The 217,676-nt window shown below is 69.5% G+C and carries 233 protein-coding genes, 2 tRNA genes and 2 pseudogenes (2 of these 237 cut by a window edge); 102 read left to right on the forward strand and 135 right to left on the reverse strand.

The window, feature by feature from the left end:
- Positions 1-160: the 3' end of an LEA type 2 family protein gene (locus ABSL23_RS09280; RefSeq protein WP_353633518.1), read on the forward strand. 1,007 nt of this gene lie to the left of the window's left edge; 160 of the gene's 1,167 nt are visible here — the last part of the coding sequence; its start codon lies off the left edge, out of view; the stop codon is at positions 158-160.
- Between the two features lie 110 nt (positions 161-270).
- On the opposite strand, the gene ABSL23_RS09285 is transcribed toward ABSL23_RS09280, so the two are convergent.
- The gene (locus ABSL23_RS09285; protein WP_238324004.1) at positions 271-423 is read right to left on the reverse strand and encodes a hypothetical protein; all 153 of its coding nucleotides are present in this window, start codon (positions 421-423) and stop codon (positions 271-273) included.
- Here ABSL23_RS09285 and ABSL23_RS09290 point away from each other — a divergent pair.
- Positions 358-675, forward strand: a complete 318-nt coding sequence (locus ABSL23_RS09290; protein ID WP_353635370.1) for a hypothetical protein — start codon at positions 358-360, stop codon at positions 673-675. The two genes, ABSL23_RS09285 and ABSL23_RS09290, sit on opposite strands and share 66 nt — an antisense overlap.
- Here ABSL23_RS09290 and ABSL23_RS09295 read toward each other — a convergent pair.
- Positions 672-1,700: a phosphate uptake regulator PhoU gene (locus tag ABSL23_RS09295; RefSeq protein ID WP_059056334.1), complete on the reverse strand. Its 1,029-nt coding sequence runs from the start codon at positions 1,698-1,700 to the stop codon at positions 672-674. The genes ABSL23_RS09290 and ABSL23_RS09295 overlap by 4 nt on opposite strands.
- A gap of 133 nt (positions 1,701-1,833) precedes the next feature.
- Between ABSL23_RS09295 and ABSL23_RS09300 the strand changes: the two genes are divergently transcribed.
- Positions 1,834-2,004, forward strand: coding sequence for a DUF5786 family protein (locus ABSL23_RS09300; RefSeq protein WP_058982021.1), 171 nt, complete (start codon positions 1,834-1,836; stop codon positions 2,002-2,004).
- Positions 2,005-2,040: 36 nt separating this feature from the next.
- Here ABSL23_RS09300 and ABSL23_RS09305 read toward each other — a convergent pair whose 3' ends face one another.
- A complete protein-coding gene (locus tag ABSL23_RS09305; RefSeq protein WP_353633519.1) occupies positions 2,041-3,168 on the reverse strand; it encodes an ATP-NAD kinase family protein in 1,128 nt (375 codons plus the stop codon).
- An 85-nt stretch (positions 3,169-3,253) separates the two neighbouring features.
- Here ABSL23_RS09305 and ABSL23_RS09310 point away from each other — a divergent pair, with 85 nt between their 5' ends.
- Positions 3,254-3,622, forward strand: coding sequence for a hypothetical protein (locus tag ABSL23_RS09310; protein ID WP_353633520.1), 369 nt, complete (start codon positions 3,254-3,256; stop codon positions 3,620-3,622).
- Between the two features lie 153 nt (positions 3,623-3,775).
- Here the strand turns inward: ABSL23_RS09310 and ABSL23_RS09315 are convergent, their stop codons facing one another.
- From ABSL23_RS09315 to fer, 7 genes are all read right to left on the reverse strand, one after another.
- Positions 3,776-4,453, reverse strand: a complete 678-nt coding sequence (locus tag ABSL23_RS09315) for a molybdopterin-binding protein (RefSeq protein WP_353633521.1) — start codon at positions 4,451-4,453, stop codon at positions 3,776-3,778.
- A gap of 44 nt (positions 4,454-4,497) precedes the next feature.
- Positions 4,498-5,220, reverse strand: coding sequence for a DUF5803 family protein (locus tag ABSL23_RS09320; protein ID WP_353633522.1), 723 nt, complete (start codon positions 5,218-5,220; stop codon positions 4,498-4,500).
- Positions 5,217-5,882, reverse strand: a complete 666-nt coding sequence (locus ABSL23_RS09325; protein WP_353633523.1) for a DUF2110 family protein — start codon at positions 5,880-5,882, stop codon at positions 5,217-5,219. Before ABSL23_RS09325 ends, ABSL23_RS09320 begins: the two co-directional genes overlap by 4 nt.
- Complete coding sequence (gene tfe, locus ABSL23_RS09330) at positions 5,882-6,400, reverse strand: transcription factor E (RefSeq protein WP_059056340.1); 519 nt, start codon at positions 6,398-6,400, stop codon at positions 5,882-5,884. Before tfe ends, ABSL23_RS09325 begins: the two co-directional genes overlap by 1 nt.
- A 65-nt stretch (positions 6,401-6,465) precedes the next feature.
- Positions 6,466-7,446, reverse strand: a complete 981-nt coding sequence (locus ABSL23_RS09335) for a bile acid:sodium symporter family protein (protein WP_353633524.1) — start codon at positions 7,444-7,446, stop codon at positions 6,466-6,468.
- Between the two features lie 66 nt (positions 7,447-7,512).
- A complete protein-coding gene (locus ABSL23_RS09340; protein ID WP_353633525.1) occupies positions 7,513-8,115 on the reverse strand; it encodes a tRNA (cytidine(56)-2'-O)-methyltransferase in 603 nt (200 codons plus the stop codon).
- Between the two features lie 53 nt (positions 8,116-8,168).
- The gene (gene fer / locus ABSL23_RS09345; protein ID WP_353633526.1) at positions 8,169-8,855 is read right to left on the reverse strand and encodes a ferredoxin Fer; all 687 of its coding nucleotides are present in this window, start codon (positions 8,853-8,855) and stop codon (positions 8,169-8,171) included.
- A gap of 110 nt (positions 8,856-8,965) precedes the next feature.
- Here fer and ABSL23_RS09350 point away from each other — a divergent pair, with 110 nt between their 5' ends.
- Together ABSL23_RS09350 and ABSL23_RS09355 are read left to right on the forward strand one after the other, a co-directional pair.
- On the forward strand, positions 8,966-9,907 hold the full coding sequence (locus tag ABSL23_RS09350; RefSeq protein ID WP_353633527.1) for an NAD-dependent epimerase/dehydratase family protein: 942 nt from the start codon (positions 8,966-8,968) through the stop codon (positions 9,905-9,907).
- A gap of 70 nt (positions 9,908-9,977) precedes the next feature.
- Positions 9,978-10,616 carry a recombinase RecA gene (locus ABSL23_RS09355; RefSeq protein WP_353633528.1) on the forward strand — a complete coding sequence of 213 codons (639 nt, stop codon included), beginning with the start codon at positions 9,978-9,980 and terminating at the stop codon, positions 10,614-10,616.
- Here the strand turns inward: ABSL23_RS09355 and ABSL23_RS09360 are convergent.
- Positions 10,613-11,041, reverse strand: a complete 429-nt coding sequence (locus ABSL23_RS09360; RefSeq protein WP_059056345.1) for a hypothetical protein — start codon at positions 11,039-11,041, stop codon at positions 10,613-10,615. The genes ABSL23_RS09355 and ABSL23_RS09360 overlap by 4 nt on opposite strands.
- Positions 11,042-11,146: 105 nt before the next feature.
- Here ABSL23_RS09360 and ABSL23_RS09365 point away from each other — a divergent pair, with 105 nt between their 5' ends.
- Positions 11,147-11,548: a hypothetical protein gene (locus ABSL23_RS09365; protein WP_059056346.1), complete on the forward strand. Its 402-nt coding sequence runs from the start codon at positions 11,147-11,149 to the stop codon at positions 11,546-11,548.
- 33 nt (positions 11,549-11,581) lie between these two features.
- On the opposite strand, the gene ABSL23_RS09370 is transcribed toward ABSL23_RS09365, so the two are convergent.
- The 5 genes from ABSL23_RS09370 to ABSL23_RS09390 form a co-directional block, all read right to left on the reverse strand.
- Positions 11,582-11,764, reverse strand: a complete 183-nt coding sequence (locus tag ABSL23_RS09370; protein WP_059056347.1) for a hypothetical protein — start codon at positions 11,762-11,764, stop codon at positions 11,582-11,584.
- A gap of 69 nt (positions 11,765-11,833) precedes the next feature.
- Positions 11,834-12,844, reverse strand: coding sequence for a cytochrome b/b6 domain-containing protein (locus ABSL23_RS09375; protein WP_353633529.1), 1,011 nt, complete (start codon positions 12,842-12,844; stop codon positions 11,834-11,836).
- A complete protein-coding gene (locus tag ABSL23_RS09380; protein WP_059056349.1) occupies positions 12,841-13,233 on the reverse strand; it encodes a hypothetical protein in 393 nt (130 codons plus the stop codon). Before ABSL23_RS09380 ends, ABSL23_RS09375 begins: the two co-directional genes overlap by 4 nt.
- A complete protein-coding gene (locus ABSL23_RS09385) occupies positions 13,233-13,907 on the reverse strand; it encodes a 4Fe-4S dicluster domain-containing protein (RefSeq protein ID WP_059056350.1) in 675 nt (224 codons plus the stop codon). The genes ABSL23_RS09380 and ABSL23_RS09385 overlap by 1 nt, the downstream gene beginning before the upstream one ends.
- A gap of 3 nt (positions 13,908-13,910) precedes the next feature.
- Positions 13,911-17,093: a formate dehydrogenase subunit alpha gene (locus tag ABSL23_RS09390; RefSeq protein ID WP_353633530.1), complete on the reverse strand. Its 3,183-nt coding sequence runs from the start codon at positions 17,091-17,093 to the stop codon at positions 13,911-13,913.
- A gap of 171 nt (positions 17,094-17,264) precedes the next feature.
- Between ABSL23_RS09390 and ABSL23_RS09395 the strand changes: the two genes are divergently transcribed.
- Positions 17,265-19,361 (forward strand): hydrogenase iron-sulfur subunit, encoded by a 2,097-nt coding sequence (locus ABSL23_RS09395; protein WP_353633531.1) that lies wholly within the window; start codon positions 17,265-17,267, stop codon positions 19,359-19,361.
- 2 nt (positions 19,362-19,363) lie between these two features.
- Positions 19,364-19,987, forward strand: coding sequence for a molecular chaperone TorD family protein (locus ABSL23_RS09400; RefSeq protein ID WP_353633532.1), 624 nt, complete (start codon positions 19,364-19,366; stop codon positions 19,985-19,987).
- A gap of 4 nt (positions 19,988-19,991) precedes the next feature.
- Here ABSL23_RS09400 and ABSL23_RS09405 read toward each other — a convergent pair whose 3' ends face one another.
- From ABSL23_RS09405 to ABSL23_RS09430, 6 genes are read right to left on the reverse strand one after another with little or no spacing between them, the layout of a single operon-like run.
- Positions 19,992-20,123, reverse strand: coding sequence for a hypothetical protein (locus tag ABSL23_RS09405; RefSeq protein WP_256943874.1), 132 nt, complete (start codon positions 20,121-20,123; stop codon positions 19,992-19,994).
- Positions 20,124-20,165: 42 nt separating this feature from the next.
- A complete protein-coding gene (locus ABSL23_RS09410) occupies positions 20,166-20,507 on the reverse strand; it encodes a hypothetical protein (protein ID WP_059056354.1) in 342 nt (113 codons plus the stop codon).
- Positions 20,507-20,647 (reverse strand): hypothetical protein, encoded by a 141-nt coding sequence (locus ABSL23_RS09415; RefSeq protein ID WP_353633533.1) that lies wholly within the window; start codon positions 20,645-20,647, stop codon positions 20,507-20,509. Before ABSL23_RS09415 ends, ABSL23_RS09410 begins: the two co-directional genes overlap by 1 nt.
- Positions 20,644-20,907, reverse strand: a complete 264-nt coding sequence (locus ABSL23_RS09420; protein ID WP_353633534.1) for a hypothetical protein — start codon at positions 20,905-20,907, stop codon at positions 20,644-20,646. Before ABSL23_RS09420 ends, ABSL23_RS09415 begins: the two co-directional genes overlap by 4 nt.
- A gap of 60 nt (positions 20,908-20,967) precedes the next feature.
- Entirely contained in the window at positions 20,968-21,660 is a 693-nt protein-coding gene (locus ABSL23_RS09425; protein ID WP_353633535.1) for a hypothetical protein, read from the reverse strand.
- Complete coding sequence (locus ABSL23_RS09430) at positions 21,657-23,387, reverse strand: aldehyde ferredoxin oxidoreductase C-terminal domain-containing protein (protein ID WP_353633536.1); 1,731 nt, start codon at positions 23,385-23,387, stop codon at positions 21,657-21,659. The genes ABSL23_RS09425 and ABSL23_RS09430 overlap by 4 nt, the downstream gene beginning before the upstream one ends.
- A gap of 78 nt (positions 23,388-23,465) precedes the next feature.
- Between ABSL23_RS09430 and ABSL23_RS09435 the strand changes: the two genes are divergently transcribed.
- From ABSL23_RS09435 to ABSL23_RS09445, 3 genes are all read left to right on the forward strand, one after another.
- Complete coding sequence (locus tag ABSL23_RS09435) at positions 23,466-24,083, forward strand: molybdenum cofactor guanylyltransferase (RefSeq protein WP_353633537.1); 618 nt, start codon at positions 23,466-23,468, stop codon at positions 24,081-24,083.
- 105 nt (positions 24,084-24,188) lie between these two features.
- Positions 24,189-24,848, forward strand: a complete 660-nt coding sequence (locus tag ABSL23_RS09440) for a helix-turn-helix domain-containing protein (protein ID WP_353633538.1) — start codon at positions 24,189-24,191, stop codon at positions 24,846-24,848.
- A 268-nt stretch (positions 24,849-25,116) separates the two neighbouring features.
- Positions 25,117-25,293 carry a hypothetical protein gene (locus ABSL23_RS09445; protein WP_157533977.1) on the forward strand — a complete coding sequence of 59 codons (177 nt, stop codon included), beginning with the start codon at positions 25,117-25,119 and terminating at the stop codon, positions 25,291-25,293.
- Between the two features lie 47 nt (positions 25,294-25,340).
- Here ABSL23_RS09445 and yqeC read toward each other — a convergent pair whose 3' ends face one another.
- The 5 genes from yqeC to ABSL23_RS09470 all read right to left on the reverse strand — a co-directional run bounded on the left by yqeC (position 25,341) and on the right by ABSL23_RS09470 (position 27,965).
- The gene (yqeC, locus tag ABSL23_RS09450) at positions 25,341-26,060 is read right to left on the reverse strand and encodes a selenium cofactor biosynthesis protein YqeC (protein WP_353633539.1); all 720 of its coding nucleotides are present in this window, start codon (positions 26,058-26,060) and stop codon (positions 25,341-25,343) included.
- Positions 26,061-26,378: a helix-turn-helix transcriptional regulator gene (locus ABSL23_RS09455; RefSeq protein ID WP_059056361.1), complete on the reverse strand. Its 318-nt coding sequence runs from the start codon at positions 26,376-26,378 to the stop codon at positions 26,061-26,063.
- Positions 26,379-26,458: 80 nt separating this feature from the next.
- The gene (locus ABSL23_RS09460) at positions 26,459-27,175 is read right to left on the reverse strand and encodes a GAF domain-containing protein (protein WP_059056362.1); all 717 of its coding nucleotides are present in this window, start codon (positions 27,173-27,175) and stop codon (positions 26,459-26,461) included.
- Positions 27,176-27,210: 35 nt separating this feature from the next.
- Complete coding sequence (locus tag ABSL23_RS09465) at positions 27,211-27,465, reverse strand: hypothetical protein (protein WP_059056363.1); 255 nt, start codon at positions 27,463-27,465, stop codon at positions 27,211-27,213.
- Positions 27,466-27,518: 53 nt separating this feature from the next.
- The gene (locus tag ABSL23_RS09470) at positions 27,519-27,965 is read right to left on the reverse strand and encodes a universal stress protein (RefSeq protein WP_059056364.1); all 447 of its coding nucleotides are present in this window, start codon (positions 27,963-27,965) and stop codon (positions 27,519-27,521) included.
- 101 nt (positions 27,966-28,066) lie between these two features.
- Between ABSL23_RS09470 and ABSL23_RS09475 the strand changes: the two genes are divergently transcribed.
- Both ABSL23_RS09475 and ABSL23_RS09480 read left to right on the forward strand, forming a co-directional pair.
- The gene (locus ABSL23_RS09475; protein WP_353633540.1) at positions 28,067-28,771 is read left to right on the forward strand and encodes a DICT sensory domain-containing protein; all 705 of its coding nucleotides are present in this window, start codon (positions 28,067-28,069) and stop codon (positions 28,769-28,771) included.
- A 42-nt stretch (positions 28,772-28,813) separates the two neighbouring features.
- A complete protein-coding gene (locus ABSL23_RS09480) occupies positions 28,814-30,034 on the forward strand; it encodes an amidohydrolase family protein (RefSeq protein WP_353633541.1) in 1,221 nt (406 codons plus the stop codon).
- Here ABSL23_RS09480 and ABSL23_RS09485 read toward each other — a convergent pair whose 3' ends face one another.
- The gene (locus ABSL23_RS09485; RefSeq protein ID WP_059056367.1) at positions 30,035-30,337 is read right to left on the reverse strand and encodes a hypothetical protein; all 303 of its coding nucleotides are present in this window, start codon (positions 30,335-30,337) and stop codon (positions 30,035-30,037) included.
- A 92-nt stretch (positions 30,338-30,429) separates the two neighbouring features.
- Between ABSL23_RS09485 and ABSL23_RS09490 the strand changes: the two genes are divergently transcribed.
- Entirely contained in the window at positions 30,430-31,053 is a 624-nt protein-coding gene (locus ABSL23_RS09490; protein ID WP_353633542.1) for a cyclase family protein, read from the forward strand.
- On the opposite strand, the gene ABSL23_RS09495 is transcribed toward ABSL23_RS09490, so the two are convergent.
- Positions 31,050-31,289 (reverse strand): hypothetical protein, encoded by a 240-nt coding sequence (locus tag ABSL23_RS09495; RefSeq protein WP_059056369.1) that lies wholly within the window; start codon positions 31,287-31,289, stop codon positions 31,050-31,052. The genes ABSL23_RS09490 and ABSL23_RS09495 overlap by 4 nt on opposite strands.
- Before the next feature lie 276 nt (positions 31,290-31,565).
- On the opposite strand from ABSL23_RS09495, the gene ABSL23_RS09500 reads away from it, so the two are divergent.
- Positions 31,566-31,862 (forward strand): hypothetical protein, encoded by a 297-nt coding sequence (locus tag ABSL23_RS09500; RefSeq protein WP_353633543.1) that lies wholly within the window; start codon positions 31,566-31,568, stop codon positions 31,860-31,862.
- A gap of 38 nt (positions 31,863-31,900) precedes the next feature.
- Positions 31,901-32,332, forward strand: coding sequence for a hypothetical protein (locus ABSL23_RS09505; protein ID WP_353633544.1), 432 nt, complete (start codon positions 31,901-31,903; stop codon positions 32,330-32,332).
- On the opposite strand, the gene ABSL23_RS09510 is transcribed toward ABSL23_RS09505, so the two are convergent.
- The 3 genes from ABSL23_RS09510 to ABSL23_RS09520 are packed head-to-tail and all read right to left on the reverse strand — an operon-like array spanning position 32,333 to position 35,483.
- Positions 32,333-32,857 (reverse strand): response regulator, encoded by a 525-nt coding sequence (locus ABSL23_RS09510; RefSeq protein ID WP_353633545.1) that lies wholly within the window; start codon positions 32,855-32,857, stop codon positions 32,333-32,335.
- A gap of 45 nt (positions 32,858-32,902) precedes the next feature.
- A complete protein-coding gene (locus tag ABSL23_RS09515; RefSeq protein ID WP_353633546.1) occupies positions 32,903-34,894 on the reverse strand; it encodes a PAS domain S-box protein in 1,992 nt (663 codons plus the stop codon).
- A gap of 4 nt (positions 34,895-34,898) precedes the next feature.
- Positions 34,899-35,483 (reverse strand): HalX domain-containing protein, encoded by a 585-nt coding sequence (locus tag ABSL23_RS09520; protein WP_353633547.1) that lies wholly within the window; start codon positions 35,481-35,483, stop codon positions 34,899-34,901.
- 332 nt (positions 35,484-35,815) lie between these two features.
- Between ABSL23_RS09520 and ABSL23_RS09525 the strand changes: the two genes are divergently transcribed.
- Complete coding sequence (locus ABSL23_RS09525) at positions 35,816-36,796, forward strand: transcription initiation factor IIB (protein WP_353633548.1); 981 nt, start codon at positions 35,816-35,818, stop codon at positions 36,794-36,796.
- 73 nt (positions 36,797-36,869) lie between these two features.
- Here the strand turns inward: ABSL23_RS09525 and ABSL23_RS09530 are convergent, their stop codons facing one another.
- Positions 36,870-37,430 (reverse strand): DUF1684 domain-containing protein, encoded by a 561-nt coding sequence (locus ABSL23_RS09530; protein ID WP_353633549.1) that lies wholly within the window; start codon positions 37,428-37,430, stop codon positions 36,870-36,872.
- An 87-nt stretch (positions 37,431-37,517) separates the two neighbouring features.
- On the opposite strand from ABSL23_RS09530, the gene rtcA reads away from it, so the two are divergent.
- Positions 37,518-38,537 (forward strand): RNA 3'-terminal phosphate cyclase, encoded by a 1,020-nt coding sequence (gene rtcA / locus ABSL23_RS09535; RefSeq protein ID WP_353633550.1) that lies wholly within the window; start codon positions 37,518-37,520, stop codon positions 38,535-38,537.
- A gap of 13 nt (positions 38,538-38,550) precedes the next feature.
- Here the strand turns inward: rtcA and ABSL23_RS09540 are convergent, their stop codons facing one another.
- From ABSL23_RS09540 to ABSL23_RS09565, 6 genes are all read right to left on the reverse strand, one after another.
- Positions 38,551-39,021: a carotenoid biosynthesis protein gene (locus ABSL23_RS09540; RefSeq protein WP_353633551.1), complete on the reverse strand. Its 471-nt coding sequence runs from the start codon at positions 39,019-39,021 to the stop codon at positions 38,551-38,553.
- A 30-nt stretch (positions 39,022-39,051) separates the two neighbouring features.
- A complete protein-coding gene (locus ABSL23_RS09545) occupies positions 39,052-39,819 on the reverse strand; it encodes an ABC transporter permease (protein WP_059056379.1) in 768 nt (255 codons plus the stop codon).
- Positions 39,816-40,808: an ABC transporter ATP-binding protein gene (locus ABSL23_RS09550; RefSeq protein ID WP_353633552.1), complete on the reverse strand. Its 993-nt coding sequence runs from the start codon at positions 40,806-40,808 to the stop codon at positions 39,816-39,818. The genes ABSL23_RS09545 and ABSL23_RS09550 overlap by 4 nt, the downstream gene beginning before the upstream one ends.
- A 60-nt stretch (positions 40,809-40,868) precedes the next feature.
- Positions 40,869-43,550 (reverse strand): phosphoenolpyruvate carboxylase, encoded by a 2,682-nt coding sequence (gene ppc / locus ABSL23_RS09555; RefSeq protein ID WP_353633553.1) that lies wholly within the window; start codon positions 43,548-43,550, stop codon positions 40,869-40,871.
- Positions 43,551-43,626: 76 nt separating this feature from the next.
- A complete protein-coding gene (locus ABSL23_RS09560; protein WP_353633554.1) occupies positions 43,627-44,556 on the reverse strand; it encodes a hypothetical protein in 930 nt (309 codons plus the stop codon).
- A 41-nt stretch (positions 44,557-44,597) separates the two neighbouring features.
- A complete protein-coding gene (locus ABSL23_RS09565) occupies positions 44,598-45,476 on the reverse strand; it encodes a DMT family transporter (protein ID WP_353633555.1) in 879 nt (292 codons plus the stop codon).
- 78 nt (positions 45,477-45,554) lie between these two features.
- Between ABSL23_RS09565 and ABSL23_RS09570 the strand changes: the two genes are divergently transcribed.
- Entirely contained in the window at positions 45,555-46,466 is a 912-nt protein-coding gene (locus tag ABSL23_RS09570) for a ketopantoate reductase family protein (protein WP_353633556.1), read from the forward strand.
- A 12-nt stretch (positions 46,467-46,478) separates the two neighbouring features.
- Here ABSL23_RS09570 and ABSL23_RS09575 read toward each other — a convergent pair whose 3' ends face one another.
- From ABSL23_RS09575 to ABSL23_RS09600, 6 genes are all read right to left on the reverse strand, one after another.
- Positions 46,479-47,738: a hypothetical protein gene (locus ABSL23_RS09575; protein ID WP_353633557.1), complete on the reverse strand. Its 1,260-nt coding sequence runs from the start codon at positions 47,736-47,738 to the stop codon at positions 46,479-46,481.
- A gap of 165 nt (positions 47,739-47,903) precedes the next feature.
- Positions 47,904-48,512 carry a DUF6663 family protein gene (locus ABSL23_RS09580; protein WP_353633558.1) on the reverse strand — a complete coding sequence of 203 codons (609 nt, stop codon included), beginning with the start codon at positions 48,510-48,512 and terminating at the stop codon, positions 47,904-47,906.
- A 44-nt stretch (positions 48,513-48,556) separates the two neighbouring features.
- Positions 48,557-49,498 (reverse strand): helix-turn-helix domain-containing protein, encoded by a 942-nt coding sequence (locus tag ABSL23_RS09585; protein ID WP_353633559.1) that lies wholly within the window; start codon positions 49,496-49,498, stop codon positions 48,557-48,559.
- 48 nt (positions 49,499-49,546) lie between these two features.
- Positions 49,547-50,050, reverse strand: a complete 504-nt coding sequence (locus ABSL23_RS09590) for a metal-dependent hydrolase (protein ID WP_353633560.1) — start codon at positions 50,048-50,050, stop codon at positions 49,547-49,549.
- 40 nt (positions 50,051-50,090) lie between these two features.
- Entirely contained in the window at positions 50,091-50,342 is a 252-nt protein-coding gene (locus ABSL23_RS09595; protein ID WP_059056389.1) for a hypothetical protein, read from the reverse strand.
- Positions 50,343-50,494: 152 nt separating this feature from the next.
- Positions 50,495-50,701 (reverse strand): cold shock domain-containing protein, encoded by a 207-nt coding sequence (locus tag ABSL23_RS09600; RefSeq protein ID WP_058982123.1) that lies wholly within the window; start codon positions 50,699-50,701, stop codon positions 50,495-50,497.
- Positions 50,702-50,843: 142 nt separating this feature from the next.
- Between ABSL23_RS09600 and ABSL23_RS09605 the strand changes: the two genes are divergently transcribed.
- The 5 genes from ABSL23_RS09605 (at position 50,844) to ABSL23_RS09625 (ending at position 54,800) form a co-directional block, all read left to right on the forward strand.
- Positions 50,844-51,950 carry a Xaa-Pro peptidase family protein gene (locus tag ABSL23_RS09605; protein WP_353633561.1) on the forward strand — a complete coding sequence of 369 codons (1,107 nt, stop codon included), beginning with the start codon at positions 50,844-50,846 and terminating at the stop codon, positions 51,948-51,950.
- Positions 51,951-52,161: 211 nt separating this feature from the next.
- The gene (locus ABSL23_RS09610; protein ID WP_353635371.1) at positions 52,162-53,463 is read left to right on the forward strand and encodes an MATE family efflux transporter; all 1,302 of its coding nucleotides are present in this window, start codon (positions 52,162-52,164) and stop codon (positions 53,461-53,463) included.
- A gap of 88 nt (positions 53,464-53,551) precedes the next feature.
- Entirely contained in the window at positions 53,552-53,737 is a 186-nt protein-coding gene (locus ABSL23_RS09615; RefSeq protein ID WP_353633562.1) for a CbtB domain-containing protein, read from the forward strand.
- Between the two features lie 2 nt (positions 53,738-53,739).
- Positions 53,740-54,468: a CbtA family protein gene (locus ABSL23_RS09620; protein WP_353633563.1), complete on the forward strand. Its 729-nt coding sequence runs from the start codon at positions 53,740-53,742 to the stop codon at positions 54,466-54,468.
- Entirely contained in the window at positions 54,465-54,800 is a 336-nt protein-coding gene (locus ABSL23_RS09625) for a (2Fe-2S) ferredoxin domain-containing protein (RefSeq protein ID WP_353633564.1), read from the forward strand. The genes ABSL23_RS09620 and ABSL23_RS09625 overlap by 4 nt, the downstream gene beginning before the upstream one ends.
- 4 nt (positions 54,801-54,804) lie before the next feature.
- Here the strand turns inward: ABSL23_RS09625 and ABSL23_RS09630 are convergent.
- Positions 54,805-54,877, reverse strand: a tRNA-Thr gene (locus tag ABSL23_RS09630).
- Between the two features lie 130 nt (positions 54,878-55,007).
- Here ABSL23_RS09630 and ABSL23_RS09635 point away from each other — a divergent pair.
- The 3 genes from ABSL23_RS09635 to ABSL23_RS09645 are packed head-to-tail and all read left to right on the forward strand — an operon-like array spanning position 55,008 to position 57,260.
- Complete coding sequence (locus tag ABSL23_RS09635; RefSeq protein ID WP_353633565.1) at positions 55,008-55,679, forward strand: phosphoglycolate phosphatase; 672 nt, start codon at positions 55,008-55,010, stop codon at positions 55,677-55,679.
- A gap of 43 nt (positions 55,680-55,722) precedes the next feature.
- Positions 55,723-56,742: a carbohydrate kinase family protein gene (locus ABSL23_RS09640; RefSeq protein WP_353633566.1), complete on the forward strand. Its 1,020-nt coding sequence runs from the start codon at positions 55,723-55,725 to the stop codon at positions 56,740-56,742.
- A 26-nt stretch (positions 56,743-56,768) separates the two neighbouring features.
- The gene (locus tag ABSL23_RS09645; RefSeq protein WP_353633567.1) at positions 56,769-57,260 is read left to right on the forward strand and encodes a hypothetical protein; all 492 of its coding nucleotides are present in this window, start codon (positions 56,769-56,771) and stop codon (positions 57,258-57,260) included.
- Here ABSL23_RS09645 and thiC read toward each other — a convergent pair.
- The 3 genes from thiC to ABSL23_RS09660 form a co-directional block, all read right to left on the reverse strand.
- Positions 57,257-58,648 carry a phosphomethylpyrimidine synthase ThiC gene (gene thiC / locus ABSL23_RS09650; protein WP_353635372.1) on the reverse strand — a complete coding sequence of 464 codons (1,392 nt, stop codon included), beginning with the start codon at positions 58,646-58,648 and terminating at the stop codon, positions 57,257-57,259. The genes ABSL23_RS09645 and thiC overlap by 4 nt on opposite strands.
- 130 nt (positions 58,649-58,778) lie before the next feature.
- The gene (locus tag ABSL23_RS09655; protein ID WP_353633568.1) at positions 58,779-59,525 is read right to left on the reverse strand and encodes a ribonuclease H-like domain-containing protein; all 747 of its coding nucleotides are present in this window, start codon (positions 59,523-59,525) and stop codon (positions 58,779-58,781) included.
- Between the two features lie 55 nt (positions 59,526-59,580).
- Positions 59,581-60,222: a helix-turn-helix domain-containing protein gene (locus tag ABSL23_RS09660; RefSeq protein ID WP_089649754.1), complete on the reverse strand. Its 642-nt coding sequence runs from the start codon at positions 60,220-60,222 to the stop codon at positions 59,581-59,583.
- Positions 60,223-60,492: 270 nt separating this feature from the next.
- On the opposite strand from ABSL23_RS09660, the gene ABSL23_RS09665 reads away from it, so the two are divergent.
- Entirely contained in the window at positions 60,493-60,918 is a 426-nt protein-coding gene (locus ABSL23_RS09665; protein ID WP_353633569.1) for a hypothetical protein, read from the forward strand.
- On the opposite strand, the gene ABSL23_RS09670 is transcribed toward ABSL23_RS09665, so the two are convergent.
- Positions 60,919-61,293, reverse strand: coding sequence for a hypothetical protein (locus tag ABSL23_RS09670; protein ID WP_353633570.1), 375 nt, complete (start codon positions 61,291-61,293; stop codon positions 60,919-60,921).
- A gap of 103 nt (positions 61,294-61,396) precedes the next feature.
- Between ABSL23_RS09670 and ABSL23_RS09675 the strand changes: the two genes are divergently transcribed.
- Positions 61,397-62,692: a 5'-deoxyadenosine deaminase gene (locus tag ABSL23_RS09675; protein WP_353633571.1), complete on the forward strand. Its 1,296-nt coding sequence runs from the start codon at positions 61,397-61,399 to the stop codon at positions 62,690-62,692.
- Here the strand turns inward: ABSL23_RS09675 and ABSL23_RS09680 are convergent, their stop codons facing one another.
- The gene (locus ABSL23_RS09680; RefSeq protein WP_353633572.1) at positions 62,693-62,905 is read right to left on the reverse strand and encodes a hypothetical protein; all 213 of its coding nucleotides are present in this window, start codon (positions 62,903-62,905) and stop codon (positions 62,693-62,695) included.
- Between the two features lie 73 nt (positions 62,906-62,978).
- On the opposite strand from ABSL23_RS09680, the gene ABSL23_RS09685 reads away from it, so the two are divergent.
- From ABSL23_RS09685 to ABSL23_RS09700, 4 genes are all read left to right on the forward strand, one after another.
- Positions 62,979-63,392, forward strand: coding sequence for a hypothetical protein (locus ABSL23_RS09685; protein ID WP_353633573.1), 414 nt, complete (start codon positions 62,979-62,981; stop codon positions 63,390-63,392).
- A 46-nt stretch (positions 63,393-63,438) separates the two neighbouring features.
- On the forward strand, positions 63,439-63,567 hold the full coding sequence (locus tag ABSL23_RS09690) for a hypothetical protein (RefSeq protein ID WP_353633574.1): 129 nt from the start codon (positions 63,439-63,441) through the stop codon (positions 63,565-63,567).
- A gap of 139 nt (positions 63,568-63,706) precedes the next feature.
- On the forward strand, positions 63,707-64,858 hold the full coding sequence (locus ABSL23_RS09695) for a hypothetical protein (RefSeq protein WP_353633575.1): 1,152 nt from the start codon (positions 63,707-63,709) through the stop codon (positions 64,856-64,858).
- Positions 64,859-64,971: 113 nt separating this feature from the next.
- Entirely contained in the window at positions 64,972-66,225 is a 1,254-nt protein-coding gene (locus ABSL23_RS09700; protein ID WP_353633576.1) for a Glu/Leu/Phe/Val dehydrogenase, read from the forward strand.
- Positions 66,226-66,229: 4 nt separating this feature from the next.
- On the opposite strand, the gene ABSL23_RS09705 is transcribed toward ABSL23_RS09700, so the two are convergent.
- Positions 66,230-66,433 (reverse strand): hypothetical protein, encoded by a 204-nt coding sequence (locus ABSL23_RS09705; RefSeq protein ID WP_353633577.1) that lies wholly within the window; start codon positions 66,431-66,433, stop codon positions 66,230-66,232.
- A gap of 263 nt (positions 66,434-66,696) precedes the next feature.
- Between ABSL23_RS09705 and ABSL23_RS09710 the strand changes: the two genes are divergently transcribed.
- Together ABSL23_RS09710 and bcp are read left to right on the forward strand one after the other, a co-directional pair.
- Positions 66,697-68,070 (forward strand): NAD(P)/FAD-dependent oxidoreductase, encoded by a 1,374-nt coding sequence (locus ABSL23_RS09710; protein ID WP_353633578.1) that lies wholly within the window; start codon positions 66,697-66,699, stop codon positions 68,068-68,070.
- A gap of 47 nt (positions 68,071-68,117) precedes the next feature.
- Positions 68,118-68,573, forward strand: a complete 456-nt coding sequence (gene bcp, locus ABSL23_RS09715; RefSeq protein ID WP_353633579.1) for a thioredoxin-dependent thiol peroxidase — start codon at positions 68,118-68,120, stop codon at positions 68,571-68,573.
- Here the strand turns inward: bcp and ABSL23_RS09720 are convergent.
- Positions 68,570-68,932, reverse strand: coding sequence for a tautomerase (locus ABSL23_RS09720; protein ID WP_353633580.1), 363 nt, complete (start codon positions 68,930-68,932; stop codon positions 68,570-68,572). The two genes, bcp and ABSL23_RS09720, sit on opposite strands and share 4 nt — an antisense overlap.
- A gap of 99 nt (positions 68,933-69,031) precedes the next feature.
- Here ABSL23_RS09720 and ABSL23_RS09725 point away from each other — a divergent pair, with 99 nt between their 5' ends.
- Positions 69,032-69,748, forward strand: coding sequence for a hypothetical protein (locus ABSL23_RS09725; protein WP_353633581.1), 717 nt, complete (start codon positions 69,032-69,034; stop codon positions 69,746-69,748).
- A gap of 6 nt (positions 69,749-69,754) precedes the next feature.
- Here the strand turns inward: ABSL23_RS09725 and ABSL23_RS09730 are convergent, their stop codons facing one another.
- The 5 genes from ABSL23_RS09730 to ABSL23_RS09750 all read right to left on the reverse strand — a co-directional run bounded on the left by ABSL23_RS09730 (position 69,755) and on the right by ABSL23_RS09750 (position 73,652).
- Entirely contained in the window at positions 69,755-70,408 is a 654-nt protein-coding gene (locus tag ABSL23_RS09730) for an O-methyltransferase (protein ID WP_353633582.1), read from the reverse strand.
- A 40-nt stretch (positions 70,409-70,448) separates the two neighbouring features.
- Positions 70,449-71,360, reverse strand: a complete 912-nt coding sequence (locus tag ABSL23_RS09735; RefSeq protein ID WP_353635373.1) for a mechanosensitive ion channel family protein — start codon at positions 71,358-71,360, stop codon at positions 70,449-70,451.
- 76 nt (positions 71,361-71,436) lie between these two features.
- A complete protein-coding gene (locus ABSL23_RS09740; RefSeq protein ID WP_353633583.1) occupies positions 71,437-72,006 on the reverse strand; it encodes a thioredoxin family protein in 570 nt (189 codons plus the stop codon).
- A 49-nt stretch (positions 72,007-72,055) separates the two neighbouring features.
- The gene (locus ABSL23_RS09745) at positions 72,056-73,003 is read right to left on the reverse strand and encodes an MBL fold metallo-hydrolase (RefSeq protein WP_353633584.1); all 948 of its coding nucleotides are present in this window, start codon (positions 73,001-73,003) and stop codon (positions 72,056-72,058) included.
- 31 nt (positions 73,004-73,034) lie between these two features.
- The gene (locus ABSL23_RS09750; RefSeq protein WP_353633585.1) at positions 73,035-73,652 is read right to left on the reverse strand and encodes a uracil-DNA glycosylase family protein; all 618 of its coding nucleotides are present in this window, start codon (positions 73,650-73,652) and stop codon (positions 73,035-73,037) included.
- Positions 73,653-73,762: 110 nt separating this feature from the next.
- Here ABSL23_RS09750 and ABSL23_RS09755 point away from each other — a divergent pair, with 110 nt between their 5' ends.
- The 3 genes from ABSL23_RS09755 (at position 73,763) to ABSL23_RS09765 (ending at position 76,058) form a co-directional block, all read left to right on the forward strand.
- Positions 73,763-75,277, forward strand: coding sequence for a cryptochrome/photolyase family protein (locus ABSL23_RS09755; protein ID WP_353633586.1), 1,515 nt, complete (start codon positions 73,763-73,765; stop codon positions 75,275-75,277).
- A gap of 50 nt (positions 75,278-75,327) precedes the next feature.
- On the forward strand, positions 75,328-75,597 hold the full coding sequence (locus ABSL23_RS09760) for a hypothetical protein (protein WP_059056416.1): 270 nt from the start codon (positions 75,328-75,330) through the stop codon (positions 75,595-75,597).
- Between the two features lie 89 nt (positions 75,598-75,686).
- The gene (locus tag ABSL23_RS09765) at positions 75,687-76,058 is read left to right on the forward strand and encodes a helix-turn-helix domain-containing protein (protein WP_059056417.1); all 372 of its coding nucleotides are present in this window, start codon (positions 75,687-75,689) and stop codon (positions 76,056-76,058) included.
- A 62-nt stretch (positions 76,059-76,120) separates the two neighbouring features.
- On the opposite strand, the gene ABSL23_RS09770 is transcribed toward ABSL23_RS09765, so the two are convergent.
- The 6 genes from ABSL23_RS09770 to ABSL23_RS09795 all read right to left on the reverse strand — a co-directional run bounded on the left by ABSL23_RS09770 (position 76,121) and on the right by ABSL23_RS09795 (position 80,678).
- Entirely contained in the window at positions 76,121-76,408 is a 288-nt protein-coding gene (locus ABSL23_RS09770) for a helix-turn-helix domain-containing protein (protein ID WP_059056418.1), read from the reverse strand.
- 137 nt (positions 76,409-76,545) lie between these two features.
- The gene (locus ABSL23_RS09775) at positions 76,546-76,848 is read right to left on the reverse strand and encodes an archaellum operon transcriptional activator EarA family protein (protein ID WP_353633587.1); all 303 of its coding nucleotides are present in this window, start codon (positions 76,846-76,848) and stop codon (positions 76,546-76,548) included.
- Between the two features lie 55 nt (positions 76,849-76,903).
- On the reverse strand, positions 76,904-77,107 hold the full coding sequence (locus tag ABSL23_RS09780; RefSeq protein WP_353633588.1) for a heavy metal-associated domain-containing protein: 204 nt from the start codon (positions 77,105-77,107) through the stop codon (positions 76,904-76,906).
- An 80-nt stretch (positions 77,108-77,187) separates the two neighbouring features.
- A complete protein-coding gene (locus ABSL23_RS09785) occupies positions 77,188-79,764 on the reverse strand; it encodes a heavy metal translocating P-type ATPase (RefSeq protein WP_353633589.1) in 2,577 nt (858 codons plus the stop codon).
- 91 nt (positions 79,765-79,855) lie between these two features.
- Positions 79,856-80,194, reverse strand: a complete 339-nt coding sequence (locus tag ABSL23_RS09790; RefSeq protein ID WP_353633590.1) for a multidrug efflux SMR transporter — start codon at positions 80,192-80,194, stop codon at positions 79,856-79,858.
- A gap of 67 nt (positions 80,195-80,261) precedes the next feature.
- Positions 80,262-80,678, reverse strand: coding sequence for a DUF4149 domain-containing protein (locus ABSL23_RS09795; RefSeq protein WP_353633591.1), 417 nt, complete (start codon positions 80,676-80,678; stop codon positions 80,262-80,264).
- Between the two features lie 70 nt (positions 80,679-80,748).
- Here ABSL23_RS09795 and ABSL23_RS09800 point away from each other — a divergent pair, with 70 nt between their 5' ends.
- The 3 genes from ABSL23_RS09800 to ABSL23_RS09810 all read left to right on the forward strand — a co-directional run bounded on the left by ABSL23_RS09800 (position 80,749) and on the right by ABSL23_RS09810 (position 83,794).
- Positions 80,749-82,239 carry an NAD-binding protein gene (locus ABSL23_RS09800; RefSeq protein WP_353633592.1) on the forward strand — a complete coding sequence of 497 codons (1,491 nt, stop codon included), beginning with the start codon at positions 80,749-80,751 and terminating at the stop codon, positions 82,237-82,239.
- Positions 82,240-82,434: 195 nt separating this feature from the next.
- Entirely contained in the window at positions 82,435-83,091 is a 657-nt protein-coding gene (locus tag ABSL23_RS09805; protein WP_353633593.1) for a hypothetical protein, read from the forward strand.
- Between the two features lie 67 nt (positions 83,092-83,158).
- Positions 83,159-83,794 (forward strand): DUF3800 domain-containing protein, encoded by a 636-nt coding sequence (locus tag ABSL23_RS09810; protein WP_353633594.1) that lies wholly within the window; start codon positions 83,159-83,161, stop codon positions 83,792-83,794.
- A gap of 222 nt (positions 83,795-84,016) precedes the next feature.
- Here the strand turns inward: ABSL23_RS09810 and ABSL23_RS09815 are convergent, their stop codons facing one another.
- The 7 genes from ABSL23_RS09815 to ABSL23_RS09845 all read right to left on the reverse strand — a co-directional run bounded on the left by ABSL23_RS09815 (position 84,017) and on the right by ABSL23_RS09845 (position 89,658).
- A complete protein-coding gene (locus ABSL23_RS09815) occupies positions 84,017-84,448 on the reverse strand; it encodes a GIY-YIG nuclease family protein (RefSeq protein WP_353633595.1) in 432 nt (143 codons plus the stop codon).
- 1 nt (position 84,449) lies between these two features.
- Entirely contained in the window at positions 84,450-85,427 is a 978-nt protein-coding gene (locus tag ABSL23_RS09820; protein WP_353633596.1) for an aldo/keto reductase, read from the reverse strand.
- Between the two features lie 74 nt (positions 85,428-85,501).
- A complete protein-coding gene (locus tag ABSL23_RS09825; protein ID WP_353633597.1) occupies positions 85,502-86,269 on the reverse strand; it encodes a helix-turn-helix domain-containing protein in 768 nt (255 codons plus the stop codon).
- A 258-nt stretch (positions 86,270-86,527) separates the two neighbouring features.
- On the reverse strand, positions 86,528-87,217 hold the full coding sequence (locus ABSL23_RS09830; protein WP_353633598.1) for an SOS response-associated peptidase: 690 nt from the start codon (positions 87,215-87,217) through the stop codon (positions 86,528-86,530).
- A 29-nt stretch (positions 87,218-87,246) separates the two neighbouring features.
- Positions 87,247-88,092: a class 1 fructose-bisphosphatase gene (locus ABSL23_RS09835; protein ID WP_353633599.1), complete on the reverse strand. Its 846-nt coding sequence runs from the start codon at positions 88,090-88,092 to the stop codon at positions 87,247-87,249.
- Positions 88,092-88,883 carry a class I fructose-bisphosphate aldolase gene (locus ABSL23_RS09840; RefSeq protein WP_353633600.1) on the reverse strand — a complete coding sequence of 264 codons (792 nt, stop codon included), beginning with the start codon at positions 88,881-88,883 and terminating at the stop codon, positions 88,092-88,094. The genes ABSL23_RS09835 and ABSL23_RS09840 overlap by 1 nt, the downstream gene beginning before the upstream one ends.
- Positions 88,884-88,977: 94 nt before the next feature.
- Positions 88,978-89,658: a helix-hairpin-helix domain-containing protein gene (locus ABSL23_RS09845; RefSeq protein WP_353633601.1), complete on the reverse strand. Its 681-nt coding sequence runs from the start codon at positions 89,656-89,658 to the stop codon at positions 88,978-88,980.
- A gap of 84 nt (positions 89,659-89,742) precedes the next feature.
- Between ABSL23_RS09845 and ABSL23_RS09850 the strand changes: the two genes are divergently transcribed.
- Positions 89,743-90,612 carry a 3-hydroxybutyryl-CoA dehydrogenase gene (locus ABSL23_RS09850; RefSeq protein ID WP_353633602.1) on the forward strand — a complete coding sequence of 290 codons (870 nt, stop codon included), beginning with the start codon at positions 89,743-89,745 and terminating at the stop codon, positions 90,610-90,612.
- Positions 90,613-90,935: 323 nt separating this feature from the next.
- Here the strand turns inward: ABSL23_RS09850 and dnaJ are convergent, their stop codons facing one another.
- The 5 genes from dnaJ to ABSL23_RS09875 form a co-directional block, all read right to left on the reverse strand.
- A complete protein-coding gene (gene dnaJ / locus ABSL23_RS09855; protein WP_353633603.1) occupies positions 90,936-92,093 on the reverse strand; it encodes a molecular chaperone DnaJ in 1,158 nt (385 codons plus the stop codon).
- Positions 92,094-92,192: 99 nt separating this feature from the next.
- Positions 92,193-94,577, reverse strand: coding sequence for a DUF2298 domain-containing protein (locus ABSL23_RS09860; protein WP_353633604.1), 2,385 nt, complete (start codon positions 94,575-94,577; stop codon positions 92,193-92,195).
- Between the two features lie 220 nt (positions 94,578-94,797).
- The gene (gene dnaK / locus ABSL23_RS09865; protein ID WP_353633605.1) at positions 94,798-96,687 is read right to left on the reverse strand and encodes a molecular chaperone DnaK; all 1,890 of its coding nucleotides are present in this window, start codon (positions 96,685-96,687) and stop codon (positions 94,798-94,800) included.
- A gap of 184 nt (positions 96,688-96,871) precedes the next feature.
- Positions 96,872-97,474, reverse strand: a complete 603-nt coding sequence (locus ABSL23_RS09870; RefSeq protein WP_353633606.1) for a nucleotide exchange factor GrpE — start codon at positions 97,472-97,474, stop codon at positions 96,872-96,874.
- 136 nt (positions 97,475-97,610) lie between these two features.
- Entirely contained in the window at positions 97,611-97,967 is a 357-nt protein-coding gene (locus ABSL23_RS09875; protein ID WP_059056437.1) for a four-helix bundle copper-binding protein, read from the reverse strand.
- Positions 97,968-98,244: 277 nt separating this feature from the next.
- On the opposite strand from ABSL23_RS09875, the gene ABSL23_RS09880 reads away from it, so the two are divergent.
- Positions 98,245-99,603 (forward strand): DEAD/DEAH box helicase family protein, encoded by a 1,359-nt coding sequence (locus tag ABSL23_RS09880; RefSeq protein ID WP_353633607.1) that lies wholly within the window; start codon positions 98,245-98,247, stop codon positions 99,601-99,603.
- Here ABSL23_RS09880 and ABSL23_RS09885 read toward each other — a convergent pair.
- Positions 99,600-99,947 (reverse strand): hypothetical protein, encoded by a 348-nt coding sequence (locus ABSL23_RS09885; protein WP_059056439.1) that lies wholly within the window; start codon positions 99,945-99,947, stop codon positions 99,600-99,602. The genes ABSL23_RS09880 and ABSL23_RS09885 overlap by 4 nt on opposite strands.
- Positions 99,948-100,017: 70 nt before the next feature.
- Here ABSL23_RS09885 and ABSL23_RS09890 point away from each other — a divergent pair, with 70 nt between their 5' ends.
- On the forward strand, positions 100,018-101,529 hold the full coding sequence (locus ABSL23_RS09890) for a DUF790 family protein (RefSeq protein ID WP_353633608.1): 1,512 nt from the start codon (positions 100,018-100,020) through the stop codon (positions 101,527-101,529).
- On the opposite strand, the gene ABSL23_RS09895 is transcribed toward ABSL23_RS09890, so the two are convergent.
- Complete coding sequence (locus ABSL23_RS09895; protein ID WP_059058200.1) at positions 101,526-102,038, reverse strand: hypothetical protein; 513 nt, start codon at positions 102,036-102,038, stop codon at positions 101,526-101,528. The genes ABSL23_RS09890 and ABSL23_RS09895 overlap by 4 nt on opposite strands.
- 38 nt (positions 102,039-102,076) lie before the next feature.
- Positions 102,077-102,988, reverse strand: coding sequence for an RsmB/NOP family class I SAM-dependent RNA methyltransferase (locus ABSL23_RS09900; RefSeq protein ID WP_353633609.1), 912 nt, complete (start codon positions 102,986-102,988; stop codon positions 102,077-102,079).
- Positions 102,989-103,089: 101 nt separating this feature from the next.
- Between ABSL23_RS09900 and ABSL23_RS09905 the strand changes: the two genes are divergently transcribed.
- Together ABSL23_RS09905 and ABSL23_RS09910 are read left to right on the forward strand one after the other, a co-directional pair.
- Positions 103,090-103,836 carry a proteasome assembly chaperone family protein gene (locus ABSL23_RS09905; protein WP_353633610.1) on the forward strand — a complete coding sequence of 249 codons (747 nt, stop codon included), beginning with the start codon at positions 103,090-103,092 and terminating at the stop codon, positions 103,834-103,836.
- Between the two features lie 67 nt (positions 103,837-103,903).
- Positions 103,904-106,198, forward strand: coding sequence for a PAS domain S-box protein (locus tag ABSL23_RS09910; RefSeq protein WP_353633611.1), 2,295 nt, complete (start codon positions 103,904-103,906; stop codon positions 106,196-106,198).
- Between the two features lie 264 nt (positions 106,199-106,462).
- On the opposite strand, the gene ABSL23_RS09915 is transcribed toward ABSL23_RS09910, so the two are convergent.
- The 6 genes from ABSL23_RS09915 to ABSL23_RS09940 all read right to left on the reverse strand — a co-directional run bounded on the left by ABSL23_RS09915 (position 106,463) and on the right by ABSL23_RS09940 (position 112,338).
- Positions 106,463-106,534: transfer RNA gene (locus ABSL23_RS09915), tRNA-Gly, on the reverse strand.
- Positions 106,535-106,681: 147 nt separating this feature from the next.
- On the reverse strand, positions 106,682-107,308 hold the full coding sequence (locus ABSL23_RS09920; RefSeq protein ID WP_353633612.1) for a class I SAM-dependent methyltransferase: 627 nt from the start codon (positions 107,306-107,308) through the stop codon (positions 106,682-106,684).
- A gap of 5 nt (positions 107,309-107,313) precedes the next feature.
- The gene (locus ABSL23_RS09925) at positions 107,314-109,419 is read right to left on the reverse strand and encodes a type II secretion system F family protein (RefSeq protein WP_353633613.1); all 2,106 of its coding nucleotides are present in this window, start codon (positions 109,417-109,419) and stop codon (positions 107,314-107,316) included.
- 1 nt (position 109,420) lies between these two features.
- Positions 109,421-111,070, reverse strand: a complete 1,650-nt coding sequence (locus ABSL23_RS09930) for a type II/IV secretion system ATPase subunit (RefSeq protein ID WP_353633614.1) — start codon at positions 111,068-111,070, stop codon at positions 109,421-109,423.
- Between the two features lie 32 nt (positions 111,071-111,102).
- Positions 111,103-112,059: a D-2-hydroxyacid dehydrogenase gene (gene ddh / locus ABSL23_RS09935; RefSeq protein WP_353633615.1), complete on the reverse strand. Its 957-nt coding sequence runs from the start codon at positions 112,057-112,059 to the stop codon at positions 111,103-111,105.
- Between the two features lie 48 nt (positions 112,060-112,107).
- The gene (locus ABSL23_RS09940; RefSeq protein ID WP_353633616.1) at positions 112,108-112,338 is read right to left on the reverse strand and encodes a hypothetical protein; all 231 of its coding nucleotides are present in this window, start codon (positions 112,336-112,338) and stop codon (positions 112,108-112,110) included.
- An 81-nt stretch (positions 112,339-112,419) separates the two neighbouring features.
- Between ABSL23_RS09940 and ABSL23_RS09945 the strand changes: the two genes are divergently transcribed.
- Complete coding sequence (locus ABSL23_RS09945) at positions 112,420-112,653, forward strand: hypothetical protein (RefSeq protein WP_353635374.1); 234 nt, start codon at positions 112,420-112,422, stop codon at positions 112,651-112,653.
- Here the strand turns inward: ABSL23_RS09945 and ABSL23_RS09950 are convergent, their stop codons facing one another.
- Positions 112,654-113,877: a GTP-binding protein gene (locus tag ABSL23_RS09950; protein WP_353633617.1), complete on the reverse strand. Its 1,224-nt coding sequence runs from the start codon at positions 113,875-113,877 to the stop codon at positions 112,654-112,656.
- Between the two features lie 105 nt (positions 113,878-113,982).
- On the opposite strand from ABSL23_RS09950, the gene ABSL23_RS09955 reads away from it, so the two are divergent.
- The 3 genes from ABSL23_RS09955 to ABSL23_RS09965 all read left to right on the forward strand — a co-directional run bounded on the left by ABSL23_RS09955 (position 113,983) and on the right by ABSL23_RS09965 (position 117,291).
- Complete coding sequence (locus tag ABSL23_RS09955) at positions 113,983-114,279, forward strand: hypothetical protein (protein ID WP_353633618.1); 297 nt, start codon at positions 113,983-113,985, stop codon at positions 114,277-114,279.
- Between the two features lie 70 nt (positions 114,280-114,349).
- Positions 114,350-115,324: a TRC40/GET3/ArsA family transport-energizing ATPase gene (locus tag ABSL23_RS09960; protein ID WP_353633619.1), complete on the forward strand. Its 975-nt coding sequence runs from the start codon at positions 114,350-114,352 to the stop codon at positions 115,322-115,324.
- Positions 115,325-115,431: 107 nt separating this feature from the next.
- Entirely contained in the window at positions 115,432-117,291 is a 1,860-nt protein-coding gene (locus ABSL23_RS09965) for a carbon starvation protein A (protein WP_353633620.1), read from the forward strand.
- A gap of 67 nt (positions 117,292-117,358) precedes the next feature.
- Here the strand turns inward: ABSL23_RS09965 and ABSL23_RS09970 are convergent, their stop codons facing one another.
- From ABSL23_RS09970 to ABSL23_RS09990, 5 genes are all read right to left on the reverse strand, one after another.
- Positions 117,359-117,973, reverse strand: coding sequence for a hypothetical protein (locus tag ABSL23_RS09970; RefSeq protein WP_353633621.1), 615 nt, complete (start codon positions 117,971-117,973; stop codon positions 117,359-117,361).
- The gene (locus ABSL23_RS09975) at positions 117,966-118,349 is read right to left on the reverse strand and encodes a cupin domain-containing protein (protein WP_353633622.1); all 384 of its coding nucleotides are present in this window, start codon (positions 118,347-118,349) and stop codon (positions 117,966-117,968) included. Before ABSL23_RS09975 ends, ABSL23_RS09970 begins: the two co-directional genes overlap by 8 nt.
- A 47-nt stretch (positions 118,350-118,396) precedes the next feature.
- Entirely contained in the window at positions 118,397-118,876 is a 480-nt protein-coding gene (locus tag ABSL23_RS09980; protein WP_059056455.1) for a hypothetical protein, read from the reverse strand.
- Position 118,877: 1 nt separating this feature from the next.
- Complete coding sequence (locus ABSL23_RS09985) at positions 118,878-120,428, reverse strand: sodium/proline symporter (protein ID WP_353635375.1); 1,551 nt, start codon at positions 120,426-120,428, stop codon at positions 118,878-118,880.
- Positions 120,429-120,522: 94 nt separating this feature from the next.
- Entirely contained in the window at positions 120,523-120,666 is a 144-nt protein-coding gene (locus ABSL23_RS09990; RefSeq protein ID WP_169793388.1) for a hypothetical protein, read from the reverse strand.
- Between the two features lie 88 nt (positions 120,667-120,754).
- Here ABSL23_RS09990 and ABSL23_RS09995 point away from each other — a divergent pair, with 88 nt between their 5' ends.
- The 8 genes from ABSL23_RS09995 to cdd all read left to right on the forward strand — a co-directional run bounded on the left by ABSL23_RS09995 (position 120,755) and on the right by cdd (position 128,704).
- Positions 120,755-120,976 carry a hypothetical protein gene (locus tag ABSL23_RS09995; protein ID WP_353633623.1) on the forward strand — a complete coding sequence of 74 codons (222 nt, stop codon included), beginning with the start codon at positions 120,755-120,757 and terminating at the stop codon, positions 120,974-120,976.
- A gap of 59 nt (positions 120,977-121,035) precedes the next feature.
- Positions 121,036-121,506: a DUF5793 family protein gene (locus tag ABSL23_RS10000; RefSeq protein ID WP_059056458.1), complete on the forward strand. Its 471-nt coding sequence runs from the start codon at positions 121,036-121,038 to the stop codon at positions 121,504-121,506.
- Between the two features lie 57 nt (positions 121,507-121,563).
- Positions 121,564-122,922, forward strand: a complete 1,359-nt coding sequence (locus ABSL23_RS10005) for a phosphomannomutase (protein WP_353633624.1) — start codon at positions 121,564-121,566, stop codon at positions 122,920-122,922.
- A gap of 77 nt (positions 122,923-122,999) precedes the next feature.
- Positions 123,000-124,142, forward strand: coding sequence for a BMP family protein (locus ABSL23_RS10010; RefSeq protein ID WP_353633625.1), 1,143 nt, complete (start codon positions 123,000-123,002; stop codon positions 124,140-124,142).
- Between the two features lie 33 nt (positions 124,143-124,175).
- A complete protein-coding gene (locus tag ABSL23_RS10015; RefSeq protein ID WP_353633626.1) occupies positions 124,176-125,747 on the forward strand; it encodes an ABC transporter ATP-binding protein in 1,572 nt (523 codons plus the stop codon).
- Positions 125,744-127,030, forward strand: a complete 1,287-nt coding sequence (locus ABSL23_RS10020) for an ABC transporter permease (protein WP_353633627.1) — start codon at positions 125,744-125,746, stop codon at positions 127,028-127,030. Before ABSL23_RS10015 ends, ABSL23_RS10020 begins: the two co-directional genes overlap by 4 nt.
- Positions 127,023-128,264, forward strand: coding sequence for an ABC transporter permease (locus tag ABSL23_RS10025; protein WP_353633628.1), 1,242 nt, complete (start codon positions 127,023-127,025; stop codon positions 128,262-128,264). Before ABSL23_RS10020 ends, ABSL23_RS10025 begins: the two co-directional genes overlap by 8 nt.
- A 44-nt stretch (positions 128,265-128,308) precedes the next feature.
- A complete protein-coding gene (gene cdd / locus ABSL23_RS10030; protein ID WP_353633629.1) occupies positions 128,309-128,704 on the forward strand; it encodes a cytidine deaminase in 396 nt (131 codons plus the stop codon).
- On the opposite strand, the gene ABSL23_RS10035 is transcribed toward cdd, so the two are convergent.
- The gene (locus ABSL23_RS10035) at positions 128,679-129,587 is read right to left on the reverse strand and encodes an EamA family transporter (RefSeq protein ID WP_353633630.1); all 909 of its coding nucleotides are present in this window, start codon (positions 129,585-129,587) and stop codon (positions 128,679-128,681) included. The two genes, cdd and ABSL23_RS10035, sit on opposite strands and share 26 nt — an antisense overlap.
- Positions 129,588-129,671: 84 nt before the next feature.
- Between ABSL23_RS10035 and ABSL23_RS10040 the strand changes: the two genes are divergently transcribed.
- Positions 129,672-130,493 (forward strand): nucleoside phosphorylase, encoded by an 822-nt coding sequence (locus tag ABSL23_RS10040; protein WP_353633631.1) that lies wholly within the window; start codon positions 129,672-129,674, stop codon positions 130,491-130,493.
- 16 nt (positions 130,494-130,509) lie between these two features.
- On the opposite strand, the gene ABSL23_RS10045 is transcribed toward ABSL23_RS10040, so the two are convergent.
- From ABSL23_RS10045 to ABSL23_RS10060, 4 genes are all read right to left on the reverse strand, one after another.
- Complete coding sequence (locus ABSL23_RS10045; protein ID WP_353633632.1) at positions 130,510-131,037, reverse strand: GrpB family protein; 528 nt, start codon at positions 131,035-131,037, stop codon at positions 130,510-130,512.
- Between the two features lie 7 nt (positions 131,038-131,044).
- Positions 131,045-131,200, reverse strand: coding sequence for a hypothetical protein (locus ABSL23_RS10050; protein ID WP_157533978.1), 156 nt, complete (start codon positions 131,198-131,200; stop codon positions 131,045-131,047).
- Positions 131,201-131,298: 98 nt separating this feature from the next.
- Entirely contained in the window at positions 131,299-132,468 is a 1,170-nt protein-coding gene (locus tag ABSL23_RS10055; protein WP_353633633.1) for an FAD-dependent oxidoreductase, read from the reverse strand.
- A gap of 49 nt (positions 132,469-132,517) precedes the next feature.
- Positions 132,518-133,051, reverse strand: coding sequence for an Rrf2 family transcriptional regulator (locus ABSL23_RS10060; RefSeq protein WP_059056469.1), 534 nt, complete (start codon positions 133,049-133,051; stop codon positions 132,518-132,520).
- A 101-nt stretch (positions 133,052-133,152) separates the two neighbouring features.
- Here ABSL23_RS10060 and ABSL23_RS10065 point away from each other — a divergent pair, with 101 nt between their 5' ends.
- Positions 133,153-134,070 (forward strand): NAD-dependent epimerase/dehydratase family protein, encoded by a 918-nt coding sequence (locus ABSL23_RS10065; RefSeq protein WP_353633634.1) that lies wholly within the window; start codon positions 133,153-133,155, stop codon positions 134,068-134,070.
- A 1-nt stretch (position 134,071) separates the two neighbouring features.
- On the opposite strand, the gene ABSL23_RS10070 is transcribed toward ABSL23_RS10065, so the two are convergent.
- Positions 134,072-134,419, reverse strand: a complete 348-nt coding sequence (locus tag ABSL23_RS10070; RefSeq protein ID WP_353633635.1) for a hypothetical protein — start codon at positions 134,417-134,419, stop codon at positions 134,072-134,074.
- A gap of 57 nt (positions 134,420-134,476) precedes the next feature.
- Between ABSL23_RS10070 and rocF the strand changes: the two genes are divergently transcribed.
- Complete coding sequence (rocF, locus tag ABSL23_RS10075; protein ID WP_059056472.1) at positions 134,477-135,382, forward strand: arginase; 906 nt, start codon at positions 134,477-134,479, stop codon at positions 135,380-135,382.
- Between the two features lies 1 nt (position 135,383).
- On the opposite strand, the gene ABSL23_RS10080 is transcribed toward rocF, so the two are convergent.
- The 3 genes from ABSL23_RS10080 to gyrB all read right to left on the reverse strand — a co-directional run bounded on the left by ABSL23_RS10080 (position 135,384) and on the right by gyrB (position 140,074).
- A complete protein-coding gene (locus tag ABSL23_RS10080; protein WP_169793389.1) occupies positions 135,384-135,545 on the reverse strand; it encodes a hypothetical protein in 162 nt (53 codons plus the stop codon).
- Between the two features lie 115 nt (positions 135,546-135,660).
- A complete protein-coding gene (gene gyrA / locus ABSL23_RS10085) occupies positions 135,661-138,153 on the reverse strand; it encodes a DNA gyrase subunit A (protein ID WP_353633636.1) in 2,493 nt (830 codons plus the stop codon).
- A gap of 1 nt (position 138,154) precedes the next feature.
- Positions 138,155-140,074 carry a DNA topoisomerase (ATP-hydrolyzing) subunit B gene (gene gyrB, locus ABSL23_RS10090; RefSeq protein WP_353633637.1) on the reverse strand — a complete coding sequence of 640 codons (1,920 nt, stop codon included), beginning with the start codon at positions 140,072-140,074 and terminating at the stop codon, positions 138,155-138,157.
- A gap of 165 nt (positions 140,075-140,239) precedes the next feature.
- On the opposite strand from gyrB, the gene ABSL23_RS10095 reads away from it, so the two are divergent.
- Positions 140,240-142,642 (forward strand): DNA topoisomerase VI subunit B, encoded by a 2,403-nt coding sequence (locus tag ABSL23_RS10095; RefSeq protein ID WP_353633638.1) that lies wholly within the window; start codon positions 140,240-140,242, stop codon positions 142,640-142,642.
- Positions 142,639-143,748 (forward strand): DNA topoisomerase IV subunit A, encoded by a 1,110-nt coding sequence (locus ABSL23_RS10100; protein WP_353633639.1) that lies wholly within the window; start codon positions 142,639-142,641, stop codon positions 143,746-143,748. The genes ABSL23_RS10095 and ABSL23_RS10100 overlap by 4 nt, the downstream gene beginning before the upstream one ends.
- A 6-nt stretch (positions 143,749-143,754) precedes the next feature.
- Here ABSL23_RS10100 and ABSL23_RS10105 read toward each other — a convergent pair whose 3' ends face one another.
- A complete protein-coding gene (locus tag ABSL23_RS10105; RefSeq protein WP_353633640.1) occupies positions 143,755-144,540 on the reverse strand; it encodes an HAD-IIA family hydrolase in 786 nt (261 codons plus the stop codon).
- A gap of 39 nt (positions 144,541-144,579) precedes the next feature.
- Positions 144,580-146,247 (reverse strand): ATP-dependent DNA ligase LigA, encoded by a 1,668-nt coding sequence (gene ligA, locus ABSL23_RS10110; protein ID WP_353633641.1) that lies wholly within the window; start codon positions 146,245-146,247, stop codon positions 144,580-144,582.
- A gap of 94 nt (positions 146,248-146,341) precedes the next feature.
- Between ligA and ABSL23_RS10115 the strand changes: the two genes are divergently transcribed.
- Positions 146,342-147,871 (forward strand): hypothetical protein, encoded by a 1,530-nt coding sequence (locus tag ABSL23_RS10115; RefSeq protein ID WP_353633642.1) that lies wholly within the window; start codon positions 146,342-146,344, stop codon positions 147,869-147,871.
- Between the two features lie 62 nt (positions 147,872-147,933).
- Here the strand turns inward: ABSL23_RS10115 and psmB are convergent, their stop codons facing one another.
- Positions 147,934-148,665 (reverse strand): archaeal proteasome endopeptidase complex subunit beta, encoded by a 732-nt coding sequence (psmB, locus tag ABSL23_RS10120; RefSeq protein WP_059056480.1) that lies wholly within the window; start codon positions 148,663-148,665, stop codon positions 147,934-147,936.
- 96 nt (positions 148,666-148,761) lie between these two features.
- Positions 148,762-148,935, reverse strand: coding sequence for a hypothetical protein (locus ABSL23_RS10125; RefSeq protein WP_353633643.1), 174 nt, complete (start codon positions 148,933-148,935; stop codon positions 148,762-148,764).
- A gap of 252 nt (positions 148,936-149,187) precedes the next feature.
- Between ABSL23_RS10125 and ABSL23_RS10130 the strand changes: the two genes are divergently transcribed.
- Positions 149,188-149,565, forward strand: a complete 378-nt coding sequence (locus tag ABSL23_RS10130) for a DUF555 domain-containing protein (protein ID WP_059056481.1) — start codon at positions 149,188-149,190, stop codon at positions 149,563-149,565.
- 41 nt (positions 149,566-149,606) lie between these two features.
- Positions 149,607-150,146 carry a CBS domain-containing protein gene (locus ABSL23_RS10135; RefSeq protein WP_059056482.1) on the forward strand — a complete coding sequence of 180 codons (540 nt, stop codon included), beginning with the start codon at positions 149,607-149,609 and terminating at the stop codon, positions 150,144-150,146.
- Here ABSL23_RS10135 and purM read toward each other — a convergent pair.
- The 3 genes from purM to ABSL23_RS10150 are packed head-to-tail and all read right to left on the reverse strand — an operon-like array spanning position 150,143 to position 153,281.
- Positions 150,143-151,129 (reverse strand): phosphoribosylformylglycinamidine cyclo-ligase, encoded by a 987-nt coding sequence (gene purM / locus ABSL23_RS10140; RefSeq protein WP_353633644.1) that lies wholly within the window; start codon positions 151,127-151,129, stop codon positions 150,143-150,145. The two genes, ABSL23_RS10135 and purM, sit on opposite strands and share 4 nt — an antisense overlap.
- Before the next feature lie 53 nt (positions 151,130-151,182).
- A complete protein-coding gene (locus ABSL23_RS10145) occupies positions 151,183-151,776 on the reverse strand; it encodes a metalloprotease (RefSeq protein ID WP_353633645.1) in 594 nt (197 codons plus the stop codon).
- Positions 151,773-153,281, reverse strand: coding sequence for a TraB/GumN family protein (locus ABSL23_RS10150; protein WP_353633646.1), 1,509 nt, complete (start codon positions 153,279-153,281; stop codon positions 151,773-151,775). Before ABSL23_RS10150 ends, ABSL23_RS10145 begins: the two co-directional genes overlap by 4 nt.
- A 117-nt stretch (positions 153,282-153,398) precedes the next feature.
- Between ABSL23_RS10150 and ABSL23_RS10155 the strand changes: the two genes are divergently transcribed.
- A complete protein-coding gene (locus ABSL23_RS10155) occupies positions 153,399-153,854 on the forward strand; it encodes an acyl-CoA thioesterase (RefSeq protein WP_353633647.1) in 456 nt (151 codons plus the stop codon).
- On the opposite strand, the gene ABSL23_RS10160 is transcribed toward ABSL23_RS10155, so the two are convergent.
- Both ABSL23_RS10160 and ABSL23_RS10165 read right to left on the reverse strand, forming a co-directional pair.
- Positions 153,855-155,531: a histidine kinase N-terminal 7TM domain-containing protein gene (locus ABSL23_RS10160; RefSeq protein ID WP_353633648.1), complete on the reverse strand. Its 1,677-nt coding sequence runs from the start codon at positions 155,529-155,531 to the stop codon at positions 153,855-153,857.
- A gap of 76 nt (positions 155,532-155,607) precedes the next feature.
- Positions 155,608-156,543, reverse strand: coding sequence for a UbiA family prenyltransferase (locus tag ABSL23_RS10165; protein ID WP_353633649.1), 936 nt, complete (start codon positions 156,541-156,543; stop codon positions 155,608-155,610).
- Positions 156,544-156,733: 190 nt separating this feature from the next.
- Here ABSL23_RS10165 and ABSL23_RS10170 point away from each other — a divergent pair, with 190 nt between their 5' ends.
- Together ABSL23_RS10170 and ABSL23_RS10175 are read left to right on the forward strand one after the other, a co-directional pair.
- The gene (locus ABSL23_RS10170; RefSeq protein WP_059056488.1) at positions 156,734-157,039 is read left to right on the forward strand and encodes a hypothetical protein; all 306 of its coding nucleotides are present in this window, start codon (positions 156,734-156,736) and stop codon (positions 157,037-157,039) included.
- A gap of 48 nt (positions 157,040-157,087) precedes the next feature.
- Positions 157,088-157,537 carry a hypothetical protein gene (locus ABSL23_RS10175; protein ID WP_353633650.1) on the forward strand — a complete coding sequence of 150 codons (450 nt, stop codon included), beginning with the start codon at positions 157,088-157,090 and terminating at the stop codon, positions 157,535-157,537.
- A 180-nt stretch (positions 157,538-157,717) separates the two neighbouring features.
- Here the strand turns inward: ABSL23_RS10175 and gatA are convergent, their stop codons facing one another.
- On the reverse strand, positions 157,718-158,989 hold the full coding sequence (gatA, locus tag ABSL23_RS10180; RefSeq protein WP_353633651.1) for an Asp-tRNA(Asn)/Glu-tRNA(Gln) amidotransferase subunit GatA: 1,272 nt from the start codon (positions 158,987-158,989) through the stop codon (positions 157,718-157,720).
- A complete protein-coding gene (gene gatC, locus ABSL23_RS10185; RefSeq protein ID WP_353633652.1) occupies positions 158,989-159,264 on the reverse strand; it encodes an Asp-tRNA(Asn)/Glu-tRNA(Gln) amidotransferase subunit GatC in 276 nt (91 codons plus the stop codon). Before gatC ends, gatA begins: the two co-directional genes overlap by 1 nt.
- Positions 159,265-159,417: 153 nt before the next feature.
- Between gatC and ABSL23_RS10190 the strand changes: the two genes are divergently transcribed.
- A complete protein-coding gene (locus ABSL23_RS10190) occupies positions 159,418-160,401 on the forward strand; it encodes a transcription initiation factor IIB (RefSeq protein WP_353633653.1) in 984 nt (327 codons plus the stop codon).
- Between the two features lie 19 nt (positions 160,402-160,420).
- Here the strand turns inward: ABSL23_RS10190 and ABSL23_RS10195 are convergent, their stop codons facing one another.
- Positions 160,421-160,624: a heavy-metal-associated domain-containing protein gene (locus ABSL23_RS10195; RefSeq protein WP_059056493.1), complete on the reverse strand. Its 204-nt coding sequence runs from the start codon at positions 160,622-160,624 to the stop codon at positions 160,421-160,423.
- A 172-nt stretch (positions 160,625-160,796) separates the two neighbouring features.
- Here ABSL23_RS10195 and ABSL23_RS10200 point away from each other — a divergent pair, with 172 nt between their 5' ends.
- Positions 160,797-161,267, forward strand: coding sequence for an NUDIX domain-containing protein (locus ABSL23_RS10200; RefSeq protein ID WP_353633654.1), 471 nt, complete (start codon positions 160,797-160,799; stop codon positions 161,265-161,267).
- A 14-nt stretch (positions 161,268-161,281) separates the two neighbouring features.
- On the opposite strand, the gene ABSL23_RS10205 is transcribed toward ABSL23_RS10200, so the two are convergent.
- A complete protein-coding gene (locus ABSL23_RS10205; RefSeq protein ID WP_353633655.1) occupies positions 161,282-162,394 on the reverse strand; it encodes an asparagine synthetase B in 1,113 nt (370 codons plus the stop codon).
- A gap of 3 nt (positions 162,395-162,397) precedes the next feature.
- Positions 162,398-163,081 (reverse strand): PHP domain-containing protein, encoded by a 684-nt coding sequence (locus ABSL23_RS10210; protein ID WP_059056495.1) that lies wholly within the window; start codon positions 163,079-163,081, stop codon positions 162,398-162,400.
- A gap of 130 nt (positions 163,082-163,211) precedes the next feature.
- Between ABSL23_RS10210 and purL the strand changes: the two genes are divergently transcribed.
- Positions 163,212-165,314 (forward strand): phosphoribosylformylglycinamidine synthase subunit PurL, encoded by a 2,103-nt coding sequence (gene purL / locus ABSL23_RS10215; RefSeq protein WP_353633656.1) that lies wholly within the window; start codon positions 163,212-163,214, stop codon positions 165,312-165,314.
- Here the strand turns inward: purL and ABSL23_RS10220 are convergent.
- Positions 165,311-165,451, reverse strand: coding sequence for a hypothetical protein (locus ABSL23_RS10220; protein WP_169793391.1), 141 nt, complete (start codon positions 165,449-165,451; stop codon positions 165,311-165,313). The two genes, purL and ABSL23_RS10220, sit on opposite strands and share 4 nt — an antisense overlap.
- 45 nt (positions 165,452-165,496) lie before the next feature.
- Positions 165,497-165,931, reverse strand: coding sequence for a universal stress protein (locus tag ABSL23_RS10225; protein WP_353633657.1), 435 nt, complete (start codon positions 165,929-165,931; stop codon positions 165,497-165,499).
- Positions 165,932-166,005: 74 nt separating this feature from the next.
- Between ABSL23_RS10225 and hisF the strand changes: the two genes are divergently transcribed.
- A complete protein-coding gene (gene hisF, locus ABSL23_RS10230; RefSeq protein WP_059056498.1) occupies positions 166,006-166,815 on the forward strand; it encodes an imidazole glycerol phosphate synthase subunit HisF in 810 nt (269 codons plus the stop codon).
- Positions 166,816-166,914: 99 nt separating this feature from the next.
- Positions 166,915-167,319, forward strand: a complete 405-nt coding sequence (locus ABSL23_RS10235) for a hypothetical protein (RefSeq protein ID WP_353633658.1) — start codon at positions 166,915-166,917, stop codon at positions 167,317-167,319.
- On the opposite strand, the gene ABSL23_RS10240 is transcribed toward ABSL23_RS10235, so the two are convergent.
- A complete protein-coding gene (locus ABSL23_RS10240) occupies positions 167,316-167,600 on the reverse strand; it encodes a DNA-directed RNA polymerase subunit L (RefSeq protein WP_059056500.1) in 285 nt (94 codons plus the stop codon). The genes ABSL23_RS10235 and ABSL23_RS10240 overlap by 4 nt on opposite strands.
- A gap of 92 nt (positions 167,601-167,692) precedes the next feature.
- Between ABSL23_RS10240 and ABSL23_RS10245 the strand changes: the two genes are divergently transcribed.
- Entirely contained in the window at positions 167,693-169,462 is a 1,770-nt protein-coding gene (locus tag ABSL23_RS10245; RefSeq protein WP_353633659.1) for a rhomboid family intramembrane serine protease, read from the forward strand.
- Here ABSL23_RS10245 and ABSL23_RS10250 read toward each other — a convergent pair.
- On the reverse strand, positions 169,453-170,073 hold the full coding sequence (locus tag ABSL23_RS10250) for an METTL5 family protein (RefSeq protein ID WP_353633660.1): 621 nt from the start codon (positions 170,071-170,073) through the stop codon (positions 169,453-169,455). The genes ABSL23_RS10245 and ABSL23_RS10250 overlap by 10 nt on opposite strands.
- A 54-nt stretch (positions 170,074-170,127) precedes the next feature.
- Complete coding sequence (locus tag ABSL23_RS10255) at positions 170,128-170,514, reverse strand: hypothetical protein (protein ID WP_089649748.1); 387 nt, start codon at positions 170,512-170,514, stop codon at positions 170,128-170,130.
- 112 nt (positions 170,515-170,626) lie between these two features.
- Here ABSL23_RS10255 and ABSL23_RS10260 point away from each other — a divergent pair, with 112 nt between their 5' ends.
- Complete coding sequence (locus ABSL23_RS10260; RefSeq protein WP_353633661.1) at positions 170,627-172,849, forward strand: PAS domain S-box protein; 2,223 nt, start codon at positions 170,627-170,629, stop codon at positions 172,847-172,849.
- 1 nt (position 172,850) lies between these two features.
- Here the strand turns inward: ABSL23_RS10260 and dph2 are convergent, their stop codons facing one another.
- The gene (gene dph2 / locus ABSL23_RS10265; RefSeq protein WP_353633662.1) at positions 172,851-173,888 is read right to left on the reverse strand and encodes a diphthamide biosynthesis enzyme Dph2; all 1,038 of its coding nucleotides are present in this window, start codon (positions 173,886-173,888) and stop codon (positions 172,851-172,853) included.
- 161 nt (positions 173,889-174,049) lie between these two features.
- On the opposite strand from dph2, the gene ABSL23_RS10270 reads away from it, so the two are divergent.
- From ABSL23_RS10270 to ABSL23_RS10305, 8 genes are all read left to right on the forward strand, one after another.
- Complete coding sequence (locus tag ABSL23_RS10270; RefSeq protein WP_353633663.1) at positions 174,050-175,174, forward strand: extracellular solute-binding protein; 1,125 nt, start codon at positions 174,050-174,052, stop codon at positions 175,172-175,174.
- A gap of 4 nt (positions 175,175-175,178) precedes the next feature.
- Entirely contained in the window at positions 175,179-176,309 is a 1,131-nt protein-coding gene (locus ABSL23_RS10275; protein ID WP_353633664.1) for an ABC transporter ATP-binding protein, read from the forward strand.
- Positions 176,309-177,217, forward strand: coding sequence for an ABC transporter permease (locus ABSL23_RS10280; protein ID WP_353633665.1), 909 nt, complete (start codon positions 176,309-176,311; stop codon positions 177,215-177,217). Before ABSL23_RS10275 ends, ABSL23_RS10280 begins: the two co-directional genes overlap by 1 nt.
- A complete protein-coding gene (locus tag ABSL23_RS10285) occupies positions 177,210-178,022 on the forward strand; it encodes an ABC transporter permease (RefSeq protein WP_059056508.1) in 813 nt (270 codons plus the stop codon). Before ABSL23_RS10280 ends, ABSL23_RS10285 begins: the two co-directional genes overlap by 8 nt.
- Positions 178,023-178,072: 50 nt before the next feature.
- A complete protein-coding gene (locus tag ABSL23_RS10290; RefSeq protein WP_353633666.1) occupies positions 178,073-178,471 on the forward strand; it encodes a YlbF family regulator in 399 nt (132 codons plus the stop codon).
- Positions 178,472-178,527: 56 nt separating this feature from the next.
- The gene (locus ABSL23_RS10295; RefSeq protein ID WP_353633667.1) at positions 178,528-179,370 is read left to right on the forward strand and encodes an MBL fold metallo-hydrolase; all 843 of its coding nucleotides are present in this window, start codon (positions 178,528-178,530) and stop codon (positions 179,368-179,370) included.
- Between the two features lie 81 nt (positions 179,371-179,451).
- On the forward strand, positions 179,452-180,810 hold the full coding sequence (locus ABSL23_RS10300; RefSeq protein ID WP_353633668.1) for a hypothetical protein: 1,359 nt from the start codon (positions 179,452-179,454) through the stop codon (positions 180,808-180,810).
- 66 nt (positions 180,811-180,876) lie between these two features.
- A complete protein-coding gene (locus tag ABSL23_RS10305) occupies positions 180,877-181,785 on the forward strand; it encodes a hypothetical protein (protein WP_353633669.1) in 909 nt (302 codons plus the stop codon).
- Between the two features lie 10 nt (positions 181,786-181,795).
- On the opposite strand, the gene ABSL23_RS10310 is transcribed toward ABSL23_RS10305, so the two are convergent.
- Complete coding sequence (locus tag ABSL23_RS10310) at positions 181,796-182,620, reverse strand: GntR family transcriptional regulator (RefSeq protein WP_353633670.1); 825 nt, start codon at positions 182,618-182,620, stop codon at positions 181,796-181,798.
- Positions 182,621-182,994: 374 nt separating this feature from the next.
- Here ABSL23_RS10310 and ABSL23_RS10315 point away from each other — a divergent pair, with 374 nt between their 5' ends.
- The gene (locus ABSL23_RS10315) at positions 182,995-184,293 is read left to right on the forward strand and encodes an MFS transporter (RefSeq protein WP_353633671.1); all 1,299 of its coding nucleotides are present in this window, start codon (positions 182,995-182,997) and stop codon (positions 184,291-184,293) included.
- On the opposite strand, the gene ABSL23_RS10320 is transcribed toward ABSL23_RS10315, so the two are convergent.
- Entirely contained in the window at positions 184,290-185,369 is a 1,080-nt protein-coding gene (locus tag ABSL23_RS10320; RefSeq protein ID WP_353633672.1) for an iron transporter, read from the reverse strand. The genes ABSL23_RS10315 and ABSL23_RS10320 overlap by 4 nt on opposite strands.
- 79 nt (positions 185,370-185,448) lie before the next feature.
- On the opposite strand from ABSL23_RS10320, the gene ABSL23_RS10325 reads away from it, so the two are divergent.
- Together ABSL23_RS10325 and ABSL23_RS10330 are read left to right on the forward strand one after the other, a co-directional pair.
- Positions 185,449-186,408, forward strand: a complete 960-nt coding sequence (locus ABSL23_RS10325) for a hypothetical protein (RefSeq protein ID WP_353633673.1) — start codon at positions 185,449-185,451, stop codon at positions 186,406-186,408.
- A 48-nt stretch (positions 186,409-186,456) separates the two neighbouring features.
- Positions 186,457-186,762, forward strand: coding sequence for a putative quinol monooxygenase (locus ABSL23_RS10330; RefSeq protein ID WP_353633674.1), 306 nt, complete (start codon positions 186,457-186,459; stop codon positions 186,760-186,762).
- Here the strand turns inward: ABSL23_RS10330 and ABSL23_RS10335 are convergent, their stop codons facing one another.
- The 5 genes from ABSL23_RS10335 to ABSL23_RS10355 all read right to left on the reverse strand — a co-directional run bounded on the left by ABSL23_RS10335 (position 186,763) and on the right by ABSL23_RS10355 (position 191,586).
- On the reverse strand, positions 186,763-188,049 hold the full coding sequence (locus ABSL23_RS10335) for a Tat pathway signal protein (protein ID WP_353633675.1): 1,287 nt from the start codon (positions 188,047-188,049) through the stop codon (positions 186,763-186,765).
- Between the two features lie 33 nt (positions 188,050-188,082).
- Entirely contained in the window at positions 188,083-188,970 is an 888-nt protein-coding gene (locus tag ABSL23_RS10340; RefSeq protein WP_353633676.1) for an ABC transporter permease, read from the reverse strand.
- Positions 188,967-189,956 (reverse strand): ABC transporter ATP-binding protein, encoded by a 990-nt coding sequence (locus tag ABSL23_RS10345; RefSeq protein ID WP_353633677.1) that lies wholly within the window; start codon positions 189,954-189,956, stop codon positions 188,967-188,969. The genes ABSL23_RS10340 and ABSL23_RS10345 overlap by 4 nt, the downstream gene beginning before the upstream one ends.
- A gap of 209 nt (positions 189,957-190,165) precedes the next feature.
- Complete coding sequence (locus ABSL23_RS10350) at positions 190,166-191,212, reverse strand: tyrosine-type recombinase/integrase (RefSeq protein ID WP_353633678.1); 1,047 nt, start codon at positions 191,210-191,212, stop codon at positions 190,166-190,168.
- The gene (locus tag ABSL23_RS10355) at positions 191,209-191,586 is read right to left on the reverse strand and encodes a DUF5805 domain-containing protein (protein ID WP_353633679.1); all 378 of its coding nucleotides are present in this window, start codon (positions 191,584-191,586) and stop codon (positions 191,209-191,211) included. Before ABSL23_RS10355 ends, ABSL23_RS10350 begins: the two co-directional genes overlap by 4 nt.
- A 1,648-nt stretch (positions 191,587-193,234) precedes the next feature.
- On the opposite strand from ABSL23_RS10355, the gene ABSL23_RS10360 reads away from it, so the two are divergent.
- The 9 genes from ABSL23_RS10360 (at position 193,235) to ABSL23_RS10400 (ending at position 203,482) form a co-directional block, all read left to right on the forward strand.
- The gene (locus ABSL23_RS10360; protein WP_059056523.1) at positions 193,235-194,554 is read left to right on the forward strand and encodes an MFS transporter; all 1,320 of its coding nucleotides are present in this window, start codon (positions 193,235-193,237) and stop codon (positions 194,552-194,554) included.
- Positions 194,554-195,135: a molybdenum cofactor guanylyltransferase gene (locus tag ABSL23_RS10365; protein ID WP_353633680.1), complete on the forward strand. Its 582-nt coding sequence runs from the start codon at positions 194,554-194,556 to the stop codon at positions 195,133-195,135. Before ABSL23_RS10360 ends, ABSL23_RS10365 begins: the two co-directional genes overlap by 1 nt.
- 180 nt (positions 195,136-195,315) lie before the next feature.
- The gene (locus tag ABSL23_RS10370) at positions 195,316-197,088 is read left to right on the forward strand and encodes a ferredoxin--nitrite reductase (protein WP_353633681.1); all 1,773 of its coding nucleotides are present in this window, start codon (positions 195,316-195,318) and stop codon (positions 197,086-197,088) included.
- A gap of 114 nt (positions 197,089-197,202) precedes the next feature.
- Positions 197,203-199,269: an assimilatory nitrate reductase NasA gene (gene nasA / locus ABSL23_RS10375; protein WP_353635376.1), complete on the forward strand. Its 2,067-nt coding sequence runs from the start codon at positions 197,203-197,205 to the stop codon at positions 199,267-199,269.
- 60 nt (positions 199,270-199,329) lie between these two features.
- Positions 199,330-199,746 carry an SRPBCC family protein gene (locus ABSL23_RS10380; protein WP_353633682.1) on the forward strand — a complete coding sequence of 139 codons (417 nt, stop codon included), beginning with the start codon at positions 199,330-199,332 and terminating at the stop codon, positions 199,744-199,746.
- Positions 199,747-199,852: 106 nt separating this feature from the next.
- Positions 199,853-200,002, forward strand: a complete 150-nt coding sequence (locus tag ABSL23_RS10385; RefSeq protein ID WP_169793392.1) for a hypothetical protein — start codon at positions 199,853-199,855, stop codon at positions 200,000-200,002.
- A 4-nt stretch (positions 200,003-200,006) separates the two neighbouring features.
- The gene (locus ABSL23_RS10390) at positions 200,007-200,987 is read left to right on the forward strand and encodes a halocyanin domain-containing protein (RefSeq protein WP_353633683.1); all 981 of its coding nucleotides are present in this window, start codon (positions 200,007-200,009) and stop codon (positions 200,985-200,987) included.
- Between the two features lies 1 nt (position 200,988).
- Positions 200,989-202,698: a cbb3-type cytochrome c oxidase subunit I gene (locus ABSL23_RS10395; RefSeq protein ID WP_353633684.1), complete on the forward strand. Its 1,710-nt coding sequence runs from the start codon at positions 200,989-200,991 to the stop codon at positions 202,696-202,698.
- A 70-nt stretch (positions 202,699-202,768) separates the two neighbouring features.
- On the forward strand, positions 202,769-203,482 hold the full coding sequence (locus ABSL23_RS10400) for a hypothetical protein (protein WP_353633685.1): 714 nt from the start codon (positions 202,769-202,771) through the stop codon (positions 203,480-203,482).
- On the opposite strand, the gene ABSL23_RS10405 is transcribed toward ABSL23_RS10400, so the two are convergent.
- The 3 genes and pseudogenes from ABSL23_RS10405 to ABSL23_RS10415 all read right to left on the reverse strand — a co-directional run bounded on the left by ABSL23_RS10405 (position 203,479) and on the right by ABSL23_RS10415 (position 208,695).
- Positions 203,479-204,411 (reverse strand): DMT family transporter, encoded by a 933-nt coding sequence (locus ABSL23_RS10405; RefSeq protein WP_353633686.1) that lies wholly within the window; start codon positions 204,409-204,411, stop codon positions 203,479-203,481. The genes ABSL23_RS10400 and ABSL23_RS10405 overlap by 4 nt on opposite strands.
- Positions 204,412-204,465: 54 nt before the next feature.
- Positions 204,466-205,391, reverse strand: a pseudogene (locus tag ABSL23_RS10410) (alpha/beta hydrolase).
- Between the two features lie 61 nt (positions 205,392-205,452).
- Positions 205,453-208,695, reverse strand: a complete 3,243-nt coding sequence (locus ABSL23_RS10415; RefSeq protein ID WP_353633687.1) for a methyl-accepting chemotaxis protein — start codon at positions 208,693-208,695, stop codon at positions 205,453-205,455.
- 267 nt (positions 208,696-208,962) lie between these two features.
- Between ABSL23_RS10415 and kynU the strand changes: the two genes are divergently transcribed.
- Positions 208,963-210,234, forward strand: a complete 1,272-nt coding sequence (kynU, locus tag ABSL23_RS10420) for a kynureninase (protein WP_353633688.1) — start codon at positions 208,963-208,965, stop codon at positions 210,232-210,234.
- A gap of 24 nt (positions 210,235-210,258) precedes the next feature.
- On the opposite strand, the pseudogene ABSL23_RS10425 reads toward kynU, so the two are convergent.
- The 4 genes and pseudogenes from ABSL23_RS10425 to ABSL23_RS10440 form a co-directional block, all read right to left on the reverse strand.
- Positions 210,259-210,586 (reverse strand): annotated as a pseudogene (locus ABSL23_RS10425) (hypothetical protein).
- Positions 210,587-210,588: 2 nt separating this feature from the next.
- The gene (locus ABSL23_RS10430; protein WP_059056534.1) at positions 210,589-210,957 is read right to left on the reverse strand and encodes a hypothetical protein; all 369 of its coding nucleotides are present in this window, start codon (positions 210,955-210,957) and stop codon (positions 210,589-210,591) included.
- 94 nt (positions 210,958-211,051) lie between these two features.
- The gene (locus tag ABSL23_RS10435; protein WP_353633689.1) at positions 211,052-213,346 is read right to left on the reverse strand and encodes a GAF domain-containing protein; all 2,295 of its coding nucleotides are present in this window, start codon (positions 213,344-213,346) and stop codon (positions 211,052-211,054) included.
- Entirely contained in the window at positions 213,336-213,932 is a 597-nt protein-coding gene (locus tag ABSL23_RS10440) for a response regulator (protein WP_059056536.1), read from the reverse strand. Before ABSL23_RS10440 ends, ABSL23_RS10435 begins: the two co-directional genes overlap by 11 nt.
- 111 nt (positions 213,933-214,043) lie before the next feature.
- On the opposite strand from ABSL23_RS10440, the gene ABSL23_RS10445 reads away from it, so the two are divergent.
- The 3 genes from ABSL23_RS10445 (at position 214,044) to ABSL23_RS10455 (ending at position 215,887) form a co-directional block, all read left to right on the forward strand.
- Positions 214,044-214,751 carry a dolichyl-phosphate hexose transferase gene (locus tag ABSL23_RS10445; protein WP_353633690.1) on the forward strand — a complete coding sequence of 236 codons (708 nt, stop codon included), beginning with the start codon at positions 214,044-214,046 and terminating at the stop codon, positions 214,749-214,751.
- A 91-nt stretch (positions 214,752-214,842) separates the two neighbouring features.
- Positions 214,843-215,403, forward strand: coding sequence for a hypothetical protein (locus ABSL23_RS10450; protein ID WP_353633691.1), 561 nt, complete (start codon positions 214,843-214,845; stop codon positions 215,401-215,403).
- Between the two features lie 166 nt (positions 215,404-215,569).
- Complete coding sequence (locus ABSL23_RS10455) at positions 215,570-215,887, forward strand: hypothetical protein (protein WP_353633692.1); 318 nt, start codon at positions 215,570-215,572, stop codon at positions 215,885-215,887.
- A gap of 1 nt (position 215,888) precedes the next feature.
- On the opposite strand, the gene ABSL23_RS10460 is transcribed toward ABSL23_RS10455, so the two are convergent.
- On the reverse strand, positions 215,889-217,676 hold the 3' portion of the coding sequence (locus ABSL23_RS10460) for a glycosyltransferase family 39 protein (RefSeq protein ID WP_353635377.1). The gene runs 255 nt beyond the window's last position; the window shows 1,788 of its 2,043 coding nt (coding positions 256-2,043); its start codon lies off the right edge, out of view — the gene reads right to left on this strand; it ends in the stop codon at positions 215,889-215,891.

Below are 217,676 nucleotides of genomic sequence, written 5' to 3' on the forward strand. Positions count from 1 at the left end.
CACCGCGACCACGACCAGCGACGGTTCGACGACCACCACTGACAGCACGACCACCGACAGCACGACGACTGACGGGACGACTGCGGACGACGGCACCACGAGCGACGACGGGACGACCACCGACGACGGGTTGCTCGCGCGCGGCTCGCTGGCGGCCTGAAGCGCGGTCGCGGCCCAGCCCCGGGGATAGATTTTTACGCGCCGCGTCGCTTCCAGCGAACATGAACCGGAGTACCCAGGCTCCTGGTCGCGTTCTCCGAGGGTGAACAGTCAATCGCCGTCGAGCCCGACGGCACCGAGATTCGCGTCACCGTCGACGGCGACACCATCGAGCTCTCCCGCGAGCACGCCGCCGAACTGCGGGACGCCGTCGGCGACGCGCTGACGAGCCGCGAGGAGTTCTTCCGCACCGCCGCCGTGCACCGCGAGGACGGCAGCTACGTCGTCGAGCGGCGCGGCGCCGACTCCACGGGCAACTCCGCCGTCTTCGACAGCTTCGAGGAGGTCCGCCGGCTGTTCGAGCGGCTCCCCGAGACGTTCGGCGCACAGAACCTCGCGGCGGCCGGCTTCACGGGGTCCCGGCGGCACATGCTCGTGCGGCACTTCGCCGAGCACCCGGCGTTCCCGTGCACGCTGGCCTCGCGGAACCCCCTGCGGGGTGAGAAGACGGACTAGCTGATGGTGGTGTGACTGGACTGCTCGTTGAGCGCGAGGTTCGCCGCGATTTCGGCGTTCCGCATCGCGTACTCGGCGGTGTGCTGGAGGCTCACCAGCACCTCCCGGACTTCGAGGATGTCCTCGTTGTCCATCTCCGGGAGGTCGTCGAGGATGTCGCCCTCGCGGTCGCCCAGTTCCGCGAACAGATCGCGGACCTCGACGGTCGCGTCGTAGTCCCGCGTGACGACGGCTTCGACGGCGGCGGCCGTGATTTCGTCCACTTGGTCAGTGAACTCACGGATGCGCCGCATCGTGGACTGCTCGACGGCGAGGGTGTTGTCCTCGCTTTCGAGGACGATTTCAGCGATGTCCTCGGCGTTGTCCGCGGTGAGTTCGAGGTTCTTCGCGACCGACCGGTAGCCGATGAGCGGGAAGCCGTCGTCGAGGCCGACGGCGCGCGCGAGGTTCGGGTTCTGGTAGGCGGTGAAGATGAGCCGCAACAGGAGGACGAAGATCTTGTTCGCCTGCCGCTCGCGGTTGAGCGCGCGCTGGGCCATGTCGGGGCTGCCGTGCGCGAGCGCCTTCACGGCCTCCTCGCGCATCGTCGAGCCCGTGCTCTCCAGGCGCTCCAAGAGGTTGTCGAGGTCGAAGTCCTCGGGGTCGACCGAGCACCGGATGGTGATGCGTTCGGGCGTCTCCTCGACGACGCCGAGGCCCATCAGCTGGGTCTCGGCCTTGTAGACGGCGTTGATGTGCTCGGAGTCGAGGGCGTCCTCGCTCTCGACGTGGATGATGCGGCGCCCGAGGACGTACTGGCCGACGATGGCGCGCTCGACGGCGTCGGCGTCGAAGTTCTCGGCGTGAATCGTCGCCTCGGTCTCCTCGCCGTGCGCGGACTCCGGCGTCACGGTCAGCGACCCCTTCCCGCTCTCGCGGACCGTGACCTCGTCGCCCTTCTCGACGTCCTGCTTGCGCGCCCACTCCGCTGGGAGCGTCATCGCCAGCGTAGACGGGCCCAGCCGTTGGACTTTCCGGGTTTCCATACGTCCGGAACGCGCTGGAATGACCTTAATCTTGTCCCTCTAACCTTATACTTGCCTTAAGGTGCAAGCAGACGGGCAAAACGGCCCCCAGAATTCCGAGAGCCTTTTGCCCGTCCCGCCCCTGGGAGTAGTCATGGGTTTTGGTAGCTACGACGAGTCCGAGCAGGAGAACCAGAACACGGACATCGACGAGGACGGCGCGGTCAACGTCCACGAGAACGACCACGACGGCAGCGTCAACTTCGACACCGACGCCGACAGCGACGAACTCATCGACCAGCTCCAGTCGATGAAAGACGACTAACGGCTCTCTCTCTGTCTGTTCTGCTCTCCGGCGCCGCTACACCACTTTCATCATTCGCTCCTCGAAGCGACCAGTTCTGACCTTCGTCCAGCCGCGCAGCGACTCGTCGACGGCCTCGTCGCCGGTATCCACGCGCAGCACGCCGGTCTCGTCGAGCTTCCGCGGCGAGGCGACGACCCGCACCTCGCTGCGCTCGATGACCGCCGGCGAAATCTGGTGGTTGCCCCGGCCGAAGACGAACCCCTGCCCGCCGATGGGGGAGACGAAAATCACGTTCTCGTCGCCGAGCGCGCCCAGAATCTCGGCCTCGCTGCCGTCCCGCACGACGAGTTCGCCGTCCCGGTAGACGTCCACGCCCAGCGGCGACCCGTCCACCCCCAGCGCGTCCGCGACGTCGCCGAGCGTCCCGCCGGGGCCGAGCACGTACGTCACGCCCGACTGGACCTCCTCGGCGACCGCTTCGGCGAGCGCGTCCGTGCTCCCCGCGTGGACCTGCTTGGCGGACTGGAGGTCCTCCGCGACCGGCACCTCGACGACGCCCCGGAGGCGCGTGCGCACCTCGCCGCCGCGGTACGCCTCCTCGTCGATGTCGTTGACCTCGCGGGCTTCGGTGTCCTCGAACGTCGCGGCGACCCGGCCCGCCGCCTCCGGGCGCACCGCGAACACCGACGAGTACACTTTCACGCCCGCGGGCACGCCGAGGACGGGAGTCTCCGCGTCCTCAGAACGCGAAGCGTTCTGATGGGCTGCGGAAGACGACTTCGTCGTCTTCCGAACGTCCACCTCGTCGAGCGCGGTCGCGACGTCGGTCGCGGTGCCATCCCCGCCGACGAACAGAATCAGGTCGACGCCGCGGTCGGCGAACGCGCGCACCGCGTCCGTCGTGTCCGCGGCCGTCGTCTCCTCGCTCTCGGGCTCGCCGACGACCTCGGGGTCGAAGCCCGCCGCGCGCGCCTCCTCGGCGCCCATCTCGCCGCCGTACGCCAGAACCTCGGTGTCGGGCGCGCGCTCGCGGAGAGCGGCGAGGGCGTCGCGAGCGCGCTCCGGCGCGCGCGGCTCCGCGCCGCGCTCGCGGGCCGCCTCGACGTTCCCGTCCGTCCCCTTTAGACCGACGCGACCCCCCATCCCGGCGATGGGGTTCACGACGACGCCGACAGTTCGCATACTCCGACTAGGGTGGTCCCGCCGAAAAGCCGACCGGTCGGTCCCGCCAAAAGTCTCATTGTGGCCCGGCGTCGTGCGTACGACGATGCCGACTCCTGACACCGACATCGTCGCCCCCCTCCACGACGCTGTCGGAGACGCACTCCGCGTCGCCGGGTTCCACGACGGCACCGAGTGGCACGTCGAGTACATGCGCGAGGACGTCCGCGAGGCGTACGGCGACGCCTCCATCGACGACATCGCTGACGACCTCGTCCTCGACGTGCTCTCCTCGCCCCGCCAGGAGTCGCTGTACGACCTCGGCAGCCTCCAGGCGACCTCCCGGCTCTTCGAGGACGGCCTCGTCGTTCACGTCCCCACCGACGAGCGCTCGGGGTACCTCGTCTCTCTGGACACCGGCAGCGACGCCACCGGTCGGGACGTCGTCGACGTCGTGCGGGACGCGACCGAGTGAACCAACAATTAAGACCGGGCGGCCGGAACTACCGTCCATGAACTACCTGCTGGCTGCAACCGAGGGTTCCGCGCTCCCGATCAACGCCGTCGGCTGGACCGTCACGATAGTCGGCCTCCTGCTCGCGGTTGCGTGGACCGCGTACCTCTACCGCTAGACGCGTTCGCGCAGCCACGCCGCGGCGTCGCGGACCGTCTGCTCGTCCTCGTGTTGAATCTTCACGCGCACGCCGTCGCCCGGGTAGCTGCCGACGGTGACGCCGAACTCCGCCTGTAGCTCCGCCAGCGGCGCCACCAGCGCGCTCTCGGGGGCGTCCACGTAGACGAACTCGACGTGGTTGGTCGTCCCCGTGAACTCGCCGGCGACGGACTCGAACATCGCCTTCATCTCGTCGGGGACGCCCGGGAGCACGTACGCGTTCTCGACGACCGCGCCCGGCGCCACCCCGACCTCGTTCTCCAAGAGCCGCGCGCCCTCGGGGAGGTGGGCGGTGCCGTCCGTGAGCTCCGCGAACTGGTAGCGGTCGTGGTTCTGGAAGTACGAGACCGCCTCCGGGTGTTCGGCCATCTCGCGGTCGAACGCCGCCGCGACGCCGTCCATCGTCACGTCGTCGTGGGTCGGGCCGAGGCCGCCCGTGACGACGACCGCGTCGTAGCGGTCCGACAGCGACCCGACTTCGCCGGCGATGGCGTCCCTGTCGTCGGGCACGACGAGGACGCGCCGCACGGTCGCGCCCCGCTCGGTGAGCCGCGTGCCCAGCCACGACGCGTTCGTGTTCTCCGTGTCCCCGGCGAGGAGTTCGTCGCCGACTGTGACCACCGCAACCTGCATGCCCGCCCGTAGACGGCGGACGGTGAAAAGTAACGTCCCCGCGGCTATCGCTCGTAGTCGAGGCCGGCTTCCTCGCGCTCGCGCTCCAGTCGCCGGATGCGCAGCCGGTAGTAGACGACGCCGCCGACCGCCACGAGTGACAGCGCGCCGAGGAGGCCGCCGAAGATGTAGAGGTCCCGGACGAGGTAGTAGTCGACGCTGACGGTGGCGCTGGACAGCGACGACCACCGCAGGTGGACGCGGTTGTCCTCGACGGACTGCTCGTAGCCGCCCGGCGAGACGTCACCGAAGACGGGGAACGACACCCGCATTCCCGGCGGCAACACGACCTCGTGGCTCCCCTCGAAGTCGAGGGGCGCGTTCACCGACCGCGTGCCCGCCGACCCCGTGTACGCGAACGTCCCGTTGGCCGCCGGCAGGTCGATCACCGTGCGCTGGTCGCGCGTGGACACGTCTATCGCGTCCGCGCCGACGACGGTGCCGTTCTCGTAGCGGAACTGCACCGCCGAAATCGAGACCGGGTTCCGGGCGGCGAACCCGCTCGTGGACGCCAGCCGCACGCGCTCGCTGCCGTTCACGTCCGCGACGGTCTTGTACTCGCCGCCGGTGACGTTGAGCGTGACGTCGGCGTCGTGGCTCCAGTCGTAGGTCGCGTTTTCGGCGAGCTGCTCGTCGCTGGGCGCGGGCGTGCCGCCGAGACCGGTGCCGGTGCAGCCCGCGAGCGCGACGAGCGCGAGCACGCCCAGCGCCACCTTGAGCCTGCTCATGGAACGACTGCCAGCAGCTCCGAGGGGAGGTACTCCCCGACGGCCGCGAGCAGGCCGGGCGGGTCCGTGCCCTCGCGGCAGACGACGCTCTGTTCGAGCAGGCCGAGGCGTTCGACCGTGACGATGTCCTGGGCGTGGCCGGCGCGGTTGACCGTCGCGCGCACCTCGCCGCGGGTCGCGCTGTTGACGTTCAGCCGGCCGGTGCCGCGCGTCCAGTCGTAGAGGCGGTCCTGCTCGACGTCCGCGAGTTCGGGCGTCTCGCCGTACGTGAACCGCAGCGGCACGTGCTGGACGAGCCCGAAGCGCTCGCGAATCTGAGCGGGCGACCCCGGCCCGAGCCCGAGTTCGTCGGCGGGCACGAGCACGTCCTCGCCTGCGTCGAGCACGAAGCCGTCGTCGTCCCAGGATTCGAGCGTGCCGACGTACGTCTCCCCGTCCTCGAAGCCCTCCGTGATTTCGCCCCACGTCTCCGCGAGGACGTTCCGCGCGGCGACCTCGTCGGGGCCTTCGAGGGTCACCGTCGGGAAGTCGTCGTGGCGCACGCCGATGTCGTACTCCACGTCGAGGTCGCCGACGTCGTTGTCCACCTGCGACCGGAGGCTGTCCAGCGCCCGCTCGCGGGCGTCGCCCTCCACGTAGAGCTTGGTTGCGAGGACGACCATCAGGCCCTCACGCCGAGTTCACTGCGGAGGTTCTCGATGCGCTCGTCCATCGCCTCCACGAGGTCGGTGTTCTCCATCGCTTCCACGGGCGACCCGCACTCGGGGCACTCGAAGCCGAGGTCCATCGCCTCCCCGAACTCGAAGCGAATCGAACACACCTCGCAGAGGTAGAACTCGTTGTTCAGCTCGTACTCGCGGCGCTCGACGAGCGCCTCCAGCAGCCGGTCCATCTCCTCGCGGAGGTTCTCCGGGACGTTGTCGTACTCGAACGTCCAGAGGTAGGTGAGCCACCCCGAGTCCTCGTCGCGGACGCGGCGGTACGTCGCGAGGTCGTTCTCGTAGAGGATGAACAGCGCCCGGCGCACGTCGTTCAGTTCGAGCCCGAGCCGCTCGGCGAGCTCCTCGTCGGTCACCTCGCCGTCCGGCGGGGACACCGCCACCGGCATCCCCTTCGGCCCGACCAACTCGTGGAGGTACTTCTGAACCACGGGGTCGTCGAGTAGCTCCTCAAAAGCCATTACGTCAAAACGGGGTCCGCGCCGGCATTAAGTCTTGTCACTCCCCCGTCTGACGCCGCGACGCGTCAGTCCGCGCTCGCGGCCGCGGCGTCGGCTGTCTGGTCGTCGCGCCACGTGAAGTAGCTGGCGAGCGCGGGACCGCTGACGTTGTGCCAGACGCTGAACAGCGCTGGGATGAGCGCGGCCGCGGGCTCGAACAGCGACGTCGCGAGCGCGACCGCGAGCCCGCTGTTCTGGAGGCCGACCTCGAAGGCGGTCGTCCGCACGCGGTCCTCGGACATGCCGAACAGCCGGCCGACGCCGTAGCCCGCGCCCAGCCCGATGCCGTTGTGGATGACGACGGCTGCGAGCACGAGCGCGCCCGCGGTGAGGATGTTGTCGACGTTCGCGCCGACGACGCCCGCGACGATGGCGACGATGGCGGCGACGCTAATCACGGGGAAGACATCGACGCCGACTTCGGCGGCTTTCGGCGAGTAGCGGTCGAGGATGTACCGAATCCCGAAGCCGAGCACGACCGGGATGATGACGATTTGGACGATGCTCGTGAACATCTCCGCGAACGTCACGTCGATAGACTCCCCGAGGATGAACAGCGTCCACGCGGGCATCACGATTGGCGCCGCGAGCGTCGTCACCGTCGTGATGGCGACTGACAGCGCGACGTCGCCGCGGCCGAGGTACGACATCACGTTCGAGGCAGTGCCGCCGGGCGCCGCGCCGACGAGGATGAGGCCGACGCCGATGGCGTCCGGCAGGTCGAAGAGGAAGTAGAGCGCGTACGCCGCCAGCGGCATCACGAGCCACTGCGTCACCGCGCCGATGCCCACGTCCACGGGGCGCTCGACGAGGCGCTTGAAGTCCGCGGGCTGGAGGGTCAACCCCATCCCGAGCATGATGATGCCCAGCAGGGGGTTGACGTAGTCGAGGACGGGCACGAACGCGCTCGGATAGACGAGCGCGAGGCCCGCCGCCGCAATCACCCAGACGACGAAGTACTTGCTCGCGACCCGTGCCACCCGCGAAATCCCGTCACTGACACTCATACGCACACGGCGGCGGTCCGGGGAAAGAAAGCTTCGCCTACTGGCAGTATTGCGGTCCGCGCGCCGTCACTCCTCGTCGACGTCCTCAGAAGCGCTCTGCGCTTCTGACGGGCTACGGGGATCGCTTCGCGATTCTCGAACGTCCACGACGTGCTTCCCCAGTTCTTCGGGAATCACGCGACGCTCTGCGTCCTCGTACTCCTGTTCGAGCTCGCGGCCGTCGAACAGCCGGTCGAGGAAGACGGCGAGGCCCGCCACCTCGCTGTGTGGCTGGTTCGTCACCGCGAGGTTCCAGTCGGCGTGTTCGTACACGTCTCCCGGGACCTTCTCGCCGCCGACGACCACGAGCACCGGCTGGTCCACGTGAGCGTCGCGCACGTCCGCCTCGACGTCCTGCACGCGCTCGCCGTACATCGTGAGGTGGACGACGACGCCCTCCCAGCCCTCGATGGTCGCATTCAGCTCCTCCGTGAGTTCGACGTCGAACGGGCCGCCGAACCGGCCCGTGATGTCCCGGACCGTCTCGGCGGACTGCGTGGCGTTGTCCGGGAACAGCACCCGGTCGGCGCCGAGCGCGCGCGCCGTCAGGCCGACGTGCGTGGTCATGCGGTCGTCCCGGCCCGGCCGGTGGCCGTACCGGAGCACCGCGACCTCGGGGTATCCCTGCATACGTCCGCAGAGTCGGCCCGCCGGGGTACGCGTTTCGACTCGCGCGGTCCGCGTCAGTCGTCGGCGTGCGCCAGCTCGAAGGGGTACGGCGGCAGCCGGAGGTCCTCCAATTCCGGGAGGTGTTTGACGTTGTAGACGACCTGGAGGTCCTCGGTGGTGGGGACGCCGTTGCAGGACAGCCGGATGTCCCGGTCGACGAGCTCCGGGGAGAGGATGTGGTCGGTGGGCTGGGAGAGGTCGCCGTCCACGACCACGACCGCGCAGTTCGCGCACGCGCCGCCCCGGCAGGCGTACGGCCACGCGAACCCGCGGTCCTCGGCGGCCTCAAGCAGCGACTCGCCGGGCGCGACGTCGAACTCGCCGTGGTTCACGGGGTCGAGGCCGGCGGCGGCGGCGCGCTCGAAGAGGTCGTCGTCCCCCAGCGACCAGCCGTAGTCGTCCAGCACGGCGTAGTTCAGGTACTCGACGTGGGACTCCTCCCACGGCCGGAAGTCGCGTTCGGGGTCGACGCCGTAGTCTCTCGGTGACTCCTCCGTGAAGCCGGCTTCCGTGGCGATGTCCCCGCCGTCGTCGGCGTCCTCGCTGGTGACGTTCTCGTAGGCAGCGCGCACCAACTGGAACTCCGCCGCAGAGCCGCCCTGGTCGGGGTGGGCTTCCTTGACGCGCTCGCGGTACGCCCGCTCGATTTCTCCCTCGCTGGCGTCCTCGTCGACTCCCAGCACGTCGAAGGGAGAATCCATACGCGAGTGGACGGGCCACACGTTGAAAAGTCTCTCCGCGGGCGCGCTCGTTGCCGGAGTCCGTCGCGCGCATCGGAAAACCCTTGCCGGCCCGACGGGTGGCGTCCAGTATGGACCTCACAGGCAAGCGCGTCGTCGTCACGGGGGCGGCCGGGCTCGTCGGCTCCCACCTCGCCGCCGCGCTCGCGCCCGACAACGACGTGCTCGCGGTGGACAACCTCTCGAAGGGCACCCGGGACCGCGTCCCGGACGGCGTGGAGTTCGCGGAGCGCGACGTCCGCGACCCCGACGACGTGGCCGCCGTCATCACCGAAGACGTGGACGTCGTCTTCCACTTCGCGGCGTACACGGACACCAACTACGGCGAGCCCCGCCAGCTGTTCGAGGAGAACACGGAGATGACGTACAACGTCCTCGAACGGATGCGGGAGGTCGGCGTCGACAAGCTCGCGTTCACCTCGTCCTCGACGGTGTACGGCGAGGCGCCGATGCCCACGCCCGAGGACTACGCGCCCCTCGAACCCATCTCGGTGTACGGCGCGAGCAAGCTCGCCGACGAGGGACTGATTTCGACGTACGCGAACTCCTACGGCGTCCAGTCGTGGGTGTACCGGTTCGCGAACATCGTCGGGCCGCGCCAGCGCGGCAACGTCGTCCCGGACTTCATCGAGAAGCTACTGGACGACCCCGAGACCCTCGAAATCCTCGGCGACGGCCGCCAAGAGAAGTCCTACCTGCACGTCGAGGAGTGCGTGGACGCAATGACCCACGTCGTCGAGCACGCCGACGACGACTACAACGTCTACAACCTCGGCACGCGCACCACCACCTCGGTGAACCGCATCGCGGACATCGTCGCCGACGAGATGGGCCTCGACCCCGACTACGAGTACACCGGCGGCGACCGCGGCTGGACCGGCGACGTCCCGAAGATGCGCCTCTCCATCGAGAAGCTCTCGGCGCTCGGCTGGGAGCCCAGCCAGTCCAGCGACGAAGCCGTCCGCGAGGCCGCCCGCGGGCTCGTCGAGGAACTGCGCGCGGAACGCGCCTGACTCCGTTCCTGTCACCCGGACTACTTCTCGGGAACAAACCATATGGCGAAGCGGCAAAGAGTACGACGTAATGGGCTACGACGCCGCTGCGTTCCTCCCAATCGAGGAAATCCCCGAGGGTTCGAACCTCCTCGTCGGCGGACCGCCGCTGACGGGGAAACGCGAGCTCGCGCTCTCGCTGGTCGACGACGGCTGCGAGTGCGGCGAGGGCGGTATCGTCGTCGGCACGCACGACAGCACGAAGACCATCCGGAAGCGCGCGCCACACGTCTGGGAGCAGGTGAAGAGCGGCCGCGCCGGCATCGTCGACTGCGTGACGCGCCAGCGCGGCGAGTCGGTCCGCGACCAGGACCTCGTGAAGTACGTCTCCTCGCCCGGCGACATCACGGACATGGGCATCCGGCTCGGCGGCCTCTTCCAGCGGCTCGAACGCGACTGCGACCGCGTTCGCTTCGACATCTCCACCATCTCGACGATGCTGATGTACGCCGACGTGCGCCGCGTCTACCGGTTCCTCCACGTCTTCGCCGGCCACGTCGAGCGGCTGGACTGGCTCGGGCTCGGCGTCCTCGACACCAGCAACCGCGAGAGCTTCGACACGCTCGCGCCGCTGTACGACGGCATGATTCAGACGCGCAGCGAGGAAGACGGCCGCGAACTGCGCGTGGTCGGGCTCGACGGGTCGCCGACCGAGTGGGTGTCCTACTAGTCGAACTCGCTGGCGAAGTCGTCGGCCGCCTCGGCGACGTCGCCGTGGTCGGCGAAGTTCTCCTCGACGTACTCCAGGAGCGCGTCGACGAGTCGGCCCGTGTCCTCAATGGTGTCGCGGTCGAAGGAGACGATGACGCCGGACCACTCGTCGAGGGGCACCTGGACGACGACGACCTCGTGGAACCACCGGACGGTCGCGTCGAGGTGGCCGAAGCGCGCGAACTCCGGCTGTTCGAGCGGGTCGTCGAACCCCTTCAGTACGAAGTTCTTCGCGATCTCCTCGAACTCCGCTTCGGTGTACTCCTCCGAGAGGGCCTCGCGCTGGTAGACGGTGTCGAAGTCGTCGCCTTCGTAGTGGACGGCCGACCGGAGGTCACCGGCGTCGAGCTCGCGCAGATAGCTCGCGAGCGATTCGGCGGGCATACCCTACCGTTCGGCGCCACGGATGGTTAATCTTCCGTCGGTCGAGAGACGGAAAATCGCCCGCACAGCCGAAGGTTCAAACGGCCGTCGCACCTTCGCTGGAGTATGCGTATCGAACTGCGGGTGTGCAAACACTGCTACGAGGGCGAACACGGCAACCCCGAGAAGACTGCGGTCACGAAGGACATGGTGACCATCGCGCGCCGCGTCCGCGAGTACAAGGACCTCATCGGACTGGACGCGCTGTACGTCACGATGGTCGAGGAGGGCGACCCCGGCGGCGCCGAGGAACTGCCCGCCATCGTCGCGAACCTCGACCACGACCAGGTGAACCTCGCGGACACCCAGCTCGTGATGGAGGACGACGACGGCAACATGCTCGTCTACCCCGAGCCCGAGGACATCCTCGACGTGCTCACGCGGAACATCGACCAGATCAGCCAGCAGACGCGACAGGACGTCACCGTGGAGCTCTCCGAGGAGTCCGCGGAGCTACTGACGGCGTAGCGACCGCGAGAAGAAACTCGTTTTCCGCGCGATTCAGGCGACCAGCGGCCACGCCAGCGCCACGAGGAACACCGACACCCCGAGCGCGCGCATCAGGTCCGAGGTCGGGTCGATGCCGTCGTCGAGGTCGCGGCCGATCCACCAGACGGTGAACACGCCGCCGACGGCGACGAGCAGTGCGAGCGCGACGTACACGAGGTCGAGTACACCAGCCATGATATCGGCTAACACGACGAGCGACTTAAGCGAACCGGCTGACGCCGAAAAAACGGAGCCGCGGTGTGGTTACTCGTCGCGAGGCTGGCCGCCGTCCGCGGCCGCCTCGGGCTCGGAGTCGTGTTCGTCGCTGGCGACCTGCTGCTCGTAGCGAGCGCGCAGGACGTTGCCGTACGTCGAGAGCACGACGCCCAGCAGCAACACGAACATCCCGACGTTGATACCGATGGTGAGCAGGATGCTCGTCGGTCCGCCGCCGACCGTCAGGCCGGCGGGAACCGGATAGCCGGAGTCGAAGATGCTCCCGACGAGCACGCTCACGATGCCGATGACGACGGCGGCGCCCGCGACGTTCACGGCCCACTTCCACGTGGGGCGCAGCGAGAGCAACTCGATGCCGGTGCCCTCGTGGTCCTCGTGTTCCTCGTGGGGCATCATCGACTTCGGCACGAACGCCTTCATCTCCACGGGGTAGAACGCGGGGTGGAACCCGTGCTCGAAGATGTGGAACATGATGCCCATCACCATCACGACCCCGAGCAGGCCGTGGAAGGTGACGAACGCGGTCGCGGCGGCCTTCGTCTGGAAGAACTGCGCGAGCCCGACCTTGCTCCAGATGAGCAGCCCGGAAATCATCAGGAGGACGAGCTCGACGGTGAAGATCCAGACGACGCCCTTCCCGACGTACGACAGCAGCGGGACCTCGTCAGAGGAGTAGCCCGCGAACTGGCGCGCGTTCGGGTGGCGTTCGTCGGCGCGCCCGAGGACGAACTGCACGTCCTGGATGAACGCTTTCGCGTCCGTCGGCGTCGGCAGGACGGCCTTGAAGTTCTTGCGCCGTCCCGGCCCGATGAGCATCAGCGTCACCCAGAAGACGGTGAGCACGATGAGGCCGAAGCCGGCGATGCGGTGGAGCGCGAGCACGCCGGCGTTGCCGCCCATGAACTCCACCATCCACCAGAGTTCGTCGTTGAACATCACGGAGTAGCCCGTGAAGAACAACAGGAAGACGTCCAGCGCCAGCAGCGAGTGGAAGTACGTCGTGACGCGCGTGAACTTCCCGTGGTCCATGTTCGTCACGCGCTCTCACCTCCGCTGTCGGCGTCGCGGCCGCCGTCCGTGGCGACCTCCGCGGGCTCGTCGTGGTCGCGCATCCGCGCGCCGAGGCGCCGGAACGCGCCCCAGTGCACGAACACGAGCGCGAGGATGAACACGCCCATCAGGACGTCGACCGCGTGGATGACGACGATGAGCGCGTCAAGCAGCGGGTCGGTGTTGCCGGCGACGAAGTCCGCGCCGACGCCGCCGCCCTCGACGGTGGGGTTGACGCGGTACAGCGTCTCGAAGCTCGCGTCGAAGGAGCCGTTGACGTACCAGACGGAGGCGACTGCGACGACGATACCGACGACGGCGCTGACCGCGATGGCGAGCGCCTCCGACATGCCGCGTGCGTCGTCGCGGCGAGCCATCAGTTGAACACCTCCGCGTCCTCGCCGAAGATGACCTCCATCGCCTCGTCGTTGAAGAACGGGTCGCGGTCCCGCTTGTCGAGCTCGTCGGCGATCTGACCGGGCTGGCCGACGAGGATGGCGTCGGTCGCGCACTCCTCGGCGCACGCCGGGCCCTTCCCGACGTTCTGGCGCTCCTCGCACATCGTACACTTGTCCATGATGCCGCCGGTGCCGACGACCGCGTTCCCGCCGTCGTCCTCGTCGGGGAACTGCGGGGCGCCGAACGGACACGCCGACAGGCAGTACTGGCAGCCGACGCAGAGGTCCTCACTGACCTGCACGAAGTCGTCGTCGTTCTTCTGGAGCGCGTCGGTCGGACAGACCGACACGCAGGGCGCGTTCTCGCAGTGGTAACACTGCATCGGGATGGCGGTCTCGCCGGGGAACGCGCCGTCGTCGAGGGCCTTCGAGCTGTTGGCGTTGTAGCCTTCGTCGGCCTGCTCGCCCTCGAACATCGTGGAGATGCTGATTCGCTGTTCCTCCGGGCCGATGTCCCACGTGCGCTTGCACGCGACGACACAGCCACCGCAGTCGATACAGGCCTCGACGTCGGGGAAGATGCGGGCACCTTCGCCGGTGCTGATGACCCCCTGGCTCAAGACCTCACGTTGTGATTGTTGGTTCGATGACATTGGTTACTGAACGGGCTTGTTCTCCCGGACGTCGAAGTCTTTCTGCCGACCGATGTTGGCCTCGTCCTGGGGGAACGAGAACGTCGACAGGTCGACGTCCATGTTGAGTTCGTCGACCACGTCCTGGGTCGCTTTCCGGACGCGAACCATCGCGGCCTTCGTCTCCTGCATCTGCGTTTCGACGTCGTACCCCGGCGACGTGATGGAGTTCACGCTGTCACCGATGGCGAACGGCGCCATCCCGTCCGGGTACTCTTCGAGGAGGTTCTCCCCCTGGAAGATGCCGCCCCAGTGGTAGGGGAGGAACGTCTCCTCGGCGTTCGGTCGATTCGTCACGCGGGCTTTCACCAGCACCGAGCCGCGGTTCGTCGTCTCGACGACCACGAGGTCGCCGCCGTCCACGCCGAGTTCCTCGGCCATGTCCGGGTGAATCTCGGCGTACATGTGCGGCTGGAGGTCCGCGGTGAAGATGTTCGACCGCGTCTCCGAGCCGCCGCCCTGGTGTTCGACCTGCCGGCCGGACGTCAGGATGGTGTCGATGGCGCCGTCGGAGTCGGCGATGCGGCTCATCGCCCGCGACTGGACCTCCGAGTTGTTCTGGTCCAGCCGGTAGACGTTGTGCTGCTGGCCGTTCGCCGGCCACTCCTCGGTCAGCCCCGGTTCGGGGCTCTCGATGGGTTCGCGGTGGACCGGCGTCGGGTCGAGGAACTCCCACGCGACAGCGCGAGCGCGACCGCGCCCCGTCGGCGGGTCGGGCTGTGCGTTGTCGAACTGCTCCCAGAAGTCGAGGTCGAAGTCGAACTCCTCGCGCTCGTTGAGCGCCACCGCCGCGTCGTACGGCGAGTGGTCCTCGCTGAGCGCGTACTCGAACGGGAGCGACGGTGCCGAGGGGTTGTTGAGGTCCTCCGGGAGCGCCGTCGCGAAGCCCGGATACTCGGGGACGCCCTCGATTTCGCCGTCGTGCCAGTCCGGGGAGAACGACGCCCGGAGCATGTTCAGGGCTTCGTCGCCGCCCTGGTCGTAGGTCTCCTGGAGCGGGTACTCCTTGTCCGTGTCCATCGACGCCCAGTCCTCGGGCGACGGCGCCTCCGTCCCCCAGCGGGAACGGAAGTCCTGGCCGCCCTCGCGGGGGTCGACTTCGTCGGTCCACAGAATCGGCGTGCCGGGGTGGCCGTCACCCCAGCACGGCCACGGGAGACTCCAGTATTCGCCGCTTACCGGGAGGTTCGTGTCGTGCGCCTTCGTGTCCTCCTCGGAGAACGCGTAGTCGTACTCGCGGTGTTGCTGGAGCCGCTCGGGGCTCTGCTGGTAGCCGATGGTGCGCACGCCGAGGTTGATCTCGCGCAGCGCCTCCTCGTACGTGGACTTCCCGTTGAACATCTCGGGGCCCGAACCCCAGTCGAAGTGCTCGCCGAAGCCGAGGCGGTCGGCCAGCTCCTGCATGATCTGCATGTCCGGCTTCGCCTCGTGGCTCGGCGGCCGCACGGGCTCGCTCCACTGCACTGCGCGGTGGGAGTTCGTGACCGAGCGGTAGTGCTCGTACTGGCTGGCCGCCGGCAGCAGGATGACGCCGTCGTCGCGGTCCGGCAGCACGGACGCGAGCGACGGGAACAGGTCCACGACCACGAGCAGGTCGAGGGCCTCCATCGCCTGCCGCATCCGCGGCATCTCCGAGATGGAGTTCGAGGAGTGCCCCCAGAAGAACGCCGCTTTCACGGGGTTCTCCTGGTAGATGGGCGACTCCAGGAGGCGGTCCTCCTGCGGGAGCGCCGCTTCGAACCAGCGGGCGACGGTGAGCCCGTTCTGATACATCAGCGAGCGGTCCTCCGCGGAGGCGCCCGGGTCGCCGCCCTGCTGTTCGTACAGCTCGGGCGGCATCGTCTCGAACTTCTCGTAGAGGTCGTCGAAGCTGACGTCGCCGGAGGTGGTCGGCGTCTTGTTCCAGACGTCCGCCCAGTACTCCCACGAGCCGCGGCTGGAGACGCCGTAGTAGCCGGGGAGGATGTGGCTGGCGACGCCGAGGTCCGTCGCACCCTGCACGTTCGCGTGGCCGCGCATCACCTGCAGGCCGCCGCCCGAGTGGGCGGCGCTCCCGGAGGCGAGGCTGGTCAGCGCGTACGAGCGGATGTTCTGCGTGCCGTTGTTGTGCTGGGTGCCGCCCATCGCCCACTCGATCTGGACGTTGGGCTTGTTCTCGATGATGAGGTCGCCGAGCTCGCGGACGCGGTCCGCGCTGATCCACGTGATCTCCTCGACGGTCTCGGGGTCGTAGTCGTCGAGTTCGCCCTCGACGTCCGGCCACCCCTGCACGCGCTCCTCGAGCATCTCGTCGTCGAGTTCGCCCTGCTCGCGGAGGTACCGCATCAGCCCCATCATCAGCGCGACGTCCGTCCCGGGACGCAGCCGGTAGAAGTCGTCCGCGTGAGCGGACGTCTTCGTGTACCGGGGGTCCACGGAGACGACCGTGCCGCCGCGGGCCTGCCCCTCGAGGATGTGCTGCATCGCGATGGGGTGGGCTTCCGCGGGGTTCTGCCCGATGATGATGTTGAGGTCGAAGTTCCGGTAGTCGTTGACCGTGTTCGTCATCGCCCCGTACCCCCACGTGTTCGCGAGACCGGTGACGGTCGTGGAGTGGCAGATACGGGCCTGGTGGTCGATGTTGTTCGTGCCCATGAAGGAGGCGAGCTTGCGCGACGCGTACGCCTCCTCGTTGCAGTGGTGGGCGCTCCCGAGGAACATCAGGGAGTCGCGGCCGTACTCGTCCCAGATTCGCTCGAGCTCCTCGGTAATGTGGGAGTACGCTTCGTCCCACGTGATCTTCTTCCACTCGCCGTCTTCTTTCCGCATCGGGTGTTTCAGACGTCGCTCGGAGTGTTCGCTGCCGTAGATGGCAGCCCCCTTCGAGCAGAGCGACCCGTTGTTAATCGGGTTCTCCTCCCAGGGCTCCTGCCCGACGAAAGCATCCCCTTCTCGTTCTCCGCGGAACCCGCAGCCGACCGCGCAGAAGTTACAGATAGTCTTGGTGAGCGTCGAGTCGTCGCCGGAGACGTCGGCGCCACCGCTTTCGCCGTCCTGAGCGAGCGTCTGGCCGGTTATCCCGCCGCCGAGGGCGAGGCCGCCTGCGAGGGCACTCGCCTTCATGAATGACCGACGGTCTAGGTCCAGAGAGACCGGTTGTGTACTCATGGTTTAGAGCCTGTCACCGTGTAACACAATTAATGGTGGAGCAGCCACTTTAGTGTTCCTGCCTGAGTCCGGCATTCTGTCGTCCTGATTACCGGAAGGAAGCGGTCTCTGCTGGTTCTTTGCGGGGGGCAGCCGCAACCCCTTTCGGTGGTCGCGCGTAACGACGAGTGAATGAACGTCGGGGCGTTCGTCTGTGGCTGCGGTGGTTCCGTCGACCTCGACCTCGAAGGCGTCCGCGAGGGCGTCCGCGACGTCGACGTCGTCGCCAGCGGTGCGAACCTCTGTACGGAGGGCTTACCGAAGGTGCGACACGTCGTCGAGGAGTACGACCTCGACCACCTGATAGTCACAGCCGAGAGCGACAACTGCAAGCAACGATACCGAACCGTGCTCGACGACGCCGGGCTCCATCCCGAGGCAATCTCGTTCGTCAATCACCGCGAGCGCGGCGCGTGGGTCCACGACGAGACCGACGCAACCGACCTCGTCGCGCGGAAGATAAACGCCGCGCACGCGGGCCTCCGCGAGGAGGCGCCGCCGCGGTCCGTCTCCCGGGAGGCCGGCGACGACGTCGTGGTCGTCGGCGACCCCGAGGCCGCCGAAGCGCTGTCGGACTCCGCGGACGTCACGCTGCTCGCGGACGGCCGGGACTTCGCGGACGCCGACTACGACCTCCGCGACGTCACGCTCGCCCGCGGGCGCGTCACGGACGTCGACGGCGTCTACGGCGAGTTCGAGATTCAGGTGCAGGCCGGCGTCACCGAGGACTGCATCGACTGCATGGAGTGCGTCAAGCAGGGGCCCGACGAGTACGTCACGAGCAAGCCCGTGGACGTGCTGCCGGGCGCGCCGGACGGCGACTGGGTGGACTGCTGTCCGACCGACGCCATCCACCCCGAGGAGCGCACCATCGAGGCCGACCAAGTGGTGTACCCGGACGCGTCCCGGGCGACCCGCGGCGGCCGCATGGGATTCTACACGGGGCCGGTGGACGCCGCGACGGTCGCGGCCGTCCAAGACCTCATCGGCGGCATCGAGAAGCCGCAGTTCCTCGACGTGGAGATGGACGTCTGCGCGGCGGGCGGGTCCAGCCAGCAGGGCTGCACCGCGTGTTCGGACGCCTGCCCGCACGGCGCCGTCTCCCGCCCCAGCATCGACAGCGTGGAGTTCGACGAAGTGGCGTGTGAGGGTTGTGGCGCGTGCACGAGCGCGTGCCCGACCGGCGCGGTGCGCGCCCGCGAACCCTCGAACGAGCGCATCGCCCGCGAGGTCGAGTCGATGCTCGTGGAGACCGACGACTCCGGGCTGCTGTCCTCGTCCGAGGAGGGCATCGAGACCGGCGTCGTGGCGTTCGTCTGCGACGAGCGCGCCGCCCGCGCGCTCGACGACTTCGGCCGCCGCGCCCGCCAGCGGGACGGCATCGAGTATCCGCCGCTGCTCCCCGTCGAGGTGCCGTGCGCGGACACCGTCGGCGAGGCGCACGTCCTGCACGCGCTCGCCGCGGGCGCGGACGGCGTCGCCATCGTCGGCTGCGGCGGCGACTGCCTGCACTCCGGCCCGGACCCGAAGGCCGAACTCGTCACGCGCATGAATCAGGCGACCGAGGACCTCGGGCTCGGCAAGCGCACCGCGTTCTTCGCGCCCGAGCCCGGCGAGCCGGAGGCGTTCGTCGAGGACGTCAGCCGGTTCGTCGAACTCGGTCTCGACCCGTCGCCGGTGCCCGCCGGCCACGAGGCCGACGGCGTCGCGGACCCGACGACCGCCAACCCCGAGTTCAACACCCACGACTGGGCGCTGGAGAGCGTGCGCGCCATCGTCCCCCACACCGACCCGCGGGACGTCGTCCGCGGGCTGGAGTCGTTCGGCCGCGTCGAGGTCAACGAGGACTGCACGTTCACGCCGACGTGTTCGAACCTCTGCCCGACGGACGCGCTCCGCCGCGAGGAAGCCGGCCTAGAGTTCGACCACGAGCGCTGCGTGAACTGCGGGCTCTGCGAGGAGGGCTGCATGGAGGACGCCATCCGCGTGGACGGCGGCCTCGAACTCGGCCTGCTCCCCGAGAACAACGACGGCGACGCGTGGACGACCGTCGCGGACGGCGAGATGCGGGAGTGTCGCCGCTGCGGCAAGCCGTTCACGAGCGAGGCGTCCGCACAGAAGATCAGCGACGAAGTCGGGGACGTCGTCGCGGGCATCGCGCCCGACGCCGACGGCGACGTCTTCGAGTACTGCAGCGACTGCCGCGCGAAACTCGTCTACGACCGATAACCATGAGCTTGGACCAGCAGGCACTCTACGACGCGCGACTCGAACTCGTCGACTACCTCGTCGACGCACTCTACGACACGCCCGAGGAGGCGTTCGTCGAACAGCTCCTCGACGGCGGTCTCGACACGCCCGCCGACTCCATCAACGACGACCTCGATGCGGGCTTCGAGTACCTCCACGAGTTCGTCGAAGCCAACGAGGGCCGCGACCCCGCCGAGGTGACCGACGAGCTCGCCAAGGAATTCACGCGGCTGTTCGTCGGGCCGCGGCCGCCCGTCCAGCCCCACGAGACGTACTACCGCGAGGACACGGACTTCCTCTCGTCGGGACTCGCGGAAGTGGACGCCAGCTACGGCGCCGCGGGCTGGAAGGTCCCAGAGGACGTCAGCGAGGAGGCCGACTACGTCGGCGTCGAACTGCTGTTCGTCCGGAACCTCCTGCGCCGCCAGCAGGCCGGCGAGGAGGAAGCCGTCGGCTTCGAGCGCGTGTTCCTCGACGAGCACTTCTCGACGTGGCTGGACGCGTACCTAGACGACGTCGTCGAGAACACGGACGAGCCGTTCTACCTCGCCGCGGTCCACGTCCTGCGTGGATTCGTCGAGTTCGAACGCGACCTCGTCGCGTAAAAGATTACTCGTCGTCGCTGGGTTCTTTCTCGGCGTCGTTGATTTCGCCGGGGGCGACGGCGTGGTCCGTGACGTCCTCGCCCTTGTACTGCATCGCGCGACCCTTCGGTTTCCAGCCGGACTCCTTGTGTGCCATACAGTAGCGTAGCGGCGGGGGCGTAGAAAACGTTGCGGTCGCCTACTCCACGGGGGGCGCGTTCGGCGGGCGCTCCTCCTGGTCGTAGTTGTCGAGGAACACCGTCGCGAACAGGTCGGTGTGCATCGACAGCACGGCCGCGGGCTCGGTGCCCGCTCGTTCGGCCTGCTGGTCGAGGAACGCCGCGAGTTCCTCGGTCGGCTCGTACGTAATCGTCCGCTCGTCGACGTCGAACTCGACGTCCTGCTCGCCGGAGACGAGGTGTTCGACCTCCAGCAGCGCCTGCTCGACTTTCGTCTCGAGGGCGTCCTCGCGGTCGGTCATGCGTCGCTCGGCCCACTCGTCGGCGGCCGCGACGAGGCGGTCGCTGGCTTCGAACTGCATCAGAAGCTCAACCCCTCGCCCTCGAAGGCGACCCGCCACGTCGTCACTTCCTCGCAGACCGGGCACTCGCGGGTCGTCGCGTTCGTCTCGCAGCCCGGCATGCGGGTCATGTTCTCGCACTGCGCGCACTCGTACATCATTGCGGCGGGAACGACTCCGGCGTGGGCTCGTTCTCGCCGGCCTCGCCGTAGACGTAGACGACGGCCGCGCCGAACCCGAGCAGCACGAGCAGCCCGAGCGCGCCGCCGACGAACGTCTGCCCGACGTAGGGGCCGGTGACGCCCGAGTACGCCTGCGTGAGGTTCACGACGTTGAGCGCGGTGACGACGGTCCACAGCAGGGCCAGCAGCACCGCGACGGGGAGCCACCCGGTCTGGTCGATTGCGTCTCTGAGACTCATGTCCCGGTGGAAGTGCTCTCGCGTAAAAAATCATTCCCCCGCGGAACGTCGCGCTGCCGTTCAGTCGTCGAGCTCCCAGCCGGCGCTCTCGGCGGCGTCCGCGAGGTCCACGAACTCCCAGCCGGCGTCCTCGGCGATCCACTCCTCGCCCTCGGTGCCGACGACGACCATCCGCTCGGAGTAGAACATCGAGTGCTCGCCGATGGCCGCGAGCCGCTCGGCGGGGCCGTCCCCGGAGCCGTTGAAGAAGTCGATGTCGAGCTGGTGCTCGCGCAGGAAGGAGTTGATGGCGTGCGCCGGCACGTCGCCGACCAGCCCAATCCAGTCGGACCACTCGTTCGTCTCCGCGAGCGCGATGCGCGGGTCCGCGAGCTGCTGGACGGCCTCGTACGTGTACGCGGTCGCCATATCGTCCACGCCGCCGCCGTGCGGGCCGCTAGCCTCGGGCGCTTCCGCGCGGTCCTCTGCGGGACCGGCGCCGCCGCCCGCGCCACCGTGGTCTTTCGGGATGCCCGCGGGACTGTTCGAGGACTCGTAGGGGACGTGGGGGATGCGGTCGCCCTGCGAGTCGCCGGACGGCTCCTCGGACTCCGTGGCCGCCCCGCCGCTGCTGGCGCTCTCGCCGGCGGCCGTCTCGCCGACGTCGCCGTCGATGTCGGCAGAGGCGTCGTCGCGCCACAGCCAGTCGCCGTCGTTGCCCTCGTCTTCCTCGGTCTCCACCTCGACGTCGTCTAGGTCGATTCGTTCTGTCACTGTGTAGCCTCCGTCAACTCCAGTCGTTCGAGCGTCGATTCCGTCGGCACGCCCTCGCTGTCCCAGCCGCGGGCGTCGTAGTACGCCTCAAGCATCGCGTCGAACCGCTCCCGGTCGATGGCCGCGCCCTCCGCGGGGCCGTCCGGCAGCGGGACGGTCATCGCCTCGGGGAGCGCGTCGTCGTTGCGGTCGTGGCCCTCGCGGACGTTGAACAGCCGCGTGAGGTTCCACGCGCGCTCGCCGAGGTCCGCCAGCGACTCCGCGGTGGCCTCGACGCCGACTGCACGCAGCCAGCGCGCGCCCTGCTCGGGTGCGGCTTCGCCCGCGAAGTCGTCGGCGACCAGACACCAGCGCGCGCTGCGGGCGTTCTGCTCGCTGACGACCGCGCGCACGCGGTCCGCGTCGCTCCACGACTCCGCGGCGACGGCGGCCTCCTCGATGGGGCGGGCGCGCCGGTGGCACGCCCCGCGGTCGCTGGTCGCGTACGCCAGCGCCATCGCGGGCGCCGCCCGCGGGTCGTACGTCGGCAGCTCCATCGCCTTCACCGCGGGAATCAGCTGGTCGAAGCCGAGGCGGTCGGCGGCCGCGACGACGCCGTCCGCGAGCGCGTCCCCGAGGTCGGTCTCGCGGGTGGCGACCTCGCGGATGAGCCGCCGCGCGCCCTCGGGGTCGCCGAAGTCTATGTCCCGGTCGAGGGCGCCGCGCTCGCTCGCCCGCGCGGCGAACGCGACCGCGCTCCCGGCGCTGATGACGTCCACGCCGAGGCGGTCGCAGAGCCCGCCGAGTTCGGCGACCGCGTCGAAGTCGCTGATGCCGAGGCCGGCGCCCAGCGTGATGGACGCCGCGCCCCGCGGCACCGTCTCGCCGTCGCCGTCGGGCACGCGGAAGCCGCCCGGAACGGCCTCGCCCGGCCGCTCGCGTCCGACACTGGCTTCGCGGACGGCTTCGATGCCGACGCCGTCGGCGCCGTCGAACGTCCCGGACTGCCAGCCCCGCGTGGGGAGCGCGCCCACTTCGTCCGCGAAGTCCACGGATTCGAGCGTCTCGCTGGCGGCCTGCCAGCGCCCGACCTCCGCGTCCGCGAACTCCTCGTCGGCGGCTTCGAGTTCCGGCGGCGTCTCCGGCGCGTCGCCGCGCGCGACGACGGCCTTCAGGCCTTTCGCGCCCATCACGGTGCCCGCGCCGCCGCGGCCGGCGTGGTGGTCGCCGCCGTCCGTCGCGACCGTCGCGAACTGGACGCCGTGCTCGCCAGCGGGGCCGACGCACGCGACCGCCGCCTCGGGGTACTGGGCGTCGGTCTCGGCGGCGTCCATGCCCGCGAGTTCGGGGGCGTCCTCGATGCGCGCAGTGCCGTCCTCGACGACGAGGACGCCGGGTTCGTCGCGCTCGCCCTCGACGAGGACGAGCAGGCAGTCGTCGAGACTGCCCGCGAGCCGCGCGGCGAAGTCGCCGCCGGCGTACGAGTCCAGGAACGCGTCCGTGAGCGGGGACTTCGTCACGACCGCGAACCGTGGTTCGCCGGGCGCGCGCCCGGTCAGCGGGCCGACCGCGAACGCGAGTAGATTCTCGGGGCCGAGCGGGTCGACGCCCGCCTCGGTGTCCGCGAGCAGGTACCGGGCGGCGAGCGCCTTCCCGCCGACGTAGCGGCGTCGCCACTCGGGCGGAATCTCCTCGCGCGACACGGTCCCCTCGCCGAGCCGCACGCGCAACACGTGGTCCCCGACCATGCCCGTAGGGAACGGCTTCGCGGGGTTAAGCGTTGTCGCTCCGGAGCGTTCAAGCGGTTGGCGCGCCGACGTTCCCGCGTGCGCTCAGCAGTCGTGCTCGCGGGCGGCCGCTCGACTCGGTACGGCGACGGCGACAAGGCGCTCGCCGACCTCGCCGGCTCGCCGATGCTGCGCCGGGTCGCCGACCGCCTCGCCGATGTCACCGACGAGCTAGTCGTGAACTGCCGCGACGACCAGCGCGACGCCCACCGGGACGCCCTCGACGGCTACCCGAACCCCGTCCGGGTCGCCGAAGACCCCGAGCCCGACGAGGGGCCGATGGCGGGCATCGCCGCCGGCCTCCGAGAGGCCAGCGGCGAGTACGCGCTCGTCGTCGCCTGCGATATGCCGTTCGTGGACCCAGCGGTCGTCGACCTCCTCTTCGACCGCGCCGCCGGCCGCGACGCCGCCGTCCCCGAGATGGACGACGGCTGGTACCAGACGACGCAAGCGGTCTACCGCGCGGACGCGATGGCCGCGGCCTGCGCGGACGCCCTCGACCGCGGCGACCGCAAGATTCTCGCGCCGCTGGAGTCGCTGGACTGGGTCGCCGTCCCCGAGGCAGACGTGGCGGCGGCGGGCGACCTCGAATCCTTCGAGAACCTCAACACGCGCGAGGCCGTGGCGGAAGCGGCCGAGCGGTTCGCGCCGCAGTAGCGCTGCGAGAACTGTCCCGACTGCATCGGTGAGCGAGCGGAGCGTGGTCCCCCGACATGTTGCGCGATGAGTAGTTTTTACAGCTAGCGCGCCGTCGTCGGAGTGATGGCTACGGAGGCTACCGTCACCGTTCCGTCCGACCAGTTCCCCCTCGGCACTGTGTTCGCGCAATTCCCGGACGTGACGGTCGAACTGGAGCGATTGATTCCGTCACAGGACGTCGTCATCCCCTACTTCTGGGTTCGCGGCACGGAAATCGAGGACGTCGAGGCCGCGTTCTCCGAACACCCGGGGGTGAACCGCATCCAACTCGTCGACTCCGTCGAGGACGAGTACCTCCTGCGCGTGGAGTGGTCGCTCGAGTACGACGACTTGCTGAGCGTGCTGACGGAGACCGGCATCCCGCTCATCAACGCGACCGGCACGAACCGACAGTGGACGTTCGACATCCGGGGGGACACGCGAAGCGACATCGCCGCCTTCCACGCTCGCTGTCGAAAGCTGGGAATCCCGATTACGCTGACGGCCCTGCACGAACTGACGCCCGTGGAGGCGGACGCGGCGGCCGCGCTCACGGACAAACAGGAGGAAGCGCTGGCGCTCGCCTACGAACGCGGGTACTTCGAGTCCCCCCGGGAGGTGACGATGGGAGAAATCGGCGACGAACTCGGCATCTCCCAGCAGGCCGTCGCCTCCCGCCTCCGGCACGGAATCAAGCACACGCTCGAACAGACGCTCTCGGAGCCCGAGCGGCCGAACCAGTAGTTAGGTAAAAAGCACGTTGTATAGCCAAAATCAACGCTCACCGGACTGGCCGTAGAAGGATACGTACGGGGAGACGGGTGGTCGGGCACTCGTCGCTCTCGATAACCAACCATGGTCGAATGTCAAGAATGCGGCGGAGGTGGCGCGAGGGTCGTGCGAGTGACGTTCACGTCGGGTGAAACCGAGGAGCTGCGGCTTTGCTCGCGTTGTACGGATACATACACGACGGGGGACTTCGTCTCCAGCGTCTCGGCAACTACACCCACTAATGAGTAGCACCGAGCCGAGTCAAGGCGGCGAACCGCAAGCGGTGGCGGAGTGTACGGCCTGTAGTGCGATTTTCCCCGCGCAAGTGACCGGTGACGGCGGCCTCCGACCCATCGGCCTCGAAGACGGAACCTGTACCTGTGGGAACGTGGAGTTCCAGTCGATAATCGAAGCCTAGGCTACCCGTCCGTAGCAGTCGGTTCACCCGCTCGCCGAACGAAGACGTTAGACGACGGTCTTCACGGGGTCGTCGGCCTTCAGCGACGTGACGACGACGCGGGGGACGTCCGCGCGCTCGTGGACGCCCTCCGCGATTTCGGTGGCGGTCTGGACGAGCGCGGCGTCGTCGGCCATGTTCACGAGCGGAATCGGGGTCGCGCCCTCTGGTACGTCTCGCATTCCGCCCTCGGGGTGGGCGAGCACGCGTGCGACGTCCTCGGGACGAATCTCGTCGCCGACCGAGAGGTCCGTGATGGCGGCGACGCGCTCGGGCCGGTGGGCGACGGCCTCCGAGAGCGGTTCGCCGACCGCGCGCACGCTCGCAATCGGCACCACGACGTCCGCGCAGTCCGGAATCTGTGGCTCGTGTTCGCCCGGCGCCTTCAGCCGGCGGGTGCGCGCACCGTCGGCTTTCACGAGGACGGCGCTCGGGGCGGCGTCGGCGACGCCCGCGATTCGCTCGCGCTCGTAGCCGCGGTAGCGGTCCTCGCGCTCCTGCTCGGGCACCACGCCCATCGGCCACTCGGCGTTCTCGCGGACGGCCGCGGACGGGTCGTCCGTGACGACGACCCGGGCGACGTGCTCGTCGAAAATCGGGATGCGGACCGTCGCCGTCACGACGGCGCGCTCGATTCGGTCGGCGAGCGCGTACAAAAGCGACTTCTTCCCGCCCGCACCGACCGCGCAGACGACTCCCTCGGCGTCGACGGCGTCTTCGAGCTCCATTCAGTTGGCCAACAGGAGGTGGTCGTCGTCGAGTTCCGCCACCGCGTCACGGACGTAGCGGTTCTCCCACTTGCGGCGCGCGCGCAGCTCGCGGTCGCCGCGCGGCGTGACCCCGTACTCGTTGGTTCGCTCGTCTCGTTGCCCCTTCTCGATGAGGCCCTTCTCGACGAGCGTGTCGAGGTTCGGGTAGAGCCGCCCGTGGTTGATGTCCGACTCGTAGTACTGTTCGAGCTCCTCCTTGATGTCGAGCCCGTTGGGCTCCTCGAGGCCCGCCGTCACGACGAGGAGGTCGCGCTGGAAGCCGGTGAGGTCGTCCATAGGTCTGGTTGCAGGGAGGTCCGGTATCGTATTAAGTTCGGTGGCCACGCGGCCGTCAGAAACCGGCACGAGTCGCCGACTCAGGCCTCGACGCGCGGCGGCGTGAGGAGGTCCGAGTCCGCGAGCGCGGCGCACGCGCCGACGATGGTGAGCACGCGTTCCTCCGTGAAGAACTCCGGCTCGTGGGCTTCCGCGTCGATGATGCCCACCACGTCGTCGCCCGCGAGGATGGGACAGCAGAACTCGCTCTGGACGCTGTCGTCGCACTCGTAGTAGGGGCCGTCGTAGTCTGCGACGTCCTCGACGAGCACGGCGTCGCCCGTGAGCCCGACCGTGGAGTTGTTCGAGCGCTCGGCGAACGACTCGGTGAGCGGGAACTCCGCGCGGGAGTGCTCGCCGACGTACGCCTCCTTGACGAGAACCTCCTCGCCGTCGGGGTTGGTGGCGCGGCGGTAGACGCCGAGCCAGTCGGGGTTGGTCTCCTCGGCGAGCCGCCGCACCGTCTCGTCGAGCGCGACCAGCCGCGCGGTGTTGGGGTGGTCGCGGAGGCGCTCGGGCTCGTACTCCAGCCCGCAGATGGGCGCGAGGTTGTACGGCTCCTCCGCGAGGCCGACGCCACACGAACCGTCCGGCCCGAGTTCGGGCACGGGGTAGACGTAGCAGTCCTCGACGGTGTCGGCGTCGACGGTCGCGTGCGGCGGGCGGGCGACGAGCGCGGCGCCGCGCTCGGCGGCGTTCGTCGCGCGGTCGGCGTACTCCGGGAGGTCCACGGCCCGGAGGTAGGACTCGTGGTTCATACTGTGTCGTTCGTCGCGCGGACGTATATGAGCGTTCACTCTGGCAAGGCGCCGGCGTCGAGCGCGCGCTGGCCGCGCTCGGTGATGCGGTAGACGACCTCCCCGGTGACCGGCTCGACGAGGTCGCGCTCGGCGAGCACCTCGAAGCGGGCTTCGACGTGCGGGGCGTGCATCCCGATGCGGTTCGCGACGATGGCGGGGTACTCGGCGCTGTGGCCCGCGAGGAACGTCAGGATGGCGACGTCCGCTGGGCGGCTCCACGCTGGTCGGCCCGGCGCTGCCTCGTGCATACCTCAGTGTGGGTCGTGCTACCACATAACACTATCGTCGAACGGGACTCCGCTCACGTCGTGACGACGGTGACCGCGCCGTCGAACTCCAGGATGATGCGCTGGGTGACGTCCCCGAAGATGGCCTTCCCGGCGGGCGAGCGCTTGCGGCCCGCGAGGAAGATGTGGTCGGCGTCGCGCTCCTCGGCCAGCGCCAGCACCTCGTCGCCCTTCTCGCCGAGCCGGCCGACCGGCTCGTACGCCACGTCCACGTCCTCGAGGACGTCCCGCCCGACGTCGTTCGCGAACTTCTCGGCGCCGTCGAGCGCGTCGTCGACGGTGTAGTTCACGTCGAGGCTCGGGACGCTCATCATCGACTCCCGGCGCTCGGCGTACTCCGAGTCGGTGGTCACGTGCACCAACAGCAGCTCCGCGTCGACCCCGGCGGCGAGTTCGCCGGCTTCTTCGACGAGGGCTTTCGCGGAGTCGGAGGCTTCGACGACGGCGATTGCTCGGTCCATGTTCCACCGCCGTCGGCGACTCATCTTAAATGCCGGGGGCGGGCCCGCGGTTGGCACGTGGCAGCCGAACGCATTTGTACGAGGGGAGGGACCGTCGATGTATGAGCCTCCGCGAGGTGCTGGAGACGGTCCGGGGGCGCGAGAAGACGCTCACGGTGTACACGGAGCCGGGGACCCGTGTCGTCCCCGAACTCCGGGAGTACTTCGCGTCCCAGAACGTCGCCATCGAGGAAGCCGACGCCGGCAGCGACCCCGAGCACGCGGTGCTGTCCGACGACGGCGAGTTCCTCACCGCGGTCGGCATCGACGCGCTCCGCTCGCTGACCGACGGCAGCCTCCGGTCCGTCGGCGAGAGCGCGGCGTACGGCCGCCTGCTCTCGCATCTCGACCGCACCACGTTCACGTCGTACAACCACCGGCAGATGCTGCAGGCGTCCCGCGAAATCGAGGATCGCGCGTGGCGCACCGGCGAGGGGCGGCTGTACGCGGGCTTCCAGCGGCTGTCGAACTTCGCGGCGGAACGCCCGACCTACGAGCGCCTCGCCGGCACGGGCCTCGACGTGCACGTCTACGGACTGCCGGACGCCACCACCGGCGTCCCCGACGGCGTGACCTTCCACGGCAGCGCGATTCCGGACGTCGCGTCGCTGTGGTTCGTGGTCTTCGACGGCGGCGACGACCCGCGGCAGGCGTGCGCGCTGCTCGCCGAGGAGCGCGAGAACGGCTTCTACGGCTTCTGGACGTACGACACCGAACTCGTGGACGACGCGCTGGACGCGCTCGGCGCCGCCCAGCGGTCGGCCTGACCGGAGGGTAACGCTTTCCCAGTGGCGTGCGAACCCCCGCTCATGCGAGTGTTCGACGTCGCACGACTCGTCGACGGACGCAGCGACGACGCCGTCGAGGACGCCCGGCTCGTCGTCGACGACGACGGCACCGTCGCCGCGGTCGGTCCGCGCGAGTCCGTGGACGCACCGCCCGATACCGACCACGTCGAGTTCCCGGACCGCACCGTCGTCCCCGGGTTCGTGGACGCGCACGTCCACCTGCAGGGCGCGCGCTCGATGGACGTCGCCGACTGGACGACCACCCCGGACTCGCTGGCGGCCGCGCGCGCCACCGAGGACCTTCGCTCGCTGGCCCGCGCAGGGTTCACGAGCGTCCGCGACCTCGGCAGCACCGTCGGCGTCGGTCTCCGCGAGGCGGTCGCGGCCGACGAGATTTCGGGGCCGCGCGTGTTCACGAGCGGGCGCGCCATCTCACAGACCGGCGGCCACGGCGACATCCACGGCCTCCCCCACGAGTGGGTCGCGGACGGCACGCCGCTGTCCACGCTCGCGGACGGCGCCGACGAGTGCCGCCGGGAAGCCCGCAAGCGCGTCCGGGACGGCGTCGATTGCCTGAAAATCATGACAACGGGCGGCGTGTTGAGCGAGCGCGACGCGCCCGACCGCCGGCAGTTCACGGACGACGAAATCACCGCGATGACCCGCGAGGCCGACCGCGCCGGCGTCGCCGTCGCCGCCCACGCGCAGGGGAGTGCGGGCATCGAGGCCGCGCTCCGGAACGGCGCGACCACCATCGAACACGGCTTCTATCTGGACGACGACTGCGTCAGCCTCCTGAAGGAGTGCGGCGGGACGTTCGTCCCGACGCTCTCTATCATGCACCGCATCACCGAGCGCGGCGGCGACCACGGCGTCCCCGAGTGGGCGCTGGAGAAAGCCCGCGACGCCCACGACGCCCACGTCGAGGCCGTCGAGCGCGCGCACGAAGCCAACGCCGCCATCGCCGCCGGCACCGACTTCATGGGGCCGGAGCTGGTCCCCCACGGCGAGAACGCCCTCGAGATGGAGCTGCTCGTGGACGAAATCGGGTTCTCGGAGATGGAGGCCCTGCAGGCGGGGACGCGGGTCGCCGCGCGCACGCTCCCGCGGGACGACGTCGGGACGCTGACGGAGGGCGCTCGCGCGGACTTCGCGGTGCTGGAAGACGACCCGCTGGCGGACATCTCGGCGGTGCGGCGCGTCGAGGCGACGTACGTGGACGGCCGGCGGCTGGACGTGTAGCTACTCGTAGCGCCGCGACCGCACCGCGGTCACGAGCGCGACCAGCAAGACGACGAGCGCGTACGCGCCGACGACGGCCTCGGTGGCGTGGTCGAACGTCTCCGCGACGCCGAATGCGAGCGTGACGAGGCCGAACACGGCCAGCGCCAGCCCCAGCAGGCGCGCGAGCGCGGCGGGGTCGCTTGCGGTCTCGGGGTCGTACAGCGGCACGCCGTCCATCGACTCGCGGCGGCGCAGCGCCAGGCCCGCGGCGACGAGCGCGACCCCGAGCGCGCCGTACAGCACGCCGGCGACCAGTCCCATGCGTGGTAGTTCCGGAGTGCGGGCTTAATGCTTTACTGCTGTCGGGCGACCGCACCGCGAACGTTTACCCGGAGGCGGTGGTAGCCGTCCCCATGTGGGACCTCACGCACGAACTCGGCTCCGGACTGCCGTACCCCGGCGACCCGCAGGCCGCGGTGACGCCGCACGCGACGCTCGACGCGGACGGCTACCGGGTCGCCGAAATCGCGTGCTCGACGCACTCCGCGACGCACGTCGACGCGCCCGCCCACCTGCTCGCGGACGGCGCGACCCTCGGCTCGTACGACGTCGAGACGTTCGCGTTCGACGCGCGCGTCGTGGACTGCACGGGGTTCGGCGCGCGCGAGGCGATTCCCGCCGGCCGCGTCCCCGACACCGACGCCGACCTCGTCGTCTTCCACACCGGCTGGAGCGAGCACTGGGGCGAGCGGCGGTACTTCGACCACCCCTACCTGACGGCCGCGGCGGCGGCGCGCTGTGCGGACCGCGGCTGTCACGTCGCCCTCGACGCGCCGAGCGTCGACCCGTCGCCGTCCGAGAACGCCCGCGACGACGAGCCCACCGGGTATCCAGCGCACCACGCGCTGCTCGGGGACGAACGACTCATCGTGGAGAATCTACGGAACCTCGCGGCGCTCCCGCAGCGGTGTACGATTCGCGCCCTCCCGCTGCGCGTGGACGCGGACGGCGCGCCCGTGCGGGCGGTCGCCGACTAGGCCTGCTCGGCGGTGCCGCGGTCCTGCACGAACCCGGACTTGAACGCGATCCAGCCGAGCACGCTGATGAACAGGATGGGCGGGAGGATGACGAACCCCCACAGCGGGTTCAGCCCCCAGATGAGCAGCAGGACGACGTCCGCGATGCCGAGCAGGAGGAACGGGATGATGGCGAGGAGCGCGTACCGGCGGCTCCCGCCGGCGTCGTCGGCGTCGGTCGGTATCGGCGCGTCCATGCCCGAGGGTTCGCGAGCGGCCACCAAAAGCCCACGCTTTGCGCGGCCGCCGACCGCGAGCGCGGATGCTACGCGAACCGACCTATCACACTCCGTAGCCGCGCTCGCGGCCGGGTCGCTGTGAGCGCCGACAACGCCGGCCGTTCGCCCGGCGCAACGCGGCGGTTCGCTCGCCGGTCGCGCTCGCCGGCCGTTCGACTGTAGCTTGTAACGGGTCGCCCGCGCACAACTCGACCCAGTTTTCTTCCGAGCGACGCCCCAGACGCCCGACACGCGATGTCTCGGTACGACTCCGACAACCGCGGCGCCCACGGGACGACGGCCGGCACGGGGACAGAGGGTATCGGGCGGTTCGTCGAACAGAACGCCCTCCCGCTGAAAGTCGCGGCGTTCTACGCCGTCGCACTCGCCGCCGGCCTGCTCGCGCGGCGCGTCGTCAGCGGCCCGAACGTCGAGATACTGCTGTCCATCGCCATCTGGTTCACCGTCATCTTCGCCGCCTGTACCGCGCTGCTGGGCGCCGTCATCAGGCTGTTCAGCGCCGTCCAGCGGCGCCGCCACGACTACGAGTAACCGGCCGGCTTTTAGGCGCGAGCGCCGTGCGTCCGCGTATGCCCGACTACGTCTCCGAGGAGACCGTCGAGACGGTGACCGGGACGGTCGCCCGCGCCGGGGGGACGCGCCGCCACGAACTCCGCCTGCCCGCGGACGCGGCCGACGACTTCCCCGCCGGCGAGGTCGTCCGCGTCGTCATCGACGGCGACGAGTACCACGCGCAACTCCGCCGCCGCGACGACGGCGCGCCCGTGATTCGCGGCGCGTACGACACGCCCTCGCTCGCCCGCGACCCCGAGAGCGCCACCAACCACCTCGCGGCGTGGCTCGACGACGGCCCGCTGGAGGCCGGGCGCTCCGTCCACGTGGACGTCGTCGAACCCGGGTTCAAGTACGGCGTGCGCGTCCCCGGCGAGTCAGCCACGTACGCCGCGACCGAGCCGCCGGACTCCAGCCTCTCCGCGATTGCGGAGTCGCTGGACGAGTAGTCACCGCAGGTCACGGAACACGACCCGGTAGTCCCTCGGGTCGAAGCCGTCCGCGATGGCGTCGGCCCTGTCGCGGAGTTCGCGCACGCGCTCGGGGTCGTGTTCGCCCGCCGCGCGGCGCTCGCTGGCCTCGTGTAGCGCCGTCACCGCGTCCACGTACGCCGACAGCGAGCGCAAGCGCTCGACGACCTCGGTCAGGTCGTCCCCCGAGACCGGCTTCCTGAGGTACGCGTCGTACCCGATGCCGACGACGTCCTCGTCGGGCTCGTTCGCCGTCACCATCGCCACCCGGCAGTCGTACCCCTCCTCGCGAATCGCCGCCAGCACGTCGTCGCCCGACACGCCGGGCATCTCCCGGTCGAGCAACACGACGTCGACGGCCTCGTCGATGGCGGCGAGCGCCGCCTCGCCGCCGTGCGCAGTCCGCACCTCGTACTCGTCGCCGAGTCTGTGTTCGTAGACGTCGAGGTACTCCTGCAAGTCGTCGACGGCGAGCACAGTCGCGTCGTCACGCCCCCGGCTCATAGCTAGTCGTCCTGACACGCAACCCCAGACGCTGTAAGTGTTGTCCTACTCGCCACGACAGCCGGTAATCTCGAAGCGGGCGCCGCGGTCGGCGTCGCCGTCCCGCGGCACGGCGTCGATGGTCCAGCCGTGGGCGGCGGCGATGCTCTCGACGATGGCGAGCCCGAACCCCGTGCCGTCCTCGGCGGACGTGAACCCGCGCTCGAACACCTCGTCGTGGCTGCCGTCCGGGAGCCCCGGGCCGTCGTCGGTGACGGCGAACCCGTCCGCGCACGCGGTGACCGTCACCGCGACGCCGTCGTCGTCGGCGTGCTCCACCGCGTTGCGAAAGAGGTTCTCGAACAGCTCCTGGAGCCGCGACGGGTCCGCGTCCACGACGAGGTCCGTCTCCACTGCGAGCGTCGCGTCCGGTGCGTCCACGCAGTCCCACGCGTCGGTCGCCACCTCCGAGAGCGCGACGGCCTCGGTCTCGTCCACGAGCCGGCCCTGTCGCGCGAGCTCCAGCACGTCCTCGACGAGCGCCTCCATGCGGTCGAGCGCGTCGCTGGCGCGGGCGAGGTGCTCGTCGTCGGCGTCCGCGAGGTCGAGGCTCCCCTGCGCGACGTTGATGGGACTGCGGAGGTCGTGGCTGACGACGCTCGCGAACTCGTCGAGGCGCTCGTTCTGCCGTTCGAGGTCGCGCTCGCGGGCCTTCCGCTCGGTGATGTCCCGAATCGAGGCCAGCACCGCGACGTCGCCCTCGTAGTCGATGCTGGTCGCGCTGAACTCGCAGAAGCGCACGTCGCCGTCGGGCCGGCGGATGCGGCTCTCGAACGTCTGCCGGCGGCCGGATTCCGCCGTCAGCTCCCCGACGACGCGTTCGACTTTCACGCGGTCCTCGGGGTGGAACAGCTCGCGGGCGTCGGCGGCGAGCAGCGCCTCGCGGGAGCGCCCGAACAGCGCGGACGCGCGCTCGTTGACGAACGAGAAGCCGCCGTCGGCGTACGTGACGACGGCGTCGTGGCTCTGCTCGACGAGCGTCCGGTACTTCTGCTCGCTCTCCCGGAGCGCGTCCGCCGAGCGCAGCCGGCGCAGCGTCGCGGAGACGTGCGCCATCAACAGCTCGACGAGTTCGACGTCCGACTGGGAGAACGCGGCGTGCTCCCGGGAGCCGGCCTGAAACACGCCGATGTCGTCGATGGGCACGCTCAGGACGGACGTGTAGTCGGGGTTGGCGGGCTCGGCGTCCTCGTGGGCGGCGACGTCGTCGACGACGATAGAGGAGTTCTCCTGGTAGGTGCGGCCGGCGATGCCGCTGTCGGCGGGGAGCCGGTGGGAGTCCCCGGACTCCAGCCCGGTCGAGGTGGCCTTCGGGACGAGGTAGTCGTCCTCGACGACGTCGATGCCGCAGATGTCGAACTCGAGGATGTTCTCGGCGGCGTCGATGGCGAGGTGGTAGATGCTGGTGGCGTCCTCGCAGCCGACCATCGCGGCGGCGATGCTGTGGAGCTTCTCGAACTGGCGGCGCTCGGTGCGCAGCGAGTCCCGCAGGCGGTCGCGCTCGCGGACAGCGTGCAGCCGCGTGACGCCCTGTCCGACGACGCGGCCGATGGCGGCGAGGCGTTCTCGTTCGGCGTCGGCGTCCTCGCGCTCGTCCGGGCCGAACGCGAGCGTCCCGTAGTAGTCGTCGGCGTCCACGACGGGGACCGCGGCGGCGAACGTGTCGTCGTACGGGACCCACGTCACGGCGCGCTCTGCGACGCCCGGCGCGGGCGCGTCGTCGGCGAGCGGCTCGGGCGTGCCGTGCGCGTCGTCGGACCCGGACGGCGTCGGCCCGCTCGCCGCATTCCCGAGAGTCGGCGTGACCGTCTGCGGGTCGGGCGATTCGATGTCGGGCTTGCTCGCCGTCGCCGGCTCGCGCTCGGTGTCACAGAAGCAGGCGAAGTCGTAGCCCGCGTCCACGACGGCCTCGCAGACGCCGGTTCGGAGGTCGGGGACCGCGTCGGCTCGCTGGACGGCTCGCGTCACCGCGCCGACGAGGGGGCGGTCCGGCGCCATCTGGTCAGTCGCTGCCCGCGTTCTGGTCGGGGACGTCGCGGAACGCGACGCGGAAGTCGTCGAACCCGAAGCCGTCCACCGTGTCGTCGATGCGGCCCCGGAGCTCCTGGATGCGGGCGACGACCTCCTGGTAGGAGTCGTCGAGTTCGAGGTCGCCGTCTTCGGCCTCGGACTCCAGCAGCGCGCGCTTCGACGCGAGCGCGTACAGCTCCTGGAGGCGGTCGTCGTACGCGGAGCGGTCGAGCAAGGTCTCGACGACGTCGTGGAGGTCCTCGCGGTCGACGGGCTTGAGGAGGTACTCGTCGAAGCCGAGTTCGACGACGTCCGCGTCCGGGCGGACGCCCGTGACCATCGCGACGCGGCAGTCGTACTCCGCGCGGCGGATGCGGTCGAGGACGTCCTCGCCGGAGAGGCCGGGCATCCGTCGGTCGAGCAGGACCACGTCCACGTCGTCGTCGAGCCGGCCGAGGGCGCCTTCGCCGGTGGTCGCGGTCTCGACGGCGTACCGCTCGGAGAGCCACTCGGCGTACACGTCAGTGAGCGCTTCGTCGTCGTCGACCACGAGTACGCGTGCCCCTTGCTCTGTCATGCGTGGGTGTCGGTCTGTCCTGTATCGAGAGTGACCTGAGTTAAAGGTTTCTCAAGCTACGGGTCCCGCTGGAAACGCCCCGACGGCGCCGGTCGTGGTACCGACTACCACCGTAACAGTTTTGTGTCTTCTCCTTACCCTCCGGTTACCGCGCCCGAATCATTAGGGCAGCCCAAAAGTCGGCTATTCTCGCTTCTTCTGCGCTCTACCCGCTCTTACGGGTGTGTCAAAGGTGCGCAAAACCACGAAAGGTTTAAGTACTTATCGCTCCTACGAATGAGTACGACAAGTCGGGGGGCGACCGGCGCCCTCCACCCGGCGCTTCAACCATCATGAGTGACACCACAATCCGCACGTACTCCAGTGACCGACAGCAGAACGAGAACGAATCCGAGTCCGAGGTAGAGTCCGCCGACGAGACCGTCACCTGCCCCGAGTGTGGCGGCCGCGTCGTCAACGACGAGGAACACGGCGAGTCCGTCTGTGCCGACTGCGGCCTTGTCATCGAGGAGGACAGCATCGACCGCGGCCCCGAGTGGCGCGCGTTCAACTCCAACGAGAAAGACCAGAAGTCCCGCGTCGGCGCCCCCACCACGAACATGATGCACGACAAGGGGCTGTCGACCAACATCGGCTGGCAGGACAAGGACGCCTACGGTAACTCCCTGTCCAGCAATCAGCGACAGAAGATGCAGCGCCTCCGCAAGTGGAACGAGCGCTTCCGCACCCGCAACAGCAAGGAGCGCAACCTCAAGCAGGCGCTGGGCGAAATCGAGCGGATGGCCTCCGCGCTCGGCCTCCCGAAGGAGGTCCGCGAGACGGCGTCGGTCATCTACCGCCGCGCGCTCAGCGAGGATCTGCTGCCCGGCCGCTCCATCGAAGGCGTCGCCACCAGCGCGCTGTACGCGGCCGCACGGCAGATGCAGACGCCGCGCTCCATCGACGAGGTGGCGAACGTCAGCCGCATCGACGCGATGGAGTTCAAGCGGACGTACCGCTACATCGTCCGCGAGCTCGGCCTCGAAGTCGCGCCCGCCGACCCCGCCAGCTACGTCCCGCGGTTCGCCTCCGAGCTGGACCTCCCGGACGAGGTCGAGCGCCGCGCCCGCGAGCTGCTGGACAACGCCAAGGAGGACGGCGTCACCAGCGGGAAGTCGCCGGTCGGCCTCGCGGCCGCCGCGATTTACGCCTCCAGCCTGCTCACCAACCACAAGGTGACCCAGAGCGAGGTCAGCGACGTCACGGACGTCAGCGAGGTCACCATCCGGAACCGCTACCAGGAGCTGCTGGAAGCCACGGAAGTCGCCGCGTAACGCGGCCGACTGCGGTCACTGGTGGTGGTCCCGACGACGTTTTTCGCGCTTTTCACGCCGCGTAGCCGACGGCTCAGCCCTCGTACGCTCGCTCGCCGGCTCGAACTTCGGCGTCGAGGCGGTTGTCCGCGGGCGGGAGCGCACACGCGAACTGGTCGGCGTACGCGCAGAAGGGGTTGTACGCGAGGTTGAAGTCCACGACGACGTCGTCGCCCTGTTCGGCGTCCGCGGCGTCGACGTCGAGGTAGCGGCCGCGGTGGTACGTCTCCGCGCCGTTCGTCTCGTCGGCGAACGGCACGAACAGCGAGTCCTCGCCCTCGACGCGGTACGCTTCGAGGGTGCGGTGCTCGCCGTCGAGCGTGAACCCGAGCACGCCGACGCGCTGGTACTCCGCGGGCGGGCCCTGTGTCGTCTCCAGCGAGACCTGCTCGGTGCTCTGCGCGCGGCCGAAGCGCGCGACCACCCGGAAGTCGGGGTCGGGCTCGAAGTACGCCAGCCCGTCGAAGTCCTCGCGGTCGCCGACCGGAATCGGGGACTGGGGGTGCTCCGCGAAGAACTCGTCTTTCTCGGCGCGGTGCTCGCGGACGCGCTCGCGCCACGCCGCCTCGTCGAACGCCGGCTCGTCGGCCGTCATGTCCGGTCGTGGGGCCGGGAGCGTGGTAACTGTGGCGACTCCGCGAGGTGACGAATCCCTTTTCACCTCCGAACGCCTCGTACCGGTATGAACATTCTCGACGGGGGCGAGGGCGGCGGCCAGTTGGTCCGCACCGCCCTCGCGCTGTCCGCGGTCACAGGCGAACCGTTCCGGATGCGACACGTCCGGCGCGCTCGCGCGAACCCGGGCTTGCAGGCCCAGCACTGCGCGGCAATCGAAGCAGTCGCGGCCGTCTGCAACGCCGAGACGGGCGGCGTCGAAGTCGGCTCGGAGTCGTTCACGTTCGAGCCCAACGAGGACATCGACGAGGACGCCGACCCGGCGGACCAGGGGGTTCTCGGCGGCAGCGTCTCCGTGGAAGTCGGCACCGCGGGCAGCGTCCCGCTGGTGTTCGACGCCTTGCTCCCGGTCGCGGTCGCGCTCGACGAGTCGTTCACCGCGCGACTGGAGGGCGGCACGGACGCGAAGTGGGCGCCGCCGTTCGACTACTTCCGGCGCGTCAAGCTCCCCGTCCTGCAGGAACACGGCCTCGACGCCGACGTCACGCTGAACCGCCGCGGCTTCTACCCGCGCGGCGGCGGGAAGGCGACGCTGACCGTCGAGCCGTCCACGCTGGACGCCTTCGACGTCACCGAGCGCGGCGAGCGCGAGTCGCTGACCGCGTACTCCGTCGCGGAGGAATCGGAGGGCGAGGACGACGTGGCGGAGCGGCAGGCCGAGCCCGCGCCCGACGCGGCCGACGTCGAGACCGAGTACGTCGAGGCGGACTGCTCGGGGTCGGCGCTCGTGCTCGCCGCCGAGTACGAGCACTCGACGGCGGGCTTCGCGGAGCTCGGCGAGATGGGGGTCGAGCCCGAGACGGTCGGCGAGAACGCCGTCGAGCGCTTCGAGGCCTTCGAGGACGGCGACGCCGCCGTCGACGAGTACCTCGCCGACCAGCTGCTGCCGTTCGTCGCGCTCGCGGGCGGCGAAGTCCGCGCGTCCGAGGTCACCTCGCACGTCGAGACGTGCATTGATCTCCTCTCGGAGTTCGGCTACGACGTGACCGTCGAGGAGGACGGCGACACCGTTTTGCTGTCGGCCTAACCGCGGCTCCTTTCTACAGAACGAGCGTCGCGAGCCCGGCAGTCGCGGCGCTGATGGCGAGCCAGCCGGCGAAGTTCCACCACGGCACCCCGCGGACGCGCGGCCCCGGTACGTCGTCGGTGTACGTCCAGCGGCCGTCTGCGACGCCGCGGTGATCCACGAGCGCGTCGTAGCCGGTCGCGAGCGCGGCCACGAGCGCGACCGCCGGCCAGTCGTCTGTGACGAGCAGGGCGGCGCGGAACGCGACGTAGACCGCGCCCGTCCACCCGAACAGCACGTAGACCGGGACGCCGACGACGTTCGGGCCGACGTGGTGCTCCAGCCACCCCAGATTGACGACGACGGCTTCGGCGACGAACGCGATAGCGGCGCCGCCAGCGAAGAACACGAGGACGGCCGCGGGCGGCCACGTCAGCGCGGCGTGCCCGAGCGCGACGAGGCCGACGGCGGCGACGCTGGCGGCGAACGCGCGATTGCTCGGCATACCGGGAATCGGGGAGCGGCCGGGAAAAAGCTAGTCGGTGAGGCCGTAGCCGCGCCGGAACAGCCAGACGTCGACGGCGAGCACGGCGACGGTGAGCGCGGACAGCACGACGAGCGCGGTGTCGGGCTCGATGTCGGAGACGCCGATGATGCCGTAGCGCACGCCGTTGACCATGTAGACCATCGGGTTCAGGTAGCTGGCGGTGCGCGCGAGCCCGTCGAGGGCGTCGAGACTGTAGAAGACGCCGCCGAAGAACACCAGCGGCCGGAGGATGAACTGGTTCAGGACCGTGAGGTGGTCGAAGTCCTCCGCGACGAGCCCGCCGATGACGCCGAACGCCGCGAACAGCGTCGTGATGACACCGAGGAACGCCACCGCGTAGAACGGGTGGGCGAGCGTCCGCACGGGCGTGAACAGCGCGCCGATGACGGCGATGAGGATGCCGATGAGCACGCCCCGGAGCGCCGAGGACACGACGTACGCGACGACCATCTCCCAGTACGCCATCGGGCTGGTGAGCGCTTCGTGGATGTACTCGTTCCAGCGCCCGTGGAAGATGGAGAAGGAAGCGTTCTCGAAGGCGTTCGACACCGCGCCCAGCACGGCGAGCCCGGGGAGGATGAACTGGATGTAGGGGACGCCGCCGATGTCGCTGATGCGCGCGCCGAGGATGACGCCGAACACGCTGAAGTAGAGGACGTTCGTGATGAGTGGCGGCAGGAACGTGTTGTACGGCCGCCGGACGAACCGCAGAATCTCGCGGCGCGTCAGCGCCTTCAGGCCCGTCGAGAGGCTCACGGCGACACCTCCTGTGTCTCGCCATCCCGCTCGCCGTCGTCGTGGGTGCCACTACTGCCGTCGGTGGCGTCACCGCCGGTGCGCGTGATGTCCACGAAGACGTCTTCGAGGCTGGTGCGCGCGACGTCGACGTCGACGACGCGGTGGCCCGCGGCCTCCAGTTGTCGGACCGCGACCGGGACGACTTCGCTGCCGCTGCTCGCGCGCAGCGTGACGGTCCGGCCGTCCACGGCCACGCTGTCCACGCGGTCGTCGTCGATTGCGGGGGCCGCGTCGAGTGCGGCGTCGAGCGTGAGCGTCACCTCGTCGGTGCCGCGCTCGGTGAGCTGGTCGGGCGTCGCGACCGTCACCTTCCGCCCGGAGTCGATGATGGCGACCTCGTCGCAGAGGCGTTCGGCCTCCTCGATGTAGTGGGTGGTGAGGAGGATGGTGGTGCCGTCGTCGTTGAGCCCGCGGATGACCTCCCAGAGGTCGTGGCGCAACTCGACGTCCACCCCGGCGGTGGGTTCGTCGAGGATGAGGAGGTCGGGGTCGGTGACCATCGCTCGCGCGAGCATGAACCGGCGCTTCATCCCGCCGGAGAGCCAGTCGAAGCGCGTCTCGGCCTTCCCGTCGAGCCCGACGGTTTCGAGGGCTTCGGCGGCGCGCTCGGCGGCCTCCTCGTCGGAGACGCCGTGGTAGCCCGCCTTGTGCATCAGCACCTCGCGAATCGGGAAGAAGCGGTCGACGTTGTACTCCTGGGGCGCGAGCCCGATGGCGTCCCGGGCCTCCCGGTAGTCGTCCTCGACGTCGTACCCGAACACTTCGGCGGTGCCACTGGTCTTGCGGACGAGCCCGACGAGCGTGTTGATGAACGTCGTCTTCCCCGCGCCGTTCGGCCCGAGCAGCCCGAAGAAGGAGCCCTCCGGGACCGTGATGGAGAGCCCGTCGAGCGCGCGGACGTCCCCGTACTCCTTGACGAGGTCGTCGGTGCGTATCGCTGGCGGCATTTAAAATACGGGAGGGCGGTGACGCGGTTAAGGCCACGGAAGTCGGCGGCGGGTTCTGCGTCAGCCCGTGTTCTGCATCCCCGCGGCGACGCCCATCACGGACAGCCGGAGCGCGCGCTCCGCGCTGGGGCTGCGGTGTTTACGGTCCAAGAGTTCCACTTGCAGGAAGTTCAGGGGATCGACGTAGGGGTTGCGGCGGTCGAGGCTCTCGCGGAGCCACGCGCGGTCCACGAGGTCGTCGCGGCCGGTCACCGCCAACACCTCGTCGCGGGCCTGCTCGTACTCGGCGTCGATGCGCGGCTGGAAGCGCTCGCGGAGGTCGTCGGGCGCGAGCGCGGCGTACTCGTGGGTGATTTCGGGTTCGCTGCGCGCGAGCGCGAGCGCCGCGTTGTCCAGCGTCGTCCGGAAGAACGGCCACTCCTCGTACATCTCTTCGAGGAGGGCGTCGTCCTCGCAGGCCGCGAGGCCCGCGCCGAGGCCGTACCAGCCCGGAATCACGCACCGCGTCTGCGTCCACGAGAACACCCACGGAATCGCGCGCAGGTCCTCGACGGCGCGCTCGCCCGTCCGGGAGGCGGGCCGCGACCCGAGGTTGAGGTCCTCGACGACGTCGATGGGCGTCACCGCCTCGAAGTACTCCACGAACCCCTCCGAGTCGAGGAGGTCGCGATACGCCTCGCGGGCGGTCTCGGCCATCTCTTCCATCGCCGCGACCCACTCGTCGGGGACGTCCGGGTCGTCCTCGGCGATGGCGGCGTGGCGCGCCCGCACTTGGGCGTTCAGCATCTGTTCGAGCTCGCGCTCGGCGATGCGGGGGTTGCCGTACGTCTCCGCGATGGACTCGCCCTGCTGGGTGAACTTCACGTCGCCGGTGACCGTCTCCTTGGGGAGCGCGAGCAGCGCCTCGTTCATCGGGCCGCCGCCCCGCGAGATGGAGCCGCCGCGGCCGTGGAAGAAGCGCACGTCCACGCCGTGGTCCTCGCAGATGGCGGCGAGGTTGCGCTGCGCGCGGTCCAACTGCCAGTTCGCCGCGAGGAAGCCGTTCTCCTTGTTGGAGTCCGAGTACCCCAGCATAATCTCCTGGGTGCTGTCGCGGGCCTCGACGAGCGCGCCGTACGCCTCGTTCTCGAACAGCGTCCCCAGAATCTCGCGGGCGTTCGACAGCGCCGACCGCGTTTCGAGGAGCGGCACGACGTCGAGGCCGGCGTGGTCGGGCAGCGACAGCACGCCCGCCTGGTCCGCGAGGAAGACGACCTCCAGCACGTGACTCGGCTCCTCGGTCATGCTGATGCAGTACGCGTCGATGGCGTCCGGGCCGTACTCGCGGTGCCAGTCCGCGAGCGCGTCGAAGCGCCCGAGCACGCGCGCCGTCTCGTCGTCCACGCCCTCGGTGTCTTCGAGGTCCACCACGGGGTCGTCCTGCAGGACGGCTTCCGTGAGGAACTCCACGCGCTCGTCCTCGCTCATCCCCGCGTAGTCGATGCCCTCGCGGGCGAGCGCCTCGCCGACCGCGTGCGTGTGCTTCTCGCGGTGGTCGCGGAGGTCCAGCGCCGCGAGGTGGAAGCCGAACGTCTTCACGCGCCGCAGGAACGGCGCGACGTGCTCGTCGGCGACCTTCCCCAGCCCCGCCTCCCGCAGGCCGTCCTCCAGCGCGCGCACGTCGTCCAGCAGGCTCTCGGCGTCCGCGTAGCCGCCCGGCTGCACGTCGGTCACGCGGTCCACGCGCTCCCGGACGACGGCGACGACCTGCCGGAACAGCTCGTCGGGGTAGCGCTCGGCGACCTGTTCGACCACCCGGGGAACCTCGTCGCTGGCGTCGTCGAGGAGGTCCGCGGCCGCTCCGCTGTCCACGCGCGTCCCGTCCATCGAGAGCGCGCCGAGCAGGTCGTCGAGGTCGTCGAGGTAGCGCTCGGTGACGAGGCGGCGCTGGCGGTCCAGCACGCGCTCGGTCGTCTCGGTGGTGACGTAGGGGTTGCCGTCGCGGTCCGAGCCCGCCCACGACCGGAACGCCAGCACCTCCGGGACCTCGGGCGGGTCGTCGTAGCGCGCGGCGAGCGCGTCGTCGAGGTCCGCGTACACGTCCGGTACCACGTCGTAGACCGCGTTCGCGAGGTAGAACTGGACGTCCCGGGCCTCGTCGAACGGCGTCGGCTGGCGCTCGCGCACGCGCCGGGTCGTCCACAGCGACTCGACGTTCGCCTCGACGCGACGCCACGTCCGCTCGCGCTCGCGGGGCGTGAGCCGGTGTTCGTCGAGCTCTTCGAGGAGTTCGCGGATGCGCTTGAGGTGGGCCTTGACGGTCTTCCGCCGCGCTTCGGTCGGGTGCGCGGTGAACGTCGGGACGACGTGGACGTCGTCGAGAATCTCGCCGACCTCGTCGGCGCTGGCGCCCGCGTCCGCGAGCACGTCCACCGCGCCGCGCACGCTGTCCGCGAGCGTGCCTTCGGCCTCGCTGCGGCGGAGTTCGCGGACGCGCTCGCGCTCCTCCGCGAGGTTCACGAGCTCGAAGTAGCCCGCGAACGCTCGCGCGAGGTCCTCGTAGCCGTCCACGTCGGCGTCGGCGACGACCGCGCGGAGGGCGTCGCGGTCGTCGCTGTCGCCGCGTCGGTAGTCGATGGCGGCGGTGCGGGCGGCCTCCACCGCGTCGTAGGCCGCCGGCGACTCGTGGGCGCGCATCGCGTCGCCGAGCGTGGCGCCGAGTTCACGGACGTCCTCGCGGACGCTTCGGCTGTGCAAATCCATACCACGCAGGTGGTCGTCCGGGGTTTTCAAAACCCGGGTACCCACGCCATATTGCCACTCGATTGCGAGTAAAGAATTAGTCGGGGCTCGCCCACGGCGCGGGCGACGGGGACGACTCGGGCGCCACGGAGACGTTCGTCTGGTAGGTCACGCGGTCGTCCCGCACGGTGACGTCCACGGTCGCGCCGTAGAGCGCCGGCACCGCCGTCGGCGACCCGCTCCCGCGGCTCGCGTACGTCCCGCTCGGTACGTCGGCCTCCGCATCTTGGACGTCCACGACGAACCCGTACTGGCCGCTCGCGTTCCCGCCGTTCTCGACGCTGACGTCGTAGGGCGCGCTGACGTTCTCGGCGAACGTCCAGTTCGCGACCCGCGTCCCATTCACCGTCCCCTCGGTGACGTCGAGCGCGACGGTCTCGGCGGCCCGCGTGTGCGTCGCCACCAGCGAGCCGTTCCGGAACGCGGAGACGTTCGTCGCCGAGCTTTCGTCGATAACCGCGACGCGCCACGACGCGCTCCCGTCGGAGACCTCGAAAGCCAGCGGGTCGCCGCCGGCGGGCGTGACGACCGCCTCGAAGCGCCGCGTCTCGTTCACGTCCACGGCCGCCGTCCAATCGTCGGCGCCGCTGTCGTTCGAGAAGTTCCGCGCCGTCGGCTGGGCGATGCGCGTCCCGTTCTCGACGCTCTGGACCGAAGCCGCCGTGATGGTGCCGCTGCTGGCGGTCAACAGCGACGCGTTCGCGTCCCACCGCCCGACGCCGGCTTCCAGCGCCGCGCGCACGGTCGTCGCGTTCGCGTCGTCGTACGTGTTCGCCTCCACGAGCAACCCCCCGACTCCGGCCTCGACGGCGCGCTCGTGGCCGACCACGTCGTCGGTCTCGCCGTGGTTCCGGGTCGCGAGGTTCTCCGTGAACACGACCGCGTTCAACACCAGCGCCAGCACCACGAACGCCAGCGCCAGCCCGAGCCCCGCGACGAGCAACAGCTGGCCGCGGTCCCGGTTCATGTCTCGGGGAGAAGCGGCCGGCGCACAAAAGGATTGTCGCGCTACCCCGTGCGCGCGGTGCTGACGAGCGCGACGCCGACGCCCATCACGACGCCGCCGACGGCGAATTCGGGGCCGAGCGCCTCGCCGAGCAGGAGCGCGCCGAGGACGCCGCCGACCAGCGGCTGCGCGAAGAAGCACGCCGCCACCACGGTCGCCGTGGTGCGCTCGACGCCGCGGTACCAGAGGAACCACGCGGCCGCCGTGCTCGCGACCCCGAGGTACGCGACGGCGCCGAGGACGCCCGGCGTGAGGGGGACCGTCGCGCCGGTCACCGCGAGTTCGACGGCGGCGAGCGCGCCGAGCATCGGCACCGCTGCCAGCGAGCTGTACGTCGCCGCGACGAGCGCGCCGTGCGTCCGGACGAGGCGCGCGCCGTCCACGGTGTAGGCGGCCCACGCCGCGCTCGCGACGAACAGCACCGCGACGCCGACGGCGTTCCCGCCGCCGATGGAGAGCCCGTACTGGCCCGCGACCACGAGCGCGGTGCCGACGCCCGCCAGCGCCATCCCGGCCGTCGAGCGCCACGTCAGCCGCTCGTCGAGCATCGTGACGCCGAGCAGCAGCGTGAACACGGGCGTCAGCATCGTCAACAGCGACCCCTGACTGGCGGTGGTGCGGTCGGTGCCGACGAACTGCGTCGCCAGCGTCAGCGCCACCCACGCGCCCAGCCGGAGGAAGCCGCGGCGGTCCCGCGCGGAGAACGACGGCGACCGACCGAGCGCGCGCAAGGCGGCGTACAGCGCGACGGCGCCGACCACGATTCGGAGGAACGCCAGCGTCACCGGCGGCACGGCCGCGAACCCCCACTTGCTGACGACGTACATCCCGCCCCAGAGGCCGGCGGCGGTCAGCGGCGCGGCGGCGTCCCGGAGTCCCATACTCGCCCCGCAGACGCCCGCTCCCTAAGTCCCATCGAACCCCGGGAGGCTTTACCGACACCGGCCGTACCGCCGGCCATGCGAGTCGTCGTGCTGGGCGCGGGGTCGCTGGGGTCGCTACTCGCGGGCGCGCTCGTCGGCTCGGACGCGACGGACGTGACGCTGCTCGGGCGCGAGGGCGAGCACGTCCGTCGCGTCCGAGCCGACGGCCTCCGGTTCACGCACCCGGACGGCCGCGAACAACAGCTTCCGCTGGACGCGGCGACCGACCCGGCGGCCGCCGCGGACGCCGACCTGCTCGTCGTCTGCGTGAAGAGCTACGACACCGGCGACGCGCTCGCCGGCGTCGCCGACCACCTCGACGACGCCGACGTGCTCACCCTCCAGAACGGCCTCGGGAACGCCGAGACCATCGCCGAGTACGTCCCCCGGGAGCGCGTGCTCGCGGGGACGACGACCCACGGCGCGGTCCGCGAAGCCCCCGGCCACGTCCGGCACGCCGGCCGCGGCGACACCACTGTCGGCCGCTACTTCGCCGAGAACGACGCCCGCGTCGAGGCCGCCGCGGACTGCCTGGCTGCGGCGGGCATCGAGACGAGCGTGACCGACGACCCCGAGTCGGCGGTGTGGACGAAGGTGCTCGTGAACGTCGGCATCAACGCGGCGACGGCGCTCGCGCGCGTGCCGAACGGCGCGCTCGTCGAGTCCGAGAGCGGCGAGCGCGTGCTGCGGCGCGCCGTCGAGGAGGCCACCGCAGTCGCGCGCGCCGAGGGCGTCGCGGTCCCGAACGACGCCGTCGAGCGCACCCGGGCGGTCGCCGAGCGCACCGCGACGAACCCCTCGTCGATGCGCCAAGACGTCGAGCGCGGCCGGCGCACGGAAGTCGAGGCGCTGCACGGCGCGGTCGTCCGGCGCGGCGCCACGCACGGCGTCGAGACGCCGGTCAACGAGACGCTCGCGGACCTCGTGCGGCTCGCCGAAGAAAAGTGAACTGCGGGGCGGCTACTCCTCGTTGCGGACGACTTCGTAGGAGAACTGCATCGCGTTCTCCGGCATGACTTTCACCGACCAGTCGCCGGACTCGGGGTCGGGGAGCCGGTACTCGAAGGTTTGGCTCTCGCCGCCGTTGGCGTACGTGCCGTCGGTCGCCGCGCGCTGGCGGGAGCTACCGAGGTCGACGCTCCCGCGGTTGGAGACGCTGACGCGCTCGGCGGCGACCTCCGTGCCGTTCGGCGAGACGAACGTCACGTCGAAGCTCGCGGGCTCGCTGTCCGCGCTCCGGTACCGATTCGCGGACAGGTCCAGCGTCACGTTCTCCGCGTCGTCGCTCACCTCGAACGACGTCTGGAACGGCTCGTCGGGCTGGGTCCACACCTGGAATCGGACGCTGACGCGCTGCCAGTGCGTGGACTGGTCCGAGCGCGCCGGGTCCTTCAACCCGAGGTCGAGTTCGGCGCGGTAGTCGCCGCGGTCGGTGTCGCTGGGCGGCGTCACCGTGACCGAGATGGTCGCGGTCTCGCCGGGCGCAATCTCGTTGGGCGCGCTGATGTCAACCCACGAGCGTTCGAGCGTGTCCCGGTCGTTGTACGGCCGGTACTGGTCCTCGGTGACGAGTTCGGGGCTCACCGGGACCGCCTGGTCGCCGGTGTTCTCCACGACGATCTCGCGGGTGAACGAGTCGCCGGCCTGCACCTGCGAGTGGACGTACGTGTCCGAGACGACGCGGACGTTGGGCTCCTGCCAGACCTCGACGTTCAGGGAGACGCCGTTGACCGGCTGGGCGGGCCGCCCGGGGTAGGAAATCGTCTCGTTCGTGAGCGCGATTGTGCCGCCGTAGCGGTTGAGCTCGGCGCCCTCGGGGACCGAGACGGTGACCTCGAACTGGCGCTCCTCGCCGGCGCCGATTTCGAGGTCCGAGCTCCCGATGGAGACCCACGACTCCTTGACGGGGCGCTCCCCGCGCGGCGGCACGAACAGGTGCGGGGAGATGGTCACGGCCTCGTCCTCGCCGTTCTCGACGGTTATCGTGACCGTGTCGCTCTCGCCGGGCTTGAGCCGGAGGCTGCGGTACTGTTCGTCGACGTACAGCCGCGTATAGTTCGTTGCGCCGTCGGACTGCTGGGCCGCGTCCGCGTCGGTGTCTGCTGCGGGCGCGGTCGAGTCGGCGGCGGGGCTGTTCGGCTGGGCGAACGCCGTCGCGCCCGCTGCCGAGACGACGAGCACGGCAGCGACGGCGACGGCGGTGATAGTTCGCGCGTTCATGTGTAGCTGCCAGTCCCGGCAGCGCTGTCGCTGTGTCGCGGTACCAATCAGGGCTCGCGGGGACCAGCGTGCGTACTGTCGGGAGTTCGACTATTAGTAGTTCGGTTGGGTAAAACGCCCGTAGAACGTGCGACAGGCTCTTGTGCGTGCGACGGTCGTCCGACGTCAGGCCTCGCTCGGACGCGGGCAGTCGTAGGTGTCGCGGACGGTGTCCGCCAGCACCGAGTTCTTGTGGAGGACGAGGTAGACGATGACGAAGTCGTGTTCGAGCGGCCGGAAGACGAACACCTCGTGCTCGCAGTTGTCCTCCTCGTCGAGGCGGTCGATGAGGGGCTCCAGCGGGAGCGCGCCGGTCTGTATCTCCTCGAAGACGTCGCGCTCGCCGGGCTGTTCGGCGAACGCGTACACCGCGCCGTTCGGTTCGCCGTCCGCGCTGAACGTCGGGCGACCCTGCACGCCGGCGCCCTCTTGTCGGGCCTGCTCCATCGTGTCGAGGGCGGCCTCGAACAGCCCCGTGACGGCGTCGGCGTACGTGAACAGCGTGCGCTTGCGGACGTCGAGGGCGGCGAAGCGCGCGTCGCCGTCGTCCCACGCGAGCGTGGCGTCCACGAGGTAGCCCGGGCGGAGCGCGTCCACGTCCTCGGCGAGGTCGTCGTAGCCGGTGGCGGCGACGCGGACCGGCTCGTGGTCGGCCCGGTCGAGCAACAGGAGGTCGTCGGCGCGCTCGGGGGCGGCGCCGAGCACGCGGAACGTGCTCTCCGTCGTAGTCTCCATGCGCCGGGATTGCGCGCGAGAAGGGATAAGGGCGTCCGTCCGCGTCAGTCCGCGGAGACGCGGCCGGCGTCGTCGCCGTCGGCGGCGCGGCGGCGCTCGGTGTCGACGACGCGGAGGTCGCCGTCCAGCGTCACGTCCATCGCTTCGTCGTCCAGCGCGATGGTCACCGTCACACGGGTCGGGTCGGCGTCGTAGGTGGTCGAGGCGTCGGTCACGCACCACGGGAGCGTCCAGTGCTTGCGCGTGTCGAGTTCGACGCCGTGGTCGGCGTGGAACGCCACCACCGCGGAGTTATCAAGGAGGGAGAGGCCGACCGGCGAGGTGATGGTGTGCTGGCACTGCCGGCACGTGTGGTCGACGCGCACGTCCAGCCCCAGCGCGTCCTCGTCGTCGGGGACGACGTTCGTGTCCACGCGGCCACCGCACTCCGGGCAGACGCCGTCGGCGGCCAGACAGTGGAGGTGGCGCACGCGCTGGTCGAACGCCGCCTCGATTTCGGTGGTCGAGCGGTCGCGGAGCCCTCCCGGAGGGAACGCGTACCGCCCGTAGACGCTCTCGCAGCCCGCACACCGGACGGTCAGGCGCTCGTCGGCGTACGCGGCTTCCAGCGAGCCGCCGCAGTCGAAGCACTCGCCGGTCACCGGGAACTCCAGTTCGACGCGCTCCGTGAACGTCCCCGCGAGGATGGCGCGCACGACCTTCTCGCCGGCGTACTGGAACTCGTAGCCGCCCTCGACCTGCCGCACGAAGTGGTCGGTGAGCTTCGAGAGGTGGTAGTTGAACTGCGCGCTGTCCTTCATGCCGACGCGCTTGCGCAGGTCGGAGAACGCGACCGGCTGGTCGGGCGCCAGCCACAGCTCCTGGAGGATGGTGATTCGGGTCTCGTTCCCGAGCAGCGCGAACGCCTCGGCGGGCGGCAGGCTGTCGTCGAGACTGCCGTCCGGGTCGAGGGGCGCGCCGTCGAGGGGCGTGTCGGAGCCGCTCATGCCCACACGTACGCGGACTCCCGGCATAAACGCTGGCAAAGCCGCGACTCAGGCGACTTGGACGGCCAGCGCCGCCGCGGCCGCCGTCGCGAACACGCCGAGGGCGAACAGCCCGACGTTCCAGACGGTGCTGTCGGCGGTCGTCACCCCCAGCGAGTAGCGCTTGCTCGACGCCGGCCACAGCGCGGCGACGCCCATCGGCGTGAGCGCGTCCGCCAGCAGGTGCGCGAGAATCGCGAACGCCGCGGCCCCGCCGGCCCCGACCGCGAGCACGACTGCCTGCGCGGGTGCAACCGCGAGGCCGGCTGCGCTCGCGAGCAGCCACGTCGCGCCGCCGGCGGCGACGCCGACGACGCCCGCGAACAGCAGCGTGTGGGTGACGCCGCGGTGCGAAATCAGCGGGAGGTCGTGGTCCGCGTCCGGCAGCGGCGTCAGCGCGAGCACGACCGCCAGCCCCGCTCCGGCCGCGACGACGCGGTCCAGCGACCCCAGCACGAACAGGACGGGAGCGTACGCGAGCAACGCGACGCCGTAGTGACCACTCCGGTACACAGTGGGTCCTCGGGCCGGAGCAAGTAGAGCGTTCCGAGCGTCAGGGCTGGCGCACGAGCAACACCGCGCCGGCGACGAACGCCAGCACGTACGCGGGGTGGCCCTGCGCGTACGCCACCACTTCCGGGAGCGCCGTGCTCACGTCACCGGTCGCGACCGCCGCGTCCAGCGCGTGGTCGGGCGCCTGCGCCCACAGCCCGAAGTGTGCAATCGCGGCGAGGCCGAACACCACGCCGATGAGCTGGTACGCTCGTCCCGCGAGCGCGTTCCCGAGCGTCTCCGTGATTCCCATGCGTGAGTGGTGGCGCCGCCGGTAGAAAAACCGTGCGCAGTCGCGCGGCTCGCGGCTCGAAGTCTACCGGGTACGCATAGCGGGCGCTACGTCGCGTCGCGTCTCAAAGAAAGTAAACGTCGGCCGTCACTGAGAGCGACGGCGGATAGGACTTAGTTGCGGACGAGGTTCGTCGCGCGCGGGCCCTTCGGGGAGGACTCGATGTCGAACTCGACTTCCTGACCCTCTTCGAGGTCCGGACCGCCGACGTCCTCCATGTGGAAGAACACGTCCTCGTCGTCGTCCACGTCGTCGCTGTCAGTCGAAATGAAACCGTAGCCGCCAGTGTCGTTGAAGAAGTCAACCTTGCCTTCTGCCATTACAAACAACTGTAGGGCCGCTCGCGGGATAACCCTTCCGAGAGTTGAGTTACCACGACCCCCGGTGGACGTTCGTCGCCGGCGTCGCCGTGAGCGGCGCCACTCGACCACTGTTAAGGGCGTCCGACAGCGAGCTACCGGCATGTCAGCGTTCGAGGCGCGCACCCGCGAGTGCCAGCAGCGGCTCCGGGAGCGCGGCGCCGCCGGCGTCGTCCTGTTCCCGAGCCCGAACCTCTACTACCTCGGCGGCTTCCGCGAGGAGCCCGGCGAGCGCCACCTCTTCCTGTTCGTGCCCGCGGAGGGCGACCCGGCGTTCGTCGCGCCCGAGCTGTACGGCGACCAGCTCCGCGAGGCGACGTGGGTCGAGGACGTCCGGTTGTGGGGGGACGCCGAGGACCCCACCGAACTGGTCGCCGAAGCGGCGAACGACCTCGGGATGACCGACGGAGAACTGCTCGTGGACTCGACGATGTGGGCGCGGTTCACGCAGGACCTCCGCGCGACGCTCCCGGACGCGACGTGGGGGCTCGCCGACGAGGTGCTCGGGCCGCTGCGCGTGCGGAAGGACGACGCCGAACTGGACGCGCTCGGGAGCGCGGCGGACGCCGCTGACGCCGCGATGGCGGACGTCCGCGACCTCGGCGCGGACGCGATTGGAATGACCGAGCGCGAACTCGCGGGCTTCGTCGAGGACCGCCTCGCCGCGCACGGCGGTGACGGCACCGCCTTCGAGACCATCGTCGGGAGCGGGCCGAACGGCGCGAAACCCCACCACCACCGCTCCGAGCGCGAGGTCGAGCGCGGCGACCCCGTGGTGTTGGACTTCGGGACGCGCGTGGACGGCTACCCCAGCGACCAGACGCGCACGGTCGTCTTCGACGGCGACCCGCCCACAGAGTTCGAGCGCGTCCACGATGTCGTCCGCGAGGCCCAGCAGGCCGCGGTCGAAGCGGTCGAGCCGGGCGTGCCCGCGGAGGCCGTGGACGCCGCCGCGCGCGAGGTCATCGCGGACGCCGGCTACGGCGAGGCGTTCGTCCACCGCACGGGCCACGGCGTCGGCCTCGACGTCCACGAGGAGCCGTACATCGTCGAAGGCAACGACCGCGCGCTGGAACCGGGGATGGTGTTCTCGATAGAGCCCGGCGTCTACCTCGGCGGCGAGTTCGGCGTGCGAATCGAGGACCTCGTGGTCGTCACCGCGGACGGCTGTCAGCGGCTCAACGACACGTCTCGGGGCTGGCGCGCGTAGCGCCGGGGCCGCGAGCCCGTATTTCGTTCCGAAATAGTTGCGCTTTTGTCCGGGCCACGCCGACCACGAGGTAGTCGTGGTCCCGAACCCGTTCAGTCGGCTCCTCCGCGAAATCGGGCTGGCGCTGGCGCGGCTCGGCCTCATCTCCGAGGAGCGCGCGCGCCGGACGTCGGAGCTGGCGTGGCCCCGCATCGTCACCGGCGTCGCGCGCATGTCCAAGAGCGCCGCGGACGTCGCGATGGTCGGCGTCGTCCTCGGGGGGACGGCCATCGCGGGCGTCGGGTACGCCGGCCCGTTCTGGGGCGCCGCGTTCAGCCTCGGCGGCGGGCTCGCGGCCGGGACCATCGCGCTGGTCTCCCAGCGGTTCAGCGCCGAAGCCTACGACGAACTCGGGCAGGCGATTCGGTCGAGCACGCTGCTGGTGTTCGCGACGACGCTCCCGGTCGCCGCGCTGTTCTACCTCTTCCCCGTCGAGCTCATCGACCTGCTGACCGACGACCCCGCGGCGGTCGCGTACGGCGCCGACTACCTCCGCGTGCTCGCGTTCGGCGTGCCGTTCGCGGGGCTCAACCTCGTCGGCAGCCGCGCGCTCATCGGCGCCGACGACGCGTGGACCGCGATGGTGTTGCGCGCGGGCGGCGCGGTCGTCAACGTCGGCCTGAACGCCGTGTTCATCTTCGCGCTCGGCTGGGGCGTCGAGGGCGCGGCGCTGGGGACCGTCGTCAGCAACGTCGTCATCGTCGCGGCGTTCGTCGTCGGCATCACGCGCGGCCGCCTGCCGCTGGTCGGCGCGTTCCCCGTCACCGTCTCGCCGTTCGGCGGCTACTGGGACCGCGAGACGTGCCGCGATGTCGTCACCATCGGCCTCCCCGTGGTCGGCCGCAACTCCGTCTGGACGGGCGCGCGCTTCCCCCTGCTGGCGTTCGTCGGCCTGATTAGCTCCGAGGCGGTCGCGGCGTACGTCGTCACGCGCCGCATCTGGGGCATCATGAACGCGCCCGGCTGGGGGTTCGGCCTCGCGGCGTCCAGCCTCGTCGGGCAGGAACTCGGGAAGGGCGACGAGTCTACCGCGGAGGCGTACGGCCGCGAAATCGTCGTGTTCTCGGTCGCCACGTACGCGCTGTTCGCCGCGCTCGTCGCGGTCTTCGCGCGGGACATCGTCGTGTTGTTCGTCGAGGACCCTACCTCCGCGAGTGTCCCCATCGCGGTCGGGATGGTGTACGCGGCCGCGCTCGCCATCATCCCGCAGGGCGTCACGGCGGCCGTCGCGGGCGCGCTCGACGCCACGGGGGACACGCGCTGGCCGTTCTACAGCCGCGTCTTCGGGATGTTCGGGCTGGCGATTCCGCTCGTCTACCTCGGCGCCACCACGTCGCTGGGCATCTTCGGGGTCTACCTCGCGTTCTTCGCGGAGACGGTCGCGCCCGCGGTCATCAACTACTACCGCTTCGCGACCGGGAAGTGGAAGGCCATCAGCCGCGGCTACCGGCCCGAGGCGGCCGCCGACGACTGACCGGGCGGACTTCTGGGTGCGCTCGACCGGGCGGCCGGCGCCCAGCGAAAGAAATACAAACTAGATTGTTCTAACTCAACTTAGTCTGATGACAGCGACAGAGACCGTCCACGACCGCGTCGACTTCGCGACCGAGAGCCTCACGCCCGCCCAGATGGCCGCCGGGCTGGCGTTCGTCGCGCTCGCGGGCTTCACGCTCCTGTTCGCGCAGGACCCGATGGTCCACGACGCGATGCACAACTTCCGCCACGCGGCCGGCGTCACCTGCCACTAGCGATGCTGTACGACTACCTGAAGCGCGGGACGAAAGCCGGCGCCGTCGGCGGCCTCGCGTACGGGCTGTTCGTGGCGTTCGTCGGGAACGGCCTCGTCGGGTTCGCCGAGACCTTCGAGGGCGGCCACTCTCACGCGCCCGCCGTTCCCGCGGCCGCGACGCAAGCCGTCAGCGTCGCCGCCGGCGTCGCCTTCGGCGTCCTGCTCGGCGCGGTCGCGTTCGGGGTCGCGTACTACTTCCTCGAACCCGCCATCCCCGGCGCCGCCGACACGAAGCGCTACGTCCTCGCCGCCGCCGGCTTCCTCACCGTCTCGGGCGCGCCGTGGGTCCTGTTCCCGCCGCAGCCGCCGGGCGTCTCCCAGTCGCTGCCCACGGACGCGCGACTGCTGTGGTACGGCGCCATGATGGTCACCGGCGCCGTCGCGTCGGCCGCCGCCGTCTACGCGTACCGCCGCGCGAGCCGCGCGCTCCCGACGCCCGCCGCCGCAGTTCTCGCGCTCGCGCCGCTCGCGCTCGTCCCCGCCGTGGCGCTGCTCGCGCCCGCGAACACGGTCACGAGTCCGGTTCCCGACGCGTTCGCCGGCGCGTTCCGCGCCGTCACCGCCGTCGGCCAGCTCGGCCTCTGGGTCGTCACGGCGAGCGCGCACGTCTGGCTCGGGCGCCGCGCCGACGACGCCTCGCACGCCGACCGCGAGGAAGCGCCCGACGCACAGCCGCTCGGCGCGCGATGAACGAGCGCACCTCGGAGGTGCTCGCGGAGGGGTTCACCGACCTCGTGGTCGTCTGCACGAACGACCGCGACGCCGACTACGCCTGCTGTGGCGGCGTCGGCGGCGACGAGGTCGCGGCGGCCGTCCGCGAGTGGCTCCGCGAGCGGGACGCCTTCTGGACGCACGTCTACGTCGTCGAGACGTCCTGCCTCGGCCTCTGCAGCAGCGACGGCGCCGCGCTCGCGGTCCAGCCGCGCAACGAGTGGTACTCCGGCGTCGACGCCGACGAGGTGCCGGCGCTGCTGGAATCGGTGTTCGGCGCGGACGCCACCGACCTCGGCGCGCCCGCCTGAGAAGAGCCGTGGGGGGGAGTCGAACCCCCGACCGGTCGATTACAAATCGACTGCTCTGGCCACTGAGCTACCACGGCGCGCGTCGCCACTTCGACGTACAGGCAACGACGAAATAACCCCTTTGATACCCGCCGGGCTCGCCGGTCGGGACCGCCCGCGGGGGGCGCGAAGAGTACGGCATTTACGCCACCGCCACCTTCTCCGGGTATGGTCGCGCCGCTCGCCGTCGACATCGACGGCACGCTCAGTCGCCCGGACCGCTCCATCGACAGCCGCGTGCTGGACGTGCTCCGGGAGTGGGACGCGCCGGTCGTCGTCGCCACCGGGAAGGCGCTGCCGTACCCGGTCGCGCTCTGCCAGTTCGTCGGCGTCGAGGAGCGCGTCATCGCGGAGAACGGCGGCGTCGCGCACGTGAACGACGAGCTGTTCTACTTCGGCGACAGGGACGCCGCCGCAGCCGTCCGCGAGGGGTTCGCGGACGCGGGCTTCGACCTCGGCTGGGGCGAGTCGGATCTGGTGAACCGCTGGCGGGAGACCGAACTCGCGGTGAGCCGCGAGCGCCCGCTGGACGTGCTGACGGACCTCGCCGACGAGCACGGCCTGAGCGTCGTGGACACGGGGTTCGCGTACCACGTGAAGGCCACCGAGCCGAGCAAGGGCGCGGCGCTGGAGGTCGTCGCGGCGGAACTCGGCTACGAGCCCGCGGACTTCGCGGCGGTCGGGGACTCCGCGAACGACGTGGAGCTGTTCGGCGTTGCCGGCGAGTCGTACGCCGTGGCGAACGCCGACGACGCCGCCCGCGGCGCCGCCGACGTGGTGCTCGACGAGTCGTACGCCGACGGCTTCCTCGAAGCCGCGCGCCGCGTCCGCGGCGAGTAGCGAATCGGGGAACCGTTTAGTGGCGCCGGACGAACGCCCGGACATGGACTTGGCCGCGCGGCTCGCGGACGCCCCCTCGCCGACGATGACGATGCTGCCCGACGGGAGCGTCGACCGGCGGTTCGGCGTGCTGAACCGGGGCCACGCGCCGGAGAGCCGCGAGGCGTTCGTCCGGCAGCTGTCGGGCGGCCAGCGCTCGTTCGTCACCGAGCACCGCGGCGTCGAACCCGGCGGGCAGGCCGTCAACGCCGCGATACAGGGCCACGAACTCGGCGCGGACGTCGCCCTCTACGGCCACCTCGACCACGAGGTGTTCGGCGTGCTCGACGCGGACGCGCACTCGATGGGTGCGCCCGCGTCCGTGAACGTCTACGAGTTCGAGGACGCAGCGATGATGCTCACCACCGAATCCACGGACATCCGCACGTGGACGTACGACGACCTCGTCGCGGCGGACGGCGAGGCGGCGCTGGACGCCGACGCAGTGGTGTGGACGAACTGGTCGTCGCTGGCGAACTCCACGGACGCGCTCCGTCGCGCGGCCGACCGGCCGGGAGAGGGCGGCGTGCTCGTCCTCGACCCGGGCGGCGTCGCGGTGCGAACGCCCGCGGAGCGCGAGCGGTTCGTGGACGCGCTGGGCGCGCTCGCCGGCCGCTACAGCGTCGTCGTCAGCGCGAACGACGAGGAACTCGATTCGCTGGCGTCGGCGGTCGGCATCGAGGGCGGCGTCACCGAGCAGGCCGAGAGACTCCGCGAACTCGCGGGCGTCACGGGGGTCGTGATGCACGGCGACGAGCGCGCGGTCGCCGCCACGCGCGAGGACGTCGTCGCCGCGCCGAACTTCGAGACGGCGGACGTCTCCCGGTTCACGGGCGCCGGCGACCGCTTCTCGGCGGCGCTTGGGTTCGCGCGAGCCTGCGAGTGGGACTGGGGGCCGTCGCTCCGGTTGGCGAACGCGTGCGCGTCCTTCTACGTCGGCACCGGGCTGACCGGCGACCGCGCCGCCATCGCGGAGTACGCCACGGAGGCCGCGACGCTCTCTGGCGGGAGCCACAACGATTAACGGCGAGTGTCCCGATAGAATTGCTGATGAGCAGTGACGCGAGGCGCTCCGGCGGCGCGCCCGCCACGGGTGGCCGCCGCGAGGGGACGACGCTCGTTCTCGGCGACGCGAACCACGACGCCGCCTGTCGCCGGCTCGCCGGAGACAGCCCCGACTCCGCGTACCGCATCCGCGCGACCACCGACGCCGCCGGCGGGCGCTGCTGTGCGGACGTCGCGGACCTGTACGACACGGGCGTCTACGAGGGCCTCGCGCTCTCGGAGGCGGGCGTCGTGGTGTCGGACACGATTGCGAACCTCGACGCGGCGGCCGGCCGGCTCGTCGTCTGCGTGGACGGCCTGCCGCGCCCGACCGACGAGTCCGGCCGCCGACAGCTCCTCCAGTTCCTCCACGCCGTCACGCACCGCGTCGCGGACGCGGACGGCCGCTGTCACGTCCACCTCGCCGCCGACGCCGACGACGACCTCGCGGCGGTCGTCGAACCGCTGTTCGAGACGGTCGTGGACGCCAGCGACTAGTCGTCGGCCGCGAGGTCGTCGGCGCGGTCGTCCTCGAACTCCGCGCTCTCGGGGACGTCGCTGGTGTCGTGGACGCCGACCGGCGGGAGGTTCACGTCCGCGGCCGGCGACGCCGAGAGGTCCGTGTCGGCGTCGATGTCCTCCATCTCACCGTCGGCGTCGCGGGCGTCCTGGTCGATGCGCATCGAGCAGAACTCCGCGCCGCACATCGAGCAGAAGCGCGCGTCCTCGTAATTGTCCCCGGGCAGCGTCTGGTCGTGGTAGTCGCGGGCGCGCTCGGGGTCGAGCGCGAGGTCGAACTGCCGGTTCCAGTCGAAGTCGTAGCGCGCCTCCGAGAGCGCGTCGTCCCAGTCCCGGGCGCCCGGGAGGCCCGCCGCGACGTCGCCGGCGTGCGCGGCGATGCGGTAGGCGGCCATCCCGTCGCGCACGTCCTCGGCGTCCGGGAGGCCGAGGTGTTCTTTCGGTGTGACGTAACACAGCATCGCGGCGCCCGAACGAGCCGCCTCTGTGGCGCCGATGGCGCTGGTGATGTGGTCGTAGCCGGGCGCCACGTCGGTCACGAGCGGCCCGAGGACGTAGAACGGCGCGCCGTCGCAGACCTCCTGCTGGCGCTCGACGTTCTCCCGAATCTCGTCCATCGGGACGTGGCCCGGACCCTCGACCATCACCTGGACGCCGTGGTCCCACGCCGTCCTCGTGAGTTCCCCGAGGGTGTCCAGCTCCGCGAACTGGGCGTCGTCGCCGGCGTCCGCCAGCGACCCCGGCCGGAGGCCGTCGCCCAGCGAGAACGTCACGTCGTGCTCGCGGAATATCTCGCAAATTTCCTCGAAGTGCGTGAACAGGGGGTTCTGTGCGCCGTTCTCCTCCATCCACTGCGCGAGAATCGACCCGCCGCGGGAGACGATGCCGGTGGTGCGGCCGTCCGTCAGCGGGAGGTGCTCGGCGAGCACGCCCGCGTGGACGGTCATGTAGTCGACGCCCTGCTCGGCCTGCTTCTCGATGACGTCGAGCAGGAGGTCGGGCGTGATGTCGGCCACGTCGTCGACGCGCGTGACGGCCTCGTAGATGGGGACCGTCCCCACCGGGACCGGGGAGTGCTCGATCTGCATCTCCCGGATTTCGTCGAGGTTCGCGCCCGTCGAGAGGTCCATCACGGTGTCCGCGCCGTAGTGGACCGCCGTGTGGAGCTTCTGCAGTTCCTCCTCGCGGCTGCTGGTGGTCTCGCTGTTCCCGATGTTGGCGTTGACCTTCGTCGCGAACTCCCGGCCGATTATCATCGGGTCGAGGGCGTCGTGGGCGTGGTTGTTCGGGACGACGGCCTGCCCGTCGGCGACCTGCTGGCGGACGAACTCTGGGTCGCGGTTCTCGCGCTCGGCGACTCGTTCCATGGCGGGCGTGACCGTCCCGTCGCGGGCGTGTTCGAGCTGCGTCGGCATGAATAACTAGGTTGTAAAACTAGGTAATAAAACGTGGTGGTGGCCCGGGCCGAGACGCGCGAGCGCGGGAGAAAGCGGGTCCTCAGGCGTGCGGTTCGAACACTTCCTCGTGGAGCCGGTCGGCGACCGTATCGAGCAGCGTCTGGAGGTTCTGGGTGTCGTAGCGGTTGTACTCCACGAGCCGGTCGAGGGCGGCCTCGTCGCCGTCCTCGTAGCGGTGCCAGAGCCGCACGGCCTCGCGGCCGTCGACGTCCATCCCGCCGCGGTCGATGCCGAGGTCCTGCTCGACCTGCTTGAGCCCGCCCGTCAGGTCGAGGCGGCGACAGAGGTACATCAAGTCGAGGTGCGGGGCATCGAGTTCCACGTCGTAGTTGTGCTCGACGAACGGCTGGTCGAAGCGCTTCCCGTTGAACGACACCACGAGCGAGGCGTCAAGCAGTTCCGCGAGGTTCTCGCTGGTGAGGTCGTCGCCGCGCACGAGCGTCTCCGTGCTGTTGCCGCGGTGGACGCTCACCGTCGTCACGTCACTGGAGCGCTTGTCGAGACCGGTGGTCTCGATGTCGAAGTACGCCACGTCGTCGGCGACGTTCTCGTAGAGCCGCCAGAGCGCGTTGTTCGGGAACGCCTCCGCGAAAAAGTGGGTGTCGCCGGCGTCCAGCGCCGCGCGGGCGTCGTCGATAAACGCGTGGACGTTCTCGGCGGTCGCCTCGCCGACGCCGGGGGCGCTGGCGTCGAAGTCGTCCCAGTGCGTGACGCCGTGCTCCCAGAGCCGCCGCTCCGTCGTCTCACCGACGCCGGGCGCGGGGATGAACGAGTTCTCGACGCGCATACTACTCGGTGGACGCCTGCGGTACAAAGGCGTCGCGGTCCCGCGGTCGCGCCTATCAGTCGAGGGCTTCCCGCACGAACGTCTTGACGCCGCGTCGGAGGCGCTCGCTGGCCGCCTGCGGGGAGACGTCGAGGTCGTCGGCGACGTCGGACAGCGACGCCTGCCGGGGGACGTCGTAGTAGCCCAGTTCGGCCGCGGTCACGAGGGCTTCGCGCTGTTTCGCGGAGAGGCCGTACTCGTCGCCGAGCGCGCTCTCGGTGTCGCTGTAGACGCCGCGCAGCGTGGCGTCGACGCCGCGGGCCTCCACGCGCGGCCGGAACTCCGAGAGGCTCTCCCGGTCGGGGAAGCGGAGTCGCGCGTCCACGCCGTCCGCCGAGGAGGTGACGTCGAGGCGCGAGGCCTCCATGCGGTCGTCCACCGGGTACAGCGAGACGGGCGTCTGCTCGCTGACCGCGACGCGGTAGAGCCGGTGGTCGCCGGCGTCCTCGACGAGCGTGTACTCCGCGACCGTCTCGTCGCGACCGAGGGCGGCCTCGAACTCGTCGAGGTCGCCGTCCGATGCCCACACGAACAACACGGGCTCGTCGGGGTCGGCGGCGACGGCCTGTTCGACGTCGAGACGGACGTCGCTCTCCTCCAGCGACGACATCAGCGGCAGTCCCGGGTGACGGAACGTGAATTCGGCGATGACCCCCACGTCCTCACCGAGAACCCGCTCACGGATATATCAAACGGCTGTTATTATTCGAGATAATTAGCGCGGCAGAGTGGACGGACGTTGCAGAAACGGGCCACGGCCAGCCCGCGTGACTACGAACGTCGAATCGTGGGACTGCGACGGCCCTGAACCTCATCCCTTCCCAGTAATGGATTCAAGTACGGGTGGCGAGCACGACCTCTCTGGTCGCTGTCTCGTCGCCGCCCGTTCGGCGGAAGGCTTCAGTTCGTGCGCCCCCTAGGTCGCGGCGTGCGTCGCATCGCCCTCGCCGTCGCCGCCGGCGTCCTCGCGCAGGCCGCGCTCCTCGCTGTCGTCTCCGGGATGCCGCACCACCACCCGAGCACCGCGACCCTCGCGTTCCGCGTGGTCACGGTCGGCGGCGTCGGCGGCTTCGTCGCCGCGACCGTCGCCGGGCGCGCGCCGTTCCGCACGGCCACCGCGACCGGCAGCCTCGCCGGCGCCGGCGTCGGCGCGTCGTTCTGGTGGCTGTTGTTCTACGGCGACACCACCGGCGTCTTCCACCACCTGCACTACGCGCTCGCGACGACGACCGCGCTCGTCGACCCGCTCGTCGCCGCACCCCGGGTCCTCGCTGCGAGCGTCGCGCTCGCCGTCGCCGTCGCGTTCGCCGCCGGCGGGCTCGTCGGCGGCTACGCGGCGGACCGCCGCCCGTAGTCACGCCGTCGCCGCGCGCGACGCCATCAGTCCGCCCAGCCACGTGCCCACGAGCCCGACGACCGTCCCCGCCGGCTCGCCGGCGACCGCGCGCACGCCGGTCGAAACGAGCAGGTAGCACGCGCCGACCGCGCCGCAGGCCGCCAGCGCCCACGCGACGCCCGCGAGCCGGCTGTCGAGGCGCTCGGTCCACGAGTCCGCGTAGACGTTCGGGACCGCGACGCCGGTGAGAATCACGAGCGCGAACGCGTCCCGCTCGCCCGGCACGTGCGAGAACAAAAGCGAGACGGCGGCGAGCGCGACGGCGACCGACGCGGCCGTCACCGCGAACTCGACGCTGCCGAGCCACGACCGGAACCGCGCGAGCGCGTTCATACCGTCCAGTTTCGCGCCGGCGGCTTCAACGTAGCGGCGAGTCGCGCGGCGAGCGGTGAGACCGCAACGCGTTAGGGGCGGAGGCGTCGTACGTGGTGACGGTATGACGCTACTGTCCGCCGACGCGGTCGTCTGCGACGCCGAGCGGGTCATCGAGGACGGCGCGGTCGTCGTCGCCGGCGACCGCATCGAAGCCGTCGGCGACCGCGGGGACCTCGCGGACGCGTACCCGGACCACGAGCGCGTCGAGTGCGACGTGCTCGCGCCCGGGCTCGTCGGCGCGCACGTCCACTCCGTGCAGAGTCTCGGCCGCGGCATCGCCGACGACGAGGAGCTACTGGACTGGCTGTTCGACCACGTCCTCCCGATGGAGGCGTCGATGGGCGCCGACGAGATGCGCGCGGCCGCAGACCTCGCGTACCTCGAACTCGTCGAGTCGGGGACGACGACGGCCATCGACCACCTCTCGGTCGCGCACGCGGAGGAGGCGTTCGACGCCGCGGCGGACGCCGGCGTCCGCGCGCTGATGGGGAAGGTCCTGATGGACAAGGACTCCCCGGACGGCCTGCTCGAAGACACGGACGCCGCGCTCGCGGAGACAGAGGACCTCATCCGGCGCTACGACGGCACCGACGACGGCCGCATCCGGTACGCCGTCACGCCCAGATTCGCCGTCTCCTGCACCGAAGCGTGTCTGCGCGGCTGTCGCAGTCTCGCCGACGAGTACGGCGTGCGCATCCACACGCACGCCAGCGAGAACCGCGGCGAAATCGAGACCGTCGAGGACGAGACCGGGATGCGCAACGTCCACTGGCTCGACGAGGTCGGGCTGACGGGCGAGGACGTGGTGCTGGCCCACTGCGTGTGGACCGACGAGACCGAGCGCGAGGTGCTCGCCGAGACCGGGACGCACGTCACGCACTGCCCGTCCTCGAACATGAAACTCGCGTCCGGCGTCGCGCCCGTCCGGGACTACCTCGACCGCGGCATCAACGTCGCGCTCGGCAACGACGGCCCGCCGTGCAACAACACGCTGGATGCGTTCACGGAGATGCGGCAGGCCAGCCTCCTCGGGAAGGTCGAGGAGCTGGACCCGACCGCGATTCCCGCGCGCACTGTCTTCGAGATGGCCACGCGGAACGGCGCGGCGGCCGCGGGCTTCGACGACGTGGGGAAGCTCCGCGAGGGATGGAAGGCAGACGTCGTCGGGCTCACGACTGACAACGCGCGCTCGACGCCGATTCACGACCCCTACTCCCACCTCGCGTTCGCGGCGCACGGCGACGACGTGACGCTCACGGTGGTCGACGGCGAGATTCTGTACCGGGACGGCGAGCACGTCCGCATGGACGACGCGGGCATCCGGGAGCGCGCCCGCGAGTTCGCCGAGGCGTACTGACTACTCGCCGGGCTTGGGGTCGATGTGGTGGGCGGCGTCCGGGGAGACGAGCCGCCCGGAGGGGAGTTCGACCCAGCCGTTCGGCAGGACTCGCGCGGGACCCTCGTGGAGCACGACGTCGCCGTCCCGGTCGCCGTAGACGACCGCGTCGTCGTACTCGCGCAGCGAGTCGTCGGGGAACTCGTCCCAGAGCGACGTGGTGGAGACGACCATGCGCGAGGCGTCGGCCGCGTCCCACAAAAGCTACCGCCCACAGTTCTATTTGGTAGCCACCCGCACACTGGGTATGGGCTACGCCGAGGAGATGTGCGACATCGTCGTCTCGCACGCCGGACAGAAGGTGCGCTTTTTCGTCCGCATCGACCCCGACACCCGCGAGCAGGACGTCCTCCACGAGCGCGAGGACTTGGAGTGGACCGAGGCGGACGCCGACGCCGCCGACGACGAACTCCAGGAACTCGTCGCGAAGACCGCCTACGAGGCGCAGATGGGTGCCGAAAACGTCACCCAGCTCGTGAAGGTCGCCGACGACATGGTGCTGTTCACGGGGTTCATCGAGGACGAGGTGGTCGTCGTCTCCTTCGAGCGCGGGATTCTCGGCGCCCTGCCGGCGATGGTCGGGGAGTTCCGCGAGTACATGCTCGACCACGACGTGGAGTTCACGGCGCTGGCGGCGCCCGAGCAATCCGCGGACGGCTGACGGGGCACCACGCTTTTCGGGCCGGCGACCGCACCCCTAGACGTCGATGACCGACAGCGAGCCTGTTCAGTGTCCGATTTGCGGCTGGACCGGGCATGCGACTGACCTCGACGAGACGCCCTCGGGGTCGGCGTGCCCGACCTGCGGTGAGCCCGTCAGCGCGCCGTCGGCCTGACGGCCAGCCGCGACCTTCTCTCGTTTTTCGCGTCGCTCGGCGTGGACTGCGGCGTCGCCGCGTCGACCTCGAACCAGAGTGACACGAGCGCGGAGCGGCGATAACAACGTTTTCAAGCGCACCGGTCGGAGGTGAGCGTATGGACCGCGGTCTGGCGCCTTGGGTTGTCGGGTTGCTCGTCGTGGCGTCGGTCGCCGCGCCAGCGGCGGGAGCCGGTGCGCCGACCGGCCCGTTCGGCGTCGCACAGGAGGAGTTCGACCCGGACGACGTGACGCTGTCGGCGGCGATCGACGAGGACGGGAGCGCCGCGTGGTCGTTCAAGTACCGGATGGAGCTGACCACGGACAACGAGACGGCCGCCTTCAAGGAGCTACGGGACGACATCGACGCGAACCGCTCGGCGTACGTCGACCGGTTCCGCACGCGCATCGCATCGACGGTGACGTCCGCGGAGAACGCCACCGGCCGGAATATGAGCGTCGCGAACGTCTCCGTGCGGGCGTTCCAGCAGAGGAGCGCGGAGTTCGCCGACTCCTACGGCTTCGTCGAGTACACCTTCGAGTGGGATGGCTTCGCCGCGACCGACGGCGAGCGCGTCGTCGCCGGGGACGCGCTGGAGGGGTTCTACCTGAACAACGAGACCTCGATGCAGTTCTCGTGGCCGGACGGCTACGCGGCGACGGACGTCGACCCGGTCGCCGACGAGGAGACGGCGACGTCCGTGCGGTGGACCGGGCCGGCGGACTTCGGCACCGGCCAGCCGCGCCTCGTCCTCGAACCGGCGCCGACGACGACCGAGCCGAGCGAGCCGACAGAGACGACGACCGCGGCGGCGTCGAGCGGCGAGAGCGGTGTCGTGCTGCCGGCGCTCGTAGGCGCGGTCGTGGCAGTGCTCGTCGTCGGCGCGGCGGGCTGGCTCTACCTGCGCCGCGAGGACGACGGCGCGGGTGGAGCCGCGGAGCCAACCGACGCCGGCGGCGGTGGCGGCGGCGCCGGTGACGAAGCGACCGGCGTCGAGGAGTCCGCCGGGGAGGCGGCCGCGACCGCGGGCGCGGCGTCGGAGACCGAGCCCCCAGAGGAGCTGTTGAGCAACGAGGAGCGCGTCGAGCGGTTCCTCCGCGAGCAGGGCGGGCGCGCGAAACAGCAGGACGTCGTGGAGGCGATGGGCTGGACGGAGGCCAAGACCAGCCAAGTCGTCAAGGAGATGCGCGAGAACGACGACCTCGAGTCGTTCCGCATCGGCCGCGAGAACGTCCTGAAGCTCCCGGACGCCGACGTGAGCGAGGAGTAGCGACCGGACGGCAGCGACGCTTTCTGGGCCAGTTTTCGCCGCTGCGGGCGAACCAGTTCCACGGTGGCCGCAATGCGGCACCTCCTTATGCAATGCGCAAATACTGCCGAGACATGACAGAGAGCGGCCCACTCGACAACATGCTCGCGCAGATGGAGCAGGCGCGGGAGTACGTGGACATCGACGACGGCATCTTCGAGCGGCTGAAGTACCCCGAGCGGACGCTGTCGGTGAGTCTCCCCGTGGAGATGGACGACGGCTCCGTGGAGGTGTTCGAGGCCTACCGCTGCCAGTTCGACGGCGCGCGCGGGCCGTTCAAGGGCGGCATCCGCTACCACCCGACCGTCTCCGAGGAGGAGGTCTCCGCGCTGGCGGGCTGGATGACGTGGAAGACCGCGCTCGTGGACCTGCCGTTCGGCGGCGCGAAGGGCGGCATCATCTGCGAGCCCAAGGACCTCTCCCAGTCCGAAATCGAGCAGCTCACCCGCCGCTACACGGAGGGCATCCGCCGCATCATCGGCCCGGACACGGACATCCCGGCGCCGGACGTGAACACGAACCCGCGCACGATGGCGTGGATCATGGACACGTACTCCGTCTACCAGGGGTACGCCGTCCCCGAGGTCGTCACGGGGAAGCCCCCCGAGGTCGGCGGGACCGCGGGCCGCGTGGAGGCGACCGGCCGCGGCGTCACCATCGTCACCGAGGAGACCTTCGAGTACCTCGGCACGGACGTCGAAGACGCCGACGTCGCCATCCAGGGGTTCGGGAACGTCGGCAGCGTCACGGCGCGCCTGCTCGACGAGCGCGGCGCGAACGTCGTCGCCGTCTCCGACGTGACGGGCGCGCTCTACGACCCCGACGGCCTCGCCATCGACGACGTGGGCGCGTACGTCGCGAGCAACGACGGCCGCCTCGAAGGCTACCCGGAGGCCGACCGCATCTCCAACGACGACCTCCTGACGCTGGACGTGGACGCGCTGATTCCGGCGGCCATCGAGGACGTCATCACGGTCGACGTCGCCGAGCGCCTCGAAGCGGACGTCGTCGTGGAGGCCGCGAACGGGCCGACGACGTTCGACGCCGCAAACGTCCTCACAGAACGCGACGTCCCCGTCGTGCCGGACATCCTCGCCAACGCGGGCGGCGTCATCGTTTCCTACCTGGAGTGGGTGCAGAACAGCCAGCAGTACTCGTGGGAGCTCGAGGAGGTCAACCGTGACCTCGAAGCCCGGCTGACGACCGCCTTCGACGAGATGCTCGCCGCCTACGAGCAGAAGTCGATTCCGGACCTGCGGACCGCCGCGTACACCATCGCGCTCGAACGCACCGCCGACGCCCACGAGTACCGCGGGCTGTTCCCGTGAGGGCTCAGCCGCGGCGCGTAAACTGCGCGAGCAGGAACGCGACGAGCACGAGCGCGCCGAACCCGCCGACGGCGAACCACAGCCCCGCGACCTGCGGCGTGTCCACCAGCTCGGGCGTGAACAGCCAGACGACGGTGCCGATGCCCGCGAACACCAGCGCGTACACGTACGCTCGCACGAGGTCGTAGGCGACGCTCACGCGGTCCATACCCGTCAACTACTGTTGGGAAACTTAGGGTTTCGGATGCGGGTCACGCTTTAGCCGCGGGCAGGCCAACCCGGAGTCGTGAGTGCCAGCGACGCCGGGTCGTTCTACGACCGCCGGGCGCGAGCGGACGACTGCTTCTGCCGGGTCCTCCCGGGATTCGCGCGGCTGTTTGCCGGGGAACGCGCGCCGTGAAACCGGGCGGCGTCGCGGCGACGGCGCGAAAACTCGAAGCACTTTAACGCCAGCGCGGTGACGAGCGTAGTATGACCGACGTAGACGTGGCCATCGTGGGCGGCGGGCCGGCGGGCTCGGCTGCCGCGCGGGCGGCCGCCGAGCGGGGCGCGAACGCCGTCGTCTACGAGAAGGGCGTGCCGCGGGACGACCGCGACCGAATCGGCCCGGACTCGACGGATGCCGCCGGCTTCCTGGACTACTGGCTGGAGGTCGCGGACCTCGACTTCGCGGACATCCCCGAGGACGTCGTCGAGCAGGAGCTCGCGGACGCCGAGTTCATCGGCCCCGACGAGGAGGTCGTCGTGGACCGCACGGGCATCGACGCCGACTACGACGAGTTCGGGTTCACGTTCCACCGCGCGAAGTTCGACGACTGGCTGCGCGAGCGCGCCGAGGACGCGGGCGCCGACTACGTCGCCGGCACGAGCGTCAAGGCCGTGGACACGGACCTCTCCGGGGGCCACGAGCACACGCTGACGCTCGGCGACGGCGAGGAAGTCACCGCAGAGTACCTCGTGCTCGCCGACGGCCCGCAGCGACAGGTCACGATGCGCGTGCTCGACCCGCTGCTCCCCGACGGCAAGCGCGCCAGCGAGGTGCTCAGCCCGCCGTCGGCGAACCACATCGCCTACCAGGAGTACCGCCGGTTCCCCGAGGAGCTGTTCGACGAGGACACGCTGAAGTTCTGGTGGGGCTGGATGCCCGGCGAGACCGCCTACCCGTGGGTGTTCCCGAACCGGGACGGCGTCGCGCGCGTCGGCCTCACGATGCCCATCGGCCTGGACATCGACGACTTCGACGCCAGCGAGTGGCGCCTGCTCCGCGAGGACGACGACCGCATCCCCTCCGGCGACGAGTACCTCCGGCGGCTCCTCGAGGAGCTGTACGGCGACGAGTACGACGTCGAGGCGGACTTCCCGCTCGTGGACGGCCACGGGAAGTCCAACAGTACGGAGACGTACGCCATCTCCTCGACGCGCCCCATCGAGTCCCCGACCGAGGCCGGCATCGCGGTCGTCGGCGGCGCGATGGGCGCGACGTCGTCGTTCCACGAGGGCGGCGACCACGTCGCCCACCGCACTGGGAAGCTCGCCGGCAAGCTCGCCGCCGAAGGAAACCTCGGGGAGTACAACGCGGCGTGGCACGACGCCATCGGCGACGAGATTCGGCGGAACGTCGCGATGGCGGACGTCGTCGCGGAGTTCGGTCCGGCCGACTGGGACAAGACCATCCGCATCACCCGGCAGATGCTCGAATCCAGCGACAGCGGGACGATTATCTCGAAGTCGAACGCGCGCTCGGCGGCGGGCGGCCTCCGCCTGTACACGAAGTACAAGCGCGCGAAGTTCCGCTACCGGAAGCGCAAGTACGCCCAGATTCGGGAGTCGGACTACTCGCTGTAGCTCGCCGCGACCGCAACTGGTTCCCCGGGGGAAGCCGAACTCCGGGTATGCTCTCGGAAGGCGAACCCGCGCCCGACTTCGAGTTGCCGAACCAGGACGGCGACACCGTGTCGCTGTCGGACTACGGCGGCCAGTACGTCGTCGTCTACTTCTACCCGCGCGCCGACACCCCGGGCTGCACCACCGAGGCGTGTAGCTTCCGGGACAACTGGGACGAGTACAGCGACCGCGGCGTCCCCGTGTTCGGGGTCAGCGACGACCCCGTCGAGGACCTCAAGGACTTCGCGGAGAAGTACGACCTCCCGTTCGACCTGCTCAGCGACGAGGACGGCTCCGTCTCGACGGCCTACGACTCCTACGGCGAGAAGAACGTCTTCGGCAACGAGGTCGAGGGCGTCTTCCGGAACACGTACGTCGTCGGGCCGGACGGCGACGTCGTCGCGGCGTTCGAGGGCGTGGACCCCGACGAGCACGCCGCGGAAGTGCTCGAAGTCATCGACTAACCCCAGTCGCCGCCGACGCGCTCGACGCCCTGCATCTGCGCGCCGGCGTGCTCGGTGAACACGACCTTGAGGTTCTGTTCGGGGACGTCGAAGCGCTCGGCGGCCTCGGCCATCACCGCGGTCGCGAACTCGCGTTTCGTCGCCTCGTCGCGGCCCGCGCGCACGTCCGCCGAGCAGAACACCTTCGGGCCGTCGATCGCGCGGCCCAGTGAGAGGTGGCAGTCGTCGCGCACGACGACCGCGACGTACGACCGGTCGGCGTCCATCGTCTCGACGTACAGGTCGGTGACGGCGTCGGCGAACGCGTCGGCCTCCGCCTCCGAGACCGGGAAGTCGGCGTCGAACTGGAGCAGTGGCACGGTCCCTCCGACGGGCGCCACCCCCGAGTTCCTGTCGGTGCGCGGCGGGCGACTGCCACAAAGCACTTCGGCCGCGCGCAGTTCGCTTCCGAACGCACGATGACTACTACAACCCGCTTTACTGCCCTTCTCGTCGCGCTCGCAGTCGTCGCTAGCGCGACCGTCGGCGTCGCCGCTGCGGCGTCCGACGGGTCGATTTCCGCCGACCCGGCGTTCCCCAGCGGCACGTCGACACACACCGTCACCGCGACCGCCGGCAACGACACCGCCGGTTCGTGGAACGGCTTCGCCGTCGACTACTCGAACTCCGGGGTCGACGCCAGCAACGTCAGTCAGGACGACGTCGTGACGATTGGCATCGACCGCGGCGACGACGCCGCCGGCGACGCGGTAGACGTGAACGTCTCCGACGACCTCGACAGCGTCAGTGCGTCCAACGAGGGCCACCTGTTGACGCTCGGCCTCGGCGGCAGCTACGACCTCGACGCCGGCGACGAAGTGGTCGTCGTCTACGAGGACGCCTACCACCCGATGGTGCAGGGGAGCTGGGAGACGCCACTGGACGTCAATCCGCAGTCCAGCGGCGGCGAGACGACCGCGACGCTGACCATCGAGTCCGCCAGCACCAGCGACGACACGCCGACCACCGAGGGCGACGAGCAGACGTCCGAGTCTACGACTGACGACGCGACGACCGACGGAACGACGGCCGGCACGACCGACGACGGTAGCACGGGCGGGACCTCGCCCGGCTTCGGGCCCGCCGTCGCCGCCGTCGCGATTGCTGGGGCCGCGCTGCTGGCGTCCCGCGACTAACCCACTCTACGTTTTCACGCTGACCGAGACGCCCTCGCCGAGCGGCACGAACGCCGTCTCGAAGCCGGGGTCGTCGCGGACGTGTGCGACGTACTCGGCGATAGCCTCGGTGTGGTCGTCCACGGGCTCCGCGCCGTCGAGCGCGGCCGTGACGTTCTCCGGTTCGACCGGCCCCGCCATCACGTTGTCCGCGACGACCACGCCGCCGTCGGCGAGCTTCTCGCGGGCGTCCTCGAACGCCTCGACGTACAGCGGCTTGTCGTGGTCCAACAGTACCACGTCGAAGGGGCCGTCGTAGTTCTCGAACGTCGCCATCGCGTCGCCGGCCTCGTAGTGGGGGGTGGCGCCGTCCTGCCGGTTGAGGAACTCGCGGGCGGTCGCGAGGTTCGACTCGTCGTAGTCCGTGAGCACGATCTCGCCGTCCGCGGGGAGCGCGGTGCGGAACCACGCCGCCGAGTAGCCGAAGCCCGAGCCGAACTCGAAGACGCGCTCGGCGTCCGCGAGCGTCGCCGCCACGCGGAAGAACTGGCCGACGTCCGGCCCGACGATGGGGAACTCCTGCTCGCGGCCGTATTCGGTCATCTCTTCGAGCAGTTCGGGCGGTTCGGGGTTCGAGGCGTCGAGGAGGGCGTCGATGGTGTCGCTCAACACGCGGTTCATGGGTGCGCCGTCGGGGGCGGCGCCCATAGCCGTACCGGAGTCAGCGGTTCCGGCTGACGGGGAACTTCACGCGCTCGGGGTGCTCGTTGAACGCTTCGAGGACGCGCTCGTAGAGGTCGTTGCGGACGCGCTGGGCGCGCTTCGGGCTGACGAGGTAGCGCACGCGGAGTTCCACCCACGACTCGCCCTGCTTGACGTTCACGCTCGGGCGGTCCTGCACCTCCAGTTCGACGGGCGTCTCCGCGAGCTGGCGGCGGAAGCGCTCGACCTCGCGGGCCATCGTCTCGCCGAGGTACTCTTCGGTGGTCTCCTGGAGCAGGGTCTGCGCGAACTCCAAGTCCGTCTCGTAGGCGACCTGCACGGGGAGCTCGTTCCAGACGTACGGGAACTCCTCGCGGCTGAAGTTCACGACGTGGCTGGTCAGCACGACGCTGTTGGGGACCGTGATGTGGCGCCCGGAGGGCTGATTGGTGGTGACGAGTTCGCCGTTGACCTCCCACAGCGTCGTCACGAGGTAGTCGACGTCGATGACGTCGCCCTTCGAGTCGTCGATGCGCACGCGGTCCCCCACCTGATACGGCTGCTTGGTCATCACGTACACCCAGCCGAGCAGGCTCAACAGGGGCTGCTGGAGCGCCAGCGAGACGGCGACACCCGCGACCCCGAGGGAGACGAGCGCGGGCACCCAGCGGTCCGTGGCGACGCCCAGCACCGCGATGGCGGCGACGACGAGGAACGCCAGCCGGAGCACGGACTGCGCGCGGTGGCGGCGGCGCTTGTCCATCGTCGCGGACAGCGCCAGCGACACCGCGACGTGGTAGCCGGCGCCGACGGCGAACGCGGTGCCGAACACGGCGAACGCGCGAGCGACGACGACCGCGAGGGGGTAGCCGCCGACCGTCGCCGCGCCGACGAGTTCGGGCGTCGCCGCCGACAGCACGCCACACGCCAGCGCCGCGAGAACGAGAGCTGTCGCGCGTCGAGTCACGCCGGACGGACGGCCCGCCCGCTCAAAGAACTACCGTCCACTACTCGTCGGTCCACTTGATCGAGCAGCCCCGCGAGGGCCGCCACTCCTTCTCGACGGGGTCGCCCGCGAGGATGCTGTCGATGGCGTCGCGGACGTCGCCGCCGGGACGCGTCGGCTCGTCGTCGGGGTTCAGCGCGTCGTCGAGGCGGCCGTTGTAGACGACCTCGAAGCCGTCGCCGGTGTTCCGCAGGAGGAACGGGTCCGGCGTGCAGACCGCGCCGTACGCGCGAGCGACCTCCTGCGATTCGTCGCGGAGGTAGGCGTCGTACTGGATGGTTCCGTCCTCGACGAGTTCCTGCATGCGCTCGAAGGAGTCGTCGGGGTACTCCTCGGCGTCGTTGGGGTTGACCCCGACGACCGCGGCGTCGTCGTAGTCCGCCGCGACGTCGTTGAGCACGTCGAACTTCGCCTTCGCGTACGGACAGTGGTTGCACGTGAACACCAACAGCACCGCCTCGTAGTCGGCGAAGTCGTCGAGGCCGTACGTCTCGCCGTCCGTTCCCTTCAACTGGAAGTCGGGCGCGGGGTCGCCGGCGTCCAGTTCCGTCTCGGATTCCATCTCGACCATACCCGAGAGCACGGCCGCGAACGGCAAAGTAGCCGGGGTTGCGGCACCCTCACGCGGGCACGTAGCCGTCCGGCGTTCTCTCGACGGCGCCCTCGCGGGCGAGGTGGTCGAGGTGGGCGTACGCCTCGCCGGGGCCGTGGAGGACGTGGATGCCCGACAGCGAGCCGAACAGCTCCGCGCTGACCTCCCACGCCGTCGCAGGCGCGAGGTCCGTGACGGCCCGCTCGACGCGCGCGGTGCGCTCCTCGTGGTGGGCGGCGATGTCGCGGGCGCGCTCGCTCGGCGCGAAAATCGGGCCGCGGTGGCCGGGCCACGCGCGGTCCAGATTCAGGGACTGCACGCGCTCCAGGCTGTCGAGGTACCGGGCGAGCGGGCGCTCGACGCGGACGTCCGCGCCGCCGACGTTCGGCGTGTACTTCGGGAGAATCGCGTCCCCGACGAACGCCTCGCGGCGGCCCTCGCGCTCGACGGCGTACGCGACGAGGCCGGCGGCGTGCCCGGGGAGGTGGACGACTTCGGCCTCGAACGGGCCGAGCGCGACGGTGTCGCCGTCCGTGAGTTCCGTCACGTCCGCGGGCTCGCCGGCGAGGTCGCTGTGCTCGTCGTTGAACGCCAACAGCCCCTCGCGCTCGTCGTCCGGGAGGCCCCAGTCGTGGAGCGCGGCTTCCTGCGCGTCCCGGAGGTCCTCGCGGGCGCTCCCGCGCTGGGCGACGAGGTCCGCGTCGGCCTCGTGGACGAAGACAGCAGCGTCGCTCTCGTTCTGGACGGCGCCCGCGAGGCCGGCGTGGTCGTGGTGCCAGTGCGTGAGCAGTACGCGGTCCACGTCCGCGAACGCGACGCCGCGGGCGTCGAGGGCGGCCCGCAGTTCGGCTTCCACGTCGGGCGTTGCGACGCCCGTGTCCACGAGCGTCGTCGGCGCGGCCGCGTCGCCGTCCCCGAGGAGGTAGACGCTGTTGCGCCCCTCGAAGGCGGCGTTCGACAACTGGATGTGGTGCACGCTCCCGGCTACGCGACTGCCGGACAAAGAGCTACCTGACGCGGTACGGCTCGGGGCCGACGAGGAACCGCCCGAGGTCGGCCTCGCGCTCGTAGTCCGTCTCCCGGAGGTCGCGGAGCGCGTCCACGTACGCCGCTTCCTCGTCGTCGGTCCACTCGTCAGGGTCGAGTGCCGGCACGACCAGCCAGCCGCTCCCGTGGAGTTCCTCGCCGTGGACCTCCGCGAGGTCGACCTCGTCGGCGACGATGGCGGTGTACGTTTCGAGGACGTGGCGGGTCGCGCGCTCCCCCACGGGGAGCAGGACGTGCGCGGTGATGGCGCGCAGCTCCGCGTCGAAGAACGGCTCCATCTCCGTGTAGTCGCGTTCCGTGGGTTCGCCGTCGGGGACGCAGGCGTGGAGGTACGAGAGGAAGAGTTCGACCGGCTCGCCGTCGTCGTCGAGCAGCCCCGCGGCCGTCAGCGCGCGGCGGAAGCGCTCGGCGCCGGGCGTTCCCGTGAACGGCACGACGGTGTCGGCGCCGCCGTGGACGCCCGGGTGGTCGCCGACGACGTGGAAGTCCGCGTTCGCGTCGCCGTACCCCGGGACGAACGACTCGCAGGGCGGCTGCATGCCGAACGGGTTGCTCGTGCGGTCCGTGACGTTCTGCACGCCGCGCCGTAGGCGACACCCGGACTTAAGCGCCCCGAGACTGGCCGTCGTTGCCGGGCGCTGGCTGGCCCGCCCACAGACATTTGGCGGCCGCGGCCGACGCTCCCGCCATGACTGCCGTCTGGGTGCTCGGCGACCAGCTCTCCCGGGAGCGCGGCCCGCTCGCGGACGACCCCGACCGGGTGCTGTTCGTGGAGGCCAGCGAGTTCGCGCGGCGGCGCCGCTACCACCCCCAGAAGCTCACGCTCGTGTTCGCCGCGATGCGCAACCTCGCCGACGACCTGCGCGCCGACGGCGTGGACGTCGTCTACGAGCGCGCGGACTCCTTCGCGGCGGGGCTGGACGCGTACTTCGACGCCCACCCCGGCGACGAGTTAGTGATTCAGCGGCCCGCGACTCACGGCGCCGCCGACCGGCTCCGCGAACTCGTGACCGAACGGGGCGGGAGCCTGCGCGTCGTGGAGAACGATCAGTTCCTCTGCTCGCCCGACGACTTCGACGAGTGGGCCGAGGACCGCGACGGCGACGCCTACAGCCACGAGGCGTTCTACCGCTGGATGCGCCGCGAGACGGGCTACCTGCTGGTCGACGGCGACCCCGAGGGCGGCGAGTGGAACTACGACGAGCAGAACCGCGAGACGCCGCCCGACAACTACGAGAGCCCGCCGCTCCCGGAGTTCGAGTACGGCGAGCGCGTTCCCGAGGTCCGGGAGTGGGTCGCCGCGGAGTTCGACACGTGGGGCAACCCCGACGGGTTCGGCTGGCCGGTCACTCGCCAGCACGCCGAGCGCGCGCTCGACGACTTCCTCGACAACCGGCTCGCGGAGTTCGGCCCCTACGAGGACGCGATGCTCGCCGACGACTGGCACCTCGACCACAGCCTGCTGTCGGCGGCGCTGAACGTCGGCCTGCTCGGCCCGCGAGAAGTCGTGGAGGCCGCTATTGCCGAGTACCGCGAGAGCGACGACGTCCCGCTGCACTCCGTCGAGGGGTTCGTCCGCCAGGTCGTCGGCTGGCGGGAGTTTATGCGCCACGTCTACCGCCGCGAGATGCCCGAACTCGCGGACGCGAACCAGCTCGACCAGACCCGGGAACTGCTGCCGCTGTACTGGGACCCCGAGGCGACCGAGATGGCCTGCGTGGGGGCTGCCGTCGGGCGCGTCCACGACCGCGGTTACACCCACCACATCGAGCGCCTGATGGTGCTGTCGAACTTCGCCCTGCTGTACGGCGCCAGCCCGCAGGCGCTCAACGAGTGGTTCTACGGCGGGTTCGTGGACGCCTCCCACTGGGTCGTCACGCCGAACGTCGTCGGCATGGGGTCGTTCGGCACCGCGGCGTTCACGACGAAGCCGTACGCCGCGTCCGCGAACTACGTGGACCGCATGAGCGACTTCTGCGCGGGCTGTCGCTACGACCCCGACGCCACGACCGGCGCGGACGCCTGTCCGTTCAACAGCCTCTACTGGGACTTCCTCGCCGCCCGCGAGGACGACCTCCGCGCGAACCACCGGATGGGCCTCGTCTACAGTCACCTCGACGACAAGCGCGACGGCGGCGACCTCGCGGCGATTCGCGAGCGCGCCGACGCGGTCCGCTCGCGCGCGGCGTCCGGCGACCTCTGAGCCGTCACCCGGCCACCGCGTTCATAGGCGGGGCGGCGCTCACGGCCACTATGGCAGGCATCAACCCGAGCGCGCCGACGGACCCGCTCACCGACGTTCCCGAACGCGTCGAGGGCGCGCGACTCGTCGGCGTCGATGCGACGGGCACTCCCGTCTACTTCGACGAGGCGAACGAGCGGGCCTTCGAGGCCGTCGAGCGCGACGGCGAGTGGGTGGTCGGCGAGGAGCGCACCCGCGGCGCGCTCGCGGACGTGGTCGACGACGTCGGCACGCTCACGGGCTGGCGGGGGCTGTCGGCGTTCGGCCGCGGCGAGGAGTGAGCGGTCGTCGCGGCCCGCCGAGCGGATTACGATTACGTAAGGGGCTATCGTTAGGTAGCCTTAACTGGCGGTCGGCCCTACCGAGGGACATGAGCGAAAGCGAGCAGTTGCCCGCGTGGTGTCCCGGCGACGGCTGGTGTTCGATTACCGCGACGGCGTCTCTCGTCGGGAAGAAGTGGCACCCGGTCATCATCCACCGGCTGCTCACGCGTGGCCCGCTCGGCTTCAACGCCCTCCAGGAGGAAGTCGACGGCATCTCCAGCAAGGTGCTCTCCGAGAGCCTCGACGACCTCGAAGAGAAGCAGGTCGTCTCCCGGACCATCGTCAGCGAGAAGCCGGTCCGCGTCGAGTACGCGCTCACCGAGCTCGGCGAGTCGCTGGAGCCGGTCGTGACCGCGCTCGAAGACTGGGGGAACGAACACCTCGAACCGGTCGAGGAAGAAGCGGCTTCGGTCGTCTGAGTCAGCGACCGCGGAGAATTACGTGGTTGTGCGCGTACCGGGCGCGACGACCGGCGGGACCGCTAGTCGAGGACGGCTTCGGCTTCCGGTTCGGCCGCCTCCTCGGCGTCCTCCTCGCTCTCGTCGAGGGAGAGCCGGTAGAGGTTCTGACGGGCGTCCGGGATGTAGATGTCCTTCTCGACGACGTCGGCCTCCTGCAGTCGGTCGAGGGCGTCCCGCACCGTGCGCTGGGACAGCCGGGAGTTCTCGACGATCTGCTTCTGCGTGAGGCCGCCGTTGTACTCCAGTACTTTCAGCACGAGCTTCGCACTCGGGGGCAGGTCCTGAACGAGTTCGTCGGTCGTCGTCATCTACTCGTACTGTGGACCGCCACCCCCTTTAGCGCTCGGTAACGGAGGTGTGAGCCAGTTACCGCGAGGTAACCGCCCCCTCGAAACGCGCCGCCGGCGACGGCGAAGGGCCGCGAAAATCCGAGGCGTGGAGCCGCCTAGACGGTGTCCGGTTCGACGTCTTCCGTGTACGTGCGCTTCCACGCGAGGACGTCCTCGATGGCGTCGCGGCCCGCGTCCGTGATGCGGTAGTAGTTCGTCCGGGAGTCCCGTTCGCCCTTCTCGACGAGACCGCGCTCGGCCAGCGAGTCGAGGTTCTGGTAGACGCGGGCGTGCAACACCTCCGAGCCGTAGTACTCCTCCAGTTCCGACTGAATCTCCATGCCCTTCGGGTCCTCGAGCCCGCAGAGCACGCAGAGGACGTCCCGCTGGAATCCCGTCGTCTCGTCTCGCTGTCCCATGCGCGACCCAACTCCTCCTAAAATTATAACTATTTCGCCGCTAACTTAACGGCGGTCAGTCCGCAATCTCCGCTTCGTAGCCCGCGAACTCCACGGATTCGAGGAGTGCTTCGGTGTCCGCGTCGCCCTGCACGGTCGCGACGCCGTCGGCCTCGTCGGCGTCGGCGTCCTCGACGCCATCGACGCCTTCCAGCGCGTTCTCGACGATGTCCTCGCAGCCCTCACAGCCCATGCCTTCGACGGTGAGTGTCGTCGTCATGTCGTCGCTACGTACGCGGCCCGCCGGCTAGGGCTTTTCGGCTTCCGGCGAGGCCGCCGGGAGAATCGTGGCGGATTCCGTTACCGGCCGAACAGCCGGTAGTCCTCGTCGGGGGAGTACCTGCGGAACAGCAGGCTGTTCGTGAGCACGCTGACGCTGGAGACGGCCATCGCGGCGGCCGCCAGCACGGGCTGGAGCAACCCGAGGGAGGCCAGCGGAATCATCGCGGTGTTGTACCCCAGCGCCCAGAAGAGGTTCTGCTTGATCTTCGAGAGCGTCCCCTCGCTGACGCGGATGGCCTTCACGACGTCGTAGGGGTCGTCGCGCATCAGCGTCACGTCCGCCGCCTCGATGGCGACGTCGGTGCCGGAGCCGATGGCGACGCCGACGTACGCCGTCGCGAGCGCGGGCGCGTCGTTGACGCCGTCCCCGACCATCATCGCCTGCGTGCCGTCCGCCTGGATGTCCTCGACGGCGTCGGCCTTCTCGTCTGGGAGCACGCCCGCGCGGACGTTCTCGGGGTCCACGCCGACCTGCTCGGCGACGGCGCGCGCGGTGCGCTCGTTGTCGCCCGTGATGACGTGGACGTCCACGCCGCGCTCGCGGAGGTCGCTGACTGCGCGCGCGGAACTCTCCTTGACGGTGTCGGCGTCCGCGACGACGCCCGCGACGCGGCCGTCCACGGCGACCAGCATCGCGGTCTTCCCCTCGCGTTCGAGGCGCTCCATCTCGCTCTCGGCGGGCGCGACGTCCACGCCCGCGTCTTCGAGGAGCTTGCGGTTACCGACCAGCACCTCGCGGCCGTCCACGGTCGCTTTCACGCCCTGTCCGGGGACGTTCTCGAACTCCTCGGCGTCGCCGACGTCGACGCCGCGCTCGCGTGCACCATCGACGATTGCCCGGCCGAGCGGATGCTCGCTGCCCGATTCCGCGGCTGCCGCCATTCGCAGAACGAACGACTCGTCGACCTCGGGGGCCGCGAGCGCGCCGCCATCTGGGGCCGCGCGCTCGTCGTCCACCACGACCACGTCGGTCAGCTCCATCTCGCCGGTCGTGAGCGTGCCCGTCTTGTCGAAGACGACCGTGTCCACGTCGCGGACGCGCTCCAAGACGTCGCCGCCCTTGAACAGGACGCCGTTCTGCGCGCCGATGCTCGTGCCCACCATCGTCGCCGCGGGCGTCGCCAGCCCGAGCGCGCAGGGACACGCGATGAGCACCGCGGACGCGAACACGACGACGCTGAACTCGAAGACGCCGACCGCCGCGGGGCCGCCGACCACGACGCCCCACAGCGGCAGCGCGCCGATGAAGTTCGCCAGCGCCTCGGGGAACGCGTACCAGACGACTGCCCAGAAGACGGCGTTGAGGATGACCGCGGGCACGAAGTACGCGGAGATGCGGTCCGCGACGTTCTGAATCTCGGGCTGGCGGGACTGGGCCTCCTTGACCGTCTGGACGATCTGCTGGATGGCCGTGTCCTCGCCGACCTTCGTCGCCTCCACGACGAGCACGCCGTTCTCGTTGACCGTGGAGCCGACCACCTCGTCGCCGGGCTCCTTCGAGACCGGCACCGACTCCCCCGTGACCATCGACTCGTCGACCGCGGACTCGCCCTCGACGACCACGCCGTCCGTGGGGACCTTCTCGCCGGGCCGCACCTTCATCCGGTCGCCGACCTCGACCTCGGAGAGCGGGATTTCCTCCTCGGTGCCGTCCTCGCGGACGACGGTCGCGGTGTCGGCCTCCATCTCCAGGAGCTTCCGGAGCGCGTCGCTGGCCTGGCTCTTCGAGCGCGCTTCGAGGTAGTTCCCGAGCGTGATGAACACCAGGATGAGCGCGGCCGTGTCGAAGTACAGCCCCGCTTCCGGGAGGATACCGAGCAGCGCGACGACCGAGTAGACGTACGCGGTCGTCGAGCCGAGCGCGATGAGCACGTCCATGTTCGCGGTCCGGTTCTTCACGACCGCCTTGTAGGAGTTCTCCAGGAACTCGCGGCCGAGCACGGCGTAGACGGGCGTCGCGAGCAGGAACTCCACCCAGCCGAAGCGCGCGCCGAAGACGGTCTCCGGGAGGACGCCGCCCCCGAGGAGGTGGGTCTCCACGACGAAGAACAGCAGCGGCGCGGACAGCAACGCGCCGAACAGCGTGAGGTTCCGCTGGTGGCGGGTCTCGGCCTCGCGCGCCGCGTCCGCGGCGCTCCGACTGTCCTCCGCGTCCTCACCGTCCTCGCCGCCGTCCTCGCGGACGGGCGTGTATCCCGCTTCTTCGATGGCGTCGTAGACCGCCTCGAAGTCCACCTCGGCGGGGTTGTAGCGGACGCTCACCTCGTCGGTGGCGTAGTTCGCGTCCACCGAGACGACCCCCGGGACGTCGCCGACCGCGTCCTCGATGGTGGTCGCGCAGTTCGCACACGACATGTCCGTCACCGTCATCGTGCGGTCGTCGTCCACCGGGTCGTAGCCGGCGTCCTCGATGGCCGCGTAGATTTCCCCGAGCGACACCACTTCCGGGTCGTACTCGACGGTCCCGCCGTCCGTGGCGAAGTTCACGTCGGCGTCGCGGACGCCGTCGAGGGCGGTAACCGCGTCCGCGACGGTGGACGCGCAGTTCGCGCACGTCATCCCCGAGACGTCGACGTGGATTCGGCGCTCTGTCATTACGTGCTAGTACGTTCTAACGGTTCAAGCGAGTTGCCCCTTCGAACGTTCGACAAACGCGGCCCCGAACTTTCGATTCCGAAGCCGCCGGTCAGTGGGCGGGCGCGTAGCTCTCGGAGACGACGTTCAACACGAACACGCCGGTCAACAGCAACGCGACGCCGAGGAGCGCGGCGGCGTCCACGCGCTCGTCGAAGAACACGGCGCCAGCGCCGACGGCGCCGACGATGCCCACCGCCGACCAGGTCGCGTACACCAGCCCGACGGGCAGCGTCTCCAGCGTGCGCCCGAGGAAGTAGAACGAACACAGGTAGCCGACGACCACCGCGCCGGTCGCGGCGGGATTCGAGAAGCCGTCGGAGAACTTCAGCGCGGTCGTCCCCGCGATTTCGGCGGCGATGGCCAACGCCAGGTAGACGTACGCGTTCATGCGTCGGCGGTCGCTCTAATCGAAGATAACGGTTCGCTCGGACTGCACGCCGCGAGAACGCGCGCGTTCAGAAGTGCAGTATCGTGAACGCGGCTGCGAGCCCGGCGAGCGCGACGAGGTTCAGGCCGACGGACTGCTTGTGGTAGCGCGCGAACGCGTCTGAGCCGGCGGCCTCCATCTTCGGAATCAGCTGGTAGCGCGCGTAGAGGTTCGCGAGGAACGCCGCCACGACGCCGACGTCCGCAATCAGCGGCGGTTCGCCGACGTCCGCCACGAGCGGCCCGAGCGCCCACACGACGAGCACGATTGCGCCCATCCAGATGCCGAACGAGTAGTACCGCGGGAAGACGACGTTGACCGCGTCACCGGCGCGCTCCTCGCCGAGTTCGTCGAACAGCGCGGGCGCGGCGACGAACGAGAAGAAGACGATGCTGCCGAGCCACATCCCGAGCGCGGCGTGCACGAACAGGGAGACGACGCTCATGTCCCAGCCCTCGGCGGCCACCCATCTCAACGTTCGGGATTTAAGTCTCGGGCGCGGGTACGACCGTGCAATGTCGAGACAGGGGCGCCGCGTGCTCGCGTACGCCGGCCTCCTCGCGGCCGTCGCGGCGACGTACACCGTCGCGTTCAAGCATGGGATGGCGTTCTTCGAGGGCGACGAGCTGACCTACGTCGAGTCCCTCCAGTTCGTCGGGCAGACGTTCACCACCACGGGGTACGGCGAGTACGCCCCGTGGACGTCGAACGTGATGCTGATTACGGTGGTCGTGATGCAGCTCAGCGGCGTCTTCCTCATCTTCCTGACGCTGCCGCTGTTCGTCGTGCCGTGGATAGAAGAACGGTTGGAAGTCGAGCCGCCCCGCAGCGTGGACCTCGAAGGCCACGTCGTCATCTGCGGGTTCGGCGCGCGCGACGAGACGCTCGCCGCGGAGCTGGACGCGCAGGGCGTCGAGTACGTCGTCCTCACCGACGACCGCGAGACCGCGCTGTCGCTGTACGAGGACGGCTGGCAGGCGGTCCACGGCGACCCCGAGACCGAGCGCGGCCTCGAACGCGTGAACGTCGCGGACGCCCGCACGGTCGTCCTCGACGAGAGCGACGAGCGCAACGCCACCATCGCGTTGACCGTCGGCGACCTCGCGCCCGACGTCCAGACGGTGTGTTTCGTGGAGGACCCGTCACTGGCGGAGTACCTCCGGTACGCGGGCGCGGACCGCGTGCTCGGGCCGCGGGAGATTCTCGGTCGGAGTCTCGCGCGCAACGTCACGACGACGGTCACGTCCCGGCTCGGGGACGCCGTCGAAATCGGCGACGACTTCGAAATCGTGGAGATGCCAGTCCAGTACGGCAGCGACCTCGACGGCGCGACGCTGGGCGACACCGACCTCCTCGAACCCGGCGGCGTGAACGCGGTCGGCGCGTGGTTCGCCGGCGAGTTCGTCGGCTCCCCGGACCCCGACCGCGAGCTCACGCGCAACAGCGTGTTGCTGGTCGCGGGCCGCGAGGACCGCCCCGGCGTGGACGTCGTCGGGGACGCCACCGAGGGCGGGACGCTCCGGAGCGCGGGCATCGAGGACGCGACCGCGCTCGTGCTCGCGCTCGGCGACGACACCTCGACGGTGTTCGCCACGCTCGTCTCCCGGGAGGCCAGCGAGCGCGTGGAGATTCTCTGCCGCGCGAACGACACCGAGAGCGCCCGCAAACTGTACGCGGCGGGCGCCGACTACGTGCTGTCGCTGGCGACCGTCGCCGGCCGGATGCTCGCCCAGACCATCCTCGACGAGGACGTGATGGCCCTCGACAAGCAAATCGACGTCGTGCGAACCGAAGCGCCCGCGCTCGTCGGGCAGACGCTCGCCGAAGCCGACGTCCGCGCCCGCACCGGCTGCACGGTGGTCGCCGTCCAGCGCGGCGGGGAGGTCGTCTCCCAGCCGGACGCGAGCTTCCGCATCCGCGACGGGGATGCGCTGGTCGTGGTCGGCGCGGACGCCGACGTCGCGCAGTTCAACGAGCTGGCGGGCGTCCACGCGACGCCGCCGTAGCCGCGCCCGAAAACGGTGCGAGAACTGATACGTCACCGCGAGTCGCGCGGGCCGCCGCCACGGGCCGAGCGCCGTGTCGCGATTCTCGACCGCTGACAGCGGCACAAGAGCCCCTATCCCGCACATACTTATGTGCCTCCGTCCAACTATCAGCAAGCGGAACAGGCCGAGGTGACGTCGGTTTCGCCCGTACAAATGACGTACAACGTCGACGGGGTGCTCCCCACCGGGCTGGTCTCGGGGTTCGACGACGGCACGAACCTCCTGTTGAGCGGCCCGGCGATGTCCGGCAAACGCGACCTCCTCCTGTCGCTGCTGGCGCGCGGTGAGGCCGACGGCGACGGCGCCGTCATCGTGACCGCCCGCGACCCGGCCGAGGAGGTGGCCGCGGAGTACGCCGACGCGGTCGCCGCGGAGCCGCGGTTCCTCCGCATCATCGACTGCGTCAGCGCGCAGAGCGGCAGCGCTACGAACGGCGACAACACCCACTACGTCTCCTCGCCCGGCGACCTCACGGGGATGGGCATCGAGTTCTCGGAGGTCGCGCGCGCCGCCGGCGACGCCGGCGTCGACCGGCTCCGCGTCGGCTTCGACTCGCTCTCCCCGCTGTTGATGTACGTGGACCTCCAGCGGCTCTTCCGGTTCCTCCACGTGTTCACCAGTCAGATACAGTCGCAGGGCTGGCTGGGCGTGTTCTCCGTGGACCCGGAGAGCCACGACGAGCAGACCATCAACACCATCAGCCAGCTGTTCGACGGCGTCGTGGACGTCCGGCTGACCGACGCCGGCGACCGCGAAGTGCGCGTGCGCGGCGTCTCCGACGGGCCGACCGAGTGGACGGTCGTCGAGTGAGCAACAGTTCTTTCGTCGCCGTTGCAGTCGAACGAATTAAATATTCGCCGAGCACCTCTGCGAATAGATGCCCGCTTTCGGCGACGAATCGGGGAATTTCCGAAACCTCCTCTCGGGGAACGAACCATACTTCGTGCTAGCTGTCGCCGCCGGCGAACGAACTGCGTGTGGTGCCTGTGCCGGTCGTACGATACGGCTTAGCGACTCGATGAAAGAAGCGAAGTGGAACGACCTGGTCGACGTGGAGAAACGACGGTTTCTCGAATCTGTGTCTGATCGTAGCGTACAGGTCGCCTATGCCGTCGCTGAACGGAGCGATTTCGACCGGATGCGGCACAGCTATGCGCTGTACGATGAGACTCGGATGCACGTTCGACCGACGAGCTTCGTGACCGGTGCGATGTATGCTGCACTCCTGCTTTCGTTCGAGGAGTCGGTACGTACGTTCGAGTTCGATAAAGTCTGGTCCGACGATATCTCTGCGGCTGTCGTTGACGTTCTGAACGAAGTAGGCAGTTCGTTCGATGCTACCCCAGTTATTTCGAGTCAGTCGAAGGGAGTACAAACAGCAGACTGCGCAGCTGGAGCGGTTCGAGAACACGCTTTGAACGGAGGGTGGCAATCAGCACTCCGTGATTGGAGCGACGAGTCGGAGTACGCACTGGCCACCGTCGAGAAGTGGCTCTCGGAATATCGCAAGTAGAACGTCGGCCCGCGAGTGGCCTTTCACCCACTTGCACTCGCCGGCTGCCCTCTTAGAGTGGATGGCCAGCGAGTGCGAGGAGCTTTTAACTCCGATGCAGGGGCATCGCCCACCTCGCGGTGTTATCGACAATAGAGTCTTGCGCTTGGTGTCTGATAAATCTAACTGCACTCCACGACGTTCCAGAAATACGAGTTACCAGCCTCCGCGAACTGCTGCTTTTTACCCGCGGTTTTCTCGTAATTTGCCTTCGTGAACTTGAGCTATCTGACTGCCTAGTGCTTCTCTCTCCGGACTGTACGCGAGGTGTGCGGGACAGTCGCAGTCCGACGCGCCCAGCCCCGCTAGCGGCGTTCCGGCGTCGTTCAGCGCCTGCGCCGTCTCGCACTCGACGTCGTCGTTCTCGGTGACGTATACAGCGACGACTCGACTGTCGGGCTGGCCCAGCAGGTAGTCGACGTGCCAGTGGCGGGCGTCGGACTCCCCGCGCGCGAGCCGCCGGTGGCGCTCGACGCGCTTCAGGCCGCCAGCGCCGAACGCCGATCCCGTGTACGCGTACCAGCCTTCGTCGAGGTCGTAAGCGCCCTTCGCGCCGAACTCGACGGTCGCCGGCTCGGGCAGTTCGACGAGCAGCGTGTACGTGCCCGGCTCCATCTCACTCGTGGCCGGAGACCGGCACCGGCTCGTAGGGCGCTTCGAGGTAGTCGATGTCCGAATCCGAGAGGTCGATGTCGAGGGCTTCGACGGCGTCTTCGAGGTGTTCGACGCTCGTCGTGCCGACGATGGGAGCGTCCACGCGGTCCTTGTGGAACAGCCACGCGAGCGCGATTTGCGCCATCTTCACGCCCTTCTCGTCGGCGAGCTCCTGCACGCGCTCGTTGACCGCCGGGCCGCCGCCCTCCTGGTAGGGGTGCTCGTAGAGGCGCTTCTCGCTGGCGCCGCGCTCGGTCGCCTTCACGTCCTCGTGGGGGCGCGTGAGGTAGCCCCGCGCCATCGGCGACCACGGCATCACGCCGACGCCCTCCCTCTCGCAGAGCGGCAGCATCTCGCGCTCCTCCTCGCGGTAGACGAGATTGTAGTGGTTCTGCATCGTCGCGAACCGCTCGTAGCCCTCGCGGTCGCTGGTGTGCAGCGCCTCGGCGAACTGGTGAGCCCACATCGAGGACGCGCCGACGTACCGCGTCTGCCCGCGGCGCACGGCGTCCGTGAGCGCCGCCAGCGTCTCGTCGATTGGCGTGTCGTAGTCCCAGCGGTGAATCTGGTAGAGGTCCACCGTCTCCATCCCCAGCCTGTCCAGCGAGTTCGCCAACTCCTGTTCGATTGCCTTCCGGGAGAGCCCGCCCGAGTTCGGGTTGTCCTCGTCCATCTGGAAGTACCCCTTCGTCGCGACGACGTGCTCGTCGCGGTCGTACTCGGCGAGCACGTTCCCGAGCACGCGCTCGCTCTCGCCCTCGGAGTACATGTTCGCGGTGTCGAAGAAGTTCACGCCCAGCTCGATGGCGCGCTCGATGACGGGCCGCGCGTCTTCTTCGTCTAACACCCACGGCCGCCACTCCGAGGAGCCGAAGCTCATGCAGCCCAGACAGATTCGGGAGACCTCCATCCCGGTGTCCCCGAGCGTCGTGTACTCCATGCGGGAACCGTCGGCCGCGTGGCTCAAAGGCGTTCGCCCGCCGGAAATCGCCGGGGACCACTCCGAACGCCGACCTATCCGCGCAGCAGATCGGCGTCCGCGCGAATCTCCTCGTAGACTCCCTCGGCCCACTCGACGGCCCGTGGCTCGTCGTTCCGGACGACGCCGGCGATGCCGTGGTCGTCGAACACGAGCGCGCAGACGACCGTCCGGGCGGGCTGTTCGGCGAGCACGAGCCCGTAGTCGAGCACCGTGGACGCCTCCCGGAGCGTCAGCCGCCCGGTCGCCAGCGCCTCCTCGACCGCGTCGGCGTGCGAGGAGACGAGTTCCGCCAGCGCCGCCGGGGCGACCGTGAGGTCCACGGGCGTCTCCGCTTCGACAATGCGGTCGCGGAACCGCACGACGTTCCCGTCGAGGACCGCGGGCGCGAACCCCCGAACCGCGGTCGCGTCTTCGAGGACCGACTGGTACGCGACGTAGGGTCGCTGGGGCGCGACCGGGTCCGACAGCACGACGTCCGCGCCGCGCAACAGCGCGCCGTCCAACCGCGCGTCCGCCGGCAGCACGTCCAGCAGTTCGCTCGCGGCGTCGAGGGCGTCCAGCGTCGCCGCGAACTCCTCGTACGCGTCGAGCGCGAGCCGGCCGCGCAGCGTCAGGGAGACGCCCCCGTCGCGCTCGACGAATCCGTCGCCCTCCAGCGTGCGGACCGCGCGGTCGACGGTCGAGCGGGACGCCGACAGCGCCGCCACGAGGTCGGGCTTGGACTGCGCGCCGTCTCGAAGCGAGCGCAGTAGCTCCGCGCGCCGCGCGAGCACCGCCACCGAGTCGTCGGCCGGCGTCATCGTAGCACCGAACTAGTTCCTACTACCGGTCGTAGGTACATAAATGGCCGTCAGAGTTAACACGTAATTCCCGGCTGGCGGTGACGTGTGCAAACGGTAAGGTGAAGGGGACCGCCTATCGACAGTCTAGTGCTGGTGTACGAACACCGGCTGTGCCTCTGACATGCTCCACGCCGTCGGCCCCTCGCCGGCGGCTATCGGAGCGCCGACACCACACCGCTCAGCGACTGTCCTGCGGTAGAAACCTTCGTCGCCCAGCTACGCGACCGGCTCGACGAGCTCAGGGCGGTCGTTCGCCGGATTGTTCACCGCTTCCGACACCGGCCACGCCTCGAAGTCGATAGTGCTCGGTTCGAGGAGGTCGCCGGGGTCCTCGGCGGACAGCCACCGCTCGCCCGCCTCGGGATCGAGGACGACCGCCATCCGGTGGTGGTAGTCCGCGAGGAAGTCGTTGGGCTCGGTCGTGACGATGGTGAACGACTGCACCGGCTCGGCCTCGCGGCTCGGCCCGCCACTCCCGAACTCGCCGAGCCCGGTCTGCTTCTGCTCGGGCGTCCACGTCTCCCACAGCCCCGCTAGCAACAGCGGTCGGCCGTCGGCGCGCGAGACGAAGTACGGCTGCTTACCGTCGTCGGTCTCGGTCCACTCGTAGAAGCCGTCTGCGGGGACGAGACACCGCCGCTGCTCGTACGCCTCCGCGAACAGCCGGTTCTCGGTCAGCGACTCGGCGCGAGCGTTGATTGGGTCGGGGCCGTCCTTCGGGCCCTCCGACCACGACGGCACCAGCCCCCAGCGCGCCGTCGAGAACTCGGTCGAATTCTCGTCCAGAATCACGGGCAACTCCTCGGATGGCGCGGCGTTGTACGTCGCCTCGTAGCTGGCGTCGTCCAAGTCGAACTCCGCGGCGAGCTCGTCGGGGTCGCTGAACAGCGCGTACCGGCCACACATACCCGCGAAGAAGGACTGGACGGTGAAAGTCAGTCCGGTAGCGCGGCTTCGAGGTCGTCGACGACCGACTGGTTCCCGACGAACGTCGGCACGCGCTCGTGGAGGCTGTCCGGTTCGACGTCGAGCAGCGATTGCGAGCCGTCGCTGGACGCGCCGCCGGCCTGCTCGACGACGAACGCGATGGGCATCGACTCGAAGTGCGCGCGCAGCTTCCCCGCCGGCCGGGACTGCAGGCCCGGATACCCGAAGACGCCGCCGTACGTCAGCACCTGGTTCACGTCCGCAATCATCGCGCCGCCGTACCGGAGCTTCAGGTCGTCCTCCACGTCGCGGACGAACGCCTCGAAGTCCGCGGTCCAGTCCGGCACGCGCCCGCCGAACCCGTAGACGACCGGGTCTCCGGGGAGTTCGACGGGACCGAGGTCCGTGCGTCCGTCTTCGTCCACGAGGTATTCGGTCACGTCGTCGTCGCGGGCGACGACCATCGTCGTCGTCGGGCCGTACAGCACGAACCCCGCGGCGACGAGGCTCCGCCCGGAGGCGGGCAGTCGCTCGTCGTAGACGCCGACTACCGTGCCGCAGGGGTTGTTCGACTTGACGTTCGAGGAGCCGTCCAGCGGGTCCACGGCGACCGCGTAGCCGTCGTCGGCGTCCCCGACGACTTCGAGGTCGTCGCGCTCCTCGCTGGCGTACCAGTTCACGCCGTCGAGGTCCGCGAACCGCTCGAACAGCAGGTCGTCGGCCCACACGTCCGCCTCCAACTGGATGTCCCCGGAGACGTTCTCCGTGGCCGCCTTCGCGCGGCGCTCCGGGAGCCCGTCCCGAATCTCGGGCGCGGCGTCGGCGACGACGTCGAAGACTGCCTCGACCACCATCAGATGCGGTCCAGCGCCTCGTCGACGCTCGTCTCCTCGTAGATGACCGCTTCGAGAGCGTCGAGGAACGGCTCGGGCTCCTCGCGCTGCCAGACGTTCCGCCCGACCGCCAGCCCCTTCGCGCCGGCGTCCACGGCGCCCTTCACGCTCTCGAGGAAGTCGCGGTCGCTGGTCTTCGACCCGCCGGACATCACGACGTCCGTCGGCCCCGCCATGTCCACGGCGAACGACATCGCCTCCGTGCTACCGGGGTACTTCACCTTCGCGACGTCCGCGCCGAGTTCCAGCGCCTGCCGCGCCGCGTACGCGATGGTCTCCGGCGACGTGTCGTCCTTGAGGCCCTGCCCGCGCGGATACGACCACATCACGACCGGGAGGTCGTAGTCCCGTGCGGCCTCCTGTGCCCGCCGGAACTCCTCTGCCATCTCTATCTCGTGGTTCGAACCGCCGTACAGCGTGAAGCCGATGGCTTCCGCGCCGAGCTCCGCCGCGTAGTCGACCGACCAGTTCACCGCCGAGTCCGGCTCGCCCATCCAGAGGTTCGACGTGCCGTTGAGCTTCGCGAGCAGGTTCACGTCGTCCTCGTAGGAGGGGTAGTACGCCTCCGCGATGCCCTTCTGGACGGCCATCGCCGACACCGCGTCGTGGGTGGCGATGTCCCAGACGGTGCCGGGGTCCATCGTCTCGGGCACTTCCTCGAAGTCCACCGGGCCGTGTTCGAGCCCGTGGTCGTACGCGAGAATCAGTACCTTCCCGTCGCGCGAGATCGGAGAGTCCTCGAAGGGACGCATCACGTGAACGTGCGGCGAGGACGTATAAGTGTCTAACTGTCCGCGAGCCGGTCCGAGCCGCCGAAATTCCGTATTTTTACTGCGCTCCGAGTAACTACTGCTCGTGGTCGACGGCGGCCCGCTTCCACGCCGCGACCGCCTCCTCGGAGACGCCCAGCGAGTCCGCGACGTGCTCGACGTGGGCGGTCGCGAGGCTCCGAACGGAGGTCACACCCGCGCGAGCCAACAGCCTCGCGTCCGCCTCGTCCACGCCCTCGACTGCGGTGACGGGCGTTGGCTCCGACTGCTCGCGCCACTCTCGCTCGTCGCGCTCGGGCGACGCCTCGCCGTCGTCGCCGTTCGGCCACGACCGATCGCGCCACGCAGCCTCGTCCTCGGTTTCGTCGATGCCGGTCTCCGTGCCGTCGCTCGGAGTAACGGGTTGCTCTCGCCACGCCGACTCCTCGGCGGTCGCGTCCCCGCTGCCGTCGGCGGACGCCTCGTCGTCGCCGTAGCTCGCGGCGACCCACTCGCGCTCCTCGTCGTGGAGGCCACGCACTTGCTCGGCGCGCTGGTCGAGGTCCTGTCCGCCCTCGAACGACCACTGGAGGGAGTGCTCGCGGCGGATGCGCGCGGCGACCCCGGGGTTGACGCCGACCTCGACGAGTTCCGCGTGCGAGACCGCCTTCGATTCGAGGTCGCGGGCGTCCACGCCGGCGTCGATGAGGACGTCCGCGGTCGCTGGCCCGACGCAGCTCAACGACAGCAACGCGTCCCGCGTGTCCTCGTCTGCCACAGTTGCTGGGACGAAGCCCCCGAAGGTGCTTGAGTGTTTCCACGTTCCGGCACGCTTAGGTGAACGCCAGTCGGAGTCGCGACTATGCGAGACCTCCAAGACATCGAGACGGTCGGCGTCGTCGGCGCCGGTACGATGGGCGCCGGCATCGCGCAGGTCGCCGCGACCGCCGGCTACGACGTCGTGATGCGGGACATCGAGACGGAGTTCGTCGAGCAGGGCTTCGACCGCATCGAGGACTCCCTCGACCGCCTCGCAGAGAAGGGCGAGGTCGATGCAGACGAGCGCGACGACGTCCTCGACCGCATCACGGGGACGACCGACCTCGGAGACTTCTCGGACTCGGACCTCGTCGTGGAGGCGGCAGTCGAGAACATGGACATCAAGCGCGACATCTTCGCGGAGCTGGACGACGAGGTCCCCGACGACGTGCCGCTGGCGACGAACACCTCCACGCTCTCGATTACCACCATCGCCGCCGCGACCGACCGCGAGGAGCGCATCGTCGGCCTCCACTTCATGAACCCCGTGCCCGTGATGAAGGGCGTGGAGGTCGTCGTCGGCGAGAAGACCAGCGAGGCGGTCGTCGACCTCGCCCACGACTTCGCGGAAGCGCTCGGCAAGGAGACGTGGGAGTCCGACGACAAGCCCGGGTTCGTGACGAACCGCATCCTGATGCCGTGGATAAACGAGGGCATCCGCGCGTTCGACGAGGGCGTCGCCACGAAGGAGGACATCGACAAGGGGATGAAACTCGGCACGAACGTCCCGATGGGCCCCCTCGAACTCGCCGACCACATCGGCCTGGACATCTGTTACGACGCCAGCGAGACGCTCCACGAGGAGCTCGGCGACCGCTACAAGCCCGCGTACCTCCTCAAGCGCAAGGTCGACGCCGGCGACCTCGGCAAGAAGACCGGCAAGGGGTTCTACGAGTACGACGAGGAGGCGTAAGCGGACCCGAATCGTCTACGAGGGGCTTGCAGACGACGAACCGTTCCGGTGTGCGCTGCCGCCGTTCCACATCCGAGCACACCGGCTGGCTGTCAGGTCACGCGCCGGGTTGGTCCTGGCCTCGTACTTGAACCTACGCAGGCGGTAGCAGCCAGCATTCGCGCGAGCGGAGCGAGCGCGATTCCCTCCACGAGCGAACGAAGTGAGCGAGTGGAGGCCGACGACTGAACGGAGCGCTCGAAGAGCGCGAAGTGAAGGAGGAGTGCTTTTAGTGCAGGTTTTGCCGAGGGCGCGCTTCGCGCGCCCGCAGCGCAAAACGTGCCTTAGAAGCTACTCTTCAGTTTCTCGAAGAAGCCCTGTTCGACGTCGATCTCTTCGCCGCCGGCTTCCGCGAACTGCTCTAAGGCTTCGCGCTGTTCGTCGTTGAGCGATTCCGGCGTGACGACTTGGACAGTGACGTAGAGGTCGCCGCTGCCGCGGCCGCGAAGCCGGGGCATCCCCTTGCCTTGGAGGCGGAAGGTTTCGCCGCTCTGGGTGCCGGCGTCGAGGTCGAAGGTGGCGCCGCCGTCGAGCGTGGGGACTTCGATTTCGTCGCCGAAGACGGCCTGCGGGAAGGAGACGGCGTGGCGGTGGTGGAGGTCGTTGCCGTCGCGCTCGAAGTCGGGGTGGTCCTCGACTTCGACTTCGACGAGGAGGTCGCCGTTGCGGGCGCCGCGGTCGCCGGGCGCGCCCTCGCCGTCCATGCGGAGCGTCTGCCCGGAGCGGATGCCGGCGGGCACGTCAACGGTGAGCGTCGCCCGTTCGCGGACTTGGCCCTGCCCGCTGCAGGTCGAACACGTCTCGGAGGCGAGTTCGCCGTCGCCGCCGCAGCGCGAACACTCCTGGGTCTGCTGGACGCGACCGAGCGGCGTCTGCCGGACCTGCGTGACTTGCCCTTGGCCGTCGCACTGCGGGCACGTCCGCACGTCGGCGTCGTCAGGGTAGCCCGCGCCGTCGCAGTCCGGGCAGGCCTCGGGCCGTCGCACGGTGACCTGCTTCTGGACGCCCTCGTAGGCCTCTTCGAGGGTGATGGTGAGCCGGGTGCGGAGGTCGCGGCCGGGCTGGGGGCCGCCCTGCTGGCCGCGGCCGCCCCCGCCGAAGAACTGGTCGAAGATGTCGCCCATGCCGCCCGCGCCACCGCCGCCGGCGCCGCCGAACGGACCGCCGCCCATGCCGCCCGCGCCGCCCGCGCCGCCACCGGCGCCGCCGCGCTTCTCGGCTTCCACGAAGCGCTCGTGGCCGAGCTGGTCGTAGCGCTGGCGCTTCTCCTCGTCGGTGAGGACGTCTTTGGCCGTCTGTATCTTGTTGAATTTCTCTTCGGCGTCGGGGTCGTCGTTGACGTCCGGGTGGTACTCCGAGACCTTCTCGCGGTACGCCCGCTTGATTTCCTCCTCGGAGGCGTCCCGGGAGACGCCGAGAGCTTCGTAGAAGTCCTCGCTCATCAGTTGTGCGTACGTATCGCGTTGGGACACTTCAAACGCGCGCTTGTCGGCGTTGGGCGCTGCGACGCCGCCGAATCCGCTCGTTCCCGCGCCCTCGTGCTATTCGGTCCGGTCGGTGAGTTCGTCGTGGTGGACCTCGTAGACGGTGACCGCGTCGTTCCGGTAGACCGCCTCGATGCCGGGGTCGTCGCCCAGCGAGGCGAGGTCGTACTCCTCGCGTTCGAGCGGCCCGACCCAGACGTACTGGACGTCGTACTTGTCGAGGAGGACGGCCCGCGAGCGCGCGTCCGTCGTCTCGTAGAGGATGCCGACGTCGTCGACGCGCTGGTAGTAGGGGTCGTCGCCGCGGTAGCCGGTCTCGTGGAACCAGCCCGCCACCGTCGGGAGGCCGGTGAGCGTGGAGACGGGGTTCTGCCAGCCGCGACTCAACCCGGGCTTCTCGACGAACGTCGGCGTCCCGGTCTCGCGTTCCATCCACAGCACCGACTGCGTGGCGCTCACCTCGTCCTCGAACCACTCCATCGCGGCGACCTCCTGCGGGTGTGCGTCGCGGTGGTCGGCGTAGCCGTTCAGCGACGGCTCCTCGCCGTCTTGATACGGGCCAACGACGTCCGTCGCGACGACCAGCGGCGCGAACAGCGCCGACGAGACGAGCACGACCGCGAGCACGACCGAGACGGCGGTCGTGGCGGTCGCCGCGCTGGACTGTCGAACCTCGGCCAAGGAGGGTGCGGCGGCCCGAACGTCACCCACGAGAATCGCGGCGACGGGGCCGGCGGCGAGCCCGCAGAACACCCACCCCTGGATGGCGACTTTCAGCGTCGTGTTCCAGCGCGCGAGCTCGAAGGGGTGGACCTTGGCGTGGACGAGTTCCATCGCGAGCACGAGGCCGACGCCGCCCACGACCAGCATCGCCTCGAAGCCCGCCGACTCCCGGAACCGCATCGCGAGCCACGCGCCCGCGACGACCGGCAGGAGCACGACGATGGCGCCGAGGTCCCCGACGAGCGCGCCGGCCGCGACCACGAGCGCAGTGACCACGAGCGCTTCCAGCACGTCCGTCGCCTCGCCGTCCTTGACGGCCCTGAACCGCGTGAACAGGTACGTCGCGAACAGCGCGAGCAGCGCGCCGTAGATGAGCAGCACGCCGGCGGCCGTCGTGCGCGGCGGGAACAGCCCGATGCCGTCGTTCGGCGGGACGCTCGCGAGCAGGAACGGCGACGCGAGCGCGTACCCGACGCCGCCGACGCCCGCGGCGACGACTGCCGCGAGCACGGTCCGCCACGCCTCCGCGAGCACCAGCGAGCGGCGCGACTCGTCGCGATCGGGCGCGACAGCCTTGAGCCGTTCCCCGACGCTGCCCGGGACGAGCGTCGCGGGATGCGGGCCGGCGTAGACGACCGCCAGCCACGCCATCCCAACGGCGCTCGGTAGCGACCACGTGTTCGTCACGCCGAAGTAGCCCGCGACTGCGCCGAGCCCGCCGAACAGCAGGCCGGCGCGGCGCTTCCGCGCTGTCGCCGGCGCCTGCACGTACGCGTACGCCAGCGCCGCGGACAGCACGAGGAAGCCGGTCGTCACGGTGTGTCCGTGCATGTCGGCTTTCACAAACGAGTACAGCGGAAACTCCTGCAGCGTGCCTTCGACGACGTAGCGGGTGTCCCACCAGCCCCACGAGGACAGCGACGACTGCTCGAACAGAATCTGGGGGTAGTCTGAGCGGTTCAGGTTGAACGCCGCCCGCCCCCACTCCACGGCGAGGTCGCGGGGGAGCTGGCCGAGTGCGAACCGCACGGCGGTGACGGCGTTCCCCGCGAACGCGACGAAGAACACGCCCAGCGCGCCGCCGAGCCGCCGCGAGTAGCCGCGGTCCCGGGTAATCCACCCACACAGCGAGTACGCGCCCACGACGAGCGTCCCGAAGTAGCCCGCGAGCGCGACGTTGTGGACGTACTCGACGCTCGTGTCCGTGAGGAACGCCGCGACCGCGTTGAACACCGGGAGCCCGTAGTAGTAGCGCACCGGCTTCCCCGCGTACCACATGTCCTCGGGCGGCAGCGCCTCCGCGCGCAGCACGGCGTTCAACAGCCCGGTGTGCAGGAACTTCTCGCCGCCCCAGCCGCTCATCACGGGGTTCATCGACCGCAGCGCGAGCACGAACCCGAACCCGACCGCGAACACCGCGAACGCGCCCGCGACCCGCTTCCAGTCGTAGTCCGCGAGCCCGCGGCGCTGCGCGAGCCGGTGGCCCACCGCGCCGAGCGCGACCAGCGCCGCGACCGCCACCAGTGCCGTCCACGGCCCGAAGCTGAACTGCCCGACGTAGAACGCGACCATCGTCACCACCACGGTCGCGATTGGAATCGCGAACCCCGCGCCGTCGTCGGGCGCCGAGGGGAACAACAGCCGCGCTATCGGGAGCGCGGCGACGAGGAACGCGCCGTACAGCAGCAGCCAGCGGAGGACGACGGCGACGTCTGACATATCCAAGTGGCGGACCACGCCGCGCATAAGCCTTCTGTCCTCGGGGCCTCAGCACGGCTCTCGAACGTGGAAGAACGGCAGCGAAAAGTTTCGTCCGGCGGGTCGCGGCGTCAGTTTCGGTCAGTCGTCCGCTTCGAAAACCTCGCTGCGCTCGGTTTTCGAAACACCGGGAGGCTCACTCCGTTTGCCTCCCGAGCGGAAGAGCACGCCTCGACTCGCGTTACTCGTCTGCGTCGTCCTCTTCCACGTCTTCGAAGTCGGCGTCCACGAACTCCTCGTCGTCGACGTCGGCGCCCGCGCCGGGGCCGGCGCCACCCATGCCGCCCATGCCGGCACCGGCCGCGCCAGCGCCGCCCGCGCCGGCCTGCGCCTCCTGCTGGTAGGCCTGCTTGCCGATTTCCTGCAGGGTCTTGCTGAGGGACTCCGTGGCCTCTTCGAGTTCGTCGGGGTCCACGTCGTCCTCGTCGAGGAGGTCCTGCACGTTCTCGATTTCGTCGTTCACGTCGGCTTCGAGGTCCTCGTCGACGAGCTCCTCGTTCTCCTCGAGGAGGCTGTTCGCGCGCTGAATCGCGGTCTCGGCCTCGTTGCGCGCTTCGATGCGCTCGCGGCGCTGCTCGTCCTCCTCGGCGTGCTGTTCGGCCTCCTCCTGCATCTCCTCGATTTCCTCGTCGCTGAGGCCGACGCCGCCCTCGATGGTGATGGACTCGGCGTTGCCCGAGCCCTTGTCCTCGGCTTCGACGTTCACGATGCCGTCGGCGTCGATCTCGAACGTGACCTCGATTTCGGGGGTGCCGGCGGGCGCCGGCGGGATGCCCGTGAGGTGGAAGTCACCGAGCAGTTCGTTCTCCTCGGCGATTTCGCGCTCGCCCTGGAAGACGCGAATCTGGACGCTCGTCTGGTTGTCCGCGGCGGTCGTGAACACCTTCGACGCCTCCGTCGGGATGGCGGTGTTCTTCTCGATGAGCCGCTCGAACAGCCCGCCCTTCACCTCGATGCCGAGCGAGAGGGGGGTGACGTCCACGAGCACGATGTCGTCGACTTCGCCGGAGAGCACGCCGCCCTGGACGGCCGCGCCGAGCGCGACGGCCTCGTCGGGGTTGACGTTCTTCTTGGGCTCCTGGCCGACGAGGTCTTCGACTTTCTCCTGGACCTGGGGCATCCGCGTGGAGCCACCGACCAGGATGACTTCGTCGATGTCGTTCTTCGAGAGGCCGGCGTCGTCGAGGGCCTGCTCCGTCGGGCCGACCGTGCGCTCGATGAGGTCCTCGGTGAGGCTCTCGAACTTCGCACGGGTGATGTCCTGTTCGAGGTGGACGGGGCCGGAGTCGGTCGCCGTCACGAACGGGAGGTTGACGGTCGTCTCCTTCCGCGAGGAGAGTTCGATTTTGGCTTCCTCGGCGGCGTCCTTGAGCCGCTGGAGGGCCTGCTCGTCGTCGCGCAGGTCGATGCCGTGCTCGTCCTCGAACTCGTCGGCGAGGTAGTCGATGATGGCCTGGTCCCAGTCGTCGCCACCGAGGTCGTTGTCCCCGTTGGTCGCGACGACCTCGTAGACGCCACCACCGAGGTCGAGGATGGAGACGTCGAAGGTGCCGCCGCCGAGGTCGTAGACGAGGACGGTCTGGTCCTGGTCCTCGTCGAGGCCGTACGCCATCGACGCGGCGGTCGGCTCGTTGACGATGCGCTCGACCTCGAAGCCCGCGATTTCGCCGGCGTCCTTCGTGGCCTGGCGCTGCTTGTCGTTGAAGTACGCGGGGACCGTGATGACGGCCTTCTCGACGTCGTGGCCGAGGTACTCCTCGGCGTCGTGCTTGATTTTCTGGAGAATCATCGCCGAAATCTGCTCCGGCGTGTACTCCTCGCCGTCGAGTTCGACCGTGTAGTCCTCGCCCATGTGGCGCTTGATGGACGCCACCGTCTGGTCGGAGTTCTGGACGGCTTGGTTCTTCGCGGGTTTCCCGATGAGGCGCTCGCCGTCGTCGAACGCGACCACCGACGGCGTGGTGCGGTCGCCTTCGCTGTTGACGATGATTTCGGGGTCACCACCTTCCATCACCGCGAACGCGCTGTTCGTGGTGCCGAGGTCGATGCCCAAAATCTTCTCACTTGCCATGTTACCCGTGTGTAAGCCGCGTTTTCCCTTTAAGCCTTGCTAGTGGCACCGAGTACCACGAACGAGCGGGTCGCTGCCGTCTTGCGGTTTTCCCGACTACCGGAAAAACGGGCCGGCGGATTTATCACGAACCGATGGACTATCGGTGCGCCGTCCGTCGAAAACTCCCGAGGGTCGCAGAACGTTACTCGTCGCTGTAACCGTCGCTGACCGTGACCTGCGCCGGCCGGAGCACCTTCCCGCCCATCTCGTAGCCCGAGCGGTAGACGTCCGCGACCGTGCCCTCGGGCTGGTCGCTGTCCACGCGCATCATCACTTCGTGGCGCTGCGCGTCGACCTCCTCGCCGGCGGACGGCGCAATCTCGGAGACGCCCTCCGCGTCGAGCACGCGGTCGAACTCCTTGCGCGTGAGCTTCACGCCCTCGCGGAGGCTGTCCACGTCCCCGGACTCCTCGTCGAGCGCGCGGCCGAGGTTGTCCCGCACGTCCAGCAGGCGCTCCACGAGGTCTTCCGTGGCGCGCTCCCTGATGTCCTCCTGGCGCTGCTTCGCGCGCTGCTTGTAGTTCTGGAAGTCCGCCTGCTTGGCCTGCAGTCGCTCCGTCAGGTCCTCGACTTCGTCCTCCGCCTCCGAGAGGTCGTCCTCCAGTTCCGCGACGCGGGCTTCGAGGTCCGCGACCTCGTCGCCGAGGTCCTCGTCGTGCTCGCGGACGCGCTCGGCCAGCGACTCCCCGCTGGCGTCCTCGGCGTCCGCGTCGGCGTCGGCGGCCTGCTCGGCGTCGTTGCTCATGTGCGTGGGAAACGGATACTCGGGTTTACGGATTTCGGGACGCCGGCGCTGGCTACGACATACAGAGCGTTCGACGAGCTGCTCGCTCTCTCCATCGACGTCCCTCCGGCAATCGGTGAGGGCGCTGGGTCGTCGCTTAGCTGTTGGCCATGCTCCGGCAGGATTCGGCGCACTTCTCGAGAACGTCGGCGCACTCCTGGCAGTGGTCGGCGTCGTGTTGCTCGCACTCCTCGGCGCACGCCTCGCAGGCGTCCGCGCAGACCGCCGCGAGGTCGCCGCTGTACTGCGAGTCGCGCGCCATGAAGCGGGCGTGCAGCGACGTGAGGTCGGCGACGTCCCGACAGAGGCGCGCGCACTCCTCCATCTCGGGGTCACCGAGGCACTCGTCGGCGCACCACTCGCAGATTTCGGCGGCTTCGTTACAGTTCTCGATGCACTCTCGTTGCTCGTCGTTCAGGCCGTCGATGTTCGAGACGGTCTCGGAAAGGGACATTCCGTCGTAGTGGACAGCCAGCAACCGTGTAAGCGACAGCCTTGCCCTCGAAAGGAACTAAACGCGGTCTAACTGCTACTGTCTATCCCGCACTCACAGAGATAGATTCCAGTGTCGGAGCAGCAAGTCCGTGGCGAGCTACGTACGCACGCCCGCTCACCGATTCAGCCGTTGCACGTTCAGGCATCGTTCTGGATAGAGAGACCGCGCTAGCAACTGCTGGAAGCGCCTCCGGCGAGTCCGACGACTAATTAGCGTCCGCTCCCTACGTCCGCGCGTGACAGTCCGGCTGGGGTTCGAGGACGGCACGCTCCGCGTCGAGCACGACGGCGACGGCCCGCCCACGAACGGCGTCGCCAGCCTGCCCGGCGTCGAGTACGACGAGCGCACGGAGACGGGCCGAGCCCCCGCGATGGCGTACGCCGACCTCGTCGCGTACCTCGACGCGCGCGAAATCCCCTACGAGGACGACGCGCTCCACGCCGAATCGCTCGCCGTCGAGTCCGCGTACGAACTCCGGGACTACCAGCAGGACGCCCTCGACGCGTGGACCGGCAACGACCGCCGCGGAGTACTCGAACTCCCCACCGGCTCCGGGAAGACGGTCATCGGCCTGAAGGCCATCGAGGCGGTCGGTCAGTCGGCGCTCGTCGTCGTGCCGACCATCGACCTGCTGACGCAGTGGAAGCGCGAACTCGGCACCGAGTTCGACTGCGACATCGGTCAGTTGGGGGGCGGCGAGCAAGAAGTCGAGTCGATTACGGTCGCGACCTACGACTCGGCGTACCTCCGCGCGGACGACCTCGGCGACCGGTTCGGGCTCGTCGTCTTCGACGAGGCCCATCACCTCGGCGGCGAGGAGTTCCAGAACATCGCGCGCTTGCTCGCCGCGCCCGCCCGGCTCGGCCTCACCGCGACGTTCGAGCGCCCGGACAACGCCCACGAGGTCGTCGCGGAACTGGTGGGGGACGTGGTCTACCGGCTCTCCGCGGACGACCTCGCGGGCGACCACCTCGCCGAGTACGACGTCAAGCGCCTCGAAGTCCCGCTCACCGCCGACGAGCGCGAGCGCTACGAGGCCGCGCAGGGGACGTTCACGGACTACCTCCAGCAGTCGAACGTCCAACTGCGCTCGGGCAGCGACTACCAGGAGCTCGTGAAGCGCTCGGGCAACGACCCGCAGGCGCGGGAGGCGCTGCTCGCGAAACAGCGCGCGCGCCGCATCGTCCGCGAGAGCGACGCGAAAGTCCAACGCATCGAAGGCATTCTGGACCGGCATCGCCGCGACCGCGTCATCGTGTTCGCGGCGTCCACAGACCTCGTCTACCGGCTCTCCGAGAAATTCCTCCTGCCCGCCATCACGCACGAGACGGGCGCCAGCGAGCGCCGCACGATTCTGGAGAAGTTCCGGAGCGGCGACTACTCGCGGGTCGTCACGGCGAACGTCTTGGACGAGGGCGTGGACGTGCCGGACGCGAACGTCGCGGTGGTGTTCGCGGGCAGCGGCAGCGAGCGCGAGTTCACGCAGCGGCTCGGGCGCGTGCTCCGGCCGAAAGAAGACGGCGGGCGGGCGCTGCTGTACGAGCTCGTGAGCGCCGACACCGCGGAAGAGCGCGTCGCCGACCGCCGCCGCTAGTCCTCGACGATGTCGGTGTTCCAGCTGGCGTTCGTGACGTCGTCGTAGGCGACGTCGTACTCCACGCGGACGACGGTCGTCTCGTTCGGGCCGAGCGTGATCTCCCGGACGCGCGTGTAGGACTCGTCGTCGAACTCGGTGTTGACGTACAGCGTCCCCGACGCCTCGCGCCCGGAGGGATTGCTGACGGTGGCGACGACCACGGCGTTGCCGTTCTCGCCTTCCTCGTACGTGGACTCGGCGACCGTCAGGCCGGCCTCGTCGTTGCCGCTTCGCAGGCAGCCCGCGAGCGGGAGGGCGACGCTCGCGGCGGCCGTCCGTCGGAGCAGCGTCCGCCGGTTCATACGTCTCGGTCCGGGCGTACCGGCAAGAATCTTCTGTATCCTTTTGTGCGCGCGCCGCCAATCTCGGAGCGTGCTGACGAAGGACCTCCTGCGCGTGTCCCGAGCGGGCGGCGGCTACCAGCCGCAGTTCGCGGCCGAGGGCGACGAGGCGCTCGCGGCGCGCGTGCTCGGCACGTTTCAGGGGCACGTCGGCGAAGAGCGCGCGGACCTCCGCGAGTCGCTGACGGAGTTAGAGCGGGAGGCCGAGGACTTCAAGCTCGTGCGCGGGCTCGCTCACCTCGTCGAGCGCGACGCGACGTTCGAGGTGCAGTCCGCAGTCGACCCCCGCTCCGCGCGCCGCGCGGCGTTCGCGGCCGCCGAGGACGTGGGCGTCGTCCACGCGGACGAGCGGGAGGAGGCGCTCGCGGCGGCCGCCGAGGGGTTCCCCGGCGACGTGACGCCCGACGACCTCGCGGCCTCGCTGTACGCCGACCGCGAGACCCGCGAGGTCCTCACCGAGGTCGCCTCGCGCTGGACGCCCGCGTCGCTGGTCGCCCAGTACAATCTCTCCTTAGCGCAGACCGCGCTGTTCGACGCGACCGAGATGCGCGTGCGCTCCTCGGACCCCCGCGGGCTCGTCTCCGCGGTGAAGCGCCTCGGCCTGCTGTACGAGGTGATTCCCATCGAGGACGGCGAGGGCCGCGAGGTCGTGCTCACCGGCCCGGACGCGCTGTTCCAGCGCTCGCGGCGGTACGGCACGCGGTTCGCGCGCGTCCTCCGCACGGTCGCGAAGGGCGACGACTGGGAAGTCGAGGCCACCATCGACGACCGCGGGCGCGAGCGCCTGCTGGAACTCTCCGCGGGCGACTTCGACGTCCCGGACGCCGACCCCGTGACGGAGGTGGAGTACGACAGCGGCGTCGAGCGCGAGTTCGCCGCGCGCTTCCAGTCACTCGATTTGGACTGGGAGCTCGTCCGCGAGCCGGACGTGCTCGCGGCGGGCGACCGCCTGATGGTGCCGGACTTCGCGTTCGACTACGCGTTCGGCGACGAGCGCGTCTACTTCGAGATTATGGGGTTCTGGACGCCCGAGTACGTCGAGAAGAAGCTCTCCCAACTGGACGCCATCGACGAGACGCTCCTCGTGGCCGTGGACGCGAGCCTCGGCGTCGGCGAGGACGTCCAGTCCCGCGACCACCGCGTCGTGGAGTACACGGGCTCCGTGCGCGTCAAAGACGTGGTGGACGCGCTCCGCGACCTCGAAGCCGACCTCGTCGCCGAGTCCGCCGCCGACCTCCCGGACGAACTCGCGCCCGACGCGGACGCAGTCACGCTCGCGGACCTCGCGGCGTCACGCGGCGTCAGCGAGGACGCCATCGAGGACGTGGCCTTCCCCGAACACGAACTCGTGGGACGCACGCTCGTCCGCCCCGACGTGCTGGACGACGTAGCCGCAGAACTGGAGGCAGGGATGTCGAAAGACGACGCCGAAGCGGTCGCCGAGAGCTACGGCATCGACGACGCGAGCGCGCTGTTCTCCCGGCTCGGCTACCGCGTCGAGTGGGAGGGACTGAGCGGCGGAACGCTACGCGAGAAAGACTAAACGTCCCGGCGGCGGCCCTTCGGCACCATCGACTTGAGGTCGCCGTACGTGTAGAGGCCGACGCCGATGGGTTCGACGCCGCCCGCGAGGTCGTGGGCGACGACGAGGTAGCCCCAGTCGCCGTCCCACTCGATTTCCTGCTCCTCGCCGGCGAGGAAGCGCTTGGCCTCCGGCTCGTCGAGCACGATGACGTTCTGCTCGGCGTCGCGGCCGAACCGCTGGACGGCGTCCGTGGTGGGCTTCCAGTGCTCCTGTCGCGTGCGCAGGATTTTCAGGCCGAGCGCCTCGACGGGCACCGGCTCCCCGGGGTCGTAGGGGAGCGCCCAGACCTTCCCCTTGCCCTTCTCCCAGAACGTGTACTCGTCGAAGGTGTCCTCGGGGACGGCGAACCGGTCCACCCACCAGTCCACGACGGCCCCGCGAGTCGGCCGACCTTTGACCGTCCGGTCGGCGTCCGTCTGGGGGAGGCGGTCGAACTGGCCGCTCCTGTTCCGGCGGAAGTGGTCGATGCCGCCGTCGCTCTCGTCGGAACCGTGGTCGTCGTCAGTCACGCCGTCACCTCCAGTTTCGCGGCGAAGAACCCGCCCGTGTCGTTCTGGTGGGGGTAGTAGCGGCGCGTCTTCGTCAGCGAGTCGTCGTACGTCTCGTCGTTCCACGCCGTGATTCCGGGCGAGGATTCGAGGCCGGTGTCGAACTCCACGAGCCGACAGTCGCCGTCGGAGAGGGCGCTGTCGACGACGGCCTCGTTCTCCTCGGGGGCGAACGTGCACGTGGAGTACACCACGGTCCCGCCCTCGCGAGTGAGTTCGATGGCGCGTTCGAGGATGTCCGACTGGAGCGCCGCGAGGTTCCGGCTCGCGCTCGCTCCTGCGCCGTCGAGGGCGTCGGCGTTCTTGCGGATGGTGCCCTCGCAGGTGCAGGGCGCGTCGACGAGCGCGCGGTCGAAAGCGTCCACGTCCGGGAACGGGTCGAGTGTCGCGCGGCGCGCGTCCTCGTTCGTGACCGCGGCGCTCGTGACGCCGAGGCGGTCGCAGTTCCCGCGCAGCGCGGAGAGGCGGCCGAGGTTGTCGTCGTTCGCGACGACCAGCCCCTCGTCGTCCATCTCCGCCGCGAGCTGGGTGGTCTTCCCGCCGGGCGCGGCACACGAGTCCCAGACGACCTCCCCCGGTTGCGGGTCCAGAATCGCGGGCGGCACGGCCGACACTTCCTCCTGGCCGTGAATCCAGCCGTGGACGTAGGGCCACGTGTTCCCCGGCTTGCCGGTGGCGACGCCCAGCACGTCGCTGTTCCAGTCGCGGCCGTAGACGTCGATGCCCTCGGCTTCGAGGGCCTCGACCGCGCGGTCCCGGGTCGCCTTGATAGAGTTGACCCGGACCGTCGTGGGGAGGTGGCGTTCGCAGGCGTCGAGGAACGCGTCGAAGTCGTCGATTATCGGCTCGTATCGCGAGAGCGCGTCCATTACCCCGTCGTACGGCGGAGGGGCGCTTGTGGGTTACGTTCGCTGCTGCTCCGACCCAGGCCGCCCCCGAGTTTAAGCCGTCTCCGGGAGACGGGCCAGCCATGGCGAGCATTCGCACCAAAACCGAGCTCGACCTCGACAGTCCGACGCTCGTCGAGGGACTGCCGGGCGTCGGCCTCGTCGGCAAAATCGCCACCGACCACCTCGTCGACGCCTTCGACATGGAGTACGTCGCGAGCGTGGACTGTCAGAACATCCCCCGCGTCTCCGTCTACGAGGCGGACGCCCGCGACGTCCTCCCGCCCGTCCGGCTGTACGCCGACGAGCAGCGAGACCTGCTCGCGCTCCAGTCGGACGTGCCGCTGGCCCGCGACACCGGCAGCGAGTTCGCGGACTGCGTCACCGAGTGGGTCACGGACAACGACGCCACGCCGCTGTACCTCAGCGCCCTCCCGATGCAGAACCTCGACCGCTCGACCGCCCCCGAGGTGTTCGGCATCGCCAGCGGCGACGCCGCGGCCCGCCTCGACGCCCACGACATCGACACGCCGCCCGAGCGCGGCCTCGTCAGCGGCCCGACGGGCGCGCTCATCAACCGGGCGGCCGAGAGCGGCACCGACGCCGTCGGCCTCGTCGTCGAGTCCGACCCGCAGTTCCCCGACCCCGCGGCCGCGAAGCAGCTCATCGACGACGCCATCGAGCCGCTGGCCGGCGTCGACGTCCCCACGGAGAAGCTCGTCGAGGAGGCCGAGGAGATTCGCGAGCAGAAGAAGCGCCTCGCCCAGCGCATGCAGGAAGCCGAAGAGAACGAGTCCACGCAGGCGCGCCCGATGCGGATGTTCCAGTAGTTTCCGCGGGCCGACACGTAGCGGCACCCTCAAGGCGCGCGCGACCGTCTAGGCGGTAACGCTGCAGATGGACTCCGACGACACACTCGCCGTGCTCTTCGTCGACGACGACGCCGCCCGCGCCGCCGACGCTGCCGCACGCCTCGAAGCCGCCGACTCGCGAATAGCCACGCGCACCGCGACCGCGGGCGACGACGCGCTCGCGGTCGTCGACGCCGGCGTCGACTGCGTCGTGAGCCGGTGGGCGATGGCGGGCGTCGACGGCGTCGAGTTCCTCGAAGCCGTCCGCGCCAGCCACCCCGACCTCCCGTTCGTCCTGTTCGCCGCCGACGCCGACGAGAGCGTCGCCAGCGACGCGGTCGCCGCCGGCGTCACCGAGTACGTCACCGACGACCGCGACGCCGACCGGTTCGCGGACCTCGCGCGCCGCGTCCGCATCGCCGTCGAGCGCGCCGACGCCACCCGCGACGAGCGCGCTGACCGCGAACGCGTCCGCTGCGCCCTCGACGGCGCGCCCGACCCGATTCTGGTCGCCGCCGACGGCGCGTTCACGTACGCGAACGCCGCAGCCGCCGACCGCCTCGACGCCGCCGACGCCGACTCGCTGGTCGGCACTGCCGTCGCGGCAGTCGAGGAACTCGACGACGCCACGACGTCCGCGTTCGACGCCGCCAGCGACCTCGACTCCGCGTGGCGGACTCTCCACACGCTCACCGGGGAGGCGTTCTCCGCCACGGTCACCACGCGCGTCATTCCGTGGGGGGACCGCACGGGCGTCGTCGCCATCGTCCGCGACGCCGTCGGTGACGACACCCGTGAGCACACGCAAGCCCGGTACCGGGCGACGTTCGAGGGCGCGATGGACGCGATGGTCGTCGCGGACGACGACGGCCGCTACATCGACGCCAACGAGAGCGCCTGCGAGCTGTTCGGACTCTCGCGGGCCGAACTGCTCGGCCGCCGCGTCGCCGAGTTCGCGCCCGACGACTACGACTTCGACGACGCGTGGGCGGACTTCGAGACGAACGCCACCGACTCCGGGTCGTTTCCGCTCGTCCGCCCCGACGGCGAGCGCCGCCTCGTCGAGTACGCCGCCACCGCGAACGTCGTGCCCGGCGAACACCTCTCCGTGCTCCGGGACGTCACCGAGCGCACCCGCCTCCAGGAAGCGCTCCAGTCCGAGCAGGCGGCGCTCCGCGAGATGTACCGCATCACCGCGGACCGCGAGGCCGACTTCGAGACGAAGCTCCGCGACCTCCTCGACCTCGGGTGCGACATCCTCGACGTCCCCCACGGCTTCCTCACCGAAATCGAGGACGGCACACAGCGCGTCGTCGAAGCGCGCGGCGACCACCCGCTGCTCCAGCCCGGCGACACTTGCCCGCTCTCGGACGCCTACTGCCGGAAGACTATCACCGAGGACGAACTGGTCACCGTCCAGAACGCGGTCGCGGAGGGGTGGAGCGACGACCCCGCCTTCGAGCGCTTCGGCCTCGGCTGTTACGCCGGCGCCCAGGTCGTCGTCGACGGCGAGACCTACGGCACGTTCTGCTTCGCGGACACCGACGCCCGCGAGGAGCCGTTCTCGGAGACCGAGCGCACGTTCGTCGAACTGATGGCGCGGTGGGCGAGCTACGAGATCGAACAGCGCCGCGCGACCGAGCGCCTCCGCCGGCAGAACGACCGACTGGAGGAGTTCGCGTCGATGGTCAGCCACGACCTCCGCAGCCCGCTGAACGTCGCGCGCGGCTTCCTCGACCTCGCCCGCGAGGACGGCGACCCCGAGCACTTCGACCGCGCCAGCGACGCCCTCGACCGCATGGAGCGCATCGTCAGCGACGTCCTCTACCTCGCCCGCGAAGGCGAGGAAATCGGGGACGCCGAACCGGTCGCCCTCGGCGACGCGGTCGCTCGCTCGTGGGCGGCGGTCGCCGGCGACGACACCGCCGCCAGTCTCGCGGTCGCGGACGACCTCGGGGACGTCGTCGCCGACGACGACCGCCTCTGCCAGCTCCTGGAGAACCTCTTCCGGAATGCTGTGGAACACGGTTCCACGGACCCTGCCTCGCAGGCTCGGCAGGATGCTGTGGAACACGTCGGCCCCCACGTCACCGTCCGCGTCGTCCCGACTGAGGACGGCTTCGCGGTCGAGGACGACGGCCCCGGCCTCCCGTCGGGCGACCACAGCGACCTCTTCGAGCGCGGCGTCACCACCGAGGACGACGGCACCGGCTTCGGGCTCTACATCGTCCGCAAAATCGCGTCCGCCCACGGCTGGACCGTCGAAGCCACCGACAGCGAGAGCGGCGGCGCGCGCTTCGAGTTTTCCGGCGTCGAACGCGGCGCGACCGCCACGCGGTAGCGTCGCTGTCGGTTACGTTTTCGACAGAAATGCACCGACCGGGGAGTCTCGCGAGCACAGCGAGCGAGACATCGGTCGGAAACGACCGTAGGGAGTGCACCGACCGGGAGTGAGCAGTCCGGAGGACTGCGAACGCCGAAAGACGCTCTTGCGTCTTTCGGGATTTGAACCGTTGTGAGACGTTCCTGCTCGCTTTGCTGCGCGGGCTGCGACTCACAGGGTTCAGAATCCCTGTGTATTTCGTCTCGCTTTGCTCGACAGAAATGCACCGACCGGGATTTGAACCCGGGCCATGAGCTTGGAAGGCTCAGGTCCTAGCCACTAGACCATCGGTGCTCACTCCGTTCACACCGCGCATCGGCGAACTTCGTTCGCCTCAACATCGGTGCGCTGCGCTTCGCTTGCGCACCGTGGCTCGCAAAACCTCCGGTTTTGCTCACCATCGGTGCTCACGTGCCAGTTTCCCCCGGTCGCTTAAGGGCGTTACTCTTCGCCGTGGACGACGGCGTAGCAGTTCCCGCTGGCGGTGAACGTCTCTCCGACGGCGAGCGCGCTCGCTCGGAGGTCCGCGCGGAACTCGTCGGGGTCGTAGACGTGGTAGAACCGGGGGACCGTCTCGCCGCCGGGGAGCGTCCAGTCCACGGTCGTGTCGAAGCCCTCGGTCCGGTCGAAGTTGTCGTGGGTTGTGCTCCACGCGCTTACGAGGGCGTCCCCGTCCGCGGTGAGCACGCGCGCGAGTTCGTCGAGGCTGGCGACACGGGCGTCCCGGTCTGGGAGGTGGTGGATGGTCGCGACGTACACCGCGAGGTCCGCGACATTCGCGGCGAGCGGGAGGCGCTCGGCGTCGCCGGCGACGAGGGCCGCGTCGAAGCCGCGGTCGGTGGCGCGGTCGCGGGCTTCACGGAGGAGGCCGCGGCTGGCGTCCACGCCGACTGCGCGGTCGGCGTTCGCGGCGAGCAGTTCGGTGTGGCGGCCGTTCCCGCAGCCGACGTCGACGGCGACGGTGCCGGTGCGGTCGGCGAGGAACTCCTCGATTTCCGGCCACGGGTACTCGCGGGTCTTCGAGAAGTGCTCGGCGATGCGGTCGTACGTGTGGTGGACGTCAGTCACGAGAGTCACCCGAGGACGAGGAACGTGCCGTACGCGATTGCGAGCATCAGCGTGGCGTGTTTCGCGCCGGCTTTCACGCTCCCCTGTCCCATCTGTCCGGCGACCAGCCCCGAGCAGACCGCCTGCACGAGGCCCGTGTGGAAGAACACCAGACTGTACGCGTCCTTCGTCGCCTGCGTGAGGTTGGCGGTCCGCGAGAACGCGCCCGAGCTCCCGCCGGCGGGGAGCTGGCCGGCCGGCGCCGTCGTCTCCACGACGGGGATGTTCGGGATGAAGATGACGTCGAGCGCGACGATGATGGCGAGGAACACGAAGAAGGCGATGTAGATGACGACGAGGTACGTCAGCAGCTCGCTGCGGCGGTCGCGTTCGAGGCGCCGCGTCGCCTTCGCCTCGTTGGCAGCGATGCGCAACACGGGACCGAGGTCGCCGCTGGCCCGCATCGCGTTCGTCGTCAGCGTCACGACCCGGGAGATGGCGGGCGTGGCGGTGCGGTCGCGGAACCGGCCGAGCGCGTGCTCGATGCGCGCGCCCCACTGGACGTCCGCCCACGTGCGTTCCAGTTCCGTGGTGAGCGCGCCGAGGTCGCTGCCGACGACGCGCCCGAAGCTCTGGACGACCGGCATCCCCGCCTCGTTCGTGGACGCGAACCGGTCGAGGAAGTCCGGCACGCCCGCCTCGATGGCTTTCACGCGGCGCCGGTGGAGTTCGTACGCGAACGTGAACGTCCCGAGCACGAACAGCGTCGCGTGCACGAGCGGGTCGTCGTACGCGGTGAGGTCGGTGACGCCCGCCGACGCGAGCGGCCACCACTGGACGAGCAGGTAGAGCGCGGCGAGCGGCACGGTCGCGTACAGCAGCACCGTCGGGGACTCGCGCACGACCGACACGGGGTTGCGCAGCCGGTAGAGTATCGGCCGCAGCGCCTCGTAGGTGGCGAGGCGCTCGCGGTTCTGTTCGGTGGCCGCACCGGCCGTCTGGCCGCCGTCCGCGCGCGCCGTCCGCCGGGGGATGGACTGGAAGCGCGTCGCCGCCTCCGAGCCCTCGTCGCCGGTGACCTCGCCGCCGGTCGCGGTCCCCGTGATGCTGTCGAGGTAGACGACGAACCCGACGGTCGCCATCGGAATCAGCAGGTACGCGGTGAACTGCAGGAACGTCAGCGTGTCCGCGAGCGTGAGCCCGACGACGACGAGGATGGTGATGAGGAACAGCGGCCCGGCGACCAGCAGCGTGACGTACGCCTCCGCGAGCGTCGCGAGCAGTTCGAGGAACTGCTCCTGCTGGGCTTCGGCTTCCTCCGCGTAGTAGTCGTACTGGCGCTTCAGGAACCCCGGGAGGTCGCGGCCGCTCTGGAGGACGCTCGTGAGGTTCTCCGAGAACTCCGCGAGCTCCTCGCTGGGCGTGCGCTGGCCGAGCCGGCCGAGCGCGCGCAGGATGTCCGCGCCGTACATGTCCACGTCCTTGACGGCGACCGCCATCTCCTCGGCGCTCTCCCCGTAGACTTCGCGGTTGCGCGCGAGAATCCGCAGCACCTCGGGGAGCGCCATCCCGCTCCGGGAGAGCGCGTACAGGAACGCGACCGTGCGCTCCATCGACGCGTCGATGCGGCGCTCGCGCTCGCCCGCCCGGTAGCTCGGCATCGTCCACCGGAACTGGTAGGCGGCGTACGCCGCGAGCACGCCCAGCGTCGCGCCCGACGCGAGGAAGAGCGCGAACAGTTCGCCGCCGGAGAAGCCGCTGACACTCTCCACGAACAGCCCCTGTACGGCCGCGGGGAACTGCGACTGGAGGCTCTCGGACGCACTCCCGAGGAACACGAGCACGCTCGCGACGAGGTAGACGCCGAGGATGCTGCCCGCGAGCGCGCCGACGGTCGCGTAGAGGAACGTCCGCGAGGCGTACACGCGGTACGTCTGCGGGACGTGGGCGCCCTGTAGCGCGGCGACCTGTCCGGGGTTGGCGTCTCGGCGCCGCCGCGCGAACCCGCCGAACGCCGCCAGCGACAGCCGGGAGACGAGCCGGTCTATCGGGGCGAACACCGGCGCCGCCGCGAGCGCGAACAAGACCACGAACACCGCGACCAGCGGCGCGAAGACCAGCGGCGACGCCATGCTACTCGCCGACACCCGGCGCGTTCACGACGACGTCCTCCTCGAGCTCCGAGCGGACGCGCTCGACGACCCGTTCGGGGTTCGCGTAGTACTCGTTGACGACGGCCGTGAACTGGCGGTAGTCGGTGACGTCCTTCTGCGTGAGGTACTGGAGGACGCGCTTGCGGTTCCGCAGCTCGCGCAACAGCTCGCCCCGCGACCAGCCGCGCTCGTCGCGAATCTCGTCGAGGACGACCGAGTCCCGCTGCTCGAAGTCGTCGTTGCCGGGGTTCCACTCGAACGCCGTCGAGTAGTCGAGGTCGCCGGTGCGCTGGTCGATGCCCTCGATTTCCGCGATGACGCGGTTCCGGCGGACGCGCTCGCCGCCGACGTGCGTGAGCGTCTGCACGCAGAGCACGTCGAGGCTCTGAATCATCGCCCGCGGGACGTTGATGGGCTCGTTCTCCAGCCGATTGATGACCGTCTGCACGCTGTCGGCGTGCATCGTCGAGTACGTCGTGTGGCCGGTGTTCATCGCCTGGAACAGCGTCATCGCCTCGTCGCCGCGCACTTCGCCGACGATGATGTACTCGGGGCGGTGGCGCAGCGCCGACCGGAGCAGGTCGTACATCGTGATGTCCTCGCCTTCACCGATTGACTCCCGGGTGACCGAGGACAGCCAGTTCTCGTGGAACAGCGTCAGCTCGCGGGTGTCCTCGATGGTGAGCACCTTCGAGCGCGGCGGCACGAACATCGAGATGGCGTTCATCGATGTCGTCTTCCCGGAGGCGGTGCCGCCCGCGAACAGCAGGCTCTTGTTGGACTCGATGGCGAGCCAGAGGTACGCCATCTGGTCCAAGTCGAACGTGTTGTAGTCCACGGGCGTCGCGGGCGTGAACGGGTCCTCGCTGTACTTCCGAATCGTGAACGCCGACCCGCGCGGCGTGACCTCCTCGCCGAGCGCGAGCTCCGCGCGGGAGCCGTCCGGGAGCGTCGTCTCCGTCACGGGGTCGCCGATGGAGATGTGGCGGCCGGACTGCTGGGCGAGCCGCACCACGAAGCCGTCCAGTTCCTCCTGCTCGTAGGAGACGTTCGTCTCGACGTCCGTGTACTGGTCGTGGTAGACGAACAGCGGGACGCCGTAGCCGTCACAGGAGATGTCCTCGATGTGAGGGTCCCGCATCACCGGGTCGAGCTTCTCGAACCCCTCGAAGGTGCGGTGGAGGTAGTAGAACAGCCGGTAGAAGGCGTTCGGGTCCACGTCGATGCCGTACTCCTCGATGAGCCGCTTCATCTGCCGCTTCAGCACGGCCTCGGGGTCGTCGGGCTCGTACTCGGCGTCGTAGATGAGCGCGTCCCGGATGTCGTCGTACAGCGTCTCCAGCAGGTCCTGCTCGAAGTCGTCGAGCCCGGGTTCGACGACGTGGTAGCGGTACTCGTCGTTGTCGGCGTCGTGGCCGACGTAGACGAACGCGTACGGCGCGTGCACCCAGTAGCGGTCGACCTCCTCGTAGCCGTCGAGGCCGTCGAACTCCACGAGCGGCCCGTGGGCGGCGGGGTCGTACTCGACGAGTTCGACCGTGGAGCCGCGGACGACGTCGACGACGCGCTCGGCGCGCTCTCGGAGAGTCTCGAACTGTCGTTCGAAGTCCGCGAGGAAGTCGGCGGGCATCGATTACTACCTCCACCTTCGCCCGCGTCACCTTAAAGGCTGGCTGCCGAGTCGTCGCCGGGTTCCACGACGGCGTTCGCGAGGCGCTCGCCGGCCGCGACGCGGCGGACGTTCTCCCGGACGAGCGCGGCCATCCGCTCGGCGTAGTCGCGGGTCGCCGCGGCAGCGTGCGGCGTCACCACCACTTCGTCCAGCTCCCACAGCGGCGAGTCCTCGGGCAGCGGCTCCGTCTCGAAGACATCCAGCGCCGCGCCCGCGAGGTCGTCGCCCTCCAGCGCGTCCACGAGCGCGTCCTGCTCGACGACGGGGCCACGCGCGACGTTCACCAGCACCGCGTCGTCGCGCATCGCGTCCAGTTCGGCGTCGCCAATCATGCCCTCCGTGTCGTCGGTCAGCGGCACCGCGAGCGCGACGAACTTCGCGTCCACGATGGCCTCGTGGAGGTCGGCGCGCGGGTAGACGGTATCGACGTGGTCAACGGGCGTCGGCGTGCGCTTGACGCCGACGACGTCCATCCCGAGGGCGTCGGCTCGCGCCGCGATGCCCTGCCCGAGCGTCCCGAGGCCGACGACGCACAGCGAGGAGCCGTCGAGCGTGAACGGGTCCTGCCACGCCGGCCACGCCCACTCCTTGCGCTCCTGCTTGCTGCGGTACTCGTGGAGCCGGCGCGCGAACGAGAGCATGTAGCCGGCGACCGTCTCGCCGACGCTGTCGCCGTGCGTGCCCGTGCTGTTCGTCAGGCGGACGCCAGCGGCTTCGAGGTCCTCGAACGGGAACCGGTCCACGCCGGACTGCACGGAGTGAATCCACTCCAGACCGCTGTCGAGAAAGGCGTCGTCGTACGCGAACGTCACGAGCGCGTCCACGCCGTCGAGGTCGTCGGACGTGACCACGGTCACCTCGGGGCCGACGTCGGCGAGCTCGTCGACCAGCACCGTCGGCGGGAACAGCGTCTCCACGGACGCGTGAATCCCGATGCGCGTTACCATACGCGGGGGTTGCCGGGCCGCCCTCTACAGTGTGTCGGTGCCGGCGGCTCACCGCGTCACGACGTAGGAGACGGTGAAGATGAGGACGGCCGCGGTCGCCACGTTCACGAGCGTGAACGCCGCCGCGCCGATGAACTCCAGGCCGCCGACGACGACGAGCGCGAACAGCGTCGACAGCACCGCGTTGATTCCCTGCGCGACCCACGGGCTCCCCTCAGTGCCCTCTGCCGCCTCGGTGAATCCCGCCTCGTCGCCCGCGCTGCGTTCGTCTTCGCTCATACGTCGAAGCCCGGGAGTCCCGCACTTAGCTCTTGGCCGACGAGACCCGGGAACTAAGGCAGTCGAATGCTATCCACACGCATGGGCATCGTCAACAGGGTTTCGGCCGCGCTGTCGGGGAGCGCGGAGATGGACGACGTGGACGTCGACGCCTCGCGGGGCGCGTACTGGTGCGACGACTGCAGCGTGTGCGTGCGAGACGTGACTGTTGACGAGGAGGGACTGGACCGCGACGAGGCGGGCACGCCGCTGTGCCCGGACTGCGGCGACCCGATGCGCTTCGAGCGCTCCTACGAGGACGGCTGCGCCTGCTGACTACCGGGTCGCGGGCTCGGGCTCGCGCAACACGACTTCCGCCTCGTTCTCCGTGGCGAACGGCCCGTTCGGGAGCGCCGCCACGTTCTCCCACTCCTCGTCAGTGACGAGCGCGTCGTCTAGCCGCTCTCGGAGCGCCGCTTCATCGACGTCCGTACCGATGACGACGAACTCCGTGCGGCGGTCGCCGTGCTCGTCGTCCCACTCCAGGTTCGGACGGTTCGACCGATAGAGGTCCTGCTCGACCTCCGGGAGCGACGCAATCCACGGGCCGCGCGCGGTCACGCGCACCGACGGCCCCGCCTGCCCGACGGTCTGCCGGAGGTCGTTCCCAGCGACCCACAGCGTCCCCTTCGAGCGTACCACGCCCTCGGGGAGCGTCCGCAGCACTTCCGCAATTCGATCGGGGTGGAACGGCCGCCGCGCCCGGTACGTGAACGACGAGACGCCGTACACCTCGTCGGGGTGGCGGTGGTCGTGGTCGTCCTCGCCGTGGTCGTGACCCTCGTCGTCCGATTCGAGCGCGCGCTTCCAGCCGGGGAGGTCGCCGACCTCGCTCTCGTCGAAGCGCTCGACGTCCAGCAGCCACGACGGGTCCACCTCGGAGAACGACGTGCGGACGGTGTCCGCCTCGGGCTGGAGCGCCGCCACGAGCTCCTCGGCCTCGTCGAGTTCGGCGTCCGTGCAGAGGTCGGCCTTGTTCAGTACGACCGCGTTCGACACCTCGATTTGCTCCACGAGCAGGTCCGACAGCGGCCGGCCGTCCTCGTCAGTGCCGACGCGCTCGGGCGTGCCGTCGCCGCCGAACGTGTCCACGAGTAGCCGGCTGTCCACGACCGTCACGAGGCCGTTCACGCGGTACTTCGCGGCCACGCGGGACTCGGTGGTGAACAGCCGCGCGACGGGAGCGGGCTCCGAGATTCCCGAGGACTCCACGACGAGGTGGTCGAAGTCGCGGTCCTGCGCGAGCCGCACCACCGCGGTTTCGAGGTCGTCCTGGAGCTCACAGCAGATACAGCCGTTCGACAGCTCCGCGACGCCCTCGGCGACGTCCAGCTCCGACCCCTCCGCCACGAGGTCGGCGTCGATATTCACGTCGCCCATGTCGTTCACGAGGACGGCGACGTCGCGGTCGCCCGAGTTCGCGAGCAGGTGATTCAGCAGCGTCGTCTTCCCGGCGCCGAGACTCCCCGACAGTACCGTCACCGGAATCCGTTCGCCCATGCGTGTGAGTACGTGGCAGTCGCCTTGAACCTCGTGCTTCTCGGGGACGCTGGCGGGCACGCGACCGCGACAGCTTTTACCGCGAGAAGCCGTACCACCGACACGATGAACGTCGCCGAGCGAATCGCGGCCTACCGGGAGGCCGTCGAGGAGTGGCTGCGCGGCCTCTATCACGGCATGATAAGCCACCCGGCCTACGAGAAAATCGAGAAGGAGGCCGAGGACCTCGAGGACGCGTTCCTGCTCGCCTGCTTCCCGGACGCCTTCGGCATCCCCTCGCCGGTCTCGTACTACACCGCCGAGATTCTGCCGTACATCGAGGACGAGTTCGAGGCGTGGGAGCGACGCCTCTGGGACCGCGAGACGATGCTCGAACGCAAGGGCCAACAGTACCACTTCTGATGACCGCGACACCACCACGCCGACCGCTCGCATCGCGACCGACCGACAGCCCGACCGCGGAGGCGCGCCAGTGAAGCCGTTCGTGTTCTTCGGCGGGAAGGGCGGCGTCGGCAAGACGACCGTCTCGTGTGCGTACGCGCGGAAGTGCGCCGACGCCGGCGTCGAGACGCTCGTCGTCTCCACGGACCCCGCCCACTCCGTCTCGGACGTCTTCGACCAGCAGTTCGGGGACGCCCCCGAATCAGTCGAGGGTATCGAGGGGCTGTCGGCGCTCGAAATCGACCCCGACGAGGAGGTCACCGCGCACCTCGACGACATCCGCAACCGGCTCTCCGACCAGGTGTCGGCGTCGATGGTCAACGAGATCAACAAGCAACTGGAGATGGCCCACCAGACGCCGGGCGCCTACGAGTCCGCGCTGTTCGACCGATTCGTCGAGGTGATGCGCAACAGCGACCCCTACGACCGCGTCGTCTTCGACACCGCGCCCACCGGCTCGACGCTACGACTGCTCGGCCTCCCGGAGTTCCTCGAATCGTGGGTCGAGCGCCTGATGCACAAGCGCCGGCAGAGCATCGACCTCTTCGAGAAGGCCGCGGTCGGGAACAACGAACCCCGGCGCGTGATGGACGGCGACCCCGTGCTCGCGCGACTGCAGGAGCGCAAGGAGTTCTTCGAGTTCGCGGGCGGCGCGCTCCGCGAGGACGCTGCGTTCTTCCTCGTGTTGAACCCCGACCAGCTCTCCGTCAACGAGACCGAGCGCGCCATCGCGGACATGGACGACGAGGACCTCGAAGTCCGCGGGCTCGTCGCGAACAAGCTCACGCCGTCCCCGGACGACGACGAGAACGGCCGCGGCGCGCGCTACCTCCGGGACCGCGTGGAAACCGAGAACGAGCGGCTCGCGACCGTCCGGGAGTCACTGGACGCGCCGCTGGTCGCCGAAATCGAGTCCCGCACCCGCGAGGTGAAAGGTGACCTGCTGGCGGAGGTCGCCGGCGAACTCGACGTCGAGGTCGCCGCCGAGGAACCGGCGTTCGTCTGAGGCGGGGGTCGCGCCGTCGAGCGATTATTTCGACGCCGGGGACACTCATTAAGAGGCGAACGTTTAAGTGGGAGTTCGGTAATCAGTGTCACGAAGGTACGTTACAAATGACACAGGTAATATGGATTGTGGCGGCGGTCCTCGTCACGTTCTCACTGGGGTACGTGGGGTACTCGAAGTACCTCTCCCGGTTCGTCGACATCGACGACTCGCGTGACACGCCCGCTCACAAGTACGAAGACGGACAGGAGTACGTCCCGGCGAAGAAACCAGTGCTGCTCGGCCACCACTTCTCCAGCATCGCGGGCGGCGCGCCCATCGTCGGCCCCATCACGGCCGGCGCCATCTGGGGGTGGGCGCCGGCGCTCGCGTGGGTCGCCATCGGCAACCCGCTGATGGGCGCCGTCCACGACTTCATCTCGCTGTCCGGCTCGATGCGACACGAGGGGAAGTCAATCGGCTACATCATCGGCGAGTACGTCGGTGAACGCGGGAAGAACATGCTGCTGTGGTTCGCGTTCCTCACCATCATCCTCGTGGTCGCGGTGTTCGCGCTCGTCGTGGGCATCGTGTTGAACGCGTACCCGTCGGCGGCCACCGCGAGCTTCGTGTACATCGCGCTCGCCGTGGTGTTCGGCGTCTACCTCTACCAGCTCGACGGCCCGTTCATCCCCGGCACCATCGTGTTCGTCGCCGGCGTGTTCGCGGGCGTCTGGCTCGGCATCCAGTACCCGTTCGCGTTCTTCGAACTCGCCGGCGAGGCCGCACACCCCGCGGGCACGTTCATCCTCTTCGACGGCACGGGCTCGTGGGTGCCCGGCGCCGGCGCGCTCGGCGGTAACACCGCCGCGTGGGTGCCCGTGATTCTGGTGTACGCCGCGGCCGCAAGCGCCCTCCCGGTGTGGGTGCTGCTCCAGCCGCGCGACTATCTCTCGTCGTTCCTGCTGTACGCGGGCGTCGGCGGCGCGCTGGTCGCCATCGTCGTCGGGACGTTCCTCGGCACGTCCAGCGAGCCGCTGGTCATCGCCGACAGCATCCAGCCGTTCACCGGCTTCCTCGGCGTCGAGGGACGGGCGCCGTACCCGCTGTTCCCGATGCTGTTCGTGACAATCGCGTGCGGGACCATCAGCGGCTTCCACTCGCTGGTGTCCTCCGGGACGACCGCCAAACAGCTCAACAAGGAGAGCGACGCCCGCCTCATCGGCTACGGCGGGATGCTCGGCGAGGGTCTGCTCGCCGCGGTCGCGCTGTCCACGCTCGCCATCGCCGGCCTCGGCTCGACGGTCATCGAGCAGGGCGGCGGCATCGGCGGCGCGCTCCCGAACTTCGCGGCGGGCGGCGGCGTCATCCTCACGAGCCTCGGCATCCCCGCCAGCTACGGCGGCCCGTTCATGGCGCTCGTGCTCGTGAGCTTCCTGCTCACGTCCACCGACACGGCCGCGCGTCTCGGCCGCTACATGATGGAGGAAATCGTCGGCACGCAGGGCAGCGGCACCGACACCGGCTTCTCGGGCGGCCTCGGTTCGTTCGCCCGCGGGCGGTACACGAACCCCGCCGTCCAGTGTCTCGTCGCGTACGTGCTCATCATCTCCGGCGAGTGGTCGACGCTGTGGGCGCTGTTCGGCAGCGCCAACCAGCTGCTCGCCGCGCTCGCGCTGCTGACCGGCACCGTCTGGCTCGCCAACTGGGACGAGACCAAGCAGCTCGTCTCCACGGGCGTCCCGATGGCCGTCATGGTCGTCATCACGGTGCTCGCGCTGGGGTTCCTCGCCGGCTACCAGTGGCTGTACGTCGGCCTGATTCAGGGCACCGCCGGCGGCATCGGCGGACAGATTTCGATGGCCGTCCGCATCGTGCTCGCCGTCGTGCTCGTCTACCTCGCGCTGTCGCTGGTGCGCATCGGCTACGGCAACATCAGTGACGTCCGCGGCGGCCGCGAACCCGCCGCCGAACCGAGCGACGACTGACCGCTCCACGGTCCCCTCTACCTGTTCCTCCCTCGAAACCGCGTAGCCGTAGCGCCGCGGCCGCCGGCTACGTCCAGAAGCGCTTCGCGAACCGCGAGAGGAACCCCTCGGACTCGCGCTCGACGTCGCCCCAGAGCGCGAACGCGTCCGCGACGTCCGCCTTCTCGCTGGCGACCGCCGCCTCGTCGTCGGGCGCGACGACGGCGAGGTTCACCTCGTAGTGGCCGTAGTAGCCGTACTTCAACAGCGTGCGGTCGCGGAAGCCGTCCACGAACGACGCCACCGCGTCGGGGAGTTCGTCGGCGACGAGGACGAACGTGAACTTCGTCTCGTAGTGCTCCTCGTCGGCCTCGATCCAGTCGTCGGCGAGGTCGTGGCCGAGTTCGACCAGCGATTCGAGGTCCGCGACCGTCGGCCGGCCGGTTCGGCGCGCGAAGACGTGCTCTTCGGTCTCGTGGTCGGCGTAGCTCAACGCGGGGTGGAAGAACTGCTTCTGGTTGAGCACGCGGAACTCCCCGTACAGGTCGAAGGCCTCGCCGCGGACGCCGTAGTCGCGTTCGAGGTCGTAGCTGTACATCAGCCGGTCGCTGACGCGGTCGAAGTACTCGTCGTCCCACGTCGGCACCGCCTCCCGGATTTCGGCGGGGAGGTCGGCGGGCTCCCGGCCGTCGGCTTCAGTCATCTTCGCCGGGGTCGTACGCGACCGCGTCGTCGGGCGCCGGCGGCGCGCCGACCGCCAGCAGTTCGACGCTCTCGTCGGCATCCTCGGGGTTGTGCGCGCGCTGGGGGCTCTCCGGGTCCACGGTGAAGAGGTGGCCCTCCGGCACCTCGTACGTCTGCTCGGGCGTCTCCACGAACAGCGTCCCCGAGAGCACGAAGAAGGCCTCCTCCTGCTGTTCGTGGTAGTGGTACGCCAGCGGCACCTGCTCGCCCGGCTCCGCGCGGAACAGGTTCATCGCCATCTCGTCGAGGTCGCCGGCCTCGGTCAGCGAGCGGTACTCGCACGGCCGCCCGTCCGGCACTTCGACGTCGTCGGGGTCGACGATTCGGTAGCCCATGCCTGTAGATACCACACGCGGGTTAAAAGCCCGTCGCGTCGCCGCGGTCACCCCTCCAGCGGGCGCTCGTCGCCGGTGACGCTGTCCACGAGGACGTCGCCGTCCTCGCGGTCCGCAATCCAGAACAGCTTGTGCGCGGCGACCGATTCCGCGAGGTCGATGTCGGGCGCGCCGCCCAGCGACCGCGACCGCAGCGTCCACTCGAAGACCGCGTCGCGGGCCATCTCGCGGGCCTGCTCTCGGGAGACCTCCGCGGGGAGCACGAGCACGTCCTCGACGGTCCGCTGTTCCGTCTCGGGGTGTTCGTCGGCGCGCAGCGCGAGCCGCCGCGACCGGTCGAGGCTGACGACGTACTCGGTCTCGCGGTCGTCGAGGAACCGCCGCGGAATCGTCGCGGTCGCCCGGTAGACGAGGTACGGGTACGCGACCGCGCCCACGCGGCCCGCCGACTCGACGGACTCGCGCTCGATTGCGGGCTCGACCACGTCGAGGGTCGCGCGCTCGCGGACGCGGTCGTCGCCGGTCATCTCACTGTTCGTCCCAGTAGTCGCTGTCCGCGACGTGCCCGCGGACGTTGTCCAGCTCCGTGACCGCCTTCGGCTCGGGCGTCCCGCCGTCGGTCGCGTAGTCGTCCTCGACGACCGCGGACAGCGGCTGGCGCATCACGTCGAAGTCCTCCGCGAGGGCCTCGCGGTCCGGCGGCGTCGTCGCCAGCGACACCACCACGAGCACGAGCGCGGACAGCACGAACGCCGGGAGCAGCCCGTACACCGTGAGCAGTCCCGACAGCGCGGGGTGGAGGCCCTCGATGGTGGCTTCGCCGAGGATGGTCGTCCACTGCGTCCACAGAATCATCGTCGTCGTGCCCGTCACCATGCTCGCGACCGCGCCCGCCACGGTGACGCGCTTCCACCACAGCGCCGCGATGAGCAGGGGGCCGAGGCTCGCGCCGAGGCCACCCCACGCGTAGTCGAGGACGAGCGTGTAGATTGGCGTCTCGCGGGCGACGTACGCGAACCCGATGGACGCGAACCCGATTGCGAGGGTGACGTACCGCGAGTACCGCACGAGCTGCTCCTCCGTGGCCTGCTCGTTGAGGAAGCCGTGGTAGACGTCCTCGACGACGGCGCTGGTCGCGACCAAAAGCTGGGAGTCCGCGCTGGACATCATCGCCGCGAGCGCGGCCGCGAGCACGACGCCGGCGAGCGCGCCCGGCAGCAGCTCCAGCGTCACCATCGGCATCGCGTTGTCCGTGTTCGCGAGGTCGCCGAACTGCACGAGCGCGTAGAGGCCGACGAGCGCGGCGCCGACGTACGCGACGAACATGAACAGCTGGGCGACGACCGCCGCCGTGCGGACGTTCTCCACGCGGTCGATGCCCATGAACCGCACCATGATGTGGGGGTTGCCGGGGACGCCGAGCCCGATGGCGGCGTACGAGATGATGCCGAACAGCGCGGCCCAGCCGGTCGCGCCGCCGGTGACGCTCGTGAGCGAGGCGCCGTTGTCCATCGCCGCGAGCTCGCCGAACGGCAGTCCCCACGTCGTGTACGCGATAATCGGGAGGACGGCGAACGCCGCGAGGATGATGGCGCCCTGGAAGTAGTCCGACCACGCCACCGCGAAGTAGCCGCCGAGCATCGTGTAGCCGACGACGATGACGCCGCCGGCGACGATGCCGACCCACATCTCGATGCCCGTGAGCACGCGCAGCAGCGTGCCCGCGGCGACGATTTGCGCGCCGACGTAGCCGCCCTCGAAGACGATGAGCACGAGCGAGGAGACGGCCTTCACGAGCCCGGTGTCGTCGCGGAGCCGCGTCGCGAAGAACGTCGGCAGCGTCACCGCGCGCACGATTTCCGAGTACTTGCGGAGGCGCTTGGCGATGCCCGCCCACGCCAGCAGGTCCGCGGGAATCATCCCGAGGCCGTTGTAGAACGCCATGACCCCCGAGGAGTAGGCGTCCGCGGGCACGCCCAGCGTCAGCCAGCCGCTCATCTCGGAGGCGCGCTCGCTGAACCCCGTGACGACGGGGCCGATTTCGCGGCCGCCGACCACGTAGTCGCCGACCGTGTCCATGAACTTGCTCGCCCACACGCCGATGCCCACGAGCACGACGAGGTAGGCGGCGAACGTCCCGAGCACCCACGTGCCCGCGCCGCCCGCGATGGCTTCAGCCACGGTTCACCTCCCGGTCGTGTTCCTCGCGCAGCCGCCGCTCGCGGCGCCCCTCCCAGACGTAGTAGACCGCCAGCGCGAGGAGGTAGACGACGAACGGGACGACCAGCGCGAGCCAGTCGAGCGTCGATACCGCCATGGTACGTTTCGGGCACGGCCCGCGGGCAACATGAACGTTCGGGGCTCGCGGCGGCAGAACTATGTTCGTCCGCGTGCGAGTCGTACGCATGGCAGAGAAGCAATCGACGGAGGCCTGCGGCCGCTGTTCGATGACGACCGTGGTGGACGCGGTCGATGCGAACAGCGACGACGGGCTCCGGGACCCGTTCGGCGACGACCGCATCGAGGTCGAGGAGTCCGCCGTGCGGCGCGTCTCCCCGGTCGCGTGGCTGCAGACGGCGACCGCGCGCCTGAACGCCGCCGTCCAGCGGCTCGCGTACGGCCAGTGACCGACACCCAGATGGGGCGTTACGTTCATTTCCCCGTCCGCCCTATCCACCCGTAGGGAATGCGCCGGGATTACTTCGAACTGGACGTCGAGCACGTCGACTGGGTCGACGAGGACGGTGACCCCGAGAAGCCGAACGTCACCATCGAGTTCACGGGCGCGGCCGCGGAGCTCGAAGACCGACTCACGGACCGGGACGGCGACCGCCTCGACGCCGAGGAGACCGACGCCACGTTCCGACTGACCGACGACGTCGACGACCCGGACGCCGGCGGCGTCGTCGCCGTCACGAACCGCATCACCGGGGAGTTCGTCCTCGAACTGAACCAGGACGCCGACGACGTCCTGCAGTTCGTGCGGGCGGCGCGCCGGTACGGCGAGGCGACCGGCGACGACGGCCAGTACCGCGTGGAGATTCGCGTCGACGGCGAGCAACTGGTCGTCTACGAGAAGTCGACGTTCCTCGTCTACAGCGAGGACGGCGACCTCCTCCGCAGCCACAGCCTCATCCCGAGCGGCATCGAACTCTGATTCTGCGCTCGCCCGGGAACAGCGGCACCTAAGTGAACGCGGGCGCTCCCCCCGCGTATGGACCTCTTCGGTACGGCAGGGATTCGAGGGAGCGCGGTCGCCGACGTGACCCCGGAGCTGGCGGTCGCGGTCGGCGCCGCGGCCGGCGCGGACGCCCGCGGCGACGACGAGGCGTTCGTGGTCGCGCGAGACGGCCGCGAGACGGGGCCGGCGCTCGCGGCGGCGATGAGCGCGGGCCTCCAGGCCGGCGGGATGCGCGTGCTGGACGCGGGCGTGTTGCCGACGCCGGCGCTGGCGTACGCCTCGCAGGGCCGCCGCGGCGTCCAATTGACCGCGAGCCACAACCCCCCGGAGGACAACGGCATCAAGCTGTTCGTGGACGGCTCCGAGTACGACCGCGAGCGCGAGCTCGCCATCGAGGACCGCGTGGACAGCGACCCCGAGTACGCGACGTGGGCGGACTGGGGCGAGACCGAATCCATCGAGGTGCTCCCGGACTACCGGGAGGCGGTCGCCGAGTACGCCCGCGGGCACGGCGCGCCCCTCGACGGCCTCACCGTCGCCGTGGACTGCGGGAACGGCGTCGCGGGGCTGGCGACGCCGCAGGTGCTGCGGGAACTCGGCGCGCACGTCGTCACGCTGAACGCGAACGTGGACGGCCACTTCCCCGGTCGCCCGAGCAAGCCGACGCCGGAGACCATCGGCGACCTGATGGAGTTCGTGGCGGACGGCGACGCCGCGTTCGGCATCGCGCACGACGGCGACGCCGACCGCATCGTCGTCGTGGACGGCGACGGCGAGGTCGTCCACGAGGACACGGTGCTGGCGATTCTCGCGGAGCACTACACCCGGGACAGCGACGCCGCCGACCCGGTGGTCGTGACGACGCCGAACGCCTCCGCGCGCATCGACGAGCGCGTGAGCGAGGCGGGCGGGCGGGTCGAACGGGTTCGCCTCGGCGCGCTCCACGAGGGCATCGCGGCGGCCCGCGAGGACGGCGGCGACGTCGTGTTCGCCGCGGAGCCGTGGAAGCACGTCCACGCCGCGTTCGGCGGCTGGATCGACGGCGTGGCGTCGGCGGCGGTGCTCTCGCGGCTGGTCGCGGACGCCGGCGGCCTCGCGGCGCTGCGCGAGCCCGTGACCGAGCGCCCGTACCGGAAGGTCAGTGTCGAGTGCCCAGACGCCGCCAAGGAGGCGGTGATGGCGCGACTCGCCGAGGACTTACCCGCCGAGTTCCCGGACGCCGACGTGGACACCGAGTACGGCGTCCGGCTGGAGTTCCCCGACGCGTCGTGGACGCTCGTGCGACCCAGCGGCACCGAGCCCTACGTCCGCGTGTACGCCGAGGCCGACGTCGTCGACGACCTCGTGGAGTCGGTCGCGGGCGTCGTCGAAGACGCCGTCGCTGAGGCCTGACAACGCGCCCACGTTTTGCCGCTATCCCCCACAAACGACGGCTTTATCACCGTACGAATGTCTCCTTTGACGCAAGTATGTCCAACTTCGACAGGCGGGAGTTCATCAAGGCGACGGCGGGCGCTGGCGCAATCGGTCTCGCGGGACTGGCGGGCTGTACGGGCGGTCCCTCCGGCGGCGACGAGACGGAGACGACCACCGAAGGGTCCAGCGGCACGACCGAGGACTCCGAGGGGACGACCACGGGGTCGGACACGACGCACGTCGGGATGGTGTACGCGACCGGCGGCCTCGGCGACGGGTCGTTCAACGATCAGGCGCAGTCCGGCATCCAGCAGGCCCGGGAGGACTTCGACCTCGAGTTCAGCGAGTCCCAGCCGGGCGCTGTCTCCGAGTTCGGGAACTACCAGCAGCAGTACGCGGGCTCCTCGAATCCCGACTACGACCTCGTCTCCTGCATCGGCTACCTCCACGCCGACTCGCTGTCGGAGACCGCCGCGAACTACCCCGAGCAGGACTTCCAGATCGTCGACGAAACCGTCGACGCGGACAACGTCGGCAGCTACGTGTTCCGCGAGCACGAGGGCTCGTACCTCGTCGGCGTGCTCGCCGCCCACCTCACGTCGATGAGCTTCAGCGCTGGCGCCGGCTCCACGAAGCCCGACTCCACGAACGTCGGCTTCGTCGGCGGCCGCGAGAGCGCGCTCATCCAGAAGTTCGAGGCCGGGTTCACCGCGGGCGTCAAGGCGACCAACGACGACATCGACGTGCAGACGTCGTACATCGGCAGCTTCAACGACACGACGGCCGGGCAGGAAGCCGCGCTCTCGATGTACAACTCCGGCAGCGACATCGTCTTCCACGCCGCCGGCAACACCGGCACCGGCGTCTTCCAGGCCGCACAGGACAAGGGCCGCTTCGCAATCGGCGTCGACCGCGACCAGTCCGTCACGAAGAGCAGCTACGCGGACGTCATCCTCGCGAGCATGGTCAAGCGCGTGGACACCGCCGTCTACAACGCCGCGGAAGCGAAGGTCAACGGCAACTTCGAGACCGGCACGACGACGACGCTCGGCCTGCAGGACGACGGCGTCGCCTGCGTCTACGGCGACCAGCTCGAATCCGAGATTCCCGAGGACGTCAGGACCGCCGTCAGCGACGCCCGCCAGTCGATTATCGACGGCGACACCTCCGTCCCGCAGAACCCCTCCGACGCCTGACCGCGGCGCCACCCCCAAATATATTCTGCACGAATGACACAAACGGATACGGCTGTCCGACTCGAAGACATCACGAAACGCTTCCCGGGCGTCGTCGCGAACGACAACGTCGACCTGCACGTCGAGCGCGGGTCAGTCCACGCCCTGCTCGGCGAGAACGGTGCGGGGAAGACGACCCTGATGAACGTCCTCTACGGGCTCTACCAGCCGAACTCCGGGCGCGTCGTCGTCGACGGCGAGCCCCGGGAGTTCGACTCCCCGCGGGACGCCATCGACGCCGGCATCGGGATGATTCACCAGCACTTCATGCTCGTGGACACCATGACGGTCGCCGAGAACATCGCGCTCGGCAACGAGCCCCGCAAGTGGGGCGGGCTCGCCGTCGACCGCGAGGCCGCGCGCCGCGAAGTCGTCGAACTCAGCGAGCGCTACGGGTTCGACGTCGACCCCGACCAGACCATCGCCGACGTCAGCGTCGGCGTCCAGCAGCGCGTCGAGATTCTGAAGGCGCTGTACCGCGGGGCGGACGTGCTCATCCTCGACGAGCCGACCGCCGTGCTCACGCCACAGGAGGTCGAGGACCTCTTCGGCGTCCTCGACGAGCTCACCGACCAGGGGAAGACGGTCATCTTCATCACGCACAAGCTCGGCGAAGCGATGCACGCCACCGACGACGTCACCGTCCTCCGGGACGGCGAGAACGTCGGCACCGTCGACGCCGACGAGACCACCCGCGAGGAACTCGCGGAGCTGATGGTCGGCCGCGAGGTCGTCCTCGACGTCGAATCGACGCCCCCGGACGTCGGTGAGACCGTCCTCGACGTGGACTCGCTTTCCGTGCTCGACGACCGCGACGTACCCGCCGTCACGGACGTCTCCTTCGCCGTCCGCGAGGGCGAAGTGTTCGGCGTCGCGGGCGTGGACGGCAACGGGCAGGCGGAACTCGTGGAAGCGATTACGGGCCTGCGCGAACCGGAGGCCGGCACCGTCGAGTTCGACGGCCGGGACTTCACCGACGCGCCCCGCCGCGAGCGCATCGACGGCGGGATGGCGTACATCCCCGAGGACCGCCAGGAGCGCGGGCTCGTGATGGACTTCGACCTCGTGGAGAACGGCATCCTCGGCAGCCAGCACGGCGAGCCGTTCGCGGGGAGCGGCACCATCGACTGGGACGCCTCCCGCGAGCACGCCGAGGCCATCGTCGAGGAGTACGACGTGCGGCCGCCGAACGCGGACAACGACGCCGTCTCGCTGTCCGGCGGCAACCAGCAGAAGTTCATCGTCGGCCGCGAGTTCGAGCGCGACCCGCGGCTCGTCGTCGCCACGCACCCGACGCGCGGCGTCGACATCGGCTCCCAGGAGTTCATCCACGACCGCCTGCTCGAACTCCGCGACGAGGGCCGCGGCGTCCTGCTGGTCTCCTCGAAACTCGACGAGGTGCAGGGGCTCTCGGACCGCCTCGCAGTGATGCACGACGGCGACGTGATGGCGGTCGTCGACCCCGACGACGTCACCGAGGAGGAACTCGGACTGCTGATGGCCGGCGAGCACCCCGAGGGGTACGAGCCGCGTAGCGAGCGCGACGCCAAGGGGGTGGCGCAGTGAGCGCCGCCGACCGCGCCCGCGCCCTGCTCGGGCGCCTCGTCCGCGCGTCGGCGTTCGAGCGCTTCCTCATCAGCATCTCCGCGCTCCTGCTGTCGGTGTTCATCGGCGCGCTCATCATCCTCGGCGCCGGCCGGATGACCGACTGCTCCAGCGCCGCCTACACCATCGCCGTCCCCGGGAAGTTCGTCACGCAGTTCGTCGGCGGCAGCTCGATGTTCGCGATGGGGTTCTGTTACGACCCGTTCGCGGTGTACGACCTGCTGTTCCTCGGCGCGCTCGGGGACGTCCTCTCGAATCCGCTGAACGGCCAGTTCGCCACGACGCTCGCCGAGACCACGATTCTGATGTTCACGGGCGTCGCGGTCGCGGTGGCGCTCCGCGCGGACATCTTCAACATCGGCGTGCAGGGCCAGCTCGTCGTCGGCGCGCTCACCACGGGCGTCGTGCTCGCGTACGTCGCGCCGCCGCTGGCCGACCTCGGCGTGCTCGCGACCGTCGTCTTGCTCCCGCTGGGCCTCCTGCTCGGCGGCGTCGCGGGCGGCGCGTACGCCGCGGTGCCGGGCGCGCTGAAGGCGTACGCGGACGCCAACGAGGTCATCACCACCATCATGCTGAACTTCGTCGCGACCTCCGTCGCGCTGTTCCTCGTCTCCCGCGAGAAGTACTTCAAGGACCCCGAGAGCTTCGCGAACCAGACCGTCCCGCTGCCCGACGTCGCGATGTTCCCCGACTTCCTGTTCCGGCCGCGGGACGACGTCTCCCTGCTCGCGCTCGCGTTCGCCATCGCGGTGCTCGTCGGCATCTGGTACCTCCTCCAGCACACGTCGTTCGGCTACGACCTCCGGACGAGCGGCCTCCAGCCGGACGCCGCCGAGTACGGCGGCGTCGACGCCGACCGCACCATCGTCTCCAGCATCACGCTGTCGGGCGCGCTCGCCGGCATCGGCGGCGCCGTCTACGTGCTGATGATGCTGGGGAACTTCCAGACCGGCGTCCCGGACTACGGCTTCGACGGCATCACCGTCTCCATCCTCGCCGGCAACAACCCGCTCGGCGTCGGGTTCGCCGCGCTGCTGTTCGGCGTGCTCAAGAGCGGCTCCGTCGTCGTGCAGGTCGGCTCTGACGTGCCGCCGACGCTGGTCGGCGTGCTCCGCGGGCTCATCATCCTGTTCGTCGCGATGCCGGAGTTCTTCCGGATGATCGGACGGAAGTTCGGCTCGTTCGACCAGCCCGGCGAGCCAGTGGCCGCCGACGGCGCCACCGGAGGTGGGAGCGATGAGTGACGGCTCCCGGGTCGCCGGCACCGCTCGAAGCGCGGTCGTCGGCGCCTACGACCGGCTGTTCGTCGGCCGGAGCCGCCTCCAGCAGGCGGTCGTCGGCGTCGTCCTGCTCGCTGCGCTCGGCCTCACCGCCGCCGGCGTGTTCGCGCCGCAGTCCGACGCCGGCCGGCTGTTCGCCGTGCTCACCGCCGACTCCACGCTCGCCGCGACGCTGCGGCTCTCGGTGCCCATCGCGTTCGCCGCGCTCGGCGGCATCTTCGCCGAGAAGTCCGGCGTCATCAACATCGGCCTCGAAGGCCTGCTCATCATTGCCGCGTTCGTCGGCATCTGGGCGACCGACGTGACCGGCAACGTCTGGTACGGCCTGCTCGGCGGCGTCCTCGCGAGCACGCTGCTGGCGCTGCTGTTCGCCATCGTCTGCATCGAGTTCCGCGCCGACCAGATTATCGCCGGCCTCGCGGTCTGGCTCATCGCGCTCGGCCTCGCGCCGTTCCTCTCGTCGGTCATCTACGGGTCGAAGAACACCGTCAGCGTCGATACGTTCCCGACGCTGACGGGCATGGGCATCCCGTTCGTCTCCGACTTCGTCACGTGGGAACTCGGATTCGTCGTTGAGCTCCCCGACGTCGGCGTCGTCGACCTCCCGGTCGTCGGCGCGGTCGACCTCGTGCCGAACGTCATCGACCTCCAGTCGTCGCTCGTCGGGCTGCCGTTCTTCGGCGCGCTGTTCGACGCCAGCCCGCCCGTCTACCTGATGCTGCTGGCGGTCGCGCTGTCGTGGTACACGCTCCACCGCACCGCGTTCGGCCGCTGGGTCGAAGCCAGCGGCGAGAACCCGAAGGCGCTGGACACGGCGGGCGTGAACGTCCACCGCGTCCGGTACGGCGCCGTGCTGCTGTCGGGCGTGCTCGCGGGCGTCGGCGGCGCCGCGCTCGCGCTCGGCGTCGGCCAGTTCACGGGCAACGGCCCGACGATGGTCAACGGGAAGGGGTTCATCGCCATCGTCGCGTACCTCTTCGGGAACTACCACCCCGTCGGGGCGCTCGGCTCCACGATGCTGTTCGCCGGCCTCGACGCCACGCAGCTCACGCTGCAGGCGCGGGACGTCTTCCAGGTGCCCACGGAGCTGGTGCGCACCATCCCGTACATCACCGTCATCGTCGTGCTCGCGGTGTTCGGCCGCACGCGCATCCCGTCCGCGGGCGGCGAGCACTACGAGTCCGGCGAGGACGAGTAAGCCGAACGCGCGGTCTTTTTGTCGCGGCTGCTCGAAGGACGCGTATGGACGACGACGAACTTCTCGCCGCCGCTCGCGACGCCCTACAGGAAGCCTACGTGCCGTACTCGGAGTACCCGGTCGGCGCCGCAATCGAGACCGCCGACGGCGAGGTGTACGTCGGGACGAACGTCGAGAACGCGAACTTCTCGAACAGCCTCCACGCCGAGGAGGTCGCAATCGGCTCCGCGGTCCGCGACGGCCACCGCGAGTTCGCGAAGGTCGTCGTCACCTCCGAAGCCCGGGACGCCGTCACTCCGTGCGGGATGTGCCGGCAGACGCTCGCGGAGTTCTGCGACGACGACGTCCCCGTGCTCTGTGACACCGGCGACGGCTACAAGCGCTACACCATCGGCGAACTCATCCCGGACACCATCACGCCCGAGATGCTCGGGCACTGAAAAGCGAGCGCAACGCGCGCCGGTTCAACAGGACGAACCCCGCCGCGATGACGACGAACCCCGCGGCGGTCACGGGGCCGATTGCCCGCCCGAGCAACACCCAACTGGAGACCGCGGTGACGACCGGGACGGCGTAGGAGACGAGGTTCGCGCGCACCGGCCCGACCGCGCCGACGAGTTCGAAGTACGCCGGGTAGGCCAGCGCCGTCGAGGCCACGCCCACGTACGCGATAGCACCGAGCAGCGACGGCGACGCCGGCAGCGACTGCGGCTCGCCCAGCAGGAGGCTGGCGGCGTGGACGAGGACGGCGCCGAACGCCAGCCCCCACGCGGTCTCCGCCAGCGAGTCGAGGTCGCTGTCCAATCGGCTGACGACCACGCTCCCGAGCGCGAGGCTCGTCGCGCCCGCCAGCAACAGCAGTTTCCCGGTCGTCCCGGCCGCGAGGTCGCCCGGGGACGGCCGCACGACGACGGCGACGCCGGTGAGCCCGACCACGAGGCCGACGACTTCGACGCGGTCGAGGCGCTCGGACGGCGCGAGCGCGGCCGCCAGCCCCGCGGCGATGACGGGGTTCGTGGAGAACAACACGGATGCGACCCCGCCCGTGGCGTGCTGCTGGCCGGCGAACAGGAACGCGTTCGTCAGCGCCGCGACCGTCGCGCCGCTGACCGCGGCGGCCGCGACCTCCCGGCGAGTCCGGGGGACGAAGCGGTCGCAGACGACGTACGCCGCCGGGAGCGCGACGACGGCGGCCGTCTCCAGCCGGTACGCAGCGAACAGCAACGCTGGCAACTCCCGCAGGCCGACGTCGATGGCGACGTACGACCCGCCCCACGCGAGTGCGACCACGCCGAACAGCGCCGCGACTCGACTCCGGTTCACGGCGGACGAAGGCGTTCGTCGGCGAAGTGCCTTCGCCTCCCGGAACACGAAGACACTTTGCACGTCGCCGGCCAACTCGGTGCCATGCCCGGCGACAGCGAGGACCCGAACGACGAGGTCCAGTATCACGTCGAACTCTCCACTGGGGACGTCGCGGACGCCGTGTTGCTCCCCGGCAACCCCGAGCGCCTCGACAAAATCACGCCGCTGTGGGACGACCACGAGGAGGTCGCCCACCACCGCGAGTACCGCACCGCTACCGGCAGCTACGACGGCACGCCCATCTCCGTGACCTCCACGGGCATCGGGTCGCCCTCGGCCGCCATCGCGGTCGAGGAGCTCGCGCGCATCGGCGTGGACACGTTCATCCGGGTGGGTTCCTGCGGCGCGCTCCAAGCCGAGATGGAGCCCGGCGACCTCGTCATCACCCGGGGCGCCGTCCGGCAGGAGGGCACCAGCGACGAGTACGTCCGCGAGGACTACCCCGCGGTCGCGGACAACGAGGTCGTCTCCGCGCTCGTCGCCGCCGCCGAGCGCCTCGGCCACGACTACCACGTCGGCCTCACGATGAGCTCGGACTCCTTCTACGCGGGGCAGGGCCGGCCCGGCTTCGATGGCTTCGAGGCCGTCGGCAGCGACGACCTCATTCAGGAGCTCAAGGACGCCAACGTCGCGAACGTCGAGATGGAGGCGTCGGCCATCCTCACGCTCGCGAACGTCTACGGCCTGCGCGCGGGGGCCGTCTGCTCGGTGTTCGCGAACCGCGAGACCGGCGAGTTCCTCACCGAGGGCGAGTCCAACGCCGCCGAGACCGCGAGCCTCGCGGTCCACCTCCTCGCGAAGATGGACGAGAAGAAAGCCGAGGAGGGCGTCGACCAGTGGCACGCCGGCATGAGTCTGGAATAACTCTGCGAGCGCGCAGCTACGGCGCGTACTCGGGGAGCGCGCGGTCGAGTACGTCCTCGACGAACGCACTCTTCTCGGCTGTGTACGCTTCTCGATTCTCCGGATACTCTGCGGCCAACTCGCGCTTCAGCGCGGCGTACGCGGTTGCCACGGCCGAGTGGTCGCGGAGGTAGTCGCGGAACGCGACCTGTTCGCGGTGGCAGTCGCTGTCTGATTCGACCAGCGAGAGGTAGTGCGTCCGGCAGTCCGGCGGCCCGCGCGCGAGGAAGACGCGGTCGGGCACGTCGTCGTTCGGCCGGCGGTCGTAGCCGTTCGCTCCCAATTCGGCGGCCACTGCGTCCGTCTGCCCGTCACCGACGACGACCAGCACGTCGATGATTGGCTTCGCGGGAATCCCCGGGACGGCGGTGCTGCCGACGTGCTCGATTGCCTCGACGCGGTCGCCGACGAGGTTGCGAAGTCGCTGTGCTTCCTCGCGGTAGGTCTCGCGCCACGACGAGTCGTGGGCTTCGAGTGCGACCTCGTTCCGGGAGAGTCCGACCATCCGACTGTCACTCGCCGCCTCTCGCGTCCCCCGAGAGGAAGATGCTCTCCTCGCCGGCGTGGAAGCGGTCGAGCGCGCGCATCGTCCCGATGTACGACCCGATGGCGACGACCGTGACGGCGGCGAGGAGGACGAACCCGTAGTAGACCAGTTGGGCAGCCATGTCTGGACTGAGGCCGGCGTCCGCCTTCAACGTTCGGCGAGACTTCCAGAAGGCCCCGTTGGTAGTCGTCGTTCGGAAAAACAGCGGAGTTATCGCGGTTACAGCGCGTCCCAGGCCTTCATCGCGCGCGACCACGACGTGATCTTCGCGATCCAGCGCGCGGCCGCGGCCTTCTTCAGCATCTTCGCGGGCGTGCCGTTGAACGTGCGGACGGGCGCGCCGAACCCGTTCATCTGGACGTCGTGGGCGATGGCGGTCTCGCCGATGGACACCAGCGTCCCCTGGTCGTCGTACGTCCACGTGCGCAGCGGGCGGCCGTCGATGGCCCGCGAGATGTTCTCGGCGGCGACGTCGGCGGCCTGCCACGCGGCCTGCGCGGTCGGCGGCGCGACCTCGTCGTCGGGCTGGTCGACCAGCGAGCAGTCCCCGACCGCGAACACGCGGTCGTCCTCCGTCTGGAGGTTCGAGCCCGCCTGCAGGCGGTTGTGTTCGGCGTCGAGGTCGACGTCGGCGAGTTCGCCGGGGCCGGTGACGCCGCCGGTCCACAGGAACACGTCGTAGTCGAGGTCGTCGCGCTCGTCGAACTCGATGTGGTCCTCGGCGGCCGCCGTAATCGGGTCGTCGGTGAGAATCTCGATGTCGCGCTCCTCGAGGCGGTGGCGGAGCGCGCCCTGAATCTCGCTGTCGCCCGGCGGGAAGATCTCGGGGAGCGCCTCCACGAGCGTCACGTCGATTGGCGCGTTGTGGCGGTCGCGGAACTCCGCGAGCTCGCCCGCGCTCTGGATGCCCGAGAGGCCCGCGCCCCCGACGACGACCTGCGCGGGGTCGTCGCGGGTGGCTTCCTTCGCGGCGGCCCTGACGTCCTCGTGGATCGCGAGGGCGTCGTCGAGGCCCTTCAGCGTGTGGGGGTGTTCGCCCATCCCCTCGATGCCGTAGGTCGCCGTCTCCGACCCGATGCCGACGAGGAGGTAGTCGTAGGAGAGGTCGTCGCCGTCCGCGAGTTCGACGGTGCGGTCGTCGACGTGGACGTCGACGACTTCGTCGTGGACGAACCGCGTCCCGCGGGACTTGACGTCCTCGACGGGAATCGTGATCTTGTCCTCGACGCCCGGGTCGCGGATGACGCGGTGGGCCTCGTGGAGGACGAGGTGGTAGTCGGTGTCGGAAACCCAGACGAGTTCCGCGTCGGGACCGAGTTCGTCTTCGAGCTTCGACACGGCGCCGGCGCCAGCGTACCCGGCACCCAGAACGACGACCTTGGTTGTCATACGGAACTCTGCGTGACCCGGTGATACAAAGGCTTTGAAACGCCGCGCGTCAGTGCTCGGGTTCCTCGGCGGGGGCTTCCATCGAGTCGATCTTCAGGATGAGGATGTTCGCGGTGTCGTCTTTGCCGTCCAGCGTCCCCTCGATGACGAGCTTCGACAGTGGCGTCGGTCCGACGGTGACGCTGTCGCCCTCGTGGAACTCCCGGATGGAGCCGCGGAGGTGAATCTCCGCGCGGCACAGCTCGGGGTGGTGGACGCTCGTCAGCCCGACCTCCTCGACGTTCGCGTCCTCGACGACCTCGCCCTCGTGGCGGACGGGGACCTCGGCGGTCGTGTCCAGCTTCTGGATTTCCAGCGCCTCGTAGGCGTTGACGGTCGGCTTGTACCCACCCTTCGGACCGGGGACGCCCTCGACGAGCTGGAGCGCTTTCAGGCTCTGCATCTGGTTCCGAATCGTGCCCGGGTTGCGGTCGACCTCCTCGGCGATGTCCTCGCCCTTGACGGCCTGCTCGCGCTCCGTGTAGAGGTCTACGAGCGCTCGCAGTATCGTCTTCTGACTGGAGGTCAGTTCAATCGATGACATACGACTGGTTTGGCCGGTGTTTTCCATAAATCCCCCGATGGGGAGCCCGACGGGGACCGGCGAAACGGTAGGTTTTACGGCCCGACCGTCAATCCACGTCCATGGACGGAAACCGCGTTCTCGTCACCGGTGGCGCGGGGTTCATCGGGTCGAACCTCGCGAACCACCTCGCCGCGGACAACGACGTCGTCGCGCTGGACAACGGCTACCTCGGCACGCCCGAGAACCTCTCCGAGGACGTCGAGTACGTCGAAGCGGACGTGCTCGACGACGACCTGCCCACGGACGTCGACGTCGTCTACCACCTCGCCGCGCTGTCCAGCCGTCAGATGCTCGAAGAGAACCCCCGCGAGGGCGCTCGCGTCAACATCGAGGGGTTCGTCAACGTCGTCGAGCAGGCCCACGCCGACGGCTGCGACACCATCGTCTACGCATCGACGTCCTCGGCGTACGGCAGCCGCACCGAGCCCAGCCCCGAGGACATGGACTTGGAGGCCGCGACGGGCTACGACGCGTCGATGCTCGGCCGCGAGCGCTACGCGGAGTACTACAACAATTTCTACGACGACCTCTCGTGTGCGGGGATGCGGTTCTTCTCGGTGTACCAGGGTTACGGCGGCAACGAGGCCCACAAGGGCGAGTACGCCAACACCGTCTCGCAGTTCACCGAGAAGATTGCGAACGGCGAGTCGCCCGTGCTGTGGGGCGACGGCTCCCAGACGCGGGACTTCACGCACGTCGACGACATCGTGCGCGGACTTGTGACGACCGCCAAGCACGAACTCACGGGCGTCTACAACCTCGGCACCGGCGAGGCGTACTCGTTCAACGAGATGGTCGAGCTCATCAACGACGCGCTCGGCACGGACGTCGAACCGGAGTACGAGCCGATTCCGCTGGAGAACTACGTCCACGACACGTGCGCGGACATCTCCAAGATAACGGAGGCGACCGGCTGGGAGCCCCAGATTTCCTTCGAGGAGGGCGTCGAGCGCGTCGTCGCCCCGTACCGCGACTGAACTACCGGCTGACGAGGGTTCGCTCGACGAGCTTCGTCGCGACCAGCGAGGACGCCACGAGCGTCCCGCCGAGGAAGAGCCCGACTGCCAGCGCCGACGCCGCGAACGGCACGACGTTCCGCGGGAAGTACGCGTACACCCACGCCGCAACGAGGGCGTAGCACGCCAGCGGCGCGAGCGACGCCACCGCTTCCGCGGGCCGGAGTCGCTTCAAGTCGCCGTACGTGCGGTCGTGCCACGGATTCCCGGTCAGCGGCAGCCACGCCAGCCAGCCCACCAGCCGGAACGCGAGGTATCGGAGTTGGCGTCGCTTGGCGGGCACGCCCGCTACGTCGAGCGATTCTGACATAAACGCCTCGCCGGCGCAGAACGGGACCCACTAAAGGCCGATGCGCGTACCACCTGTATGGCCAAGACCGTCCACGTCATCGGCGCACCGATGGACTACGGCTCGGACCGACGCGGCGTCGATATGGGGCCGTCGGCGATTCGCTACGCCGACCTCGCCGCACAGCTGGACGCCGCGGGCGTCGACGCCGTCGACACCGGCGACCTGCTCGTGCCGCGCGCGGAGGAGCGCGACCCCGACGGCGCCAACGCGAAGTTCCTCGACGAAATCGAGGACGTCTCCCTCCGGCTCGCCGCCGAGGTCGCGGACACGCTCGCCGAGGGCGCGTTCCCGCTCGTGCTCGGCGGCGACCACGCGGTCGCCATCGGGTCGCTGGCGGGGAGCGCGCGGGACGCCGAAATCGGCGCGCTCTGGCTGGACGCCCACGGCGACTTCAACACGCCCGCGACCTCCCCGAGCGGGAACGTCCACGGGATGCCGCTGGCGGCGGCGCTGGGCCGCGGCGAGTTCGCGGACACCGAGTGGGCGAACGCCACCGGCCTCCGCGAGGAGAACGTCGCGCTCGTCGGCCTGCGGAACCTCGACCCCTCCGAGCGCGAAGCCATCCGGGAGAGCGAGATGACCGCGTTCACGATGAGCGACATCGACGAGCGCGGCGTCACCAGCGTCGTCGACGAGGCCCTGGACATCGTGACTGCGGGCACCGACGGCGTCCACGTCTCGCTGGACGTCGACTGGCTCGACCCCGACGAAGCCCCGGGCGTCGGGACGCCCGTGCGCGGCGGCGCGACCTACCGGGAGGCGCACGCGGCGCTGGAAGCGATTGCGCAGCGGGACGCGGAAGAAGAGTTCCTCCGCTCGCTGGAAGTCGTGGAAGTGAACCCGATTCTGGACGAGTCGAACCGGACCGCGGACATCGCCGCGGAGCTGGCCGCGAGCGCGCTCGGCAAGCGAATTCTCTGACTCAGAGCGCGGTGGTCGCGACGGCGTACACGAGCCCCGCGCCCGCCGCCGCGAGCGCGGCGTGCCCGAGCGCGCCGAACACGACCGCGGCGCCGGCGAGTATTCGGTCGAGTGGTTTCAGTTCCTGTCCGAAGACCTCCCGTTCGCGTTCGGCGACAGCCATCGTCGTTCACCTACTTGGGGATACGACGGGCAGGGGGACAATCCCCCGGGGTGGTTCCTACGCAGTCGCAACCGCTCCCACTCGGTGGGAATCCGCGGAAAAAGTTACGTGGAAGCTACTCCTCGCTCGCCTCGTCCTCGTCGCTCTCGCTGGGCCGGTAGACGGAGACGGCGGCGACCTCGTCGCCGGCCTCGACGTCCATCACTTTCACGCCCTTCGTGTTCCGGCCGACCGTCGAAATCTCGTCGACGGGGAGCCGGATAATCTGGCCGGCCTCGCTCATCGCGACGAGGTTGTCGTCGTCGCTGACCGTGTCCAGGGAGACGACGTTGCCGTTGCGCTCGCCGGTCTTGATGTCCACCAGTCCCTTGCCGTTCCGGGACTGCTTGCGGTACTCCGACAGCGGCGTGCGCTTCCCGTAGCCGTACTCCGTGACGGTCAGGAGGGTGCGCTCGTCGTCGGGTTCGACCGGCGCGAGGCCCGCGACCTTGTCGTCGCCTTCGAGGTCCATCCCGCGGACGCCGCGGGCGTTGCGGCCCATCGCGCGGACGTCCGTCTCGTCGAACCGAATCGCCATCCCGTGCTCGCTGCCGAGCACGACGTCGTGGCTACCGTCCGTGACCTCGACGTCGGCGAGCTCGTCGCCGTCCTCGAGGCTGATGGCGATGATGCCCGTCGAGCGGATGTTCTCGAACTCGCCGACGGTGGTGCGCTTCACGTAGCCGTGGCGGGTCGCCATCGTGAGGTACTCGTCGTCGCTCTCGAAGTCGAGGTCGTCGGCGGTGACGACCGCGGAAATCTCCTCGTCGTCGTCGAGGTCGAGGATGTTCACGGCGGAGGTGCCCCGCGCCGTGCGGGACATCTCCGGCACCTGGTGGACCTTCAGGCGGTAGACCTGCCCCTGGTTCGTGAAGCAGAGGAGGTAGTCGTGCGTGCTCGCGGTGAACACCGCTGAGACGCGGTCCTCGTCTTTGAGGTCGGTGCCGATGATGCCCTTCCCGCCGCGGTGCTGGGCGTCGAAGGTGTCCGCGGGCACGCGCTTGATGTAGTCGCTCTCGGAGAGCACGACCACGACGTCCTCCTCGGGAATGAGGTCCTCGTCGGTGACCGTGCCCGTGTCCTCGATGAACGACGTGCGGCGCTCGTCGGCGTACTCGTCTTTGATGTCCCGCAGTTCGTCCTTGATGACTGAGAGGAGTTCCTCCTCGCTACCCAGAATCTCCTCCAAGCGCTCGATGCGGTCGGTGACCTCCTCGTACTCGGATTCGATTTCCGCGGCCTCCATCGACGTGAGGCTGCCGAGCTGCATCCGGACGATGTGGTCGGCTTGGGCCTGCGTGAACCCGAAGTCGTCCTTGAGCGCCTCCTTGGCGTCGTCGCGGTCTTCGGCGTTCTGGATGGTCTCGACCACGTCGTCGGCCTGCTCTAGGGCTTTGAGGCGGCCTTCGAGGATGTGCGCTCGGTCCTCTGCCTCCGCGAGGTCGTGCTCGCTGCGCCGCCGCACCACTTCCTTGCGGTGGGCGACGTATTCCTCGAGCATCTCCTTGAGCGTGAGGACCTTCGGCTGGCCGTCCACGAGCGCGAGGTTGATGACGCCGAACGTGCGCTCCAGGTGGGACTCCAGCAGGTGGTTCTCCACGACGTCCGTGTTCGCGTTCCGCTTGAGTTCGACGACGATGCGGATGCCGTTGCGGTCGGACTCGTCGCGGAGGTCGCGCACGCCGTCGAGGTCGCCGTCGCGGACGTCGTCGGCGATTCGCTCGACGAGCTTCGACTTGTTCTGCTGGTAGGGCAGTTCCGTGATGACGATGCTGTCGCTGGAGTCGCCCTCCTCGACGTGGTACTCGGCGCGCACCCGGACGCGGCCCCGTCCCGTCTGGTAGGCCTGCTTGACGTCCGAGCGCCCGACGATGTTGCCCGCGGTCGGGAAGTCCGGCCCCTTCACGTGGTCCATCAGGTCCACGACCGTGCAGTCGGGGTTGTCGATGAGGTGGACGGTCGCGTCGATGACCTCGCCGAGGTTGTGCGGCGGGACGTTCGTCGACATCCCGACCGCGATGCCCGACGAGCCGTTCACGAGCAGGTTCGGGAACGCCGACGGCAGCACCTCGGGCTCGGTCAGGCGGTCGTCGTAGTTCGACTGGAAATCGACGGTGTCCTTCTCGATGTCCGTCAGCAGCTCCTCCGCGATAGACGCCATGCGGGCCTCCGTGTACCGCATCGCGGCCGCGGGGTCGCCGTCCACGCTGCCGAAGTTCCCCTGGCCGTCCACGAGCGGGTACCGCATCGAGAAGTCCTGTGCCATCCGCACGAGCGCGTCGTAGATGGCGGAGTCGCCGTGCGGGTGGTAGTCGCCCATCGTGTCCCCGACGATGTTCGAGGACTTCCGGTGGCTGGAACCGCTGGAGACGCCCGCCTCGTGCATCGCGTAGAGGATGCGGCGGTGGACGGGCTTGAGGCCGTCCCGGACGTCCGGGAGCGCCCGGCCCGCGATGACGCTCATCGCGTAGTCGATGTACGACTGTTCCATCTCCTCGTCCACGCGGACGTTCTTCACGCGGTCTGCGACCTCGTCGGGTGCGTCTGGGTCTGGTGCGTCCGAACTCATGTTAGATGTCCACCCACTCTGCGTCCGTGGCGTGGTCCTGGATGAACTGCTTGCGCGGCTCGACGGCGTCCCCCATCAGCACGGAGAACATCTTGTCCGCGGCGGCGGCGTCCTCGACGGTGATGCGCTTGAGGATGCGGTTCTCGGGGTCCATCGTGGTGTCCCAGAGCTGCTGGGGGTTCATCTCCCCGAGGCCCTTGAACCGCTGGACCTGCGTCGGGTTGCCGTCGCACTTCTCCTCGATGATGCGTTCGCGCTCCTCCTCGGTCATCGCGTCGTAGGTGTTCCCGCGGTACCGGATGCGGTACAGCGGCGGCTGGGCGGCGTACACGTAGCCGGCCTCCAGCAGCGGCTTCATGTGCCGGTAGAAGAACGTGAGCAGGAGCGTGCGGATGTGCGCGCCGTCGACGTCGGCGTCGGTCATCATCACGATCTTCTTGTACCGGATGTCGTCGATGTCGAACTCGTCGCCGATGCCGGTGCCGAGCGCGGTGATGATGTGTCGAATCTCGTCGTGTTCGAGAATCCGGTCGAGGCGGTGCTTCTCGACGTTCAGAATCTTCCCGCCGAGCGGGAGAATCGCCTGGAACTCGGGGTTGCGGCCCTGCTTGGCGGAGCCGCCCGCGGAGTCGCCCTCCACGATGAACAGTTCGGCGTCGTCGGGGTCTTTCGTCTGGCAGTCAGCGAGCTTCCCGGGGAGGCTCGTCGAGGAGAGAGCGGACTTGCGCCGCGTCAGCTCCTCGGCCTTCTTCGCGGCCTTCCGGGCCTTCGCGGCCTCGACGGCCTTCCGGACGACGGCCTCGGCGGTGTCGGGGTTCTCCTCGAAGTACGTGCCCAGTCCCTCGTGGACCGTGCCCTCGACGATGCCCCGGACCTCGCTGTTGCCGAGCTTGGTCTTCGTCTGCCCCTCGAACTGCGGGTCGGGGTGTTTCACGGAGACGACCGCGGTGAGCCCCTCGCGGATGTCCTCGCCCGTGAGGTTCTCGCCGTCGAGCTCCCCGAGCAGGTTGTGCTCGTTGGCGTAGTCGTTGACCGTGCGCGTGAGCGCGGTCTTGAACCCCGTGAGGTGGGTGCCGCCCTCGCGGGTGTTGATGTTGTTCGCGAACGCGTGCGTCGAGGACTGGAGGTCGTCGGTCGCCTGCATCGCGATTTCGACCTGAATGCCGTCCTCCTCGCTCTCGAAGTAGATGACGTCCTCGTGGAGCGCCTGCCGGCTCTCGTTGAGGTACTCGACGAACTCGCGGATGCCGCCCTCGTACTCGAACGTCGAGGACTGCGACTCGTCGCCGCGCTCGTCGGTGAGCGTGATTTCGACGCCGGAGTTCAGGAAGGCCAGCTCGCGCAGGCGGTTCTCGAGCGTGGAGTAGTCGAACTCCAGCGTCTCGAAGATGTCGGCGTCCGGGCGGAACCGAATCAGCGTCCCGGTCTCGTCGTCGCCGACGTCGTCGATTCGTTCGAGGTCCGTGACGGGTTCACCGTGCTCGAACTTCTCGCGGTACTTCCCGCCCTCGCGGGAGACCTCGACCGCGAGGCGCTCGGAGAGCGCGTTCACGACGGAGACGCCGACGCCGTGGAGCCCGCCGGAGACCTGGTAGGACTTCGCGTCGAACTTCCCGCCGGCGTGCAGGACGGTGAGGATGACCTCGACCGCGGGGCGGTCGTACTCCTCGTGGGTGTCTATGGGGATGCCGCGACCGTCGTCCTCCACGCTGACCGAGCCGTCCTCGTGGAGCGTCACCTCGATGTGGTCGCAGTATCCGGCCAGTGCTTCGTCGATTGAGTTGTCCACGACCTCGTAGACGAGATGATGGAGGCCACGAGCGTCAGTGGACCCGATGTACATCGCCGGCCGCTTCTGGACGGCTTCCAGCCCCTCCAGAACCTGGATTTGGCCAGCGCTGTACTCGCTTTGGTCAGACATGAACGTTGCATCTCCCTAGGCTCCCCGTCGGTAAAAAAGACTCGCACGCGTGCGCGCGAAAACCCCGCGATTGTCTTGCGTTCGTCTGCCGTCGCGCGTTCAGTTTCACTTTCACCCCGCACACCGCTGGGGTTTTACCCGCCGAACGGGAACTACGGGTATCGAATGACGTCCTTCCAGTCGACGCTCGGCGAGGAGGAGGGCATCGCGGAGGAGCTCGCCGCGAGCCAGCGCGAGATCTCCATCGCCGAGTTCTTCGAGAAGAACAAGCACATGCTCGGCTTCGACAGCGGAGCCCGAGGGCTGGTCACGGCCGTCAAGGAGGCCGTGGACAACGCCCTCGACGCCACCGAGGAGGCCGGCATCCTCCCGGACATCTACGTCGAAATCGAGGAGGGCCGCGACTACTACACCCTCGTCGTCGAGGACAACGGGCCGGGCATCACGAAAGAACAGATTCCGAAAATCTTCGGGAAGCTGCTGTACGGCTCCCGGTTCCACGCCCGCGAGCAGAGCCGCGGGCAGCAGGGCATCGGCATCTCCGCGGCCGTCCTCTACTCCCAATTGACCTCGGGGAAGCCGGTGCGCATCGAGAGCCGCACGCAGGACTCCGGCGTGTCGAACTACTACGAGCTCATCATCGACACGGACACCAACGAGCCCGAAATCAGTGTGGAGAAGGAACTCTCCGCGGCGGAGAGCGACCTCCGCGGCACGCACGGCACGCGCATCGAGATGGACCTCGAAGCGAACATGCGCGCCCGCGGCCAGCTCCACGACTACGTCAAGCACACCGCGGTCGTCAACCCCCACGCGCGCATCGAACTGCAGGAGCCGAAGGGCGAAATCAAGGCCGAGCGCGCCGAGGGCGCCGGCCTCCCCGAGGAAACCGAGGAGATTCGCCCCCACCCCCACGGGGTCGAACTCGGGACGCTCATCAAGATGCTCGGCGACACGGATTCGCACTCCGTCTCGGGGTTCCTCCAGTCGGAGTTCACGCGCGTCGGGAAGAAGACCGCCGACGGCATCGTGGACGCGTTCCGCGACCGCCACTACGGCCGCGAGCTGCGGTGGCGACCACCGGGCATCGACGCCGAGACCGACCTCGAAGCCGCCGTGGTGGACGCCGTCTCGAACAAGGGCGCCGACGACACCGCGGCGTTCGCCGAGCGGGTCGCCGACGCCGTCGAAGACGCGGAGCGCGTCGCGTACTCGGAACTCGAAGCGCTCGTCGCCGACGCCGCCGAAGCGTCCGAGGAGTCCTCCGGGACGACGTTCGGCGACACTGTGCAGGAGCACGTCGTCGACGCGGTGTGGGACGCGCTCACTGAGGACCGCGCGGCCGACGTGTTCGTCGCGGTGGACGCCGCGACCACCACGCAGAAAGACGACGCGACGGTGCGCGGGCTCGCCGAGCGCATCGCCGACAAGTTCGGCAGCGACACGCCCCGCGACCGCGTGACCCGCGCCGAACTCGCCGAGTTCGTCCACCGCGCCGCGGAGATGACCGAGGAAGTCGAGGACGCGACCGTCGGCGACACCGCGCGCGAGAACGTCGTCGAGGAACTCTGGTCGGACATGGCGACGGTGCCCGACGACCTGCCGAAGACCAAGGACGTGGCGGCCGACCGCGACACCGCCAGCGAACTGCTGGACGCGATGGCGAGCGTGGACGTGATGGCGCCGCCGACCTCCTGCCTGTCGCCCATCAAGGCCGACCTCGTTGAAGCGGGGCTCCGCAAGGAGTTCGACGCCGAGTTCTACTCGGCGGCCACCCGGGACGCCGAGGTCCACGGCGGCGACCCGTTCATCGTGGAGGCCGGCATCGCGTACGGCGGCGAACTCGAAGACCAGGGCGGCGTCGATCTGCTGCGGTTCGCGAACCGCGTGCCGCTGGTCTACCAGCGCGGCGCCTGTGCGACGACGAACGTCGTCAAGGACATCGGCTGGCGGAACTACAACCTCGACCAGCCCGGCGGCAGCGGCCTCCCGCAGGGTCCCGCCGTCATCATGGTCCACGTCGCCTCGACGAACGTGCCGTTCACCAGCGAATCCAAGGACGCCGTGGCGTCCGTCGAGGAAATCGAGGACGAGATCGAGCTGGCGGTCCGGGAGGCCGCCCGCGACCTCAAGTCGTTCCTGAACAAGCGCCAGTCGATGCGCAAGCGCCAGCAGAAGCAGAACGTCATCATGGACATCCTCCCCACGATGGCCGAGAAGGTCTCGGACATGACCGACAACGAGCCCCTCGACGTCGAGGACTCGCTGGCGCGCATCATGAACAACGTCCTCGTCGAGCGCGACCTCGACGGCGACGAGGTGACGCTGCGCGTCGAGAACCACGGCGACACCGCCGCGGACGTCGACGTCACCGACATCGTCACCGCCGAACCCGCCGACCCCACCGACGGGAACGTCGTGGAGATGGACGGCGAGTGGTTCGTGAAGTGGTCGCCGTCGGTCTCCGGCGGCGACACCGCGGAGCTGACGTACAGCGTGGACGACGACGCGGAGTTCGACCTCTCCGTGCAGGGCGTCGAGGACGCCCGCCTCACCATCAACCAATGAGCGACGCAAACACCCCAGACACGCCGAAGGGCGACGACGCCCGCGACCAGCTCGTCGAGCTGGCCGAACAGTTCTACGACCAGTTCGCGGACGGGTCGGTCCCGAAGATGACCCTGCCCACGCGCTCGAAGTCCAACATCGAGTACGACGACGACTCCGACGTGTGGGTGTACGGCGACCGCACGAGCACGCGCTCGGCGAACTCCGTGCGGGGCGCGCGCAAGCTGTTGAAGTCCATCTACACCATCGACTTCCTCGCCCAGCAGCTCGACGAGGACCGCTCTTCGACGCTGCGTGAACTGTACTACCTCTCGGAGTCCTGGGACGAGGAGGAAGCCCAGTTCAACGACCAGAGCGAGTCCGACAAGCTCGTCGAGGACCTCGAAATCGTCTCCGGCGTGAAGCGCGAGGACTTCCACATGCGTCCCGAGGAGTCCGGCGCGAAGGTGATGGGGCCGCTGCGCATCCGCGAGCAGACCAACCGCGGCGACCGCGAGATTCACTGCCAGGACGACGTCGGGCAGGGCGGCTACCAGATTCCGAACAACCCCGACACCATCGAGTTCCTGGACTGCGACGCGGAGTTCGTGATGTGCGTGGAGACCGGCGGGATGCGCGACCGCCTCGTCGAGAACGGCTTCGACGACGAGTACGACTGTCTGGTCGTCCACCTCGGCGGTCAGCCCGCGCGGGCGACCCGCCGCCTGACCAAGCGCCTCCACGACGAACTCGGCCTCCCCATCACCGTGTTCACTGACGGCGACCCGTGGTCGTACCGCATCTTCGGCTCCGTCTCCTACGGCTCCATCAAGTCCGCGCACCTCTCGGAGTACCTCGCCACCCCGGAAGCGCAGTTCGTCGGTATCCGCCCGCAGGACATCGTCGACTACGACCTGCCGACGGACCCGCTCAGCGACTCCGACGTGAACGCCCTCGAGTCCGAACTGGAGGACCCGCGCTTCCAGAGCGACTTCTGGACCGAACAGATCGAACTCCAGTTGGACATCGACAAGAAGGCCGAACAGCAGGCGCTTGCCTCCCGCGGCCTCGACTTCGTCACCGACACCTACCTGCCCGAGCGCCTCGACGAGATGGGCGTCATCTAGTCGGTTCTATTCTCCGGCCAGCAGGCCCGGGACGTCCGAGAGCGAGTCCAGCACGTAGTCCGGCTCGACGTCGCTGTCCGCGAGGTCCGCGTCGGTGCTGACGCCCGTGCGAACTAGGACCGTGGTCATCCCCGTGCGTTCGCCCATCGAGACGTCCGTGTCGAGGCGGTCGCCGACGAGCACGCACTCGTCGGTCGGGACGCCGAGGCGGTCGGCGGCGAGGCGCGCGGTCGTCGCCGACGGCTTCCCCAGCACCGCGTCGGGCTCGCGTTCAGTGACGCCCGCGACCGCGCGGATGATGGCTCCCGACCCCGGCGAGCGACCGTCTTCTGTGGGAATCGTGGCGTCGCGGTCCGTGCCGACGAGCGCCGTCTCGTCGTCGAGCGCGTCGATGGCGGCCTGCAGGTCGCGGTAGTGGAACTCGCGGTGGTAGCCCGCGACGACCACTTCTGCCGTTTCGGGGTCGTCGGTCAGCGCCACGCCAGCGTCCCGCAGTTGGTCCACGATGGAGGCTTCCGCAATCGGGAACGCGGGTTCGCCGGCGTGGTTCTCGCGGAGGTACGCGACCGTCGCGTCCGTGGACGTGAGCACGTCCTCGGCGGCCGCGTCGATGCCCAGCTCGCGCAGCCGCGCGGCGTACTCGCGAGGCGCAACGGTGGGGTTGTTCGTCAGGAAGAGCACGCGGTCGAGGCGCTCCCGGAGCGCCGTGACTGCGTCGGCCGCGCCCGGCAGCAGCGTCTCGCCGCGGAGGACGGTGCCGTCGAGGTCCACGACGGCGCCACGAACGTTCATACCACTCCTTGCGCGGCTGGCGTGTTCAACGCACCGCCGTCAGCCCTGCTGCTCGGCGAGGCGTTCGACGCGCTCGATGGTGTCGGAGTTCTCCGGCGGCTTGTCCTCGCGGACGGTGACGAACCGCGGGAACCGGAGCGCGTACCCCGACTCGTAGGTCGGCGACGTCTGAATCTCCTCGTAGCCGACCTCGAAGACGACGGCGGGTTCGAGGTCCACTTCCTGGCCGTCCTCCGAGCGGATGTGCGGCTCCAGGAGGTCCGTGAGGTCCGCGAGTTCCTCGTCGGTGATGCCGGTGGCGACCTTCCCGATAGTCGCGTACTCGCCGGTTTCCTCGTCGCGCGCGGACAGCACGAACGTCCCGAGGAACGACGCGCGCCGGCCCTCGCCCCACTCCGCGCCAGTCACGACCAGGTCCAGCGTCTCCACGTCGGGCTTGCGTTTGAGCCAGTGCTTCCCGCGGTCGCCGGGCGTGTACGCCGCCTCGGGGTCTTTCAGCATGATGCCCTCGTGGCCGGCTTCGAGCGCGCGCTCCTCGAAGGCCGCAATCTCGTCGGCGTCGTCCGTGACCAGAATCTCGGAGACCGCCGAGTCGTCGTCCACCACCTCGCGGAGGCGCCGGTGGCGCTCGCGGAACGGCTCGTCGAGCAGGTCCTCCCCGCCCGCGTGCAGGCAGTCGAAGGCGTTCAGTTCGACGCGAATCTCGTCGCGCATCTGCTCGACGTCGTGCTTGCGGCGGAAGCGCTTGAGAATCTCCTGGAACGGCAGCGGGCTCCCGTCGTCGTCGACCGCAACCGCCTCCCCGTCCAAGATGACGGGCGCCTCGACGTGATCCTCGACGAACTCCACGAGCTCCGGGAGCGCGTCCGTCACGTCCTCCATGTTCCGCGAGTACAGCGACACCTCGTCGCCGTCCCAGTGGACCTGGACGCGCGCGCCGTCGAACTTCGTCTCCACGGCGGCCTCCTCCCACTCGTCGAGGGCGTCGGTGACCGTGCCGGCCTGCGCGAGCATCGCCTGCACGGGCCGCCCGACTTCCAGGTGTAGCTCGTCGAGGCCCTCGACGCCCTCGTCGCGGGCCGTCACCGCCACGAGCCCGTAGTCGTTCGACACCTGGAGCGCGCGCTGGACGCCCTCCACGGGCACGTCGAACGCCTCAGCGATTGCGTCCCGGACCGCGCCCTCGCCGACGCCGATGCGCATCTCCCCGAGCACGAGCCGCGCGAGGTATCGTGCTTCCTCGCCCGAGCAGTCGTTGAACAGCCCGAAGAGGAGGGTGACTTTCTCGTCCTGGCTGCCGTCGCCCTCGGCGGCTGCGAGCGCGGTCAAGTCCTCGTACACCTCGGCGACGGTCAGGTCGTCGTCGCCGCTGTCCGCCGCGAACGCGCCCAGTCCCGCCTGTCCGCCGAGGTCGAGGTTCGCAGCGACCTCGCCGATGTCACCCGTCTCGGCGAGCCGGTCCTCGACGTCCTCGACGGTGACGTTCGTGGACGCCGCGCGCGCCAGCGCCTCGTAGCAGAGCCGCGGCCCAATGTCGAGTTTCGTCTCCGAGTGCGCCGGGAACACCCGCCCCTGGACGAACCGCGCGACCACCGCGAGGTCGTCGCCGGCCTCGCCGAACAGGGCCGCGACCTTCGCGACGACGTCGAGGTCCGCGTCCGTCGCCTCGATGTCGGCGGCGTGCGCGGCGAACGAACCGAATTCCATTACCGTCCGGTAGCCAGTTCCCGCAGTTAAAACGCGCGAACCGCGCTCACCCACCCACCGCGCTTATTAGGCGCGGGGCGACAAACCCCACGCCATGACAGGCCCGGACCTCGTGGAGCGAGTGCGCGACACCCTGAACGTGGACGCCGAGGCGTTCCAACAGCAGGTCCGCGAGGACGCCGAGGTCGTGAAAGCCGAAATCGCCGCCGGCACGTTCGACAACCCGCAGGCAATCGTCGGCCTCGAGTACGAGTTCTACGCGGTCAACGACGAGGGCTCGCTGGCGCGCGTCCCCCGTCGCGTCTTGGAGTTCGTCGGCTTCGAGAAGGAACTGGGCCTCCACAACGCGGAGATGACGACCAGCCCCCAGCCGCTGAACGAGCACGGGCTGCGTGCCCAGGAGATGGAAGTGCGGGCGAACCTCGACGCCGCCGAGGGGCCGATGGACGCGGAGGGCCTGCACCTCGTCAGCGACGGCATGTGGACGATACCGCCGGAGGGCGAGACCGCCCGCGACTACCTCACGGACAGCGTCTCCCGGGACGGCGTCGAAATCGCGACGAACATGTCGGCGTCCGCGCGCTACCACGCGATGGCCAACACCGACCAGCCCGCGGGGATGCGACTGGACGCCCCGCACGTCTCCCTGGAGGCGGACACGGTGATGCCGGAGGCGCTCATCACGTCCATCCAGCCCCACTACCAGGTCCCGCAGGCGGTGGACCTCCCCACCTACTTCCGGTACGCGCTGCGGTTCGCGGCGCCGCTTTTGGCGCTGTGCGTGAACTCGCCGCTGTTCCCGCCGGACCTCTACGACGACGACGCCACGCCCGAGGAGATTCTCGTGGACGGCTGGCAGGAGTCCCGCATCGACGTGTTCGAGACCGTGCTGAACGTCCCCGGCGAGCAGCAGAAGGTCCGGTTCCCCGACGACTTCGAGAGCGTCGAGGACGCCGTCGACCGCGTCGCCGCGGACAACACCATCGTCCCGATGCCCGTCTCGGAGGGCGGGCGCTTCGACGACGAGTTCGCGCACTGGCGGCGCAAGCACGGCACGTTCTGGCGGTGGGTGCGCCCGGTGTTCGGCGGCTCCTCGAAGGAGAACGCCAACGCCCGCATCGAGTTCCGCCCCATCGCCGGCCAGCCGACCGTCCGGGACACCATCGCGGTGCAGGCGGCGTTCGCGGGCCTGCTGGAGAACCTCCCGCGGACCGAACACCCCCTCTACGACCTCGACTGGGAGACGGCCCGCGAGAGCTTCTACGACGCCGCGCGCAACGGCCTCGGTGCGGACCTCGCGTGGATTACCAGCGACGGCGACCGTACCGAGGACACCGAGGAACTCTACGCGGACCTCTTCGAGCAGGCCGAGGCCGGCCTGCGGCGGCGCGGCCTCTCGAACGAGCAGGCCGCGAAGTACCTGTGGCCGCTGCGCCAGCGCGCCCGCCACGAGACCACGCCCGCGTCGTGGAAGCGCGAGCGCGTGCGCAGCGCGCTCTACGAGGGCAACTCCTTCGAGAACGCAGTGTACGCGATGCAGTGCGAGTACTTCGAGAAGCAACGCGAGACGCTTTTGGACGGGAGCTTCGCGGACTGGCTCGGCCGGGGCGACAACCTCGACTGACCGCGGACGCGCCGCTGGCGAGCGTGAGAAAAACGGAGGAGAGGGAGACGAAGCGGCGGCCGTTACAGGACGTCGTCGACGTCCTTGTGGCCGATAATCTCGACGTTCTCGCGCGTGATCTTCGTGACGTGGATGCCGTTTCCGGAGGCGGTGTCGCGCTCGCTGGCGGAGTCGATGGCCTGTGCGGCCACCTGGACGGCCTCGTCGGTGGTGAGGTCGTCGGTGAACTCCTGTTCGAGGACACCGAGCGCGTACGGCATACCCGAGCCCTGCGCGGTGTAGGTGTCCGAGAGCGAGCTGCCCGACGGGTCGAGGCTGAAGACGTGGCCGCCCTCGTCGTCGACGCCGCCCAGAATCGGGACGACGCGGAAGAACGGGCCGCCGCGGAGGAGGTTCGACGCCATCGTCGCGAGCGCGTTGATGGACATGTACTCGCCGCGGCGGGCCTCGTAGAGGTTCGCTTCCGCGCGCAGCGACCGGATGAAGCTCTGGGCGCCGCCGACGGAGCCGGACATCGAGAGCGCCGCGTTGGGCTGAATCTCCTCGACCTTCTGGACGTCCTTGTTGGAGACGACGCGGCCGCCGAGGCTCGCGCGCATGTCGGAGGCCATCACGACGCCGTCCTCGGTGGTGAGGCCGACGATGGTGGTACCGGTCTTGTTGACGTACTCGTCGTCAGCGCCCGAGTTGCCGTTGTCGGGAAGGGAGCCGACTTCCGGCTCGTAGGGGTTCTGGGTGCCGCCGAACCGCGCCTGGTTCCGGGCGAACTCCGAGCCCTCGTTGCTGTTGAACATTACCAGACGTTACCAGTCCGGGACGGATAAAACCATCTCTTCCGGGGATTCGCGACGCGGGAGAATCAGGTGGTAGCGGCCGTCTCCGCCGGATGTTCAGTTCGCGGCGCGGGCCTTGTACGCCTGCTCGGTGCGCTCGACGAGGCGGCGCACCGGGAGCGTGACGCCGGCGCGGCGAGCGAGCACGGCGACGGGCAGCAACGCGATGCCAACGGCGAGGACGGACTGGTACAGCGTGAACAGCGCGAGTCGGGTGGCGCGGTCGAGCATCGGGATGGTAGCCGCCAAGGCGTATCCGTATAAATACTTTCCGGACGGGCAGACGGCAGTGACCCGCCGCTGTCTTGCGATTATCGGATCGGAGCGTTCGACCGGGACACAGCCCCGCCGCAGTCACCGCGAATCGTAACCGCGCCGTTGCTGGTGCGACACCACTCGATAAGTTATGCCGACGTTTCCCGTCACGTCCGCTCGCGGAGGCCAAACCACAAAGCACGACATTCCGCGCCCCGTTGAACGAGTATGAGCAACTACGTCGTTGCGATGGAAGCCGCGTGGCTGGTCCGTGACGTCGAGAACTCCGACGACGCCATCGGCGTCGCCGTGAGCGAAGCCGGCAAACGACTGAACGACCAAGACCTCGACTACGTCGAAGTCGAGGCCGGCGTCACCACCTGTCCCGCGTGTGGGGAGCCGCTGGACGCCGCGTTCCTCGCGGCGAACACCGCGCTCGTTGGGCTCGTCCTCGAACTCACCGTCTTCAACGCGGACAGCGTCGAGCACGCCGAACGCATCGCCAAGAGCGAGGTCGGCGGCGCGCTCCGCGACGTCCCCCTCGAAGTCATCGAGGTCGTCGAGGAGGGCGGCGAGGAGGGCGAGGCCGAGCGCGACGACGAGTAACCTCCCGAACCTTTATCAATAACTGTCGGTTATTCGGAGGCATGCGTTTGCCGACGCCGAAGGACCTGCGCGAACGGCGCACCTCCCTGGAGCTCACGCAGAGCGAACTCGCCGAGCGCGCGGGCGTCTCACAGCCGCTCATCGCCCGCATCGAGGGCGGCGACGTCGACCCCCGGCTCTCGACGCTGCGCCGCATCGTCGAGGCGCTCGACGAGGCCGAGGGCGACGTCGTCCGCGCGAAGACCCTAATGCACGAGGACGTCATCAGCGTCGCGCCCGACGACGCCGTCAGCGACGCCGTCCAGAAGATGCAGGACGCCGGCTACTCCCAGCTCCCGGTCATCACGAACGGCGTTCCCGTGGGTTCAATCAGCGACAGCGACGTCGTCCACGCCGGCGAGGACGTCGGCGACCACCCCGTCCGGGACGTGATGAGCGAGAGCTTCCCGACCGTCTCCGAGGACGCGACGCTCGAAGAGATTTCGAGCCTGCTGGACCACTACAAGGCCGTGATGGTCACCCACGACGGCGAGACGGTCGGCATCATCACGCAGGCCGACGTGGCGGCGCGTCTCAGCTAGAGTTCGAGCCCGCGAATCGCGACGCTCGACTCCTCGCTCTCCGCGACTTCGCCGATTCTCTCGCCGTCAGTCGCTTCGACGAGCGCGTCGGCGTCCGCCGGGTCGACTGCGGCGACGAACCCGGTGCCCATGTTGAACGTGCGGTGCATTTCCTCGTCGCTGACGTTGCCCGCGTCCTGCACGAACGCGAAGACGTCCTGCGCCGGGAGGGGGTCCGTGACCTCGTAGCGGAACGCGCCCATGCGTTCGAGGTTCGTCCAGCCGCCTCCGGTGACGTGGGCCGCGGCGTGCACGTCGTATTCGTGTAGCGCATCGAGCAGGTACGTGTAGATGCGGGTGGGCTCCAGTAGCGCCTCGCCCACGGTGTCGTAGCCGTCGCCGGGGAACGGCTCGTCGAAGCCGCCGGCGCGGTCTGCCGCCTCCCGCGCGAGCGTGAGGCCGTTCGAGTGGATGCCCGACGACGGGAAGCCGACGAGCACGTCCCCAGCCTGTGCCTCCCCAGCGAGCAAGTCGTCGTCGGTCGCGATGCCGGCCACAGTGCCCGCCAGGTCGAAGTCGTTCACGACCTCCGGCATCACCGCCGTCTCGCCGCCGACGAGCGCGACGCCCGCTTCCTCGGCGCCCGCCGCCAGTCCCTCACCGAGTTCGGCGGTGCGGGCCTCGTCGGGCACGTCCACCGCGAGGTAGTCCACGAACGCCGCGGGCTCGACCCCTGCCGCCACGAGGTCGTTGACGTTCATCGCGATGCAGTCGATGCCGACTGTGGAGTAGTCCTCCACCGCGACCGCCACGAGCAGTTTCGTGCCGACGCCGTCGGTCGCGAGCGCGAGGTACTGGTCGCCGAGGTCCACCAGGCCCGCGTACTCGGTGGTGTCCCCGACCTCGGAGACGGCGCCGACCAGCGCCGCGGTCGCCGCCTCGCTGTCCTCGATGTCCACGCCCGCCTCGGCGTACGTGAGTTCGTCGTCGCTCCCGTCGCTCATACACGAGCGTGCGTATGTCGGGGCGAAAAGCGTGCCGGTCTATGCGCGGACGACTATATTACGAAGAGGAACAGCAGCGCCGGGCCGATGGTGATCACTGCTGCGGCCGCGTACGCGGGCTTGCTCCACTCCAGGACCGTCGCGCCGTCCAGCGGTCCGAATGGAATCATGTTGAACCCCGCCAGCAGCACGTTGATGAACAGGCCGCGCCAGCCGACGTTCGGCGCGACCGTCAGCATCACGCCCAGCGAGACGACCGCGAGCGCGACGTTCGTTAGCGGGCCGGCCAGCGCGATGAGCCCGTGCTCGCGGGGCGTGATGCGGCCGCGGTGGTGGACCGCGCCGGGCGCCGCGAACAGGAACCCCGCGAGGCCGCCCGCGACGGCGAGCGCCAGCATCCCGAAGTCCGCGCGGAACTCCGCGTGCTGGCCGAACCGAACGGCGACGACCTTGTGCGCGAGTTCGTGCAGGAGGAACGCGACGCCCACGGTCGCGAGGCTCAGTGCGAACTCCTCGAGGAACGCCGCGCTCGCCAGCACCTCGGTGAGGTTCGTCGCGGAGACGGGGACGTACAGCAGGCTGAACGCCAGCCCGAGCGCCAGCCACGCCACGAGGAGGTCCCGGAGTTCGCGGCCGCTGAAGTTCACTGTACCAGCCTCCAGACCGCGTCCGCGCTATTCTGTGCGCCCCGCACCATCGCGTCGCTGACCGCGCCGAGGCTGTCGAAGGGACCGCCGATGAGCGGCAACACGACGAACGGGAAGAGGACGCTCGCGACGATGCTCCCGATGTTCGTCATCGCGACGACCGCGATGAGCCGGAACAGCGGCACGTCTATCATCTGCTGGAGGAGGTCACGAATCGGCGTCTCTTGGTCGTCCATGAGCTCGTTCAGCGTGCCGATGTCGGCGACGCGCACCGAGAGGTAGCGCAGTTCGACGTAGCCCGCGAACCAGCCGGGCGCGAGCAGCGGGTTGATGCTCGTGAGCCACGCGACTGCGCCGCCGACGCCCGCGCTCGTCCAGTGCGCGCCCGCGAGCTTCGCGGCGCCCAGCGAGATTATCCCGTTGAACAGAAACCACGCGCCGAACACCTGCAGGAGGACGGTGTTTCCCACCCCCGCCATCACCAGCAGGCCGAAGAACGCGAGGAAGCCGACCGTAATCAGCAGGCCGAAAACGCGCGCGACCGAGAACCGCTTCTTGCGGGTGCCGGTCAGCGACTCCATCGGCGGCAGCTCCTCGGGGTGGTCGAGGTAGTGTTCGACGCCCTCGCGGTGGCCCGCGCCCAGCACCGCGACGACGTGCTTGCCCTGCGCGCGCAGCGCGACGAGGTTGTGCGCGATGTAGGCGTCGCGCTCGTCGATGAGCGCTTCCGCGCCCGCAGGGCTGAACCGCCGGAACTCCTCCATCATCGCCGACACCACGTCCGCGTCCGTCAAATCGTCCATCGTGAACTCCTCGACGTCCTCCTCGGGGGCGGCTCGCGCGAACAGCACGACGAACACCGCGCCGAACACGAGCGCGCCGGCGCCCGCGAACAGCACGGCCTCCGCCAGCCCCGAGAGCACGACCAGTGCCGTCTCCACGACGCCAATCGTCGCGGGCGGCGGCGGCAGCAGGAACGGCCCGGCGACGAACTCCGCGACGACGCCGAGGAGGAAGCCGACGAACGCGCCGACGCCCATCCCGAGCGTGCGGCTGTCCGTCACCCCCAACGCGAGTTCGCCGACCAGCCGGAGCTTCTCGACGGCGGTCATGCGCGCCCAGAAGCGCTGAATCGTCACCTGGATGTCGCGGTCGACGAGCGCGACGTCCGCGCCGATGCGCTCGGCGGCGTCGATGCCCGCCTTCATGTCCGCGCCCGGCTCGATGCCGAACTTGTCGCCGAGGCGCTGCTGGACGTACGACAGCAGCCAGTACGCCAGGAACTGGAACGCCATGCTCCCCTTCAGGAGGTCGCTGGCGTCGAGGTCCTCGGGCGCGTCGCCCTGCATCTGCCGGTAGCGGCCCTCGTCGAGTTCGACGGCGACCGTGTCCGGGTTCTCCTCCTCGACGACCCGCTCGACCTCCTCGACGCTGTCCGCGGAGACGTGGGCGGTCCCGACGACCCGAACGGAGCCCTCGCGGGTCGCCGCGGATTCCTCGCTCATTACGTCCACGTTAGTTGTGGCGGCCTTACGCTTGTCGGATGGGCGACGTACTGGCCGCTGTCCGGTGTTCGTCCGTACTCGGAAGCATTCAAGCCGCCCGGCCCAGAACCACGAGGCATGACCGAGACGGCGCGCCTGATGGACTCCTACACGGAGATGACGGAACTGCTGTTGCCCAACGACACGAACAACCTCGGCCGCGCGCTCGGTGGCGCGGTCCTCCACTGGATGGACATCTGCGCGGCCATCGCGTCGATGCGGTTCTCCGGCCGGCAGTGCGTGACCGCTTCCATGGACCACGTCGACTTCATCGCGCCCATCGAGATGGGCGAGGTCGCGGTCGTGGAGGCGTTCGTCTTCGACGTCGGCGAGTCCAGCATCGAGGTGAAAGTCGAGGTTCGCGCCGAGGACCCCGTGGAGGGCACGGAGCGCAAGACCACGACGTCGTTCTTCACGTTCGTCGCGCTCGACGACGACGGGAAGCCCACCGAGGTGCCGCGGCTGGCCTGCGACACGGAGACGGAGGAAGCGCTCCGGCAGGACGCCCTCGAAGCCCACGCCGAACAGCAGTAGTCAGTCGAGGCGCGGCACGTCGAGCGTGACGACGGTGCCGGTCGGCTCGTTGTCCGCGAACGTCACGCGGCCGCCCGCGATGTCCGTCCCCCAGTGAATCAGCCACAGGCCCAGCCCGCTGGCGTGATGGAGCGGCGTCTCCGTCCCGCTCTCGAGGGCGGCGTACTCGCTGTCGCGGACGCCGGGGCCGTCGTCCGCGACGCGAATCTCCACGCGGTCCTCGCTGGCTTCGACCTCGACCTCGACGTGCGGGTCGTCGCTGGTGTTGTGTTCGGCGGCGTTCTCCAGGACGTTCCAGACGACGGGGCCGAGCGTCGCCGGCACGGTGCAGTTCGCGGGATATTCCGAGACGCCGACGGTCACCGCCGGGTACGCGGTGCGGAGTCGCTGGACGCGACCGTCGAGCAGTTCGTGGAGGCTCACGGGCACCCGCGGCCCCTCCTCGCGTTCGAGCAGGTCGACGATGACGCGGGCTTTCTCCCCGAGCGCCGCGATTCTGGTCGCGCGCTGCTCGACGATGCCCACGGCCTCGCGCTCCTCGTCGGTGTCCGGGGACAGCTGGCCCGCGTACCCGAGAATCATCTGGGTGTCGGTGCGGACGTTGTGCCGGAACGCGCGGTTCAGCACTTCGAGGCGCTGCTTCTGTCGGAGGTACCGGCTGACGTCGTGGAACGTGACGACGCGCCCGATGAGCCGCTCGCGGACGTCCCGAACCGGCGTTATCGACACGTCGAACGGCGTCTCGTCGCCGTCCACGTCGATGGCGACGTGTTCGGGGCGGCAGTCGGCGTCCAGCGGCCCCAGCGACGGCAGCATCGACGCCACCGGCTCGCCGATCGCGTCGCGGCGGGCGCGACCCAGCAGCGTCTCCGCGCTCTCGTTGGCGTCCACGACGTAGCCGTGGCTGTCGACGACGATTGCGGCGTCGTCCATCCGGTCGAAGACGAGCCGGCGCGCCCGCCAGTTCGGCGCGGGGCTGGCGTCGAACAGCTGGAACCGCGTGACAGCGCCGAGGAACGAGACGCCCGTGACGGCGAACGCTATCGGCGTCGGGTCGAACTCCGGCAGCGGGAGCACGCCCGCGACCGAGAGGATGTTCGTCACCCACGGCGTCAGCGACCCGAACAGGAGGGCGGCGCTCTGCCCGCGGAACAGCACCGCGTTGCTCCGAATCAGCCCCAGCAGCGGGACGAACCCGAGCGCGCCGAGGACGTACGTGTACGCCGCGACCACCCAGTACCACGGGCCGCCCGTGCGTTCGAGCAACACGAGGTCGCCGTAGGAGACCACTGTCGTCGAGCGATACAGCAGGTCGTGGGCGTTGCTGGTCGCCGCCAACACCACCGTCACCGCGGGGACGACCGCGAGGACGGCGACCACCTGCGGGCGGACGTACTCGTCGCGGCCCGTGTACGCGAGCGCGAACAGCAGCCACGCGACGGGGATGACGACGACGCCGACCCACTGGACGTCCGACCAGAGTATCTTCCGCGCCACCGTCGAGGCCTGCAGTTCGAACACGAGGAACGCCGCCCACCAGACGACCCCGGCGAGCATGAGGACGATCGCGGACGCGCCGGGCTCCGGGCGCTCCCGCCACGCCAACAGCGCGGCCGCGAAACTGGCCGCGATGCTGACCAGTAGCACGGCCGTCAGGCCGTCGACGAGGGTGACCACGGTTTGTTCGGACTGGTCCCGCACTTGTAAAAGGAGTGCCGGTCAGCGAAGGTTGCCGTGCGGGACCGCGAGCGGGCTACGCGAGCGCGACCACGGAGAGCGCCGCCCCGGCGACGACGTACTCGAGTTCGGGCGCGACAGTCAGCCACGCGCGGTCGGCGTACCGCGCCAGCACGCTCGTGACGACCAGCGAGTACGCGAGCCCCGCGCCGAGCGCGAGCGCGACCGCTACCGAGAGGTAGCCGGCGGCGACGGCGTACGCGAGCACCGCGGCGGTGGCCGCGTCGACCGCGTAGAGGACGTACCGCGTTCCTCGGAGGCCGACCACGACGGGGAGCGTGCGGACGCCCGCGTCCGCGTCGCCCGCGCGGTCGCTGACGTTCGGGAGCTCGGCGTCGACGAACGAGCGCAGGAAGAAGTACGCGAACACGACCACGACGGTGGGGGTCACGCCGCGGTCGGCGAACGCCAGCGGCAGGAACGTCAGCGACACCGCCCAGGCCAGCGCGACGACGGCGGTGTTGACGACGAGGACGTCTTTCAGCCGGCGCAGGCCCGCGCCGAGCCGCGGCAGCCAGTCGCTCGCGTACAGCACCCAGAACGCGCCCGGGAGCAGCGCCAGCGCCAGCGCCAGCGGCCCGCCGAGCATCGCCAGCGAGACCGCGAGGCCGTACGCGACCGCCGCGGCGACGTACAGCGCGTTCTCGTGGCGGCGCACGAACGCGACCTGCCCGGGTTTGTCGCGTGCGTCGTCGTCGGCGTCGGCGATGCGGTCGTTGGCGTAGACGGCGAACGTGAGCAGGCCGACCACCGCGGGCGCGGGGCTCGGCGGCAGCGACAGCACGACCATCGCGATGCCGACCTCGACGACCGTGACAACCGAGAGGTACGCCGAACTGTACAGCAGGACCGTCCAGAGTTGTTTCGCGCCCGCGAGGAGGCGAGCGAGCTGTGCGGGGAACCGCGTCGAGTCGCCGGGGCGAACCGCCCGGCGATCTTGTTTCCGTACCATTGTAGCCGTCAGTCCGACGGCGCGCGCCGCCGGTCTGACGTCGCAGACCACTCACCTACACCGGGTTAGTATTATGTTCATTTTATCACTTATCAAGTGAGAAAATACACCTGCCCCACAGGCTTATCCGCGTAGTCGGCGTCCGTTCACGCGTGACGATGACAGTATACGAACAAGAGCGAGGCGGACAATGACCGAGCACGCCAAGAAGCTGCTGCGGAACATCGACGAGACGGCCGTGACCGTCCTCGACCTCGCGGACCGCGAGCGCGCCAAAGAGCGGGCCGGCTCCCAGCGCAGCGCCTACGAGAAGGGCCTGAACGAGGTCGAGCGCATCGCCGGGAAGCCGCAGGCCCGCGACCTCGCGGAGTGGATTCAGGACCAGATTCGCCAACGGGAGACGTACCCCTCCGCGCGCGAAGTCCGCAACCACGGCGCCCAAATCTGCCGGACGAGCGGCCACGAGATATCGACGAACGACTGGCTGGGCGCCTGACCGGCGGCGACGCGCAGGCTTTTCCCCGGCGACCCCCTACCGCCGGCTATGGCTCTCGACGCGCCCGCACCCGACCCGCCCGAGCTGGACGGCGACCCCGACGAGTACGACGACGTCACCGTCCAGGGAACCGACTACCACCGCGACGACCTCCAGGAGTTCCTCGAGGACGGCGCGTGGGAGGCAGCCTTCGAGACGTGGGCGACCGAAACAGACCTCTCCCGGGAGGCGTTCGACATCGCCGTGGACCTCGGCATGTTCGACCGCTTCGACTTCTTCTGGGACGACTTCGCGGACCGCGTGGGCTACCACGCCCCCGGCCTCCCGGAGACGTGGCGCGAGCGCGACATCCACCCCGAGCTGAACTCCTGGGAGACCGTCTCCGCCATCAACGCGTCGCTGGCGGAACTCGGCGCGGAGGCCTCGCGGCTGCTCAAAGACGAGTACGTCGACTGGGAGGCCGAGTACGACGCGCCCGACGACCTACCGGACTTCTAAACGCACTTTTTGCACTGCAGGGGTGCGCCGAAGGCGCACCCCGCTCGGCAAAAACTTGCGGAAAAAGCACTCCTCGCTCCCTACGGTTGCTCGTCGGCCTCCACTCGTTCGCTCCGCTCACTTCGTGGAGTGAACTGCTCGCGCGCATTGCGCGCTCGCAGACTCTCTTGTCCGGCTATCTCAGTCCTCGACCGCAGCGGCGGCGTTGATAATCGTCTCCTCGCCGAACGCCGGGCCGACGAGCTGGAGGCCGACCGGGAGGCCGTCGGCGTCGCCCGCGGGCACCGAGATGGCGGGGAGGTTCGCGAGGTTCACGGGCGTCGTGTTGGCGTCCGCGAGGTACATCTTCAGGGGGTCGTCGAGGCTCTCACCCAGCTCGGGCGGGAGAATCGGCATCGTCGGGGACGCCAGCACGTCCACGTCCTCGAACGCCTCGTCGAAGTCCTGTTTCACCCACGCGCGGGCCTCCTGCGCCTGCTTGTAGTACTTGTCGTGGTAGCCCGCGGAGAGCGCGTACGTCCCGAGGAGGATGCGGCGCTTGACCTCGTCGCCGAACCCCTCCGAGCGCGCTTCCGAGAAGGACTCGTTCCAGTTGCCGTCGTAGCCCCCGGAGTTGCCGTACCGCACGCCGTCGAAGCGCGCGAGGTTCGACGAGGCCTCCGACATCGCGATGACGTAGTACGCCGCGACCGCGTACTCGACGGAGGGGAGGCTGACTTCCTCGACGGTTGCGCCCTGCTCGCGGAGGTCCTCGATTGCCGCGTCGAACGTCTCCACGACCGCGTCCTCGGCGCCCTCCACGAGTTCCGTGGGGACGCCAATCGTCAGGTCCTCGACGTCGCCGTCGGCGGCGCTCGCGAAGTCCGTGTCCGCGCCCTCCTCGCGAGTGGTGCCGTCGTTCTCGTCGGGGCCCGCGACGACGTCCAGCAGCGCCGCGGCGTCCTCGACGGTCGGCGCGATCGGGCCGATCTGTTCGAGGCTGTTCGCGTACGCGACCAGCCCGTACCGGGAGACGAGGCCGTACGTCGGCTTGATGCCGACGACGCCGCAGAACGCGGCGGGACACCGAATCGAACCACCAGTATCCGTGCCGAGCGCGAGGTCCGCGTCGCCCGCCGCGACGACCGCCGCGCTCCCGCCGGAGGAGCCACCCGGCACGCGGTCCTCGTCCACCGGATTCTTCGTCGCGCCGAAGTACGACGTCTCCGTGGTCGTCCCCATCCCGAACTCGTCCATGTTCGTCTTCCCGGGGATGGTCGCACCCGCGTCCTTGAGGCGCTCGACGACCGTGGCGTCGTAGGGCGGGACGTACTCTTCGAGCATCTTCGACCCGCAGGTCGTGCGCACGCCCTCGGTGGAGATGTTGTCCTTGACGGCGACGGTCTTCCCCGCCAGCGGGCCGTCGTCGCTGCCCTCGATTTCCTCGTCGGTGATGTACGCGTTCAGGCTCATCACGACACCTTCGGGCCCTTGAAGCGCCCGTCCTCGCTGTCGTCGGCGTTCCGCAGGGCTTCCCCCTGACTGAGGCTCTCCTCAACCTCGTCGCTGCGCATCACGTTCACGAGGTCGGGTTCGGCCTCGACTTCGGGCACCTCTTCGAGCGCTTCGAAGTGTTCGAGGATGTCGCCGAACTGGTCGGCGAACTGCGCGCGCTCCTCGTCGTCGAGGTCCACGCGAGCGAGGTCCGCGACGTGCTCGACCTCGTCGGCGTCCACAGAATCGCTCATGTCTCCGGAGTCGCGCGTGGCGTCGGTAAGCGTTTCGATGCCCCGCGACTCACACCCGTATGCGAGTTTCTGCCACAGTCCTTTAGTGCGGTCGGCCCCTCCCTCCACACGTATCCGACGTTCTCAGGACCACAGAACCCGCCCACAGCCCCCATGAGTGACAACACGCGAACCCGCGAAACGCGCGAAGACGCCGAGAGCGAGAGCGAAGACGAGCGCGAAGACGCGGACGCCGAGCTCCAGTGCCCGGAGTGCGGCGGTCGCCTCACCGTCGACGAGGAGCGCGGGGAGACCGTCTGCGAGGACTGCGGCCTCGTGGTCGAGGAGGACAGCATCGACCGCGGCCCCGAGTGGCGCGCGTTCGGCAGCGAGGAGAACGACCAGAAGAGCCGCGTCGGTGCCCCCACCACGAATCTGATGCACGACAAGGGGCTGTCGACGAACATCGGCTGGCAGGACAAGGACGCCTACGGCAACACCCTCTCCGGCCGGCAGCGACAGAAGATGCAGCGCCTCCGCAAGTGGAACGAGCGCTTCCGCACGCGAACCTCGAAGGAGCGCAATCTGAAGCAGGCGCTCGGCGAAATCGAGCGGATGGCCTCCGCGCTCGGCCTCCCGAAGAACGTCCGGGAGACTGCGTCCGTGATTTACCGCCGCGCGCTCGACGAGGACCTGCTGCCCGGCCGCTCCATCGAGGGCGTCGCCACCAGCGCGCTGTACGCGGCCGCCCGGCAGGCCGGCACCCCGCGGAGTCTCGACGAGGTGGCGAACGTCAGCCGCGTCGAGCGCGACGAAATCGCGCGCACCTACCGGTACGTCGCCCGCGAGCTCGGCCTCGAAGTCGCGCCGACCGACCCGGCCAGCTACGTCCCGCGGTTCTGCTCGGACCTCGGGCTCTCCGACGAGGTCGAGCGCCGCGCCCGCGACCTCCTGGAGAGCGCCGAGGACGCCGGCCTCTACTCCGGGAAGTCGCCGGTCGGGCTCGCGGCCGCCGCGGTGTACGCCGCCAGCCTCCTCGTGGACGAGCGCATCACGCAGAGCCAGGTCAGCGACGTCGCGAACGTCAGCGAGGTCACCATCCGCAACCGCTACCACGAGATTCTGGAAGCCGGCGGCGAGACGAACGTCGAGGCGTGACCGACGCCTCCCGGGGCCGCTACTCCACGTCGTAGCCCAGTTCGCGGACCGTCGACTCGATTTCCTCCGTCGATATCAGCGCCTCGCCGTGCCGGACTTCCACGAGCCCGGTCTCCGGGTCGAACGCCGCCAACTGGACGCCCTCCCGCTCGTGGAGTGCGTCCTCGATGGTCTCGCCGTCGGCGTCCTTCGACACCGTGAACTCCGCGCGGCTATTCGACACGGGCCGTCACCCCGCGTCCGCCCGTCGCCAGTCGGTCTGAGTGATTGGACACACGCGGACAGTCGGCGACGGCCCGAATACGCGTTCTGTCGGAGTAGTTACCGACTAGTGTCGGCGGCCTCCCGCGACCGAGACCCGAACCGATTTGAGCGCGTCGCACCTCCTCGCCCCCATGGAGACGACCCGCCACTTCACGGCGACCGTCTACGTCGTCAACGACGGCGCCACCGCGCTCCACGAGCACGACCGCCTCGGCCTCACGATTCCGCCGGGCGGCCACGTGGACCGCGACGAACTCCCGCACGAAGCGGGCGCGCGCGAAGTCGAGGAGGAGACCGGCTTGGAGCCGACGCTGCTCGGCGAGGCACCCGAGGTTCCCGCGCCCGACGGCTTCGCGCTGCCGTCGCCGCGCTACCAGCTCTGTTACGACATCAACGTCCACGAGGACGGCACGGTCGGCCACCAGCACATCGACCACGTCTACTTCGCGACCGTGCCCTCCCGAGACATCGACCCAGCGGACGGCGAAGCCGGCCCGGAGGCGTGGGCGTGGTACGACCCCGACGACCTCCGCGACAGCGACCTCGACGCCGACACCGTCCAAATCGCGCTGGAGGCCATCGAGGCCGCCAGCGAGGCGTAGTTAGTCCAGCCGGCTCACGGGTCGCTCCGCTCCCCGCTCGCGCTGTCTGTGGACTCCCTTCGGTCGTCCACACGACTCTGGACGTACTTCGTGACGTGGTCGTCCATCCGGCGCTTGAATCCGGCCTGCCGGGCGAGCCGGTCGACCTCGCGCGCGACGAGACTGCCGTACTGGACGGCCTTCTTCTCGCGGTCGCAGACCGCGTCCGGGAGTCGCTCGCGGGCCGCCTCCCGGAGCGCGCGCTTCCGCGTCTCCCCGGCGACCAGCCACTCCTCGGGGAGTTCCAGCGCCGCAGCCACCACGTCGTCGTGGAGCAGCGGCGTCACGGGCTCGACGCCCGCCGCGCGAATCGCTCGCGTGTCCCGCTCTAGCTGTTCGGGCAGCGTCTCCAGGACTTCGCGGCGCGCGCCCCGAATCGTGTCCGCGTCCGTCCGCGGGTCGTCGGGCGCGGCCGCGACCTTCGCGTAGCCGCCGAACAGCTCGTCCGCGCCCTGCCCGAGCGCGAGCCGCGAGAAGCCGTCGCTGGCGACTCGCTCAGCGACGAGGTAGAGGGGGAGCGCAATCTGGACGTCCATCGCGTTCGTGCGGCCGATGGCGCGCGCCGCCTCCGGAATCGCGGCCTCGATGTCGTCCAGCGTCACCTCGTGAACGCGGAGGTCGTCGCTGCGCCCCATCGCGGCCGCGGACTCCCGGGCCGCTTCGATGTCCGCGCAGCCCTCGTAGCCGACGACGTACAGCGGCGCGTCCAGTTCCGCGGCGACGAGCGCGGAGTCCACGCCGCCGGAGAACGCCACCGCGAGGTCGTCGCTCGGCACGTCGAGCGCCTCGTCGAGCGCGTCCCGGACGCTCCTCACCGGGTCGTCGTGGCTCGCGGGCGGGTCCGGGAGTCGCCACGCGCGCCGCGTCTCGCCGTCCTCGCGGACGTGGCCCGCGGGCAGCAGCGTCGGGTCCGCGAGGTCGCCGGGGTCGCGGCTCCACGCGTCGCCGTCGTAGTAACAGCGGCCGCGCCCGAGCACGTCGCGGACGATCCGGCCGTCCGGCAGTTCGCCCGCGAAGCCGTACGTGCCCGGGAGCGGGTCGCTCTCGTCGAGTGCGCGGCGGACGGTCGCGGCGAGCGCGTCGTCCATCCCTCAGAAGAACTCCGCGAGGCGGTTCTTCACGCGGCGCTTCGCGCCGCCGGCGGCCTGCCGGAAGCTGATGTGCCACGGCGTGCGCTTGCCCTCGACGCTCGTCCGGCCGTCCCGGATGGCGTCGAGGATGGCCTCCAGCGAGCGCTCGTCGGCGCCGACGCGCGTCACCGCCTGTCCCACCATCTCCGCGATGTGGGCGTCGCTGCCCGCGGTCATCGGGCGGTTGTGGCTGCGCGCGAACCGCTCGGCTTTGCGGTTCGCGCGGCCCGTGAGCAGCCGCGAGTTGTACACCTCGATGGCGTCCGCGGAGGCGAGCGTCGCCGTGGAGACGTTCGGCGCGACGCCGCTGCGCGAGGACTGGAACGGGTGGGGGACGATGGCGATGCCGCCGCGGTCGCGAATCGCGTCGAGCGTGTCCACGAACGGCTCGCCCGACGGCACCGCCTCCTCGACGCCGATGGCGAGGACGTGGCCGTCGGCGCTGGTCACCTCCATCCCCGGGATGCCGACGAGCCCGTACTCCTCGGCGAGGTCGGCGGCCCGCAGGCTCGCGTCGATTTCGTCGTGGTCGGTGACAGCGAGCGCGTCGAGCCCCACCGCCCGCGCCTGCTCTAAGAGCATCTCGACGGGGTCGCGACCGTCGTAGGAGAGCTCGGAGTGCGCGTGGAGTTCGACGGAAAGCACGCCTCCAGATTACGCGGGGGTGGGCAAAAGCGCCCCGGTCCGGAAACGTCGGGCTGGCGCTCCGACCGATACTGTTCACGTCCGTGCACATAGAAACGACTAAACGCTCGCAGAAGGACCACGAAGGTGAATGCCACTCGCCGACTCGGACCGACGCCTCGTCGAAGCAGAACTGGGACGGAACCCGACGCGGGCGGAGGCCGCGCTGTTCGAGAACCTCTGGAGCGAGCACTGCGCGTACCGCTCCTCCCGGCCGCTTTTGTCCGCGTTCACCACCGACAGCGACGACGTGGTCGTCGGGCCGGGCGACGACGCCGCCGTGGTGTCGGTCCCCGGCACGGACCAGCTCGTGACGTTCGGCGTCGAGAGCCACAACCACCCCTCCTACGTGGACCCCTACGATGGCGCCGCGACGGGCGTCGGCGGCATCGTCCGCGACACGCTCTCGATGGGCGCGTACCCCGTCGCGCTCGCGGACGCGCTGTACTTCGGCGGCTTCGACCGGGACCACTCTCGGTACCTCCTCGACGGCGTCGTGGAGGGCATCAGCGACTACGGGAACGCCATCGGCGTCCCCACCGTCACGGGGAGCACGCAGTTCCACGACGGCTACGAAGGGAACCCGCTCGTGAACGTCGCGTGCGTCGGCCTCGTCACCGAGGACCGACTCGTGACGGCGGCCGCCAAAGAGCCGGGGAACAAGCTCGTGCTCGTCGGGAACGCGACCGGCCGCGACGGGCTCGGCGGCGCGAGCTTCGCCAGCGAGGACCTCGCGGAGGACGCCGAGACGGAGGACCGGCCCGCGGTGCAGGTCGGCGACCCGTACACGGAGAAGCTGCTCGTGGAGGCCAACGAGGCGCTCGTCGACGAGGGCCTCGTGATGGCAGCCCGCGACCTCGGCGCGGCGGGGCTGGGCGGCGCGTCCTCGGAGATGGTCGCGCAGGGGGGCCTCGGCGCGCGCATCGACTTGGGGGCGGTCCACCAGCGCGAGCCGAACATGAACGCGCTGGAAATCCTGCTCGCGGAGTCCCAGGAGCGGATGTGCTACGAAGTTCGCCCCGAGGACGTCGAGCGCGTGCGGGAAATCGCGGAGCGCTTCGACCTCGGCTGCTCGGTCATCGGCGAAGTGACGGACGGGAACTACGTCTGTGAATTTGAAGGGGAAACCGTCGTCGATGCCCCCGCGGAGTTCCTCGCGGACGGCGCGCCGATGAATGACCTCGAACGCGAGGAGCCCAGCGAGCCGGAGACGGACCTGCCGGACGTCTCCGTCGAGGAGGCGTTCGACGCGGTGCTGTCGAGTCCGAACACGGCGAGCAAGCGCTGGGTGTACCGCCAGTACGACCACGAGGTCGGCAACCGCACGCTCCGGCGGCCCGGCGAGGACGCCGCCGCGCTGACGCTCCCGGACGCCGACGGCGAGGTGGCGCTGGCGTTCTCCGCCGGCGCGAACCCGAACTGGACCGACGCCTCGCCGTACCGCGGGGCGTACGCGACCGCCGTGGAGAACGCGACGAACCTCGCGGCCGTCGGCGCGGAGCCGCTCGCGGCGGTGAACTGCCTGAACGGCGGCAATCCCGAGAAGTCCGACGTCTACGGCGGGTTCGCGGCGGCGGTGGACGGCCTCGCGGACGGCTGTCGCGCGGTGGACGCGCCGGTCGTCGGCGGGAACGTCAGTCTCTACAACGACTCCGCCGCGGGGCCGGTGCCGCCGACGCCGACGCTCGCGATGCTCGGCGTCCGGCGGGGCTACGACGCGCCCGGGATGGCCGCCGTGGGCGACGGCGACCTCGTGCTCGTCGGCGGCCACGACGAGACGCTCGGCGGGAGCGAGTACCTCGCGCAGTTCGACGGGAGCGCGCCGTTCCCCGACGTGGCCGACGACGGCGTCGCGGCGGTCCGCGCGGCGGCGACCCACGACGTGACGCTCGCCGTCCACGACGTCAGCGACGGCGGGCTCGCGGTCACGCTCGCCGAGATGGTCGGCGAGGACGCGGGCGTCGCGGTAGACGTGCCGAGCGTCGGCGCGCTGTTCTCGGAGGCGCCGGGGCGCGCGGTCGTGGAGACCACGGACGCCACCGCGCTCCGCGACGCGGTGGACGCGCCGGTCGTCGACCTCGGCGGGGCGACCGGCGACGGCGCGCTGTCCGTCGCTGTGGCTGGCGAGGTCGTGGACTACGGCTTCGAGGAAATCGTGGACGCGCGCCGCGTCCTCGAACGCGAACTGGACTAGAGGAACGCCGGCACGAGGTACGCCACCGCGAGGCCGACCAGCAGGACGAGGAAGCCGGTGCCGACCTGTCCCGTGGAGAACTCCTGCATCGGTGCGGTGACGCGGCCCGAGTCGTCGTGAGCGTGGTCGTCTGTCATGCGCGGCGATTGGACGGGGGCCTACTTGGCAGTACCGAACCCGCGTCAGTCCACGTGGCGGACGATGTGGACGTCGTAGCGGTCGTCCGCGGAGACGTTCTGTCCGACCGACGTGATGCCGCCGACCATCCGGCCGGCGTTGTCGCTGCCGATGAACACGACGGTCGCGTCGCGTTCGACGGCGAGTTCGCGGACCTCGCGGCTCACGCGGCCGCGGGGCGCGTACTTGTCCACCACCCGATACGCGAACTCGGCGTCCGGGTCGGCGTCGGCCACGCGCTCGGTGAGATTCTGTGCGACTCGCTCGACGCTGAACGACTCGCTGCCCCCCAGCCAGCCGCGCTCGCGGGCCGTCTCGGCGTCCCGGGGAATCGCGGTGACCGCGACGACAGACTCGTCGGTCGCTCCCGAGAACGCGACCGCGCGGCCGAGCGCGGCCCGCGAGAGCGGCGAGTCGTCGAACGCGACGACGTACGTCATGACGTATCCCTCACGGCCGGTCGTTGGATGCCGGAGACGAAACCACTATCGGAGGCTCCCGCGAACTGCGAACTATGCTGACCAAGCGCGTCATCCCGTGCGTCGACGTCGACTTAGACGACGACGGGAACGCCGCCGTCTACACGGGCGTGAACTTCGAGGACCTCGAGTACACGGGCGACCCCGTGGAGATGGCGAAACGGTACAACGAAGCGGGCGCCGACGAGTTCGTCTTCCTCGACATCACCGCGAGCGCGGAGGGCCGCGCGACGATGCTGGAGACCGTCGAGCGCGTCGCCGACGAGGTGTTCATCCCGCTGACCGTCGGCGGCGGCATCCGCGAGAAGGCCGACATCAAGGAGACGCTGCGCGCGGGCGCCGACAAGGTCTCCATCAACACGGGCGCGCTCGAACGCCCCGAGCTCATCACGGAGGGCGCGAAGGCGTTCGGCAACCAGTGCATCGTCATCAGCGTGGACGCCCGCCGGCGCTACGACGAACAGGGCGAGCACTACGAGCAGGTCGATGGCGAGTCCTGCTGGTTCGAGGCGACCGTGAAGGGCGGCCGCGAGGGGACCGGCCGCGACGTCGTCGAGTGGGCGCGCGAGGCCGAGGAGCGCGGCGCCGGCGAGCTGTTCGTGAACTCCATCGACGCCGACGGCACGAAGGACGGCTACGACCTGCCGCTGACGGGGGCGGTCTGCGACGCCGTCTCGACGCCGGTCATCGCCTCCTCGGGCTGCGGGTCGCCACAGGACATGGTGGACGCCTTCGACGCGGGCGCGGACGCCGCGCTCGCGGCCTCGATTTTTCACTACGGGGAGTACAGCATCGAGGAGACCAAGCAGTACCTCGACGACCACGGCGTCCCGGTCCGCCGCTGACGGCGTAACGCGCCCATCTACGGTTTCTCGGCAACGCTTGCGTTCGCCGCTCGTTGATGCTGCGAATGATTTATCACCGAAGTACAACACATTGAGGACATGTCTCACTCTGGCGCGCCCGGGTCGGGGGACCCGGGGACGGACCAGTGCTCGGCCGACGGACCGCTTGACCCGGGGCGTTCGGCGGTGGAAGCCGTCGAATGCGACTCCGCGCGGTTCGTGAACCTCGCGCACTCCGGTCGGGGAGTACAGCCGACGTACCTCGTGTTGACCGACAGCGACGCCGACGCCACGCAGCTGTCGCTGACGGACGTGCTGTCGATGCCGGAGATACAGAACGCGGTCGCGTACTTCGGCGCGGACACCGAGAGCGTCCGCGTCCGCACGCAGTCCGGGCGCCGCGTCGCCCTCGAAGAACACGTCGAAGCGCTCGCCGCGCGCAGCCCGGACCCGGCCTTCGAGTTCGGCGGGCGGCGCTTCGAGCTGTCGGTCGTCCTCGGTTAAGCCGCCGCCTCGAACGCGTCCGCGAAGTCGCGGAGCTCGTCGCCCATCCGCTCGGCCGCCGACTGCAGCGCGTCGAGGGGGTCGGTGCCGTCCTCGGTCTTGATGGTGAGCACCGGCTCGGTCTGCCCGCCGGACTGCTCGGGGTTCATGTCGTACGAGGCCGCGGCGACGCCCTCGGTCTCGAGGAGCGAGCCCTTCAGCCCGTTCATGAACGTGTGGTCCTCCCCGGCAATCTCGATAGTGAGTTCCGCGTCTCCCTTCTCGATAACCCGCAGGTCCATGCGCGTAGGTTCGCTCGTGGCGCGTTTCAACGTTTCGAAGCGACGGCTCGCGGGCGGACTGTTTATGCCGCCGGGGCCAGCCACGTAGAGGTATGAACGTCTCGCCGGTGGTCGTCGTCGCTGCGACCACGCTGGCCCTCCTCGCGGTGACCGCCGCGGTGCCGCGGTTCCGTCGGTTCTCGTCGCTCGCGCGCGCCGCACCCGTCGCCGTGCTCGTCGGTATCGCCGCCGCGGCGGCGCTGGGAACGCTCGACGCCTGGACGGCCGCCGCGTACGCGGCCGTCGTCACCTTCGTCGCGACCGGCATCGCCGTGCTGTCCGTCGGCGAAGGCCGCGCCGCCGTCCGCCGCGTTCGCGGCCGGCTCCTGTTCGGGATTCCGTGGGGGACGCTGCTGGTCGTCGCCGGCGTCGCCGCGTTCTACCTGGTCGTGCAGTTCGGCGCCGCGGGCTCGCCGCTGGTCGTGCCGTTCGTCTCGTGGTCGTACTTCTACCCGCTGGGCATCGTCACGTCGGCGTTCGCGCACGCCAGCCTCGGCCACGTCACGGGGAACCTCGTCGCGACCGTCGCGCTCGCGCCGCTGGCGGAGTACGCGTTCTCCCACTACCCGACCGAACGCGGCCAGTCCTCGTTCGGGTCGCTTCGCACGAACCCCTACGTCCGCGCGCTCGTCGTCTTCCCGGGGGTCGTCCTCGCGGTCGGTCTGCTGACCGGCGTGTTCTCGTGGGGCGCGACCATCGGCTTCTCCGGTGTCGTCTACGCGTTCGCGGGGTTCGCGCTCGTGCGCTTCCCGCTGGCGACCGTGCTCGCGGTGTCGGTCCGCGAGGTGCTGTCGCTGCTGTGGACCGTCGTCCACGACCCCATCACGTACGCCTCCGCGTCGTCGTCGTTCTCGACGCCGTGGTGGGCGGGCGTCTCCGTGCAGGGCCACATGTTCGGGTTCCTCGTCGGCGCCGTGCTCGCCGCCGCGCTCGTCGTCCGCCGCGAGAACCGGCCGTCCGCGGCCCGCATCTGGTTCGGCGCGGTCGTGCTCGCGGCGTCGATGTCCCTGTGGGCGGTGTGGTGGTACGGCGCCGCCGACGAGTACGTGCTGTTCCGCGCGCTCGGCGTGCTGCTGGTCGCCGCGCTCGCCATCGTCCTCACCGCGGCCGTGCGCGCCGACGCGACCACGCTGGTCCGCGACGTGTCCACGCGGAAGGTCGCGTTCCTCGTGTTGCTGTTGCCCGTCGTGACGATGTCGATGGTCGCCGTGCCGGTGAACCTCACCACCGTCGCGGACGCCGACCTCCCCGGCGACCCCGTGGAGGTCCGCGGCTACGAGGTGACTTACGCCGAGGACGTCACCAACGAGCGCGTCGCGGGCGTGGACCTCCCGTACTTCTCGCAGGCGACGAACGTCACCGCCAGCGGCGTCATCGTCGCCAGCCCCGAGCGCGAGGTCTGGACCGAGGAGGTGAGCGCGAGCAGACTCGGCTTCTACGGCGACCAGTCAGTCACGGTCGGCGGCGTCGGCTGGAAGGAGTCCGTCGGCGTCCACCGCCGCGGCTGGGTGCCCGCGGGCGCCAGCGCCGTCTACAACGTCTACGTCACGCCGCCCGAGGGCGAGACGCGCCACGTCTACAGCTCCGAGAACGCCACGGCCGCGCCCGTCGTCGCCGGGCGACAGGTGCGCGTGACGTCGTCGAGCGGCGGCTTCGACCTCGACGTGTTGCGCAACGAGACGGTCGTCGACTCGACACGGATTCCCGGGCAGAACGAGACCGCGGACGCGGGCGGCCTGACGTTCGTGCGGAACGGCAGCCGGGTGTTCGCCGAGTACGGGAACACCACCGTCAGCATCGCCAGCCCGGAGACCTATGAGTAGCCCGCCCACTCGATGCGGAAGACTTCGACGTCTAAGGCTTCGCGCTCGCTGGTGTGGAACTCGAACTGCCGTTCGACGTCGAACTCGGCGGCGAACGCGTGCGTGACCTCGCCGCCCTCGTCGGCGGCGAACGACTCCACGAACGACTTGCTGTCGGCGTTGTGCACGGAGTAGGAGACGCCCGCGACTTCGGCGGTCGCGGCGAGGAACGCGCGGTCGGCGTGCTCGCTGCCGCGCTGCGCGCCGAACGGCGGATTCATCACGACCGTATCTACCTCCGCCAGCGGCGGCCGCGTCGCGTCCCCGAGCAGCCAATCGACCCCGACCGGTGGTTCGACGCGCGGTTCGTTCTCGCGGGCGACGGCGAGCGCGGCCGGGTCGCGCTCGACCGCGAGGACGCGCTCGGGCTCGCGGGTGGCGGCGCCGAGCGCGAGCATCCCCGTGCCCGTACCGAGGTCCGCGACGGTCCGGCCGGCGATGTCACCGTGGAGGTCTGCGAGGTGGAGGAGGTGGGCGGCGAGGGCCGCGGGCGTCGGGTACTGTTCGAGCGCGGCGCTCGGGTCGCGGAACCCTTCGACCGCCGAGAGGCGCCGTTCGAGCGCGCGCTTCATGCCCGGGCCGAGGGCTCCGGGGGCGAAGAAAGCTCCGTCACGAAAGAGAGAACGTCAGTTCAGGGAGAGGCCGTCGACGTCGACGACGAGGCCGTCGCGGCGGGCGCGCTCGGCGACCGCGGAGAGCGCGGGGCGGACTTTCTCGGGCGCGGCGGCCTCACGGACGTCGACGGTGAGGCGGTTCGCGCCGAGGAACGCGGCGTTCTCGACGAGCTCGCGGAGGCGGTCGGCCTCGCGCTGGGTGGCAAGCGAGCAGTCCTCGTCGAAGGCGGCGTCGGCGGCGACCTCGGCGGGGACGTAGCCCTCGTCGGCGAGGTCGTCGGCGAGCGCGCGGAGGTCCTCGCGGGACGCGTCTGCGATGGTGTCCGCGTCGACGGTGACGGGAGTGGAGTCGGTGGGGCGACAGCCCTCGATGGGGCTGGTTCGGCGTGACGTGCTCATCTTGCTCACACATACATGGGGGAAATACAAAAAGCTTTGCTAATGTCTAGTAGTAATTTCTCGGCTGGGGTCGACCCCGTCGTTATTTGCTGAGACGGCCCGATGTGGGCCCATGGCCGCCGGGACGACCGCGACGGGCGGGTCGATACGCGTCCTCCACGTGGACGACGACGACGCGTTCGGCGACCTCGCCAGCACGTACCTCGAACGCGTCAACGCGCGCCTCGACGTCACGACGGTGACCAGCACGACGGACGCGCTCGACCGCCTCGCCGCGCGGGACTACGACTGCGTGGTCTCCGACTACGACATGCCCGAGCAGAACGGCATCGAGTTCCTCGAAGCCGTCCGCGAAGACAATCCCGACCTCCCGTTCGTCCTCTTCACCGGGAAGGGCTCCGAAGAGGTCGCCAGCGACGCCATCTCCGCGGGCGTCACCGACTACCTCCAGAAGGAGACCGGCACCGAGCAGTACGCCGTGCTCGCGAACCGCGTGGAGAACGCCGTCGAGAAGCGCCGCTCGGAGCGCGCGCTCGCCGAGCGCAACCGCCGCCTCGAAACCCTCGTCAGCAACCTCCCCGGGATGGTGTACCGCTGTCGGAACGAGCCCGACTGGCCGATGGAGTACGTCGGCGGCGAGTGCGAGCAGCTCACGGGCTACGCGGCGGCCACGCTCGAAGCCGGCGACGTGGTCTGGGGCGAGGAAATCATCCACCCCGACGACCGCGAGGCGACGTGGGACGCGGTGCAGGACGCCCTCGACGCGGGCGAGCACTTCGAGGTCACGTACCGCATCCGGACGCGGTGTGGCAACCGCAAGCACGTCTGGGAGCGCGGCCGCGGCATCTACGACGCCGACGGCGACCTGCGCGGCATCGAGGGGTTCATCACGGACATCACCCAGCAGCGCGAGCGCCAGCACCGCCTCGAACGCAACACCGAGCGCCTCGAAGCCCTCTTCGAGAACTCCCCGGACATGGTGAACATCCACGACGCCGACGGCGTCATCGTCGACGCCAACGAGCGCATCTGCGAGGAACTCGGCTACGCGCACGACGAACTCGTCGGGAAGACCGTCTGGGACGTGGACGCGACGACCGACCGCGACTCGGTACTCCAGATGGAGTCCGCGATGGAGCGCGGCGACGTCCGCCGCTTCGAGGCCGAGTTCGAGCGCGCGGACGGCTCGACGTTCCCGGTCGAAGTCCACCTCGCGAAACTGGCGGTCGCCGGCGAGCACCAGTTCCTCGCCATCAGCCGCGACGTCAGCGAGCGCGAGGCCCGCGAGGCCGAGCTCCGCCGGCTGAAACGCCAGTACGAGACCGTCTTCGAGAACGCGCAGGACGGCCTGTTCCTGCTGGAGGTCGTCGAGAACGGCGACGACGTCGAGTTCGTCTACCGGCAACTCAACCGCGCTCACGAGGAGATGAGCGGGCTGTCGGCCGACGACATCGTCGGGAAGACCGAGCACGAGGCGTTCCACTCGGCGCTCGGCGAGCAGACCACGTCGTACCACCGCGAGTGCTACGAGCGCCGCGAGCCCGTCCAGTTCGAGGAGGTCTTCGAGTTCCCCGCCGGCGACATCGTCGTCTCCGGCACCGTCTCGCCGGTCGTCGTCGACGGCGAGGTCACGCACCTCGTCGGCGTCACCCGGGACGTCACGGAGTTCAAGGAGCGCGAGCGCGCGCTCCGCCGCGAGCGCGACCGCTTAGAGGAGTTCGCGGACATCCTCAGCCACGATCTCCGCAACCCCCTGAACGTCGCCGAGGGCAACCTCGAACTCGTCCGCGAGCGCCGCGATAGCGACCGCCTCCAGACGGTCGCGGACGCCCACGACCGGATGCGCACGCTCATCGACGACGTCCTCGCGCTCGCGCGGCACGGCCGGACCGCGACCGACCTCGACGACGTGCGGCTGGACGCCGCCGCCGAGCGCGCGTGGGCGACCGTGGAGACGGAGACGGCGACGCTCGTCGCAGACTCCGAGCTGACGGTGCGCGCCGACGAAGGCCGCCTCGCCCAGCTACTGGAGAACCTCTTCCGGAACTCGGTCGAACACGCCGCCGAGAACCCGCCGGAGGACTGCGTGACGGTCCGCGTCGGCGACCTCGCGGACGGGTCGGGGTTCTACGTCGAGGACGACGGCCGCGGCATCCCCGACGGCGACCGCGAGCGCGTCTTCGAGTACGCCTACTCGACGACCGACGACGGCACCGGGCTCGGCCTCAGCATCGTCGCGGAACTCGTCGACGCCCACGGCTGGAGCGTCGAAGTGACCGACGGCGAGGCGGGCGGCACGCGATTCGAGATTACGGGCGTCGAAATAGCGGAGTAGCTTACCAGGTGCCGTGGAACGTGTCGAAGGAGAGGTCTTCGAGGGGCTTGTTGCCCACCGCAATCTCGTACTCGCCGGGGGTCAGCATCGGCTTGTGGAACTGCGGGCCGTCGTCGGTCGTGATGCGCGGACAGCCCGTGTTCACGAACGCGTCCATGTCGAAGTTCCGGAGGCGGTCCGGCGTCACCTCGTCCATCGTGATGAGGTAGGCGTTGTCGTTGTTCTCCACGATCTCGTTGGCCTGGTCCCAGCGACCCTGCCCGATCTTCGTGCAGAAGATGACGCCCCACTTCTCGGCGTCCATCGCCTTGTGGACGGTGGCGTAGCGCTGCTTGAGGAACTTCTCCGTGTCCGCGACTGAGACGGAGTTGTTCACGGGGTCGGCGATGACGACCTTCTTCTCGGGGTGCTCCATCGCGAGCCCGAGCGGGTGGAACTTCCCGCCGCCGACGTACAGCACCTGGTCGGCGTCGATGTCCGCGCTCGCGTAGTTACAACCGAGCACCTGCCCCTCGTGAGTGAGGCGGTCGTCGCCCTTCCGCGTGTGGACCTCGAAGCCGCGCTCGGTCAGCCACTCCTTCATCTCCGGGAAGAGGTTCATGTGCTGGGCGGTCGTGACGAGCCCGACGTCCCCGACCTCCAGCTTCTCGAGGGACTGCTCCATGATGGGCTCGACGTCGACGTTCGAGAACAGCGGCACGTAGATGATCTTCTCGGACTCCTTCATCGGGGAGTGCCCGAAGTGGACGAAGACGTCCGTCCGCCGCATCATGTACGTGTCGAGGTCGCAGGCGCCGTAACACGGCTGCCCCGAAATCAGCACGCGCGTGTCGTCGGGGAGGAGCTTCCGGAGGTCGTCGGCGACCCCGGGCGCGCTGCGCTTCAGTCCCTCGGGGAACTGCAGGCCGACCTTCTCCGCGTCGCGCTCCTCGACCGCCTCCACGATGCGGTCGAGTTCGTAGTCCCACGTCCGGTCGTGTTTCAGGGAGAGTCCGGTGTTCCGGAGGTCTCCCGCCGAACGCGTCTCTTCGTGACTCATTACAGCGGCGTACGGAGTCACGCCGTTTAACGTCGGCGTTTCCCCCCGCTACCGCCACGACACCAGACGGAGCGAGACGCCCGAAAATCCTTGTTGTGGACTCTCATGGAGGAGTGTTGATGCCATCACTGTTTTATGTCGCACTTCGTTTGAGCCCGGGTATGTCAGGCAACGGCCTGGACAACACGGGCGAGAATCGAGACACTAGACACAGCTCTGCGAGCCGCCGAGCGTTCCTTGGTGCGGCCGGGACCGCCGGTGCGAGCGCGCTCGCGGGCTGCACGGGGATGCTCGGCGATAGCGGCGGACCGCAGACGCTCCGCGTTACAGTCTGGAGCGGCAACTACGTCGAGCGCTTCGAGGAGGCCATCCGTCCCATCTTCGAGTCCCGGTTCGACGCCGAGCTCGAGTTGGTCTCCGGGTGGAACTCGCTGCTCGCGAAGATCAAGTCAGCGCCCGCCGACGACCCGCCGTTCGACGTGACGGTCGCGTGCGAACCCATCTACTACAACGGCCGGTCGCAGGGCCTCTTCGAGGAGCTCCGATACGAGGACCACATCCCGAACATCGACAACGTCATCCAGCACTACAAGGACATCCGTCCGCACTCCCACGGCGCCCCCGTCGACGGCGCGCCGCTGAGCATCCTCTACAACACGGACCTCGAGGAGCCCGTGGAGACGTGGAGCGACTTCACCAGCTCCGTCGTCCAGCAGTCCAACGGCGTCGGCGTCGACTCCGGGTTCTGGATCTATCCGCTGCTGGCCGCCGGCGTCGGCACGGACGCCGCGCCCGGCGCACAGGAACTCTACGAAGAACAGCACCACGACGCGCTCATGGACACCATCGAAGCGTGGCCCATCGAGGGGTGGGCGTCCTCCGGGACGGACGTCTGGCAGCAGTTCCAGAACGGCATCGTCGACGCCGCCCAGTGGTACTTCGACCAGGTCTACTACGACATGGAGGACCACCCGAACGTCGAGTTCGCGATGCCCGAGCAGAACGCCGGCTGGATGAACAACTGGGCGGTCGTCCGCGGCACGGACAAACGCCAGCTCGGCGAGGAGTTCATCAACATGCTCCTCGACCCCGAAGTTCAGAGCAAGTGGGCCGAAGACCACCCGCTGTTCTTCACCACGTCGGGGATGTCCTACCCCGACGACCTCGCGCAGTACCTCCCGACCACCGCCGAGGAGGCCGAGCAGTGGTCGATTCCGCAGTGGGAGGAGGTCGCGCCCTACTCCGAGCAGTTCTCGAACAAGTTCAAGCAGATGAAAAACCAGTAAGCCGATGGCTTCCGTCACACTCGCCGACCTGACCAAGGAGTACGGCGACCTGACTGCCGTGGACGGCCTCGACCTCGACGTAGACGACGGCGAGCTACTGTGCCTGCTCGGGCCGTCGGGCTGCGGGAAGTCCACGACCCTGCGGATGCTCGGCGGCCTCGAGACGCCGACCGACGGCGACGTCTACATCGGCGACGACCGCGTCACCGACGAGCCGCCGTACGAGCGGGACACCTCGATGGTGTTCCAGTCGTGGGCGCTGTTCCCGCACAAGAGCGTCATCGAGAACGTCGCGTTCGGCTTGAAGATGGACGGCGTCGGCGAGGACGCACGCCGCGAGCGCGCCCGCGACGTCCTCGACGTCGTCGAGATGGGGGAGTTCGCGGACGCCGACCCCGAAGACCTCTCCGGCGGTCAGAAGCAGCGCGTCGCGCTCGCGCGGTCGCTGGCCATCGAACCGGACGTCCTCCTGCTCGACGAGCCGCTGTCGAACCTCGACAAGCGGCTGCGCGAGCAGATGCAGCTCGAGCTCCGCAACATCCACGACGAGGTCGAGACGACGTTCGTCCACGTCACCCACGACCAGAACGAGGCGTTCACGCTCGCGGACAGCATCGCCATCATGAACGACGGCGACGTCGAACAGGTCGGCGAGCCGCGGGAGGTCTACGACGACCCCGTGAGCCTGTTCGTCGAGGAGTTCCTCGGCGACACGAACCTCGTGGACGCCCGCGTCGAGTCCGAAATCGACGGCGGCGTCGTCGCGGCCACCGAATTCGACGAGTCCATCGAGGTGCCGACGGCGGGCGGCGACGTCGCAGCCGGCGACCCGCTGACCATCTCGTTCCGACCGGAGGAACTCGACGTCTCCCGGGCCGCCGCCGACGGCGGGCAGTCCGCCGCGGTCGCGTCCGAGGACGTGACGACCTCCCTCGAGGGCACCATCACGGACGTCCTCTACCGCGGTTCGTCGGTCCGGTTCTACGTCGAAATCGGGGAGACGAGCGTCTTCTTCGAGCAGAGCGTCGGGGACCAGTCGGACTTCGAGGTCGGCGAACCGGTCGTCGTCTCGTGGGACCCCGCGGACTTGCTCGTCTTCTCGGCGGGTGAACGCGTCGGGCGAGGTGGGACGTGATGGGGGCGCTGGCCGACGAGTCGATGTTCGCGTGGTTCGGCGAACGCATCAAGCGCAGGGACTCCACGTCGGTGTTCCTGCTCGCGCCGCTCGCGGCATTCGAGCTGGTGTTCTTCGTCGTGCCCTTCCTCATCCTCGTGCGGATGAGCTTCAACGCCCAGCCGGAGACGGGGTTCTACGAGACCGGGTGGACGCTCGCCGCGTACGGCGACATCCTCGCGTCGGACCTCTACCAGCAGATGATACTGTTCTCGTTCAAGCTCGGCGTCATCGCGACGGTCGTCGCGGTGGCGCTCGCGTTGTTCTACGCGTACGCCGCCTACCGCGCGGACGGCTTGACGAAGTCGATTCTGCTGTTCTCGATTATCCTCCCGCTGCTGACGACGCTGGTCGTGAAGACGTACGCGTGGCGGCCGCTGCTCGCGCCGAACGGCGTCCTCAACGACTTGCTGCTCTCGGCGGGACTCATCGGGAGCCGAATCCAGTTCGCGCCGTCGCTGTTCGGCACCGTCGTCGGCCAAGTGTACATCGTCTTCCCGTACGCCGTCCTCGCAATCTACAGCGTGTTGTCGACGCTGGACTGGGACGTCGTCGAAGCCGCACGGGACCTCGGCGCGTCCCGGCCGCGGTCGTTCGCCGAGGTCGTCCTCCCCGAGGTGCTCCCCGGGGTCGCGGTCGCGACGGTCGTCTCGTTCGCGTGGAGCGTCGGCGCGTACGCGGCGCCCTCCCAGCTCGGGACGGGCTCGCAGACGACGTTCGCCATGGAAATCGGGAACCTCATGCTCACGAACTTCAACTGGCCGGTCGGCGCGGCGTTCGCCCTCCTGATGCTGGCCGCGATGCTCGCGGCGTCGCTCGCGGTGATTCGCCTGCTCACCGGCTCTATCGGGGGTGTCCAGGATGTCTGAGGCTGTCTCCCGCGAGCGCGTCGAGGACGTCCTGTTCCGCGCGGGCTACTGGCTCGTGCTCGCCGTGCTCATGCTCCCCATCGTCGTCGTCTTCGTGACGTCGTTCCAGCAGTCGTCGTACCTGACGTTCCCGCCGAGCGGCTTCACGCTCGAGTGGTACGCGACGTTCCTCGGAAGTGAGGAGTGGCTGAGCGCGGTTCGGGACAGCGTCCTCATCGGCGTCGGTTCGTCCCTGCTCGCCACCGTCCTCGGCGTCACCGGGTCGCTGGCCGTCCAGCGGTCGGACTCGTGGGCGTCCCGCGTCCTCCCGCCGATCGTCCTGCTGCCGCTGCTCATCCCGCCGGTCGTACTCGGGCTCACCCTCCTCATCTACTTCAACCGCATCGGGCTCACGAACAGCTACGTCAACATCGTCGTCGCGCACGCCCTCTGGGCGACGCCGCTCGTGTTCTTCATTATGCAGTCGGTGTTCGCGCGCTTCGACTGGAATCTCCGGGACGCCGGCATGGACCTCGGCGCGCGACCCGGCCGCGTCTTCTACCACGTCACCCTGCCGAACGTCCGCAGCGGCGTCGTCATCTCGACGGTCGTGGCGTTCATCGTCAGCCTTCAGGAGTTCATCATGGCGCTGTTCCTGAAGTCCTTCGAGGTCCAGACCGTCCCCGTGCTCGCGTGGACGTCGCTGCAGTCCTCGCTCACGCCGATGGTCAGCGTCGTCTCCGCGTTCCTCGTGCTCGCGTCCATCGTCGGCGTGTTGCTCTCGGCGGCCGTGATGAACCTCGAGTGGCTGGCCGAACAGCTGTAGCCGCCCCCGCTTCCGGCAGCTTCAAACCGCCCGAACCCGAACCCCGAGACATGAGCGTCGACTCCGACTCCGCGGCCACGACCGGCACCGCGAACGCCGACGACATCGCGCGCCAGCTCGGCGAAGCCATCGAGCAGTCCCCCGAGTACCAGCGCTACGAGGAGACGAAGGCCGCCGTCGAGGACAGCGAGGAAGTACAGGAGCGCATCAGCGAGTTCGAGGACCTCCGCCAGGAGTTCATGCTCGCGCGTCAGACCGGCGACGCCACCCAGGAGGACGCCAAGAAGGTCGAGGACGCCCAGAAGCGCCTCCACGACCACCCCGTGATGGCCGAGCACCTCGACGCGCAGGACGAACTGGAAGCCAAGTTCGAGTTCCTCAACGACCTCATCTCGGAGCCGCTGGACGTCGACTTCGTCGGCGAGTCCGGCGCGTGCTGTCAGGACTGACTGTTTCTGCGACCGAACCCCGAACGCTTAGGGGGCGACGCGAGTGACTCGCCAGTATGGTCCACTCCGATTGGGGCGACTGGCTGCCGACGGCAATCGAGGCGGCGAACCCCGACGGCGTCGCGGTCTGGTATCTGGGTTGCAACGGCTTCGTGCTGAAGGGCGAGGACGGGACGACGCTGTTCATCGACCCCTACCTCGGGACGGGTGACCCGCCGCGCACGATTCGGATGATTCCGGTGCCGTTCGACCCGCGGGACGTCACCGAGGCCGACGCCGTGCTCGCCACCCACGAGCACGTCGACCACGTCCACGGCCCGAGTCAGGCGCCGATTCTCGCGGAGACGGGCGCGCAGTTCTACGCGCCCGACGACTCCGTGGCGGTCGCGCGCGGCGAGGAGGCGTGGGACGACAACTACGCCGTGGACACCGACCAGTACAACGAAATCGAGGAAGGGGACAGCTTCGAGGTCGGCGAGTTCACGGTCCACGTCGAACCCGCCCACGACCCCGACGCCACCCATCCCGTCTCGTACGTCGTCGAGCACGACGCTGGCACGATTTTCCACGGCGGCGACACCAAGCCCAGCGACGAGTTCGCGCGCGTCGGCAGCGAATACGACATCGACCTCGGTATCATGGCGTTCGGCACGGTCGGCAACGTCCCGGACAAGGAGACCCGGGAGCCGAAGCGCACGCGCTGGTACAACGACGAGAACCAGATTGTGGAGGCCGCCAGCGACCTGCAGGTCGACCGCCTGCTGCCCTCCCACTGGGACATGTGGAAGGGCCTGACGGCGGACCCGAAAGTCCTCCACCACCACGCCAAGAGCTTCACGCACCCGCGCCGGCTGGAGGTCGTGGAAATCGGCGACCGCGTGGACGTGACAGGCGAGTAACTGGCGCCGAGAGTCGGCGGGTAATTTAAGTCCTCGTCCGCGTACGTGGTGGTATGCACGACCAACCCGCCGGTGGTTCCGATGAGTGACGAGACGCTCGTCGAGACCGACGGCGTCACCGTCAGCAAGTTCTTCAACGCCGAGGACTTCCCCGTCCCCGCGGTCGCCTTCGACGTCGACTCCTCCCGCGACGACGCGGTCACGCTCCGCATCGTCGACGAGATTCCCGACGAGTTCGGCATCGACCAGATCGGGTTCCACCCCGAGTACGGCAGCGAGCACTGGACGGCCAGCGGCGACGGCGTCGTCCGCTTCGAGCGCGAAATCGAGCCCGGCGAGTCGTTCACCACGGTGTACGGCGTGCGAATGGAGGAGGGGCAGGACGAAACGCCGTTCCTCTCCGCGCCGACCATCGAACTGGACGGCGAGGACATCGACGAGGTCGTCCCGCCCGAATCCACGTCGGTCGTCCGCGAGCTCGCGGGCGGCGAGCGCGAGACGGTCCCCGGGCTCGAAGACGACGACGCCGAGGAAGCCGGGCTGGAAGCCGACATCGAGGGCAGCATCGAGTCCCTCGAAGAGGAGGACGCCGAAATCCTCGAAGGCGACGTCGACCTCGGCGGCGACGAGGACGAAGACCTCGACGCCGAGCCCGACGAGGAGGAGTCCGTCGAGGCCGACGAGTCGTTCGAGGCGGAGCCGCCGACCGAGCCGGAGGCCGAGGGGTACGGCGCCGACCAGCCCGAGCCGCCCGCCGGTGACGAGGAAGTCGAGGAGCCCGAGGCCGAAGGCTTCGGCGAGGAGGAAACCGAGGACGAGGCAGAGCCGGAAGCCGAGCCCGCGCCCGAGTCGGTCGGCTTCGACGCCGGCGACCTCGTCGGCACGCTCGCGGAGGCCATCCGCAACGACGAGGTCAGCGACGACGACCTCGCGACCCTGCAGGACGCCTTCGGCGGCGTCCCCAACAGCACGCAGGTCGAAATCGAGCACCTCCAGAGCCGCGTCTCCGAGCTTGAGGCGTACACGGACGCCCTAGAGGAGTTCCTCGACGAGGAGGGCACCGCCCAGCAGCTCGTCAGCGACGTCGAGGACGAGGTGTCCTCGCTGTCCGCGGCGCTGGACGACCTCGACGACGAACTCGGTGAGGTCGAAGCGAGCGTCGAGGACGCCGCGGGCGACCGCGAGCAGCTCCGCGAGCGCGTCGCGGACGTCGAAGCGGAGGTCGAGGCCGTCGACGACCTCCACGAGGACGTTCAGCGCCTCCGCGGGGACGTCGATGCCATCGACGAGCGCCTCGAGGACACCGAGGACGCCGTCATGGACGTCGAGGAGCTGGAGGACGACCTCGAGGACGTCGCGGAGGACCTCGACGACGTCGAGGCGCACGTCGAGGAAATCGAGGAGTGGCGCGACCAGCTCTCGGACGTCTTCGGCACGTAACGCCACCAGCCGCCCCGGTCCGGGGAATCACAACCGTTTTCGGCGCTCGCCGGCTCTCTTCTCGTAATGACTGCGCCGGTGCGCGTCGCCGTTCCGCGGAAGGGACGGCCCCTGGAAGCCGTACTCGACAGATTCGCCGCACGCGCCGACGCGACTTCGGTCGCCGACGATGTCGTCTCGACGCTGCGCTACGAGAAGGCCGTCACGAAAGACGAGCAGACGGCCGACCGCGGCGTCTACGAGCGCCTCGCGGCGTACAGCGAGCCCGCCGAGCCCCGCGAGCCGGACTTCACGCTGCTGCGGGACGCTCGCGCGGGCAAGCCCCGGCGCGTCGTCTTCGACTCGCTGACCCTCGACGTCGAGGGGACGCCCGTCCAGCTGGTGGGCCGCGAGGAGCCGTTCCGCGCGCTCCGCACCCACGAGTTCGCGCTCGGGTTCGACAGCGCCGACCTCGTCCTCGAAGAGGTCGTCCAGCTGGAGCCCGAGCCGCTCTCGACCATCGCGGACCTCAACGACCGCATCGACCCCCACGACACGGACGTCCGCGTCGTCTCGGGGCTCGGCGACACCGTCTACCACACGCTGCTGGCGACGCCCGCGGCCATGCAGTCCGTCGGCGCGGAGGAGCTGGACCGCGCGTTCCTCGCGGCCTACGAGGGCGACGTCTGCATCAGCCCGCGCTACGAACGCCTCGTCCGCGCCGTCCTCGGCACGGACGCCACGGAGGGCGTGGAGTTCGTCTACCCCGACGCGGGCCGCGAGGAGGAGGCCGCCATCGCGGACGTCGGCGTCGGCGTCTACCTCACGGTCACGGGCTCGACGGCCCGCGAGCACGGCCTCGAAGTCGGCGAGCGGCTGTTCCCCAGCGAGACGGTGCTGATGGAGAACCAGTCCGAGGCCGGCGGCGAGGACGTGCAGGCGGTCAAGCGCGCACTCGCCGCGGACGCCGACGAGACCGCGATTCCCCCGCAGTAACCGCGACTGCTCAGTTCTCGCTGTCGGCCGCGTAGTCCGCGAGATCGCCGCGTTCGAGTTCGGTCGCCGCCTCGCGGCGCGTCTCGAAGGCCTCGATTGCCCACTCGCGGACGCGCTCGTCGGTCGTCTCCACGAGCGCGACCGGCGCGCCCTCCTCGGATTCGACGCCGAAGAAGACGACGTCCTCGGTGATGCCGACGGGGAACGGGATGTCGCCGTCGTAGGCGTAGACTTCGACGCTGTCGGCGTCGAGGAGCCCGGCGACCTGCTCGCGGCGCTCCGGGTCGCTGGCGAGCCACGCGAGGAGGTCCGTCGAGCACACCGACGCGAAGAGGTGGTCGCCGCGTCCGGCGGCTTCCTCGTGGGCGTCGAGCGCGCCCGGGCTGCGGCCGGACGCCAGCGACCGCACGCGCGTGGCGCCGCGCTTCAGTTCGACCACGCGCTGCATCGGCGCGGTCGGGTCCGCGCTCGTCGGCGTGGTGACGTCGGCGTCCGCGAGCCGCGACAGCTCGAAGCCGAGTTCGTCGGTGGGAATCTTCTCGAGGACGTCTCGAATCTCCCACGCCGCGGCCGCGGTGTCCAGCAGGGACGCGAACTCGCCGGCGAGCAGGTCGCCGTACGTCGTCGCGCGGTACTCGCCGCCGGCGCGCTCGACGAGCCCGTGGCTCTCTAAGTCGCGGAGCGCGCGGTCGACCGTCGAGCGGGAGACGTCGGTCGCGGCGACCAGCGCGCGCTTGTCCCGCGGGCGCTCGCGGACGGCGTCGAGAAACTCGTAGCGCTCCTGTAGGGTCTCGACGGCGGCCTCGGCGAGGCCGCTGCCAGTCTGTCGGTTCATGGGTCCTCGCGCGCACTGCACCTTCAATAAAGTTAGTACCACTGACACTATCTCTGCGGGCGGGGAAACGATTATGTAGTGTAAGGCAGCCCGTGAGCCGCTGGTTCGATGGGTGACCTGAACTACCCGCGGCGGGACGAGTCGAACGCGGCCGCGGGCCGAACCGGTCGAGTCCGGAATCTACGGGGGACGGACCCGACAGTGCGGGACGCGTACCGACACCCGAGGCCGCGACGCCGCCCACGGGCGCCCGAGAGCCGCCCTGTCGGTCCTCGTCGGGAGTGGAGGAGCCCGATATAGCCCGAGACGGAGTGCCGACGGCGCGGGGACTCGTCCACAGTATTTTGCCGGTCACCGTCGAACGCCGCACACGAATGCCCGGCGACCGCTCCGTGGACCCGCGCGCGCCCTTCCGGCAGCTGCTGTCGATGGAGCGGGACGTGCTCGTGCTCTCCGCGGCGATGTTCGCGTTCAGCCTCGGCTTCCAGATGACCAGCCGGTACGTGCCGCGCTACATGAGCGTGCTCGGCGCGGGCGCGGGCATCATCGGGCTCTACGGCAGCCTCGGCAACCTCGTCAGCGCCGTCTACCCGTACCCGGGCGGCGCGGTCTCCGACCGCCTCGGCTCGCGGCGGGCGCTCACGGCGTTCGGCCTCGTCTCCGCGCTCGGGTTCCTCTTCTGGCTGCTCGCGCCGCGGCTCGACGTCCTCCGCGTCGGCCCGCTCGCGGTGCCGCCGTGGGCGTGGATTTTCGTCGGCCTGTTCCTCACGCAGGCGTGGAAGTCCTTCGGCCTCGGCGCGACGTTCGCGGTCGTCAAGCAGAGCGTCCCGAGCGACGAGCTCGCCGCCGGCTTCGCCAGCACGGAGACGTTCCGCCGCGTCGGCTTCCTCGTCGGCCCGCTGCTCGCGTCGGTGCTCATCGCGTCCGCCGGCGACTTCACGCTCGGCTTCCAGTGGGTGCTGGCCGCGGCTGTCGCGTTCGCCGTCGCCGGCACCGCCGTCCAGCACGTCTACTACGACCCCGCGGGCGACAGCATCGGCGACGAGTTCGAGGGCGTCCGGCAGGTCCTCGACGACCTCCGCGGGCTCCCCGCGGAACTCCGGCCGCTGCTCGTCGCGGACGTGCTCGTGCGGTTCGCCAACGGGATGGCGTACGTGTTCTTCGTCATCGTCGTCACGGAGTTCCTCGGCGTCGGCTTCACGGGCTTCGGCGTCTCCCTGAGCCCGGACGCGTTCTTCGGCGTGCTGCTCGCCGTCGAGATGCTGGTCGCCCTGCTGTCGATGCTGCCGGTCTCCCGGCTGGCCGAGCGCGTCGGCCTCAAGCCCGTCATCGCGGTCGGGTTCGCCGTCTACGCGGCGTTCCCCGTCCTGCTCGTCAACGCGCCCGCCGACCAGTGGGCGCTCGTCGCGCTGTTCGCGTTCTCCGGGCTGCGGTTCGCGGGTCTCCCCGCGCACAAGGCGATGATTGTCGGGCCGGCGGAGAAAGAGGCGGGCGGCCGCGTCACCGGGACGTACTACCTCGTGCGGAACGCCGTCGGCATCCCGAGCACGGCCGTCGGCGGCGCAATCTACGCGTTCTCGCCGACGCTGTCGTTCACGCTCGCGACCGTCGTCGGCCTGCTCGGCACGGGCTACTACCTCGCGTTCGGCCGCGAGTTCGCCGCGTACGCCTAGAGCGTCAGCGTCACCGACTCGGTGTCGAGGAACGCGGTCTCGTAGCCCTCGTGGCGGCCCACTTGCGGCGGCTGGCGCACCGACAGCGTGAGCTCGTCCCCCGATTCGACGCTCGGCACGGCGGCGCTGAGGTGGAGGCCGAGGTCCGGGCTGAGCGTGCGCGACAGCGTGTCGTCGTACAGCGTCTCGCCGTCCCGAACCAGTGTCGCGTCCAGCGCCATCGAGGAGAGCTCGTAGCCGTTGTACCGGGTGCGCGCGGACACCGCGAGGTACGCCTGGTCGGGCTCGCCGACGCGCTCGGCGGACGCGAGGTCGGTCACGACGTAGTAGGCGTCGTCGATGGCCGCGGTGCCGCGGACCGTCCCCGGGAGGTCGTCGGGCGCGGGCACAATCGACTTCGGGTAGCTGGTGTCCCGGGGCGCGAGCGCGCCCGGCTCGCCGGCTTCCTCGATTGGCGTGGCGCCCACTCGGGCGCGCGTCTCCTCCGTGAACTCCACGGTCATCTCGGCGCTCTCGACGTCCTCGAAGCGCCCCTCGAAGGCGCCGGTCTTCCGCGCAGCGACGGCGCCGATGGAGACGGTCGCGTCGTACGTGCCGTCGCCATCGAGAGCGAAGTTGTCGCCGTAGTGCGAGCCCATCGGCTGAGAGAGCATCGGGTACAGCACTTCCTGCTGGAGGAACTCGCCGCGCTCCAGCTCCACGGAGACGGCCGCGGCCGGCACCACGGTGTCGGTCTCGTCGTCCCAGACGACCGCCATCAGGTGGATGTCGTCCTCGGCGGTCTTCTCGGTCTTCGAGACGTCACGGTTGACCAGCGTCCAGAACGTGTGCGGCACCGTGAACAGCAGGGCGACCGTGTAGTCGCCGACGGTCGTCGTCCCCTGCATCGCCATCTGCTCCTCGAAGGACTGGACGTAGACCCCGTCGGGCTTCTCGGCGGTCGTCGCCGGGGTGGTCGCTGGGGCGGTCGTCGCGGGCGGTTCTGTCGTGGCGTCGTCGGTGGTGTCGCTCACGCAGCCGGCGAGGAGGGCGGAGGAGGCGAGCGACCCGAGCGCGAGGAACCGTCGGCGGCGCATACCGCAGCCCGCGTTCGGCTGGACAATAGGCTTCCCGGTGTCCAGAAGCGTTAACCTCGCGTCCCGGGTAGGCGCCGGTATGCGACGCGCCGCTCTCGCCGCCCTCCTCGCGCTCGCGCTCGTGGCGTCGGCCGCCCCGGTCGCCGCGCACGGCAACCACGTCGAGGTCGACAGCCAGCACTCCGCGGACGGCACCGTCGTCGTGGAGGCCGTCCGCCCGCTCACGGACGGCTTCGTCGTCCTCCACCGCGCGACCGACGACGGCGACATCGGCGACCCCGTGGGGCACAGAGCAGTCGGCTTCGACGACGGCTTCCAGCAGAACTTCCCGGTCGAGATGGACGACGACGCGTGGGCGGACTGGCCCGCGAACGGCTCGCTGTGGGTGGTCTTCCACGCCGACAGCGACGGCGACGGCGAGTTCGACCCCGGCACCGACGAGCGCGCGTCGGCGTTCGGCGCGACGACCGGCCAGTCGGTGACGCTCGCCAAGACTGACCGGCCGGCGAACGTCGTCGCCGAGCGCGCGCAAGCCCAGCAGACGGCGACCGCCACCGCGACCGTCGACGCCGCCACGCTCCCCGAGGACGGCTTCCTCGTGCTCCGCACCGAGTCGGGCACCGAGGGACGCGTCGTCGGCTCGAAAGCGCTCGACGCCGGCACCCACGAGAACGTCAGCCTCGACGTCAGCCCCGACGTCTTCACCGAGAACCAATCGACAGTCGGGCTGTACGCGCAACTCTACGGCGACGACGGCGACGGCGAGTTCGACGCGGGCGACCGCCTCGTGCGCGCCGGCGACAGCCCCGTGAGCACGTACTTCCTCGTCTGGCAGGTCGACGAGGTGTCCGCGACGACCGACGGCCCGGTCGTGCAGACGCCCGGCGACGGCGGCGACGTGGTCACGCCCACTGAGACCAGCGAGGCGACGACCAGCGAGTCCGGGACGAGCGAATCCGCCACGAGCGTCCCCGGCTACGGCGTCGTCCACGCGCTCACGGCGCTCGCGCTCGCGGCCGTCCTGCTCGGCCGCCGGTAGTGTCGCTACCCGGAGGTTCTTCGGTGGGTGGCCGCTACTCCGGGACGCATGATTGTACTCCACGCCACGTTCCCCATCGACCCCGAGCGCCGCGAGGACGCCCTCGACCTCGCGGAGCACCTCGTCGAGGAGTCCAACCGCGAGGACGGCGTCATCGACTACCGCGCGGCCGTCGACGTGCAGGACGAGAACCGGATTCGGTTCTTCGAGCAGTACGAGGACGCGGCCGCCGTCGAAGCCCACGAGGAGAGCGACCACTTCCAGCGATTCGAGGAAGCGCTCCCCGAGCTACTGGCTGGCGAGCCCGAGGTCCGGCAGTTCGAGGTCAGCGACGCCACCGACGTCGAACTGTAGTCACGGGTCCGGCTCCGGGAGCGCCCGGGACTCGCGGGGCGGCACGAGGAAGTAGCCGCGCCGCCGCACGAAGATATACTCCAGAATGCCGTTGTTGACGCGCTGGCGGACAGCCGGCGTCGCCTCGGTCACGTCCGTGCCGTTCATCGCGCGGCGCACCGCCTCGAACGTCGAAATCTCGCGCTGGAGCGACGGGAAGTGGAGGCTCGCGACCGCGCGGTCGGAGCCGACGTCGTCCGTGGACTCGAAGTGCCGGCGCAGCACGCGCACGCTGCCGTCGCCGTCCCGGTTCGCACGAGCCGCCTTCTGCGCGTGCCCGACGCGGCCGTACTCCCGGGCGTGCGTTTCGATGTCGTCCACGTAGTCGTCCACGCGGCTGTTCGCGCCGAGGTTGTCCCCGACGCCCGCCACGAGGTCGTCGGCGGCGTGCCCGGGGCTGAACAGCTCCATCACGCGCTCGTCGTAATCCTGCTCGCCGTACCAGTCGTCGAGGCGCTGGCGGAGGTTCGCGACGACCTTCGTGGTGCCGCCAGCGAACGGCCCCGACTGGATGGTGACGCGGTCCTCGCTGGCCTGGTTCTCGCGGAACCCCGCCGTGAACCCCATGAACAGCGGCGCGTCCTCGGGCACCGGCTCCGAGTCGGGGACGCCGTCGGCGTCCTGTCGCTCGGCGGGCATCCCCGCGCCGACGAAGCCGGTCCGGCGCGAATCGACGGTCAGCACGTCGGTCAGCGCCGCCTCGACGCTCACACCGTTCGCCGTCTCGGTTCGTCCCGTGAGCGCGTGCTCGGCTTCGAGGACGACGTCCGCGCGGTCGCTGGCGAGGTGGACGAGCGCGTCCTGCGTGTCGAAGACCGGGTCCTCGAACGGCGACAGCGGCTCCGGGTCGGGGAGGTCCACGGACTCGGGGAGGGCGGCGTCGAAGCGCCGGAAGTACGCCGGCGAGTACCCGACGGAGAACAGCAGGCCGTCGCTGGACCACTCGTAGGCCTCGTCGAGGGTGGCGAGCGCGCGTTCGACGGTCTCGCGGGCCGATGCCGTGGGCGGGCCGTCGCGGTCCAGCGAGAGGTAGAGTAAGGTCTGGTGGCGCGGCAGTTCGACGTTCCCGTACTCGTCGGTGCGGACGTGGTCGTTCCACGCGTGCTGGCGCGCGGGGTTGGAGGCGGGGGAGCCGCGCGGCGGGGCGTCGTCGGGTGCGAGGTCCACGCAGGCGGCCAGCGCGGCCGCGGACCCGGCGGCGACGGCGGCCTTCAGCACGTCGCGGCGCGACCGGTCGGCGGGCGGCATTCGAGCGAGCGTTCGGCCCCGGGCGGCTTGGGTCTACTGGACGCTCGAACTGGACGCCCGGTTCAGGAAGCGGACCGCGACAGCGCCCAGCACGAGGTCGAGCACCGCCAGCACGGCCAGCGCCGGGACGAGCGTGTTCCACATCCCGCCGAAGCCGGTGACCTCGATGACGGTCATCACGTCCTGGCCGAACATCAGCGCGCGCGCCGCGTCGACGCCGTACGTGATGGGGTTCAGGGCGGCGACCGTCTGCACCCACCCCGGGAGGATGTCCAGCGGGAGGAACGCGCTGGAGAGAAAGAGCAGCGGGAACTGCAGGAGATTCACCGCGAGAATCGTGGATTTCTGGTCGCGGGTGAAAAGCGCCATCACGTTCGAGAACGCCGTGAACCACACCGAGAACACGATGCCGACGGCGACGATGCCGGCCAGTCCCAGCCAGCCGGTGGCGACGTACTCGCGGAACGGCGCCCCCGAGTCGACGTACAGCAGGACGTAGCCGAGCACGAGGATGATGGTGGTCTGGACGACGATGCGCAACACCTCCGAGAGGGACTTCCCGAGGAACACCGCGCCCCGGTGCATCGGCGACACCAGCACCTTCTCGAACATCCCGCTCTCGATGTCCTCGACGAGGCCGATGCCGGAGGTGGTGGCGGCGATGAGCGACGTCTGCACCACGATGGCGGGCACGAGGTACGTGACGTAGCTGGCGTCCGTGCCGAGGCTCTGACTGATGGCGCCGCCGGTAATCTGACCGAACACCTCCGTGAACAGCACGAGGAAGATGATGGGGTTCAGCAGGGAGGCGGTCATCACGAACGGGTTCCGCGTCGTCTTCAACACCCACCGCTTGAGGTTGATCCACGTGTCCCGCGCGAAGCCGTTGCCGGACGCCCGCTGCTGGCTCTCGGCGCTCATTCGGCCACCTCCGCCTCCGCGGCGTCGCCCTCGTCTTCGTCGAGTCCTTCGCCCGTAATCGCGAGGAAGACGTCGTCGAGCGTCGGGTCGCGGACGTTGAACCCGGTGACGGAGAAGCCGGCGTCGTTCAACGCGACAAGCAGGTCCGTCCCGTGGCGGCGGGCCGACGCCGACCGGACGCTGAGCCCGTCGTCGGTCACTTCGACGTCCGCGTCGTCGAAAACGCCCGCGTCGGCGGCGACTTCGCGGGCGCGTTCGAGCGTGTCGTCGTCGGCGTCCGCGAACTCGACGTCGAGGACGGCGCCGCCGACCCGGCGCTTCAGCTCGTCCGGCGAGCCGGAGGCGACGATTTCGCCGCCGCGGATGACGCTGAGCCGGTCGCAGAGCTGGTCGGCCTCCTCGAGGTACTGGGTCGTCAGGAAGACCGTGGTGCCGCGCTCGTTGATGCGCTCGAAGTACTCCCAGAGGCGGTTGCGCGCCTTCGGGTCCAGCCCCGTCGTCGGCTCGTCGAGGAAGACGATGGGCGGCTCGTGGACGAGCGCGGTCGCGACGTCGAGGCGCTTTTTCATCCCGCCGGAGAAGTCCTTGGCCTGCTTGTCCGCGACGTCCGCGAGGTCCACGAGGTCCAGCAGCTCCTCGATGCGTTCGCTGCGGCCGTCCGCGGAGACGCCGTACGCCTCGCAGGCGAACCGGACGTTCTCCCGAGCGGTGAGTTCGCCGTCGATGCTCGTCTCCTGTGCCATGTAGCCGATGGACTCCCGGACGGCCCGCGGCTCGGTCTCGACGTCGTGGCCGTTGACCGTGACGCTCCCGCTGGTTGGTTCGAGGAGCGTCACGAGTACCTTGATGGTCGTGGTCTTCCCCGCGCCGTTCGCGCCGAGGAACCCGAAGAACTCGCCCTCGGGAATCTCCAGCGAGACGTCGGTGACGGCCTCCGTTCCGTCCGCGTAGGTCAGTTGCACGTGTCGCGCGTCGATTGCGTTCACGGCTGCTCGAACGGAGGCACCACGCATATACGCTTTGATTGAACGTTCATTCAGCGAGGTAGCGGCGGACCGGCGGGCTCCCGAGCCGACGTAAACTGTCGTAGAAAGCGCGAGTAACCGATTTCGGCCGATTGCGGGCAAACTCGAAGCCGCGCCGAAGCGACCGATTCAGTATAGCAGTATATAATTTATACGCTGCCGTTCGAACGTCACGTCAACGAGTACACGTTCGCGAGGTAGACCTCGCACACCCTGTCCCCCCAGTTGTGCGTGTACGTGTCGATGATGTCGTCGGCGACGTCCCCGCGGAGGTACTTCACGACGCCGCGGTCGCCGGTGCGGTCCCGGAGGTGCGTCGTGAAGAAGTGCCTGAAGTAGTGGGGCGTGACGTTCTCGGCGGCGTCCGCACCGCTTCGGTACCAGCCCGCGCGTTCGGCGTGCTCGCGGACGAACGACCGCACCATCTCCGGCGTGAGTCGCTTCCCCCACGCGTCCCGCGTGCTCGCGAACAGCGGCTCCGCCGGCGACGGCGTGTCCGGCCGAATCGCCAGCCAGCGCACGAGCGCGGCCTTCAATTCCGCGTCTACGGGAACGAGCGTCGCGCGCTTGCGCTTGTTCGACGCGGTCCGCTCCTCGCCGTTCGCCACCTCGCCGCGGCTCACGTCCGGATCGACGAACAGCGTGTCCGGCCGGCCGTCCAGTTGTGCACGCGTCCCAAGGTCGTAGGCGGCCTCGACGGCGGGCGCGTCCAGCGCGAGGTCGCGGACGTCGAGATTACATAGCTCGCCGACGCGCAGTCCGGTCTTCAGCAGCGCCAACACGACCGCTCGCTCCAGCGGGTGCGTAATTGCTGCCACGAACGACCGCATCTGGGCTATCGACACTTCGCGCCGAGTCGGGTCCGTGTCGATGGCTTCGTCCATCTCTTGGGTGACCAGTGTCATCGGATTGCCGTCGAACTCCCCGACCTGGGTCATGTAGCCGTAGAACCGATTCAGGTAGGAGGCGTACGTCGCGACCGTGCTGTCGGCGTGGTCGCCGCGGAGCTCGTGCACCCACGCAAGGCAGTCCCGGCGGTCGGCCGCAGCGGGCTCGGTGCCAGTCTCGGCGAGGAACGCCTCGAACTCCCGGAGGACGCGGCCGTACGCCTCGCGCGTGCGCTCGGACTTCCCGTGGTAGGCCATGTCCTCGAGGAAGTACTCGATGGGGTCCTCGGCGTCGTGGCCACGGCCCGCGTCGGCGGCGCGCTCGCTCATCGGTCCTCCCGGCGGACGTAGCCGCCCTGTCGCGGGTCGTGGCGAATCTCCCCGCCCTCGACCAACGACTGCACCGCGTCGTCGAGGCGGTCCTCGAAGTCGCCTGAGAGCTCCGCGACGAGTTCGTCCCACGACACGACCGCCCCCTCCGAGACCGATTCGAGGACCCGGTCTTCGAGGCCGCTCCCCCCAGGGGTAGCGTCCCCAGAACCGCCTTCCTCGTGGTCATCCAGGAACCCCCGTCGCCCGGCCTGCACCATCGTCCGCAGGTACTCGCTCTGGGACATGTCGAGTTCGTCAGCGTGCTCGCTCCACCGGGACTTCTGCTCGGTCGGCACGTACGTCTTCACGACCGCGCGGTCGTCACCAGCCATACTCCCCGCATCTTCGGCCGGGAACTTCAGTGTTCCCCACGAGCAGATAAGGTGCCTTATCGTCTAAACTAGCTCCCTCAACGGAGAAAATAAAGTACTACTTGGAACCATTCGTGTATTTAGGGACTCTCTAGACAGATAATCAATTTCCGAAGGTAGTACCACTTTTAATGATATAGATTTAGCGTCGGCTCGGTTCTCGCGGCGCTCGCGAGCAATCGAGTCGAATCTTTCTCGGTCCCTTCCGAGGGTCGAACGAGCTATCCTTCGATACAGCCCGCAGTGATTGACGTACCTCCTCACAATCCCGGTTCACGTCGGTCGTCAGCACTGGTGCCTGACTGGGAATCGCGACAACGAGCTGAATCGTGTGTCGGTTCGCCGTCGTTCAGTTCGTAGCGCTCGCGGCTCGACCAGGCCGGTCCCGGACTCCCTCGATTCGAATTGCCGACGTGGACTTCGGACGCTACGGGAATGATTCGAACGAGGAGCCCGGCGTCGAATCCCGGGCGCAGAGCGGATCACTTCAGCCGTCCACGACGAATCGCGCCACGGCGCTCTCGCTGCGTCGAGCCGACGCCTAGCCCCACACCGCGGGGGTTTTTCTCTCGGTGAATCGGTTCGCTGGGAGCCGGGGATGCACCTCGCGGGAGGCGCAGCGTCCGTCAGAGAGGCCTGAGCGCGGACTCTCCCACTTTGGGAAGTATCGGCTTCGAGGGCCGGGCTGGCGCCAGTACCACGACTCTCGACGACTCGAACAGAGACGTACAGCTCCTTCGGGAGCGCCAGTCCGGTCCACGCGACGAGATTCCGGTTTCGCCTCGGAACCGCAGTGTGAGTAATCGACACGCCGAGGCTCGATGCCTCGGTCGCTCGGGACTCGACAACTTCGAGTTGCAATCCGTTAGCTCCGATACCGCGCCAGTTCTCGTCTTCCCGACGCGTCAACTCCGAACGCCGAGAATGGAGCGATGGAAGAGGTGCGATATCTACAATAGGTGGAATAGTGGCAATTCTCGGCTATTCAAACTGGTCTCGTCGTGGCGCTCCCGCGTAGCGAGTGTCGGTGGCACGAACGAGCTGCCCCGGTCGTGGCATCCCGGTTCGACTCACGAGAGCCACGGTCGCTCTCTCCGGGCGAAGTAATCAGATTGTGTATCACGGGGTACCGCAAAACTCGGCGTTCACGTCGTTCGACTCCCAGCCACCGAACAGATAAATTCTATTCTGCTATAACGAATATTCCTGCAAGCCGTTCCGTCCTTTCCATCGAATCGAGCCCGGACGTGCGCCACTGCGGACGCTTGAATCGGGCTTCGACGCCCGCGCGGCGACCACGCAGCGGTTCGCCAGTGTGCGGCCGTTCGCGGACCACGGTTCCCGAACGTATTCGGCATTCGTCCGGTTTCCCGACCGACAACTGCCCGTTCAAACTCCTTAATGTGGTAGTACCCATCCTAATACTGGTCGAACACTAGCCCACACACGGTATTATCGACTAAACGTCAACGCCTAGCTTAATGTAGTTGGTAGTGATTGATTTTCGCGTAGATATGTGGCCTCACATCCAGAATAGAATCGAATCGGTGGACGAGAAGTTTAGTGAAGTCGAATTCGTTGGACGTTCGGATGATAGTGGGGTGGACGCATGGCGCTGATACGGATGACGAAGTACCGGACGCTGTTGCTCGCGACCGTCGGGTTCAACTTCTCGTTTCTCATCTGGTTCTCGTTCGCGCCGTTCACGGAGCCGATGGCCAGCGAGTTCGGGCTGTCGCTGGCGGAAATCGGGCTGCTCGCGAGCGCGAACATCTGGCTGGCGCCGTTCGGACGCGCGCTGACCGGCTGGCTCTCGGACAAGTTCGGCGCGCCCTCGGTGTTCGCCATCGTGTTGGGGTACGTCGGCGTGTTCTCCATCGCGTCGGCGTTCGCGCAGTCCTACGGCGTGTTCTTCGTCGAACGGCTCATCGTCGCGACCGCGGGCATCACGTTCGTCGTCGGCATCCAGCACGTCGCGGAGTGGTTCGAGGAGGAGAACCTCGGGCTCGCGGAGGGCATCTACGCGGGCATCGGGAACGCCGGCGCCGCGGGCGGAGCGTTGATTCTCCCGCGCGTGTTCGGGACGAACTGGAACGGCCCGCTGTTCTCGACAAACTGGCGGGCGGCGTTCTTCTACACGGGCGTCGTCTCGATTCTGCTCGGCGTGGCGTACTTCACGCTCGGGGAGGCCGCCAAGACCGAGGAGAAGCGGCAGGCGACCAAGGACAGCGCGAGCTTCGGCGGCTGGGTGCACACCGCGACGCGGTACGGAACGCTCGTGCTCGCGCTCGCGTACGTGATGACGTTCGGACTGGAGCTGTCGATGAACGGCTGGCTGGCGACCTACTACCGCGAGGGGTTCGGGACGAACAACCTCGTGCTCGCGAGCACGTTCGCGGCGACGTTCTCGGTGGCGGCCGGTCTGCTGCGCCCCATCGGCGGCTACGTCAGCGACCGGCTGGCGCGCGCCGAGCGCAACATCCTCCCGTTCTTCACGGGCCACTACCGCGAGCAGTGGACGTTCACCGCGATGTCGTTCGTCGTCGTCGCGATGTTCGGGATGACCCTCGCGGGGCTGTCCGGCGAGGTGTTGCTCGCGGTCGCCGCGGGCTTCCTCGTGGGGATGGGTTGTGCGTTCGCGGAGGGCGCCATCTTCGCGCAGGTGCCGGCGATGTTCCCGAACAGTTCGGGGGCGGTCGCGGGCGTCGTCGGCGGCGTCGGCACCATCGGCGGCATCGTCTACCCGCTGGTGTACTCCGCGCAGTTCCTGCCGAACCTCCACGTCGGCTACGCGGTGGTCGCGGCGTCGATGGTGCCCATCCTCGCGTTGACCGCGTGGGTGTTCCAGCCGAGAATCGCCAGCGTCGCCCACGAGGCGGGCTTCGGCAGTTCGACCCCGTCGGCCGTCGAAGCGCCGGGTGACGACTGATGCGGACGGGGCTCGTGCTCGCGGGCGGCCACTCGACGCGGTTCGGGGACGCGGACAAAGCCGTCGCGCGCGTGGACGGCGCGCCGCTGATTCGCCGGGTCGCCGACCGGGTCACTGGCGTCACCAACGAACTCGTGGTGAACTGCCGGAACGACCAGCGAGTCGCGATTACGGAGGCCCTCGACGGCCTCGACTACCGGCTGGCGGTGGACCCGGTTCCCGACGAGGGGCCGGTCGCGGGGTTGCGGACCGGCCTCCGGGTGGCGCGCGGCGACGCGGTCGCCGCGGTCGCCTGCGACATGCCCCACGCGGATCCGGCGCTGTTCGAGCGGCTGTTCGAGCGCGCGGACACGGCCGCGGTGCCGCGCGCGAACGGTCACTTGCAGCCGCTGCACGCGGTCTACGGCCGCCACGCGGCGCGGTTCGCGTGCGACCGGACGCTCGCGAACGGGTCCCGGCGGCTGGCCGACGCGCTCGCGCGCCTCGACCCGACGGTGGTCGACGTCGCCGACGAGGCGACGTTCACGAACGTCAACACGAAGGACGATTTACTGCGCGTTCGTGGCACACTTGCGAGGTAGCTGGCAAATATATCTGTATAAGGTCCTTTAGCTTCTGACGTTCGTCTGCATAAGAGTTTCATAATTCGATGTTTTCAACGCTGACCTTTATTATCTAGACGAGAGAGTTGATTAGCCGTACGAGACGAGACGACCGTTCGGATATATTCGAAAAACGAGCCCAAACGCACACAACACACGATGGCACACAAGAAAGAGGAGTGGAAGGCCGAGCAGTACGGGGACGAAGTCAGAGCACAGCTCGAGGAGTTCGCCGAGCGCGGCTGGGAGGCGATTCCCGAGGACGAACACGACAAGTGGTTCTCCCGGTTCAAGTTCTGGGGGGTGTTCCACCAGCGCGGCGGCCAGGAGAGCTACTTCATGATGCGGCTGACCAACTGCGGCGGCGTCCTCGAACCGGACCAGCTGCGGGCCATCGGCGAGGTCGCCCGCGACTACGCGCAGGGCCCCGCCGAGAACCCCGAGTTCGGGAACGGTTGGATCGACCTCACGACCCGCCAGTCCATCCAACTGCACTGGCTCAAACTCGAGGACATCCCCGAGATCTGGGAGAAACTCGAAGCCGTCGGCGTCTCCTCGCGCTCGGCGGGCGGGGACACGATGCGCAACATCTCCGGCTGTCCGGTGGCCGGGAAGGCCGACGAGTACGTCGAGAGCCGCGAACTGCTGGACGAGATTCAGGAGGGCATCCGCGGCGACGACGACCTCGCGAATATGCCCCGGAAGTTCAACATCTCGGTGACGGGCTGCCGGCAGGGCTGCGCGCAGGACGCGCTCAACGACGTCGGCCTCGAACCCGCGCACAAGCTCGTCGACGGCGAAGAAGTCCGCGGCTTCAACGTCCGCGTCGGCGGCGGCCTCGGCGGCCGCGAGCCCCGCAGGGCCCGTCCGCTGGACATCTTCGTCACGCGCGAGCAGGCCTACGACACCGTGCGCGCGTTCGTCGAACTGTACCACGAGGAAGGCAACCGCGAGAACCGCTCGAAGAACCGCGGGCGCTTCTTCGTCGACGAGTGGGGCACCGACGAGATTCGGGACGCCCTCGACGACCGGCTGGACTTCGAACTGGAGCGCGCGGGCACCGACTTCCGCGGCGAGTACACGTACAACGCCGGCAAGCCCACGGAGCGCGGCGCCCACGACCACGTCGGCGTCTACGACCAGAAGGACGGGCAGAACTACGTCGGCCTGAACGTCGCACTCGGTCGGTTGCGCGCCGACGAAGCCATCGAACTCGCGGACCTCGCCGACGAGTACGGCAGCGGCGAGGTCCGGCTGACGCGCCGGCAGAACCCCATCATCACGGACGTAGCGGACGAGGACCTCGACGACCTGCTCGCGGAGCCGCTGCTCGGCAAGCACAAGCCCGAGCCCAACCCCTTCGAGCAGGGCGCGATGGCCTGTACGGGCACGGAGTTCTGCTCGCTGGCGCTCACGGAGACGAAGGCGCGGATGGCGCGCCTGCTGCGCTGGCTCGGCGACAACGTGGAGGTGCCTGACGACGTGGACCGCATCAAGATGCACTTCTCGGGCTGCACCGCGGACTGCGGGCAGGCGATGACCGCGGACATCGGCCTCCAGGGGATGCGCGCGCGGAAGGACGGCGAGATGGTCGAGGCCGTGGACGTCGGCGTCGGCGGCGGCGTCGGCGAGGAGCCGACGTTCATCGACTGGGTGCGCCAGCGCGTCCCCGCCGACGAGCTTCCGGGGATGATTGCGAACCTCGTGCGGGCGTTCGCGGCGCTCCGCGAGGACGGGCAGACGTTCCGCGAGTGGGTGGAGGCGACCGGCCACGAGACCATCGTCGACCTCGCGGAGCCCGAGGAGGTCGAGGGGTACACCGACCCCTGCCTCTACGACGCCAAGCAGTCGTGGTACCCGTTCGCGGAGGGGGACAGTCCGGCGCCGACCGCCGCCGACGGCACGCCGCTGGCCACCGAGAGCGATGACTGACGACGCGGCGGCCTCGACGGCGCCGATGGACGTCGCGCCCGAACTGCTCCCGGCGAACGCCGACCGCTCGGCCGAGGTGGACGACGCGTGAGCGAGCCGGTTCAGACCACGTGCATGCGGTGTGCGGTCGGCTGCGGCCACCTGACCGACCGCGTGGACGCCGGCTACGGCATCGGGACCGTGCGCGGCGACGTCACCCACCCCGTCAACCGCGGGCTGGCGTGCTCCCGGGGCGTCAAGGAGACGAAAGACCCCGACGGGACGTGGCTGACACGTCCGCTCGTGCGGATGGACGGCGACCTCCAGCCGACGACGTGGGACGTGGCGCTCTCGCGCATCGCCAACGAGTTCGGCGCCGCGCTCGAACGCGACCACGACAGCGTCGCGGTGCTGGGGAGCGGCCAGCAGACCAACGAGGCGGCGTACGCGCTCGGGAAGCTCGCCCGCGGCGGGTTCGGGACTCGCTACTACGACGCCAACACCACACTCTGCATGGCGAGCGCCGTGACTGCGTACTACGACGCGTTCGGCAGCGACGCGCCGCCGTGCACGTACGACGACATCGAGGACGCGCAGACGCACGTCGTCTGGGGCGCGAACCCGGCGGTCGCCCACCCGGTGATGTTCCGCTGGATTTCCGAGAGCGCGACCGCCGACGACAGCGAACTCGTGGTCGTGGACCCGGTCGGCACCAAGACCGCGCAGGGCGCCGACGAGCACGTCGCGCTCGAACCGGGGACGGACCTCGCGCTCGCGCGGGCGGTGCTGGCTCGCGTCGTCGAGCGCGGCGACGTCGACGAGGAGTTCGTCGCGGAGGCGACCACGGGCTTCGAGGAGCTACGCGGCGACCTCCCGGACCCGGAGGAAGCCGCCGCGACCGCCGGCGTCGATATGGAGACTGTCGAGAAGCTCGCGGACGCGTTCGGCGAGCAGACGCTCGTCTACTGGGGGATGGGCGTGAATCAGAGCACGCAGGGAACGGAGACGGCGGGCGCGCTCGTGGACCTCTGTCTCGCGACCGGGAACCTCGGGCCGGGCACGGGGCCGTTCTCGCTGACCGGGCAGGCGAACTCGATGGGGACGCGCGTGTGCTCCTCGAAGGGGTCGTGGCCGGGGATGCGGTCGTTCTCGGACCCGGACGAGCGGCGGGTCGTCGCGGACGCGTGGGATGTTCCCGTCGAACGCCTCCCCGACGACCCCGGGCCGGGACCCGTGGGGCTCGTGAACGCAATCGGGGACGGACCAGTCGAGGCGGTCTGGACGGTCGCGACGAACCCCGCGGCGGGCCTGCCGGACGCCTCCGCGGCGCGCGAGCACCTCGAAGACGCATTCCTCGTCGCGCAGGACGCCTTCCACACCGAGACGACGGAGCTGGCGGACGTCGTGTTGCCGGCGGCGACGTGGGGCGAGTCCTCGGGGACGGCGGTGAACATGGAGCGCCGCGTCTCCCGGATCCGGCCGGCATCGGACCTCGTACCGGACGTGCGGACGGACCTCGACATCATCACCACGATTGGAGAGCTGCTGGTCCCCGGGCTCCTCGGCGACCCCGACCCCCGGGACGTCTTCGACGAGCTCGCGGCGCTGACGGCGGGGACGCTGGCGGACCTCTCGGGCATCAGCTACGCGCGCCTCGACGAACAGCAAGCCGTGCGCTGGCCGGCGCCGGACGCCGTCTCGCAGGGCGGCTACCGCTACTACGACGACGGCGACTGGTCGTTCCCGACGCCCTCGGGGAAGGCGCGCTTCTCCACCGGACGCCACGAGGGCCTCCCGGAGCCGACGAACGAGACGTACCCGCTCACGCTGACGACGGCGCGCGAGGCGGACGGCTACAACACGGGCGTGCGCTCGCGGGGCGAGGATGCGCCCGCGAACCCGCTCGCGCGCGTCAACCCCGAGACCATCGAGGAGGCCGACGTCTCGGCGGACGCCGACGAGGCGGTCGTAGAGTCACGGCGCGCGACCGTTCCCGTGCGCGTGGAAGTGGACGAAGCGGTGCCCGAAGGACTGGTGTGGCTGCCGATTCACCACCCGGAGACGAACGCGCTGACGCTCCCGGAGACGGACCCGCGCTCGGACGAGCCGAACTTCAAGCAGTGCGCGGTGCGCGTGCGGCCGGTCGCCGACGAGGCCGCCGCCGGCACGCTCGCGGACGCGGACGCACCCGCCGACGACTGACGTTCCCGCGGGCTGGGAGCGTGGGAAAGCTGCTTTTGACAGCCCAGCGAAGGCGGTTCCATGAACGAGGTCACGGAGACGCGCCGCGTCGCCGCTCCGCCCGACGCCGTCCGGGACGCGATGGCAGACGTCGAGGGGTTCGTGCGCTCGGCGGGCTTCGACGACGTGGAGGTAGACGGCGAGGCGGTTCGCGTGGCCAATCAGGTCGGCCCCGCGGAAATCGAGCTGGAGCTGGCCGTCGTCGAGCGGGAGGGCGCGGCGCTCGCCTACGAGCAACGCGAGGGCATCTTCGAGTCGATGTGGACCGAGTACGTGGTCGAACCGCTGGCCGGCGGCGACGAGTGCGAGGTCACGGCGCGCACCGAGTTCGCGCTCGACGTGCCCGTGGTCGGCGACGTGCTGGACGCGACGGTCATCGAGCGCCAGCGCCGCACGGAGCTGAACGCGCAACTGGACTGGCTGGCGGCACAGACCTGACTGTCGCTCCCGCCGCCGGGCGGAGCGGTCGCGTCCCCAGTCACTGATAACCGAGGCGAACGAGTTCGGGACAACACCCACCGGGGGAGCGTCACGACGGCCCACTATGTCGGCCGAAACGAACGACGGGACCGCACCGTGGCCCCAGCAGCTACTGGACAGCGAGTGGCTGCTGGCGGGCGCGGCAATCCTCTACTTCGTGATTTCGTACGTGTTGTGGGGTGTAATCGACATCTTCACGGTTCCCATGGGGTGATTCGATGAGCGACGACGAACACTCGCCGCTGGAGTCCCCCGAGGGGAACTGGTGGAACCAGAAGGTCAACCGCCGGGAGTCCATCTGGCTGGGCATCTCGGGCGCGTGGGCGGTGTCGATGTTCGGCTGGATGCTCGGCTGGACGCAGGTCGGCGAGCAGAACCAGACCGGACAGACCTACGAGGTGAGCACCGAGCGCTTCCGGCAGAAAGTCCAGTCGTTCAAGGAGTCTGCGGGCACGCTGGAAGTCGACGGCGAGGAGCTGCTCGTGCCGGACGGCAACGACGTCTACGTCGGCGCGCTCCAGTGGGCGTGGGACGGCCTCCCCGTAGTGTTGCGGCCCGGCGAGACGTACAAGTTCCACCTCGGCGCCTACGACGTCCAGCACGGCTTCGGTGTGCGCCCGGAGGGCAACCTCAGCAAGCAGATCTCGCTCCAGATTCTCCCGGGCTACGAGTGGGTCGTGGAGATGTCCTTCGACGAGACGGGCACCTACCACGTCGTCTGCAACGAGTTCTGCGGCGTCGGCCACCGCACGATGCACGGCACGTTCGTCGTGCGGGACCACGAGCCCGTCGAGACCGGCAGTAGTAGCAAGGACTCCTCGGACGCCGCCTACGACGGCTGGTTCACGAGCGACGGGCGCGGCGGCGCGACCGACAGCTTCGGCGGGTCGCCGACCGACGCCACCGACCAGAGCGAGGTCACCGTGGAGGTCGGCGCCGAGGGGAACGGCGGGCCGTACGCGTTCGCGCCGACCGCCGTGCAGGTGTCCTCGGGGACGACGGTGAACTTCGAGTGGGTGTCGGACAACCACAACGTCCTCGTGGAGTCCCAGCCCGACGGCGCGGGCTGGCAGGGCGTCGAGTCCTTCGAGAACGAGGGGTACAGCCACTCGGTGACCTTCGACGAGCAGGGCGTCTACAAGTACTACTGCGAGCCCCACGTCGGCATGGGGATGAAGGGCGTCGTGGAGGTGGTCTGAGATGTTCGGGTTAGCTACGTTCGACTACGACGACGACGGCTTCCGGGAGTGCGGCGTCACGGGACTGACGATTCACAAGTCCGCCGAGGACCTCGTGAAACTGTTCGGCCTCACGGCCATCGTGTCGCTGGCGGTCGGCGGCGCGTTCGCGCTGACGGTCGCGCTCACGCGCTGGGAGGCAATCGGCCTCCTCGGCCCCGGGAAGTACTACCGGTTCACGAGCCTGCACGCGTGGTTCATGATTCTGTTCTGGATGGTGTTCATGGAAATCGCCATCCTCTACGTCGGCGGGCCGTTCGTCCTCGGGCGGAAGCTCTCCGTCCCGAAGCTCGGGTGGGCGGGCTACGGCATCATGCTGCTGGGCGGCGGCCTCGCCGTCTACAGCATCGCCACCTACGACCTCCCGAATCAGGCGCCGTTCTACACGTCGTACGTGCCGCTGCCGTCGCCGGCGCCGTACTTCGCGGGCGCCGTGTTGTTCCTGCTCGGGGCGCTGGTCGCCGCCGTCCCGTTCTTCGTGACGCTGTGGCGCGAGAAGCGCGAGAACCCGACCAAGACGCTGCCGCTCATCACGTTCGGCGCGTTCATCACGGGCGTCATCGCCTTGGAGGCGCTGGTCGGCGGCATCACCGCGCTCACGCCCGCGTTCCTCTGGCGCATCGGCTTCTTCGAGCACCTGGACGCGGCGTGGTACCGGCAGATGTTCTGGACCATCGGCCACGGCAGCCAGCAGATCAACCTGCTGGCGATGATCACGGTCTGGTACTTCATGACCCACGTCATCGGCGGCGCGGAGGTCGCCTCCGAGAAGGTCTCCCGCGTCGCGTTCGTGCTCTACCTGTTCTTCATCAACCTCGGCGCCGCCCACCACCTGATGTCCGACCCCGCGCTGTCCTCGGCGTGGCGGATGTGGAACACGTCCTACGCGGCGTACGGGGCGGTCGTCGCGTCGATGATTCACGCGTTCGCCATCCCCGCGGGGCTGGAAGCCGGCCGCCGGCGGAAGGGCGCGGGCGGCGGCCTGTTCGGCTGGCTGTGGTCCGCGCCGTGGAAGGACCCCGGGTTCTCCTCCACGATTCTCTCGATCATCCTGTTCGGGTTCCTCGGCGGCATCACGGGCGTGATGATGGGGCAGATGCAGCTCAACATGAGCTGGCACAACAACCTCGCGGTCCCCGGGCACTTCCACGCCACCGTCGTCCTCGGCACGACGCTGTCGTTCATGGGGCTGGCGTACTACGTGCTCCGGCTGGTGTTCGGCCGCGACTGGTTCGCCAGCCGGCTCGCGTCGATTCAGCCGTTCTTCTACGGCGGCGCGATGGCCGTCGTCTGCCTGATGATGATGTACCTCGGCCTGCTGTTCGGCGTGCCGCGGCGCCACCCCTCCGTGATGGACATCCCGGGGACGGCGTTCGACTTCTCGCCGGCCGAGCCGTTCTTCGTGGTGTTCGGGGCGGCCGCCATCCTCTCGGTCGTCGCGGGCGCGCTGTTCGTCGTCGTCGCGGTCGGCACGCTCCTCTTCGGCGGCGAGTTCACGCCGCCCATCGTCGAGGACCGCGCCATCTCCCCCGGCAGCGGCGACGCCGACCCGCCCCACGACCAGAGCATGCGCGGGACGTTCGTGCTCGTGCTCGTGTTCTTCGGCGTGTTCGTCGTGCTGTACGCGCTGAACTGGTTCCTGCTCTCGCAGGTCTGGGAGATCGGCCCCTGACCGCGGGCAAATATATTCGGGACAACCCCCACCCGCCGTAGCCGCCAACGTCTACACAGGGTGACGCAGCGTGGCTAACCAGACCGAGACGTCGCCGTCCGTGCTCGCCGGCGTCGCCAGCGTCGCTCGCGGCGGCTGGCGCACCGCCAAGACCGTCTACTACGCGAACTCGGTGAGCTGGCGCGTGCTGAAGAGCGGGGCGCTCGTCTTCCTCGGGTGCTTTCTGTGGGCGGGGTCGAACGTCCTCGGGTCGTACGTGGACTGGGGCGTCCTCGACTACACGATGGCATACGGCGCCGTCGTGCTCGTCTACGGGCCGATTCACCACCTCGTCGTGATTCCGCTGGCGCTGCGCTGGCGGCGCTCCGCGGGGTTGCGCCAGCGCGTCGGGAAGCGCCTGCCGACCGCGATGCTCGTGGTGTTCCTCGCGGCCGTCGCGGTCGCGGGGACGTTCTCCGCGGGCGCGATGGCGGTGGACTTCGGGTCCGCGATGGGCGGGGACGGCGCGACGGCCGCCCAGCCCGAGTTGGCGTGTACCACCGAGTCCGGCGGCGAGACCGTCGCGTGTGAGGTGACGAACGCCGAGCGCGTCGAGCGCGTGGTCGTCACGAGCGCGGGCGAGCAGTTGCTCGCCGTCGACGACCCGCCCTTCGAGTTCACGGTTGAGGCGTCGGCCGTCGAGTCCACGATGGACCGCGAGCAGTTCCGCGTCCACCTCTACGACGAGAACGGGAACCTCGTGCGGCAGTACACGCGCCGGCTCGCGACGGTCGGCCTGAACTAGTCCGCGGGCCGCGACGGCGTCTCGCCCGCGAACCGCCGGAGCTCTGTTCTGATGGCGCGGAACTTCGCGGCGAGGAAGCCCGCGAGGATGAACACGAACCCGGTCGCGGTCGTCGCGGTCACTTCCTGCCCGAGCACGAGCCAGCCCGCCAGCGCCGCGAACACGGGAATCACGTACTCGATGAAGCTCATCTCTATCGGCCCCAACTCGTCCAGCAACACGAAGTACAGCAGGAAGCCGCCGGCGCCGGCGACGGCGGCGAGGTACGCGATGGCGCCCAGCGCCGAGGGCGTCCACGTCGCGGCGGCGAACGACTGGCCGGGGAGCGCGAGCACGGCGACGTGGAGGACGACCGCGCCGACGGCCATCATCCACGCCTGCGTCGCGAGGAACGGCAGCGACGGGTCGCGGCTGTGCGTGAGGACGGCCGCGAGCGCGAACGCGAGCGCGGACGCCAGCACGAGCCCGACACCCAGCGCGCTGTCCCCGAGGTTCGACGGGTCGGGGTCGGCGATGACGACGACGCCCGCGAACCCGAGCACGACGCCGAGCGCGGTCGCGGCGGTGAACTGCTCGTCGGTGGCGACCAGCCGCGTGAGCGCGGGCGTCACCACCGGGATGAGGCCGAGGAGGACGGCGGCGACGCCGCCGGCGACGTACTGCTGGCCGGCGAACAGGAACGCGTGGTGGACGCCGATCATCAGCGCGCCGCCGACCAGCACGTAGACGTAGTCGTCGCGGGTCCGCGGTCGGACGTCGGTGCCGGACGCGAGGACGGCACCGAACAGCAGTACGGCGGCGACGTCGAAGCGCACGGCCGCGAACGGGACCGCGGGGAGGTCCGCGAGGCCGACGTCCGTCGCCATGAACGCCGTCCCCCAGATGGCAGCCAACAACAGGTACTTGCCCGCAGTTCGGTAGCGACTCATTCGGATGGAGGTCGCCGCCGGATGGTGATACGTGCGTCGAACCGCGCGCACTCGTCACGACGAGCGGACGCGCGCTGCCACGGCGTCGAGTGCGTCGTCGGCGACCGCCACGTCGTCGGCGAGGCTGAGGAAGCCGTGCGCCATCGACGGGTAGTGCAGGCGTTCGACCGGCGTTCCGGCGTCGTCGAGCGCGTCCGCGTACGCGCGCCCCTCGTCGCGCAGCGGGTCGTGGCCGGCGGTGACGACCGTCGCGGGCGGGAGGTCGGCGCGTGGCTGTCCGCACGCAGGACGCTGGCGTACGGGTTCGCGGCGTCCACGGGGCTCCGGCAGTAGTGCTCCCAGAACCAGTCGACGGCCGCGCGCGTCAGCAGCGGGCCGTCGCCGTGCTCCTCGTAGGACGGTCGAGTCGTGTCGCGGTCGGTCATCGGGTAGAGGAGGTGCTGGGAAGCAATCTCGGGGCCGTCGAAGTCCCGGGCGCGCAGCGCGACGGCGGCCGCGAGGTTGCCGCCCGCGCTCGTCCCCGCGACGGAGACGCGCTCGGGGTCGCCGCCGAACGCGTCGGCGGTCTCGACGGTCCACTCCAGCGCGGCGTACGCGTCGTCGAGCGGCGCGGGGAACGGGTGCTCGGGCGCCAGCCGGTAGTCCACGCTCACGACGACACAGCCCGCGCGAGCGGCGAGTTCGTGGCAGACGCCGCCGATGGAGTCCAACGTCCCGAGCGTCCAGCCGCCGCCGTGGTAGAAGACGACCACGGGCGCGGGCTGGTCGGGGTCGTCGTGGTAGATTCGCACGGGCACGTCGCCGCCCGGTCCCGACAAGGAGAGGTCGCGGACGAACGCCACGTCGCGGCGCTCGTCGGGCGTGAACACGTCGTCCTCGACGCGGCGCGCGCTCGCGACCGAGAGCCGGTGCCACTCGGGGACGCCGGCGGCCTCGATTGCCTCGATTGCCGCGGCGAGTTCGGGGTCGAGTGCGGTCACGGCTCGGTCGTCGCGCCGCGGCGACGTGAACGTTCGGCTCGCAGAAAACAGGGGAGCGCGGCTAGTCGTCGGCCGGGTCGGCGTCGGCGTTCCCGCCGTCGGTGGCCGCCCCCTGGTCGGCGCCGTCCGCGTCGAAGTCGAACTCCCGCTCGGACGGCTCGTAGCTCTCGCCGGCCGTCCCCGCGTCGTCGGCGACGTCGAACTGCGCGACCAGCGTCTGCAGCGACTGCGCGGACTGCGAGACGTTCTGGATGTTCGTCGTCACCTCGTCGATGGCGGCGGTCTGCTCCTCGGTGGCGGCGGAGACGTTGCTCGCCTCGGCGGCGGACTCCTCGCTGACGCTGGAGACCTCGTCGACCATCGCGACGACCTCCTCCGTGGAGACCGCCTGATCCTCGGTCGCGTCCGAAATCTCCTCGACGCCGCGGCCCGCGTCCGTCACGGCCTCCGCGATGTCGTCGAACATCTCGATTGCGCCCGCGATGGTCTCCGACCCCGTCTCCACGCGGTGTTGCATCGACTGCATGTCCTCGACGGTGGCGTCGGTGCTGTCCTGAATCTCGTCGATGAGCGCCTCCACCTCGTCGGTGGCGTCGCCGGCCTCCGCGGCCAGCGTCTTGATTTCGTTCGCGACCACGGCGAAGCCCTCGCCGGCCTCGCCGGCGCGCGCGGCCTCGATGGACGCGTTCAGCGCCAGCAGGTTCGTCTGCTCGGCGATGTCCGTGATGAGCCCGACGATCTCGTTGATCTCCTCGATCTGGTCGTCTAGCTCCTCGACCTGCTGGACGGCCTCGTCGGCCTCGGACTCGATGGCCGAAATCTCGTCGGTGGCGTCCGCAGCGTGGTCGCGGCCGCGGTCGGCCAGCTCGACGGCCTCGTTGGCGGTCGCGACGACGTCCTCGGAGGACGACGCCACTTCCTCAATGGTCGCCGAGAGGTCGTTCATCTCGTGGGAGACCGACTGCAGCTGCTCGGTCTGCTGGTCGGCGCCGCTGGCGATTTGCTCGACGGCCTGCGCGGTCTCCTGGCTCGCGGACTTGATCTCCTCGGCGCTGGCGGCGGTCTCGTCGCTCAGCTCCGCGAACTTCTCGGCGACCTCGCGGACCTCCGCGAGGCTGGCTTCCAGCTCCTCGACGCCGGCCTCGAGGTCGGTCATGACCTCGCCGTACTGACCCGGGAGGTCGGTGTCGATGTCCTGGTCGAGGTCGCCCTCGCGGAGCTGGCGGCTGACCTCGCCGAGCTGGTCGAAGCTCCCCGAGAGCTGCTGGACGCCCGCGTCGAGGTCCGTCAGGACCGCGCCGTACTCGCCGGGGAGGTCGGTGTCGACGTCGCTGTCGAGGTCGCCCTCCCGAATCCGCCCGCTGGTCGCGCGAATCTCGTCGAAGCCCACCTGCAGGCGGTCGATGCCGCCGTCGAGTTCGGTCATGATGGCGCCGAACTCGCCGGGGAGGTCCGTGTCCACGTCCTGGTCGAGTTCGCCCTGTTCGAGCCCCGTGCTGACGTCCCGAAGTTGCGCGACCTGCCGGCGGAGGTTCCGCCGCATGTCCTCGAACGCGTTCACGAGCTCGCCGATTTCGTCGTCGGGCGCGTCCACGTCGGTGCCGTCCTCGAAGCGCCCCTGCGAGAGCGCCGTGGCCTGGTCGCGGACCGCCTCGATGGGCCGCGAGAAGTACCGCGCGGCGTAGTAGCCGAGCGCCACGACGGCGACGATGACGACCGCGACGAGCAACAACAGGAGGTTGCGCGCGTCCGTCGTGCGGCTGTCGACGGCCGCCGCGAGGGCGTCCGCCGGCCCGGTCACGTCGGTCGCCGGGACGGTCCCGAGCAGCGCCAGCTGTCTGTCGCCGAACTCCAGCGGCGCGTACGCCGCGTAGAAGCGCTCGGTCGAGCCGTCCGCGGCCGTGCGCTCGAACGTCCGCAGGCCGGTGTCCCCGGCGAGGACGGTGTTCGCTGCGTCGCCCGCGAGCGTCCCGGCGTAGGACTCGCTGGTGATGGACGCGCCGGAGGCGACGACCGACTCGTTGGGGTGGCTGAGGACCGTGCCGTCGCCGGCGACGACGCTCAGGTAGCCGGAGTCCCCGACCGTGATGTCGGTCGCGATGTCCGAGATGATGCTGTAGTCGAAGCGCAGCGACACCACGCCCGCGACCTCGCCGTCGTAGTACACCGGCGTCGAGATGTACACCACTTGTTCGCCGTCGACGGTCTGCACGTCGCTGACGTGGACCTCGCCGTTCGGGAGCGACTCCGTCTCGGCGTACCAGTCGGTGTCCGCGTAGGACGTGTCCTTCACGGTCTCGGTGGCGACCGTCCCGTCGGCGGTCCGGTGCGCGCGGACGACGCCGTCGCCGGTGTCGTCGGTCAGCACGATCTCGTCGTAGGCGGGCCGCTCCTCTTCGCCGACGGTGACGGTGCGGCTCTCCATGTAGCTGCGGAACGAGTCCCGGATGCCGTCGCGGGCGTCGGCGACGGCGCTGGTCTGGAGCTCGTAGTAGTAGACGTTCGGCGCGAGCACCCAGTCGAAGTCCTCGTGGTACGTGTACGCGATGAACTTCTGCTCGACGGGGTTGCCCTCCTGCGTGGTGTCCTCCCAGCCGTACTCGGCGACACCCCACTCCTCGCCGTTCCGGATGGCCTCGTCGGAGTTGACGGTGGATTCGATGTCGTCGAAGACCGTCAGCCCGGCGTCCTCGCGGAGGCTGTAGCCGTCTTCGAGGCTGTGGTGGGCGACGACTCGCGAGTCGAGGCTGGTGACGTACGCGTAGCCGGTGTCGCCGATGTACCCCGGCTGCATCGCCCCGGAGAGCGTCCCGCCGGACTGCGTGAAGTCGCCGCTAGTGCCGAACAGCCGCTGTTCGACCTCGTCCTTGACGGCCTGCTGCTCGCTCGCGCTGAGCGCCCCCCACGACTGCCCGTCGTACTGGTCGTCGAGCAGCTGCTGTTTGGTGGTCTCGACGGTGGAGTGCATCTGGAGCGCGACGTAGCCGACCTGCCGCTGGCTCTGCTCGCGTATGAGCTCCATCTCCCCGGCGTTCGCGGCCTCGTAGTTCTGCACGGGCGTCGACTCCGACAGCGACCGGGCGTCGACGCTCCGCACGTTCAGGAGGTTCTGGAACTCCGCCTGCCGGGAGTGGACGGTCCCGTTCAGTTCGCCCGTTATCTGGTCTTCGAGCTGCGCGGTGCTCTCCTGTTGGGCGTACGAGCCGACCGACTCCATGTTCTGGAGGCCGGTGACGCCGACCGCGGACACCGGCACCAGCGAGATGACCAGACACAGCGCGATGAGCTTCGTTCGAATCTTCATGGCCGCTCACGCTCGCTGGTCGTCGGCGGCCGCCCCCGCGAATTTCTGGCAGTACTTGCGCTCTCCGCACCGAATCGGCCTCTGACATCAGCCATGCTCCCCGGAACGCCGGACCCGGTAGTTAAACCTTCTGCGGCGTTCTTACGTCCGATAACCAGCGTGGTACAATTTCGACACTTGGGGCGTTGATACTGGGGCTTGGCGCGCGGAACCCCCGCCGCGGCGCGCCGACAGAACGTACATGAGTCTCGACGCGAACGACCAGACATGGACGAGTTCGACGCGTCGCGGGCGGCCGCCCGGATGCGGGACGCCGAGTCGTCGCTGACCGGGCTCCGCGAGCGGTTCTCCGTGCCCGAGGACGCCGTCTACATGGACGGGAACAGCCTCGGCGTCCACGGGCAGGACGCCGCGCACGCGCTGGAGCGCGCCCTCGAACAGTGGAGGGAACTGGGCATCGAGGGGTGGACGGAGGCCGAGCCGCCGTGGTTCGAGTACGGCGAGCGCCTCGGCGACCGGCTCGCCGACGTCGTCGGCGCGAAGCCCGCGGAGTGCGTCGCCGCGAACTCCACGACGGTCAACATCCACGCGCTCGTCGGGACGTTCCTCGACGCCGCCGACGGCACCGAGGTCGTCGTCAACGAACTGGACTTCCCGACGGACCACTACGCGATTCGCTCCCAGCTGCGAGCGCGCGGCCTCGACCCCGACGACCACCTCGTCGTCGTGGAGAGCGACGACGGCCGCACAATCGAGCCGGACGCAATCGCGGACGCTGTCAGCGACGACACCGCCATCGTGTTCATGCCGTCGGTGCTGTACCGGAGCGGCCAGTTGCTCGACGTCGAAGCCATCACCGACATCGCCCACGACCACGACGCGTTCGCGGGCTTCGACCTCGCGCACTCCGTGGGCGTCGTCGACCACGACCTCCACTTCGACGGCGTGGACTTCGCGGTGTGGTGCAGTTACAAGTACCTCAACGCTGGCCCCGGCGCCATCGGCGGCCTCTACGTCCGCGAGGAGCACTTCGACCTCCCGCCCGCGATGGCGGGCTGGTGGGGGAACGCCGACGACACGCAGTTCGACCTAGAACCCGAGTTCGACCCCGCGCGGGGCGCCGCCGCCTTCCAAATCGGGACCGTGTCCGTCTTCGCCGCCGCCCCGCTGTTCGGCTCGCTCGACGTCACCGAAGCCGCCGGCGTGGACTCCTTGCGCGAGCGCTCCGTGGCGTTGACGCGGTACCTCATCAGCCTCGTGGACGAACGCCTCCCCGAGTGCGCGGTCGGGACGCCCCGGGAGGCCGACCGGCGCGGCGGCCACGTCGCCGTCAAACACCCCGACGCCGGGAAGCTCAGCCGCGCGCTCCGCGACCGCGGCGTCGTCGTGGACTTCCGCCCGCCGAACGTCGTCCGCGTCGCGCCCTCCCCCTACTTCGTCGGCTTCGAGGACGTCTGGCTCGCCGTCGATGAGATTCGCGACATTCTGGACGCCGACGCCCACCTCGCGTACGGCGAGAGCGAGGAACAGGTGACCTGATTCGAGCGGGAGAACGCGCGTCTGCTACCGGAGATACGCGGTCAGTTCTTTAACGACGCGGTCGACGAACGCGTCCGTGACGCGCCCCTGCCACGCGACGAGGTCCTCGTGGCGCGGCGAGTGCGGCCCACGGCGAGACGAACGACTCGCGCGGGACGCCGCCGACCTCCCAGACGCCGTCGGCGAGCGCCAGCGACTCATCGTAGGATTTCGTCGAGACGGCGACGGCGACGCACTGCTCGTCGCCGAACGGGTGGCCGTCGTTGTTGACGACGAGCCACGGTCGCTGCCGGTCCTCGCCGAGTTTGAACGGGTCGGCGCTCCGGACCACGTCGCCCCGGTCGGGCTGCACGGTCACGCTCCGTCGTCGCGCTCGCTGGGGTGGCGTTCGTCGGGCGCAGCGGCATTCCAGTCGTCGGCGTCGATGCCGCCGTCTTCGTCGTCGAGTCGCTCGCCGGCGGCGTGGAGGTCGTACGCGGCGGCGACGCGGTCGCGGTCGGCGGTGATTGCCCAGTACGCGCCCTTGTGTCGGACGAGCTCGCGATCCTTGAGCCGCGAGAGCGCGGTCCCGACCGTGTTCGCGTCCTCGCCGAGCGCCGTCGCTATCTCCGAGCGCGTGAACGCTTGGTCGTCGTTCGCGAGGAGGAACGAGACCACCTGCTCGGGGACGCTGGGCCCCCGCGGCAGGTCGTCGGACTCGAAGTCCTCGATGCTCACCGGCATACCGCGAAGTTCGCGTGCCGAAGTAATGAATGTACTGCCGTACTGTACGTGCCGACGTACGCTACGTGCTTTCGGGGCGTCGGCTGGTGACCGCCTACGTCCGGAACTCGAAGCGCGCGCCGCCCTCGGAGCTGTCCGTTACCTCCACCGTCCAGCCGTGCGCGTCCGCGATGCTCTTGACGATGGCGAGCCCGAACCCGGTGCCGTCGTCGTCGCCCGACGCGCCGTACTCGAAGACGCCCTCGCGGCGCTCCGCGGCGATGCCGCAACCGTCGTCCTCGACGTAGAAGCCGTCGTCGCCGTCCAGTGGGCCGACGGAGACGGTGACGTCCTCGCCGCCGTGCTCGACGGCGTTCCGGAACAGGTTCTCCAACAGCGAAGTGAACCGCGCGACGTCCGCCCGCAGCGCGCGGTCGCCCGCGACGTCCAGCGTCGCGTCGGCGGTGTCGACGTTCCGCCACGCGTCCGCGGCGGCGTCCGACAGCGAGCGCTCGCGGACGTCGTCGAGGCTGCGGCCGTGGCGCGCGAGCGCGAGCACGCTCTCGATGATCTCGTGCATGCGGTCCAGCGACTCGCCCATGCGCTGGAAGTACTCGTCGTCGCCGGTCTCCTCGGCGAGTTCGAGGTAGCCGCGGGCGACGTTCAGGGGGTTGCGGAGGTCGTGGCTGACGATGCTCGCGAACTCCTCCAAGCGGTCGTTCTGGCGTTCGAGCTCGCGCTCGTGTTCCTTCCGGTCGGTGATGTCCGTGTACATCGCGTAGCCGTGGATGTTCGGCTCGTCGAGGCGGAACGGCACCACGTCCAGCAGGAAGTCCCGCGGGCCGTCGGCGGTCTCGCGGCGCACCTCGACGTTGATGTTCTGTCCGTCCACGAGCTTCTGGTTGTACTCGTCGGCCTCCTCGTGGTGGTCGGCGGGGATGATGTACTCGTCGATGTTCTCGCCGACGAGTTCCTCCTCGCTGTAGCCGAACACCTCCTCGAAGGCGGGGTTGACCGCGCGCACGATGGGGTCGTCGTCCTCCACGACGAAGCTCGCCGTGGGGCTGGGGACGTTCTCGAACAGCGCCGCGAGCCGGCTGTGTTCGCGCCGCAGGTCGGCTTCGCGGCGGCGGAGCTGGCGGACGCGCTCGGCGCGGTCGAGGGCGGCCTCGGCGTTCGTTGCGAGCACGCGCACGAGGTCGTGGTCCGTGCCGTCGAAGCTCCCGGCCTCGGGCGCGCCGATGAGCAGGACGCCGTGGTCGCCCAGCGGGTGGATGATCTCCTCGCGGATGACCGTCTCGGGGTTGTGGACGTTCGACTGCTCGTGGACGTCCGTGAACGTCGCGGGTTCGCCGGACTCGTAGACGTCCCACGCGAGGCTCTCGCCGGCCGCGAACGTCGGCGGCGTCTCCCCGGTCACGGGGTCGGAGACGGTCGCGGGCCGGAGTTCCTCGGCGTCGTCGGCGGCGTAGAACACGCCGACGTACGGGAGGCCGAGGAGGTCGTTGGCGGCTTCCGCGACGACCGCGGCGATGTCGTCGGGGTCGTCCTCCACGAGCATCCGCCGGGTGGCGTCGTGGAGCCCCGTGAGGGTCTGCTCGCGGTGGCGCTGCTCGGTGACGTCGTCCACGACCGCGAACGCGTCGGGGCCGCCCTGGTGGAGGAACTGCTTGACCGTCACCTCGAAGACGCGGTCGTCGTCGGCGAACTCGGTCTCGAAGGTCTTTGCGCCGTTCCCGGGGACGAACTGCTCGGGGTGAGCGTCGAAGCACGCGGCCAGCGACTCCCCTCGGAGGTCGGTCTCGTCGGCGCCGACGGCGCGCTCGGCCGCGTCGTTGACGAGGCGAATCTCGGTGTCGCCGTCGCTGGTGACGTCGTAGAGGACGAGCGCGTCGTCGTTCTGCTCGAACAGCTCGCGGAAGCGCGCCTCGCTCTCCCGGAGGTCGCGCTGCGAGCGGATGCGTTGGACGGCCTGATAGGCGTGGGAGGCCAGCAGCTCCGCGAGTTCGACGTCGTCCGCGTCGAAGCCGTCGGGCTCGTCCATGCCCGCCTGGAAGACGCCGATGTCGCCGATGGGGACGCTGACGACGGACCGCGGCGCGCCCTCCGGCGGGTCCGTGACGCGCGGGTCCTCGCGGATGTCCGCGACGATTTGCGCCTCGCCGGTGTGGTAGGTCTCCCCGGCGATGCCCTCGTCGGTGGGGATGCCGTCGACGCTCGGCGCGCGGCCGCTCCACGACCGCACGGCGAGCACGCCGTCGGCTTCGGCTTCGACGACCGCGGAGGAGAAGTCGAAGGCGGCTTCGGCGGCGTCGGCCATCGCGTCGAAGACCTCGTCGACGTCGTCGGCACTCGCGACTTCGGTGGCGTACGAGAGGAGGGCGCTCCGGTGGTCGCGGTCACTCGTCATCGGCGGAGAGCCGGCGGAACAGGACTTCGTAGTCGTCCTCGTCGAAGTCCTCGACGACGTCGTCGAGGCGGCTCCGGAGGTCGTCGAGGCGGCCTTCCAGCGCTTCGAACTCCGCGGACTCGGTGACGCTCGGGTCGTTCGACTCCGTGAGGAGCGCGTGCTTGCGGGCGGCCGCGAAGTACTGCTGGACGGTGTCGTCGTACGTCGACCGGCGGAGCAGGCGGTCGACGGTCTCGCGGAGCGTCTCGCGGTCGACGGGCTTGCGGAGGTAGTCGTCGAAGCCGAGGTCGACGATGTCGAGTTCGGGTTCGACGGCGGTCACCATCGCCACGCGGCAGTCGAGGCCGCGCTCCCGGATGGCGTCGAGGACGTCGTCGCCGGAGACGCCGGGCATCTGTCGGTCCAGCAGGACGGCGTCGACGTCCTCGTCGAGGGCGTCGAGGGCGGCTTCGCCGTCGTAGGCGGTCTCGACGGTGTATCGGTCGCGCAGCCAGATGGCGTAGAGGTCGGCGAGGCCTTCCTCGTCGTCGACGACCAGCACTGTGGCTTCGTCGGCGCTCGGTTCGTCAGTGCCTTCCCCTGTCATTGTTGTCCGCGCACCGCGGGTCTGCCGGACCTTCGACGTGAACCTATTTATCACTTGTTGGTGGCGGGGGTTTTGGCAAGCCTAAAATAACGGCGCGTCCTACCGCCGGTCATGTCAGAGTCCGACGGCCGGTACACGCTCGACGACGTCACCGTCGTCATGGGGACGTACAACGAGGAAGCCGCAATCGAGACCGTTCTCGAAGACATCGACGAGGTCACGGACGGCCGCGCGAGCGTCGTCTGCGTCGATAGCTCCGACGACCGAACGCCGGAAATCGCGCGCGACCACGGCGCCCGCGTCGTCCGACAGGAGCCGCTGGGCTACGGCGTCGCCGTCCGCTCGGCGCTGTACGAGGCCGACACCGAGGTCGTGATTACGACCGACTGCGACGACACCTACCCGATGGAGCGCATCCCCGACTTCCTCGACTACGTCAACGACGGCTACGACGTCGTCAGCGGCGACCGCCTCTACTGGGGCGCCGACGAGATGCCCGCCGTCAACCGCCTCGGCAACGCCACGTTCGCCGCCGTCGCGTCGCTGTTCGTCGGCGAGCGCGTCCACGACACCACCACGGGGATGCGCGCGTACCGCCGCGACGTCATCGACGCCATCGACTGGACGCAGAACACCGGCCTCTCCGCGGAACTGCTCATCCGCCCGCTGTGCCGGGACTACGACGTCATCGAAGTCCCCATCGAGTACGACGAGCGCCTCGGCGAGACGAAACTCGACCCCTTGGAGGGCGGCGCCGAGATACTGGGGTCGATTCTGAAGGTCTGCGGCGAGGAACGCCTGCACGGCCTGCTCCGCTGACAGTCGGGGCGGATGGAGTCGTTGTTCAGTGGAGATGAACGTCCGGTAGGTACAGACAAGACATTTACAGGTTCGCGGTAATTATGTCCGCATGACCACGACGGAAAAAGAGTCACTCATTATTCTGGGACTCGTCAGCAGCCTCCTCACCATCGTTGGTCTGTGGCCCGAATACGGGCCGCTAAACGCCGACCTCCCGGAGTTAGCGACGGCTCTGCTGCTCCTGATTAATATCGGGGTTGTGGCAACCGGTTGGTTCTGGTCCCGGGGGCGCGCACCCGGTCAGATTCGGTACGAGCAGATTCCAGCGCTCGCTGTCGGAGTAGTCGGTGTCACGGGCATCGTCGGCAGTCTCGCCGTGTTTCGGCCGTGGCAGTACACTGGGATGGCCGGCGGGCTATCGATTATCTTCACCGGTCTATTCGTTATCCCCGGTATTGCGCTGAGCCTGAGCGGCTATATCTGGTTCCGGCAGCGTGAGATGCGCTATTCGCTCGCCTCGCTAGTTGGGTTACTGGCTGTCGGGCTCTTGTACGTCATTCGCCAGCGATTAGACTTCGTTACTGGAATCCCGGTGTTCGCGATAGTCGTTGCAGTCGTCTTCCTTCTGCCAGTTGTCGTGGTTCCCCGCGTTATTCACCCTCGTCGTTAACGCGGGAACTCCGCATATCTACTTACCAATTCAGTCGCTGCGTGGCAGGCACTCATCGGAATGAAGAAACACAGTAGCGACGGCCGCTAATCATACGCCATATTATCGTTCGATTTCCACGATTCTGGGGGGGAGAGTATAAGCCACTCGGGTGTGTAGGTATACCATGACTCGGATTACTGAGACTCGCGGCACGGCGGAGACGGAGCCTGTCGGGCTGGGGAGGGCGTACGCGGTCGTGGACCGCCACGTCGGCACGTGGCCCCCGCTGGCGTGGAAGCTCGCGGTGTTCTACGCGGCGTGGCTCGGGCTCGCGCTGGCCGCGCGCTCGGTGGTCGTCACGCCGGAGGCGCTCCAGTTGGCCGCCATCGCCTACTGGTTCGGGTGGCTGTTCGCGGTCGTGACCGCCGTCGTCGGCGCGTTCGTCGTGCTGACGAGCGTCCTCGACCAGTACCGGCTCACTGCGCGGCAGGCGAAGTACTGACTCACTCGCTTCTCACCGACGTGTTCACGTACGCGCCGTCCGGCCCGACACCGGGGACGTACGCCGCGCCGCCCTCGCAGTTCCGCAAGTCCGTGCAGAGCTCGCGGTACGGCGTCATCGTCCGGTAGCCATCCTCGGTCCGCTGGACCGGGAACCGCACGCGGTAGGCGTACCCCGCGCCGTAGCCGCCGTCCACGTGCGCGTCCAGCGTGACGCTGGCCGCCTCGCCCAGCGGCACGGAGGCGTTCTCGCCGCCGGCGGACAGCCGCACGTGCCCGTCGGCGACGTGGACATCGACGTTTGCTCTCGACGCGTTCCCCGGCGTGAGCGTGAGGTACGCCTCCTCGCCGTCGGCGGACAGCGTGACCGTCACCGTCTGCGTCCACGACGGCAGTCCCAGTTCCGCGTCCACGGTCAGGGCGTCGCCGCCCGCGACGTGGATGCGCCGGAGGTCGGGTTCGACCGGCTCGTCACCGTACGGCGACCACGACCCCCGGTAGACGTACCGGTAGAGCGCGCGGTCGGGGTACGCGTCCGCGACGGCGAGCTGGCGCTCGTCGACCGCGTAGACGGCGCGCCCGTCGAATCCGGGGTCGTTTCGGAGTGGCTGGAACGGGTGGTTCAGCCAGTCGCCGTACGGGTCCGGGAGGAAGACGACGCTGTTCGCGGGCGGCTCGGGCTCGAACGGCTCGTAGGCGGCCTCGTAGTGGTCCGTGATGTCGGCGTTCTCCCGCACCTGCTCGGTGCTCGCCGACGCCGCGACGCCGCCGAGGACGGCGCTCGCGACGAGCAGGACGGCGACGGTGACCGCGACGGCGCGGTTCGCGGAGAGCCGGCTCGCGGCCGCGTCGCGCACCCGGTCGGCGGCGGCGAGCACGCCCGTCGCGGCGAACGCGCTCACGGGCACGAGCAGGTCGAAGTGGTAGTACGGGCCGAGCGTCGTAATCAGGCCGTTCGGGTCCTCGACGTCCCCGAGGACGTTGAAGTTCCCCCAGAAGTAGACGTTCCCGACGACGACGCTGACCACGACGCCCGCGAGCACGGCCTGCCGCCACGACCAGCCGCGGCGCTGGGTGACGAGCGCGCCGACGGCCGCCAGCGGCACGCCGAGGGCGCCCAGCGGCGCCCACTCGGTGACAAACTGTTCGAGGACGCTGGCGTTCGCGCGTAGCGCCAGCCGGGGGGTGTACTGGATTTCGTGGTTCAGTATCTCGCGGTGCCCGAACCCGAGGCCGTCCAGCGGCGCGAACGCCTGATACGGGAACACGAAGGGGTCGCCCGTGACGACGGCGTTGTACGCGAGCGCGACGCTCACGCCGCAGAGGCCGAGCGCGGCGGTCGCGACGCGGCGCCGGAACAGCGGGGAGACGCGGCGCTCTCGGAGCGGCTCGCGGAGCGTCCAGACGGCGTGGACGACGAACGGCGTCGCGAACAGGACCGCGGTGTACGGCCGCGCGAAGAACGCCAGCCCGACGGCGACGCCGGCGGCGGCCGCCCAGCGCGCGCTCCCGACGCGCTCGGCGCGGAAGTACGCGAACGCGAACGCGAGGTTCAGCATCGTCGTGGGCGCGTACGGGAGGAAGACGCCGGACTGCACGAGGAACAGCGGCGAGCACAACAGCACGACGGCCGCGAGGGCGCCCGTGCGGTGGTCGAAGGCGTCGCGGACGACGCCGTACAGCAACGCGACGTTGGCGGCGGCGACCGCGGGGAGCGCGTACCGGAAGTCCCCGGCGAGTTCGCCGAGCGCGAACACCGCGGGCACGACTGGCGCGTACTTCGAGTAGAG

Origin of the sequence: Halobacterium sp. NMX12-1, from assembly GCF_040435975.1 — an archaeon.
In the GTDB taxonomy this organism is placed as follows: domain Archaea; phylum Halobacteriota; class Halobacteria; order Halobacteriales; family Halobacteriaceae; genus Halobacterium; species Halobacterium hubeiense.

Bases quoted from the DNA above. Each gene is read 5' to 3' on its own strand.
- ABSL23_RS09295 (WP_059056334.1), bottom strand. From the start codon at position 1,700: ATGGAAACCCGGAAAGTCCAACGGCTGGGCCCGTCTACGCTGGCGATG.
- ABSL23_RS09300 (WP_058982021.1), top strand. From the start codon at position 1,834: ATGGGTTTTGGTAGCTACGACGAGTCCGAGCAGGAGAACCAGAACACG.
- ABSL23_RS09305 (WP_353633519.1), bottom strand. From the start codon at position 3,168: ATGCGAACTGTCGGCGTCGTCGTGAACCCCATCGCCGGGATGGGGGGT.
- ABSL23_RS09310 (WP_353633520.1), top strand. From the start codon at position 3,254: ATGCCGACTCCTGACACCGACATCGTCGCCCCCCTCCACGACGCTGTC.
- ABSL23_RS09315 (WP_353633521.1), bottom strand. From the start codon at position 4,453: ATGCAGGTTGCGGTGGTCACAGTCGGCGACGAACTCCTCGCCGGGGAC.
- ABSL23_RS09320 (WP_353633522.1), bottom strand. From the start codon at position 5,220: ATGAGCAGGCTCAAGGTGGCGCTGGGCGTGCTCGCGCTCGTCGCGCTC.
- ABSL23_RS09325 (WP_353633523.1), bottom strand. From the start codon at position 5,882: ATGGTCGTCCTCGCAACCAAGCTCTACGTGGAGGGCGACGCCCGCGAG.
- tfe (WP_059056340.1), bottom strand. From the start codon at position 6,400: ATGGCTTTTGAGGAGCTACTCGACGACCCCGTGGTTCAGAAGTACCTC.
- ABSL23_RS09335 (WP_353633524.1), bottom strand. From the start codon at position 7,446: ATGAGTGTCAGTGACGGGATTTCGCGGGTGGCACGGGTCGCGAGCAAG.
- ABSL23_RS09340 (WP_353633525.1), bottom strand. From the start codon at position 8,115: ATGCAGGGATACCCCGAGGTCGCGGTGCTCCGGTACGGCCACCGGCCG.
- fer (WP_353633526.1), bottom strand. From the start codon at position 8,855: ATGGATTCTCCCTTCGACGTGCTGGGAGTCGACGAGGACGCCAGCGAG.
- ABSL23_RS09350 (WP_353633527.1), top strand. From the start codon at position 8,966: ATGGACCTCACAGGCAAGCGCGTCGTCGTCACGGGGGCGGCCGGGCTC.
- ABSL23_RS09355 (WP_353633528.1), top strand. From the start codon at position 9,978: ATGGGCTACGACGCCGCTGCGTTCCTCCCAATCGAGGAAATCCCCGAG.
- ABSL23_RS09360 (WP_059056345.1), bottom strand. From the start codon at position 11,041: ATGCCCGCCGAATCGCTCGCGAGCTATCTGCGCGAGCTCGACGCCGGT.
- ABSL23_RS09365 (WP_059056346.1), top strand. From the start codon at position 11,147: ATGCGTATCGAACTGCGGGTGTGCAAACACTGCTACGAGGGCGAACAC.
- ABSL23_RS09370 (WP_059056347.1), bottom strand. From the start codon at position 11,764: ATGGCTGGTGTACTCGACCTCGTGTACGTCGCGCTCGCACTGCTCGTC.
- ABSL23_RS09380 (WP_059056349.1), bottom strand. From the start codon at position 13,233: ATGGCTCGCCGCGACGACGCACGCGGCATGTCGGAGGCGCTCGCCATC.
- ABSL23_RS09385 (WP_059056350.1), bottom strand. From the start codon at position 13,907: ATGTCATCGAACCAACAATCACAACGTGAGGTCTTGAGCCAGGGGGTC.
- ABSL23_RS09390 (WP_353633530.1), bottom strand. From the start codon at position 17,093: ATGAGTACACAACCGGTCTCTCTGGACCTAGACCGTCGGTCATTCATG.
- ABSL23_RS09395 (WP_353633531.1), top strand. From the start codon at position 17,265: ATGAACGTCGGGGCGTTCGTCTGTGGCTGCGGTGGTTCCGTCGACCTC.
- ABSL23_RS09400 (WP_353633532.1), top strand. From the start codon at position 19,364: ATGAGCTTGGACCAGCAGGCACTCTACGACGCGCGACTCGAACTCGTC.
- ABSL23_RS09405 (WP_256943874.1), bottom strand. From the start codon at position 20,123: ATGGCACACAAGGAGTCCGGCTGGAAACCGAAGGGTCGCGCGATGCAG.
- ABSL23_RS09410 (WP_059056354.1), bottom strand. From the start codon at position 20,507: ATGCAGTTCGAAGCCAGCGACCGCCTCGTCGCGGCCGCCGACGAGTGG.
- ABSL23_RS09415 (WP_353633533.1), bottom strand. From the start codon at position 20,647: ATGATGTACGAGTGCGCGCAGTGCGAGAACATGACCCGCATGCCGGGC.
- ABSL23_RS09420 (WP_353633534.1), bottom strand. From the start codon at position 20,907: ATGAGTCTCAGAGACGCAATCGACCAGACCGGGTGGCTCCCCGTCGCG.
- ABSL23_RS09430 (WP_353633536.1), bottom strand. From the start codon at position 23,387: ATGGTCGGGGACCACGTGTTGCGCGTGCGGCTCGGCGAGGGGACCGTG.
- ABSL23_RS09440 (WP_353633538.1), top strand. From the start codon at position 24,189: ATGGCTACGGAGGCTACCGTCACCGTTCCGTCCGACCAGTTCCCCCTC.
- ABSL23_RS09445 (WP_157533977.1), top strand. From the start codon at position 25,117: ATGAGTAGCACCGAGCCGAGTCAAGGCGGCGAACCGCAAGCGGTGGCG.
- yqeC (WP_353633539.1), bottom strand. From the start codon at position 26,060: ATGGAGCTCGAAGACGCCGTCGACGCCGAGGGAGTCGTCTGCGCGGTC.
- ABSL23_RS09455 (WP_059056361.1), bottom strand. From the start codon at position 26,378: ATGGACGACCTCACCGGCTTCCAGCGCGACCTCCTCGTCGTGACGGCG.
- ABSL23_RS09460 (WP_059056362.1), bottom strand. From the start codon at position 27,175: ATGAACCACGAGTCCTACCTCCGGGCCGTGGACCTCCCGGAGTACGCC.
- ABSL23_RS09465 (WP_059056363.1), bottom strand. From the start codon at position 27,465: ATGCACGAGGCAGCGCCGGGCCGACCAGCGTGGAGCCGCCCAGCGGAC.
- ABSL23_RS09470 (WP_059056364.1), bottom strand. From the start codon at position 27,965: ATGGACCGAGCAATCGCCGTCGTCGAAGCCTCCGACTCCGCGAAAGCC.
- ABSL23_RS09475 (WP_353633540.1), top strand. From the start codon at position 28,067: ATGAGCCTCCGCGAGGTGCTGGAGACGGTCCGGGGGCGCGAGAAGACG.
- ABSL23_RS09480 (WP_353633541.1), top strand. From the start codon at position 28,814: ATGCGAGTGTTCGACGTCGCACGACTCGTCGACGGACGCAGCGACGAC.
- ABSL23_RS09485 (WP_059056367.1), bottom strand. From the start codon at position 30,337: ATGGGACTGGTCGCCGGCGTGCTGTACGGCGCGCTCGGGGTCGCGCTC.
- ABSL23_RS09490 (WP_353633542.1), top strand. From the start codon at position 30,430: ATGTGGGACCTCACGCACGAACTCGGCTCCGGACTGCCGTACCCCGGC.
- ABSL23_RS09495 (WP_059056369.1), bottom strand. From the start codon at position 31,289: ATGGACGCGCCGATACCGACCGACGCCGACGACGCCGGCGGGAGCCGC.
- ABSL23_RS09500 (WP_353633543.1), top strand. From the start codon at position 31,566: ATGTCTCGGTACGACTCCGACAACCGCGGCGCCCACGGGACGACGGCC.
- ABSL23_RS09505 (WP_353633544.1), top strand. From the start codon at position 31,901: ATGCCCGACTACGTCTCCGAGGAGACCGTCGAGACGGTGACCGGGACG.
- ABSL23_RS09510 (WP_353633545.1), bottom strand. From the start codon at position 32,857: ATGAGCCGGGGGCGTGACGACGCGACTGTGCTCGCCGTCGACGACTTG.
- ABSL23_RS09515 (WP_353633546.1), bottom strand. From the start codon at position 34,894: ATGGCGCCGGACCGCCCCCTCGTCGGCGCGGTGACGCGAGCCGTCCAG.
- ABSL23_RS09520 (WP_353633547.1), bottom strand. From the start codon at position 35,483: ATGACAGAGCAAGGGGCACGCGTACTCGTGGTCGACGACGACGAAGCG.
- ABSL23_RS09525 (WP_353633548.1), top strand. From the start codon at position 35,816: ATGAGTGACACCACAATCCGCACGTACTCCAGTGACCGACAGCAGAAC.
- ABSL23_RS09530 (WP_353633549.1), bottom strand. From the start codon at position 37,430: ATGACGGCCGACGAGCCGGCGTTCGACGAGGCGGCGTGGCGCGAGCGC.
- rtcA (WP_353633550.1), top strand. From the start codon at position 37,518: ATGAACATTCTCGACGGGGGCGAGGGCGGCGGCCAGTTGGTCCGCACC.
- ABSL23_RS09540 (WP_353633551.1), bottom strand. From the start codon at position 39,021: ATGCCGAGCAATCGCGCGTTCGCCGCCAGCGTCGCCGCCGTCGGCCTC.
- ABSL23_RS09550 (WP_353633552.1), bottom strand. From the start codon at position 40,808: ATGCCGCCAGCGATACGCACCGACGACCTCGTCAAGGAGTACGGGGAC.
- ppc (WP_353633553.1), bottom strand. From the start codon at position 43,550: ATGGATTTGCACAGCCGAAGCGTCCGCGAGGACGTCCGTGAACTCGGC.
- ABSL23_RS09560 (WP_353633554.1), bottom strand. From the start codon at position 44,556: ATGAACCGGGACCGCGGCCAGCTGTTGCTCGTCGCGGGGCTCGGGCTG.
- ABSL23_RS09565 (WP_353633555.1), bottom strand. From the start codon at position 45,476: ATGGGACTCCGGGACGCCGCCGCGCCGCTGACCGCCGCCGGCCTCTGG.
- ABSL23_RS09570 (WP_353633556.1), top strand. From the start codon at position 45,555: ATGCGAGTCGTCGTGCTGGGCGCGGGGTCGCTGGGGTCGCTACTCGCG.
- ABSL23_RS09575 (WP_353633557.1), bottom strand. From the start codon at position 47,738: ATGAACGCGCGAACTATCACCGCCGTCGCCGTCGCTGCCGTGCTCGTC.
- ABSL23_RS09580 (WP_353633558.1), bottom strand. From the start codon at position 48,512: ATGGAGACTACGACGGAGAGCACGTTCCGCGTGCTCGGCGCCGCCCCC.
- ABSL23_RS09585 (WP_353633559.1), bottom strand. From the start codon at position 49,498: ATGAGCGGCTCCGACACGCCCCTCGACGGCGCGCCCCTCGACCCGGAC.
- ABSL23_RS09595 (WP_059056389.1), bottom strand. From the start codon at position 50,342: ATGGGAATCACGGAGACGCTCGGGAACGCGCTCGCGGGACGAGCGTAC.
- ABSL23_RS09600 (WP_058982123.1), bottom strand. From the start codon at position 50,701: ATGGCAGAAGGCAAGGTTGACTTCTTCAACGACACTGGCGGCTACGGT.
- ABSL23_RS09605 (WP_353633561.1), top strand. From the start codon at position 50,844: ATGTCAGCGTTCGAGGCGCGCACCCGCGAGTGCCAGCAGCGGCTCCGG.
- ABSL23_RS09610 (WP_353635371.1), top strand. From the start codon at position 52,162: ATGTCCAAGAGCGCCGCGGACGTCGCGATGGTCGGCGTCGTCCTCGGG.
- ABSL23_RS09615 (WP_353633562.1), top strand. From the start codon at position 53,552: ATGACAGCGACAGAGACCGTCCACGACCGCGTCGACTTCGCGACCGAG.
- ABSL23_RS09620 (WP_353633563.1), top strand. From the start codon at position 53,740: ATGCTGTACGACTACCTGAAGCGCGGGACGAAAGCCGGCGCCGTCGGC.
- ABSL23_RS09625 (WP_353633564.1), top strand. From the start codon at position 54,465: ATGAACGAGCGCACCTCGGAGGTGCTCGCGGAGGGGTTCACCGACCTC.
- ABSL23_RS09635 (WP_353633565.1), top strand. From the start codon at position 55,008: ATGGTCGCGCCGCTCGCCGTCGACATCGACGGCACGCTCAGTCGCCCG.
- ABSL23_RS09640 (WP_353633566.1), top strand. From the start codon at position 55,723: ATGGACTTGGCCGCGCGGCTCGCGGACGCCCCCTCGCCGACGATGACG.
- ABSL23_RS09645 (WP_353633567.1), top strand. From the start codon at position 56,769: ATGAGCAGTGACGCGAGGCGCTCCGGCGGCGCGCCCGCCACGGGTGGC.
- thiC (WP_353635372.1), bottom strand. From the start codon at position 58,648: ATGGAACGAGTCGCCGAGCGCGAGAACCGCGACCCAGAGTTCGTCCGC.
- ABSL23_RS09655 (WP_353633568.1), bottom strand. From the start codon at position 59,525: ATGCGCGTCGAGAACTCGTTCATCCCCGCGCCCGGCGTCGGTGAGACG.
- ABSL23_RS09670 (WP_353633570.1), bottom strand. From the start codon at position 61,293: ATGAACGCGCTCGCGCGGTTCCGGTCGTGGCTCGGCAGCGTCGAGTTC.
- ABSL23_RS09675 (WP_353633571.1), top strand. From the start codon at position 61,397: ATGACGCTACTGTCCGCCGACGCGGTCGTCTGCGACGCCGAGCGGGTC.
- ABSL23_RS09680 (WP_353633572.1), bottom strand. From the start codon at position 62,905: ATGGTCGTCTCCACCACGTCGCTCTGGGACGAGTTCCCCGACGACTCG.
- ABSL23_RS09685 (WP_353633573.1), top strand. From the start codon at position 62,979: ATGGGCTACGCCGAGGAGATGTGCGACATCGTCGTCTCGCACGCCGGA.
- ABSL23_RS09690 (WP_353633574.1), top strand. From the start codon at position 63,439: ATGACCGACAGCGAGCCTGTTCAGTGTCCGATTTGCGGCTGGACCGGG.
- ABSL23_RS09695 (WP_353633575.1), top strand. From the start codon at position 63,707: ATGGACCGCGGTCTGGCGCCTTGGGTTGTCGGGTTGCTCGTCGTGGCG.
- ABSL23_RS09700 (WP_353633576.1), top strand. From the start codon at position 64,972: ATGACAGAGAGCGGCCCACTCGACAACATGCTCGCGCAGATGGAGCAG.
- ABSL23_RS09705 (WP_353633577.1), bottom strand. From the start codon at position 66,433: ATGGACCGCGTGAGCGTCGCCTACGACCTCGTGCGAGCGTACGTGTAC.
- ABSL23_RS09710 (WP_353633578.1), top strand. From the start codon at position 66,697: ATGACCGACGTAGACGTGGCCATCGTGGGCGGCGGGCCGGCGGGCTCG.
- bcp (WP_353633579.1), top strand. From the start codon at position 68,118: ATGCTCTCGGAAGGCGAACCCGCGCCCGACTTCGAGTTGCCGAACCAG.
- ABSL23_RS09725 (WP_353633581.1), top strand. From the start codon at position 69,032: ATGACTACTACAACCCGCTTTACTGCCCTTCTCGTCGCGCTCGCAGTC.
- ABSL23_RS09730 (WP_353633582.1), bottom strand. From the start codon at position 70,408: ATGAACCGCGTGTTGAGCGACACCATCGACGCCCTCCTCGACGCCTCG.
- ABSL23_RS09740 (WP_353633583.1), bottom strand. From the start codon at position 72,006: ATGGTCGAGATGGAATCCGAGACGGAACTGGACGCCGGCGACCCCGCG.
- ABSL23_RS09755 (WP_353633586.1), top strand. From the start codon at position 73,763: ATGACTGCCGTCTGGGTGCTCGGCGACCAGCTCTCCCGGGAGCGCGGC.
- ABSL23_RS09760 (WP_059056416.1), top strand. From the start codon at position 75,328: ATGGCAGGCATCAACCCGAGCGCGCCGACGGACCCGCTCACCGACGTT.
- ABSL23_RS09765 (WP_059056417.1), top strand. From the start codon at position 75,687: ATGAGCGAAAGCGAGCAGTTGCCCGCGTGGTGTCCCGGCGACGGCTGG.
- ABSL23_RS09770 (WP_059056418.1), bottom strand. From the start codon at position 76,408: ATGACGACGACCGACGAACTCGTTCAGGACCTGCCCCCGAGTGCGAAG.
- ABSL23_RS09775 (WP_353633587.1), bottom strand. From the start codon at position 76,848: ATGGGACAGCGAGACGAGACGACGGGATTCCAGCGGGACGTCCTCTGC.
- ABSL23_RS09780 (WP_353633588.1), bottom strand. From the start codon at position 77,107: ATGACGACGACACTCACCGTCGAAGGCATGGGCTGTGAGGGCTGCGAG.
- ABSL23_RS09785 (WP_353633589.1), bottom strand. From the start codon at position 79,764: ATGACAGAGCGCCGAATCCACGTCGACGTCTCGGGGATGACGTGCGCG.
- ABSL23_RS09790 (WP_353633590.1), bottom strand. From the start codon at position 80,194: ATGAACGCGTACGTCTACCTGGCGTTGGCCATCGCCGCCGAAATCGCG.
- ABSL23_RS09795 (WP_353633591.1), bottom strand. From the start codon at position 80,678: ATGAGCGTCGTCTCCCTGTTCGTGCACGCCGCGCTCGGGATGTGGCTC.
- ABSL23_RS09800 (WP_353633592.1), top strand. From the start codon at position 80,749: ATGTCGAGACAGGGGCGCCGCGTGCTCGCGTACGCCGGCCTCCTCGCG.
- ABSL23_RS09805 (WP_353633593.1), top strand. From the start codon at position 82,435: ATGACGTACAACGTCGACGGGGTGCTCCCCACCGGGCTGGTCTCGGGG.
- ABSL23_RS09810 (WP_353633594.1), top strand. From the start codon at position 83,159: ATGCCCGCTTTCGGCGACGAATCGGGGAATTTCCGAAACCTCCTCTCG.
- ABSL23_RS09815 (WP_353633595.1), bottom strand. From the start codon at position 84,448: ATGGAGCCGGGCACGTACACGCTGCTCGTCGAACTGCCCGAGCCGGCG.
- ABSL23_RS09820 (WP_353633596.1), bottom strand. From the start codon at position 85,427: ATGGAGTACACGACGCTCGGGGACACCGGGATGGAGGTCTCCCGAATC.
- ABSL23_RS09825 (WP_353633597.1), bottom strand. From the start codon at position 86,269: ATGACGCCGGCCGACGACTCGGTGGCGGTGCTCGCGCGGCGCGCGGAG.
- ABSL23_RS09830 (WP_353633598.1), bottom strand. From the start codon at position 87,217: ATGTGTGGCCGGTACGCGCTGTTCAGCGACCCCGACGAGCTCGCCGCG.
- ABSL23_RS09835 (WP_353633599.1), bottom strand. From the start codon at position 88,092: ATGGTGGTCGAGGCAGTCTTCGACGTCGTCGCCGACGCCGCGCCCGAG.
- ABSL23_RS09840 (WP_353633600.1), bottom strand. From the start codon at position 88,883: ATGCGTCCCTTCGAGGACTCTCCGATCTCGCGCGACGGGAAGGTACTG.
- ABSL23_RS09850 (WP_353633602.1), top strand. From the start codon at position 89,743: ATGCGAGACCTCCAAGACATCGAGACGGTCGGCGTCGTCGGCGCCGGT.
- dnaJ (WP_353633603.1), bottom strand. From the start codon at position 92,093: ATGAGCGAGGACTTCTACGAAGCTCTCGGCGTCTCCCGGGACGCCTCC.
- ABSL23_RS09860 (WP_353633604.1), bottom strand. From the start codon at position 94,577: ATGTCAGACGTCGCCGTCGTCCTCCGCTGGCTGCTGCTGTACGGCGCG.
- dnaK (WP_353633605.1), bottom strand. From the start codon at position 96,687: ATGGCAAGTGAGAAGATTTTGGGCATCGACCTCGGCACCACGAACAGC.
- ABSL23_RS09870 (WP_353633606.1), bottom strand. From the start codon at position 97,474: ATGAGCAACGACGCCGAGCAGGCCGCCGACGCCGACGCGGACGCCGAG.
- ABSL23_RS09875 (WP_059056437.1), bottom strand. From the start codon at position 97,967: ATGTCCCTTTCCGAGACCGTCTCGAACATCGACGGCCTGAACGACGAG.
- ABSL23_RS09885 (WP_059056439.1), bottom strand. From the start codon at position 99,947: ATGAACCGGCGGACGCTGCTCCGACGGACGGCCGCCGCGAGCGTCGCC.
- ABSL23_RS09900 (WP_353633609.1), bottom strand. From the start codon at position 102,988: ATGGACGCGCTCTCGCGATACGAGCCGATAATCGACGACTTCGACGCG.
- ABSL23_RS09905 (WP_353633610.1), top strand. From the start codon at position 103,090: ATGGCGAGCATTCGCACCAAAACCGAGCTCGACCTCGACAGTCCGACG.
- ABSL23_RS09910 (WP_353633611.1), top strand. From the start codon at position 103,904: ATGGACTCCGACGACACACTCGCCGTGCTCTTCGTCGACGACGACGCC.
- ABSL23_RS09925 (WP_353633613.1), bottom strand. From the start codon at position 109,419: ATGGCGTCGCCGCTGGTCTTCGCGCCGCTGGTCGCGGTGTTCGTGGTC.
- ABSL23_RS09930 (WP_353633614.1), bottom strand. From the start codon at position 111,070: ATGCCCGCCGACTTCCTCGCGGACTTCGAACGACAGTTCGAGACTCTC.
- ddh (WP_353633615.1), bottom strand. From the start codon at position 112,059: ATGGTAACGCGCATCGGGATTCACGCGTCCGTGGAGACGCTGTTCCCG.
- ABSL23_RS09940 (WP_353633616.1), bottom strand. From the start codon at position 112,338: ATGAGCGAAGACGAACGCAGCGCGGGCGACGAGGCGGGATTCACCGAG.
- ABSL23_RS09945 (WP_353635374.1), top strand. From the start codon at position 112,420: ATGGGCATCGTCAACAGGGTTTCGGCCGCGCTGTCGGGGAGCGCGGAG.
- ABSL23_RS09950 (WP_353633617.1), bottom strand. From the start codon at position 113,877: ATGGGCGAACGGATTCCGGTGACGGTACTGTCGGGGAGTCTCGGCGCC.
- ABSL23_RS09955 (WP_353633618.1), top strand. From the start codon at position 113,983: ATGAACGTCGCCGAGCGAATCGCGGCCTACCGGGAGGCCGTCGAGGAG.
- ABSL23_RS09965 (WP_353633620.1), top strand. From the start codon at position 115,432: ATGACACAGGTAATATGGATTGTGGCGGCGGTCCTCGTCACGTTCTCA.
- ABSL23_RS09970 (WP_353633621.1), bottom strand. From the start codon at position 117,973: ATGACTGAAGCCGACGGCCGGGAGCCCGCCGACCTCCCCGCCGAAATC.
- ABSL23_RS09975 (WP_353633622.1), bottom strand. From the start codon at position 118,349: ATGGGCTACCGAATCGTCGACCCCGACGACGTCGAAGTGCCGGACGGG.
- ABSL23_RS09980 (WP_059056455.1), bottom strand. From the start codon at position 118,876: ATGACCGGCGACGACCGCGTCCGCGAGCGCGCGACCCTCGACGTGGTC.
- ABSL23_RS09985 (WP_353635375.1), bottom strand. From the start codon at position 120,428: ATGGACACGGTCGGCGACTACGTGGTCGGCGGCCGCGAAATCGGCCCC.
- ABSL23_RS09990 (WP_169793388.1), bottom strand. From the start codon at position 120,666: ATGGCGGTATCGACGCTCGACTGGCTCGCGCTGGTCGTCCCGTTCGTC.
- ABSL23_RS09995 (WP_353633623.1), top strand. From the start codon at position 120,755: ATGGCAGAGAAGCAATCGACGGAGGCCTGCGGCCGCTGTTCGATGACG.
- ABSL23_RS10000 (WP_059056458.1), top strand. From the start codon at position 121,036: ATGCGCCGGGATTACTTCGAACTGGACGTCGAGCACGTCGACTGGGTC.
- ABSL23_RS10005 (WP_353633624.1), top strand. From the start codon at position 121,564: ATGGACCTCTTCGGTACGGCAGGGATTCGAGGGAGCGCGGTCGCCGAC.
- ABSL23_RS10010 (WP_353633625.1), top strand. From the start codon at position 123,000: ATGTCCAACTTCGACAGGCGGGAGTTCATCAAGGCGACGGCGGGCGCT.
- ABSL23_RS10015 (WP_353633626.1), top strand. From the start codon at position 124,176: ATGACACAAACGGATACGGCTGTCCGACTCGAAGACATCACGAAACGC.
- ABSL23_RS10025 (WP_353633628.1), top strand. From the start codon at position 127,023: ATGAGTGACGGCTCCCGGGTCGCCGGCACCGCTCGAAGCGCGGTCGTC.
- cdd (WP_353633629.1), top strand. From the start codon at position 128,309: ATGGACGACGACGAACTTCTCGCCGCCGCTCGCGACGCCCTACAGGAA.
- ABSL23_RS10040 (WP_353633631.1), top strand. From the start codon at position 129,672: ATGCCCGGCGACAGCGAGGACCCGAACGACGAGGTCCAGTATCACGTC.
- ABSL23_RS10045 (WP_353633632.1), bottom strand. From the start codon at position 131,037: ATGGTCGGACTCTCCCGGAACGAGGTCGCACTCGAAGCCCACGACTCG.
- ABSL23_RS10050 (WP_157533978.1), bottom strand. From the start codon at position 131,200: ATGGCTGCCCAACTGGTCTACTACGGGTTCGTCCTCCTCGCCGCCGTC.
- ABSL23_RS10055 (WP_353633633.1), bottom strand. From the start codon at position 132,468: ATGACAACCAAGGTCGTCGTTCTGGGTGCCGGGTACGCTGGCGCCGGC.
- ABSL23_RS10060 (WP_059056469.1), bottom strand. From the start codon at position 133,051: ATGTCATCGATTGAACTGACCTCCAGTCAGAAGACGATACTGCGAGCG.
- ABSL23_RS10065 (WP_353633634.1), top strand. From the start codon at position 133,153: ATGGACGGAAACCGCGTTCTCGTCACCGGTGGCGCGGGGTTCATCGGG.
- ABSL23_RS10070 (WP_353633635.1), bottom strand. From the start codon at position 134,419: ATGTCAGAATCGCTCGACGTAGCGGGCGTGCCCGCCAAGCGACGCCAA.
- rocF (WP_059056472.1), top strand. From the start codon at position 134,477: ATGGCCAAGACCGTCCACGTCATCGGCGCACCGATGGACTACGGCTCG.
- ABSL23_RS10080 (WP_169793389.1), bottom strand. From the start codon at position 135,545: ATGGCTGTCGCCGAACGCGAACGGGAGGTCTTCGGACAGGAACTGAAA.
- gyrA (WP_353633636.1), bottom strand. From the start codon at position 138,153: ATGAGTTCGGACGCACCAGACCCAGACGCACCCGACGAGGTCGCAGAC.
- gyrB (WP_353633637.1), bottom strand. From the start codon at position 140,074: ATGTCTGACCAAAGCGAGTACAGCGCTGGCCAAATCCAGGTTCTGGAG.
- ABSL23_RS10095 (WP_353633638.1), top strand. From the start codon at position 140,240: ATGACGTCCTTCCAGTCGACGCTCGGCGAGGAGGAGGGCATCGCGGAG.
- ABSL23_RS10100 (WP_353633639.1), top strand. From the start codon at position 142,639: ATGAGCGACGCAAACACCCCAGACACGCCGAAGGGCGACGACGCCCGC.
- ABSL23_RS10105 (WP_353633640.1), bottom strand. From the start codon at position 144,540: ATGAACGTTCGTGGCGCCGTCGTGGACCTCGACGGCACCGTCCTCCGC.
- ligA (WP_353633641.1), bottom strand. From the start codon at position 146,247: ATGGAATTCGGTTCGTTCGCCGCGCACGCCGCCGACATCGAGGCGACG.
- ABSL23_RS10115 (WP_353633642.1), top strand. From the start codon at position 146,342: ATGACAGGCCCGGACCTCGTGGAGCGAGTGCGCGACACCCTGAACGTG.
- psmB (WP_059056480.1), bottom strand. From the start codon at position 148,665: ATGTTCAACAGCAACGAGGGCTCGGAGTTCGCCCGGAACCAGGCGCGG.
- ABSL23_RS10125 (WP_353633643.1), bottom strand. From the start codon at position 148,935: ATGCTCGACCGCGCCACCCGACTCGCGCTGTTCACGCTGTACCAGTCC.
- ABSL23_RS10130 (WP_059056481.1), top strand. From the start codon at position 149,188: ATGAGCAACTACGTCGTTGCGATGGAAGCCGCGTGGCTGGTCCGTGAC.
- ABSL23_RS10135 (WP_059056482.1), top strand. From the start codon at position 149,607: ATGCGTTTGCCGACGCCGAAGGACCTGCGCGAACGGCGCACCTCCCTG.
- purM (WP_353633644.1), bottom strand. From the start codon at position 151,129: ATGAGCGACGGGAGCGACGACGAACTCACGTACGCCGAGGCGGGCGTG.
- ABSL23_RS10150 (WP_353633646.1), bottom strand. From the start codon at position 153,281: ATGAGCGAGGAATCCGCGGCGACCCGCGAGGGCTCCGTTCGGGTCGTC.
- ABSL23_RS10155 (WP_353633647.1), top strand. From the start codon at position 153,399: ATGACCGAGACGGCGCGCCTGATGGACTCCTACACGGAGATGACGGAA.
- ABSL23_RS10165 (WP_353633649.1), bottom strand. From the start codon at position 156,543: ATGGTACGGAAACAAGATCGCCGGGCGGTTCGCCCCGGCGACTCGACG.
- ABSL23_RS10170 (WP_059056488.1), top strand. From the start codon at position 156,734: ATGACCGAGCACGCCAAGAAGCTGCTGCGGAACATCGACGAGACGGCC.
- ABSL23_RS10175 (WP_353633650.1), top strand. From the start codon at position 157,088: ATGGCTCTCGACGCGCCCGCACCCGACCCGCCCGAGCTGGACGGCGAC.
- gatA (WP_353633651.1), bottom strand. From the start codon at position 158,989: ATGAGCCTGAACGCGTACATCACCGACGAGGAAATCGAGGGCAGCGAC.
- gatC (WP_353633652.1), bottom strand. From the start codon at position 159,264: ATGAGCGATTCTGTGGACGCCGACGAGGTCGAGCACGTCGCGGACCTC.
- ABSL23_RS10190 (WP_353633653.1), top strand. From the start codon at position 159,418: ATGAGTGACAACACGCGAACCCGCGAAACGCGCGAAGACGCCGAGAGC.
- ABSL23_RS10200 (WP_353633654.1), top strand. From the start codon at position 160,797: ATGGAGACGACCCGCCACTTCACGGCGACCGTCTACGTCGTCAACGAC.
- ABSL23_RS10205 (WP_353633655.1), bottom strand. From the start codon at position 162,394: ATGGACGACGCGCTCGCCGCGACCGTCCGCCGCGCACTCGACGAGAGC.
- purL (WP_353633656.1), top strand. From the start codon at position 163,212: ATGCCACTCGCCGACTCGGACCGACGCCTCGTCGAAGCAGAACTGGGA.
- ABSL23_RS10220 (WP_169793391.1), bottom strand. From the start codon at position 165,451: ATGACAGACGACCACGCTCACGACGACTCGGGCCGCGTCACCGCACCG.
- ABSL23_RS10225 (WP_353633657.1), bottom strand. From the start codon at position 165,931: ATGACGTACGTCGTCGCGTTCGACGACTCGCCGCTCTCGCGGGCCGCG.
- hisF (WP_059056498.1), top strand. From the start codon at position 166,006: ATGCTGACCAAGCGCGTCATCCCGTGCGTCGACGTCGACTTAGACGAC.
- ABSL23_RS10235 (WP_353633658.1), top strand. From the start codon at position 166,915: ATGTCTCACTCTGGCGCGCCCGGGTCGGGGGACCCGGGGACGGACCAG.
- ABSL23_RS10240 (WP_059056500.1), bottom strand. From the start codon at position 167,600: ATGGACCTGCGGGTTATCGAGAAGGGAGACGCGGAACTCACTATCGAG.
- ABSL23_RS10245 (WP_353633659.1), top strand. From the start codon at position 167,693: ATGAACGTCTCGCCGGTGGTCGTCGTCGCTGCGACCACGCTGGCCCTC.
- ABSL23_RS10250 (WP_353633660.1), bottom strand. From the start codon at position 170,073: ATGAAGCGCGCGCTCGAACGGCGCCTCTCGGCGGTCGAAGGGTTCCGC.
- ABSL23_RS10255 (WP_089649748.1), bottom strand. From the start codon at position 170,514: ATGAGCACGTCACGCCGAACCAGCCCCATCGAGGGCTGTCGCCCCACC.
- ABSL23_RS10260 (WP_353633661.1), top strand. From the start codon at position 170,627: ATGGCCGCCGGGACGACCGCGACGGGCGGGTCGATACGCGTCCTCCAC.
- dph2 (WP_353633662.1), bottom strand. From the start codon at position 173,888: ATGAGTCACGAAGAGACGCGTTCGGCGGGAGACCTCCGGAACACCGGA.
- ABSL23_RS10270 (WP_353633663.1), top strand. From the start codon at position 174,050: ATGTCAGGCAACGGCCTGGACAACACGGGCGAGAATCGAGACACTAGA.
- ABSL23_RS10275 (WP_353633664.1), top strand. From the start codon at position 175,179: ATGGCTTCCGTCACACTCGCCGACCTGACCAAGGAGTACGGCGACCTG.
- ABSL23_RS10280 (WP_353633665.1), top strand. From the start codon at position 176,309: ATGGGGGCGCTGGCCGACGAGTCGATGTTCGCGTGGTTCGGCGAACGC.
- ABSL23_RS10285 (WP_059056508.1), top strand. From the start codon at position 177,210: ATGTCTGAGGCTGTCTCCCGCGAGCGCGTCGAGGACGTCCTGTTCCGC.
- ABSL23_RS10290 (WP_353633666.1), top strand. From the start codon at position 178,073: ATGAGCGTCGACTCCGACTCCGCGGCCACGACCGGCACCGCGAACGCC.
- ABSL23_RS10295 (WP_353633667.1), top strand. From the start codon at position 178,528: ATGGTCCACTCCGATTGGGGCGACTGGCTGCCGACGGCAATCGAGGCG.
- ABSL23_RS10300 (WP_353633668.1), top strand. From the start codon at position 179,452: ATGAGTGACGAGACGCTCGTCGAGACCGACGGCGTCACCGTCAGCAAG.
- ABSL23_RS10305 (WP_353633669.1), top strand. From the start codon at position 180,877: ATGACTGCGCCGGTGCGCGTCGCCGTTCCGCGGAAGGGACGGCCCCTG.
- ABSL23_RS10310 (WP_353633670.1), bottom strand. From the start codon at position 182,620: ATGAACCGACAGACTGGCAGCGGCCTCGCCGAGGCCGCCGTCGAGACC.
- ABSL23_RS10315 (WP_353633671.1), top strand. From the start codon at position 182,995: ATGCCCGGCGACCGCTCCGTGGACCCGCGCGCGCCCTTCCGGCAGCTG.
- ABSL23_RS10320 (WP_353633672.1), bottom strand. From the start codon at position 185,369: ATGCGCCGCCGACGGTTCCTCGCGCTCGGGTCGCTCGCCTCCTCCGCC.
- ABSL23_RS10325 (WP_353633673.1), top strand. From the start codon at position 185,449: ATGCGACGCGCCGCTCTCGCCGCCCTCCTCGCGCTCGCGCTCGTGGCG.
- ABSL23_RS10330 (WP_353633674.1), top strand. From the start codon at position 186,457: ATGATTGTACTCCACGCCACGTTCCCCATCGACCCCGAGCGCCGCGAG.
- ABSL23_RS10335 (WP_353633675.1), bottom strand. From the start codon at position 188,049: ATGCCGCCCGCCGACCGGTCGCGCCGCGACGTGCTGAAGGCCGCCGTC.
- ABSL23_RS10340 (WP_353633676.1), bottom strand. From the start codon at position 188,970: ATGAGCGCCGAGAGCCAGCAGCGGGCGTCCGGCAACGGCTTCGCGCGG.
- ABSL23_RS10350 (WP_353633678.1), bottom strand. From the start codon at position 191,212: ATGAGCGAGCGCGCCGCCGACGCGGGCCGTGGCCACGACGCCGAGGAC.
- ABSL23_RS10355 (WP_353633679.1), bottom strand. From the start codon at position 191,586: ATGGCTGGTGACGACCGCGCGGTCGTGAAGACGTACGTGCCGACCGAG.
- ABSL23_RS10360 (WP_059056523.1), top strand. From the start codon at position 193,235: ATGGCGCTGATACGGATGACGAAGTACCGGACGCTGTTGCTCGCGACC.
- ABSL23_RS10365 (WP_353633680.1), top strand. From the start codon at position 194,554: ATGCGGACGGGGCTCGTGCTCGCGGGCGGCCACTCGACGCGGTTCGGG.
- ABSL23_RS10370 (WP_353633681.1), top strand. From the start codon at position 195,316: ATGGCACACAAGAAAGAGGAGTGGAAGGCCGAGCAGTACGGGGACGAA.
- nasA (WP_353635376.1), top strand. From the start codon at position 197,203: ATGCGGTGTGCGGTCGGCTGCGGCCACCTGACCGACCGCGTGGACGCC.
- ABSL23_RS10380 (WP_353633682.1), top strand. From the start codon at position 199,330: ATGAACGAGGTCACGGAGACGCGCCGCGTCGCCGCTCCGCCCGACGCC.
- ABSL23_RS10385 (WP_169793392.1), top strand. From the start codon at position 199,853: ATGTCGGCCGAAACGAACGACGGGACCGCACCGTGGCCCCAGCAGCTA.
- ABSL23_RS10390 (WP_353633683.1), top strand. From the start codon at position 200,007: ATGAGCGACGACGAACACTCGCCGCTGGAGTCCCCCGAGGGGAACTGG.
- ABSL23_RS10395 (WP_353633684.1), top strand. From the start codon at position 200,989: ATGTTCGGGTTAGCTACGTTCGACTACGACGACGACGGCTTCCGGGAG.
- ABSL23_RS10405 (WP_353633686.1), bottom strand. From the start codon at position 204,411: ATGAGTCGCTACCGAACTGCGGGCAAGTACCTGTTGTTGGCTGCCATC.
- ABSL23_RS10415 (WP_353633687.1), bottom strand. From the start codon at position 208,695: ATGAAGATTCGAACGAAGCTCATCGCGCTGTGTCTGGTCATCTCGCTG.
- kynU (WP_353633688.1), top strand. From the start codon at position 208,963: ATGGACGAGTTCGACGCGTCGCGGGCGGCCGCCCGGATGCGGGACGCC.
- ABSL23_RS10430 (WP_059056534.1), bottom strand. From the start codon at position 210,957: ATGCCGGTGAGCATCGAGGACTTCGAGTCCGACGACCTGCCGCGGGGG.
- ABSL23_RS10435 (WP_353633689.1), bottom strand. From the start codon at position 213,346: ATGACGAGTGACCGCGACCACCGGAGCGCCCTCCTCTCGTACGCCACC.
- ABSL23_RS10440 (WP_059056536.1), bottom strand. From the start codon at position 213,932: ATGACAGGGGAAGGCACTGACGAACCGAGCGCCGACGAAGCCACAGTG.
- ABSL23_RS10445 (WP_353633690.1), top strand. From the start codon at position 214,044: ATGTCAGAGTCCGACGGCCGGTACACGCTCGACGACGTCACCGTCGTC.
- ABSL23_RS10450 (WP_353633691.1), top strand. From the start codon at position 214,843: ATGACCACGACGGAAAAAGAGTCACTCATTATTCTGGGACTCGTCAGC.
- ABSL23_RS10455 (WP_353633692.1), top strand. From the start codon at position 215,570: ATGACTCGGATTACTGAGACTCGCGGCACGGCGGAGACGGAGCCTGTC.